This is a genomic window from Streptomyces sp. A0592, assembly GCF_004795115.1.
GTDB classification, from domain to species: Bacteria; Actinomycetota; Actinomycetes; order Streptomycetales; family Streptomycetaceae; genus Streptomyces; species Streptomyces erythrochromogenes.
This window is the reverse complement of record NZ_SSBM01000001.1, coordinates 167,740-390,378: the sequence shown is the minus strand read 5'-3', so window position 1 is coordinate 390,378 and position 222,639 is coordinate 167,740. Positions and strand designations below refer to the sequence as shown.

Below are 222,639 nucleotides of genomic sequence, written 5' to 3'. Positions count from 1 at the left end.
TTGCGGCAGACGGCCAGCTCGGGGGTGCGCGCGACGACGTCCGGGTTGAAGTGGGTGACGGCGTGCCGGAGGGTCTCCCCCGCCCGGCCCCGCTCGCGGTGGTGATGGACGAGGGTGCGATCCCCGCCCGACATGCCCAGCGGCGCCGCGAGGGAGGGCGGGACGCTGACCACCGTGACCCAGCTCCGGGTGAGGCCGGGCGCAAGGGACGCGGGCCCGAAAGCCACCGGGTCGGGCGCGGTGGGGACGACCTCGGCAGTGACGGCGGGGCGGGAGCCGCGGCGCCCGGTCACCACCAGGCCGTCCTCGCGCAGGTATTGCAGGGCGGCCCTGATGGTCTGCCGGTTGACCTGGTAGCGGGCGGCGAGGCTGCGCTCGGACGGCAGTCTTCCGCCGGGGGTGTGCGCGGCGCGGTCGAGATCGCGGCGCAGCGCTGCGGCGATCCGCTGGTACTTGGGCATGGCGGCCGGGCCGCCGCCCCGCGAAGGGGAGGGCATGGCTTCTCCTCTGACGGGTGGTCAAGGACTGCGCGGTGCCCGACCAACCTAGCATTGGTCTATACCTTTGAGTGAGAGGGGATCGGGCCCTGCCACCACCTTGGCCGGTTCCGGACCCCGGGCCGGGCGGGCGAGCCGCCGGTCAGTCGCGGTAGACGAGGACGAAGTCCCCGTAGGGGTGGGTGCCGTGCCGGTCCGCCGTCTCGTCGAGGGCGCCGCGCAGGGCGCGCAGGTGGTCCGTGGTGAGCTGGAGCGGCGGCTCGTCCGGCTGGTGCGTGGTGCCGCGGGGGTAGTCCTCGCCGGGCGTCGTGGTCATCTCGATGTGGCAGCCGAGGACATGGCGGACCGGGTGGACGGTGCAGAAGTCCAGCAGCCGGTCGACGGTGGCCGAGTAGGCCGTCCGGTCCTCGATGTAGAGCCGCCCCGGGTAGAGGGAGTCTCCGGTCAGCAGGAGGCCGGTGTGGCGGTCGTGGAAGACCAGGGCGGCCCGCTGGTGTCCGGGGCCGGGGATCAGGTCGAGGATCCGGCCGCCCAGGTCGAGCGTGCCGGTCCGGTGAGGCCAGTCGGTGAGGCCGAAAGCGGCTGTGACCTCCTCCAGCCGCGGTCCCACGACCGTGGTGAGGGGCCGGTCCGCGAACTGCCCGTCCGCCGCGACGTGGTCGCCGTGCCCGTGGGTGTGGGCGACGACCAGCGCGTACGCGGGTCTCGGATGCCGTTCCAGCCAGGCCGCGACGAGCCGGTCGACCGTTGCCCGCAGGGGGAAGTGGGCCGGGTCGGCGGACGCGCCCGTGTCGAGGAGCAGCGCCCGTTCATTGCCGAAGAGGAGGAAGAGGAACGGGGCTTCGTAGTGCACGGACTTGTTCTGCCGCAGGATCACCGTGTGTTCGGAATAGGCGTGGACCTGGATCTCCGGGGCCGGGTCGTGCTTCGGAGAGGGCCAGCCCGCGTGCCAGACGACGTCGAGACTGCCTGCGACCGGGGCGCCCCGGAGAAAGTCGATCACGCCTCCAACCTAACCCTCGCCGTCCGTCGCCGGGGAGCGGGCCGCCGGCCGGCCCGCGCGGATCGCCCGCCCGGCTCGCGCGGGCTGCGGAATCGCGGTTGGGTGGGGGGAGAAGCGTGTGCACCGATGGCGCGTTGCCCCGATGCGGCGGCATCGGCCGCCGGACCGGGCCCTCGCCGTGTCCGAGGAGAGCCCACCATGTCCGCACCAGGCCCCTCAGCCCGCCGGCGGCGCCGCGCGGCAGTCCTCACCGCGGCTCTGGCCTGCTCGGCGCTGCTCACCGGCCCCGCACCGGCCGTCTCCCACGGCACGCCCGCGGCGCCCCCACCGCCCTCACCGTCACCCTCGGTGGCCGTCCCGAAACTGGACTGGAGCCCGTGCCGGCCCGGCAGCCCCTGGGACTGCGCCACGGCCGAGGTGCCGCTCGACCACGCCGCCCCCGCCGGTCGCAGCATCGACCTGGCGGTCGTCCGCCGCCAGGCCACCGATCCGGGCCGGCGCATCGGCACCCTGTTCGTGAATCCCGGCGGGCCCGGCGGCCCCGGCACCGTACAGGTGCCGCAGAACTACGACGCCTTCCCCGAGGAGCTGCGGAAACGGTTCGACATCGTCAGCTGGGACCCGCGGGGGATCGGCAACAGCACCGCCGTGAACTGCTTCGACACCACCGAGCAGGCCCGTGACTGGGCGGCCCGCCCGCCCGGCGGCTTCCCGGTGGGCCCGCAGGAGCGCAAGGCGTGGATCGACGCGTACGAGGACCTCGGCCGCCGATGCGAGAAGCGCGATCCGGACCTGCTGCGCCACGTCTCGACCGCCGACACCGCCCGGGACCTCGACCTGCTCCGCCGGTCGGTGGGCGAAGGACGGCTGAACTACCTGGGCGTCTCCTACGGCACGATCCTCGGTGCCACCTACGCCAACCTCTTCCCCGGCAACGTCCGCGCCATGGTGCTCGACAGCAACATGGCACCCCGGGCCTGGACCGACGGCGACCGGCAGGGCGAACCCCGCAGCACGACCCTCCTGCGCATGGGCTCGGACGTCACCGCCGCGGCCACCCTGCAGCGTTTCCTGGCCCTGTGCGGATCGGCCCCCGCGACCCGCTGCCCCTTCTCGGCGGGCAGCCCCGAGGCCACCCGCGAGAAGTTCGACCGGCTGATGCAACGGCTGCGGGAACGTCCGGTCGGACCGTGGACGTACGCCAGGACGGTCGCCGACACGGTCAACAGCCTCTACATAGTCGACCCCGGCTGGACGGCCCTCGCGGGCCGGCTCCAGGAGCTGTCGCAGGGCCGGGAGCCCAAGCCCCCGGTGTACCCGCCGCCGCCCCCCGTGGACCGGCCGAACCCGTACCTGGGCGACGAACAGGCGGCCGCCGTGTGGTGCGGCGACAGCCCCAACCCGCGCGACCCGGCCGCCTACCACCGCCTGGAGGAAGAGAGCGCCCGGCGGGCCGGGGACGCCGGACGCTTCTGGACATGGGCTGCGGAGCCCTGCGCCACCTGGCCGGCCCGGGCAGCCGCCGGGTACGACGGCCCGTGGAACACCCCCACCCCCCGCCCGGTCCTGGTCATCGGAACCCGGTACGACCCCTCCACGCCCTACACCGGCGCCCAGGCCATGGCCGCCGAGCTGGCGAACGCCCGCCTGCTCACGAACGACGGGTACGGCCACACCGCGCTGTTCAACAACGGCAGCAGCTGCATCAGCGCGTACGAGAGCCGCTACTTCGTCGACGGGACGCTCCCGCCCCCCGGCACGGTCTGCGCCCCGGACCGGGTTCCCTTCTCCTGACCGACCTCTTCCAGACTAGGTCAGCAGCGGGTTCGGCAAGGGGCGGTAGCGGGCGGCCGCGCCGTCGGCGCGGGTCCAGCGCAGCAGCAGGTTGGTCTTCGCGGGCAGGGCGGGGGCGGTGAGGAGGGCGGCGATCTCGGGGAGCCCGCGCAGGGACTCGTAGCGCAGCAACTCCTCGCGCGCCGCTGGCCACAGGAGCGGTGAGGCCTCCGGACAGCGGTCGGCCAGGACCGCTGCGATTTCGGACAGGTTGTTGACCACCAGGCAGTACACCAGGCGCTCCCAGGCGTCCGCGCGCGGCAGGTCCGGCAGCAGTTTGACCCCCTCCGCGTCCCGGAAGAGGGCCTGCACCGGCATGCCCGACGCGTCGACCGCGATCACGGTGTTCTGGAGGTGGGCCTCCAGCACGACGCCGTGCCGGGCGAAGAGTTCGAGCACCGGCGGCACCACCTGGCGCAGGTACGCCCGCCACCACGCGAGAGGGTCGGTGGCGCCGGCCGGCGGGCTCCCCGGGTAGCCCTCGGCGAGCGCGGCGACCAGCAGCGGGGTGGCCCCGGGCACGGTGTGGGCGCGCAGGCCGTCGCGGACCAGGACGGCGAGCTCCTCGAACGCGAAGGCGGCGGTGCGGTAGCCGCGGTCGGCGAGCCAGGCCGCGTCCGAGCCGGTCCCGCGCAGTGCGGCGAACCCGGCCTCGACGGCCGCGTCCGTGCGGCGCAGCGCCAGCAGGTCGTGCCGCCACAGCCGGCGCACGTCGTTGGTGATCCGCACGTCGAGGCTGAACTTCACGAACAGGTCGGCCGCCGGATCCGGAACGTGGAGGGTCCGGATGGACGCGGTCGGCCAGGCCGGCCGCCGGCTCTCGCCGAGCCGCAGCAGCCGCCCGTCGGCGAAGGCCTCGCGCACCGCGGGCCGGTCGGCGACCAGGTCGAGCTGCCAGGGATGGGCGGGCAGCAGCGTGTAGCCGGCGGGGGCGCGCGGCCCGTCGAGGAGGTCGGCGAGGGAGTCGACGGCCTCGGTGACGGCCCGCCCGCCCTCCTCGACGCACTGGTCCTCGCGCAGCCCCAGGAAGACCAGCGGGAAACGGGCGTGCGCCTCGGGCGCGTACGGCAGCCAGCTCCCGGCCGGCGCCCCGCCGCGGGCCTTGGGGGCGGGGTGGTGCGGGTGGCCCATCACGAGGGACTGCTCGGAGAGTACGTACGGGTCCGCCGGGGGCTCGGCGGTGGCACGGGCGGCCAGGAGTGCGACGAGCGCGTCGCGGCTGTCGGTGATCTCGACCGGGAGTTCGTCATTGGTGGTCCCGGTGAACCGGCCCAGCTCGTCGGAGACGAGTTTGACCAGTTCGGTGTGGCTGAGCGGGTGCCAGCCGTTCGCCGTCCGCAGTTCCGGGTATACGGGCCGGCGGCCGCCGCGTACGCGGAGCAGCCGCCCGCTGCCCCGCAGCCGGTGCACGGCCGCACCGGCGGGCTCGCCCGGGCCGACGGGCTCGGCCGCCTCCCGGAGGAGGCAGTTCAGGAGCGGGGCGGCGGCGTAGGCGTCCGCGGCGGCGTTGAGGTCCACTGGTTCCATTCGGGTCCATCCGGTGGCCGGAGGTCCGCGAAGCGGAACCACCGGCCGTGATCGTCGGTATCCGCAATGATTACTTGATCATCCCGTGAAGCGACATTCGAAGTGACACTCGAAGCGACATTCCGAAGGCGGAGCCCAGCATGCCCATTCCCTCCTCCGCGGCCGAAGAAGCCGTCGCCGCCGAGCTGGCCGCCGTACGGCCCGCGCTCGGGCCCTCGTACGCCGCCTCGCTGGGCGGCGCCCGGGCGGCCGTGCTCACCCGGTTGTGGCGGGCCCTGGCCTTCGAGCCCCTGCCCTGGGTCGTGGGCCGGGAGGCGGCCCCGGGCGGTCTCGCGCTGCTGCTGGCGGGGGGCGGCCGGCTGGAGGGCCCGCCGCCGGACCCGTACGCGACGCGGCCCTACGTGGACGAGCTGCTGCTCGACGGCCGGGCCCACCGCCGTGCCGGACAGCTCGTCAGCGCCCTCGGCATCCCCCACGGGGAGGATTTCGCCGCCGAGCTGGACTCCAGTACGGCCTCCCTCGCGCTCTCCCGCTCCGGGCAGCCGCCCGCCGGGCAGGACCGGGCGGCACGGGCCACCTGGGAGTGGGAGCAGCGCGTGGTCGACGGCCATCCGTACCACCCCAACTGCCGCTCCCGGCCCGGCTTCTCGGTCGCCGAGCAGCTGGCGTACGCGCCCGAGCACCGGCCGGTGGTGGAGCTCGGCCTGGTCTCCGTACGGGCCGAGGAGTGCCTGGTCACCGGCGACTGGCCGGAGGAGATGCGCGACGCCGGTCGGATCCTGGTCCCGGTGCACCCGTGGCAGGCGGCGCACGTGCTGAAGCACGAGCGGGTGCGGACCGGTTTCGCGGCGCATCCGCTGATGGCCCTGCGGACGCTGGCGCCCACCGACGGCGGCGCGCACGTGAAGACGGCGCTGAGCGCCCGGCTGACCTCCTCCGTCCGGGACATCTCGGTCTACTCCATCGAGACGGCGGCGGCCGTGTCCGCCTTCGCCCAGGGCCTGGTCGAACGGCTCGACGGGCGGCTGCACATCACCCGCACCCTGGGCGCGGCGACCGCGCACAGCCCCGACCTCGCGGCCGTGCTGCGCGAGCCGCCCGAGGCGTACGCGGACGCCGCCGCCGGCGAGCGGGTGCTGCCGGTGGCGGCCCTGGCCTCCTGTCCGCCGGCCCGATCGGCGGCCTGGCGGGCGCAGTTCGCCCGCCTCGCGCTGTCGGTGTGCCTGCGGCTGCTGGAGCTCGGGGTGGCGCTGGAGGCACACGGGCAGAACCTCCTGGTCGTCCTCTCCCCCGCCGGCGCGCCGGTGCGGCTGGTCTACCGCGACCTCGCCGACATCCGGATCAGCCCGGCCCGGCTGCGGGCGCACGGGCTGCCGGTGCCGCCGCTGTCGGGCCGGCTGGTCACGGACGACGTGGGCGTCCTGCGCCGCAAGCTGTTCGGGTCCCTGCTGACGGGAGCGCTCGGCGCCACGGCGGGCTCGGCCGGAGCCTTCGCCGATCTGCTCGCGGAGGCGGTCGATCTGCCGGCGACCGCAGACACCGAGGCCCTGCTGACGGGCCCGCTGCCCACGAAGGCGCTCACCCTGATGCGGCTGAGCCCCGGCGTCCCGGGCGACCTGTGGGCGGAACTGCCCAATCCGCTGGCCGGAGGATGATCCGGGGCCCCGGGCGGGCTACTGTTCAGGGGCATGACAGCTTCCTCGTACCTGCACTCCGTACGGGCGTCCTACGACGCCGTCGCCGTCGACTACGCGCGGCTGCTCGGCACGGAACTGGCCGGGAAGCCGCTGGACAGAGCCATGCTGTCCGCCTTCGCCGAGTGCGTGCGCGGGGAGGAGGGCGGCGCGGGCCGGGCCGTCGCCGACCTGGGCTGCGGCCCGGGCCGGGTGACGGCGCATCTGGACGGGCTCGGCGTACGGGCCTTCGGCGTGGACCTGTCCCCGGCGATGGTGGCGGTGGCCCGCCGGACGTATCGCGGGCTGCGGTTCGAGGTGGGGTCGATGCACGCGCTGGACGTGGCCGACGGGGTGCTGGGCGGGGTCCTCGCCTGGTACTCCACCGTGCACACCCCGCCCTCGGAACTGCCCGGGGCTTTCAGGGAGTTCGCCCGCGTACTGGCGCCGGGCGGTCACGCCCTGATCGCCTTCGAGGCGGGCGACGAACGGGTCCGGCTGGAACACGCGTACGGGCATCCCGTCGACCTCGACCTGTACCGGATCCCGCCCGACCGGATCGCCGCCCTCCTGGCCGGCGCCGGCCTGACCGAGGTGGCCCGCCTCCTGCGCGAACCGACCCCCGGGGAAACCTCCCCGCAGGGCTTCCTGCTGGCCCGCAAGGCGTAGGCGGCACCTCTGCCCGAGTTTCAAGACCGGCCGGAGAGGGCCTGATCGCCCGAGAACGCGATCCCGCAGGTCTCTGTCGTGCAACAGCGCAGGCGCCAGGCAGCAGCGTCGCGATGGCCCCGTGCTCGGCCACCGCGCAGCGTGGTGTCCGCGCAGGGGTCGACGCCGGCCGGGCCGGAAGCCGCCTGCGGATCCCGTCGGTCGAGCGCCGGCGGGCCGGCTCCGTAGACTGGGGGGCATGGCATGCCGCATCAGTGAGCTGGTCCTGGACTGTGCCGAGCCCGAACGACTCGCCGAGTTCTGGAGCAAAGTCCTCGGCTACGTCGAACTCGGCCGCGAGGACGACGGGAGCATCGAGATCGGGCCGCCCGACGCCGGCTTCGGCGGACCGCAGCCCACGCTCGTCCTCAGCCCGAGCGACACCCCGCGGAGCGGAAAGCTCCGGCTGCACATCGACGTCAACGCCACCGATCGCGACCAGGACGCCGAGCTGGAGCGACTGCTCGCCCTCGGCGCCCGGCCCGTCGACATCGGCCAGGACGGCACGGAGAACTGGCATGTCCTGGCCGACCCGGAGGGCAACGAGTTCTGCCTCCTCCACCGCCGCCTCCAGCCGCTCGGCCCGCCGGCACCCTGACGCGAGCGCATGCCATCGGTGGCCTCGATGCCGGACGGCTTCCGGCCCGCCCCCTGGTGCACACGGGCATGGGCTGCGCCGCGTGCCGCTGGGCGACGAGAGTGCCGGGGAGCCGGCACGGTTCGTCGCGCGGGGGTGATCGCGGGGCTCCGGGTCACCAGCGCAGGGGGAGCTGGGTCACGCCGCGCATCAGGGTGCCCGGGAGCCAGTCGCGCGGGCCCGCGTCCGGGTCCTCGGCCAGGCCGGGGAAACGTTCCAGCAGCGAGCGGATCGCGATGCGGCCCTCCATGCGGGCGAGCGGTGCGCCGAGGCAGTAGTGGATGCCGTGACCGAACGCCAGGTGGCCCGGACCGGTGCGGCGGATGTCGAACACCTCGGGTCCGGGCCCCGGACCGGCGAAGCGCGCCGGATCCCGGTCGGCGGCGGCCAGCGCGACCATCACGGAGGACCCGGTCGTGATGGGGACGCCGCCCAGCTCCAGATCGGTGTCGGCGAAGCGGTACGTGGCGTGCTGCACCGGGCCGTCGTAGCGCAGCATCTCCTCCACCGCGCCGTCGATCAGCCCGTCCGGGTCGGCGCGCAGCGCGGCGAGCTGGCCGGGATGGTCGAGCAGGGCCCGTACCCCGTTGCCGATCAGGTTGACGGTGGTCTCGTGGCCCGCGACCAGCAGTAGGAAGGCCATGCCGATCAACTCGTCCGGGGAGAGCTGGTCACCGTCCTCGTCGCGGGTCCGGATCAGGGCGCTGAGCAGGTCGTCGCCCGGCTCCTGGGCCTTGGCGGCGACGAGTTCGGAGAGGTACGCGGTCATGTCCTCCAGGACACGGGGGTCCGCGCCGACGCCGTCGAGCGGGGCGACGATCTCGCCCGACCAGTAGCGGAAGCGGGCCCGGTCCAGGTTGGGGACGCCCAGCAGCTCGCAGATGAGGGTCATCGGCAGCGGTACGGCGAACGACCGGATCAGGTCGGCGCGGCGACCGGGCAGCGCCTCCATCGCGTCCAGCAGTCCGTCGGTGATCTGCTGGACCCGGGGCCGCAGGGACTCCACCCTGCGGGTGGTGAACTCGCGGGCCACCAGGCGCCGCAGCCGGGTGTGGTGCGGCGGGTCCGTGTCCAGCATGTTGGTGGCGACAGCGTGGACCTGCGCGACCTCGAACAGCTCCGATCCGAGCCAGTTCTTCGACAGGGCGGGGTGGCTGAGGGCCTCTCTCGCCTCCTGGTGGCCGACGACCAGCCAGGCGCGTTCGCCGCCCAGCACCAGCCGATGGACGGGGCCGGTCGCGCGCAGGGCCTCGTAGAAGGGGTACGGGTCGGCGTTGAACTCTTCGGCGTGCGCGGTGAGATCCACAAGACTCATGGAGGCAGCGTACGGCGGCCGGTTCGCCGGGCGAGGGATGGTCGCAAGGATTCCACGAGGGCGACCCGGTCTGCACATATGACGAGTCGAACCGTTTCCGCGATGAGCCGTTCGGGGGTCAACGCGGTGCGTGTGGGACCCGCCTGCACCGGGATCCGGACGGACGGTGGCAGGAAGGAGGTATGAGCCTCCATCGGCGCCAGGTACTCGGCGGTGCTGCCGCGGCCGTCCTCGCCACCGTCGGCGCCGCGGCCCGGGGCCCGGACTACGGCGCTCTGGGCCGCGGCATCGACGGGCGGCTGGTGCTTCCCGGGGACCGCGACTACCCCGAGGCCCGGCGCCTGTTCCAGCCCCGCTACGACGCCGTCGCGCCGGCCGCGGTCGCCTATCCCGCGCACGCCGGGGACGTCGCCGTCTGCCTGGACTTCGCCCGCCGGGCGGGCGTGCCCGTGGTGCCGCGCGGCGGCGGACACAGTTATGCCGGCTGGTCCACCCGTACCGGCGCCCTGGTCGTCGACACCGCGGCGATGGCCTCGGTGACGGTCGAGGGGGACGGCGTACGGATCGGCGCGGGCGCCCGGCTCGGCGATGTGCACGCGGCCCTCGCCGCGCGGGGCCTGTCCGTCCCGGCCGGGCTGTGCCCCTCCGTCGGCATCGCCGGGCTCACGCTCGGCGGCGGGCTCGGCCTGGCCTCGCGGGCGTACGGCACCACCGCCGACCGGCTGACCGGGGCGCGGGTGGTCACCGCCGACGGGACCGTCCGCGAGGTCTCGGCGGAACGGGACGCGGATCCGGACCTGTTCTGGGCCCTGCGCGGCGGTGGCGGCGGCAACTTCGGCGTGGTGAGCGAGTTCCGCTTCCGGACGCACCGGGCCGGCGACTGCGCCTTCGCGGAACTCCACTGGCCGGCCGGCGGTTCCGCGGACGTCCTGCGCGGCTGGCAGCGCTGGCTGGCCGGCCTGCCGGACCCGTTCTGGAGCCAGGTGGAGTTCACCGTCGAGGCCGGGTCCGGCTCCCGGAGCGGTTCCGGGTCCGGGTCCGGGTCGGGCGACGCGGCCGCCGCGGTGCCCTCGGTCCGGGTGGTGTGCCTCGACGGACGAACGGAACTGGAACGGCAGTTGACCCGGCTTGCCGACCTGGTGGGCGCAGCGCCGCGGGACAGCTGGACCGTCGTGCGCAGCCACGGGGACACCTTGCGGGCCATGTCCGGGTGCCTGGACCTGAGCGCCGCGGAGTGCCGGCTGCCCGGCACCCTGCCCGGCCGGGACCCGCGGGGGCGGCTCGGCAGGGACTCGTACGCCGCGCGCTCCGACTTCTGGGCCGGAGCGGGACTGCCGGACGCGGCGATCGGCGCGGTCCTGGACGCGGTCCGCCGCTACGGGGCCGAAGCTCCCCGGGGCGGGCTCGGCGTGGTGCAGTTCGACGGGGTCTGCGGCGGCGCCGTGAACCGGGTCGCGGTCGGCGACACCGCCTTCGCGCACCGCGACAGCGCCTTCCTCGCCCAGTACCTCGTCTACTGGCCCGAATCCGCGCCGGACTCCGACGTGGCCCGGCACAAGGCCTGGCTCGACGGGCTGTGGCGGAACCTGCGTCCGTGGGCGAGCGGCCGCGCCTACCAGAACTACATCGACCCGAAGCTCAGCGGCTGGCGCGAGGCCTACTACGGCCCGAACCTCGCCCGGCTGGAGGAGGTCCGGCGTACCCACGATCCGGACCGGCTCTTCCGTTTCCCCCAGGCCGTTTAGGGAGTGTTCGGCATGCGACGTACGTTGACGGTGGCCGCGGCGGCGGCCGCGCTGCTGGTGTCCGCGGGGCCGCTGCCCGTGGCCGAGGCGGGGGGCGCCGCTGCAGTGGCCGCGGGCCGCTGGGGCGTGGCCGAGGCGGAGTCCTTCTGGACGCCCGAGCGGATGGCATCGGCCCGCCCCCTGCCGCCCGGCCCCCCGGAGCCGGCCACGGCCCCGCAGGTCCCCGTCGCGCCACAGCCGCCCGAGACGCCCGTTCGGATTCCACCGGCCCCGTCGGCAACCCCGTCCCCGTCCCCCACCCCCACCGTGACCACGACCGAGCCGACGCCGACGCCGACGCCGACACCGACACCGACACCGACACCGGTCACCCTCCCAGCCCCCGGCCCCGCACCCGCACCCCCCGTGCGTCCGGCCCTCCCCCGGGTCCCTGCCGCCGGCCCCGGCGTCGGGCAGGACTTCGGCGGTCTCCCGGTCGTCGGCCGGATGTTCCTCGTCAAGGGCGGCGGCTCCTACTTCTGCACCGCAAGCGTCGTCGCCTCCCCCGGCCGCAACCTGGTGATCAGCGCCGCGCACTGCCTGCTCGGTTCCGACACCCGGCAGGTGGCCTTCGTACCGCAGTACACGCGCGCCGAACCGCGGCCGTTCGGCATGTTCCCGGTCGTGCGGACGGCGGCCGGACGCTCCAAGATCTGGATCGACCAGCGCTACCGGACCCAGGGCGTCAACCGCGCGGCCGCCCTCGACGTGGCCTTCGCCCAGGTGGGGCCCGGCCCGAAGGGGCGGCGGGTACAGGATGTGGTCGGCGGCAACCGGCTGGTCACCGGCGCCGGTTACGCGCACGCGCGGGCCACGCTGATCGGTCACCCCTCCACCGCTGCCCGGCCGCGCCTGTGCGTGAACCGGACGACGAAGTACACCAGCGGCGACGCCCGGATCCCGGGCTCGTTCCTGCGCATCGCCTGCACCGGCTACCCGGGCGGCACCAGCGGCGGCCCGTTCCTGCTGCGCCTCGACGGCCGCACCGGGACCGGCGACGTGGTGGGTGTGATCGGCGGCTGGAAGACGGGCGGGGACAAGCCCGACGTGTCATACAGCTCGTACTTCGGGGCGGACATCAGGAAGTTGTACGAGAAGGCGGTTGCCGGGGCGAAGGCGTCGTAAGGGCCCGCACCCACCGCGTCCGGCGCGGGTTGCCGACCGTACGCGGGGTCGACGGCAGCCCGTCGCCGGCCAGCAGCTCGGCGGGCGCGAGGCCGAGCCTGCGGCGCAGGTCGGCCAGGGCCGCGTGGACGGGCGCCAGGACCACCTCGGCGCCCGGGGCGGCGGACGCGAGGGCGTACGCGGTGGTCTCGATCGCCTCGGCGGCGTCCTCGGCCGCCGTCCGGCTCCACCCGCCGGGCGCTCCGGGCCCCCAGGGCGCGACGGTGTCGTAGAGGTGGCAGGCGGCATCGGCCGCGGCGTCGGCCCGTTCCCCGACGCCCGGCGCCGCGATGGTCGGCAGTTCCATGCCGCTTCAACGAGCCGGTCCCGCCCGGGGGTACGAGGCGTTGATGCGCTTCGTACTTCGGCCCACCCAGGGGGCTCCGCCGTTCACGCGCCGGGAACGGCCCGGTCAGGAGGCGACCGTTTGCAGCCAGAGGGGCAGCAGTACCAGCGACACGAGCGAGGTCTTGATCACGACCGCGGCGGAGAGGCCGACGCCCACGTCGTAGCGCTGGGCGAAGATGAACAGGTTCTGCGGGGTCGGCATCGCGGCGATCAGCACCAGGTACGCCAGCCAGTCGCCCCGCACCCCGAAGAGCAGCCCGCACACCGCCCACGTCAGCAGCGGGAACGCCAGGCACTTGAAGGCGATCAGGGCCAGCTCCTCGCGCGTGGTGCCCCGCAGGTGGAGGCCGACGCCGCCGAGGTGGAGGCCGAGGGCGAACAGGGCCACCGGCGAGGCGCTGTTCCCGACGAAGGCGGCTCCGTCGAGGACCACGGCCGGGACCCGCACCGAGAGCAGGTTGAGCAGGATGCCCCCGTTGCAGGCCAGGACCAGCGGGGTGGCGAGCGAGGCGCCGACGGCCCGGGACAGGCGCCGGCCCGGGCCGCCCCCGTCCGCGCCGGCGCGGCCCAGCTCCATGAGGGCGATGACGACGAGGGAGAGCACGCAGACCTGGAAGAGCAGGATCGGGAAGATCGGCGCGGCCGTCCCGAAGACGGTGATGAACACGGGGACGGCGAAATAGGCGGTGTTCACCTGCACTCCGGCCATCACGCGCAGGGCCACGTCGCGGGGCTCCCGCAGGCCGCGCGCGACCGCCGCCACGGCCACGGCCGCCACGGCGACCGCCGCCGCCGCCGCGTATCCGCCTATCGCCCGCCAGTTGAACAGGGCGGCGAGATCGCTCGCGTAGATGTTGCCGAACAGGTAGCACGGCACGGCGAAGAGGAAGGCGTAGTCGGAGAAGACCTTGGAGGCCTCGGCCGGAACAACCTTGCGGCGTGCGAGGAGGACACCGCCGCCGAAGGCCAGCAGCACCGGCACGAGTTTCTCCAGCGCGGCCGCCCCGCCCATGCGAACATCTCCCCCATGATCGACTGGTCTGCAGCCTACCCCTGCCGCCTTGCGGGGCCGGCGGAGCTTAGGGTGGTGCGATCATGAGCGACAGAGCCCGGACACGGACCGGAGGGCGTACCCCGGCAGGGGCGCCCGCCCGCACCGCCGCAGCCCGTGGGCCCGGCGCCCCGGCCCAGCTCGCCGCGGCCCTGCGCACGCCCGCCGCGGCGGCGCAGCCGCTGTTCGCGCAGGCTCCCAAGGCCTGGCAGCGAGCGCTTCCGTACGTCGTGGTCGGCATCTTCGTGGTCTCGCTGCTGCCGACGACCATCGCGGTGCTGACCAACGACTACGGGTTGGACGGCGGTTGGTCGGGGGCGCTCGGGGTGGCGCAGACCGTACCGCTGCTCCTCGCGGTGACCCGGCCGCTGCCCGCGTGGCTGCTCGTCCTGGCGGCGGACACCGTCGGTGCGGTGCTGCTGGCCCAAACCGACAAGGTGGCCGGCCACCCCTGGCCGTGGACGCCGATGGCCGTCGTCGGCTACCTGGTGCTGATGGCCTGCCTGGGGCTGCGCGAGTCCATCCGGAACCTGGTCGGGGTATGGCTGGTGACCGGCGCCCTCGGTGCGGTGCTGGGCTTCTTCCAGCCCCGGGACACCGCGAACACCGCCGCGCTGCTCTTCGTCCTCAGCGGCATACTGCTGGCTCTGACGGGTGCGCTGCGCGGTCTGGGCGACGCGCGCCAGCGGATCGCCGAGCAGGAGAGCATCAGTGAGGCCGAGCGTTCGCGGCGCACCCTGCTGGAGGAACGCGCCCGGATCGCACGCGAGTTGCACGACGTCGTCGCCCACCACATGTCGGTGATCACCGTGCAGGCCGACTCGGCGCCCTACCGGCTGCCGGGCATGCCCGAGCCGGTGCAGCGGGAGTTCGCGGCGATCGCGGCCAGTGCGCGGGAGTCCCTCGGCGAGATGCGGCGGCTGCTGACCGTACTGCGTGCCGCCGACGGGGCGGGTGGCGCGGGCGGCCCGAGCGGGGGCGACACCGACGGGGCCCGGGCTCCGCAGCCGGGGATCGGCCGGCTCCAGCAGCTGGTGGAGGCGACCGTACGGGCGGGCCAGCCGGTGGAGCTGTCGCTGGCGGCCGGTGCGGCGCAGGCCGCCCCGCCCGCGGTGGACCTGTCGGCGTACCGGATCGTGCAGGAGGCCCTCGCCAACGTGGTGCGGCACGCGCCGGGCGCCCCCACCCGGGTCTCGGTCACGGTCGACGACGACGAGGTGCTCGTGCTCGTCGTCAACGGTCCGGCGGCCCGGGACGCGGTGGTGGAGCCGGAGGGGCCGGGCACGGGGCACGGCCTCGTGGGGATGCGGGAGCGCGTACGGTTGACCGGCGGGACGCTGGACACCGGGCCGCTGCCCGACGGGGGCTTCCGGGTCGCCGCCCGCCTGCCGATCCGCGCCGGTGACGGGACCGCCCGCACGCACGCGGCTCACGAAGCGAACGACACCAACGAGGAGCGCAGTTGACCATCCGCGTGGTCATCGTCGACGACCAGGCCATGGTGCGGGCGGGGTTCGCCGCGCTGCTGTCCGCGCAGGCCGACATCGACGTGGTGGGCGAGGCCCCGGACGGGCGCCAGGGGGTGCAGGTGTCCCGCTCCACGCACCCCGACGTGGTGCTGATGGACGTGCGGATGCCGGAGATGGACGGGCTGACGGCGGCCCGGGAGATCCTCGACCCGCCGCCCGGGGTCGTGCACCGGCCCAGGGTGCTCATGCTGACCACCTTCGACATCGACGACTACGTGTACGAGGCGCTGCGCGCCGGGGCCTCCGGTTTCCTGCTGAAGGACGCCCCGCCCGCCGACCTGATCGCGGCGGTACGGATCGTCGCCTCGGGCGAGGCGCTGCTGGCACCCTCGGTGACGCGGCGGCTGATCGCGGACTTCGTCCAGCAGCGGCCGGCGCCGCGCAAGGACCCGGCGCTGCGGCTGAACGGTCTGACCCCGCGCGAGACCGAGGTGCTGGAGCTGATCGCGCGCGGGCTGTCGAACCAGGAGATCGCCGGTCACCTGATCCTGGCGGAGCAGACGGTGAAGACGCACATTGGGCGGGTGCTGGCCAAGCTCGACCTGCGGGACCGGGCCCAGGCCGTGATCTTCGCCTACGAGGCGGGCCTGGTGCGCCCCGGCGACTCGGCCTGACCCGAGGAGCCGGACCGCAGGCCGCGGCCGTCTCCTCCACCCCCTACCGGGGTATGACATCCGACTTGGCTCCACGGTCCGACGCACGTGGTGGTGCCGCCTCCCTACCTTCCCCCTCGTCACGAGGAGAGGAGAAGGGGCATGCGCCGCTTCGGAAGGACGCTGGTCACGGCCGCGCTGGCGGTGGCCGTCGTCGGGGGGACCGCCGGTTGGGCTTCGGGCGACAGCCAGTCGGCGGTCACCGGGCCGCCGCCGGGCAGCGCCGCCTGGCGGGCCGACACGGCGTACGGCGGGGCGCTGCCCGATCCCGCGACGGCGACGCCGCAGGAGGTGGCCCGGTTCTTCGCCGGGCTGGACGATACGGCGCGCGCGGCGCTCGTACGGTCCCACCCGCTGGTGGTGGGCAACCTGGACGGGGCGCCGCTCCCCCTGCGGTACGAGGCCAACCGGCTCGCCGTCGCCGCCGCGGGTGACGCGCGGTACGCGTCCCTGGCCGCGCCCGGCCGGCGGATCCTGGCCTTCGACCCGCGCGGCAGGGGCCAGGTCGCCGAGGTCTTCGGGGACCTGGAGCACGCCGCGCACGTGGCGGTGATCGTGCCCGGCTCCGACAACGACGCCGCCTCCTACGACGCCCGGCGGGCACCGCACACCGGTCCGGCGGGAATGGCCCGGGCACTGCGCACGGCGACCGGAACGCCTGCGGCCGAAGGTTCCGTGGCCGAAGGTTCGGTGGCCGGCGGATCCGTGGCCGACCGGTCCGTGGCCGTCATCGCGTGGACCGGGTACACGACCCCGGTCGGCGTCGGCCTCGACGCGGCCGACGGACGGCTGGCCGCGGCCGGGGCGAACCGGCTGGCCCGCTTCACCGCGGGTCTCGACGCGGTCGGCGCACCCGACCCGGTGCTGTTCTGCCACAGCTACGGCTCGGTGGTGTGCGGACTGGCGGCCCGGCACACCGACGCCACCGACGTCGTGGCCCTCGGGTCCCCCGGCATGCGGGCGGACACCGCCGACGCCCTGCACACCGGCGCGCGCGTGTGGGCGGCCCGGGGCCCCTCGGACTGGATCGCGGACGTTCCGAACGTCCGCCTCGCCGGCATCGGCCACGGCGCCGACCCCACCTCCGCGGCCTTCGGCGCGCGCCGGGTGCCCGCCGCCGACGTACGGGGCCACGCGGGCTACTTCACGCCCGGTACGCAGTCCCTCGCGGCGTTCGCCGCGATCGCGAAGGGAGAGGCCCGGTGAGCGCCTCCACCCTGTCGGCACCGCTGCGCAGGACCGCCGAGCGGATCGACCGTCGGACCCCGGCCCACCGCGACCGTGCGGTCGACGGGCTGCGCGCCCTGGCGCTGCTGGCCGTGCCGACCGGCCACTGGCTGCTCGGCGGTTTCACGCTCGACGCCGACGGCGCTCTGCACAACGCCAGTCCCCTGTCGGCTTTCGGCGCCCTGGCGCCGGCGAGCTGGGTGCTCCAGATGCTGGGCATCTTCTTCCTCGTCGGCGGCTACGCCTCGGCGCTGTCCTACCGGCGGCGGTCCGGGTCGGCAGGTGCCTGGCTGAAGGGCCGGATCGTACGCCTGGGCCGGCCCGTGCTCGGGGTGACGGCCGTATGGGCGCTGGCCGCGCCGGCGCTGTACGCGGCCGGGGTGCCGGAGGCGTCCCTGCGGACCGGCGCGACCCTGGTCGTCCAACCGCTGTGGTTCGTCGGGGTGTACGTGGTGGTCACCGCGCTGACCCCGTACTGCGTGCGGGCGGCGGGCCGGCTCGGCGGCTGGGCGGCGGCCCCGCTGATCGCCTCGGTCGCGGTGGTGGACCTCCTGCGCTACGGGCCGTTCGCGGAGTCCGTGCCGTCCTGGCTGTCGGTGCTGAACATCCTGCCGGGCTGGCTGTTCGCCTACCAGCTGGGCGTGGACTGGGGCGAGCGGCGGATCGGGCGCCGCGGGGCCTGGCTGCTGCTGGCCGGCGGGGCGCTGCTGTTCGCGGCGCTGCTGGCGCTCTTCCACTATCCGGCGTCGATGGTGGGGGTGCCGGGGGCGGCGCGGACCAACTCGCACCCGCCGTCGCTGCTCGTGCTGGCCCTGGCCGCGGCGCAGTCGGGTGCGGCGATCCTGCTGCGGGACCGGCTGGCGCGGCTGCTGGCCCGGCCGGCTCTGTGGGCCCCGGTGGTCGTGGTCAACCTGTGCGCGATGACGATCCTGTGCTGGCACCAGACGGCGATGCTGGCGGCGGCCGTGCCCGCCGCGTTCGCGGGCGGGGTGGCCGGGCTGACGACGGCGCCGGACAGCCTGGGATGGATCGCGGCGCGCGTGGCGTGGATGCCGGTGTTCGCGGCCCTGCTGGTGGGGATCGCCCGCTACGCGCGGCGGTTCGAGGCACCGCCGGCGGCGGGCCGGCCGGCGAGCGCGCTGCGGCGTACGGTGGCGGGGCTGCTGGCGGTGGGCTTCGGGGTGTTCGCGCTGGGCCTGGCGTAGCGAAGCCCGGGCGACGGACGGTGGACGGTGGACCGTCACGGCGCGCGTCCGGCGCCGGGTACGAAGAGAGCGCCGCTCCCCTGACGGAGCGGCGCTCTCGATGCGTTCGGGTGCTCCCGCGTCAGGCGATCGATGCGGCGACGATCGCGGCGACGGCGAGGTTGCAGGCGGAGGAGACCCAGACCGCCGGGTGGGGGTGCGGGTCGACGACGATGGCGCCGAGCTTGCCCGGGGTCACCAGGTCGAGCACCAGGAAGGCCACCGCCATCAGGACCAGGCCGAGGAGCCCGAAGGCGGCCGTCGACGCCAGGCCCTTGCCGAAGTCGTCGTAGGTGGTCCAGATCGACGTGAAGACGATGCCGCCGATGCCGAGGAGCGCCGAGCTGAGGAAGAGGGCCGCGTTGCGGTTGCGCTCCTCCCAGATCTGCTTCGGGAGCTTCCCGGGCGTCAGCACGTCCACGAGGACGATGCCGAGGATCAGCAGGACCAGGCCCAGGGCGCCGTAGGCGCTGGTGCGGCCAAGTCCGTTGATGATGTCGCTCATTGAGAAGCCTGTCTCCGATTGGTGGGAAAATACACGCCGTGGGGAGGCCGAATCTATCGCACGGCCTTCCGGCAGACCATGGGGAGGTCAGCGAATGGTAAAGGTCAGGGCCGCGCGGGCGGTCGAGGCGGAGGCCCTGACCGGGCTGGTGATGCGCTCCAAGGCGCACTGGGGCTACGACGCCGGGTTCCTGGCGGCCTGCGCCCCGGAGCTGCGGATCCGGCCCGACGAGGTGACCGCGCGCCGGATCGTGGTCGCCGAGGACCCTCGGGGGACGGTCCTCGGGCTCGCCTCCCTGGAGGGCTCCGCCCCGCTGGCGACGCTGGGGCTGCTCTTCGTCGAACCGTCCGCCATCGGGCAGGGCGTGGGGCGGCTCCTGTACCGGGACGTGCTGCGGCGGGCCGTGGAGCAGGGGGTGCGCAGGCTGGTCATCGACTCGGATCCGCACGCGGCCGGCTTCTACCGGGCGATGGGCGCGGTCGCGGCGCCGACCGGGCAGACCGCGGCGGCGGATACGGCTGGGGCTGGGGATACGAATACGGAGCCGGATACGCCTGCGCATACGGCGGCCGCGGCGGCCGAGCCCAACGGGCACCTGGTGCGGTTCGAGGCGGCTCCGGCCCCGCTCGCCGGCTGGGCACGGGCCTGGACCGGCGGCGGGCGGGCCGTACATGTGGGCAACGTGGCGGAGTTCAACGCGCAGTTCGGCGACTCCTCCCTGGACCGCGAGCAGGCGGCCGCGCACCACTACGCCTGTCTGGCCGCCTTCTACAGCCCCTGCCCGTCCGCCCTGGTGCTGCCCCGGGCGGTGCCCGCCGGCTGGACCGACCTCGTCGGCCGGCAACTGGGCTGGACCGGGGTCGAGGTGTACGACGGCCTGGTGGAGCGGGGTCCCGGGCTCGTCGACGCGGTGCGGGCCCGGCCGGCGCTGGCCGCCCGGCTGACGGGGTCCGGGGAGCCGCTCGTACCGTGGGGGCTCACCCGGCCGTTCGGGCTGCTGGCGGGGCGGCCGTGGCGGTCCGGGGAGCTGCACTACGAGTCGAAGGCCGCGGCGCACGGGCTGTTCGAGCGGATCCTGGCGGAGGGCGGGCATCCCGGGATCGTGCTGCCCGCGCAGGTACGTGCGGCGACGCGGTGGGCGGCCGCGCGCCTGCTGGCCGCGCGGGCGCGGGCGGGAAAGAGCACCGTTCTGAAATCGGAGCACGGCGTCGGGGGTTCGGGCACGACCGTGGTCACGGCCGGGCAGGTGCGGGCGGCGGGTGGTGCCCGCGCCGTCCTGCGGCGGCTGCCGCGCGGACCGCTGCTGGTGGAGGAGTTCGTCGCGGGCCCGCCGGATCCGGGCGCCGCCCGGGACCTGACGTACGACGGTTTCGTGGACGCGGCGGGCAAGGTGCACGAGGTCGGTGCGGCCCTGATGGACGTGACGGCGGGTGCGTACCGCGGAGCCACGGTGGGCCCGGGAGCGGTCCCGGAGTGGGCGGAGAAGCCGATCCTCGCCTTCGGTGCGGCGGTGGGCGGGGAGCTTGCGGCGTCGGGCTACCGGGGCTGGTTCGACGTGGACTTCGTCGCGGACTCCGCGGGGCGGCTGGCGCCGACCGAGACGAACCTGCGGCTGACCGGGCCGTCGATCGCCTTCATGGTGGCGGCCCGGCTCGACGCGCTGCGGGGCGCGGGGCACCTCGTACGGATCGCCGACCGGGTGGAGCTCGGGGCGCGGCTGCCCGAGGCTCAGCTGGACGAGCTGTGCGCGGACCTGGCCCGGGCGTGCGCGGACCTCGGGGCGGTGTTCGTCCCCGCGATCCCGACGGGAGCCTTCGATCCGGTGCCCTGGCTGGGGGTGCTGGTGGCCGCGCACAGCCTGGAGGCCCTGGACGCGGCCGAGGCCCTGGTCCGCTCCGGGGCGGAGGCCGTCGGAGCGATGTTCGACGGCCCCGCGCCCGCGACCCCTTGAGAGGGTCGCGGGCGGCCGGCGGTCAAAGAGCGTTTTGTCCCCTCGTGGCTGTTTGAGAAGTCGTCGCAGCGTCAGTCGGACTGGCTGTGCTTGTGCAGGGCGGCGCTCGCTCGGAATCGGAGGCGGCCGCACCGGTCCTTCTCTTCGGGTGATGCGTCTTCTGGGCAGCAGCAGTGGCCCGCCAGCCACCGAAGGTCCTCTGATGTGAGCCAGAGAGCTATGCGGCCTTGCGCGGCTTCTTCCTGCGGATTCATGGGGATGACATCGGCCATGTGCGTCACCCTATCGAGGTCCGAAGCGTCTACGACGTGACGGTCGGTGGCGGAGTGGTAGGTGTGAACGGCCGCTCTTCATTCTCTGGTTATGAGTTTTTCCAGTTCGGAGTTGACTCTCGCGTGAGTCTGCGGCTCATCAGGTCGATCATTGCGAGGCGGATCATCGCCTCGGAGCGATGCGGGTGGGTCTCGTAGTCGCGGGCGAGGCGGCGGTGGTGCATGAGCCATCCGAAGGTCCGCTCGACGACCCAGCGCCGCGGGATGACCTTGAAGCCCTTCTGGCCGGGGTCGCGGTGGACGACTTCAACGTCGATGCCGAGGCGGGCGCCGTGGTCGATGGCCGTGGTGCGGTAGCCGGTGTCCGCCCAGGCTTTGGTCACCCGAGGGTGGGCCTTCGCGATCTGTGAAAGTACCTGGATTCCCCCAGCGTGGTCGGAGGTGCTGGCCGCGGTAACGAGGACCGCCAGGAGGAGGCCGAGGGTGTCGACGCCGATGTGTCGTTTGCGGCCTGCGATCTTCTTACCGGCGTCGATGCCTTGGCTGGCTGCGGGCACGTTCGCGGAGGTCTTGACGCTCTGGGCGTCCAGCACGCAGGCGCTTGCTTCGGGGGTGCGGCCCTCGGCCTCACGTACCAGTCGCCGCAGAGCTCCGTTGAGCTGGTCGAACACGCCGTCCTTCTGCCAGGCGGCGAAGTAGCCGTAGACCGTCTCCCACGGTGCGAAGTCGTGTGGCAGGTAGCGCCAGGGAATGCCGGTGCGGTCGACGTAGAGGACCGCGTCCATGATCCGCCGCAGGTCGTGCTCGGGCGGCCGGCCTATGTCCAGGCCCTTGCCTCTCCGCTCAGCCCGCCAGGCCGACAGAATGGGCTCCATCAACCCCCACCGGGCATCGGACAGGTCACTTGGATACGGTCGAGGTGGGCGCATGTTTCGGTAGTACCGGGACCAGTCCCTCGATCACAGGGCGCAAACGGGGGTGAGTGGGGGCGCCTTGGGATCAGACAGGAGCGAAGGGGTCGAAACGGATCCTCGACCGCCGTCACCCGCCACAGATCCCACGAAGGCGACCACCAGCCTCGGCTATCACAGATAGGCCACTCACCCAAGAACCCACCAAACACCCATGCCAGGATAAAACGCTCTTTCAGGTCCTGTCTTCGAAGTCGAAGGGCGAGTCCGGCCTGCGGGCCAGATGCACGGCCACGACGAGGCCCGCGATCATCAGGGGGATGTTGAAGGCGTAGACGAGGAAGGCCTGGAGGGGCCAGTCCTGTTTGGCCGCCAGGCGGTAGGCGTTGTCCTGCGGCCACCAGGCCAGCAGCAGGTAGCTCGCGGCGAGGTGGACGGCCCTGATGCGGCCCGGGGACCGGCCGCGCTCGCGGCGTTCGATCAGCCGGTACCCGGTGAACAGGAACGCGAGGCCCGCACCGAAGGCCAGGCTCTCGGCGACGTAGAGCAGGAAGAAGAGGGCCGCCCACGGGTACGGCACGGCGGAGAGGTCCGTGGATCCGGGCCACACGACATTGGTCAGCACCAGGGTGAGGAAGGCGAGGACGATCGTCAGGCACCCGGTGGCGACGACGCGGCCGCCGTCCGGGTCGCCCACGTGGGCAGCCGCCCGGGCGAACTTGCTGCCGTGCAGCGCGGGTCGTTCGGAGACGGGTTGTGTCGGCAGCGGCAGGGCGGAGCGGTCCTCCTGTCCGCCCCGCTTGCGCGGCAGGGCCCTCAGCCGGATGAGGACGGTCGGGGTCACTTCCTTGAGGACGACGCCCGCGAGGTGGTTGCGCAGGCCGTAGACCTCGGGCAGCGGTGCGGAGGCGTCCCAGGCCGGGTCGCCCGGCGGCGGGGACACGTAGGCGACGAGCCGGCGCTGCCCGTCCTTGCCGACTCCGTCGACGGCGGTGACGAGGGCCGCGCCGATGCCCGGGTGGGTCCGGATCGCCGCCTCGACGGGGTGGGGGTCGAAGGAGCCTCCGTGGAGGGGGATCCGGTTCCGGATCCGGCCGGCGTACTCCAGCAGGCCGTCGGGGCGGAGCACGCCGAGGTCGCCGGTGGGTATCGCGTCACCGCCGCCGGGCGGGGTGAGGTGTATCTCGCCGCCCCGCACGTGGACCTGGCACCCCGCGAAGGGGGTGCCCAGCAGGGAGAGGCGCTCCGGTTCGCCGACGGGGGCGGGCAGTTGGGGCAGTTCGAAGCAGGTGCCCGCTCCGGCCGCCTCGGTGAGGCCGTAGACGTCGAGGATCCGTACGCCGGAACGCAGGCGGACGTGCAGGGCGTCGAGTTCGTCGAGGTGGAGGCGGTCGCCGGTGACGGTGGCCAGCCGCAGCGAGCGCAGCGGCCGGGGGCCGGTCCTGCGGTCCGCGGCGGTGGGCCTCGGGCCGTCGATCACCAGCGCGGCGATGCCGGCGGGGTCGGAGTGCAGGACGGTGACCTCCTGGGCCTCGACCGCCGTGCGGACCTGCTGCGGGTGCTCGGTGCGCCAGGAGGAGTCGGGCGGCAGGACGAGGGCTCCGCCCGTGCACAGGACCCTGGTCCAGCCCGCGGCGAAGGCGGTGACGTCCGCGCGGGCTGTGATGAGGTGCCTGTCCTGCGGGGTCGGCCGGGCCAGCTCCGTCCAGCCCGAGTGGGCGGCGAGCAGCACGGCGTGCGCGACGGGTACGGGCCGCGGTTCGGTGCTCGCCGTGAACAGGACGGCCGCACGGCCGGCGGCCGGCGCGACGCGGCCGTCGGCCGCCTCCGCGAGGTCCGGTGCGTAGCCGGGTCGGGCGGCGATCTCGGCGGCGTCGTCGTCGGTCCGGATCGCGCGCAGGCCCGAGGCCGTGTCGAGGGCGGCCCGGTGCGGCGAGTGGGTGAGCAGTGCGAAGGGCGCCAAGGCCTCCAGTGCGGCGAGCTGTTGGCGCCCGGTGCGGGGCGTCTCGGCGTCGACGACGGCGTAGGACCCGCCGGCTTTCAGGACGGCGAGGATGCCGGCGACGAGCTCGTCGTGCCGGGTGGTGCCGATGGCGACGAGGCCGCCGGGCGGCAGGCCGCGGGCGAGCAGGTGGTGCGCCAGCCGGTTGGCCCGGGCGTCCAGCACTCCGTAGGGGAGCTGGTGCTTCGGGGAGGCTATGAGGGCGGGCGCCTCGGGCGTGTCCCGCGCCCAGCGCTCGAAGTGGTGCAGGACGGTGCCGGTGGTGCCCTCGGCGAAACGGACGGACTCGGATCCCTGCGTCATGGACCGATGATGCCATCGGGCACGGACAACGCAGGGGTACCGAAATTGCTTGGGGCCACACGTAGTTGCTCCGGTCGGGGGGTCCGGAGCCGAATCCTTGACCTCAAGTTTGGTCGAGGTCCTAGCGTTCGGGTCATGGACATGGAAGTCACCGCTTGGACATCGCTGCACAGCGCGATCACCGCCCAGCAGGACCGTCGCCCCCTCTCCCGGGACGGCCTGCGCCGCGTGGCCGACTTCGCCCGCCCGCACCGCCGCGGGCTCGTTCTCTTCCTCCTGCTGAGCGTGGTGACCGCCCTGCTGGCGGTGGCCACCCCGGTGCTCGCCAGCCGGGTGGTCACCGCCATCGTGGACGGCCGGGACAGTGCCGCGGTGACCCGGCTCGCCCTGCTCATCGCGGTGATCGCGGTCGCGGAGGCCGGGCTGGGGCTGCTGGCGCGCCGGCTCTCCGCCACCCTGGGCGAGGGGCTGATCCTGGATCTTCGGACTGCGGTCTTCGACCACGTGCAGCGGATGCCGGTCGCCTTCTTCACGCGTACGAGGACCGGAGCCCTCGTCAGCCGCCTCAACAACGACGTCATCGGCGCCCAGCGGGCCTTCGCCAACACCCTGTCGGGGGTGGTCGGGAACACCGTGACGCTGCTGCTGACCCTCACCGTGATGCTGAGCATCTCCTGGCAGATCACCCTGCTGGCGCTGGTACTGCTGCCCGTGTTCGTCCTGCCGGCCCGCCGGATGGGGGCGCGCATGGCGGCGATGCAGCGGGAGGCCTCGGCGCTGAACGCGGCGATGGGCACCCAGATGACCGAGCGGTTCTCGGCGCCCGGTGCGACGCTGGTCAAGCTGTTCGGGCGGCCCGCCGACGAGTCCGCGGAGTTCGCGGTCCGGGCGGCGCGCGTGCGGGACATCGGAATCCGGACGGCGATGGCCCAGTCGGCCTTCATCACGGCCCTCACCCTGGTCTCGGCGCTGGCCCTGGCGCTCGTCTACGGGCTCGGCGGGTACTACGCCCTGCGCGGGACCCTGGACGCCGGTTCCGTCGTCGCCCTCGCCCTGCTCCTGACCCGGCTGTACGCCCCGCTGACCTCCCTGGCCGGCGCCCGCGTCGAGGTGATGAGCGCGCTGGTCAGCTTCGAGCGGGTCTTCGAGATCCTCGACCTGAAGCCCCTCATCACGCAGAAGCCGGACGCCCGGCGGGTGCCGGAGGGCCCGGTGGCCGTGGAGTTCGACCGGGTGTCCTTCGGCTACCCGGCCGCCGACAAGGTCTCGCTCGCCTCACTGGAGGAGGTCGCCGCGCTCGACGCCCGCGGCGGTACGCAGGTCCTGCACGAGGTGTCCTTCCGCGCCGAACCCGGCCGGATGGTCGCCCTGGTGGGCTCGTCCGGCGCCGGCAAGTCCACCATCGCGCAGCTGCTGCCGCGGCTGTACGACGCCGACGCGGGCACGGTCCGGCTCGGCGGGGTCGACGTACGGGACCTGACGGCCGACTCGATCCGCGAGACGCTCGGCATGGTCACCCAGGACGGGCACCTCTTCCACGAGTCGGTACGGGCCAACCTGCTGCTGGCCCGGCCGGACGCAACCGAGGAGGAGATCTGGGAGGCCCTGCGCCGGTCCCGGCTGGACGGACTGGTCGCCTCGCTTCCGGACGGCCTGGACACCGTGGTCGGGGAGCGCGGGTACCGGTTGTCGGGCGGCGAGCGGCAGCGGCTGACCATCGCCCGGCTGCTGCTGGCCCGCCAGCGGGTCGTGGTCCTCGACGAGGCCACCGCGCACCTGGACTCGACGTCGGAGGCGGCGGTGCAGGAGGCCCTGGGAGAGGCCCTGGCGGGGCGCACCGCCGTGGTCATCGCGCACCGGCTGTCGACGGTGCAGGCGGCCGACCTGATCCTCGTGGTGGAGGAGGGCCGGATCGTGGAACGGGGCACGCACACCGAACTGCTGGCGCTGGGCGGCCGGTACGAGGAGCTGTACCGCACGCAGTTCGCCGCGGCGGACACGCCCGCCGGAACGGAATCCGGCGGCGCGGCACCGGTGCGGGGCGCATGATGCTGTGATGGACATCAAACTGGAACTCGTCGCCGTGCCCGTCACCGATGTCGACCGGGCCAAGGCCTTCTACGAGAAGATCGGTTTCAACGCCGACCACGACGTCACCGTCAGCGAGGACATCCGGTTCGTGCAGCTGACCCCGCCGGGGTCGGCCTGCTCGATCGCGATCGGCAGGGGCCTCACCCGGATGACCCCGGGCTCCCTCGACAACATGCAGGTCGTCGTCACCGACATCGAGGAGGCGTACGAGGACCTGCGCGGCCGGGGGGTCGAGGTGACGGAGATCCAGGACCTGCCGTGGGGCTCCTTCGTCTACTTCTCCGACCCGGACGGCAACGGCTGGGCGGTCCAGCAGACCACGCCGCGCAAGTCGGCGGAAGCCGGCGCGTGAGGTCCCGCCGCACGGTGCGGGGAGCAGCGTGCGGCGGCGCCGGTCAGCAGGGCCGGTCGGGGCCGGCCCTTCTGACCGGCGGGGTCAGGCCCCGGCTGCGGCGTGGTGGTGGTCGAGCTCCCAGGCGTGGTGCTTGAACTCGTGGCGGAAGTCGGCGTGGTCCTCCCACTGGCGGGCGATGCCGCGCAGCACGTCCCAGTGGTGCTCGACGGACTGGTCGATGACGCGGCGGACGGCCGGTTCGGCGGATTCCCGCTTCTCGATCAGGCCCTTGACCGCCGAGGCCTCCAGAACGGAGTTGCGCAGGGCGCGCAGCGCACGGGAGGTGTCGTCCATCGCGAAGCCGTGATCGCTGCCCGTCGCCTCGTCGAACAGCGGGGTGAGCCGCGCCTCGATGAAAGCGGTGATCCGCTCGAAGTGCTGCACGTCCATCGGGGGCTTCCTCTCCTGCCGGACCACCACGTGCCCCGGCGTCTCCACTGCTTGTGCCGTTCGCGGCCATTATGGCCGACGCGCCTTCCCGGTGATCTATTTTGAAGATCCACTGCGAGGAGGGGACGTGGTACGGGTGGACGGGCGTGCAACACCGGCGGAGCGGTTCGAAGAGCACCGCTCCCATCTCAGGGCGGTGTCCTACCGGATGCTGGGCTCGCTCTCCGAGGCCGACGACGCCGTCCAGGAGGCGTGGCTGCGCCTGAGCCGCTCCGACGCGGGCGAGGTCGAGAACCTCGGAGGGTGGCTCACCACGGTCGTGTCGCGGGTGTGCCTGAACATGCTGCGCTCGCGCGCGACCCGGCGCGAGGACCCGATGGACGCCTGGGCCACCGACCCCGCCGCCGGCCGCGAGGAAACCGTCGACCCCGAACAGGAGGCCGTGACGGCCGACTCGGTCGGGCTCGCGCTGCTCGTGGTGCTCGACACGCTGACGCCCGCCGAACGGCTCGCGTTCGTGCTGCACGACCTGTTCGCCGTGTCCTTCGACGAGATCGCCCCGCTGCTCGGCAGGACCTCCGCCGCCACCCGCCAGCTCGCCAGCCGGGCCCGCCGCAGGGTCAAGGGGGCCCCGCTGGTGTCCGAGGGCGACCTGGCCCGCCGGCGCCGCGTGGTGGAGGCCTTCCTCGCCGCCACGCGCGGCGGGAACTTCGACGACCTCGTCTCGCTGCTCCACCCCGATGTGGTGCTGCGGGCCGACCGGGCCGTCGGCCCCACGCCGAGGCCGCTCGTGGTCACCGGGGCGGTCACCGTCGCCGAGGGCGCCATGGCCGCGATGCAGCGTGCGCGGTCCACGCAGCCGGCGCTGGTCGGCGGCACGGTGGGCCTGGCGATGGCTCCGCTGGGACGGCTCTTCCTGGTACTGGAGTTCACGATCGAGGACGGCCTGATCACCGGGATCGACATCACGGCGGAACCGGAGCGCCTCGCCGGTCTGGAGCTGGCCGTGCTCGACGCCTGAGGCCGCCGACCGCCCGCCCAGTCCAGGAAGCGGCCGTAGCGATTCCGTGCCTCGGCCGCACCTTCTGGGCCCGGCACGGCGCTCCCATACTGGCGCCGTGACCGACTTCGTCAAGCACCTTCCCCGGGCATCGATACCCGAGGGCGCGGTCCGGTTCTGGGACGTCGACGACGCCCGGCGCTGGATCGGCGCCCGGGCCCCGGCCGCTTTCGCACCCGCCCGCGGAGCCCGGCTCCTCGGCACTCTGGTCATCCTCTCCCTCGTCCTGACGTCCTGGAGCGGCGCGCCGGCCACCGGGCTCGCCGCCGGCCGGCCCGGCTACGCCCTGGTCGTCCTGCTGGCCGCCCTGCCGGTGTGGTTCCGATACCTGCCCGCGGCCGTCCTGGCCGCCGCTCCCGTCCTCGCCGCGGACGCCGCCCTCGCGGCGACCCGCGCCTCCGGCGCCGCGGGCAGGACCGGCCGGGCCCTGGTCGTCGCCTGCTGCGCGTGGGCGTTCACCGGGGCGCTGCTGCGCCTGCGCGCCCGCCGCCGCCAGCGCGGGCTGTCCCTCGCCGCCGCCGGACCCGACCGGTTCGCGCTGCCCTCCCCGCTCCCGGCCGCGCACCGGCGCCGCGGGCTGACGGGCATGGTCCTCGGCTCCCTGTGCTGCGCCGCGGCCGCCGGCGCCCTCGTGGGGGCTCCGGCGCACCCGGACCCGTACGAGCTGTCCGGCCGGCAGGTGTGCGCAGGGGCGCTGCTGGTGGCCGGTTCGGCGCTGCTCGGCCGGGGCTGCGGCAGCCGCCTTGCGGCGCGGCGCCTGCACGCCCGGCCGCAGCCCGCGCTGCTGGTCGGAGTCCGCCGGGCCGCGTCGGGTCACCTGTGGCTGGTGCCGGACGCCGTCACCCGCACCGCTCCCCCACTGATCGCGTACTCCTCGGCGTCCGAGAACTCCCTCACGGGGCAGCGGGTGTTGCTCGCCCGCTCCGCACGGGCCCTGCGCACCCTGCACCACGACGTCGATCCCGGTTCGGAGCCGATCGAGGCGGTCCTCCACGGGCCCGTGTACGAAGGGGCCGAGGTCGTCGTGGAATGTGCCGTCTACGAGGGCGACATCCGGCTGGTCCCGTACGTCACCGCTGCCCCGCTGCTGCCGCGCCGTGTCCACGGGCTGGGCGGCTGGCAGCCGTCCGGCAGTTCGTTCCGCGAGCGGGTACGGGAGGCCGAGCGCCTGGCCCGCGAGGAGCGGGCGGAGCGGGAACGCAGGCGCAAGGAGTCACGGAGCTCCGACACCGCGGCGGGCGGCTGCGGCGGCGGGGGCTGCGACAGCGGCTGCGGTGGTGGAGGGTGCGGGGGCTGCGGATGACCCCTGCGCCGGTCCGCCGTGTCCGGTCCCCCCGCTCGCCGCCCGGTGCCCGTCGCACTCCGCCCTGTGCCGGCCGCCCGGCTCAGGGGGCCAGCAGGACGTCCAGTTCCTCCAGTGCGCCCTCGGCGATCCGCCGGGTCAGCGCCTCGGCGCGGGCGGCGTCGCCCTCGCGCACCGCCTCGGCCACCTGGACGTGCAGGGTGACGGCGGCGGGGTCGGGGTCGTGGAACATCACCTCGTGTTCGGTGCGTCCCGTCAGGACCTCGGCGACGACGTCCCCGAGCCGCGCGAACATCTCGTTCCCCGAGGCGTTCAGCACCACGCGGTGGAACGCGATGTCGTGCTGCAGGTAGCCCTCGAGCTGGTGGCCGCGCGAGGTGCGGACCATGCCGAGGGCCGCCGCGGTGAGGTCGGCGCAGTGCTGCGGCGTGGCCAGGGTCGCGGCCAGTCCGGCCGCCACCGGCTCGACGGCGGAGCGCAGCACGGTGAGGGAGCGCAGTTGCCGGGGCCGGTCGGGGCCGGCCAGCCGCCAGCGGATCACCCGCGGGTCGTAGACGTTCCACGTGTCGGTCGGGCGAACCGTCACGCCGACCCGGCGGCGGGACTCGACCAGGTGCATCGACTCCAGCACGCGGACGACCTCGCGCACCACCGTGCGGGAGGCGTCGAAGCGTTCGGCGATCTCGTCGGTGCGCAGGACGCTGCCGGGCGGGTACTCCCCGGCGGCGATCGCGAGGCCGATCGTGTCCAGCACGCGGGAGTGGAGGCCCTGGCCGGGACCGCTTTCGGCGCCTTCGGTGGTCATGGCGCAAGCGTACGGTGACGACCCCTCGGACTAAAGATGTGATGTTTTCGACCCAAGGCTTGAATACGTAGTACTTAATGCGCTTCAGTGGTGCCGCACGAACCGATGTCGACGAGGACAGCGAGGTGGACGTGAGCACCCAGCGCGTCATTGTGGTGATGGGCGTGGCCGGCACGGGCAAGACGACCGTGGGCCGGCTGCTCGCGGAACGGCTCGGCCTTCCCTACGCGGAGGGCGACGCCTTCCACCCGGCGGCCAACGTCGCCAAGATGGCGGCCGGCCACCCTCTGGACGACGCCGACCGGTGGCCCTGGCTGGACGCCGTGGGCGAGTGGATCCGCAACCGCGCCGGGATGTGCGGCGGCGTGATCGCCGCCTCCTCGCTCAAGCGCGTCTACCGCGACCGGCTGCGTACGGCGGCCCCCGGGGCCGTCTTCGTGCACCTCACCGGTGAACGGGCGCTGATCGAGGAGCGGATGGCGGCGCGCAGGGGCCACTTCATGCCCACCACCCTGCTGGAGTCGCAGTTCGCCACGCTGGAGCCGCTCCAGGACGACGAGCTCGGTGTCGCGGTCGACGTGGCCGGCTCCCCGGAAGAAGTCACCGGGCGGGCCCTGGCCGCGCTGGGCCGGCTCGGCATCTCCGAGAACTGAGGGGGCGTCACCGTGACCACGCTCAGCACCCCGGCACTGGCCGCCGCCGCCGCACCGATATCCTCGGCCGGCAACACCCAGGTCGGGATCGCCGTACTCGCCGCCATCGCCCTCATCGTCCTGCTCATCACCCGTCTCAAACTGCACGCCTTCCTGGCGCTGACGGTCGGCTCGCTGGCCCTCGGGGTCTTCGCGGGCGCGCCCCTGGCCAAGACCATGGCCAGCTTCACCGCCGGACTCGGTGCCACGGTCGCGGGCGTGGGCGTACTGATCGCGCTCGGCGCGATCCTCGGCAAGCTGCTCGCGGACTCGGGCGGCGCGGACGAGATCGTCGACACCATCCTGGCCCGCGCCAAGGGCCGGGCGATGCCGTGGGCGATGGTGCTCATCGCATCGGTGATCGGGCTGCCGCTCTTCTTCGAGGTCGGCATCGTGCTGCTGATCCCGGTGGTGCTGCTCGTGGCCAAGCGGGGTAACTACTCCCTGATGCGGATCGGCATCCCGGCGCTGGCCGGTCTGTCCGTGATGCACGGGCTGATACCGCCGCACCCCGGACCCCTCGTCGCCATCGACGCGCTCGACGCGAACCTGGGCGTGACCCTCGCGCTCGGAGTGGTCGTCGCCATCCCGACCGTGATCATCGCCGGGCCCCTGTTCTCCCGGTACGCGGCGCGGTGGGTGGACATCCCGGCGCCGGAGGAGATGATCGCCCGGGCGCGCCCCTCGGCCGAGCCGGAGCACCGACCGCGGTTCGGGGCGACGGTGTTCACCGTGCTGCTGCCCGTGGCCCTGATGCTGGTCAAGGCTCTGGTCGACATCGTGGTCGACGATCCGGCGAACCCGGTGCAGCGCGTGACCGACGTCGTCGGCTCCCCGCTGATCGCGCTGCTCGCGGCCGTGCTGGTCGGCATGTTCACCCTCGGCAGGGCGGCCGGCTTCACCCGGGCGCGGCTCTCGGTGACGGTGGAGAAGTCCCTCGCCCCGATCGCGGGCATCCTGCTGATCGTCGGCGCCGGCGGCGGCTTCAAACAGACCCTCATCGACGTGGGCGTGGGCCGGATGATCCTGGACCTGTCGCAGAACTGGGCCGTCCCCACCCTGCTGCTGGCCTGGCTGATCGCCGTGGCCATCCGGCTGGCCACGGGCTCGGCGACCGTGGCCACCATCTCTGCGGCCGGTCTGGTGGCCCCGCTCGCGGCGGACATGTCCACGACCGGGACCGCACTGCTGGTCCTCGCCATCGGCTCCGGCTCGCTCTTCTTCAGCCATGTCAACGACCCCGGTTTCTGGCTGGTAAAGGAGTACTTCGGGATGACCGTCGGCCAGACCGTGAAGACCTGGTCGGTGATGGAGACGGTGATCTCGGTGGTCGGCCTGGGCTGCGTCCTGCTGCTGTCACTGGTGCTGTAGCCGGAGGTCCTGACGGCCCTGCAGCCCTCACGGGTCCTGCAGTTGGGCGGCGGCGAGGGCGAGGCCGCCCGCCGCCGTGGCGCAGCGGGCCGCCAGGTTCTCGACCTCGGCGCGCAGGGCCTCCGTCTCCCGGCCCTGCCATCCCGGCGACCAGGCCGCGGCCCTGCGCAGCCGGAGCGCGTGCGTGCGCAGCGCGGCGGCGTGGCCGTGCAGGCTCCCTCCCTGGGGCCGCGGCGCCGGACGGAGCGGCCGCGGCCGCTGGGGCGGCCGGTCCGCGGCACGGCGCCGGACGACGGGACCGCGGTCGGGGCCCGTCCCGGCCGGGGGCGGTGCGGGCAGACCCGGGCCGCTGTCGCAGAAGGCCCACAGGGCGGCGCCGAGTCCGAGGAGCGGCCGGGCCGGTTCGGCCCGGCCGGTGGCGACCTGCCAGCCGGCGTGGTCGTTGAAGGGGTTCGCGTCGGTCAGGGCGTTCCAGGCGAGGATGTCGGCGAACGACGGCGCCAGCAGGGAGAACGCGTGCTCGGCGCCCCGTTCGCGCATGATGCGGCGGAACAGCCGGACGGCCTCGGCCTGTCGGCCGGCCTCGACCGCCCGCAGGACCGCCGCGGTGCCGGGGTCCTCCCGGAGTTCGGGGCGGTCCGCGCTCGCCGCCCGGATCCGGGCCTTGAGTCCGCAGACGGCGATGCTGATGGCGAGGCTCTCCCGGCCGGCCAGGACCCCCGCGAGACGGCCGGCGCGGGCCGCGCCCCGGCCGCGCGCCGCCCAGCCGAGGCCCGCCGGGTCGGTGAGGGTGCGCAGCAGGGTGCGCCAACCCCGCCTGCTGCGGCCGCCCCTGGCGAGCGCCGCCGCGGGCAGGCGGGCGCCGAAGGCCAGCCCGGAGGCGTAGCGGGCGGCCTCGCCGACCGCGTCGGCGGCCTCGGCAAGTGCGCGGCACGGGGCGTCGAGCTGGTCGACGTCCGGGGCGGTGGACGCGGAGGTCGCGGCGTCGGACATGGGATCCTCGTGGGTTTCGGCTGGGACGTGACGGGGTGCGGGGCAGGGCGGTGCGGGCGGTGCGGATGAGGCGGCGCCGACAGGGAGAGCGCGTCAGCGGCGGGTGAGGGCGAGCCGGATGCCGTGCGGATCGAGCGTCACGGGCAGGGGGCCGACGGGGTCCAGGACCGGGCGGGCGCCGGTGACGCGGTGGCCGCGCAGCACCTCGGCGCAGAACGCGGCGGTGATCATCAGTCCGAGCTGGTCGCCCGGGCAGCGGCCGCCCCCGTGGCTGAAGGGCGCCATCCGGATGTCCTGGTCGGCCCCCGGGTTCTTCCACCGGCCCGGTACGAAGACATGGGCGGCCGGTACCCGCTCGGGGTCGCGCTGGTGGAAGGCGGCGGGCAGGAGCACCGAGGTGCCGGCCGGGTGGCGCACGCCGCGCCATTCGGTCTCGCCGCGGGTGACACGGATCAGGTCGGGCACGACCGGATACAGGCGCAGCGACTCGCGGACGCAGGCCCGCAGTCTGGGCAGTTCGCCCCGGGCCGGCCCGGCGGCGACCTCGGCGGCCGCCTCGGCGGCGGCCGCGTCCTGTTCGCAGGGGTGGGCGCCGAGCAGGAGCAGCGTGCGCAGCAGGGTGTCGGGCACGGCGTCCATGGCCAGGAGCCAGAGCCGGGCCTCGTCGCCGGGGTCGACGACGCTTTCGGGGCCGGCGGGGTCGCCGTGGCGGGCGGCGCGGCCGGCGAGGGTGTCGTCGCCGGCGTACCGGACGTACTCACCGATGCGGGCGCGGGCCTTGTCGTGCACCGAACGCGCGGTGCGCCCCGGGCCGCCGCGCAGGCGCTTGTCGTCGGCGCGCAGCTGGGTGAGCCATCCGGCGAGTTCGTCGTCCTCGGCGGCCGGGTCTCCGAGGACGATCCGCCGTGCGGCCCGGTTCACGGCGTGCCGGGCGCGGGCGAGTTCGAGGGTGCCGGTGGCGGTGAGGTGCCGGGCCTCTTCGGCGACGGCCGCGAGGATCGGGCCGGCCGCGGGGTGGACGGGCACCGCGGAGGCCAGCACGTCCTCGTTCATCCGCCGCCGCTCGGCGCGCTGTTCGCCGCGGACGCAGCCGGGGCCGTCCCCGTCGGGGTCGGGCTCGTGCGTGCTCAGGCCCCGGCACTTCTGCGGCGGGTCGGCGGCGAGGACGCTGACGGGTTCGGCGTAGAAGCGGCGCACGTCACGCGGGTCGAGGAGGACGAGGAGCGTCTTCCCGGACCGGGTGCGTACGAGCGCGGGCGCGTCCCCGTGGCGTGCGCGCAGGGTGCGGAGCGCGGCGGCGGAGGCGCGTGCCCCGTCGGGCCGCCGGCGGCGCGGGCGGGGCCGGCCGGTGCCGGTGAGCAGGGCGCCGAGGGCGGCGAACACGGTGGTCGCGGCCGCTGGGGACACGGCGGGCACGAGGAGGGCGGCACGGCCGGCCGGGGTCGGCGCTTTGCGGAGCGACGCCTTCACGGTGGTCCGCCGGCCGGGGGCCTGCGCGCCGAGCGGCGGCGCGGCCGGCCCGGGGCCGGCGAGCGGCGGTGCGCCCCGGGCGGCACGGCCGACGCGCTCTGCGGGGCGCAGGCGGACGGCCGGGCCGCCGTGCGTCGGGGGTTCGCCCCTCGCGGACCGCACCGGCAGCCCGGTCCGTTCCGCGAGGGCCCGTACGCGGGCCTTGATCCCGTCGAGGGCGGCCCCTTGGACCGTACGCATGCGTGTACCTCCGCGGCGGGAACGACGACAACGGTCGGTGACATCGGCATCACCGTACGTCCCGCCTGCGCAGTGCGCGCTCCGAGCGCTACACCCGGGGGATCCCGCCCGGCCCGGCGCTCCGCGTGGATCCGTCCGGGGTGAAGACGGCCTCGCGGAAGGTGGTGCGCAGGGGGCCGCGGGCGGCCGGGAGGAGGACGGCCCAGCGGTGGCGGCGGGGGGAGATCCAGACTGCCGGGCCCGGGTCGGTCGGGGCGTGGTGGGTCCAGACGCCGTGCGGGGCGGGGTGCCAGAGGAGCCCGCGGGCGGGGGTGAGTTCGCCCGTGCGGATGCGGAGGGACTCGGCCGTCCAGGCGGGGGTGGGGGGTGCCGGTGCGGGCGCCCCGCCGTCGTCACCCGGGCCACTCGGGTGCAGGACGTGCCGCAGGAAGCGGGCCAGGTCGTCGAGGGGCGCGCGGAGGGTGCCGTCGGCGAGGCGGGTGCGGGTCATGCCGAGCGGGTTCCAGACCCGTACGGCCGCGAGCTCGGCGAGGGTGCTGCCAGAGAGGTGCTCGACGAGACGGGTGAGGGCGGCCGTGCCGCCGGGGTGGGTGAGGAGGTGGTGGGCGGTAATCCCGGCGGGGGTGTCCGCCGCGGCCTCGGCCCCGTACGCGGTGAGCGGGGTGTGCAGGTGCAGCGCGCCCTCGTCGACGAGGGTTCCGACGGCCGGCCACAGGGCGAGGACGCCGGTGAGGCCGCCGACGTCGTGGACGTCGTCCGCGGCGCCCGAACCGGCGTGTGGGCCGTCGGGTCCGCCGACGGCCCACACCGCCCCGGGATCGGCGGACTCCACGAGGGCCCGGACGGCATCTGCCTGGTCGCTCAGGAGCGTCATGGTCGCTCACGCTAACGACCCGGGCCACGGGCCCGTGGCAGGTCGCGCGGATCCGCCGCTCCCGCCACCCGAATGGGCCGGAAAGCCGCTGAGCCCGGCCGGAAGGAGGGGGCGGGGCCGGTGAGCGCCTCGCCCCCTCGGCCCGTCAGCCCAGGTCCGGGCGGTCGGTCACCCGGAGCGTGTTGAGCAGGGGCTTGCCGAAGCCGGAGTGCGTCACGAAGCGGACGTTGAGCACCCCGTCGGTGACCGTGACCGTGTAGGTGCGGGTCAGGGCCTTGTAGGTGCCCGCCTCCAGGGCGATGTCGAGGGAGGGCAGGACCTGCGTGCCCTCGGCCAGGACGTCGAAGACGCGCTTGTTCGGCTTGGTGGAGGACAGCTCCGCGAAGCCGAGCTCCACCGTGTAGGTGCCGTTCGGCACGTTGTCGAAGCGGTACTCGTACATGCCCTCACGGGCGTTGCGGAAGAGCCGCTGCTCGTCCGTGCCGGCGATGGTGCGGCCGGTGGACTGGACGGTGCCGTTGCCCTGGTAGCCGTAGGAGCCGGCCGTGTACTTGCGGTCCGGGGACCAGGCGTCGCCGAGGGCGTCGGTGGTGCCGTAGCCGGAGCCGGCGTCCACTCCGACCTGGTAGCGCGGGACGACGACCTTGACCGGGACGGTGAGGACCGGGGTGCGGCCGCTTGCCGAGGCGATCCTCAGGTCGGCGGTCAGGACCGTGCCGGCTGCCAGTCCGGTCGTGTCGACCGAGAGGGTGACCGGCACCTTCCCGCCCGTCGGCAGGTCACCGGCGGCCGGCGTGGCCGTCAGCCAGCCCGCGTCCTCGGTCACGGTGAACGCCGTCCCGAGGCCCGGGTTGGTGAGGTCCAGGGTCCGGGTCCGCTGCTGGTCGGCCGGGAGCACGACCTCCAGTGCCGGCTTGGACGCCGTCACCCTGCCGGTGCGCAGGGACTGCGTCACCTTCGTGACGTCGGCGGCCTTGACGTCCACCGTGGCGGTGGCGGACTCGTACTGCGCCGCCGCGAGAGAGACGGTGCGCGAGCCGGAGGGGCTCTGGACGACGTACCCGCCGTCGGCGGCCGTGGTCGCCGACACGGCGGTGTCGCCCGTGCCGACGGTCACCGTGGCGCCCGCGACGCCGTTGCCGTCGTTGGCGTCGAGCACCCGGCCGGCCACCACACCGCTCTTGGTGGTGCGGAAGGCGATGGAGAGGCCGTCCGTGATGACCGGGGTGTTGAAGGAGTACTTGAAGGCGTCGGTTCCGGTGGCGTTCTCCACGCCGACCGTGGCCGTGGAGCCGCCCTTGATGCCGGTGCCGCCGGTGCCCTTGTAGGAGTAGGTGACGGTGCCGTCCTCGCCGATGGCCGCCGAGAAGGAGAACCTGTCGGCCTGCGCCGACCAGTGGGACACCTCGCGCCACTCGATCACGTAGCTGCGGTGCGGGGCGGTGCCGGTGACCGCGGTGAAGACGCCCGAACCGCTGCCCGCCGCGCCGACGACCAGGTCGTCCCAGAAGGGGTAGAGGGCCGCGTTGGGCGTGGCCGTGCTCGGGAGGTCGCCGTTGATGTCGCCGGTGTTGTTGCCGCCGAAGCTGACGGTGCCGTTCGTGCCGATCCAGGCCTGGGCGTACGTCTTGCCGTACAGCGGCAGCGGGAAGGGCAGGTCGACCCGTTCGGTGGTGTTGTCGCCCGTCAGCGCGAGCTGGCGGCTGCCCTCCACGTAGGGCCGGTCGGCGGTGGCGCAGGCGTAGCCGTAGCCGTCGGTGCGCTCGGGGAGGTTCACCGCGACGGTGGTGTCGCCGCCGACGGCGACCTCGGCGGTGCCGCCGCTGAGGCAGCGGGAGGCGTGGGTGGCGTTCACCCGGTAGGTGCCGTGCGGCAGGGTGACCTCGAAGCGGCCCTGGGCGTCGGCGGTCGCGGTCACCGGGGTGTCGGCGATGGTGACGGCGGCCCCGGCGGCCGGCCCGGAGGCCGAGGCGACGGTGCCGGTGACCTTGCCGGAGGCCGCCTGGGTGAGGGTGAAGTCGCCGGTGGCGGTGGCGTTCTCGGTCACGGTGGCGGTCGCGGTCTGCTGCCCGTAGCCGAACTTGGCAGCGGTCAGGGTGTACTCGCCGACCGAGAGGGCCGGGAAGGAGTAGCTGCCGTCCGCGGCCGTGGTGGCCGTGCGGTCGATCGGGCCGTCGGCGGTGACCTTCGCGCCCGCGAGGGGCTGGCCGCCGGAGCGGACGGTGCCGCCGAGGGCGCCGAGGGCGCCGCGCGGGGCGGCGCTGACGGCGGCGAGGACGTCGAGGCGGCCCTCTCCGAAGACGTTGTTGTCGGCGGCGTTGCCACCGCACTGGCTGCTGTCGGTGTCCAGGGCGGTGCCGTCCAGGAGCGACTCGGTCTGCGCGATGTCGCCTTCGAGGGACGGGGCTGCGGACCACAGCAGGGCCACGGCGGCCGCGGTGTGCGGCGAGGCCATGGAGGTGCCCGAGAAGGCCTCGTACGCGCCGCCGGGTACGGAGGAGCGGACGTTCACGCCCGGCGCGGAGATGTTCGGCTTGACGATCCCGCCGGGGCCGGCGCCGCGCGAGGAGAAGGACGCGATCGCGTTGTTGATGTCGAAGGCGCCGGAGCTGTAGGAGCTCGCGTAGTCACCGGGTGAGCCGCTGGTGGAGCAGCCGGGGCCGGCGTTGCCGTTGGAGAAGGCCGGGAAGATGCCGGCGGCCCGCCAGGTGTCGACGATCTGCTGGTACCAGGAGTCGCCGCCCGTGCCGCCCCAGGAGTTGTTGACGATGTGCGGGGCGAGGTCGGGACGCGGGTTCTGGCCGTTCAGGTCCGTCGGGGCGACGATCCACTGGCCGGAGGCGAGCAGCGAGGCCTCGGAGCAGGAGTTGGACTCGCAGCCCTTGGCGGCGATCCACTTGGCGCCGGGGGCGACGCCGATCTTGTTGGCGCCGCCGTCATCGCCGACCATCGTGCCCATGGTGTGGGTGCCGTGGTCGTTGTTGTCGCACGGTGCGGCGCCGGCGCAGACGCCCGCGGGGTCGAACCAGTTGTAGGCGTGGGAGTGGCTGCCGTCCGCGTTCCTGCCGCGGTACTGGTTGGCCACGGCCGGGTGGGTGAAGTCGACGCCGCTGTCGATGTTGGCGACGACGATGCCCTCGCCGCGGACGCCGATCTGGTCCCACACCTGCGGGGCCTTGATGCGGTCGATGTTCCACTCGACGGCGTCGGCGACGGCCTTCTCGCGCTTGCCCTCGGCGGGCTTGGGGAGGTCGACCTTGTCGTCGGCGTCGATCCGTGCCACCTCGGGGCGCTGCGCGAGCGTCCCGGCGAGCTTCTCGCTGCCGACGACGCGCACGGCGTTCACGATCCAGTACGAGGTGTACTCGGCCCCCGTGCCTTCCAGGGCCTTGATGACGTCGGCCTGGCTGCGCGCGGCGTGGTCCTTCTGCGCCTTCAGCACGGTCTCGGCCTTGGCGGCGCGGGTCTGCTGCTTCCCCGCGGCGGTGAGGTCGGCGGCGCTGTCGAGATAGACCCAGAAGACGGCTTTGGCGGAGCCGTCGAGCTGGGCGCGGAGCTTGGGTTCGATCTTGCGCTCGGCCGCGCTCGGCGCGCCGGGGCCGGGATCCGGCGCGGCCGCTGCGACGCCCGCGCCGAGCGGGAGCAGCAGGAGCGAGGTGAGGGCGGCGAGCGCCGTGCGTAAGGACCGTGCGGACCTGCCCGGCCTTGTGGGCCTCAGGGCTCGTGAGGGCCGCTTGTCGCGTTGGGCCACGTGTTGTCTCCTCGTACGCCGTGTGCGGGATGTGCGGGAAGGGTGCGCGTGACGTGCGCGGGTCATGGTGAAGGAGACGTCATGCTCATTACAAGAGGGCCTTCTGAGCCGTTCCCGGCCCCAGGGCGCGCCACCTGCCCCCGAACGCGGCCCCGCGCCCCGGTGGCCCTTCCGCGCCGGGCGGGCCAGCCTGAAGGCATGACCGTGCCCGCCGAGCCGCCCGCCCCGCCGCCCGAGCCCGCCATCGCGCTCGCCTCGGCGCGCGGGCGGTGGATCCTGCTGACCACGGTGCTCGGATCGACCATGGCCATGCTGGACGGGACCGTGGTGAACGTGGCCCTGCCGCGCATCGGGGAGGACCTGGACGCCGATCTGGCGGTGCTCCAGTGGACGGTGAACGCCTACCTGCTGACCCTGGCCGGGCTGATCCTGGTCGGCGGCTCGCTGAGTGACCGCTTCGGGCGTCGCAGGATCTTCACACTGGGCGTGGTCTGGTTCGCCGCCGGCTCGCTGTTGTGCGGCATCGCACCGAACGCCGGGGTGCTGATCGCCGCCCGGGCCCTGCAGGGCATCGGCGGGGCGCTGCTGGCACCCGGCTCCCTGGCCCTGATCCAGGCGTCGATCCGGGCCGACGACCGAGGGCGTGCGATCGGCCTGTGGTCGGGACTCGGCGGGGTGGGCGCGGCGGTGGGGCCGTTCCTCGGCGGCTGGCTGGTGGACGGGCCCGGCTGGCGGTGGGTCTTCCTGCTGAACGTTCCGCTGGCCGCGGTGTGCGTGCCGGTCGCCCTGCGGCACGTACCGGAATCCCGGGACCCGCAGGCGCACGGGCGGTTCGACGTGGCCGGCGCGGCGCTCGGCGCGGGCGCCCTCGGGCTGGTCACCTACGCACTGATCGAGGCCCGGTCCGGATCGGCGGCGGTGATCGCCGCGGCGGTGCTCGGGGTCCTGCTGGGCGGCGCCTTCGTGTACGTGGAGCGGCGGCGGGCCGACCCGATGGTGCCGCCGGACATCTTCGCGTCCCGGCAGTTCACCGCCGTCAACCTCGTCACCCTGTGCGTGTACGCGGCCATCGGGGGGTTCTTCTTCCTGGTCGTGCTGCAGCTCCAGGCGGTGTCCGGGTACTCGGCGCTGGCCGCCGGGGCCGCGATGCTGCCGACGACCCTCCTGATGCTCCTGCTGTCGGCGCGCTCGGGTGAGCTCGGGGAGCGGATCGGACCGCGCATCCCGCTCACGGTGGGGCCGCTGCTGTGTGCCGCGGGGACGCTGCTGATGCTGCGCGTGGGACCTGCGGCGTCCTACGTACAGGACGTCCTGCCCGCGATGGTCGTGATGGGCATGGGCCTGGTGGCCCTCGTCGCGCCGCTGACCTCCACCGTGCTGGCCTCGGTGGACCCCGGCCGGGCGGGACTGGCCAGCGGCATCAACAACGCGGCGGCGCGCGTCGCCGGGCTGCTCGCGGTGGCGGCGCTGCCGCTGCTGTCCGGGATGGGGCCCGAGTCGTACCGCTCGGCAACCCAGTTCGACGCCGCCTTCGGGCGGGCCATGCTCTGGTGCACCGGGGCCTTCCTGGTCGGCGCCGCCGTGGCCTGGGCGACCGTGCGCTCCCCCGCGTCCAAGGCGTGCCACCCGCAGTGCCACACGTACTGCGCGGTGTCGGCCCCGCCGCTCGAACCCCGCGAGCGGGGCGGCCGTACGGCGCCGGGCTGATCCCCGTGTGCTGGAGCGCGACGGCCGACCTGGTGGCCGGTGGCGGTCGGTCTCGCGACCGCCGCGGTCCTCGCCCACGCCCTGGCGACCCGGCCGGTGACCGCCGAGATCCGGGGCCGCACCATCGGCTACGGCGTGAATGTTCCGTGGATGCCGCTGGTTCTGACGGGCTGTCTGTTCGCCACCCTGGGCGCGCTGGTGCTCGCCGGGGACCGGCGGCTGCGGACCCTCGGCCTGGTGCTGGCGGCGGGGGCACTGGCCTGCTCAGCGCTGTGGCGGCTGGAATTCGCCTCCACCTGGTGCGCCTTCGCCGCGGTCGCCTCGCTGCTCGTACTGGGCTGGGTCCGAGCCGGGAACCGGTCACCGGGAATGCCTGATCGACCGAAAGTTACCTAGACGTATGTAGTGACTTCGCACGCAGGCGGCAGTAGAACTCGTTCCCATTCCATCGAGAGTGAGGAACGTCACATGGGTGACAACGCCCTGCCCCAAAGAGGCTCCAATGGAATTTCACGCCGCGGATTTCTCGGTAGAACAGGTTCCATAATCGGAGCCGTGGCCCTGGCCGGTCACATCACCCCGGCCCAGGCCGCCGCGGCGGCCGCCGCCGCCCCCGCACCCATCGGCGACGGCGCCCGCGTACCGGTCCTGGTCATCGGCACCGGCTACGGCGGGTCGGTCGCGGCGCTGCGGCTGGCCCAGGCCGGAGTCGACGTGCAGATGATCGAGATGGGCATGAACTGGGACACCCCGGGCCCGGACGGCAAGGTCTTCCCGAAGGTGACCACTCCGGACTACCGCTCGTTCTGGCTCCGCACGCGAACCAAGGCCCCGCTCAGCAACTTCCTCGGCTTCCCCATCGACAAGGACGTCCCCAAGTACACGGGGATCCTGGACGCCGAGGACTTCGCCGGCATCACGGTCTACCAGGGCCGCGGCGTCGGCGGCGGTTCGCTGGTCAACGGCGGCATGGCGGTCACGCCCAAGCGCGCGAACTTCGCCGCCGTCCTCCCCTCGGTCAACGCCGACGAGATGTACGACACCTACTACCCGAGGGCCAACGCCGGACTCGGCGTCGGGATGGTGGACCCGGCCTGGTTCGACACCGCCGACTGCTACCAGTTCTCCCGCGTCGGCCGCAAGCACGCCCAGCGCTCCGGCTTCGCCTGGACCTTCGTACCCGACGTGTACGACTGGGACTACATGAAGCGGGAGGCCGACGGCACCGCCACCAAGTCCGCTCTGGCCGGGGAGATCCTCTACGGCAACAACCACGGCAAGAAGTCGCTGGTGCAGACGTACCTCGCGCAGGCCAGGGCCACGGGCAGGGTCACCATCTCGCCCCTGCACAAGGTCACCACGGTCTCCCCCGCCGCGGGCGGCGGCTACACGGTCGCCATCGACCAGATCAACACCACCGGCGACACCGTGGCCACCAAGACCGTCACCGCCGACCGGGTGTTCTTCGCCGCCGGCAGCGTCGGCACCAGCAAGCTCCTGGTCAAGCTGAAGGCGACCGGGGCGCTGGCGAACCTCAACGGCGAGGTGGGCAAGGGCTGGGGCGAGAACGGGAACGTCATGTGCGGCCGCGCCAACCACATGTGGGACCCGACCGGCAAGCTCCAGTCGACCATCCCCTGCTCCGGCATCGACAACTGGGACGCGGGGGGCGCGTTCGCCGAGGTGGCTCCGCTGCCGACCGGGATCGAGACGTACGCCTCGTTCTACCTGTCGATCACCAAGAACCCCAACCGCGCCGAGTTCACCTGGAACGCGGCCGCGGGCAGGGTCGACCTGAGCTGGCAGACCGCCTGGAAGCAGCCGTCCATCTCGATGGCCAAGACCATCTTCGACAAGATCAACTCGAAGGAGGGGACGATCTACCGGACCGACCTGTTCGGCGCCTACAAGATCTGGAACGACACCCTGACCTACCACCCGCTCGGCGGCGCCGTCCTGGACAGGGCCACCGACAACTACGGCCGCCTGCACGGCTACACCGGCCTGTACGTGATCGACGGCGCGCTGATCCCCGGAAACGCCAGCGTGAACCCGTTCGTCACCATCACCGCGCTCGCCGAGCGCAATATCGAGAAGATCATCGCCACCGACCTCCCGTAGGGCCGCGTCCTCCCCCCAGCGGCCGGGGCCGTTCGGATCGCCGAACGGCCCCTTTTCACGCCCTGCCCCTCTGCACGCCCGACCGGGCCCGGCCCGGCCCCGGCCCGGCCCGCTCAGCGCCGCTTCAGTGCCCGGGCAGCACGCAGACGCTGTCGAGGCCCAGCACGTGGTTGAGCCGCCCGAAGGCCAGCCAGGACCCGATGCTCATGGTGAGCTCGACGACCTCCAGCTGGCTGTAGTGCGCGGTCATCCGGTCCCAGAACTCCTCGTCGAGCCCGTGGTGGTCGAGGGTGTACCGCTCGGCGTACTCCGCCGCCAGCCGGGTGCGCTCGTCGAACGCGTCGGTGGTGCGCCACTCGGTGACCGCGTCGGCGAACTCCTCCTCGACCTTCTGCCCGTCCCGTTCGGTGCGCCAGTCCAGGCAGAAGACGCACCCGTTGATCTGCGCGACGCGCAGCCGTGCGGCCTCGAACTCGCGCAGCCCGAGGGTGGTGTGGGCGTACACCGACAGGGAGAAGTTCGCGGCGGCCATGCCGATCCCGGGCACCATGTCGCCCCACACGTACTCGATCGGGTGCTGGCCTTCGGGGATGTCGATCCTCATGACGGTTTCCTTCCGAGTCTGCCGGTGGCGGGCCGCAGCGGGATGTCCAGGGCGTCGTAGAGTCCGGGCTCCGCCGCCGCGAGCCAGTCGATGGCGCCGACGAGGCGGCCGACGGCGGTGGCGTTGCCGCCCGCGGAACGGTTCTCGCCCTCGTCGGTGGCCTCGACGGTGACCTCGATGCGGGGGCGGCCCTCGATCACGACGCGGTGGGCGCCGTCGCCGCCGTCCGGCGGCACCGGCCATTCCGGTGCGCACGAGGGGTGGATGCGGGTGACGTGCTCGATGACGATGCGGGGCTCGCCGCCGACGATGCCCTGGACCTCGAAGCGGATCGCCCCCTGGGTGCCGGCCTCGAACGCGCCCATGGTGCGGGTGGTCACGGTGGTGTCGAGCGCGCGGCGCTCCGACGTCTCGCGGATCTCGTCGAGTTCGACCCCGAGCGCCCGGGCCATCATCCGTATCTGACCGCCCCAGACCATCGTCGGGATCGAGGGCATGAGCATCATCGGCTCGAAGTCCATGGGGTGGCCCATGCCGATGAGGTTGCGGACGGAGTCCGGCTGGTCGTAGGTGGAGTAGTCGAAGATCTCCTGGCAGCGGATGGCGTCGATGGTGGTGCCGAGGCCGCTGAGCAGGAGCGGGAGGACGTCGTTGCCCCATCCGGGGTCGACGCCGGAGGCGAAGAGCGAGCCGCCGCCCTCGGCGATGGCCGCCAGTACCGGGTCGCGGAACTCCGGCGGGGCGCTGCGGTGGTCGTAGAGCGGGTAGAGGGCCGGGCTGACGACGACCGCGCCCGCCCGGACCGCACGGGTGATGTCGGCGAGGGCGTCGTCGGGCCGGACGTCCCCGGACGCGGCGTACACCACCGCTCGGGGACGGCCGGCGAGTACGGCTTCGGCGTCGTCGGTGGCCTCGACTCCCAACAGGTGGTCGAGGCCGCCGAGTTCGCCGGCGTCGCGGCCGACCTTGGCTGGATTGTGGACGATGACTGCGCAGAGTTCGAGCGCGGGATGGGCCGCGACGGCGCGGATGGCCAGACGGCCGACGTTGCCGGTACCCCAGACAACCGTGGGAATCATGCGCGGAGGGTAGCCACCGCCCCCGCACCTTTCCATAGCCGCGCGGCCCGAACTCGCGCGCTGCGGGTGGTTACTGGTTCTGGCCACCCAGGACGAAGAGGAGGTAGACGAAGAAGGCGAAGAGGTGGCCCACGAAGAGGTAGGCGACCAGCCGGATGATCAGGCCGCGCGGGAACTTGGCCTCGAAGCGCGCACGTACGCCGGCGGGCTCGTCCGCAGGGGGCACGGGGGTCATGGGTGGGCTCCTCGCCTATCGGTGGTGCGTGGTGGTGGCGGCCCCGCCGAGGCACAGCCCGGCGAGGCTGCTCTGGAGCAGGGTGTGGACGAACAGCAGGTCGGCTCCGCCCGGGGAGGCGGCACCGATCCGGTGCGGGGTGAGGGAGTCGAAGTGGGCACTGTCCCCCGGCTCCAGCAGGTACTCGGCCTCGCCCAGGTGCAGGCGCAGCCGCCCCTGGAGGACGTACAGCCACTCCTCGCCGGGATGGACGCGGACCAGTTCGTCCGGGCCTCGGCCGTGCGGCACGTGGACGCGCAGCGCCTGCATCCCGCGCCCGGCGCCGCCCGCCTGCCAGTACGTCCAGCCGTCGGCCTCGCGGGCACCCGGACCGCCGGCCCGTACGATGGGATCGGCGACGGCAGGGGTCTCGCCGAGCAGCTCGGAGACCGTCGTACCGTAGGTGCGGGCGAGCCCCAGCAGGAGCGGCAGCGAGGGCTGGCGCCGGCCGGTCTCCAGCCGGGACAGGTGGGCGGGCGACAGCCGGGCCCGCGCGGCGGCGGCCTCCAGGGTGAGGCCGGCACGGCGGCGCAGCTCGCGCAGCTGCGGCGCCACGGCGGGCAGCTCGTCGACCGCGTCTTCCGGGCGGTCGGGGGCGGTACCGGGTTTCATGCCCCGATTGAGCCAGAGTCTTGCCTTCCTGGCAAACCTTCTTGCCTCTGAGGCAAAGCGCCGCCTACCACCAGCGGACCGGGTACCGGTCTCCGGCCGGGTGGGTGCGGGAGGCGGCGACACCGCCGAGGACGAGGACCAGGGTCGCGCCGAACAGCAGCGGGACGAACCGTGCGGGTGCCGGGGTCTGCAGCACGACGACGACGGCGGTGGCGCAGGCGGGTGAGTGCGGGGTCCGGGCGAGGGTCGTGGCGGCGAAGGTCAGACCTCCGGCCAGGGCCGCGCTCCAGGGGGCGCTCGGTGCCACGGCGAGGAGCGCGTAGCCGGCTCCGGCGCCCAGGAGGTGGGCGATGACGACGGTGCGGGGCTGGGCCGTGTGCAGGGTGGGGGTGTGGTGCAGGACTGCGGCGCTGGCGGCCAGGGACGGTATGAGGACCGGTTCGCCGATGACCGCGGCGATGGCGGCCAGGGCGAGGAGGGAGGCGGCGACCGCGCCGGTGCCGGGCAGGGCCGCGACCACGGCGGCCCGGGCACGGTGCAGGCGCCCGGACCCCTTCGGGGGCGGCGCGCCGTCACGGGACGCCTCCGGGCCGGATATCGGCCGACGGGTCAGCACGGAGTCAAGGTCCACGATGGCGGCTCCTGGCACGGCGGGGGTCACGGGGACGACGGGCAGCCCCGTCGTGGTGCGCGCCCGCCGTCAGGGGCCGGCACGTGGACAGCCACCATGGCCCGCCCGTCTACGGCTGTCCTACGACGATTCGATGACGCGGCCGACGCCGCAGCCCCGGCCGCCTGCCGGAAGCAAGCGCTCCGGCCCCACCGGGGACACGGGCTCCAGCCCCGCCAGCGGTATCGGGCTTCGGGCCTGCCGGGGGCACCGGCTTCGGCCCCACCGGGGGCACCGGCCCCAGCCCCACCCGGGGCACCGGCTTCGGCCCCACCGGGGGTACGGGCTCCCACCCCGCCAGCGGTACCGGGCTCGGCCCTGCCGGAGGCACCGGCCCCAGCCCCACCGGGGGCACCGGCCCCAGCCCCACCCGGGGCACCGGCTTCGGCCCCACCGGGGGTACGGGCTCCCACCCCGCCAGCGGTACCGGGCTCGGGCCTGCCGGAGGCACCGGCCCCACCCCGCCGAGGGCACCGGCCCCAGCCCCACCCGGGGCACCGGCTTCGGCCGGGGCACCGGCTTCGGCCCCACCGGGGCACGGACTCCCACCCCGCCAGCGCCGGGCTCGGCCCTGGCGGAGGCACCGGCCCCGCCCCACCGGGGGCACCGGCCCCAGCCCCACCCGGGGCACCGGCTCCCACCCCGCCAGCGCCGGGCTCGGCCCTGGCGGAGGCACCGGCCCCACCCCGCCGGGGGCACGGAGTCTCCAGCCCCACCGGGGGCACGGGTTCGGCTCTGTGGCGGGCTGCTGGTCTCAGGGGGCGTTGCGTCGGCCCAGTACCGTCTCGACGGTGTCGGCCTGCTGCGCGGCCTTGTCCGGGCGGTGCCTCACCACCCGCGCGAAACGCAGGGCCACTCCGGCCGGGTAGCGCGTCGAGCGCTGCAGTCCGTCGTAGGCGATCTCCACCACCAGTTCCGGGCGCACCCGTACCGTGAAACCGTCGTCCGAGGTGGCGAGCGCGCGCAGCGCCTGCGTCTGCCAGCGCAGCATCTCGTCCGTGAGGCCCTTGAACGTCTTGCCGAGCATGGCGTAGGTACCGTCGGCGGCCCGGGCCCCGAGGTGGAGGTTCGAGAGCAGTCCCGTGCGCCGCCCGTGGCCCCATTCGGCGGCGAGCACGACCAGGTCCAGGGTGTGCACCGGTTTCACCTTCAGCCAGTGCTTGCCGCGCCGGCCGGCCGCGTACGCCGAGTCCAGGCCCTTGACCACCACGCCCTCGTGGCCGCGGCGCAGGGTCTCGGCCCAGAACTCCACGGCCTCGGCCTCCTGGGCCGCCGGGTCCCGCACCTCCAGGCGGCGGACCCGGGCTCCCTCGGGCACGAGAGCGGCCAGGGCGGCATACCGCTCGCGGACGGGAAGGTCCAGCAGGACGTCGCCGCCGACGGCCAGGACGTCGAAGAAGTAGGGGACCACCGGCAGCGTCCGCCGGGCGGCGCCCACGTCCACCCGGGAGCCGACCCGGCTCGCGATCTCCTGGAAGGGGACGGGGCGGCCGTCCGGGCTCCGGCCGATGACCTCCCCGTCGAGGATGAACCGCTCCCCCGGCAGGGACCTGGCCAGTTCGGCGACCTCGGGCAGCCGCCCGGTGATCTCGTCGAGGGAGCGCGTGTAGACCCGTACGTCGTCCCCCTCGCGGTGGACCTGCACGCGGATCCCGTCCAGCTTCTCCTCCACCGCGCACGGGCCGAGCGCGGCCAGCGCCTCGGTCACCGATCCGGCCGTGCCCGCCAGCATCGGCTGGACCGGCCGGCCCACCCGCAGGGTCACCGCGCGCAGCGCCTCGGCTCCGTGGGCGAGCACCGCCTGGGCGACCCGCGGCAGGGAACCGTCCAGCATCACCGCCCGGCGCAGCTCGGCCGCGGGTACCCCGGCGGCCGCGGCCACGCCCTCCAGGGCCACGGCGTCGAGCGCGCCCTGGCGCACCTCGCCCGACAGCAGGCTGCGCAGGAAGGCCTGCTCGGCCTCGGTGGCCGCGCCGAGCAGCCCGGCGACGATCCCGCTGCGCCGGGCGGCGGATCCGGCGCCGGCCTCCGCGGCGAGTCCGCCGACCGCCGCGTCGACGTCGCGGACGGTGAGGGTGGGCTCGGCCGCCGGTGGGGTCTCCTGGCCCAGGATGCGCCAGCCGATGCCCGGGCGGCCCTGCGGGAGGCGTCCGGAGAGGTAGGAGATGACCAGTCCGGCCTCTTCGGGCGGAGCCGCGGCGAAGAGCTCCGCGAGCAGTGCGGTCTTGCGGGACCGGGCGGAAGTGGCGGCGACTTCCCGTGACACGCGAGCGACCTCGGCCAGCAGCATGCGGCCATCCTGCCGTCCGGCGGCGCGGTGCGCAGGTCGGACGCCCGTACCGCAGGTGCGGTACACAAGGGCTGCGGCCTAGTCCCTGAGAAGGTCGCCGGTTCCGCCTGTGGGTGCTCGGAGGCCGGGTACCGGGCGTTTAGGGTGCCCGTATGAAGCTCCGAATGCCCCGGCGCCGCCGAGACCGCCTGCTCGCGGGCGCCGCCGCGCTGGCCGTCGTGGCGGGTGCCGGTACGTGGACGGCCTCGTCCGCGTCCGGCGACGCGCCCGCCGTGCACCGCCAGGACCAGGTCCTGAAGATGCCCGGTGCCGACATCGACACCTCCTACTTCCTCGCAGGCGGCGGGGAGGGCGACGGAGCGAAACGTCCGGCCGTGCTCCTCGGGCACGGCTTCGGGGGCAGCAAGGACGACGTCCGTGAACAGGCCGAGCGGCTGGCCCGCGGCGGGTACGCCGTGATGACCTGGTCGGCGCGCGGCTTCGGCCGCTCCGGCGGCCGGATCGGGCTGAACGACCCGGAGCACGAGGTCAAGGACGTCTCCCGGCTCGTCGACTGGCTCGCGGCCCGGCCCGAGGTACGGCTCGACGCGGACGGCGACCCGCGCGTCGGGGTGTCCGGAGCCTCCTACGGCGGGGCCGTCTCGCTGCTGGCCGCCGGTCACGACCGGCGCGTGGACGCGATCGCCCCGGAGATCACCTACTGGAACCTCGCGGACTCCCTCTTCCCGGGCGGCGTCTTCAAGAAGCTGTGGTCCGGCATCTTCTTCACGACCGGTTCGGCCGACGGGATGCAGCAGGCGGGGACGGCCCCGCAGGACGCGGGGGGCGGCGGACGGCCGCAGGACGCGGCCGGAAACGCCTCCGAGGCCGCGACCGCAACCGGGTCCGGGTCCGCGTCCGGTCCTCAGGACGGCGCCGCGGCCGGTCCCGGCTGCGGGAGGTTCACCCCCGAGCTGTGCGCGATGTACGAACGCGTCGCCGTGGCCGGAAAGCCCGACGCCGAGGCCCGCACCCTGCTGGAACAGCGCAGTCCGTCGGCGGTCGCCGACCGGATCAAGGTGCCGGCCCTCATCGTGCAGGGCCAGGACGACTCCCTCTTCCCGCTGGACCAGGCCGACGCGATGGCCGCGGCCATCGCGGCGAACGGCGCACCCGTGTCGGTGGACTGGGCGGCCGGCGGACACGACGGCGGCATGCGCGAGGCGGACCGGGTGGAGGCCCGCGTGGCCTCCTGGTTCGACCGCCACCTCAAGGACGACAGGAGTGCGGACACCGGCCCGGCGTTCCGGGTCTCGCGCTCCGGCGGGATCGACTCCACCGACGGCGAGGTGATACTGCGCGGTGCGAGCGGCGACCGGTACCCGGGGCTGGCTTCCGGCCCGAGGGATGTCGCCCTGACCGGGCGGGAGCAGACCTTCACCAACCCTGCGGGCGGCGCGCCCCCCGCGCTGTCCTCCCTGCCCGGCATCGGCGGGCAGCTCGCCTCCTTCGGGGCCGGGCTCTCGCTGGACTTCCCCGGGCAGAACGCCCGCTTCGAGTCGGCGCCGCTGGACGGTGACCTGCAGATCACCGGAACGCCGACCGTGACCCTGAAGGTGAGGTCGACGGCTGCGGACGGTTCGGCCGTGCTGTTCGGCAAGGTGTACGACGTGGGGCCCGACGGACGGCAGCAGGTCCTGCCCTCCCAGCTGGTGGCCCCGCTGCGGGTGGAGAACGCGCAGCAGGGCACGACCGTGCGGCTGAGGCTGCCCGCGATCGACCACTCCGTCGCGGCCGGACACCGCCTGCGGCTGGTGGTCGCCGCCACGGACCTCGGCTACGCGACCCCGGCCGCGACAGCCGCCTACACGGTCTCGCTCGAAGGCCCCCTGGCCGTGCCCGTCGCGCCGCAGGTGCGGACCGCCACGGCGGGCATGCCCGCCTGGACCTGGGGGCTGCCCCTGGGCGCGCTGGCCGTGGCCGCGGCACTGCTCGGGTTCCGGCGGCCCGGCCGGGGCGCCGCCGGGGCACGGGCCGGCGTACCGCAGCCGGACCCGGCGCTGGCCGACGTACCGCTGCAGATCACGGGCCTGACGAAGCGGTACGCGAAGTCGCAGGACCGGTACGCGGTACGGGACCTGTCGTTCCGGGTGGAGAAGGGGCAGGTACTGGGGCTGCTCGGGCCCAACGGGGCCGGGAAGACCACCACCCTGCGCATGCTGATGGGGCTGATCTCGCCGGACGCCGGGGAGATCCGGGTGTTCGGGCACGCGGTGCGGGCCGGGGCGCCGGTCCTGTCGCGGGTCGGGGCCTTCGTGGAGGGCGCCGGCTTCCTGCCGCACCTGACGGGCCGCGCCAACCTGGAGCTGTACTGGCAGGCCACCGGCCGCCCGGCCGAGGACTCGCACATGGCGGAGGCCCTGGCGATCGCCGGGCTCGGCGACGCGCTGGAGCGCGCGGTGCGCACGTACTCGCAGGGCATGCGGCAGCGGCTCGCGATCGCGCAGGCGATGCTCGGGATGCCGGACCTGCTGATCCTCGACGAACCGACGAACGGTCTGGACCCGCCGCAGATCCGCGAGATGCGGGACGTGATGATCCGCTACGCGGCCGGCGGGCGGACGGTCATCGTCTCCAGCCACCTGCTGTCGGAGGTCGAGCAGTCCTGCACGCACCTGGTGGTCATGGACCGCGGGCAGCGGGTGGCGGCGGGCGAGGTCGCCGAGATCACCGGCGGCGGGGACACCCTGCTGGTGACCCTGGCCGAACCGGTGGACGGGGTGGCCGTCGAGAAGGTGGCGGCCCTGGAGGGCGTGGGCTCGGTGGTGGCCGCGGACGACGGGCTGCTCGTACGGCTCGAAGGCGCTTCGGCCGCCGCTCTGATCGCCGAACTCGTGCGGCTGGAGGTGCCGGTGACCGGAGTGGGGCCGCACCGCAGACTCGAGGACGCGTTCCTCACCCTGATCGGAGGTGCGGCATGAGTACGGCGACGAAGGCGCGGGGGGCGGCCGCGGAGACGGCTCCCGGCTACCGGGCGAGCCGCACGCTGCCGCTGCGCGTGGAAGCCCTGCGGCAGTGGCGCAGGCGGCGGACGCTGGTGATGGGCGGGGTGCTGGCCGCACTGCCCTTCATCATGATCATCGCGTTCGCGGTGGGCGGCGGGCCGGACAGCCGGCGCGGCGGCGGCAACCGGATCACCCTGATCGACACGGCCACGGCTTCCGGCGCGAACTTCGCCGCGACCTGCCTCTTCGTGTCGGCCGGCTTCCTGCTGGTGGTGCCGGTGGCGCTGTTCTGCGGGGACACGGTGGCATCGGAGGCGAGCTGGTCCTCGCTGCGCTATCTGCTGGCGTCGCCGGTGCCGCGGGCCCGGCTGCTGTGGAGCAAGCTGGTGGTGGCCCTGGGCTTCAGCCTGGCGGCGATCGTGCTGCTGCCGGTGGTGGCGCTGGCGGCGGGCACGGCGGCGTACGGGTGGGGGCCGCTCAAGCTCCCGGCGGGCGGCGCGCTCGCGGCCGGGGACACGGTGCCGCGGCTCGCGCTGGCGGTGGCCTTCGTCTTCGTGTCGCAGCTGGTGACGGCCGGGCTGGCCTTCTGGCTGTCCACGCGGACGGACGCGCCGCTGGGCGCGGTGGGCGGCGCGGTCGGGCTGACGATCGTCGGGAACGTGCTGGACGCGGTGACGGCGCTCGGCTCGTGGCGCGAGTTCCTGCCGGCGCACTGGCAGTTCGCGTGGGCGGACGCCCTGCAGCCCCAGCTGGAGTGGGGCGGGATGGCCAAGGGGGCGGTGGTATCGGTGTCGTACGCGCTGGTGCTGTTCGCCCTGGCCTTCCGCGGCTTCTCCCGCAAGGACATCGTGTCCTGAGCGGGCGGCCGCGGGCCGCCTGTGCGACGAGCGCTCCCCATGCCCCGCAGGGCGTGGGGAGCGCTCGTCGGCGTATCCGGCCCTTACGCGGTGACGGCCGGGGCGATCGCGTCGATCTCGGCGAGCAGCTCCGCGTCGAGCGGGCGGTCGCCGGCGGCCGCGTTCGCCCGCACCTGCTCGGCGGAGGTGGCGCCGGCGATGACGGAGGCGCAGCCGGGCTGGGCGGAGAGCCAGCCGATGGCCAGTTCGAGGACGGTGCGGTCGTGCTTCTCGGCGATCGCGGCCAGCGCCTCGACCACGTCGAGGCGTTCCTCGGTGAGGTAGGCGTCCCGGCCGTCGAGGCGGGAGCCCGCCGGGACGGGCGCGCCCCGGCGGATCTTGCCGGTCAGCAGGCCGTTGGCGAGCGGGAAGTACGGGAGTACGCCGACGCCGTAGTGGAGGGCCGCCGGGACCAGCTCGCGCTCGGCCGACCGCTGCAGCAGCGACCACTCGTTCTGTGCGGACACGAAGGGGACGGAGCCGGTCTCGCGGGCGACGTGGGCGGCTTCGGCGAGCTGCCAGCCGGTGAGGTTGGAGTGGCCGATGTAGCGGACCTTGCCCTCGGCGACGAGCTCGGTGAGCGCGGCCAGCGTCTCGGCGATGGGAGTGGCCGGGTCGGGGCTGTGCAGCTGGAGCAGGTCGATGCGGTCGGTGTCGAGGCGGCGCAGGGACTCCTCGACGGCGCGCCGGATGTAGGCGCGGCCGCCACGGGATCCGGCGGCGGGGCCGTACTTCATGTCGACACCGTCGTAGCCGAACTTGGTGGCGAGGACGACCTGGTCGCGGCGGCCCTTCAGGGCCTGCCCGAGGTGCCGCTCGGAGCCGCCCGCGCCACCGTAGATGTCGGCGGTGTCGAGAAGGGTGACGCCCGCGTCGAGGGCGGCGTCGACGACGGCACGGGTGGCCTGTGCGTCGAGTCGCCCGCCGAAGTTGTTGCAGCCGAGGCCGACGGCGGACACCAGCAGACCTGAACTGCCCAGGGGGAGATGGCGCATGCGTTTTCGTTCCTCCGGCTCGACGGTTACATGATCAGGGGAGTCACCGCCCCCACTGCATACTGCCAGCCCCGACCGGCTCGCTGCGGCGGAGGTGGACGCATCGTCCGTACCGCTCGGTGCGGACCTCGTCGACGTCCTTCGGCCGGCGGGCGGCAGGCCGTCACTGCCGTTCCACCGTCACGGGCGTCGGCGCACGGCAGGCGTCGTACTGGCCGCAGGGGTGGCGACGAGGACTTCGCCGTGAGCCGGCCACCACCCCCGCCGATGCCGTCACCATCAGGGCCCGGCGGGGTCGGCCGGGCCGTCGGTACCGGGATTTCCGAGGGACAGGCACCACGGACATTCGTGGAAGTCGCTCGCGGTGCTCGCCGTATGCAGCGGGGGGAGGGAGAACCCCGCTCGGTATTCGTCCTCTCGCATCCGAGCCGAGCATATTTTCGTCCGGCTCGAGGTGATCGCTCCGTCCCCGCTCCCTTGAGCGAAGCGGCGTACCACCCGCATCAGCCCCGCCCGCACCGCGTTCCCGACCCGTGATGCTGCAGGCAGGACACGGCGCACGGCAGTCGACCACGGGCGGTGATCGGGTCGGTCACCGTGGGGAGCCGTACTCATACGACCCTACTCACGGAAGACTCATATGACCCTACGAATTCCGGCATCGTCGGTCGGTCACGCAATGTGTTCCTCCTCGATCGTGCAGCGTGCGAGTGATGACCTTGCCGCCAGGGGTGCGGCCCGGGGAAGGGTGGCAGACCCTTGCGAATTCGAACCAGCCGCCCGCCCGGAGGATACTTCTTTCGCTTTTGACGCTTCCCCAATTTCCCCGAGCATGCAGAACTGAGATGCGTCGAACAGGGACCAGGCAGGCCACATCGTTTGACGTGACCTCAATATCGAGACCAAAGCCAGCAATGTACGGATTGCCGAGGTTTTTTACTCGACCGACTACGTGTGGATTGCCGGGGTTTTTACGCGAACAGCCGCGTGCGGATTGCCGGGGTTTTTAAGGGATTCAGTGATCTCATCCACTTCCCGGGCGCCGGCATGACACGCCGCGCCGCGGAGCCCCGGAGCGCCCTCGAAGCCGACGCCCCTCACCCGACGCGAGCGCGGCCCTGGAGATGGGGAAGGGGCGGGCCGGACGTCGGATCCGCGGCCGTTCAGCGAGTGGAGTCAGCCGGCGGCATGGAGGGGCACTCCGCCGGTCGTACCGGTGCCACAGCTCGCCGGGGAGGCAGCCGGACGGCGTCCACATGGCAGGACAGGACGTGCTTGAAGCGTTGCTGTCGCCGCAGCTCAAGGGCGTCCACGCGCCACAGACGGCCAGTCCCCGATGACGTAAATGCAGCGCAACCTGTGCCCAGCGCGGTGGAGATCAGCATGATCCACAGGAGAATGTCGCCCACAGCCGGTCCTTTCGAAGGGTGATGGTTCCAGGGCGCGCACGATCGAAGCCCCGAGATCGCCGGGCATAACGCAGCGGCATATGCGGGGTTGCGCCCTCCCCTCCGATTGCAGCCATGCGCAGCAATCTGCAGGCCTTGACATCTCAGCATCTTTGATGATGGTCGGATGGTGTCGGGGTGGCCGGAGAGGGGGGTCGGGGCTCGGCAGCGAGGATGAAACGCAGGGCAGAGCCCTTGCGTCGATGGAGCGCGCTCGACCGTCAGGGGTCGCGGCGAACGGGAGTTCAGCGGCGAGAAATCCGTCGCGCCGGGTCCCCTTCGGCCCGCTGCTTCTCGACTCTTTGAACTGCGGCGCGGCAGGGCGCGGCCACTTCTCCTGCCGCATTTGCAGAAACGATAAGCGGCACGGAAGAACCATTCATTCACGACCACCACCCGGATGGCCCATACCCTGACCAACATCAACAGCGTTTACGGCATATGACAACAGCAAAGATCCCCATCTCCTACCGCGGGCCTGCGGACGGAGAAGGGCAGGGAGGCGACTTTCGCTCCGGGGCCACCCGGATCGGAAAGTGGACCTTCACTCCGCGCCCAACCGGCTGTAGCGAGCCCAGGAACGCGACGTTGGAAAAAGAGAGTCTGGCCGTCGATCTGAGTTACTCTTCCTCGATCTTCGAGGACTTCCTCCATGCGATGAGCATGATCCAGATCGACTTCGACCGGCGGTCGGGGATCATCGACCGGTCCGAGATGGCCGGCGACCAGTGTTCGGGCGGCAGCTCCCGTGTCTGAGCCGTACGGATCCCCGGACGTCCACGCCCCCCACTTCCGGCCGGACGACACCGCCTTCTGGCGTCAGCCGGAGCATGTACAGCACCACTCCCCCGGGCAGCCGCTCGGCGGCCCCGGTGAGGCCGACCGGTCGTGGGATCCGGCGGAAGAGCTCGCCATCCTTCTCCAGGAGAGCACTGCAGCCCGGCAACCGGAGACCTTCAGCCGCGTCGGCTTCGACGCCGCGGCTGACACGGTCAGTGCCATGGGCCTCGTGGCCGGGCTGAATCACGCGCCCGTCGAGCGGCCGCCCAGGCAGACTTCCAGTGGGCACCGCCGGAGCCCGTCGAGGCCGCCGGTCGTGACCCTGCTGCGGACGGGCAGCCTGTTCACCGCCTTGCTGGTCGCCGTCATCGCCGCCTTGGTGAGCATCCTCAGCGGCCTGGCCATCTGCGAAACCCTGCGCCACAGCGCCGGTCTCCATACGGCCCGCGAAGTGGTCAGCTGGTGGCCCCTGCTGATCTACGGCCCCTGGATGGTCGCCTCTCTGTCCATTCTCAGATCCGCGCTGCACCAGCGGCGCGCCCTGCATTCCTGGTCCATCGTCCTGCTGTTCTCCACCCTGGCCACGCTTCTGTGCGTCGCCCAGGCACCCAGGACGATCGCCGCCGGAACGTCGTCCGCTCTTCCCGCGGTCGCCGCGCTGGCGTGCTTCCAGCAGCTGGTCCGCCAGATCACACTCACACGGCCGCCGCGCAACGCCGCTCCACGGCACCGGAACCCGCCCGCCTCCGCCCTCGGCCGGACGACCACCGTCGGGCGCAGCCCGGACGGCGTCCCTCCCGGCTACTCCATGGCAGAGAAGAGGACTGCCCGCTCTCCGTCCAGCAGTCACAGGTACAGGTACGGCGCATGACGGCCCCACCCGTGCGGCGGTGTCGGCTGCGACGCAGGTCAGAGCGCCGGCGGCGCGTGGGCAGACCCGGGCTTCCTCCATCGTCCGCTCGTCAGGAGTCGGTGGGGTCTCGTGGAAGGGCTGGGCGCGAGTCGCTTCCGTCAGCGTCATCGTCATCGCAGGACGGCCGGCCGGTCGTCCTGCGGCCGTCGGGAGCGGTCCGCCGTCCGAGCGCAGAAGAGGGTTTCCCGGGTGAACGCCTCGGCGGAGACTGCGCTGTCGGACGACGGCGCACGAGGGCCGAGCATCCCGAAGACGGCGACCGCGAAGAGCAAAGGCGGTAGCAGCCGCTAACTCCCTGGCCAACCCGGTCCTTCCCACACATCAAAGGGGTGTTCGCCTGCACCTTTGAAACGAAGATCGAAACCGATGGTCACGGGCCGCACGCAGACTCAGTCCGACGGTCTACCCACCCCTGCCCACCGCGTGCCGGACCGGGGCCGTCCACCGCGAGGCAGCCTGGACCCGCCGCACCCCGCACGCCCCTCACCCCGCACGCCCCGCACCCCGCACCCCGGGCGTCCGATCGCTGCGGCCCGCCCGAGCGACGCGCCGCAGGGGGGCATGCCCGACGACGGGCTCGTGCGAACGAGGCCGGCGCGCCGGGCAGAAGCCCCGCCCCCTCCGAACCGAAAACACCACGCGCTCCGGCGCATCCCCTCCACACCCATCACGAGAGGTCGGCACCATGTACGAACTGACCCACGCAGAGCGGATCCAGTACAAGCGGCGCCAGGACACCGCCTACCAGGCCGGCGAGGATGCCGTCACCAACCTTCAGGCGGCGCTCGCGCTCGCCGACCTGACCCTCCCCTCCCTGAGCAACGACGGGCCGGTGGCAGGCCACGGCTTCGTCCGGCTCGGAGGGTGCAACGCGGCCTTCGCCAATCGGCTCGCCGAAATCGTTGCCGCAGGTGCCGACGCCCTGCGGCACGAGCGGAAGGCCGGCAAGGTGGAACGGCCTCAGGAAGGGCTGCAACAGCGCACCGTCCACGGTGCGGAATTCGACGGCTACCGGATCCTGCGCGCCGAAGTCCCGACCGCACCGGACCCCGTCGCCGCGTTCCTCCTTGCCGTGCGCGACACCACCGGGCTTCCCGCCCGCGTGGATCGCAGGCCGACGCGGGCCCACTGAAGCCCCGCGAGCCGGCGGGGTGCGAACGGTGGCTCCGGCTCACTGGTGGGCCCGGTCCGCGAGTCACCGTCCGCGCCCCGCTGGACGCCGTCCTCACCGAAGCCGCGGCCGCCACGGGCAAGGCCGGATCCGTCCCGGCGCGGCTCCAACCACGTCGGCGAGGACACCTTCGGGCACCGGCCCGGGACCGCGGGCCTTCCCGGCGGTGCGAGCCGCCGCCCCGGATACGCTCCGGATACCGAGGGCACGGTATGCCCGGCTGCGCAGCGGGTACGCGTGTGGTGTGGGAGACGAACGCCTGACGTTCGACGGCTGGATCGCCGCTGTCGGCACGTGCTCCGGCACGCGCGTGGTCGTGGGCCACTGGCCGCTGTCACCCTTCGGGCCGTTCAGTGACGTGATGCTGGAGCGCGCCGACGGATGGCGCACGCTGATCGCGCCCAGCGCCCGCACGGCCGACTACATCGCCGGCGTCTACCACTTCGACGAGGTCCGCACGGCCCCGGTGGGAGTGCGGATTCATGGCGGCACCTGGGACGTCACGGCAGGAGCCCTGGATCTGGGCTTCCGGGTCGGGCGTCAGGGAGCCCTCGGCCTGGCCCTGCGGGCTGTGCCCCGACCGCTCGCCCGCAGGCCGTTGTGGGCGGCCGTGACCGACGTGCCCGCGCGCCTGATGGCCGGCGTACGGACCCGGGGGAGCTCGCGCCACGGATGTCGCCAGTGGTACGCGGCGGGCGGCCTGTGGCCGATCACGAGCGTCCGGGCCTTCTTCGAGGCGATCGACCTCGGCGCACTCGCCCCTGTCGTCCCGCCCGTGCGCTTCGGCTTCGCGTCGGCCCCCGCCTCACCCGCACTGGTGCGGGTGCTCTCCACCGTCGAACGCAGTACTCGCTGACCGCCGGGCCGTCAAGGATCCGGCCGGCCGGATCGGCCCTGGCCGGCCCCTCGTTCCACTGGCATATGCGGCTGAATCAGGTCGATCGCTCTGCGCACCCTTGGGAGCGGGTTCCTTCACTCGGCGTCGCATCTTGATCGTCCTCCGCGACCCGGGGGGACCAGCGCTCCCCAAACGGGCCGTACGGGTGAATTCCTCACACTTCACCCAAGACCGGAGATGTCCAGATATCTGCCATGAGGCGATCCGGCTGGGCTAGAACGGGTGCCCCCACGGCACCGATCGGCACACCCGGTCGGCGAATTCGAGAGGACCCCTTCGTGAGCCACTCGCAGGACGACAACCCGATCACCCACGTCACCGCAGCACAGTTGAACCGGATCGCCGGGCAGGGCATCTACACCTCGGCCACGTCCGTGGACCCGGACGCCGTCAACGTCGCCGAGGCCCTGGTCGCCACCCTGAACGGCACGGCGGAGAGCCCGCTGCTCACGGCCGACCTCCGGAGGCTCACGGAACAGGTGCAGCAGAAGGCGACGATCGGCTTCCCATGGATCACCGCCGACGACGGGGTACGGCTGTCGGCCCACACGATCAAGCTGAACACCTCGGAGCCCCGCCCCGTGGTGATCGTGCCGTCGGGCTGGACGCCCTTCGGCTGGATCCTGTTCGAGTACGCGTACCTCCAGCTGGCGCTCCGCGGATACCACGTACTGGCCTACACACCTCGCGGCATCGGCCTCACGACTCCCCTCCCGGGCGGCGGCTTCGTCGACGCCCCCTGGACCTCCCAGGGCACGATCGACGTGGCGGGATCCTCGGACTGGACGGACGGCTCCACCGTCATCGACTACGCCCAGCAGCACTTCGACCCGAGCAGGATCGCGTTCCTCGGCGAGTCCTACGGGTCCGGCATCAGCCAGTTGGTCGCGGCGAACGACCCGGCCGACCGGGTGGACGCGGTCGTGGCCCTGAGCACGTGGGGCGACCTGGCCGACAGCCTCTACCAGAACGACACCCGGCACCTGGCGGCGGTCAAGGCACTGATCGACTTCACCGGCGGCCCGATCGAGCGGAAGTTCGACCCGGCCACCCGGCAGCTCCTGGAGGACTTCCTGGCCGGCCGGAACCCCGATGGGGTGAAGAAGTGGCTCAAGGAGCGGTCCCCGTCGTCCTACCTCGACGACACCAACGCCCGCGACGTCCCCACCCTCTTCTCGAACACCTGGCACGAGACGCTGTTCCCGGCCAGCCAGACCATCGCTCACTTCGACGCGCTGACCGTGCCCAAGCGGCTCAACCTCTGGATCGGCGACCACGCCGCGCCCGAGGGCGCCGGCCTCACCATCCCGTTCAGCGGGCCGAACGTGCCGGTCGACGAGGCGTTCGCCTGGCTCGACCACCACGTGCTCGGGGCGGACAACGGCGTTGCCGCGTGGCCGCCGGTCAACAGCCAGATCATGTTCACGTACAAGACCAGGATCGACCCGGAGACCGGGCAGAACGTCATCACCGAGCCCGCCGTCCGCGAGCCCAGGCCGTCCTGGGCGGACGTCACCACCTCCACCGAATCCTGGTACCTCACCGCCTCCTCCACCGACCGCCGCGACGGCGGGCTCGGCACCGCGCCGGAAACGGGCTGGAAGCGGGAGTTCACCGCCGGACAGCTCACGGCCGCCACCGCGGTGGACGCCGTCATCACGACCGGCCAGGCGGAGTGGAAGGGGAACCCGAAGTCCTACGCCACCGGCACCTTCGACCGCAGGCACCTCGCCGTGTGGACCAGCGGCCCGCTGCAGCAGGCCCGCCGCATCCGCGGCGTCCCCGAGCTCGCCCTGACCGTCCGCAGCTCCGCCGCCGCCACGACCCTGGTGGCCTACCTGTTCGACGTCGCCCCCGACGACACCGCCCGCATCATCACGCACGAGCCCCTCACCCTGCTGGACCTGGCCCCCGGTGAGGACCACAACGCCTCCTGGAGGCTCCAGGCCGCCGGCTACGACCTCGCCGCGAACCACCGGCTCATGCTGGTCGTGAACAGCAGGGACCAGCTCTACTCCGACGCGGGCGAGGGCAAGAGCGCCACCACCACGATCACGTCCCCCGACGACAGCGCCGCCCGCCTGGTCCTGCCCCTCGGGTAGTCCCCCAGGACCGGGCCGCGACACCCGCGCCCCGCTTGCACACCCCGCCTGCCGCCAGCGAGACCCAGGTCAGCAGGGGTCGGGGCGGTGGAAGCGGGGCGCGCAGGGTGACATAGCGTGCCCCTCATGGATCAGGAGCACATAGCCGGGCCGACCGGCGACGGCGCTGGCAGGCGGCGGTTCCTCGCGATCGCCACGGGGGCCGCGACCGCCGCGGGGCTCGGTGCGGCGGCCGGCTGCGCGGGCGGGGACGGGAGCGGGAACCTCCGCGCCGGCCCCGGTCCCGGCGGGAAGGGCACCGCCTCCACGCCGGACGGCAAGCAGCCGGCGGGAGGAGCTCACGGCTTCGACGTGAAGGCCGAGAACGCCCGCCCGGGCAACGCCGACTGGGCCGTGGTGAAGGCCGGGCCGGCGCGGGCCGTGGAGGGCTTCGCCGACAAGGTCAGCGTGTTGCCCGGCGAGTCCTTCGGCCTGTACGTGTCGACGACCGCACCCCGGTTCACCGTCTCCGCCTACCGGATGGGCTGGTACGGCGGCGCCCGCGCCCGGCTGGTGTGGCGTTCGGAGGCCCTGCCCGGAGTTCGGCAGCCCGAGCACACCGTGGACTCCGACACCCGGATGGTCCGCACGCGGTGGGCCCGCACCGCCACCGTCGAGACGAAGGACTGGCCGGAGGGCAGCTATCTGCTGCGCCTGGACGCACAGGGCGGCGAGGGCGGCCAGCGTTTCGTACCGGTCACCGTCCGGTCCGCGGCAACGGCCGGGCGTACGGTCGTGGTCAACGCCGTCGCCACCTGGCAGGCCTACAACCGCTGGGGCGGATACGGCAGTTACGACGGCCCCAGCGGCGGCTACGCCTCGCGCTCCCTCGCCGTGTCCTTCGACCGGCCGTACGAGTACGACGACGGCGCGGGCCTGTTCCTGGTGTACGAGGCCCCGCTGATCGCGCTGGCCGAACGCCTCGGCATACCCCTCGCCTACGCGACCACCACGGACGTCGCGCGGGAGAAGCGGTTGCTGGAGGGAGCCGCGGCGGTGCTCTCCCTCGGGCACGACGAGTACTGGTCGCCGGAGCAGCGCGCCCACTTCACGGCGGCCCGCGACGCCGGCACCAACATCGCGATCCTGGGCGCGAACTGCTGCTACCGCCGGATCCGGCTGGAGGCCTCCGAGCTGGGGGCCGACCGTACGCTGGTCTGCTACAAGTCCTCCTACGCCCAGGACCCGGGCTTCAAGAGGGGCCATCCGGCGACGGTGGACTTCCGCTCGGCTCCGGGCGCGGACCCGGAGAGCTCGCTGCTCGGCGTGATCTACGACGGCTATCCGGTGGACGCCCCGTACGTGGTGACCCACCCCGGCCACTGGCTGTTCGAGGGCACCGGCGCGAAGGCGGGCGACCGCTTCGAGCACCTGGTCGGCGTGGAGTACGACAAGGTCGACACCGGTTTCACGACGCCGCGTCCGATCGAGATACTGGCCCACTCCCCCGTGGTGTGCGAGGGCCGCCCCAGCCACCAGGACACGGCGTACTACACGGTGCCGAGCGGCGCGGGGGTCTTCGCGACGGGCACGATGCGGTGGGTGGAGGCCCTGGACGCGACGGGCGACGGCCGCAGCGGACGCAACCACGGCCTGGACGCCCGGTCCGGGGCGCTGACGACCCGGGTGACGGAGAACCTCCTGCGGGTGTTCGCGGCGGGCCCGGCGGGCCGGTCGCATCCGGCGCAGGACAACGTCAAGGCGGTGTACGGCGGTTCATGATCCCGCGGCGGCGGAAAAGGCTTGGCTCCGCCACCGCGGGATGTCTAGGATCGTGATCACGGCATCGCGTGTCGGTCACCGGCCGGGTGAGGCATGGAGGTGCCCGTGATGTGCCTTTCGGAGGCATTCACCCATGTCCGTACAGCTGAACCACACGATCATCCACTCCCGTGACAACCGGGAGTCCGCCGAGTTCCTGGCGAACATCCTCGGTCTCGAAGTCGGTACCGAGTGGGGGCCGTTCATCCCCGTCGACACCGCCAACGGCGTCACCCTGGACTTCGCGACCGTCCCGGCCGGGTCCATCACCCCGCAGCACTACGCCTTCCTGATCTCCGAGGAGGAGTTCGACGCGGCGTTCGAGAAGATCCGGTCGGCCGGCGTGCCGTACTTCGCCGACCCGCACGGCAGGCTCCCCGGCGAGATCAACCACAACGACGGGGGCCGCGGCGTCTACTTCACGGACCCCGCCGGGCACGGGATGGAGATCATCACGCGCCCGTACGGCTACCAGGAGCCCGCCGCCACGGGCAGGTAGACGACGTTGGGCGAGCCCGTGTCGGGGTGGACCTCGACGCGGGCGCGCACCCCGTACACCTCGGTCAGGAGTTCCTCGGTGAGCACCTCCGCCGGCGGCCCCGAGGCCGCGACCCGGCCGCCCGACAGGACGTACAGCCGGTCGCAGAAGGCGGCCGCGAGGTTCAGGTCGTGCAGGACGAGCAGGCCGGTGGCGGGCAGGGCCCGGACCAGGCCGAGGACCTCCAACTGGTAGCGGATGTCCAGGTGGTTGGTCGGCTCGTCGAGTGCGAGCAGCCCCGGGTCCTGGACGAGCGCCCGGGCCACCAGGACGCGCTGCCGTTCGCCCCCGGACAGCTCGTCGAAGCGGCGGGCCGCGAAGGGGCCCGCGCCCACGGTCTCCAGGGCGTCGGCGACGCGCCGCATGTCGTCCGGACCGTCCTGTTCCCAGAAGCGCTTGTGCGGGCTGCGGCCCATGGCGACGACCTCGCGGACGGTCAGTCCGAAGGTGCCGCTCGCGTCCTGCGGCACCACCGCCACGCGCCGCGCCCGTTCCTTGACGGTGAGCTCGCCCGCGTCCGCGCCGTCCAGCAGGACCCGGCCGGCGGTCGCCCGCAGGGCTCCGTAGACGCAGCGCAGCAGGGTGGTCTTGCCGCTTCCGTTGGGGCCGACGACCCCCACCGTTTCACCGGGCCGGGCGGTGAGGTCGATTCCGTGGAGGAGGGTGTGCCCGTCGGTCTCGTACCGCACGCCCTCGACGGCCAGGTCCACCGGCCGGGCCGGTCCGGTCCATTCCGTCATCCGGTCACCCCTTCGGTACGGCTGGAGCGGCGCAGCATCCAGAGGAAGAACGGCCCGCCGACGAGCGCGGTGACCACCCCCACCGGTATCTCCTCGGGGGCGGCGGCCGTACGGGCGATCAGGTCGGCCAGGATCAGGAACACGGCCCCGCCCAGCGCGGCGACGGGCAGCAGGGCCCGGTGTCCGGCGCCCACGACCATCCGGGCGGCGTGCGGGACCATCAGCCCGACGAAGCCGATGGCCCCGCTGCAGGCGACGAGCACGCCGATGACGAGGGAGGTCAGGACGAACACGGCGGCGCGGAAGCGTCCGGTGTCCAACCCCAGGGTGTGTGCGCCCTCCTCCCCGGTGAGGAGCAGGTCGAGCGGGCGGGCGAGGGTGAGGAGCAGGGCGCCGCCGACGAGCAGCGCCACCGCGGGCAGGGCCAGTTCGTCCCAGCGCGCCCCGCCGAGACCGCCGAGGGTCCAGAACAGCACGGAGCGGATCTGGTCGGGGTGTGCGGCGAGGACGAGGACGAGGCTGGTGAAGGCGGACAGGATGTACTGGACGGCCACGCCGGCCAGGATCAGCCGGCCGGTGGTCATGGTGCCGCCGCGCCGGGCCATCGCGTAGACGGCGACGAGCGCGGCCATGGACCCCACGAAGGCGGCCAGCGGCACGCCCATGGCGAATCCGGCCGCGGCCGTGCCGAAGACGATCACGAGGACGGCTCCGGCGGAAGCCCCGGAGGAGGCCCCGAGGAGGAACGGGTCGGCGAGTTGGTTGCGTACCAGTGCCTGGAGCACGGTGCCCGCGACGGCGAGCCCGGCTCCGACGACGGCGCCGAGGAGGATCCGCGGCATCCGCACGTCCCACACGATGGAGGCGAAGGCGCCGGTGGGCCGGTTCCCCGACAGGCCGCCGACGACGATGTCGAGGACGCGGCCGGGGGCGATCCGTACGGGTCCCAGCGCCAGGCCCGCGATCGCCGAGACGGCGAGCGCGGCGGTGAGGACGGCGAGGACCGTGCCGGTGCGGAGCCTCACGCGGGGTTCGGGTGGAGCTGGCTTCCCAGTGATTCCACCGCGTCCGCCACGCGGACGCCGAGGACGGCCGAGGAGAGCGGGAGCACGACGAACCGCCGGTTCTTGACGGCGGGCACCTCGGCGAGCGCCGGGTCGTTCAGCAGGCGCTGCTTCTTGGCCTCGACGGTGGTGCCGCCGTAGTCGTAGATGAGGACGACCTCGGGCTTGCGCTCGATGACCTTCTCCCAGGCGACGTCGCCGAAGGTGTCCCCCAGGTCGGCGAAGACGTTGGTGCCGCCGGCGAGGGAGATGATCTCGTTGCCGACGCCGTTGCCTCCGGAGGTGGAGGCGGTGGCCTCGCCGGAGTCGTAGGCGAAGACGGTCGGCCGGGGCCGGTCCTTGACGCGGGCGCTCACGGCGTCGATGCGGCGCTGCTCGTCCTCGATGAGCTTCGCGCCGCGGTCGGGTACGCCGAAGGTGCGCGCGACCTCGGTGATCTCGGTCTTGAGCTGGTCGAGGCCGACCTTCCCCTCGGTGCAGTACTCCACGTTGAGGCGGGAGTTGATGCCGGACTCGGCCAGGCCCTCGCGGTCGCGGCCCTGCGCCTTGTCGAAGGCGCTGGCGTAGCCGCCGTAGACGAAGTCCGGGTCGGCGCCGAGCAGGATCTCCTTGGAGGGGTACTCCTCGGCCAGCACCTTGATCTTGTCGTAGGCGGGCTTGTAGGCCGGCAGCACGGCATCGTCGAGGTAGGCGGTGCCGGTGATCCGGTCGCCCAGGCCGAGGGCGAGCATGAGCTCGGTGGCGTGCTGGTTCATGGTGACCGCCCGCCGGGGCGGGGCCTGGTAGGTGCTGCTCACGCCGCAGTTGGTGAGGGTGTACGGGAAGCCGGGCGCGGCGGCGGTGTCACTCGCGGCCCCGTCCTGCCCGGCGCCGGATGAACCGGCGCAGGCGGTGAGGGACATCAGGAGGGCGACGGGGGTGAACGCGCGCAGGGCGGCGCGGGAACGCGACATGGCGGGGCCTCTCCGGGGGATCCGCGTCCCCTGGTCGACGTGAAGGAACAGAGGCGGTGCGTCAGTGTCTGACTCCCGGCGTCCCCCGTGGGGACGGCCGGTCACAGTGGCGGGACCGCACCGGAATCGCACCGGTTTCCTGTCCTGCACCGCCTGGTTGTGCGCCCCAGTCTGCCAGAACGCGCACGTGGGATGGGGTGGGGCCCCCGTCACGGCCGAGGGGCGGGCTCCGGGGCGGTGATCAGGTCCATCCCGGGGTACTGGGCGGCGGCGAAGCCGGCGGCGCGGTACACGGATGCGCCCGCGGAGCTGGCGTGCAACTGGACGAAGTGGACGCCGAGTCCGTTCAGCCAGTCCACCAGCCCGGCCACGATCCGTCCGGCGTGGCCCTGCCCGCGTGCCGCCGCCTCCGTGACCATGCCGTCGATGTAGCCGCGCCGCCCGTCGGGCCGGAGGGGGCTGGGCAGATGGTACGTCACCCACGCCATGCCGGCGGCCTGCAGGGGCTCGCCCGGCCCGCCGCCGACAACCAGGCAGGTGCAGTCCGGCCGGCTGTCCGAGACCCGGTCGGCGAACCAGCCGCGGGCGATGTCCCGCCAGGGCGCGTCCGCCGCTCCCGGATCGGCACCGAGCGCTTCGAGCGCCACCGCGCGGAGCCGGATCAGTTCGGGTATGTCGGCACGGGTCGCCGTACGGGGCTGCATGGTTCGCGTCCTCCTGAGGAATCCCAACTTGTTGTATCCAGCATGGATCTTAGGGGTGACCAACACGCTCCTGAGAGCCACCCCATCGCGCGGGGTGCTGACATGTCACGGGTGCGTCACACAGACCTCACACCTCCCACACATCGGACACGATGGCGCGATGCGCACACACCACACCGCCGCTCTCGCCGCCGCGGCCGCTCTGCTCCTTGGCCTCACCGCCTGCAATCCGCAGAGCACCGACACCGGCAAGCCCGCTGCGCCCAGCACGCCCGCCTCGAACTCCGCCCCCGATCCGGCTTCCAGCGCCCCGGCTGCAGCGAAGACGGCCGCCCTCCCGAACATGGTCGGCAAGGGCCTCCAGACCGCTCAGGACGAAGCACAGGCGGCAGGGTTCGCCGTCCTGAAGTCCCACGACGCGCTCGGCCGCGACCGGCTCCAAGCCCTCGACCGGAACTGGAAGGTCTGTTCCCAGACTCCGGCCGCCGGCGCGAACGTCGACACGGGCACGACCGTGGACTTCGGGGCCGTGAAGCTGGAGGAGTCCTGCCCGGCCGCCGACGCGCCCGCCCCGAAGCCCGCGGGCAGCACGATGCCTGACTTCGTCGGACAGGGCATGAAGGCCGTTCGCGGGGCGCTGCCGTCCAACGCGAGCATCACGGTGAAGGACGCTGTCCAGAGCCGCATGGTGCTGCAGGAGTCGAACTGGAAGGTGTGCTCGCAGGATCCGAAGCCGGGGACGGCGCTGACGGGGCAACCGTTGTCGTTCAAGGTCGCCAAGGCGGACGAGTCCTGCCCGTAGGCCCTTGCAGGCCGGCACGTCACCGACATGGCCGCCGTAGGCGACCGGCCACCCCCCGAGCCCGGCCGCAGCACGGGACACGCGGCCGAGCCCCGCCGAACGATCGGCGGGGCCCTCATGGCAGGGGCGGCAGGATTCGAACCTGCGGCCTACGGTTTTGGAGACCGTTGCTCTGACCAGCTGAGCTACACCCCTTCGGCGAGACCAACCATGGCACGGCCGGGCCCGGCGATCCAGTGAATTCCTGTCGCGTCGCGGAACGGGATCAGCGGCAGAGTTCCATGATCATGTCGTCGAAGCCGGGGAACTCCTCGGCGGCCAGCTCGACCACCGCGCCGGCCGTGCGCCGCGCGTCCGGGGCGAACCGGTCGGCGACCGCAGTCAGAGCTTCGTCCGGGCGCGACGTCCGGTCGGCGCCGTACGGCGCGGCCGCCTCGTACGGGCCGCAGCCGTCGGCCAGCAGCCACAGGAAGTCGCCCAGATCGCGCGCCACGACGCCCGTCTCCCCCTCGGAGCCGAGGAAGACCACGGGCTGTTCGGCGAGCGGCCGGCCCGGGCGGACCAGCCAGAACGCCGCGTACCCGCCGGAGCCGTCCTGGCCGAAGACGCGGAAGGCGCCGCCGTCCAGGTCGTTGTTCCCCGTCCATGCCCTGAACCAGTCGTCGGTGTCCTCGGCGGACAGGAAGGACTCGAAGGGCTCGAAGTCGACCCCGTCGCCGTCCGCGAAGTCGAAGGGGACCGCCAGGGCGGCGGCGAGCGCGGCGGGGAACTGTCGATCGTCGGTGAGCGTCACTCGCACACACTAACGGGGCGACGGACGCAGGTCAGGCCAGGGCCTCGAGGAAGCCGCCGCGGGAGGTTCCGGAGCTCAGGAGGTGCGGCCAGTCCAGCGTCTCGGGCAGTGCGTCGAGGGACAGGACCACGGCCCCGCCCGCCCGTTCGGCGTCCGCGCACCAGTCGGCCATGTCGCCGGGCCGGAGGCCGCCGCCGGACCCGTCGAGCACCGGCGCGACCATCGCGGGAACGACGAGCCCGGCGTCGCCGGGGCCGTCCACGACGCACAGCGTGAGCTTGGGGACGATGCTCCAGCCGTCGCACCGGGGCACCGCCCCGTCCTGCGCGGTCAGCGCCGGCAGGGCGGCGTGCACGGGGGCTTCGGCCATCAGCAGCACGGGGGTGGCGCCTCGGACGAACAGGGTCTTCTCAGGATCGAGCAGCATCGGACCACCCTCGCAGAGCGGTACGGCCGAGTTTCGGCCGCCCCCTTGACCACTCTGGTCCAGACCAATAGTTTCCGGCATGCACCGCCGCACGCGCTCACGCCCACTCCTCGCATCCGCAAAGGAAGCCCATGCGCCGCAGCATGCTCGGCAGACTGGCCGTAGCCGCCTGTTCCCTCTCCCTGCTGACCGCCTTCGCCCCCGCCGCCGTCGGCGCGGACGGCGGCGCCTCCGCCGCTGGCGGATCCGGTCGCACGTACAAGAAGGTCGGCTACTTCACGCAATGGGGCGTCTACGGCCGGGACTTCCAGGTCCAGGACCTCGAGGCGAACGGCACGGCCGGCAAGCTCACCCACATCAACTACGCCTTCGGCAACGTCAGCGCCGAGGGCAAGTGCTTCACCGGGAACATCCCGGCGAGGCCGACGCCTGGGCCGACTACGCGCGCCCGCTCGACGCCGCGAACTCCGTCGACGGGGTCGCCGACACCTGGGACCAGCCGCTCGCCGGCAACTTCAACCAGCTGCGCGAGCTCAAGGCCAAGCACCCCGGCCTCAAGGTGCTGATCTCGCTGGGCGGCTGGAGCTGGTCCACCCACTTCTCCGACGCCGCGCTGACCCCGGCCTCCCGCAAGGCCTTCGTCGAGTCCTGCATCGACCTCTACATCAAGGGCAACCTCCCCCAGGACGGCACCCGCGGCGGCGCCGGAGCCGCAGCCGGCGTGTTCGACGGGATCGACCTCGACTGGGAGTGGCCCGGCTCCGCGGGCGACACCGACACCAAGTACCGGCCCGAGGACAAGCGCAACTTCACCGCACTGGTCAAGGAGTTCCGCACCCAGCTCGACGCGTACGCACACAGCCGGAAGAAGAGGACCACGTACGAGCTGACCGCCTTCGTCCCGACCGCCCCCGCCAAGATCGACGCGGGCTTCGACGTCCGCCGCATCATGCGCGACCTGGACTTCGTCAACCTCCAGGGCTACGACTTCCACGTCTCGGGCGAACCGAGGACCGCGCAGCAGTCCGCCCTGTACGCCCGCGGCGACTTCAGCGTCCACGGCACCGTGGAGGCCTGGCAGCGGCGCGGCGCGCCCGCGCACAAGCTCGTGATGGGCATGCCCTTCTACGGGCAGGGCTGGACCGGCGTCAGCGGCGGCGGGGACGGCCTGGGGCAGCCCGCCACCGGACCGGCCCCGGCCACCTGGGCCGCCGGCTACGAGGACTACAAGGCGCTGAAGAAGCTGGCCGATTCGGGCGCCTACCAGGTGCACCGCGACCGGCGCGGCGGACACGCCTGGCTCTTCGACGGCACCACCCTGTGGACGTACGACGACCCCCAGGTGCTGCGGGCCAAGACCGGCTACATCCGCGAACAGGGCCTGGGAGGCGCGATGTTCTGGTCGCTCGACGCGGACACCGCCGACGGCGAGCTGATGACGGCCGTCGACCGGGGCCTGCGCGGCCGCTGACCGGCGCCGCCGGGCCGTGGACGTCGGTCCGGCCCGGCGGCGTCCCTCCACGTACGCTCCCCCGCATGACGCAGACGCAGCGACAGACGCAGAACCAGGCTCAGGCGCGAACCCAGGCGCAGGCGACGGTGCGGGCGGTCAACCGCCTCACCACGCGCTGGGCCGCGCACGCCGCCTCCGGCACCGGCGGCACGGTCTTCACCGCCGCCGGGGTCTGGCCACTGCTCGCCCTCCTCGCGGACGGCGCCGGCGGGCCCGCCCGCGCCGAACTGGCGCAGGCGCTGGGCATACCCGCCGAGGACGCGGCCGGTGCCGCGCGGGAGCTGCTGGCCGCACTGGCCGGCGTACGGGGGCTCAGCGCGGCGACCGGCCTGTGGGCCGCGGCCGGCCTGCCGCTGGAGGAGGGCTGGTCGGCGAAGCTCCCGCCCGGCGCACGGGGCACGCTGACCGGCGACCTGGAGGGGGACACGAAGGCCCTGGACGGGTGGGCCTCGGAGAGGACCGGCGGCCTGATCGAACGCATGCCGGTCACCCTGCGGCACGACACCCGTCTCGTCCTCGCCTCCGCCCTCGCGCTGGCGCTGAAGTGGGCAGAGGCCTTCCGGGAGTTTCCGGGCCACGTGCCCGACGGCCCCTGGGCCGGCCGCGGCCTGCGCCGACTCTTCCGCACCACGGCCTCACTGGACCCGGTCCGGGTGGCCGAAGGCCCCACCGGGCCGGTCACGGCCCTGGAGGTCACCGGCGCCGTCGACATGGACATGGACGTGCACCTGCTCCTCGGCACTCCGGCGGCGCCCGCCGCCGACGTACTGGCGACCGGCATCGCGGCCGTCTCGGGAGCCCTCCCGGCACCGGCCGGCAACGCCCTCCCGGACGGAAGCCCCGGCCCCGGGCTCACGATCGCGACGGTGGACGCCTTCAGCCCGCAGCCCCAACTGTCCGTCTCCACCGTGGCCTTCTCGTTGTCCGCGGAGCACGACCTGCTGGAGGACGCGGCGCTGTTCGGGCTCCTGACCGCGACCGCCGAAGCCCACGGGCACTTCCCCGGCATCAGCGCCGAACCACTCGCCATCGGCTCGGCGCGGCAGTCGGCCATGGCCCGGTTCCACGCCGAGGGGTTCGAGGCGGCGGCCGTCACCGCCATCGCCGCCAGGCCCGGTGGGGCCGCACGCCGGCCGAGCCACCGGGCCCGGCGGGCCGAGGTCCGGTTCGACCGGCCGTTCGGGTTCCTGGCCGTCCACCGGAACTCCGGACTGGTCCTTGCCGCGGGCTGGGTCACCGATCCGGAATCGGCGGTGCAGCCTCGGCCCGGGGCGGCCGGACCGTTCCCTCCGCCGCCCTTCCCCGGTGTGCGGCCGCCAGCGCCGCCGTCTCACTGAAGGCCGGGACCCGGCCGGTGCCGCCGCGGCCGGACACCGACAGCGAAGCGGCGGCGGTGCCGTGGGCCACGGCGTCCGCGAGGGTGTCGCCGAGGACGAGCCGGGCGGTCGCGGTGCCCGTGAAGCAGTCACCCGCACCGGTCGCGTCGACGGGCGCCGGGTTCACGGGCACCGGGTGGTAGGCCGCCCGCGTGCCGTCGTCCAGCAGCAGCCGGTCGGCGCCCGCGGTGACCGCGACCGTACGCGCCCCCAGCGCGCGCAGGCGGGTGGCGGCCGTGCGCGGGTCGGCGGTGTCGACGAGGGCCTGCGCGTCCGCCGGGCAGGAGGTCTTGAGCAGTCCGGTCAGCGGGGCGATCCGGGCGAGCAGCTCCCGGGCCTCGGCCCGGCCGGTGAGCCGGGGGCGGAAGTTGGGGTCGTACGTCAGCAGCCCACCCGCCTGGTGGACGAGGCGGGCGGCGGCCAGGACGGCGGCCCGGCTGGTCGGCGACAGGGCGCCGGTGATCCCGCTGGTGACGAGCGCCCCGCAGTCGGTCAGCAGCGCGCGCCAGGACGCGACGTGCCGCGGCGCGAGGGTGGATCCGGCGCTGCGGGTGCGCCAGTACACGAACTCGCGGTCGCCGTCGGGGTCGGCGGAGAGCAGGTAGGCGCCGTTGGGACGCGGGGCGCGGCGGACGTGGGAGACGTCCACGCCCAGTTCGGCGGCCCGCCGCAGCAGCGGGACGCTGAGCTCGTCGTCGCCGACCACGGCGAGCAGTGCGGTCCGCGCTCCGGCGGCGGCCGCGGCGGCCGCCGCGTTGAGGGCGTCGCCGGAGTAGGAGAGGCGGGCCGCGGTGCCGTCGGCGGCTTCGCGCAGGGCGGTGCCCGCGTGGATCTCCACCAGGACCTCGCCGAGCACGAGGACGTCGTAGCCGGTGGTTGTGGCCCGCCCGGTCACGGCCGCGGCTCCGGGGCCGCGGCGCGATGGCCGGCGGGACCCCGGTCGCCACGTTCGCCGCGGTCCGGCCGGACCGGCCGGGACCCGGCGAACACAGCGGCCAGTGCGTCCGGGTCGGCCGGCAGGCCGCTGCCGATGCCGACGGCGGTGGCTCCGGCGGCGATCCAGTCGGGAACCTCGCCGGGCCGGATGCCACCGGTCGGGATGAGCACCGCGTCCGGCAGGACGGCCCGAAGGGAGCGGACGAACCCCGGGCCGCCCACGTGGGCCGGGAAGACCTTGGCCGCTCCGCAGGCCCGGACGGCGCAGGCGATCTCGGCCGGGGTGAACCCGCCCTCGACAAAGACGGCTTCGCGCCGCTCGGCGACCTCGCGGACCTCGGGCGCCGGGTACGGGGAGACCAGGAATGCGGCGCCCGCGTCCAGGGCGGCCAGGGCCTGCCCGGCGGTGGTCACCGTGCCCACGCCGATCAGGGCGGGACGACCGTGCGCGTCGGCGAGTTCGGCCGTACGGGCGACGGCCCCGGCCCAGCCGGGGGTGGAGGTGGTCAGCTCCACGGCGCGGCAGCCGGCGGCGAGCAGGGCGGTGGTGGCGCGGACGGCCTCATCGGCGTCGGCGTTGCGCAGCACCGGAAGGAGGCGCTGGACGGCCAGCACCTCGTACAGGTGGCCGGACATGCAGCCCTCCCCATTTGTTCCACGTAGTGGAACTGCGTATCGTCTGGCGGAACGATGTGGTCCAGACCTTACACACTCAGGGAGTTGTCGTGCCGACGAATGCCGAGGAAGCCCCCGGGGGCGTGCGCGCGGGCCGGTCGTCGGCGGCCGGTTCGGCGGCGGAGAAGTCCCTGCGCGTCCTGGAGGCGGTGGCGGTGCCCGGCGGCCCCCACCGGCTGACCGACGTGGCGGCGGCCGCCGCCGTGCCCAAGTCGAGCACCTTCCGCATCCTCGCCTCCCTGATCGACCAGGGGTTCGTACGCCAGGAACCCGAGAGCCGCTACGGGGTGGGGCCGCGGCTGCGCGCACTGTCCGCCCTGGTCGACGGCGGGGAACCGGCCGGGATCGGGCGCGTCCTCGGCGAACTGCAGCGGACCACCGGGCAGACGGTCCACCTCGCCCTGCACAGCGGGGAGACCATCACCTACATCCGCAAGCTGGAGGGCGACCAGCCCTTCCGGACGGCCTCCCGGGTCGGCATGCGCATGCCGCTGCACACGACGGCCATCGGGAAGGGTGTGCTGGCCCACCTGCCCGCCGGGGAGGTGGCCGAACTCCTCGCCGCCACGGGACTGCCGCGCCGGACGCCGAACACCCTGACCACCCAGGGGGCGCTGTACGCGCAGTTGGAGGGGGTCCGCTCCCGCGGCTACGCACTCGACGACGAGGAGAACGAGCCCACCATCCGCTGCATCGGGGCGGCGGTGCTCGGGCCGTCGGGCCGGCCGGTCGGCGGGGTCAGCGTCACCACCGTGACCTTCCTCGTCCCCCGGGAGGAGATCGAGTCGTTCGCGCCCGCCCTGTGCGCCGCCGCGGAGGCGCTGGCGCCCCTTCTGTAACCCCGGTGGGTGCCCGAAAATGGCCTCCGGGAAAATTCTTCCGATTAACTGTTATCGAGGCCCTCCTCCGCGGTCTCCCATGTATCGGGCATCATCGACCGCCGGTACGGACAGGGACATTCTTATGACTACTCAGCACACCGCAGCGCTGGTGGCAGCGGCTCGCGCGGGCGATCCCCGCGCGCAGGACGAGCTCGTCGGCGCCCACCTCCCGCTCGTCTACAACATCGTCGGGCGGGCCCTGGGCGGCTCCTGCGACGTGGACGACGTGGTGCAGGACACGATGCTGCGGGCCCTCGACGGGCTGGGCGGCCTGCGCGCGGACGAGTCCTTCCGGTCCTGGCTGGTGGCCATCGCGATGAACCGGGTGCGGGCGCACTGGCAGGCCCGGCAGAGCGGCTTCGGGGAGAGCACCCTGGAGTCGGCCTGGGACGTGGCCGACCCGGGCGCGGACTTCGTCGACCTGACCGTCGTACGCCTCAACCTGGCGGGCCAGCGCCGTGAGACGGCACGGGCGACGCGCTGGCTGGAGCCCGAGGACCGGGGGCTGCTGTCGCTGTGGTGGCTGGAGTGCGCCGGGGAGCTGACCCGGGCGGAGGTGGCCTCGGCGCTGGAGCTGTCCCCGCAGCACACGGCGGTCCGGGTGCAGCGGATGAAGGCGCAGCTGGAGGCGGCGCGGGTGGTCGAGCGCGCCCTGGACGCCCAGCCGGGGTGCGAGGAGCTGCGGGCGGTGCTGGCGGGCTGGGACGGACAGCCGTCGGCTCTGTGGCGCAAGCGAATAGCCCGTCACGCGCGTGAGTGCGTACGGTGCTCCGGGCTGTGGAGCGGACTGGTCCCGGCGGAGGGACTGCTGGCCGGTCTGGCTCTCGTCCCGGTCTCGGCGGCACTGCTGGCGGGGATGCGCACGGCAGGAACGGCCGGCTTCGCCCCGGCCGCCTTCGCGGACGACATGGTCACTGCGAACGGTGCCGACGGCGGCTTCGGCGACGCCGCCACCCAGCTCACCCCGGTGGCCAGTACGGGTGCCGGCGGCCGGGGCGCGCTGCGCAAGCGCCGGCAGAGCCGGCGCCGGGTGGTGGGCGGCGCGGTCGTCGCCGCCTGCGTCGCGGGCGGCGGCCTGGTGTACCTCGGAGGGCTGCCCGGTTCGGGCGGTGGGAAGGACGAGGGCGGCGCGTCCGCGGCGCCGCTGGCGGCGCTCTCGGCCACGGAGTCCGCCGGGGCCGCTTCCCCGTCGGCGTCCCCCTCTCCCTCCGCTTCGGCCTCCCCGTCCCCCTCCGCCTCGGCCTCGGCGAGCCCGTCGGCCAGCCCGACCCCCACGCAGAGCCGCAGCAGCTCGCCCAGCCCGCGCACCTCGGCGCCCAAGCCGGCGCCCGCGCCGCCGGGCATCGCCGGCCAGGTGGTGGCCCTGGTCAACACCGAGCGGGCGGCGGCCGGCTGCGGCCCGCTCAAGGAGGACTCTCAGCTGCGGGCCGCGGCGCAGGGGCACTCCGACGACATGGCCGCACGGAACTTCTTCGACCACACCAGCCCGGACGGCAGGGACCCCGGGGATCGCACGACGGCGTCCGGCTACCGCTGGTCGACGTACGGCGAGAACATCGCCAAGGGCCAGCAGTCGGCGCAGTCGGTCATGGACTCCTGGATGAAGAGCCCGGGCCACCGGGCGAACATCCTCAACTGCTCCTTCAAGGACATCGGCGTGGGCGTCCACCAGGGCGCCGGCGGCCCCTGGTGGACGCAGAACTTCGGCGCCAAGTAGGAATCGGCGGCCGGGCCGAGGGCCGGCCGCATCAGCCACGGGCGAGTGCGCGCAGTCCCCCGACGCAGTCGGGATGACCCGGGGCCCAGCCCAGCTCCGCCTTCGCCCTGGCGTTGGACACCCTCATGTTCGTCGTGATCATCCGGTGGACGTAGGGGTAGGCGCGCATCAGCCAGCCGGGCGCGTTGCGCGGCTCGGGGGTGGCGAAGGCCTCCGCGACCGCCCTGACGTGCGCGCCGAAGCCCATCGGCGTGTCGTCGACGATGTTGTAGGCCTGTCCGGCCCGGCCGCCCTCGACGGCGAGCGCGACGGCCCGGCCGGCGTCCGCCAAGTCGACCCAGGGCAGGACCCGCCCGTGGTCGGCGACCGCCGGAAGCCTTCGGCGGCGCAGCAGCTCCACGAGGGCCTCGGTGCCGCCGGCCCCGTAGAACAGACCGAACCGCAGGGCGACCCCCTCGATGTCACCGGCGCCCGTGACGAGTTGTTCCTTGACCCGCATGGCCTCGACGTGGCGCTCCACCGCGCGGTCGCCGCCGGGGCCGAACGGATCCCCGGCCTCGGTGACCACGTGGGATCCGAAGTCGCGGTAGCCGTAGCCGAAGACCATGGATTCGGCGATGACGCGCCGGGCACCGAGCTCGCGGGCGGCCTCCATCAGGTGCCCGGTCCCGATGAGCCGCAGGTCGTCGGTGGCGTACATGTCCCGGTGCCTCATCGGCGCGTTGCGCAGGGCGGTCGCGGCGTGCACCACCGTGTCGATCCGGAGGCCGTCGACCGCGCGCAGCAGCCCGTCGCGGTCCATCAGGTCGGCCCGCACGTCGGCGTCCGCGCCGCGGCCGAGGCCGGTCACGGTGTGCCCGGCGCGGGTGAGCGCGGCGGTGATGTGGCGTCCCAGGACTCCGCTCGCCCCGGCCAGCAGCACGTTCTTGGTGTCGGTCATACCCGTCGGACCGGCGGGCGCCCGCGGATGTGACACCCGCACGATGTGGCCTGCGTCATTCCACTGTGCCGGCCGGGCGCCTGCCCCGGACCGCCCAGGCGCGGGCGGCGAGGGCGACCGAGCCGTCCGGACGGACGGGGAGGGTCGTGGCGAGCCGCGTGCGCAGCAGCCCACGGGCCTCGGCAGTCAGCGTCGCGACGTAGCCGGGAGCCGGTCCCTGACCGGAGAGGAAGGGCTCCCACAGGTCCTCGAAACGGCCGAAGACCGTGGGCACCTCGATGGGGTCGACGGTCACCTCGACCAGCCCCGCCCCGGTCCAGAGGGCGCGCAGCGGACCGGGGCGGCACACGGCGAACCGGCGGCCCTCGTCCAGCGCCGCGGCCGCCGGATCGAGGGCGGTCGCGGCGTCCCAGAAGCGGCGCAGGAGGCCCATGCCGTCGGCGTAGTCCCAGACGTACGCCGCGACGGACCCGCCCGGCCGGACCACCCGGGCGGCCTCGGCGACCGCTGTCCCGGGCGGTTCCAGGAAGTTGAGGGCCAGTCCGCTGACGACCGCGTCGAACGCAGCGTCGCGCAGCGGCAGAGCGGACGCGTCGGCCACGGCGAAGCGGGCCGGCCCGGGCGCGGCGGCCCGGGCCGCTCGGACGAATGCCGGGGACCGGTCCAGCCCCAGCACGGCGCGCGGCCGACACCGGGACGCGACGGCCGCGGTCAGCGCCCCGGTGCCGCAGCCGATGTCCAGCCAGCGCAGACCGGCCGGGCGGCCGAGCCGTGTCACGAAGACCTCGGCGACCCGGCGGCTCCACCGGCCCATGTACCGCTCGTAGGCGTCGCCTTCCGCCCAGACGTCGCGAGGACCGCCTTCGCCCATCCGGTCCGGCTAGTGGTGGAAGCCGGACCGGGGTTCGGTGGCCGGTACGGGCGGGGGCGAGGCCGTCAGGTGTTCCACGGCCCGGCGCAGGTCCTCGACGAGCAGGGCGATCTGGTCGCGGGTCACGCCGTGGCGGACCAGGATGCGCTGGATGACGGTGTCGTCGCGGTTGGCGGGCAGCGGGTACGAGGGCACCTGCCAGCCGCGCATGCGCAGCCGGTCGGAGAGGTCGTAGAGGGTGAAGGGGGACGCGGCCGGGTCGGTGAGCGTGTAGGAGACGGCGGGCAGGGCGCCCTTGCCGTCGTAGAGGAGGGTGAAGGGGCCCATGTCGGCGATCTGCCCCGCCAGGTACTGGGCGGTGTCGGCGCAGGCCTGCTGCACGCGGGTGTAGCCGCCCCGGCCGAGGCGCAGGAAGAGGTAGTACTGGGCGACGATCTCACCGCCGGGGCGGGAGAAGTTGAGGGCGAAGGTCGGCATGTCGCCGCCCAGGTAGTCCACCTTGAAGACGAGGTCGGCCGGCAGCAGGTCGGCGGAGCGCCAGATGATCCAGCCGACCCCGAGGGGCGCGAGCCCGTACTTGTGGCCGGAGGTGTTGACCGAGGCGACGCGCGGCAGCCGGAAGTCCCACACCACCTCGGGGTGGAGGAAGGGTGCGACGAAGCCGCCGCTGGCGCCGTCGACGTGGATGGGGATGTCCCAGCCGTGCTCGGCCTGGATCCGGTCGAGCTCGGCGGCGAGCTCGGCGACGGGCTCGTAGTCGCAGGTGTAGGTGACGCCGAGGATGGCGACGACGCCGATGGTGTTCTCGTCGACGTACTGGGCGAGCTGATGGGGCTGCAGGCCGGTGGCGCCGGGCTCCAGCGGGACCTGGCGCAGTTCGACGTCGAAGTAGCGGGCGAACTTGTCCCAGCAGATCTGGACCGGCCCGCAGACGAGGTTCGGGCGGTCCGTGGGGAGCCCCTCGGCGCGGCGGCGCTCGCGCCAGCGCCACTTGAGGGCGAGCCCGCCGAGCATGGCGGCCTCGCTGGAGCCGGTGGTGGAGCATCCGGTCGCGGTGGTGCCGGCGGGGGCGTTCCACAGGTCGGCCAGGATGTTGACGCACCGGGACTCGATCTCGGCGGTCTGCGGGTACTCGTCCTTGTCGATCATGTTCTTGTCGAGGCAGACGTTCATCAGGCGGTGCACGCCCTCGTCCGACCAGGTGGTGCAGAAGGTCGCGAGGTTCTGTGCGGCGTTGCCGTCGAGGAGGAGCTCGTTGCGGAGGAGCTCGTACACGACCTCGGTGGGCGAATGATCCTCCGGGATCCGGTACTTGGGGAGGATCTGGCCGCTCAACGTTGACGCGAACACGTCCGTATCGGCGTCCTGGCGGGATACGTCCTTCGTCTCATGCAGAGCCATGTTGGGACTATAGGTGACGAAACTCATCATTAACTGGCAGAACGGATATCGACGCGGGGCGAGGCCTGCCGGTCGTCGTCGGACGCAGGCGCCGGGGACCGCCGGCCGCCGCGGCCGGACCACAGGAGGGCCGAGGCCAGGAGCGCGGCGCCTGCCAGCAGCCAGGGCAGCGGGCCCGGCGGGAGGAGGCTCGCGACCGAAGCGGTGAGGGCTGCCGACAGCTGCAGGGCGAGGGACTGCACGGACAGGGCGGTGGCCCGCCCCGACCGTCCGACGCGGCGGTGCATCAGCTCGTTCTCGTTCGGACCCGCCGCGCCGCGGCCCAGGTAGACCAGCCCGAAGCCGACGGCCGCCAGGACCGCCGGGCCCGCCCCTCCGACCGTCGCCGTGGCACCCAGCAGGAGCAGGCCGCCCGCGGCGGCGCAGAGGCCGATGAGGGCCGCGCGCTCACCGCTGCCCGCGAGCCTGGCGGCGAGGGGTGCGAGGTGGCTGCCGACGGCGGAGCAGGCGAACCCGGCGCAGGCGAGCAGGGCGAAGAGCACCGCGCCCGACTCCGGAGCACCCGTCAGGGCCGCGGTACGGCCCGGCGTGAGCAGTTCGACCACGGCCAGCGCGCTGCCGGCGCCCGCCGCGCTGAGCAGGACCCTGCGGACCAGCGCGTCGCGTCCGCCGAGGCGCAGCCCGCCCGACACGGTGGCCGGGATGCCCCGGAGCGCGCCGCGCAGGGTGGCCGCAGGGCGGGGCGGCTCGGGCAGGGCGGTCAGGGCGTACAGGACGAACGCGACCTCGACCGCCGCACCCAGCAGCAGCGGGACGGACAGGGGCAGCACCAGCCCGGAGGTCGCCCCGCTGAGCCGGTCGCCGAGGTCCGGCCCGAGTCCGAGCAGCCAGGGCAGGGCGCCGCCCAGCAGGGTGCCGCCGGCGAGCGCGGCGGACGTCGCGGAGGCGCCGCGGGCCAGGCCGGTGCGCAGTTCGGCCCCGGGCCCGGAGCGGGCGTGGACGGTGTCGACGTACCAGGCCTCGGCCGGCCCGCTGGACAGGGCGCGGCCCGCGCCCATCAGGGCCATGCCGAGCCCGAACTGCCAGGGGGCGGTGCCCAGGGCCACGAGGACGAGTGCGGCCAGGTTCGCGACGCCCGCGGCGGCCAGGACCGCGCGGCGTCCGAGGACGTCGGACAGGCCTCCGGTGGGCAGTTCCAGCGCGGCGGCGGTGAGGGAGTGCGCCGCGAAGCACCCGGCGATGGCCACCAGGGACATCCCGCGCTCGGTGAGCAGCAGGATCAGCGGGGCGATGGTCAGCCCGATCGGCAACCAGAACAGGACGCAGACCGTGACGTAGCGTCGGCGTGCGGCGGACGGCTCCGGTATCCCGCTCACGAGGCGCCCACCGCGGCCGGGGCCGCGTCGGCGGCTGCGGCTGCGGCTGCGGCCGTGCTGTCGTCGGCGGTGTCCGGTCCGGCCCCGGCCGAGCGCGGAGCCAGCGGCAGGCCGGCGGTGAGCAGGACGACCTGCACCGCCCGCGGGTCGCCCGCGTCGCGCGCGACCAGTTCCTCCAGCCTCCGTCCGAACGTCTCCCGGAGCTCGGCGAGCGACTCGGGGGTCAGCCTGGGCATCAGGTCGCTGATCCCCGAGGGCTCCACCCATTCGCGGCCCAGTCGGCCCTCGGCGATGTCGGCCTCGTACCGGGCGAGGAACTCCTCCAGGCGCTGGATCTGCACCCTGCGGGAGAGGTTGACGTAGGCGCGGCTGCCCGGCGTGGCCTCCATGGCCCTGTTGCTCCAGGAGGTCAGGGCGTGCACCGCCCGCCAGCGGCGCTCCCGGCCGTCGCGGTGCTCGGCCTCGGCGACGAACGCGTACTTCGCCAGCACCCGCAGGTGGTAGCTGGTGGAAGCGGACGACTCCCCCGTGCTGACCGCCAGTTCACTGGCGGTGGCCGGGCCGTCCTGCCGGAGCATCCCGAGCAGCCGGATGCGCAGGGGGTGCGTGAGCGCCTTGAGTGCCGCCGCGTCCTGTTCGGGATCGAGTACGCGCTTTTGATCTTCGCTGGGCATGAGGGGGAGGGTAGAGCGGCCCGCACCCTTTCCAGAAGTATCTTTGCAGAAACTTTTCTGCAGAGTTCACCCGGCTCCGGAGCCCTGGAGCCTGAAACCCTGGGATCCTGAAACCCCGCCGAGCCGTGGGCCGTCAGCCGTCGGCGTCGAGATACGCCTCCAGCCCGGCGGCACCGGTCAGCAGGGAACGGCCGCGGGAGGACAGCCGGTCGCGCCAGGTGCGCAGCGCCGTCTCCAGGGGCTCCAGGCCGCCGGCCGAGCGGACCTGGACGAGCAGGGGGGCGATCTGCTCCAGCAGGTGGCCGCCGCGCCTGAGCTGGCGGGTCAGGCGTGCGTCCCGTACGGCGGCCCCGTCGTAGACGCGGTAGCCGGTCAGCGGATCGCGGCGCGGCCGGACGAGACCGGCCCGCTCCCATGCGCGCAGGGTCGCGGGGCGGATCCCCAGCTGCTCCGCGAGCGGCCCGATGAACATCTCGCCGGACGCGGGCACTTCCCCGGTGGGCGCCAGGTCACGGAGGGCGTTCTCCACCGCCCGGAGGGTCCGCCGGTCGTCGAGGAGTTGGGCGTGGCTCTCGTCGATGAGGCGGAACGCCTCGTCGACCGCGCCCTCGTTCACCGCCCGCATGATCGCCGTCGCCGTCCGGTGGCCGTGGCCGGGCACGAGCGCGAGGAAGGCGTCCAGGGCGCGCGCGTGCAGCGGGGTGTAGGTGCGGTAGCCGTGGGGCGTGCGGTCGGCGGCCGGAAGGACGCCCGCCTCCTCGTAGTTCCTGATCGCCTGCGTGGACAGGCCGTGGCCGCGCGCCAGATCGACCGGCCTCAGTCGCCCACTGGTTTTAAGGTTTCGCCCCATCCTCCCCACGATATCGTCGAAAAGTTTCAACCGAAGCTTCAACGATAGCGTTGAAGGCATGGCCACTGACATCAAGGACACCGTCCACGCCGTCGACGCAGCCGCCGTCATGGGACTGCTCGCGACCCGGCCGCGGGTGCTCGCGCTGGGCGAGCCCACCCACGGCGAGGACGCACTGCTCGACGTGCGCAACGAACTCTTCCGCCGGCTCGTCGAGGAGGAGGGCTACCGGACGATCGCGATCGAGAGCGACTGTCTGGCGGGGCTGCGCGTCGACGCGTACGTCACCTCCGCCGCCGGCAGCCTCGACGAGGTCATGGAGCACGGGTTCAGCCACGGCTTCGGCGATTCCGCGGCCAACCGCGAACTCGTGCGCTGGATGCGGGCGTACAACGAAGGCCGGCCCGCGCCCGAGCAGCTCCGCTTTGCCGGCATCGACGGCCCGCTGGAGATGACCGGAGCCGCGAGCCCCCGGGAGGCCGTCACCTCCCTCCACACCTACCTCGCCCGCCACGTCGACCCCGGCCTGCTCCCCTGTACGGCGGGGACGCTCGACCGCCTGCTCGGAGCCGACGACCGGTGGACCGAGCCGGCCGCGATGACGGACCCGGCCCGGTCGGCGGGCCGGTCCGCCGAGGCGGGGGAACTGCGGCTGCTCGCCGACGATCTCGCGGCACTGCTCGACGCGCAGACGCCGCACCTGATCCCCGCGACCTCCCGGGAGGAGTGGGAGCGGGCCCGCCTGTACGGGCGCACCGCCACCGGCCTGCTGCGCTACCACTACTGGATGGCCGACAGCTCCCCCGGCCGCATGGCGCGGCTGGCCGGCCTGCGGGACCTGATGATGGCCGACAACCTCCTCGCCCTCGCCGAGCGCGGCCCCACCCTGGTCCACGCCCACAACAGCCACCTCCAGCGGGACAAGAGCTCGATGCGGATGGGTGGTCTGCCCCTGGAGTGGTGGAGCGCCGGCTCGATCGCGAGCGTCCACCTCGGCGAGAGCTACGCCTTCTTCGCGACGGCCCTCGGCACGATCCGGCACCGGGGCGTGGACGCCCCGCAGCCGGGCACGCTGGAGGGACTGCTGTACGCGCTCCCGGACGACGTCTGCGTGATCGACTCCCCCCGTCTCGGCGCCGCCCTCGGCGACACCCTCGCCGCGCCCCGCGCGTCCGCCTGGTTCGGCTACTTCCCGTTCGAGCCGGCCCACTTGACGGCGACCGACGGGCTCGTGTTCATCAAAGACATCCCGCAGGGCCGGGCCGCGTCCACCTCACCACAGGCCTGACGCTCCGCTTCCGGCCGACTCTGCAGTGTGACACCGCTCATACGACCCCCGACTTCCAGAAAAAATTACTGCGGAGTAGGCTCAATGCCGCAGATCTTCCCGTCCGAACCTCAGGAGCCGGTCCGGACGGGAAGATCATCCAACTTGTTCTACCGGCAACGTATCCACTGATGTCCGGATACCGGCCAAGCCCCTCCCGAGCGCTGATACCTCTTCGGGCATGAACAAGATCACCCGCCGTCAGGCCCTGGGGACAACCGCCGGTGCACTCACCGTCCTCGGCCTGACCGCAGCAGCAACGAGCGTCGCCACGAGCGCCGCCGCGACCCCCGCCGCCGCACCCACACCCCCGGGCACGGTCGACGAGGTCTACCAGGGCCGCCGCATTCAGATCACCACGGGCGGCGGAGGCCACCACGGCGGCCACCACGCACCCGGCCAACCCACCGTCCGAATAGACGGCAGAGAACTCCACATCATGCGCAACGCCGACGGCAGCTGGATCAGCGTCATCAACCACTACGAGACCTTCACCGGGCCCAAGCTGCTCGCCCGCGCCGCCGTCCGCGACCTCCAGGGCGCCCCCCTCGTCCCCTTCGGAGGTGCGGCATGACCGTCCGCAAGAACCAGGCCACACTGACCCCCGACGAGAAGCGCGCCTTCACCTCGGCCCTGCTGGAGCTCAAGCGCAACGGCAGCTACGACCGCTTCGTCACCACCCACAACGGCTTCATCATGGGCGACACCGACTCGGGCGACCGCGTCGGCCACCGCTCCCCCTCCTTCCTCCCGTGGCACCGCCGCTTCCTGCTGGAGTTCGAGGAGGCGCTGCAGAAAGTGGACGCGAGCGTCGCGCTCCCCTATTGGGACTGGACGGCCGACCGCACCACCCGTTCCTCCCTCTGGGCCCCCGACTTCCTCGGCGGCACCGGGCGGGCCCGCGACGGGCAGGTCATCGACGGCCCCTTCGCCTACTCGACGGGCCGCTGGAACGTAGACGTGCGCGTGGACGGGCGCCCGTACCTGCGGCGCGCCCTCGGCGCGGGCGTCGCCCAGCTGCCGACGCGGGCCGAGGTGGACTCCGTACTCGCCATGCCGGTCTACGACATGGCCCCCTGGAACAGCTCCTCCAACGGCTTCCGCAACCACCTGGAGGGCTGGCGCGGCGCCAACCTGCACAACCGGGTGCACGTCTGGGTCGGCGGGCAGATGTCCACCGGAGTCTCCCCCAACGACCCGGTGTTCTGGATGCACCACGCCTTCATCGACAAGCTGTGGGCGGACTGGCAGGCCAAGCACCCCCAGTCGACGTACCTGCCGGCGGCGGGCACGACGAACGTGGTGGACCTGAACGACACCATGCGGCCGTGGAACAACGTGACCCCGGCGGACATGCTCGACCACCGGAAGTTCTACACCTTCGACACCGAACCGGTCGCCGCCGCCAGCCAGCGGTAGTGCAGTTCGGGGCGGCCGACCTGGCCGTACCGGGGGGTCCGGTCCGCACGGCCGGTGTCCACCAGGTGCTCCAGGTAGCGGCGGGCCGTGATCCGGGAGGTCCCGGCCGCCTCGGCCGCCGCCGCCGCGGTCAGCCCCTCGGGCGCCGCCCGCAGCAGGGCGGCGACCCGGTCCAGGGTCGGCGCGCTGAGCCCCTTGGGGAGCTCGGCCGGGCGGGGCGCGCGCAGGGCCGCCATCGCCCGGTCGACGTCGTCCTGGCCGGCCGCCTCGCCGGCCGTCGCGCGGAACTCGGCGTAGCGCAGGAGCCGTTCGCGCAGGGTCGGGAAGGCGAAGGGCTTCAGGACGTACTGGACCACACCGAGCGAGACGCTCTCGCGGACCACGGCCAGGTCCCGGGCGGAGGTCACCACGATCACGTCGACGGGGTGCCCGGCGGCCCGCAGTCCGCGCGCGAAGCGCAGGCCGTGCCCGTCGGGCAGGCCGAGGTCGAGCAGCAGCAGGTCGACCCGGGTGCGCTCCAGCACCCGGGTGGCCTCGGCGAGCGAGTGGACGGCGCCGACGGCCGTGAAGCCGGGCACCCGGTCGACGTAGAGGGCGTGCGCGTCGGCGGCGACCTGGTCGTCCTCGACCACCAGTACGCGCACCTCGGTGCCGCTCACCGCGGGCCGCCCGCGGCCCGGGCCGGGTCCGCGGCCCGCTCGGGCGCCGCGGGCAGCCGTACGGTGAACTCCGCACCGCCTCCCGGTCCCTGCGCGGCGACCACGGCGCCGCCGTAGCGCTGCGCGACCTGGGCGACGAGTGCGAGGCCGAGCCCGCGGCCCTCCCCCTTGCCCGACCAGCCCCGGCGGAACACGTCCACCCCCTCGGGCAGCCCGGGCCCGTTGTCGGCGACCCGCAGCAGCAGCTCGTCGCGCTCGGGCCGCAGTGTGACCGCGATCCGGGCACCCGGTACGGCCGTCACCGCGTCGACGGCGTTGTCTATGAGGTTGCCCAGTACGGTGACGAGGTCGCGGGCCGGCGGGAGGCCGCCCAGGTCGGCGAGGCTGCGGCTGTCGGCGGTGACGACGAGTTCGACGCCCCGTTCGTGCGCCTGGGCGGCCTTGCCCAGCAGCAGCGCGACCAGTACCGGCTCCCCCACCGCGGAGACCACCTCGTCGGTGAGGGCCTGGGCCAGTTCCAGTTCGGCGGTGGCGAAGTCCACCGCCTCCTGCGCCCGGCCGAGCTCGATGAGGGACACCACGGTGTGCAGCCGGTTGGCCGCCTCGTGCGCCTGCGAGCGCAGTGCCTGCGTGAAGCCCCGCTCGTGGTCCAGCTCGCCGGTCAGCGACTGCAGTTCCGTGTGGTCGCGCAGGGTGACCACGGTGCCGCGGCGGCCGCCTCCGGCGACCGGCGAGCTGTTGACCACCAGCACCCGGTCCGCCGTCAGGTGCACCTCGTCCACCCGGGGCCGGTCGGCGAGCAGGACACCGGTGAGGGGAGCCGGCAGACCGAGGTCGGCGGCCCCGGTTCCGGTGACGTCCCCCGGCAGGCCCAGCAGCTCGCGGCCGGCGTCGTTGATCAGGGTGATCCTGCGCTGGCCGTCGAGCATGAGCAGGCCCTCGCGCACCCCGTGCAGGGCCGCCTGGTGGTAGTCGTACATCCGGCTGAGCTCGGCCGCGTTCATGCCATGAGTGTGGCGGCGCAGCCGTGCGTTGACGACGTACGTGCCCGCACCGCCCAGGGCGAGCGCGCCCGCCGCGACCCAGACGAGCGCGGCGAGCTGCGCGCCGAGCCGGTCGCTGATGGCGCGGACGGTGATCCCCGCACTGACCAGGCCGACGATCCGGCCGCCGTCCTCCAGCGGGGTGACCACCCGGATGGAGGGGCCGAGGGTGCCGGTGTAGGTCTCACTGAAGGTCTCGCCGCGCAGGGCCGCGGCGGTGTTGCCCATGAAGGGCTCGCCGATCCGGCGCGGGTCGGGGTGGGTCCAGCGCCTGCCGTCCGGGGCCATGATCGTCACGAAGTCGACCCCGGAGTCCACGCGGACCTTCTGCGCGTAGGGCTGGAGCTCGACCGACGGGTCGTTCCCGCGCGCCGCTCCCCGTACGGCCTCGCGTACGGAGGGTGAGTCCGCGACCGCGCGGGCCACGGCCCCGGCCTGGCGCCGGGCGGCGTCCTCGGCCTGCCCGCGGGCGGTGGCGTAGGCGAAGACGGCGCAGCCCGCGACGACCACGGCGACGAGCAGTACCTGCATGGCGAAGAGCTGGCCGGCGAGGCTGCGCGGCGGACGAGGGAAGCGGAACATGGCGCTCAGTGTGCACCGGGTCGTGAACTCAATGAACGCAAGGGTGACCGGGGTCACAGCCCTGGGTGATGGTCTCCCCGGACGACTTCACCACCAGGAGGCATCGTGGCCGCCAAGCGCGACAGAACGCACTATCTCTACATCGCGGTGATCGCCGCGGTGCTGCTCGGCATCGTGGTCGGGTTCGCCGCACCCGGCGTGGCCGTGGAGCTCAAACCCCTCGGCACGGGCTTCGTGAACCTCATCAAGATGATGATCTCGCCCGTGATCTTCTGCACGATCGTGCTGGGCATCGGTTCGGTACGCAAGGCCGCCAAAGTGGGCGCCGTGGGCGGTCTGGCCCTCGGCTACTTCATGATCATGTCCACGGTGGCACTGGCCATCGGCCTGCTGGTCGGCAATCTGCTGGAGCCGGGCAGCGGCCTGCAGCTGACCGAGGCGGCGCGCAGCGCCGGCGAGGCGCAGGCCAAGGCGGGCGGGGCCGAGAGCACCCCGGAGTTCCTGCTCGGGATCATCCCGACCACGCTGGTCTCCGCCTTCACCGGCGGCGAGGTGCTCCAGACGCTGCTGGTGGCGCTGCTGTGCGGGTTCGCGCTCCAGGCCATGGGTACGGCGGGCGAGCCGGTGCTGCGGGGTATCGGGCACGTGCAGAAGCTGGTGTTCCGGGTGCTTGCGATGATCATGTGGGCGGCGCCCGTGGGCGCTTTCGGAGCGATCGCGGCGGTGGTCGGCGCGACCGGCATCGACGCGCTGAAGTCCCTCGCCGTCATCATGATCGGCTTCTACACGACCTGCCTGCTCTTCGTCTTCCTGGTGCTGGGCACGCTGCTGCGCGTGTGCACGGGTGTGAGCATCTTCGCCCTGCTGCGCTATCTGGGCCGGGAGTTCCTGCTGATCCTCTCGACCTCCTCGTCGGAGTCGGCGCTGCCGCGGCTGATCGCGAAGATGGAGCACCTCGGGGTCTCGCGGCCGGTCACCGGCATCACGGTGCCGACCGGGTACTCCTTCAACCTGGACGGGACCGCGATCTACCTGACGATGTCCTCGCTGTTCGTCGCCGAGGCGATGGGCACGCCGCTGGCCCTGGGTGAGCAGATCTCCCTGCTGCTGTTCATGATCATCGCTTCTAAGGGCGCGGCCGGAGTGACCGGCGCGGGCCTGGCCACCCTCGCCGGCGGCCTCCAGTCGCACCGGCCCGAACTCGTCGACGGGGTCGGCCTGATCGTGGGCATCGACCGGTTCATGAGCGAGGCCCGGGCCCTGACGAACTTCGCGGGCAACGCGGTCGCGACGGTGCTCATCGGGACGTGGACGAAGGAGTTCGACCGCGGCCGGGCCGGCGAAGTGCTGGCGGGACGGCTGCCGTTCGACGAGAAGACGCTGGTCGACGACGGACACGCGACGCAGCCGGCCGAACCGGGCACGGCCCCGGAGGCGGCCCCGGAGGCGACCGCCGCGCCGGTCCCTGCGCACCACCCCAAGGACGGCGTACCGGTCTAGGCCCCCTCCCCCAGCCGGTCGCCCCCCGCGGGCCGGCCGGGCAGGGCTCGCCCCCACGGTGCCCAGCCCGGCCGGCCCGCCGCATTCTCCGCACTTGCACCCATAGTCGGAATTCGGCCACCGATAAACGAACCCCGGTGCTGTAAAAGGTACTTCCGCAACCGGCCGCGTGCATGACATCTTGCGTCCACCACTTGTTTCGTACGGCCCGGCCTGACCACCGGGTCAACGGAGGACGCATTGATACCCCACATATCCAGCCGACCTCGGCGTACCCTCGTGCTGGCCGCCACCCTCGGTGCGGCCCTGGCCCTCGGGGCGCCCGCCGCGCTCGCCGGCACCGCTCCGGTCTCTCCGTCCGGCTCCGCCGCCTCCGCTCCCGCGGCGGCGCCCCAGGCCGCGGCCCCGTCCTCCCAGAGTGCGACCTGGGTTGCCGGCACCCGCGCCTACCTCGTGATCACCGCCCCCGGTGACACCACGGCGGTCCGCAACGCGGTCACCGCCAACGGGGGAACGGTCTTCCAGTACTACGACGCGATCGGCGTCATCACCGCCCACTCCGCCTCCGCCTCCTTCGCCGCCACCATGCGCGGCGTCAGCGGGGTCCAGCAGGTCGGCGCCACCCGCACCTCCGACGTGCCGGCGGACGCCTACAACCCGGCGCTGCCCGCCAACCCGGCGCAGTCCACGACGCCTTCGGGCGAGCCGGTCCGCGCCGACATGACCCAGATCAAGGCCGACCAGGCCTGGGCCGTCACCACGGGCTCCGCGTCCGTCAAGGTCGGCATCCTGGACACCGGTGTGGACGACCAGCACCAGGACCTGGCCCCGAACTTCAACGCCGCGGACTCCGCGTCCTGCGCGTACGGCAAGCCGGACACCCGTACGGGAGCCTGGCGCGACGTCGGCACCCACGGCACGCACGTGGCCGGTACGGTCGCCGCCGCCAAGAACGGCAAGGGCGTCATCGGCGTGGCCCCGGGCGTGAAGATCTCCTCGGTGCGCATCGCCGAGCCGAACTCCTCGCTCTTCTTCGCCGAGAACACCGTCTGCGGCTTCATGTGGGCCGGTGACCACGGCTTCAAGGTCACCAACAACAGCTACTACACGGACCCGTGGCAGTTCAACTGCCCGGACAACGCCGACCAGGCCGCGATCATCGAGGGCGTCAAGCGTGCCCAGGAGTACGCGGAGGGCAAGGGCTCGCTGCAGGTCGCGGCGGCGGGCAACTCCAACCTCGACCTGGCCAACAAGACGACCGACACCGAGAGCCCGAACGACTCCACGCCGGTCACCCGCACCATCACCAACGCCTGCCTGGACATCCCGACCGAGCTCCCGGGCGTGGTCACGGTCTCGGCGATGGGCACCACCGCGAAGGCCTCGTACTCCAACTACGGCCTGAACGTCGTCGACGTCACGGCTCCCGGCGGAGACGCCACCGGCATCTACAGCACCCTGCCGGGCGGCAAGTACGGCTCCATGAGCGGCACCTCGATGGCCTCGCCGCACGTCGCCGGTGTGGCGGCGCTGCTGGTCAGCACCAACCCGGGCATCACCCCGGCGCAGCTGCGCGACAAGCTGGCCACCCAGGCCAACGACGTCGCCTGCCCGTCGGACAGCCGCTGCAAGGGCACCACGGCGAAGAACGGCTTCTTCGGAGAGGGCCAGGTCGACGCCCTCAAGGCCGTCGGCAGCACCCCGCCGCCCGGCAAGTACTTCGAGAACACCGCGGACTTCGCCATCGGTGACAACACCACCGTGGACAGCTCGCTCACCGTCAGCGGCGTGACGGGCAATGCCCCGGCCGCCCTCAAGGTCGGTGTGAACATCGTCCACACCTACATCGGTGACCTCAAGGTCGACCTGATCGCCCCGGACGGCAGCGTCTACACGGTCCACAACCGCTCGGGCGGCAGCACCGACAACATCAACCAGGTCTACACCGTCAACGCCTCCTCCGAGGTCGCGAACGGCACCTGGAAGCTCCGGGTCAACGACAACGCCGGCGGCGACACCGGCAGGATCGACTCCTGGAACCTCACCTTCTGAGGTCTTCTGAACCGCTGGTACACGAACGACTAGCGCTGGAGCACGTCGGCGAGCCAGTCGAAGACGACGTCGCAGTGCTGCTGCGGGGCCATCGGGGAGCAGTGCAACTGCGCCCCGGTGGCCTTCGTCAGTTTCACGTACTCCCGCCGCGTGCGGAGCAGTTCGTACATCTCGCGCGGCTGGCCCGGGTAGAACTGCTCGAAGTCGTAGTCCAGGACGAGCGTCGGGGCCTTGATCCGCCCGACCACCTTGGTGATGTCGAGGCCGATGGCCACCTGGGCCGGTGTCCACAGGTCCGTGAGGACCTTGCCCTCGCGTGCCTGGCGCAGCGCCTGCCGGTCGAAGATCTCGAACCGCTTCTTGACCGTGAAGGCCTCCTGCGGGGACAGCTCCGGAACGACTTCCTCGTTCCAGACCCGGTTGGTCTCCTCCTTGTCGGGTGTGACGATGTCGCGCAGTTCCTTGTCGAAGCCGAGCCAGGGACTGAGGCATCCGGGCATCGCCACGCAGGCGGCGAGCCGGTGCTCGAAGGCGGCGGCGCGCGGGGCGAGATTGCCGCCCATGCTGAGGCCGGTGAGGGCGATCCGGTCGCCGTCGACGTCCTCACGCCGGAGCAGCCAGTCGACGACCGGTCGGACCACCGTCTCCCAGCGGGTGGTGAAGGGGATCTCCTCCACGAACAGCAACTGCCCCTGGCCGGGACCGTCGTAGACGAGGGCGTTCCAGCCCCGGTCGATGGCCGCGGACACCCCGTAGGTCCACATGTCGAGGTTCTGCCCGTCACTGCCGTTGGTCAGGATGACGGTGGGGCGCCGCTCGGCGGGGCCGTCCGGGCGGAAGAACCAGAGGGGGAGTCGGGTCTTGCCCCACGGGACGCTGTCCGTGACGGCGGACGGCGTGCAGAGCCGCGCGAAGGTGTCCCAGGCCTTGCGTCCCGACCGGTAGACCGCCTCCTCGTCCCCCGGCTCGTCGGTGCCCAGTACGTAGAACAGCGCCTGGGCGTAGTACTGGGCCGCGCGCAGCGAGCGGAAGCGGCGCGTCTGCGACGGTGTCCCGCCGCCGTTCCGGCCGGCGGCGGGGGGCGCTGCGAGCCGGTCGCCCCAGGACCGGAAGGTGTCGGTGTACGTCTGTTCGGACAGACCGGCCGCGTTGATGGTGTTGACCGCGGTGAGCACCTCGCCGACCTCGGAGGCGCGCATGCCGGCGGCTCCGAGCGCGAGGAGCCCGGCGAAGTTGAAGCCGGGGTCGGTGAAGAGCTTCATCGCTCCGGGCGCCGGATCCGACGCCGACGGCGCGGACGGCACGGACGGCGTCGGCGAGGGCGCGGCGGCGGCCGTGCAGGCGGTGCTCCCGACGGCGAGCGCCCCGGCTCCCGCGGCCAGCCCGGTCAGGGCGGCGCGGCGGGTGAGGGAAGCGGGCTGGTGCGGTGTGCTTGCGGTCATGCAGGGGACGCTACGACGCACCCCCGCGCCCCGCGGCGGCGCCGCGCCCTCCCCTGCTCCGAACGGGCCCCCGCTGCTCCGAACAGGCCCCCGCCGAGGTGCTCAGCCGCTGCGCCGGGTCCGCAGGACGCAGTCGCCGCACAGGCCGCCGCCGCCCGGGACCCGGTAGTAGAGGCAGCAGCTGCGCCGCACGAAGGCCACGCCGAGGCCCTCCTCGTGGATGAACGAACCGGTGCCGGCGAGCGCGCCGTCCTCGGCCAGCAGGTCGCGCACCAGACCGGGGGCCGCGCCGCCCGGGACCCGGTCGATCAGCACCCGCAGCGCACCGACGAGCCCGGACGCGGCGTTCCCCCGCAGGACCGTCGGGGAGACCCCGTAGCGCTCCCTCAGCGCCGTCTCCAGCAGGGCCAGGTTTCCCAGGACCGACGCCCCGAGGCCCGCCGCGGGCCCGCCTGCGGGCTGGGGCAGCCACAGCTGGAGCGAGCCCTCGTCCGGCAGCCGCCACCACACCCGGTCGGCGGCCAGGTCCGGCACCCGCCCGTCCAGGGCCGCGCAGCCCAGCCCGATCGACCACAGCCGGGAGGCGATCCCGAACTGGGCGGTCGACGCGGCCACCCTGCCGGGCCCGCTGCCGATCCGGCGGCCCACCTCGGCCACGTACGGCACGAGCTGCCCGCCGTACAGCGCCGTGAGCGGCCGGAAACCGGACCCCGGCGGGTCCTGCCCGTACGCGACGGTGAAGAAGGGCCCCACGTCGGCCAGTCGCCCCAGTACGTCGTCCATACCGGGAATGATCTCAGGCCCCGCACATGGACGTGCTCACGTCACCTGCCGGGGCGGTCAGGCGGGATCCGGCGTCGCCCCTTCGAGGACCTCCACGTAGTGCGGGTTGCGCATGATCCCCAGCACGTTGCCGAAGGGGTCGGTGACCGCCGCCGTGACGAACCCGCCGTCACCGTGCGCGGTCACGGGCTGGTACTCCTCGGCCCCCAGCTCCAGGAGCCGCCGCCGGACCCCCGGGAGGTCGTCGACGACCCAGTAGGCCACCGCCCCGCCCGGTTCCCGGGCGGCGCCCGGCGGGGCGTGGCGGCGGTCGACGATGCCGATCTCGTGCTGGTAGTCGCCGATGCGGAACTCCGCGTACCCGGGCCGCTCGAAGTACGGCGCGATCCCGAGCACCTCGGTGTACCAGGCCTTCGCCGCCTCCAGGTCGTCCGCCCAGAAGTTGATCGTCGCAAAACCGCGCAGCATGTGCACCCTCCTCGACGTGATCTTCCCCCGACTGTACGGCCGCACGTCCTGCGGCGGGCCCCGCCGGCCGCGGAGCCGGCTCAGAGGCCCGCGAGGAACTCCAGCAGCGCCCTGTTGAAGGCTTCCGGCTGCTCCACGCCCGGCAGGTGCCCGGCCCCCTCGATCACGGTGAGCACCGAGTGCGGCAGCAGCGCGTGCAGGGCCTCGGCCTCCGAGACCGGGGTGAAGACGTCGTCGGCGCCGACCAGCACCAGGCAGGGCTCGGCGGCGCCGGCGAGCACCGGCCGGTAGTCGGGGCGCTCGGCCCGGCCGCGCTGTGCGGCGGCCGCACCCTCGGGGTCGGTCGCGCACATCATGGCGGTGACGCGGGCGGCGGCCCCGGGCATGCCGGTCACGTTGTAGGGCGCCAGCATCTTGTCGATCACCTCTTCGGCGTAGGGCCGCATGCCCTCGGCGACCAGTCGTTCGGCGGTCTCGCGGCGCAGTTTCGCCCCGGCCTCCGTCTCGGGCGCCGGGGAGGTGTCGCAGAGCACGAGGGCACGTACCAGACCCGGGTGGCGCAGCCGCATCTCCATCGCGATCTGACCGCCCATGGACACACCACCGACGACCACGTGTTCGACGCCAAGCCCGGCGAGGAGAGCGGCGAGATCGTCCGCGAGATCGGCGAGCAGGGCCTTGCCCGGCAGCACCGGGCTGTCTCCGTATCCTCGCAGGTCAGGCGTGATCACGCGGTACCCGGCGGCCGTGAGGGCGGCCGTCTGGGGGGCCCACATCGTGCGGTTGAAGGGATGTCCGTGGATCAGGATTACGGGCGCTCCGGCGCGGGGACCCAAGTCGTCGAAAACCAGCGTCACAACATTGCCAAATTGGGGCTTCATGGAAGGACTTTAAGGGGCTACATTGAGCCACTCGCGTTCATCCGACAGCCGGTTGCCTTTCACTCGTGTTTTGCACGGGGGGCGACGTCATGGACGCAGACTGTGCAACCACCCCACCGCCCAGAAGGACCGAAGGCTCCGTGCCCGTACCCGTACACCTCGCGGGCCGCACCGTGCGGCTCGAGCCCCTCGCCCCCCACCACACCGAGGCCCTGGCCCTGGCCGGGGCCGAGGATCGTACGACTTACGCCTTCACCCCCGTACCCCACGGGGTGCAGGCGTCACACGAGTACATCGACCGCGCCCTCTCCGATCAGGCCGCCGGTCGATCGCTCCCGTTCGCCATCGTCAGAGCCACTGATGGGCGCGTGGTCGGCTCGACCCGGTTCCTGGAACTCGACTACTGGCAGGGGCCGCTGGTGTGGCCCGCCGTGCCGGGCGTCCCGTTCGGCGATCCGGCGACGGCGATCCCCGATGCCGCCGAGATCGGCAATACCTGGCTGTCCCCGACCGCCCAGGGCACCGGCATCAACACGGAGGCGAAGCTGCTCATGCTCCGCCACGCCTTCGAGACCTGGGGTGTCCGGCGCATCTCGCTGCGCGCCGATGCGCGCAACGGCCGGTCGCGCGCCGCGATGGAACGTCTCGGCTTCACCTGCGAGGGGGTCCGCCGGGCCCATTCGCGGGGGTTGGACGGCGCCGTCCGCAGTACCGCCTTCTACTCGATCCTCGACGAGGAGTGGCCGGCCGTACGGTCGATCATCGAGCTGAGGCTGCCGGCGGGGGCGCAGCGCAAGCGCCGCCGCAAGACCCTGATCCCGGCCTAGGCCGGACGGCAGAACGACAAAAACGGTCCTGCCCCGGCCCCCTCATCCGAGGAAGGCCGGGGCGAGGGCCGAGTCCATCAGCCGGGCGGGGGCTCCGCTCCCGTCGGCCGGCACGGCGTACAGGTCGGCGCCGAAGTCCCCCGGCAGGGAGTAGACGACCGTCCCGCGGTCCGTCCACACCACCTGGTCGTCGACGCTGCGCTCCTCTGCGAGCCGGGTTTCCGCCCCGGAGGCCAGGTCCAGGACGTGCAGCCGCCAAGGCGCCTCGGCCGGCAGGCCCGCCACCCGCTTCTTGAACACCACCCGGGTCCCGTCGGGGGACAGCGACGGACACTCGACGTTCTCGCGCAGGGTGGTCACCGTGCGCCCGGCCAGGTCGCCGCGGACCAGGTGGGTCCGGCCGCCGGTGGCCATGGTCGCGTAGAAGGTGCGCTCGTCGTCGGCGAAGGTCACACCCCAGAAGTTCACGTCGGCGCTGCGGTACGGCCTGCCGTCCTTGTGGATCGTGAAGTCCTCGAGCGAGGCGTCGAACCTGCCGGTGCGCAGGTCGAGCACCGAGGTCCGCGTCGAGAAGTTCGTGCCCGCGTACGAATCCCCGCCGACGAAGACGGTCCAGGCGGCCAGGTGCCCGCCGGGCGACACCCGGGCGCGGGTCGGGATCCCCGCCAGTGGACGGGCGGCGACCTCCTTGAGGCGGGCGTCGAGGACGACGGCCCGGTAGCCGTCCTGGGCCCCGCTCCCGTCGGCCCGGAGGCAGATGCCGGTGCCGCCGGCCGCGTGGAAGCGCAGGCAGCTCACCCCGGAGGCGGTGCGCGCCCGCTCCGGCGCGTCGGCAGGAACCGCTGCGAGCTCGTCCCGGTGCGGACCCCAGGCCATGTTGCGGAAGACTATCCGGCGGCCCCCGCCGTCCGGGGCGAGCGAGACCTCGCCCGGGGCGGTGCGCGGGCCGTCCGCGCGGGCCCGGTCCTTCTCCCCGGCCGCGGAGGAGGCCCGCAGGACGGCGAGCAGGCCGACGGTGGTGAGCACGGCGAGGGCGACGGCGAAGATCAGGATCCGGCGCTGCAGGGTCATCGGCTGACTCCGGGCGGTGGGCGTTCCGGGAGCGGGGCGGGGGCACCCTACCCAGGGGCACGTGCGGGAGCCAGGCATGTGCGCCCACCGGATCGCCGCCTCGCGGACCCCCGCGGTCACCGGGCAATGGGCTGCCCCAGGAAACCCCAAGAGAAGGGAAAGTGCGGAACCCCGGGGTACTTTCGTTCATCTTTCGAACGGAAGAACCGAGACGTCGGACCACCCGCCCCTCTGGGGGCAGCACCAGCCGGAGAGCCACCGCACATGTCGTACGCACCCGAGGGGCAGCAGCACCAGCCTTACAGGCCGGAGGGGCAGAACCCGCAGCCGCCCTACGGCGACCAGTACGGCCGGCCGCACGGTCAGCAGCCGCACGGACAGTCCCCGTACGCGGAGCAGCAGTACGGCGGCCACCCCCAGTCGTACGACCCTCAGCCGCAGGGCCAGTGGGAGCAGGAGCAGCCCGAGCCCCCGCGCGGCAGGTCCCGGGGCCGGCGCTGGCTGATCGCCGGTGTCTCGGTCCTCGCGCTCGCCGGCACAGCCGCCGGCGTCATGGCGTACTACGAGATACCCCCCTTCACCGACAAGGGCTCGGCGGTGTCCTTCGGACAGGACGGGGGCGGCAAGGGCTCCGGCCAGGGCGGCGCCGGAGCCCAGCAGCCGGCGAACTCCAAGATGCTGATGCCGACCGGGCCGGCGGCCGATTTCAAGAACTCGATGACCCTGGCCGACGGCACGCACGTGGCCGTGACCACCCTGGACGGCAAGAAGTCCGGCTTCAAGGGCAAGGTCTGGGTCTGGGCCCCCAAGGAGTACAACGACCCGAAGTTCGCCAAGAGCGGCTTCCCGGTCATGATCGCCCTCCCGGGCGGCGCCGGTTACCCGAGCAACTACTGGATGGGCACCGACCTCGGCCTCCAGACCAGCATCAGCAAGTGGTACGCGGAGGGGAAGAGCAAGCCCTTCCTGCTGGCCATGCCGGTGCTCAACCCCGGCCCGGACGACAAGGGCGTCTACTGGGACGGCTCCGACATCCCCGGCCAGCCGAAGATGGGCACCTGGCTGACCGAGGACGTCCCGGACCTGATGAAGGCGAATTTCCGCACGGTGAAGTCGCGTGACGGCTGGGCCTTCATGGGTTCCTCCACCGGCGGGTTCGCGGGCATGAAGGCCGTGCTGAAGCACCCGGACAAGTTCAAGGCCGTGATCGCCTCCGGGCCGGACATCGTTCCGGACTCCTCGCTGTGGAAGGGCCACGACAAGGAGAAGGCCGAGAACAACCCGGAGCTGCTGGCCAAGCAGCTCATCGACACCAAGGGCCCGGACGTCTACATCGCCTTCCAGGTCGGCGACAACGAGAGCAACAAGAAGACCCTGCCGGACGTGCAGAAGTTCATCTCCACCTTCGGCAACAAGGGACCCGTGCACACCAGCCTGCGGGTGATCCCGGGCGGCCAGCACAACGCCAAGACCTACGTCCCGAACATGGGCGAGGGGCCGATCCAGTACATCAGCAAGGTCATGGAAGGACCGGTCGAGTAGCCGCCGGCTCCTCCGCCAGCTCCGGCTCCGGCCCGCCGAACAGCTTCGGCGGGCCGTCGCCGTTCCAGGGCGCCCAGCCCGGGTCACCCGTGGTCGCGAACCGCACCCACGCCCCGTGCATCTCGTCGGCCAGCTCCTGCGGGGTCTCCCGCCCGGCCAGCCACCCGGCCTCGGGCACGGACAGGGTGTCGAATACGAATCCGAGCTCCAGGGCATGGCAGGACCCGAGCCCGGGCACGCCCGAGCACCAGGCGAACTCGTACAGGAAGCTCGGCGCCGCCCGCCGGGCCCCGGCCAGCCTGCGCAGCGGATCGCGCAGCAGCCGGTCGGTGAACAGCTGCCCGGCGAGCTCGGCCGGACCGGCAGCCGGCCGGGCGGTGCGCAGCGCCGCCACGGCAGCCCGGTCCTTGCCGGTCCGGGTGCGGGCCAGTGCCACGGCGAGCGGCCCCATCCGGTCCAGCAGCCGCATTCCGCCGGTCGGGGCGAGCCAGAGCCGGTACTCCTCGGTGGTCCATCCGAACAGCAGCGGCACCGCGCCGGACGCCGGGTCCTCTTCGTCGGTCAGGGCGTCGAGGGGGTCCAGGGGCAGCGTGTCCGGGTCGACGACCAGGCCGAAGGCGGGTCCGCCGAGGAGGGGGCCCGATCGGCGCAGCACGGCGGCCTGGGCGGCCATCAGGTCGGGCAGGGAGGCGGCGGTGAAGGCCGCGGCGGTGGCCTCCACCTTCAGCAGCGAGGCCATCCGCCGGACCATGGCCCGCACCCGGGGGCGCGGCAGGGCCTCGGGCGCCCCGCTCTGCAGGACCGCCCGGTGGAAGAGGCCGGCAGCGCGGGGGGCGGCCAGGAGGGCGCCGATGCTGATGGCTCCGGCGGATTCGCCGAAGAGGGTGACGCGGGCCGGGTCTCCCCCGAAGGCCGCGATGTTGTCGCGGACCCATTCGAGGGCGGCGATCTGGTCCAGCAGGCCGCGGTTGGCGGGTGCGTCGGGGAAGAGCCCGTACCCGAGCACGCCGAGGCGGAAGTTGAAGGAGACCAGCACGACGCCGTCGCGGGCGAAGGCGGATCCGTCGTAGACGGGCACGGCCGAGGAGCCTCGGGTATGCGCCCCGCCGTGGATCCACACCATGACCGGCAGGCCGGCGCCGGGGGCCGGCTCGGGGGTCCAGACGTTCACGTTCAGGCAGTCGTCGCCGGGGATCACCGGGTCGGGCAGCAGGGCCGCGAACGTGGGCGGGTAGGGCACCTTGGGGGCCGTCGGCCCGAAGGCCGCGGCCTCCCGCACGCCGTCCCAGGCGGCCGGAGGTGCGGGTGGTGCCAGGCGGAGGGCGCCGACGGGTGGGGCCGCGTACGGGATGCCCAGGAAGACGGCAATCCCGTCGGCCCCGGTGCGGCCCTCGACCAAGCCGGCCGCGGTCTCGACCCGCGGCCGGCCGACGCCGGCGGCGACGCCCTCTGCACTCATCCCGTCCTCCTGCTGCTGGTACCGGTCCCGCACGCTCGCACAGCCGTCCAACGGGTGACAAGGCGTGACCGGTCCGGGGACTGGCCCGGTTGGACGGGCATGCGAATCCTGCGTATCCACCACACTCTGCCCGTCCTGCTGCTGGCGGGCATCTCGTGCGCCGCCGGTCCGGCCCATGCCGCGGGGCCGGATTTCCAGTACGTCGGCCGGGACGACCGGGTCCACGGGCTCACCGCGCCGCGGGGCTGTGTGGCGGCGGAGGGCGGAGGCGGCCGTGCGGTCACCAACGCGACCCGCGGCTCGGCCACCCTCCACGAGGGGCCCCGCTGCACGGGCCGGGTCGTCGCGGCGCTGCGGCCCGGGGAGTCCGTTCAGGTGCGGCCCTCCTTCGCCTCGGTGGCCTTTCCCGTCACCGGGTAGGCGCAGCGGCCGTGACCCCTCGGCCTTCCCAGCGTTGTATGCCATGTCAAATGCCACAGATTCTGTGGCACCCCAATCTCACGAGGAGATCTTGATGTCGCGTATCGCGAAGGCATTCGCCATCACCGCTGTCACCGGTAGCGCCGTGGTCGCCGGTGCGGGCCTGGCTGTCGCCGATGCCGGAGCGCACGGTGCGGCGGTCGGCTCCCCCGGTGTCCTGTCGGGCAACCTGCTCCAGGTCCCGGTGCACGTCCCGGTCAACGTCTGCGGCAACACGGTGAACGTGATCGGTCTGCTGAACCCCGCGTTCGGCAACACCTGCGTCAACGCGTCGGGTGGCGGCGACAACCACCACACCGAGGGTGCGGGCTACGGCCACTGATCGCCTGCTCGACCGAAGGGCCCCCGCCGCTCGGCGGGGGCCCTTCCCCTGTGCCCTGCTGCCCGGGCCCGGCTCTCCCCGAGGCTCTCCGAGGCTCCCCGCGCCCTCGCGGGGATCATTCGTAGCGGTACAGCCCCTGGTGGCCGAGAGCCTCGCGCGGGGTGAGGTTCCAGGGCGGCATCGGCTCGTCGAGGGCGATCACCCGGCCGCGCTGGAGGTCGCCCAGTGCCAGGGGCGCCGCTGGCAGGTAGCCGGAGCGGGGGTGCTTGCGCTGCCAGCGGTCCCAGATCAGGTCGACGAAGGCGTGGTGCAGCCAGAACGCCGGGTCGTTGGGCGCCGTACCGCCCGTCATGTGGCCGCCGATCCACTGGTGGACCTTGTTGTGATTGCGCCAGCGCTCGCTCCTGGGGGCCGCCCAGCCCTCCAGCTTGTTGCGGAAACCGCCCGCCGTGGCCGTGGAGTCCCAGGGCGAGACGTCGTAGACCGGGTCGTCGATCGCCCACTGGAGTTCGGCCGGCGTGGGCAGGGCGATCGGATTCTGCGGCCGGCCCAGGTTGCGCGTGAGGAAGGCGGCCTCCGTGATGCCCACGGTCACCGTCCAGTTGCCCTTGTCGTAGGCGAACGGCCCGGTCATCACCTTGCGGTCGGTCGCGCGGCCGGTGCCGCCGAGGAAGTCGTCCGCCCAGAGCGAGGAGACCGGGCTGGTGTCCGTGGTCCAGTCCCAGTAGGGCACGGACACGCCCGGGTCGAGCTGCTGCAGCTGCTTCTCGAACTCCAGCAGGTAGAGCCGGTGCCACGGGAAGAAGGACGGCGACATGTGCCCGACGCGCAGCTTGCGGTCCCGGTCGGGCACGAAGTACTTGTCGTGGGTGCGCACCAGTGCGTCGTAGGCGCCGCTGCGCTTCAGCTCCAGTACCGCCGCGGTGAACCGCTTCTTCTGGGCGCTGGTGAGGTTCTTCTGGTTCTGCCGGACGTGCAAAGCGTGGGTCCTCCCGTTCCCGTGGGTCTGTCAGCCGTGGTGCGGGGCTGCGAACGCCAGCTGGGTCGTGCCCAGTTCGTCGACCGCGGCCCGGGCCACTTCCAGTGGGGTCGCATAGGACTGGAAGTGGTTGACGCCGCTCAGGTAGCTGCCGTCGGCCCGGCGCATGACGTGCAGCGGGCGGCCGTCGATGCGGACCCCGGCGACGTCCACGGCGATGTGCCGGCCGCGGTAGGTCTCCTCCTCGGCGAGCGGCGCCGGCGTGAGGGTCTGCCGCGGCCGGCGGGCGCGCAGCACGGGCGCCAGGGCAGCCCCCGTACCGGCCAGCACGGCCGCGGTGAACGCCGTACGCAGGAGAGCGCGTCGGGTCAGAGGTGCGGCGGCGGTTGCTGCGGACATGCGGTCTCCCTCGCTCGGTGGCCGGCGGCTACGGGTCTAACGCCGCGCGGCGGGCGAGGTCACCGGTGGGCGCTGCCGAGCTGCTTGTAGAAGAGGGTCGTCGGGTGCAGCCGGCCCGCGGGGTCGGTGGCGTAGTCGGGGATGGTGCCCGCCTCCGTCCAGCCCGCGGAGCGGTAGACGCGCTCGGCGCCGCTGCCGGTCTCGGTGTCCAGGAACAGCAGCAGCACGCCGGCGCGGACGGCTTCGGTCTCCGCGTGCGCGAGGAGGGCGCGGGCGGTGCCGCGGCCGCGGGAGGCCGGGTGGACCATGAGCTTGCGCAGCTCGGCGCGGTGCCGGCCGTTGGGCTTGGACTCCCGGTACCAGCTGACGGTGCCGTCGATGGGGCCGCCGGTGCCGGCGCGGGAGACCCACAGGGCGAGGGATCCGTCCTCGACGGCGGGCAGCAGGGAGTCCCACCAGGCGGCAGCGGCCGTGTGGTCGAGGCCGTCGAGGAAGCCCAGCGAGGAGCCGCCCGAGACCACGGCGTGCAGGAGGGCGGCGAGTTCGTCGCGGTGGGTGCGCAGTCCGGTCGCGGACAGGCGGGTGATCACGGCGGTCATGCGGCGAGCATAGGGATCAGTCGGGGACGTGCCGCAGGCGGGGCAGGTGCAGGTCGCGGAGGATCGCGGCCATCCGCAGGGCGAAGACCAGCCCGGCGGAGACGGCGGTGCCGGCGCTGTCCGGGACTCCGGCCGAGTGCAGGGCGAGGTAGGCGGCGGCGCCGGCGAGCGCGGCGGTCGCGTAGACCTCCTCGCGCAGCAGCAGGGGCGGGAACTCGCCGCACAGGACGTCGCGGACGACCTCGCCGGTCACGCCGGTCAGTACGGCGAGGATGAGGACGGCGACGGGGGTGACGTGCGCGTCGATGGCCGCGCGGGCGCCGATGACGGTGACGACGGCGAGGCCGACGGCGTCGAGGACCATGAGGGTTCGCTGCGGGAGCGTGCACCGCCGGCGCAGGTGGAGCATGGTCGCCACGGCGACGGTGGCGATGACGGTGAGCAGCAGCCAGTCGTGCGTCCAGTAGAGCGGGTGCCGGCCGAGGACGAGGTCCCGCAGGGTGCCGCCGGAGATGGCTGCGGCGAAGGCGAGGACGATGCCGCCGAAGGGATCCATGCCGGCGCGGTGCGCGGCCAGTACGCCGGAGGCCGCGAAGGCGGCGATGCCGAGCAGGTAGAGGGCGTGCAGCACGGCGCCTCCTTCACGGGGGGGGGGTGGGGGTCGGGGCGACCCGTCGAGGCTGCCGCATCCGGCGCCGCCGCCGCATCGGCCGTCCGGCCACGGCGGACCGGGCGGCCTCGGCCGAAAGGACGAGCGCGGGGCTGCCGGCGGACCGAAGGCGGCCCTGTCAACGCCCTTGCCCCTGTGCCCCGTCGCGTACCCGGTCGACCACGTCGCGTACGGCGTCCGACACGGTCCGGGGCCGTTCCACGGCGATCCCGTGTCCGCTGCGGGTGTCGGTCACGTGCCGGGCGTGCAGTTCGGCGGCGAGCCGCCGCTGGGCGGCCGACCAGGCCGGCCAGGTCGAGCCGCCGCGACCCACCCGCAGGTCCCACGGTTCGTCGGAGCTGAGCACGGCGGCGGGCAGGGGGCGGGAAAGCGGGGGCGCACGCCGGATCTCGGCGACACTGGCCGGGTAGTCGGGTACTTCGAGGCCTTCCGGCCCCTTCGTCGCGTCGATCGTGCGCATCCAGTCCGACCACTGGGCGGGTGTCAGGGTGTCGCGCAGGTGGGTCGAGGCGCCGTCGACGGTGACCAGGCCCGCGACGCGGGGATCGCCGGTGCGCGCGGCCAGCGCGGTGATCATCGCTCCCCATGACGCTCCGACCAGGACGTACGGGCCGTGCTCGCCGGCCGCGGCGAGCACGGCCCGAAGGTCGGCGACCCCGTCCGCAGCCGTGGTGGGCTGCGGCACCGCGGTCGTGGGGCCCGGCCGGTCGTCGAACCTCGTGGTGCCGGGGCGGTCGTAGGCGCACACCCGGGTGAAGGAGGCGACCGTCGGGAGCACCGCGGACGGGCTCTGCACCGGGGCGGCTTCGGGGTGGGCGGGGTCGGCGGTGTGGGTCCATTCGTCCGCGGCGCCGCGTGCTCCGGACACCAGCACCACCGTCGGCGTGCCGCTGCCCCGGCACTCGACGTGGACCCGGCGGCCGCCGGGGAGGGTGACCGTGCCCGCGAAGTCGTCCCGGGAGGCACGGTCGGCGGACGGGTCCGTACCGTCCCGGGCAACGGTCCGGGCCGCTGCCGGACCGGCCGGGGCCAGGGCCGGGACGGCCGAGAGGGCCGAGAGGGCCATCGCGGCCGCGATGGCCCGGGCGGGACGGCTGGGACGGCGCGGCGCGGTGCGCGGCGGCGGAGCCCGGCGTGGTGCGGGCATGCGTCCAGTCTGGCACCCGCCGCCCCGGGACGCAGCCGCCGCACGACCGGACGCCGGACAACCCCTACGGTGCGGGGAGTTCCGCGAAGTCGGCGACCAGGCCGCGGTGGTGGCCGGCCGTGCCGAGGGCGAGGGAGTCGGCCTTGGCCCGCTTGAGGTAGAGGTGGGCAGGGTGTTCCCACGTCATGCCGATGCCTCCGTGGAGCTGGACGCACTCCTCGGCGGCGCGGACGGCCACCCCCGAGCAGTAGGCCTGGGCGACGGCGACCGTGAGCGGTGCGTCGGGGGCTCCGGTGGCGAGGGCGTCGGCCGCGGCCCTGGCCGCCGCCCGGGCGGAGGCCACGTCGAGCCAGAGCCGCGCCAGACGGTGCTTGAGGGCCTGGAAGGAGCCGACGGGCCGGTTGAACTGGTAGCGGCCCTTGACGTGTCCGACGGTCTCGGTCAGGCACCACTCGGCCAGCCCGACCTGCTCGGAGGCGAGCAGTCCCGCGGCGGACAGCAGCGCTCCCGCGACGGCCGCGCGGGCCGTGGCGGGGTCGGCGAGGCGGGTGCCCGGGGCCGCCTCCAGGGTGACGGTGGCGAGCGGGCGGGTCAGGTCCAGCGGAACGAGCGGGGTGACACCGGCTTCCCCCGCACGGACCGCGTACAGCCCGGTGTCGGCCAGGACCAGCAGGACGTCGGCGGCCACCGCGTCCGCCACGGCGGTGACCGTGCCGGTCAGGGTGCCCCCGCCGGAGTCCAGCACGGGGGCCGGCAGGCGGGCCCCGGGGGCGAGGGTCAGCGGCAGGGCCGGGGCGCAGACGGTGCGTCCCGAGGCCAGTTCCGCCAGCAGCGGGACGGCTTCGGCCGTGTCGCAGGCGAGCAGGATCTCCGTGGCGAGCACGGCGCTCGTGAGGTACGGGACGGGCGCCACGGCCCGGCCCAGCTCCTCCAGCACCACGGCCGCCTCGCGGTGCCCGGCGCCCTGCCCGCCGAGCTTCTCGGGTACCAGGAGCCCCGCCGCGCCGATCCCGACGGCGAGGGTGTGCCACAGCGCCGGGTCGTGCGGTCGGCCCGTCTCGGCCCGGGCGAGGATCCCCTTGGCGTCGCACCGGTCGGCGAGGAGCGAGCGTACGGCGGCGCGCAGCTCCTCCTCGGCCTCGGAGTAGAGGAGGTCGGCGGGGGCCGCCGGCGCTGTCGGTGCCGTCGGTACCGTCATCGGGAGAGGTCCTTCCATGCGAGGTCCTTGTCGTCGCGCGGCTCGGGGGGCAGGCCGAGGACGCGTTCGGCGACGATGTTGAGGAGGATTTCGCTCGTGCCGCCCTCGATGCTGTTGCCCTTGGAGCGCAGGTAGCGGTAGCCGGCGTCGCGGCCGGTGAAGTCGACCAGTTCGGGCCGGCGCATGGTCCAGTCCTCGTACAGGAGGCCTTCCTCGCCGAGGAGTTCGACCTCCAGGCCGCTGATCTCCTGGTTGAGGCGGGCGAAGGCCAGCTTCATGCCCGAGCCTTCGGGGCCGGGCTGGCCGGCGACCAGCTGCTGGCGCAGCCGCTCCCCCGTGAGGCGGGCGACCTCGGCCTCCACCCACAGCTCCAGCAGCCGCTGGTGGAGGGCGTGGGTGCGCAGTTCGGGGCGTTCGCGCCAGGCCGCGGCGACGGGTGCGATCATGCCGCCCTCGCGGGGGATGCGCATGCCGCCGATGGAGACGCGCTCGTTCATGAGGGTGGTGCGGGCGACCGCCCAGCCCTCGCCGACGGCGCCGAGGCGGTGGGTGTCGGGGATGCGGACGCCGGTGAGGAAGACCTCGTTGAACTCCGCCTCGCCCGTGATCTGGCGCAGGGGCCGGACCTCGACGCCGGGGTCGTGCATGTCGCACAGGAAGTAGGTGATGCCCTGGTGCTTGGGCAGTGCCGGGTCGGTGCGGGCGACGAGGATGCCCCAGCGGGCGTTGTGGGCGCTGGAGGTCCAGACCTTCTGGCCCTCGACGGTCCACACGGCGGCGCCTTCGTCGAGGACGGCGCGGGTGGCGAGCGCGGCGAGGTCCGATCCGGCGCCGGGTTCGCTGAAGAGCTGGCACCAGATCTCTTCGCCCACCCACAGGGGGCGCAGGAAGCGACGCTTCTGCTCCTCGGTGCCGTACGCGAGGATCGTGGGCGCGGCCATGCCGAGGCCGATGCCGATCCGGCGGGGGTCGTTGTCGGGGGCGCCGGCGGCTTCCAGTTCGGCGTCGACGACGGCTTGGAGGGACCGGGGCGCGGCGAGTCCGCCGAGGCCCTCGGGGTAGTGCACCCAGGCGAGTCCGGCGTCGAAGCGGGCGCGGAGGAACGCGGTGCGGCCGGTGTCGGCGGGCGGGTGCGCGGCGAGGAGTTCCCGGGTGCGGGCGCGCAGCGCCTCGGGGGTGGTGGGGGCGGCGCCGGCGGTCATCGGGCGGCCCCGTCCGGGTCCGGTACGACGACCAGGCGGCCGGTGGTGGTCCCGTCGGCGACGCGCTGCACGGCGTCGGCGGCGGCCGCGAGCGGGACGCGTTCGCTGACCAGCGGTTTGACCGCGCCTTCGGCGGCGAGCCGGGTGAGCTCGGCGTGGCAGGCGAGGATGGCGGCGGGGTCCTTGGCCGCGTACAGGCCCCAGTGCAGGCCGAGCACGGAGTAGTTCTTCACGAGGGCGTGGTTGAGGGCGGGAGCGGGGACGGTGCCGCTCGCGAAGCCGACGACGACGATGCGGCCCTCGAAGGCGACGCATTTGGCGGAGGCGGTGTAGGCGTCGCCGCCGACCGGGTCGTAGACGACGTCGGCGCCGCGTCCGCCGGTGAACTCCTTCACGCGGGGGGCGATTTCCTCCGCCGTGCGGTCGATCACCAGGTCGCAGCCGAGTTCCTCCGCGGTGCGGGCCTTGGCCCTGCCGCCGACGACCCCGATGACGGTGGCTCCGGCGGCCTTGCCCAGCTGGACGGCGGCGCTGCCGACCCCGCCGGCGGCCGCGTGCACGAGGAGGGTCTCGCCGGCCCGGAGGCGGGCGCGGCGGTGCAGGCCGAACCATCCGGTCTGGTAGCCGATGTGGAGGGCTGCCGCCTCGGCGTCGTCGAGGGTGTCCGGGGCGGGCAGCAGGGCGCGGGAGGGCGCGGTGACGTACTCGGCGAACCCGCCGTGCGGCAGGCTCGGGTTGGCGATGACGCGGCGGCCGTCCTCGGTCTCGCCGCAGATCTCGACGCCGGGGGTGAAGGGCAGCGGGGGCTTGATCTGGTACTGCCCGCGGGCGAGCAGCGCGTCGGGGAAGTTGACGTTGGCGGCGAGGACCCGGAGTTTCACCTCGCCCTCGCCGGGGACCGGTTCGGGAACCTCTTCGAGGCGCATGGCCTCGCGGGGCTCTCCGGGGGTATGTACTCGCCATGCCTGCATCCGGGGCCTCCAGCCGCCGTCGAGGAATCACGCTCCGGGCGCATACTAAGCGGTCGCTTGCCCTCCTGTGAACCGCCGACAGGCACGGACACCGTCCGGATCGAAACAACACACGTCATTTCAGGCCACATTCGCCACATGATCAGGCAATATGTGGCGTGCACGTGTCATGACTCAACGGGGAACTGCACCTGTCCAGGGGGACCATCACATGAGAAGAAGCACGTCCGCGGCCGCAGCCGCCATCGTTCTGGCGGGCCTGGTCACGGCGGCCGGCCCGGCCGCCGCGGCGACCGGCGCGAAGTGCACGCCGAAGATCCAGGTTCTGGGCTCGATCGGGGACGAGTCGTACACACGCGACATCGACCAGAGCCAGGGCGTCTTCGACTTCGGCACGGACGGCCTCGCCGTCGGCGTCTCGGGCCACAAGCCCGTCTACTGGACCGGCACCACGGTGCACCGGGTCCCGCTGACCGACCCGAACGCGTCGGGCCGGGTGATCGCCGTCAACGCGCACGGCCTGATGGTGGGCATCCTCCACGGCTCCGGGGTCCACACCCTGTTCACCTACCAGGCGGGCGCCGCGGCGATCACCCCGCTGCCGGACGGCTACGCCCACGACGTCGAGGCCGACGTCAACGACGCCGGGTACGTGGTGTCCCGCTCGGACAGCGGGCCCGGTGCCGTCTGGAAGGACGGCCAGAAGGTCCGCGAACTGCCCGTCCCGGCCGACGCCGGCCCGGGGACCCGGATCACGATGGTCACCGGCATCAACAACCACGGTGACATCCTCGGCATGGCCACGCAGGACTACGAGGTCCCCGAGACCGGCGCGCACCTGGAGGGCACCCGCCCGGTGGTGTGGCCGGGCGACGGCGGCGCCGCCCGGCTGCTGGATCCCACGATGAACGACAGCTACGTCCAGGACCTCGACGAGAGCGGCCGGATCGTCGGCTACGACTGGTCCGGACCGTGGCACGAGTACCGGACCTGGGTCTGGGAGTCCCCGGTCGGCGGCCCCGGAACCTCGCCCGGGGGTCTGAGCTCGCACCCGTACGCCACGTTCGAGGCGATCAGCCCGACCACGAACCTCAGCGTGGGCACGGCCAAGTTCCACCCGGACGAGATGACCCTGCCGGACCAGGCGCTGCTGCGGTCCGGTTCCGGCCCGGTCAAGGCCCTGCCGCGGCTGGCCGCGGGCGGGGCGAGCATGGCCGACGCGGCGTCGGACGCCGACCGGGTCGGAGGGGCGGCCGTGAACGCGAAGGGCAAGCTCAAGCCGGTGATCTGGACCTGCGCGACCCAGCAGGCGTACAACCCGGGCAGCTGAGCCGGATCCGCGGGCATGCCGCCCCTGCCGTCCTTGCGGGACCGGGCCGGCCGGGACGGTGCCTCCCGGGGATGGTGATCTGAGCGCCCGCGCGCTATCGATGGGCGCATGGAGAACCCTCAGCGCGGCCTGCCCGCGCCGCCGCCGCTCGGTGCCGCCGCCCTGCCCCCCGGTACGTACGCGGGGCAGGTGGTCCTCGTGACCGGCGGCGGCACCGGGCTGGGCAAGGCCGTGGCCATCGAGTTCGCGCGGCTCGGCGCCGATCTGCTGATCGCGGGCCGGCGCTCCGAACAGCTCAAGGCGGCGCAGGACGAGCTGGCGGCCGTACCGGGCGCGGGCCGGGTGACCGCCGCCGTCTGCGACATCCGGGACCCCGAGCGGGTCGCGGAGGTCTTCGACGCGGCGCAGGCGGCGCTCGGGCTGCCGGACGTCCTGGTCAACAACGCGGCCGCCAACTTCCCCTCTCCGGCGGAGGACCTCTCCCCGAACGCCTGGCGGGCGGTGGTCGACATCACCCTGTCCGGCACGTGGTTCATGACCCGCGAGTTCGGCCGCCGCCACCTCGCCGCGGGCACCCCCGGTTCGATCGTCAACATCGGTGCCTCGTACGCCTGGACGGGCGGCCCGGGCTTCGCCCACAGCGCCGCGGCCAAGGCCGGGGTGAAGAACCTCGTGGAAACCCTCGCCGTGGAGTGGGGCCCGTACGGCATCCAGATCAACGGGCTCGTCCCGGGCCTGTTCCCGCACGCCGACATGACCGCGGACATCCGCGGCGGCCTGGAGCGTGCCGCGCCCGGCGCCAAGGACGCCAGGCAGCCGGCGCTGCGGGTCGGGGTGCCGCGCGAACTGGGCTGGGCCGCCACCTTCCTGGCCTCGCCGTACGCCCGGTTCGTCACCGGCCACACCCTGGTCGTCGACGGGGCCAACTGGCAGCGCCGGACGGTGGTCAGCCCCGAGGTGGTCACGGTACGCGAGCAGCTGGGGCGGGGGCCCTTCCCCGCCGGACCGGTCGAGCCCCGGCCGGCGGCTCCGCCTCCGGCCGGCACGTAGAGCCGGAACGGGCGTGGCGGTCGCGGACGGTCAGCCCCCGGTGAAGCGGGGCGGCCGGCGCTCCGCCTTGGCGCCGTAGCCCTCGCGGGCGTCGTCCGAGGCGAGGGTGAGGGCCGCGGTCATCGCCACCCGGTCGAGGGCGGCGGGGAGGGCTGCGTCGGCGTAGGCGTCGACCGCGCGCTTGATGCCCTGGACGGCGAGGGGTGCGTTGGCGGCGATCTCCGCCGCCAGGGCGTGCGAGGCCGACGCCAGTTCCTCCGGTTCGACGAGGAGTTGGACCAGGCCCAGCCGTTCGGCGGTGGCCGCGTCGATGCGGCGGCCCGTCAGGGCCAGGAACTTCGCCCAGCCCACACCCGCCTCGCGGGCGATCCGCAGATCGCCGCCCGCGTCGACCGCCACGCCCAGCTGGGCCTCGGGGAGGGCGAAGACGGCGTCGCGCGCCGCCACCCGGATGTCGGCCATCAGGGCCAGCTCGAAACCGAAGCCGAGGCAGTAGCCCTGGACGGCGGCCACCACCGGCTGCGGGAGCCGGGCGAGGACCGCGAAGCGCTCGTGGACCCAGCGGATGCCCTCGTAGTAGTTGCGGGTGCGTTCGGCGGCGGATCCGCCGGTGATGCCGCCGCCCGGGGCGGTCACGTCGATACCCGCGCAGAAGGCCCGGCCCTCGGCCCGCAGCAGCACGGCCCGCACCGAGGGGGCGAAGCGGATCCGGTCCGCGAGCAGACCGAGCTGCCGGGTGGACTCCCAGCTCCAACCGTTGAGTTTGTCCGGGCGGCAGAGGGTGAGGACCGCGACGCCGTCCGCGACCTCCAGGCGGATCCGCTCCTCGCCCTCCGCGATCTCCGTGGAGATGGTGTCGATCACCTTGTCCCGCACCCCCGGCCCCGACGGCTGCCAATATTTGATGGGTCGTCAGGTTAGGGGTGGCAGGGTCAGCGGGGGAAGACCTCGAACGCGACCGCCGGGCGGCCGCCGAACCGCGCCGCCACCCGCTCGGCGTTGCCGGTGAGGAAGGTACGGACGTACTCCTCGGGGTCCTGGTCGGTCAGCGCCTCGATGTAGGCCTTGTGCTCCATCAGGGACAGCACCGAACGCTCCAGGCCCGGACCTGCGTCGGCCGCGTGCGTGGGGGTGCTGGTTCCGGCCACCGCCACCCAGCGGACCCCGTTCCACGGCTCCAGGCCCTGCTCGGAGATGAGCTCCGGGAAGATCCACCGGTTGCCCGCGTCTGCGGCCGCGTCCAGGGTGGCCCGGCCGACGGCCTTGTGATCGGGGGTGTTCCAGTAGCCGCCGCCCTGCTCCCCGCCCCACGTGTCGCGGTGGTTGAGGGTGATGACCAGCTCGGGGCGGTGCCGGCGGATGGCCGCCGCGATGTCCCGGCGCAGGCCGAGACCGTACTCGACGATCCCGTCGCGGTGGTCGAGGAACTCCACCGCGGACACTCCGACCACGGCGGCGCTCGCGCGCTGCTCCGCCTCGCGCAGCGGGGCGCAGTCGGCGGGGGCGAGGGAGTCGATGCCCGCCTCACCGCGGGTGGCCAGGAGGTAGACCACCTCCCGGCCGCCGTCCGTCCAGTCCGCGATGGCGGCCGCGCACCCGTACTCCAGGTCGTCCGGGTGGGCGACGACGGCGAGGGCGCGCTGCCAGTCGGTGGGCATGGGCTCCAAGGGAGCCTGCTGATCGCGTTGTTCGGTCATGCGTCGCACAATAGGCGAATGGACCGTCACGGGCTGGTAGTGGCCCTTCTCGATGCCGGTGGGACCTTCTTCGAGCCCGCCCGTACGGCGTTCCCCGGAGCGGACGAGGCCGACTGGGCGCGTGCGGCACTGCTGGATCCGGGAGCCGCCGGTCCCGGTGGCGCCTGGCGACTGGACTTCCGCTGTTTCGCGATCGCACGGCCGGGGGGCCGGTGGGTGCTGGTGGACGCGGGGGTCGGGCCCGCGGACGGGCCCGCCGCCGGGTGGGCGCCGGTGCCCGGGCGGCTGCCCGACGCCCTCGCGGCGGCCGGCATCGCGCCGGACGACGTGGAGACGGTGGTCCTGACGCACCTGCACGAGGACCACGCGGGCTGGACCTCGGGCCCCGGCGGGAAGCCGTTCTTCCCCGCCGCGCGCCACGTCGTACAGCGGGCGGAGGTCGAGGCCCTCGACCGGGCCGACCCGGTGTGGGAGTGGACGGTGGCTCCGCTGCGGGAGACCGGACAGCTGCACGAGGTGGACGGGACGCACCGGCTGGGGACGGGCATCACCCTGCTGCCGACGCCGGGCCACACCCCCGGCCACCAGTCGGTGCTGGTCGAGCAGGGCCCGGCGGGCCGGGACGTGCTGGTCACCGGTGACGTGCTGGTGCACGCGGTGCAGCTGGCCAATCCGGCGGTCCCGTACTCGCACGAGCGCGACCGGGCCGCCGCGCGCGCCTCCCGCGAGGGGCTGCTGGCGCGGGCGGCGGAGAGAGCTGCCCTGCTGGCCACGGCCCACCTGACGCGCCCCTTCGTGGAGGTGCCGGCCCGCACGGAGCCGGGCCGGCCCCACTGAACGCGGGTGCCGGCCGGGCGGGTTGACGTGAGGTCAGCCGACGGGCCGCGGCGTCGCGTCGATCCCGGCGGCGGCCGCACGGAACCAGACGGTCTTGCCGTCGGCGCCGACGGCGGCCAGGTCGGCGAGGCCGTCGCGGTCGAAGTCGCCGGCCGAGACCAGCGTCGGGTAGGCGGTCCGGCCGAGGCCCGAGCCGATCTTCACGCGCTGCGCGGAAGCCCAGCCCGTCGGGTCGAACCGACCGGCGGCGTCCTTCGTCCCCCGCACGGCGAACAGGTCGCCCGAGGTGTCGTCGCGCACCCACAGGTCGGTGGCGCCGTCGCCGTCGGTGTCTCCCGGCACCAGGACCGAGACGCCGTCCCAGCCGCCGTCGCCGACGAGGACCGGGGCACCGTTCATGTCGAGGTAGCCGGAGCGGCTGCCCGCGTACGCCCAGAGCTTCGTGCCCTGCTTGACCAGCAGGTCGGGTTCGCCGTCCCCGCCCAAGTCGCCCGCGTCGGCGATGTCCTGGGCGTCGGACCAGTGGTCGGTGCCCTGCACCGGGTCGCTCTCAAGAGCGCTGAGGACCATGCCGTCGTGCGGACGGACGCTGCCGAGGCCGTTGTTGGGGAATACGCGGATCTGCTTGGCCCCCGGTCCCGGGACGGTTTCGAGCACCAGCAGGTCGTTGTAACCGTCCTCGCCCCAGTCGCCGCCGGCGGCGATGCGGCTGCCGGGGGCGAAGGAGGCGCCGGCGTCGACCGGCGCGGCGAAGGTGCCGTCGGCCCGGCCGGCCGAGAAGCGGAGCCTGCCGTCGGGGTCCAGGGTCCACAGGTCGCGCAGACCGTCGCCGTTCAGGTCGCCGGCGGCGTCGCGGACCCCGCCGTTGCCGAGGGCCCAGAAGCGGTAGACGGCCTGGTCCGAGCGCCGCCCCGCCTTGTCGAGGCTGTACGCGTAGATCGTGTGGGGGCCGGAGCCGGCGGGGGTGATCACGGCGTCGGCACCCGGCGCCACCGTGACCTCCCGCGGGTCGAAGTCCGACCAGTACACGATCTTCTCGATGTTGCCGGCGCCGCCGGTGCCGAACGTGAACCTGCCCGGTGTGCGTGCCTTCCCGGTCCCGGCGGGGACCCCGTTCGAGGCGTCGGGGAACTCCGGGGAGCTGATCACCGGCGGCACGGGGCGGCCGATGGTGGTCTCCAGTTGCGCGGTCCCCGGGGCGAAGCGCTTCCAGGCCGAGGAGTCGGACTCGTCGGAGGCGAACAGGCCGACGGTGACCGATGCCTGCGACGCCGCCGCGGCCTCCTTCACCAGCGCGGTGGCGTCGAACTCGAGGTCGCCCGACGCACAGCCCTCCCGGCCCTTGGCGTCCGTCACCGTGGCCAGCCGGACGCCCTTGGCGGGCTGGAGCTTCCACGTGGTCTGCGCGGAGACGGCGCCGACGCTCCACAGCTCCACGGGACGGCCGGTGCAGGACGCGGCCCCCGTGTTGGTGATCCTGAAGGTCGCTCTGGAGACCGTGGCGCCCTTGAGCGCGGTGGTGTCCAGGCGGAGGTAGGCGCGGGACAGCCCCTGGGCGCCGCCCTCGTTGCCGACGCGCAGGTCCTCCGCGGCGTTCCAGTAGGAGCGGTTCGGGTTCTTCTTGGACACGCGCGTCCAGGCCTGCGCGCCGACGGGGGTCTCCCCCGCCCCCGCGGCGCTGACGGCCGGGGCGGCGAACGCAACCGGCGCCGCTCCTGCCGCCGCGCCGGTCACGGCCAGTCCGCCGGCCAGGGCCAGCGAGACGGCGCTCGACATCCTTCTCGACATGCACGCTCCACACTTGGGTCGGATTCTCAGGGACGAGGACCCACCCTAACCACGTGATCAACTTCTGCGAGAACGATTATTTCGAGGCCCCATCACACCTCTGAACTGCGTGGACGCCGTCAGACGGCGTCGTCGTGGACGAGGGACAGCAGGCGCTCCAAGACGCGGGGGCCGCCCGCGCGCAGGCCGTCGTGCTCGAACTCGTCCGTCACCCAGGTCCGCAGGCCCCGGATGGCGCGGGCCGTGCGCAGCGAGTCCTCCACGTCCACGTACATGTCGTCGTGGTAGATCGCCGCGGCAACCGGCACCTCGTTGGCCGCCAGTCGCTCCGGGTCGTAGAGCGGCTGCCAGCCCGTACGGGCGGCCAGCAGGTCGGCGGTCTCGCGCAGCGGGGCGAGGGCCGGGTCGGTGGTGAAGTGCCAGGGGTGGATGGTCTCGCCGGTGAAGAGCAGGGGCTCGTCGCCCGTGAGGGCCTTGCGGGCGTCGAAGCGGGGGTGCTCCGCCCGGACGCGGTCGGCGGCCCAGGCCGTGGGGGCGGCCGGGTCCTGGGCGTAGATCGCCTCGTGGACCAGCGCGTAGAGGGGGTGTCCGGCGAAGGAGAGGAGGGCGCGGGTGCCTTCCAGGAAGGCGTCGGAGAGTGCCGGTCTGGAGGGGGTCGGGACGAAGGCGTCCTCCAGCAGGTAGTGGAGCTGGTGGCTGCCGTCGCCGCCGCCGAGGAGGATGCCGAGGGACTGGAAGGCCTCGACCGTCAGGACGTGGCCGCCGGGGAGTTCGGCCGGCCGCTCCGCGAGGTGGGCGGCGATCCGGCGGGCCCGCTCGACGTCCATCGGGTAACGGGCGTAGTGGGCGGCGTTCTTGCGCTCGATGCGCGGGTAGGCGGCCCGGTAGACCTCGTCGGCGGTGGCGGTCAGCGACGGGAGGCCGCCGGTGATCAGGGCGGCGGCGAGGCCCTCGGGAGCGCTGGAGAGGTACCGGACCGTGCAGAAGCCGCCGAAGCTCTGGCCGAGCACGGTCCAGGGCGCGCCGCCGGTCAGCTCGTGGCGGATCGCCTCGGCGTCGCGCACGATGGAGTCGGCGCGGAAGTGCGCGAGGTGCTCGGCCTGCTGCGCGGGGGTGCCGCGCAGGGGCAGTGTCTGCCGGTTCAGCGGGGTGGACCGGCCGGTGCCGCGCTGGTCCAGCAGCAGCACCCGGTAGTCCTGCAGGGCCCGCTCCAGCCAGGCCTGCCGGCCGACGAAGCGGCGGGCGCCGCAGCCGGGGCCGCCCTCCAGGTACAGCAGCCAGGGCAGGGTCTGCGGGTCCTTGCCGGTGGCGACCACCTCGCGGCCGTACAGCTCGATCCGCTCCCCGTCCGGGCTCGCATGGTCCAGGGGGACGGAGAACCGGTGGTCGGTGAGGACCGTGCCGGGCTGGCGGTAGCTGTGGACGACGGTCACGGACGGCCCCCAGGGATACGAGGTACGGAAGTTCCGCGCCCCGGGCCGGGTGAGGCACGGAAGGGCGCGGCGGACCGCCCGAGTCTAGGCCGCGTCCGGGGCGCAGGGTGCTGTGGGGCTTACAGGCGTGCGGCTCCGCCCACGGGTGGGCGAGGAGGCGCGTCCAAGGCCGTTCGCCGCCTCCGGGGTCTCGGAGGGCCCGAACCCGGTCCCCTGGTGCGCGCCGTCGAGGATGGCCTCGCGAGCCTCGATGCGGTCGCCGGGGTCGATGCCCTCGGGGTCGATGCCCTCGGGGTCGATGCCCTCGGGGTTGGTGTGCTCGAGAATGCTGAAGTCCTCAAGGGTTGTCGGACGAGAGGCGGATCGGCCTCATGGTGCCGTTCCGCTTCTCGTGGTCATCGGCCCCGCAATCGCATCACCGGAGTATGACGTTCAGCCACTGGCCAATGCGGGGACCGCGCCGTCAACGCGCTCGCAGGCCACGCCGATCCCGGGAAGCCCTGCCGGCGGTCCTCCCGCCCCTGAACGCCCGCCTGCCTCCGGTCCTGACAGCGCCTGCGGGAAAGACGTATCCAGCGGGATGAGCCTGGGCCGCCGTCGGACGGGGGCGGCGAGTCCATTTCCCGCTGGCCCAAAGGGCGTGGGGACCAAGTGATGTCACGGACGCAGTCGACCGGTACCTCTTCGGCTGCCCGTTTCCGGCCGCCTCCTGTGCGAATCGGACCACCAACCCCAGCGGCCGCCGAGGAGCCGTGGAAAGGACCGGTGGAGGATGTCGCGGCTCTGCCCTCCCGGCTGTTCGGTCAACGGGCGAGAGGAGTGCAGCGTTGGGAGTGTCAGGCAACGGTACGGCCGTCGGCAGTGTGTCCGCGGTGAACAACACCGGTGTGGCAGGCTTCGGGTATGACCAACCGAAAGGCCCATGCCGCGTAGGGCCCCCAGCCGACTCCGCCGAGCGACGCCTCGTCGCGGCCGTCGCTACCAGAAGCAGAAGTCGCCTGCCCTGCGGTCTATTGCAGAACAGCAGACGATCTTGGCGGTCGCCGCGGAAATGGCCGTCGCCGCGCTGTCGGCTCCCGATCCGTACCCGCGCTCGCGAAGCTATGTGAACGACACTCGGCTGCTCCGCAGGCACCGGGCCGGCCTTTGGGTGCGCCTCAGGGAACTGATGGCCGAGCGTGGTCTCGCTCCCGACCGTTCCGTTCTCGTTCACCTCTACCCGGACGGGCCCTGCACCGAGACCGGCGTCCTCCTGTCGGACGGTGGCCGGGTCTACGACTTCGAGCTGACGTACGACCGGGAGAAGGCCGGCGCCGACCGCTGGGCCAACATCGCCTACTGGCACGACATCACCGACCGGTGGCAAGAGAAGCCCTTCAGGCAAGAGATCAGCGACGCCTTCATCTGGCGGCCGCCCGTATGCTGCACGATCCTTGCCGCTGACGAGGCCACCACCGCGTAGCTGTCAGGAGGAACGCCCACCACCGCCTCGGGCGCGACCGACTGCGCGCGGGGTACTCAAAGAGCGGTGTCGGCGCGTTGGGGCCACGCGCGGAGGCGTGTGAGGATCCGCCCGTGGAGTGCGATGTGTGTGGACGGGCGATGTGGCGATGGCCGGTGCGGCCGGCTGCATTTGAGGCGTGATGGATCCTTCGTGCATGGAAAGCACAGCGCGCACTGGCGGATGGCCGCGGAACTCCATCGAGGAGGTCCGTGAGTGGGCGGATCGTGCTGGTGCCGATGTCCAGGAGATGGAGCAGATCCGGGTCGTTGCGCTGTCCCGTGCGGAGGACCGCCGTTTGCCTGCAGGCTTGCGGAAGCAGTGGGCGAAGCTGTCGTTGCAGGTCAACACCCGCATGCATGGAGACGGCCCGTGGGATCAGGCACGAATGGCCGCGCAGAACTTCTGGCTCCGGACGCGGATGATCGAGGAGTTCGGCCCAGACCCCGATGACGCCGACTGGGACGCTGACGCCATCGCCTCGGGCATCGTGAATGCGGTGGTTCTGACGCCGCAGCAGGCCCGTGACCTGAGCGTTCGGTGGCAGGATCAGCCGATTGAGCAGATCGGATACCTGCGCCGTGTCAAGAACGTCACGGCTCCGTTCGGGCGGCTTCAGCACCATCTGCGGCCCGGCCCACTGCATGAGCTGGCCCTGGCGTGGCTGTCCGTCCGGAAGGTCCTGCCCTGAGTCGATCAACCGTCGGTAGGGGCCCTCTTGGTCCAGGTGTCGCTGCGGTGCTTGCCTCCTGGATGGCCCCTTCCTGTCTTCCCCTCCCCGGGGAGGGGAAGACAGGAAGCGCTGGTTAGAGTGCGGGGCGGACCGTTCAGGTCCGCTTGCGCTCCGGGGGTTTTCGCGTGTCCGAGTACCGTCTCCTCTTCTCCGCCTCACTGGTCACCGCCGGCTGCCTGCTGCTCTCCGCCTGCGCAGGCACCCCCGCACCCGGCAGTGCCGACCGCTCGGCGGACGGCACGCGCACGTCCGCCGCGCCGGCTCCCTCGAAGCCGGCGCCCACCGCTGCGCTGCCGGCGCCGGGGGCGGCGGGCGGGGTACCGGACACCGCGCGACTGATGGAACTGGCCCTGCAACCGGGCGAGACAGCCGGGGTCGCGGAGGACGGGGGCAGCATCTACAGCCTGACCGCGGGCGAGGTGAGGCCGCTGCCCCCGGCCGACCTGTCGGTCCCCTGTACCGCCATGTGGGGCCTGCTCCGCCAGCGGGGCGCCCACGCCGCCATCTCCCAGACCTTCGACAGCGAGGAGCCGGGAAGCCCAACGGTCGGCGGCCTGGCCTCCTATGCGGGGACCGACGCCGCGACGGTCTTCGGCCGGCTGCGCACGGCACTCGCGGGCTGTCCCTCGGTGGAGGAGGACGGCCGCACGGTGACGATCCGGTACGAGGACCTCGACACGGCGGGCTTCCCGGAGGACACCCTACGCATCCGGATGACCATGACCGATGCGGGCTCCACCGGCCCCGCCGAAGTCATCGACCGCATCGTCGCCCGGGTCGGCGTGTGCATCACCGACCTTTCGGCGGCGGGGGTGGAACCGTACCCGCGCGTCTCCGAGACGCCCGTCCTGCGTCAGGTCGACCGTCTCCGAGCCGCTCAGGGGCTCTGAGCGACGGCCGGGCACAGCGTGCTCCGGGGACCGGATCATCCGGCCGGTGCACGGAGGCCCCGGCGCCGTACTGCGACTCGTCCCGCAGTGCCCGGCACCTTCGCCGGGGTTATGGGGACTCCTTGCCCGGCTCCGGGACCAGTGAGGCGTACCCGCCGCTGCGGTGGCGCCTGGTGACCCGTGACACTTGCACGTGCTGTCCGAAACCGAGCCGGTCGATCTCCGGCCGAGGGCTCACCAGTAGGCGCTGTCGTCCCAGGGCTCGAAGTCCGCGAACTCGACAGGGTCGTCGTCCTCGTCCAGGGCGGCGAACCCATGGCTGACGAGCGTGCCGCGCTGCCAGGCGAGGAGGGTATCGATCAGACCGCCGTCGAGTGGCGGTCCCTGGTCCGCGTGGCGGGGCCAGACGATCAGCGGCCATGCGTCGGGATCCCCGCCCTCGGTGAGCCAGCCGAGGTGGTCGCCGTCGAGGGAGTTGGCGAAGGGGAGGAAGTCGCCGGGCTCGGGCCAAACTGCCAGCGGGTACCAGCGCGGGTGGCCGTCCTTGAGCTGCCGGTAGGCGTCCACGGTGTCCTCGACGTGCGTGAAGCGCCGCTCGCCGGTCCGGAGCGGGGTGTGGAAGCGCAGCCACCCGCTCCAGATGCCGGCGCCGTACTCGACCATCAGCCGCATGTACTCCCCGGGCAGCCGGATGCCCAGCTCGGCGAACAGCCCTTCCCAGGAGCCGTCGCCGAGGTACGGCCGCTCGGGCGGCGGTGACAGCAGCCGCAGCCCGTCCAGCCCGGTGCCGGTCTCCAGCGCGATACGACGCTCGGCATCGGTGAGCCGGGGCGGGACCGGTGCGGGCGGGGTCCACGCCTCGGCATCGGGAAGAAGGGCGGTCCGCGCGACGGCGCCCGGCAGCGGGCCCAGCAGCGGGCCGGGTGGTGAAGGGAGCTCCCAGGTGTCACGGACCGTGTGCCGCAGATCGTCGGTGAGCGTCAGGTCGTACCGGTGCCACCGCAGCAGGCCACTGCCCGGCACCGCACCCGAGTGCTGCACCACCACGGTCCACTGGTCGGGGTCGGCGGAGGCCGAGGTGTCCCAGAACAGAACGTCGCTTCCCCGCGTGCAGCCCCAGGCCAACAGGCCGCCGGGCTCGGGGTGGAACACCGGCCGCTCGGCTTCGGGCAGCTGCCGCGCCCCGATCCGGGCCTCCCGGTGCGTCGCATGCAGCCACTCGCCGTAGTCGAAGCGGTCCCGCTGCACGCACGGCACGTGGCGACGCAGCCGACCTCGTCGGCGTACGCCACGTCCACGAGAGCGGCCTCGCAGCAGCCGCCCGTACCACCCTCGCACTGCGCGACGCAGCCAGTAGCTGACCTGACCTTCGTGCTCATCGGCCTCTGAGCCGGTTCGAAGCCGTTCGAAGCGCGCGCTTGGCCTCTCGGCGTGCTCACCCTCCTGGACCGTCTGCAGTCCCTCGACGAACAGCCCGCCGAAGAGCTGATGTACGCAGCCAAGCCCTGGAAGCCAAGCGAGGGATCCACCGTCGCCAGGACGAGTTCTACCGGCATGCTCGAATCAGACCAGGCTCCGGACATGGAGATCATCACGGCGCTCCTGGAACTGGACGATCCGCAGACGAATCTGTTCCTCCTGCGCGACGACCGGCTCACCCACCCCGACACGTTCGACGTCCTGACGGGCCGTCCCTTCGCAGCCGACCGCACGGAGCCCGTGGCGCGCCTGCCCGAGACGCTGTCGATGGCCGAGCGGATCGCGGACCTCGTCCACCCCCGGGAACTGGCCCGCCGCTTCGACGCCCCCGAGCCCGAGCACGTCATGCTCGCTCTGCATGTGGTGAACGAGGACGGTACGGCGGTGCTCGACTTCTACGAGCAGTGCGTGTCAGGGCTGCTGCTGGCCCGCGCCGGCCGCACCGACCTGCTCGCCGAGGCGCTCACCACCGCCCCGCTGCTGCCCGAGGCAAGGGAGTCGTACAGCCCGGCCCTGACCGACCCGGAGGGGCCGGCGCCGACCCTGGAGCGGGCCGTCGCCCTCACCCAGCGCATCGAGGGCTTCTACGACGTGGCGCTCGACCGGCGTACCAGGCGCAGCCGCTACGGGGGCTCCGTCCGGTTCGACCGTCCGAGCCGCCTCCTCGCCCACAGCCGTGCCCGGGCGAGGACCCGTGGTATCCCCTCGACTGGGACGTCGCCCGCAGCCGGGTGGCCGACCCCGCACAGTGGAACCCCCGCGGGGCCGAAGGCCTCGACCTGCTCCGTTCCCTGCACCTCACCACCGACTCGGCCCCATCACCCTGTGGGCCGCCACACCCGACGGCGAGGACTGGCATCCCGAGATCACGATCGCGGACGTCGTGCGGCTCGCCCGCCCCGCCCACGCCCTGACGGACTGGTGGACCGGCCGGGCCCTGTGGCCGTTCCAGGCGTACCTGGAAGAGGCCGCCACGGCCGCGCTGGAGGCACTCCTCGCCGACCTCACCCCCGGCCAGCGGACGGCCCTGACCGAACGGCTGCCCACCTTCGAGGGCACCCTGCCGGAACTCCTCGATGCACTGCCACCTGCCACCCCGGCCCCGTAGACGGCCGGCCGCCGAACCGGCCACCGGCCGGGTCCAGGCCTGCCTGCAGGTCTGGGCCGGCCTGCGTCGCGGCGGGGCGGCCCGTGCCGTCGAAGCCGGCCACGGCCGTAGCCCGGTGGCTGCGAGGCCGCCTACGCGGCCACCGCGCCGCTCTGTGTCGCCTTGCGGTGGCGGGCGGTCATCCGCGAGCCGGACTCGCGGCGGGCGGCTCGGCGCAGGAGCGGTACCGCCAGGAGGAATCCGAGGACCGCCCAGGCCGTGAGGACCAGGGCGACCATGGGCAGTTCCCAGGAGCCGGCCGCCTCGGCGGCCCGGGCCGAGTCCGGGAGCAGTGCCGAACGCAGGCCCTGCGCCATCCACTTGAGCGGAAAGACCGCGGCTACCTGCTGGACCGGCACGGGCAGTGCGGTGATCGGCAACACCGTCCCCGAGGTCAGCAGCAGCCCCATCGTCGGCAGCATGATCAACGCCAGGGCCTCGCGGGGGTTGGGCAGTACGGCGCCTATGGCCGCGCCGAGCGGTATGACGGCGAGCAGCCCGAGTGTGGTGACCCACAGCAGCGTGAGCCAGTCGCCCGGCCCGTGCGGCAACGGGCCGTCCACCAGCAGCGCCCCGGCGACGAGGAGCAGCGCCAGGGATCCGACGGCCAGGACGACCATCAGCAGGCACTTGGCGATGAGGTAGGCAGGTATCCCGCCGGGTGTGGCGCGCAGCCGCAGCAGTGCGCCCTCCTCCCGCTCGGTCACGAGGATCTGCGGCAGGTTGATCAGCCCGACCTGGAACAGCAGGTATGCGGCGAAGCCCGCCAGCACCAGATGGGTCATCGGGATTGGGGTCCCGGGCACGTCGTCGCTGAGGTAGGCGGCGACGAGCAACGCGACGACCACGTTGGTCAGATGGCCGGTCATCTCCTTGCCGTTGCGCAGGAGGTGCCTCAGCTCGATGACGCCGCGCCGGAGTCCGGCGTGCCAGATTTTCGTCCTGTTCGTCATGCGTGTCCCCGTCCCCCTCATGCGGCCGGTGCCTCCTCGTCCGCGTCCCCGACCGTGCCGTCGGCTTCGTCCGTGCCGTCGGCTTCGTCCGTGCCCTCGGCCTCCCGGTGCACCATGTGCAGGTAGGTGTCCTCCAGCGTGGGGCGGCGGACCTCCAGGTCGGTGATCGGGCCGTCCGCGTGCCGGTGGAGTTCCCAGACCAGCCGTGAGGGGTCCTCTGTGCGTTCTCGGCGCGGTGTCCCGTCCTCGGCCGTCCAGCGGACCTCGGCCTGGGCGGCGGCTCGCCGGGCGAGTTCCGCGGGTGTGCCGCAGGCCCGGATCCGGCCGCCCACGAGCATGGCGATCCGGTCGGCGAGCCGCTCGGCCTCCGCCAGGTCGTGCGTGGTGAGCAGGACGGTGACGCCCTCGTCTCGGGCCAGCTGTTCGACCAGGAGGTGGAACTCGTGCCGCGCCTGGGGGTCGAAGCCGGTGGTCGGCTCGTCGAGGAAGAGGAGTTCGGGACGGCCGACGATGCCGAGCGCGACGTCGAGGCGCCGCCGCTGCCCGCCGGACAGCCGGTCCACCTGCCGGCCGGCCTGCTCGGTGAGGCCGACCAGGGCCAGCAGTTCGGCCGGGTCGCGCGGGTCGGGGTAGTAGGTCGCGAAGTGGGTCAGCAGCTCGGCGACCCGCCAGCGGCGGTGGTCCCGCCAGGACTGCAGGACCAGGCCGATCCGGGCCCGCCACGCGTCGCCGCCCCGCTCGGGATCCCTACCGAGCACGCTCACCTCCCCGCCGGAGCGCTGCCGGAAGCCTTCCAGGATCTCCACGGTTGTGGTCTTCCCCGCGCCGTTGGGCCCGAGCAGAGCGAAGACCTCGCCGCGGTGGATGTCCAGATCGACGCCGTGCAGGACGTCGGCATCGCCGTACGCCATGGTCAGATCACGTACCCGGATCACGGGCTGGACGCCGGTGCGCCCGAGGGTCGTCATCGCCCCGCCTCCGCCTGGGGCTGCCGCCCTGCCGCACCGGTCACCGGTCCGGCGCTGTCGACGATGGCCCGCAGTGCCGCCACGTGTCCCTGAAAGGCGGTGCGACCGCTGTCCGTCAGCCGCACCTTCGTACGGCGGTTGCGTCCGCCGCCCTCCTTCTGGATCTCCAGGTATCCGGCCCCCTCCAAGGTGTGCAGCTGCTTGGAGAGCGCGGAGTCGCTGAGCGAGAGGCTGTCGCGGACGAACGGGAAGTCCGCCCACTCGGTGGCGGCCAGCAGCGCGACCACCGACAGTCGGGTGGCGGGGTGGATCAGCTCGTCGAAGCCGACGGGGGTGCTCATCGGCCCGCCTCCCGCCCGGCCGCCGGTCCGTCTCCGCTGCGCACCGAGTCGGCCGCCCAGCGGTTGGCGGGACCGAGGCAGAGCAGGTACACGGCCACCGCGGTCGAGGCCATGATGGGTCCGGCGTAGATCGGCGCCAGCGGCTCGGTCAGATGGTCCGCCAGTACGATCGTCCCGCCGACCAGCACCGCCGCCGCCCCGAACGCGGCCCACATGCGCCCGGGGCAGCGGGTGTGGTGCAGTTGCATCCGGTTCCTGCGGCTGCTCATCACGACCAGGACGCTCAGCAGGCCGACGTAGGCGGCCACGAACAGTCCGACGCCCCACTGGGGCAGGTCCATGCCGACGCCGGCGAGGAACACCCACATGAGCGCGGCCGTGCCGTAGGTCATGCCGCGCCCGCCGGACACGGAGCGCTCGAACTCGTCGTACACCCGCTCCTGTGGCACTCGGATGCGCTGGAGATCCTGCCATGCCTGTTCGGCGTCCACCGGCATGCTCACGGTCGTCGTTCTCCCGTCCCCGATTACTTTCCTGCAAGGAAAGCTACTCCTGGCTTTCCCGATAGGCAAGTGGAACGGCTGCCGGTACGGGGGCGGGCCTCGGGGTGCAGCGGTACGGCCGATTTCGGTGAACGATCCTGCCGCCTTCCTGCCCGGTCCCGCCCGCCCTGCGGTGCCGCTGGGGGAGCACGGGCAAGGGCCCGGCAGGCGTTCCGGCGGGGCCTGCGGCCCTCGCGCAGTTGGGTGGATCGTGAAGGCGCGGACCGGCCGGTCCGCGCGCCACAGCGGACGGATCGCGGCCAAGGGTGAGGCGGAGCCGACGCGACGAACCCAGCGCCGACCGACTCGCCTCCCTCGCGAAACCGGGCGTCGGCTGCGCCTGACAGGCCGCATCGCCGCCTCGCCGCCTCGCCCGTTGTCCACCGCCTGCACCACGTCGCCACACCTCGCCCCGCACACCCGTGCCGAGACACAGCCCGTCAGGCACCTGCCCGGTGCCGCTTCGAGTACGACCAGGTGACCGCAGTCATCAGAACCGGGATGGCGAGCAGCGGGGCGAACATCAGCGCCCAGACAGTCTGCGCCGCACCACCGGACATGTACGTCTGGCTCTCGACGGTGAAGGCGACCACGAGTTGCCACACGGCCACCAGGACCAGGGCCGTCGAGGCGGTCCAGGCCAGCGGGGCCAGGACGCGGGGGCTCAGCTGCCGCGACCGGTCGCTGACGAGCAACAGCGGGAACAGAGCGGCCACCTCGGCGATCACGGAGAGTCCAACGACGTAGGCGATGCCCCAGCCCGGAATGTCGAAGACCTCGCGCAGTACCTGATCGCTGTAGCCCACGTAGATCCCTGACGCCATGGCGATGCGCCACAGCCCGGATGGGACCGCGCACAGCGCAATGGCGTGCGCGGCGCGGCGGGCCCAGACGGGCGCGGGAGCCGGGGTGGAGGCCGGGGCGGCGGGTAACGGGCCGGTCGATGCAGTCATGGCTTACATGCTGGTCGCGGCAGGGCGGTCGGGCGTCGCCCTGGAGGGGCGCACCGCGTACACCTGGGGAACGAGGGGGCCGCACCAAGGGGATACCTGAGGAGGGCCCGCCGACCGGAATCGGACCCCGCCCAGAGACTCAAGTGGACGTTGCCCCGTCAGCGGGGCCGCGGCGGTCGGCAGGTCCGCCAACGGCAGGCACCACGGCCGGCCGAGACCGGTCCATCCGGAACCCGGTGAACGTCCCCACCCACACCGGCTCAGCCCACAGCACCCCACCTGTCCAGGGCAAAAGCCCATGCCCGAACCTTCTGCACCATCCGCCGAGGGGTCGGCCCAGGCAAGCCGAAACCCTGTGGAGCCCGCCTGCGTGGCGTGGAATGCTCTTGGGCGACTGCTGAGGGAAGGGAAGGTCAAAAGGTGTACGTCCCGTCATCTGCGCGAGCTCTCGATGATGATGAGCGTGAACTCGTGGCGCTGGCACGCCGCACCATAGACGCGCATACCGACGCCGGGCCCGACGAAGACGGGATCCACACGGTGGGCGCCGCGGTCATGGCCGCCGACTACCGGATGTTCGCCGGCGTGAACCTCTACCACTTCACCGGCGGGCCCTGCGCCGAGCTCGTGGCTCTGGGAGCTGCGCGGGCCCAGGGCGCCCGCCAGATGCGCTGCATCGTCGCCGTGGGAAACCACGGGCGCGGGGTCATCGGCCCGTGCGGGCGCGATCGACAGGTCTTCGTGGACTACTACCCCAGCATGCGCGTCATCGTGCCCACCCCCGCGGGGCTCAGGTCCGTGCTCGCCGCCGACCTGATGCCGCTGGCTCAGCGATGGACCGCAGAGGCGGGCATGAACGGTCTCGACCCGTTCCTCTACCAAGACCCCGAGACGGCCGGTCCCCCGATCATCCGGTTCAACCCCCGCTACCTCGAAGTCGTCCGCTCCGGCGCCAAGACCAAGACCACGCGCTTCCGGGACCCGGCGCAGCCCGGCCCGGCACGGCTGGTGTTCGAGAGCGACCCGGAGGTCGTCCTGTCGGCGGAGGTGACCGGCATCAGGCACTGCCTGGTCAGTGACCTCACCGACCGGGACGCCCAAGCTGAGGGACTGACGACCGCAGCCGAACTCCGGGAAGCCCTCAAGCACCACTATCCAGATCTGGCGGGAACCGACGAAGTCGACGTGATCACCTTCCAGACCAACGACAATGAGGGCGCCGCTCAAGAGGGCGTTCTGGGCTGATCGTGCGCCCGCAGGCAACAGGGAATGCGAGGACGTGGGCGGGCCGGATCGAGGGGCGGAGACCTACCTCGCACCGCCCGATGCTCCTTGAAAGGAGGCCACGAGCCGGTGTGCGTGCGCATCCTCCGGCCCGAGTTCGTGAACCGCTGCACCGGTGTCCTGAAGCCTGCCCTTCTCGCACAAGCACAACCTCACAGGGTGGTAGAGGGCGCCGCTGTCGCCGGCCTCGGCGCGATGGCGCAGCGCTTCCTCATCAACCACTCAGATGCCTCGCCAGGTTGGTGTGGATTCGCGGGCCAGACGACGGTGGCGCAGGAGCCGGCCCAGGGTGCGCTCGACCACCCATCTGCGGGGCAGGAGTGGAAGCCCTTGATGCCGGGACGTCATGGTCAGCGGACGCGGGGGGCCTTGAAGGGCTCCAGAGCTGAGGGGGCAGGTCGGCGCAATCGGGCACCGAGAAGGCTCTCGGTGTAGGCCCGCCCTCATGAAATCGGCTCGCCAGCACGATGGATGACGGCCTGGTCACGTCGAATGCGGTCGGGACGTCGGCAGGGAGGGATGCGATCCGGGTGAGGTGCTGTCCACAGAGGAGCAGGATGGCGCCGGCAGCCCGGACTTCGCGGGGGAGGATCCCGTCGTCCTGACACGGGCGGAGAAGCTCCCAGTGGCAGTCCCCATCGAGCCCGACGGGGTCGGCCTTCGGCCGGTGCGGGACATGGAGGCCACGGCTGTGGCCTCGGCGGGCGACGCCGAGACCGCGAAGTCGCGCCCCTCGTAGCGGGTGCCAGGTTCAGCAACCAGTCACCAGTCCCTCTCACTCTGGGCGACTTCGGCGAGGACGGCGCCCCTCAGGGAACATGAGTACACGTACTCATGTGCGGGCCTGGCGCTGACCACATGATGTGATCATGAACCAGCGTGAATGGAAGCCGGCAGGCCACCGTCGCGGCGTAGAACGCGCCGCCATCGCCCTGCTGTCAGTGGTCGCAGCGGTCGCCGCCGCGGGTGCCATCGCCTGTGCCTCCGTGATCGTTGTCTACGCGCTCGCCTGAGACCGAACCGGCAATCCCTCGCCGAGTCGCCGGCGAGTCCGACGTGAAAGAGGACCACCACCGCATGGCGCGCCAGCACCAGTTGCAGCCCTGCCCTTCCGCAGCCTCGGGGCGCCCATCTTCACCGCCGAGCGGCACACACCTGTGTCGGCGGGGCCGCCGGATCCTTGCCGGCACTGCCGCCGCGGCACTCCTCCTCGTCGACGCAACCGCCTGCGGCGGGACCACCGCGAGCACGGCGTCCAAGAGCAGCTCCAGCCCCACGCCCAAGGGACGGGCAGCGCGTCGTCCTCCGCCCAGGGATAGCTGTCCACCTCTTCCGGGTGCAGGACACATGGCTGACTGAAGCGGTTCCCCGACGGAACCGGGCCGTCGCCGCCGCGAACGGCAACGGCCCGGGAGCCCCGTGGGCCCTGTCGGCGTCCCCGACCGACAGTCCGGGACCGGTACCCGTCCAACGGCGGGCCGCGGTCCCGTTCACGGTCCGGGGATCAGTTCCACTTCTGGTAGCTGCCGCTGTTCGAAGGGCGTGTGTACACGCTCTTGGCTGCGTTGCTGTCCAGGTAGTAGCCCGTGGCGACGTTCTTCAGGCGGTACACACCGCCGCTGTTGGAGATGGCCCACTTCTGGTAACTGCCGCCGTTGCAGGAACGGGTGTAGACGCTCTGGGCAGCGTTGCTGTCCAGACAGAAGCCTGTGGCCTGGTTCTTGACGGTGTAGCCGCCGCTGACGGCGGTAACGGTCCACTTCTGGTAGGCGCCTGTGTTGCAGGCATGTGTGTACACGTTCTGGGCGGCGTTGCTGTCGAGGCAGAAGCCAGTGGCGACGTTCTTGAACTGCTCGGTCCCGGGCACGGCCGCCTGCGCCGGCGAGGAGAGGGCGATGACGCCGGCACCGGCGACGACCACGGACGACAGGGTGGTGGCAAGAGACTTACGGGTGAACAAGTCGGTTCCTTTCGTCTGATGAGCGGCTGCCGCCCCGCATCGTCCGAAGCGTGCGGGGTGAGCGGCCTGCACCCAGCATCGACGTACGTGCAGCTGCCAGCTATCCACTATCGGCGGAGGTGAGCGCACGTTTCCGGATAGCGCGTGAGGCGAGGAGGGGGCAACCGGAACGGCTTGCGGTGCGCCGCCCGGTAGTGTCCGGCGAACCTTCCGAGGTGGGTGAAGCCCCACCGCCGGGCCGGAGGCGGTGAAGTCGGCGAGCCGTCTCACCAGTTCCAGCTGCCCCTGCAGTGTGGCCGCCCGGTCGTCGAAGACGGGCTCGAAGGACAGCAGCGCGTGCGCTACCTCGCCCGGTCGGGCGTTGCGGGTAGCCGTTCGGGGCTGCCGCGCCCGAGGCCGCACCGCCGATCACGGGCGGGGCATGGGGCGCCGACTGTACGGGGACGGCCGGCAGTTCCGCCGTCGGGGCCGCGGGGCCCGCGGGCTCCGTCCGCCCGGCCGGGGGCACCGTTCACCCGCTGTCGTGCGGCCGCCAGGGCCGGCTCCGGTGCGCCCTGTTCGGCGAGGCGGGCGAGACGGAGGGAGTCCTCCCCGCATCATTGGAATCCTCCGGAACCGGAGATTCTTCGTACCGGGTTTCGGGGGCCGTTCGGTGAGGGGATCGTGACATCGCGCGATTGGTCTGGACCTAAAAGGGGGAACGATGCGGAACACCACCGTCTCACCGGGGACGCCCTGCCCGGCGCCGCCACGGCCCGGGGAGCCGCCCCTGCACCGGCTGGAGCTGGCGGGGCCCGGCACCGTACCGTTCGCCGCCGGGCCCTTCGACGAGCTGGGGCCGCTGTCGCGGTCCGACCGCCCGCACCGCCACACCTTCTACGAGATCGTCCACATCGTCGCCGGATCCGGCACACACGTCGTCGATCTCGCCGGACACGCCGTGCGGCCGCGCCGGCTGGCCGTGGTGCTGCCCGGGCAGGTCCACTGCTGGCAGGACCAGAAGGGTCTCGACGGCGCCCTGGCCCTGTTCACGGAGGATTTCCTGGTGGACCATCCCGGCGACCGTGCGCTCCTGCGCCGGATCGGGCAGAGGTGCTGGTTCGACCTGAGCGAGGCCGAACACGAGCGGACCGGGCGACTGATGGCCGACATGGCCGCCGAATGCCGCCAGCGGGCCCCCGGCCACGAGAGCGTGCTGCGCGCTCTGCTGCACGTACTCATCGTCCGCACGGCACGGCTCCCGACCCCTGGAGCCGGTCGCGCCGACCGGTCCGGCGAGCCGGTCGGATCCCACGGCTCGGCGGCTCCCGGCGCTCCCCCGACACTGGCCGAGGCGTTCATCCGGCTGACCGCCGGATCCGTCGCCCGGTCGGTGCGCGAGTGCGCCCAGGAGCTCGGGGTGACGCCGGGCCACCTCACCCGGACCGTCCGCGCGGCCACCGGTCGCACCCCCGGCCGACTGTTGAACGAGGCCCGCGCGTACCGGGCCCAGCGCCTGCTCGCACACACCGGGCTTCCGGTGCGACAGGTCGCGGCCCGCGTCGGATTCGCCGACCCCGCGTACTTCTGCCGGTTCTTCCGGCGGGAGACGGGCACCAGTCCGGGCGAGTTCCGAAAGCACCACAGCAGCCGTCTCCCGTCCATCGATCCGGGCCGGGCCGACGCCTAGGCTCGATGGCACGTCCAACAGCCCCTCAAGGAGGCAGGCATGCGCGATCCGGGCAGGAACAGCGGCGATGCGTTACGCCCCGCACACCCCGAACCGCCCCGCCCCGTCACACGCAAGGCCGTGCTGCGTGCGGCGCTCGCGGCCACCGCGGCGGTCCCCGTCGCTCTTGTCGGCGGACCCGCCCTGGCCCGCACCCTCACCCCGGACGCCGCAGACGCAGACGCACCCCTGACCCCGGCGTGCGACGACGGGGACGATCCCACCCCCGACCAGACCGAGGGTCCCTACTTCAAGCCCGCCTCGCCCGAACGCACCAGTCTGCTGGAGCCGGGCATGCCCGGTACGCGGCTGACGGTGACGGGCTACGTCTTCGGCCGCGCCTGCCGGCCGGTCACCGGCGCCCTGCTGGACTTCTGGCAGGCCGATACGAACGGCGCCTACGACAGCGTCCGGTACCGGCTGCGCGGTCACCAGTACACGGACTCGCGCGGCTCCTTCGCACTCACCACGATCGTCCCGGGGCTCTACCCCGGCCGCACCCGGCACCTCCACGTCAAGGTGCAGGCCCCGGGCCGCCCGGTGCTGACGACACAGCTGTACTTCCCGAACGAGCCGCGCAACAACACCGATGCGATCTTCGATCCCCGGCTGCTGATGACCGTGCGGGACGCCGGCGGCGGGCGCGAGGCGGCCTTCGACTTCGTCCTGGACCTGCCCCAGGATCCCGGCCCCGGGCCCACACCGACCGGCACGCCTCCGTCGGGCGACACCTGGACGGTGGGGACCGCGTACCGGGCGGGCGCGCGGGTCGTGCACGGCGGACGCGGCTACGTCTGCCTCCAGGCGCACACGGCACAGCGGGGCTGGGAGCCCCCGTCCGTGCCCGCGCTGTGGCGGACGGCCTGACCCGCCCGGACGGCCCGGACGGGACCGGCGAGGGGGCCCGTCCGGGCGGTCCGCCCGGACGGGCCGGGGTGTGTCAGAACTCGACGACCGAGCGGAGCACTTCGCCGCGCTCCATCCGGGCGAAGGCCTCCTCGACCCCGTCGAGCGGGATGGTCTCGGAGACGAACGCGTCCAGGTCGAGCCGGCCCTGCAGGTAGAGGTCGATCAGCAGGGGGAAGTCGCGCTCGGGCAGGCAGTCTCCGTACCAGGAGGACTTCAGGGCGCCACCGCGGCCGAAGACGTCCAGGAGCGGGAGTTCGAGCTTCATCTCCGGGGTCGGCACGCCGACCAGGACCACCGTCCCGGCGAGGTCGCGCGCGTAGAAGGCCTGCTGGTAGGTCTCGGGGCGGCCCACGGCGTCGATGACGACGTCGGCGCCGTTGCCGCCGGTCAGGGCCTGGACGGCCTTGACGACGTCCTCGGTGCGGCCGTTGACGGTGTGCGTGGCGCCGAGGCCGCGCGCCCATTCCAGCTTCCGGTCGTCCAGGTCCACCGCGATGATGCGCGAGGCCCCCGCCAGCCTGGCACCGGCCACGGCCGCGTTGCCCACTCCCCCGCAGCCGATGACGGCGACGGAGTCGCCCCGTCCGACGTTCCCGGTGTTGAGGGCGGCGCCGAGGCCGGCCATCACGCCGCAGCCGAGGAGTCCGGCGGCGGCCGGGGAGGCGGCCGGGTCCACCTTGGTGCACTGGCCGGCCGCGACCAGGGTCTTCTCGGCGAAGGCGCCGATCCCGAGGGCCGGGGAGAGCGGGGTGCCGTCCTCCAGCGTCATGGGCTGGGTGGCGTTGTGCGTGGCGAAGCAGTACCAGGGGCGCCCGCGCCTGCAGGCCCGACAGGTGCCGCACACCGCGCGCCAGTTGAGGACGACGAAGTCGCCCGGCGCCACGGAGGTGACGTCCGGCCCGACGGACTCGACGATTCCGGCGGCCTCGTGGCCGAGCAGGAAGGGGAACTCGTCGTTGATCCCGCCTTCGCGGTAGTGCAGGTCGGTGTGGCAGACCCCGCAGGCCTGCACCCGGACGAGGGCCTCGCCCGGTCCCGGGTCGGGCACGAGGATCGTCGTGGTCTCCACCGGTGCGCCCTTGCTCCGGGCGATGACCCCTCGTACGCGATGCGTCACGTCGTACCCCGTTCTGATCGGTTCGGTCTGGATCAACGAACGTACACGGACGGCACCCGGTAAGGGAGTTGTGTCACGCTTCGGCGCGCGACCCGGCCAGATCCGGTGGTACGGCGGCGCGCAGCGCGGCGCCGAATGCGGCCACGGCCGGGTGGGTGCCGGCTCCGCTGCGGAAGGCCAGGCCGGTACGCCGCTGCATCACCAGCCGGGTGAGGCGCACGGCCGGGTCCGCGGGCCCCGCGACCCCGAGCTGGGGTACGACGGCCACGCCCTGGCCCGCGGCGACCAGCGCGAGCACGGTGGCGAACTCGTCCACCTGGTGGCGCACCCGGGGTGTGAAGCCGGCCGCCTGGCAGGCCCTCGTGGGCATGGTGTGGCAGAGGGTGCCCGGTGTGGCGGTGATCCAGGGCGATCGGGCGTGTGCGCGCAGGACCGCGTCCTGGTCGGGCGCCCGGGGCGCCTGCGGGAGGTCCGCGACGGGCGGAGGGGCGGCTTCCGTCCCCGGTGCCCCGGGGGCTCCGAGCGTCTCCGGTGCCCCGGGTGCTCCCCCGGCGGGCTCGGCCAGGTACATCGCCTCGCCGTACAGGGGCTCGGTGGTCAGCCCCGGCTCGCGCTCGGCGGGCACGAAGTCGTACGAGTGGACCAGGGCGACGTCCAGGTCCCCGGCCCGCAGGGCATGGGCGACCGCCGCCGGGTCGGTCTCGCAGACCATCGGCTCCAGACCCGGGTGGCGTCGGGCGAGGGCCACCAGGGCGGCCGGGACGATGGCGCGGGTGGCGGTGGGGAAGGCGCCGATCCGCAGGGCTCCCGCCAGGCCTCCGCGGGCTTCGGCGAGGTCGGCGTCCGCCTGCTCCAGCCGTTCCAGGACGGCCTCGGCGTGCCGGACCAGGTTCTGCCCGGCCGGGGTGAGCCGGACCCGCCGCCCGGTGCGCTCCAGCAGGGGCAGCCCGGCCTCCCGCTCCAGTACGCCGAGCTGCTGGGACACCGCCGAAGGGCTGAAGGAGAGGGCCTCGGCCACGGCGGCGATCGTGCCGCGGCGGGCGAGTTCGCGCAGCAGGCGCAGGCGCCGTACATCGAGCATCGGCTCAGCTTACGTGTTGGCTAAGAAACGTGAACTGGATTCGGCGCTCGGGGCGCGTCAGGCTCGTGGGCATGGCACAGGACATGGCGCAGGACACAACGCAGAACACAACTCCGAACACGACGCAGGACACGACGCAGAGCACGGCGGGAGACATCGCGGCGGACCTCCCCAGGGACACCCCGCGGACGCTCCAGCTCCACGGGATCCACGTACCGCTCGTCACCCCGTTCACACGCACCGGGGAGATCGCCACCGAGGCCCTGGAGGCGCTCGCCCACGAGGTGCTCGACGGGGGCGCCACCGGGATCGTCGCCCTCGGCACGACCGGGGAGACGGCCTGCCTCGACGAGGCGGAGCGCGATCTCGTCACCGGCGTGTGCGCCCGGGTCTGCCGGGAGCGCGGCGCCATGCTGACCGTCGGCGCGGGGGCGGTCGGCACCCGGGCCGCGGAGGCCTCGCTGGCCGCGCTGGCCCGGTGGCCGCAGGCGGGGGCGGCGCTGGTCACCGTCCCGTCGTTCGTACGGCCTTCGGCCGCAGGGGTGTTGGCGCACTTCGGGCGGCTGGCCGAGGTGAGCCCCGTACCGCTGGTCGTCTACCACATCCCGCACCGCACGGGGCAGCCGCTGGACGCCGCCGCGCTCCGGGCCCTCGCTGCACTCCCCCGGGTCGCCGGGGTGAAGTACTCCACCGGCAGCATCGACCAGGAAGCGGTGGAACTGCTCGGGGACCGGCCCGCCGGTTTCCACGTGCTGGCCGGGGACGACGTGTACGTGTCGCCGATGCTGGCCATGGGGGCGTCGGGCGGGATCCTCGCCTCGGCCCACCTGGCGACGGAGCGGTTCGCGCAGCTCGCCGCGTCCTGGCGGGCGGGGGACGCGGCACGCGCCAGGACGCTGGGGCACGCGCTGGCCGGGCTCTCGGCGGCGGCTTTCGCCGAGCCCAATCCGGCCGTCGTCAAGGGAGTGCTCCACGCCCAGGGCCGCATCCCGTCGCCCGACGTCCGCCTCCCCCTGCTCCCGGCCTCCGAGGCGGCGGTGACGGGCGTCCTGGAGCGGCTGGCGGCGCTCGACGAGCCCCTCGCCGGACAGGCGCCGGGGTAATTGGACTCCGGAGGGGGAATGCGGCGCCGGAAAGAGTCCCGGATGGGCGATTTGGGCACTACGTACGAGTCGCCCGAATGAGCCCGTCAGGGACCGGACTTGCCCCTATTGACCCCAGGGTGCCGACCTGACTCCGAAACCGTGATGTCAGTCACGCGGAACACGTCAACATCATTTCCCGCAAGAGGCCGATCCCCTTTTCCCGGAAAGGGAATCGGCCTTTTCGCCCGGATGTCCACAAGGTCATTTCAGGGGCGGTTTGCGAGATGTCGATCTATCGGTGGAATTCGGGGCTTGTTCCCGCCCGGCGGGCTCACCTACGGTCACCTCACTCCAGGTGACAGGCGGCCGAATACGGCCCCGGCACCCGGGTCTCCCGTCCCCCCACGTGAGGAATTCCGCCATGCCTGCAAAGGGTAAGCACCGTCGGCCGAAGCAGAACCCGATCACCCGCAAACTGGCCCTCGCAGGCACCGGCGGCGCGGCTCTCACGCTCCCGCTGATCAGCGCGACCACCGCGGGAGCGGTCGGCACGGGCGCGCCCGCAGCAGCGGCGACCACCGTCACCGCGGCCACCGCGGTGAACGTGGCGGCAGCCCCTCCCACCACGTATTCCGTGGTCGTCGGCGACACCCTTTCGGAGATCGCCGCGGACCACTCCGTCAGTGGCGGATGGAAGCAGCTCTACGAGGCGAACCGCACGGTGGTCGGCGACAACCCGTCGGTCATCCGGCCCGGCATCAAGCTGACCCTCGGCGCCCAGGCGAAGGCCGCCACGGCCGCCACCGCCGCCAAGTCCGCGGTGAAGACCGCCGCAAAGCCGGCCTCCTCCTACTCGAACAATCTCGACGGGTGGATCCGCGAGTCCCTCGACGTGATGGCCAAGCACGGTATTCCCGGAAGCTACAACGGAATTCACCGCAACGTGATGCGGGAGTCCTCGGGCAACCCCAAGGCGATCAACCTGTGGGACATCAACGCCCGGAACGGAATCCCCTCCAAGGGTCTGCTCCAGGTCATCGACCCGACCTTCAAGGCCTACCACGTGCCCGGCACTTCGCTGGACTCCTACGACCCGGTGGCCAACATCACCGCGGCCTGCAACTACGCGGCAGCCCGCTACGGCTCCATCGACAACGTCAACGGCGCCTACTAGCGGGTGCGGGTGCGGCCCCGGCCGCCCGCCGCGGCGCGCAGCAGGATCCGCAGGGGCGCCGTGAGGCCATAGCCGACGTCACGGCGCAGTGCGCCGGCGCCGGCCCGCTCGACGGCCGCCAGCTGGTGCGCCATGAGGTCCGCCATGGTGGCGATGACCGGGCGCAGGCCGGGCTCGGCGAGATCGGGAAAACCATGGGTCGCGTCGAGGGCCGCGCGAGCGCGCCGGGTCTCGGCGGCGAGGAGGGCCCGTACGGCAGGGGTGTCACGGGCCGCCTCCAGGTCGGCCCGGGTCACGGAGTGCTCGTCGAGGCGGGCGCGGGGGATGCAGAGCCGCCCGTCGGCCAGATCGCCGTGGAGGTCGGCGAGGAAGTCGACGCGCTGGGCGGCATCGACGAACCGGCGCCAGCCGGCGGCCTGTTCGGGATCCGGGCCGCCCTGGTACTGCAGGCCGGTGAAGACCAGCACCCCGGGCCAGGCGTACGCGTCGAGGTAGGCCTGGAAGTCCGCCTCGTCGGCGAAGCCGTCGAAAGCGGCCTCCGCCGTGGCGGCGCCGTCGAGGAAGCGGGTCACCCAGTGTTCGGGCAGGCCCCGGGAGTCCACGGCGTGGGCGTAGGCCCGCAGCACGGGGTCGGGGCTGCCCCCCGACTTCAGGGCGGCCTCGACGCGCTCGGTCAACGCGGCGAGGCCGGAGGCCCGTTGCTGCGGTGTGCCGGTCTCGGCCACGTCGTCGACGAGGTTCATGAAGGCGAGGCCGGCGGCGAGGGCCGGCACCAGGGGCGGCGCGGCGAGCAGTCGCAGCGCCAGGTACGGCGCGGGTTCGCGACGGAGCACCCGGCGGGCGGCGTGGGTGTAGTCGTCCCGCAGCCGGGTGCCGGATATCCCGGCCGCCGTGAGGGTGGTGCGCCAGCTGGGCATGGTGGGTCGGGCTCCTCGGTGTACGCCTGGACGGGCACGGTTCGGGCACGGGGGCACAGGGCCGGGCCGTTGGGCTCAGAGGCCGTGGGGGCTCAGGGGCCGTGGGGGCTCGGGGGCCGTGGGCTCAGGGGCCGTAGACCTTCCTGAGGCTGCCGTCGATGCCCCAGAGGACGTAGCCGCCGCGCCCGTACTCGTCGCTGAGGTACGTGCGGATCGAGGGGGTCTGGTCCATCATCCAGGGGTCGATGATGACGTGGCGCGAGGTCGGCTTCTCGACCTTCAGGTCCTTCTTGGACTGCTCCAGCAGACCGGGCAGCGTGTCCCAGTTGACCGCGGCCATGTCGATCAGCGGCTCCCCCTCCTCGACCGTGCCGTCCGGGCCGGTGCGGCTGGCCACGCCGTCCCGGTACTGCCAGGAGTCGACGGTCTCGGCGCCGGCGGCCGTGGGGATGGAGGCGAGGATGTAGCCGTCGTAGAGGGTCATGTCGACGAAGGTGGTCGTACCCGTCTGCTTCTTGAACGCCTCCAGGGCGGTGCGGACGTTCCCCGGCGTCATCATGCTGCCGCGGGGCGCGTCCGCCTTCTGCGCGCTCGCCTTCGGGGCGGGGGCCGAGGAGGCCTCCCGCACGGGCGGGGTCGCGGAGGCGGTGGCGGCGCCGCCCTTGGCCTTGTCGTCGCCGGAGTCCCCGTCGGGCAGCAGCTGGACGATGCCGAACACGCCGACCGCCAGCGCCGCGGTGAGCGCGGCGCCGATCAGGGCCGGGCGCCGGCGCGGCGCGGAAGCCACCGGCACGGGCGTGGTGGCGGCCGCGTACGGGGAGGCGCCCGAGCCGTACGGCGGCGGGGTGTGCGGGGTGTGCGGGGAGCCAACGGGCGTGGGCGCGTACGGACCGAACTGCCCGTACGGGCCCGGCACGACCGGGGAGGCGACCGGCGGCGCGGCAAGGGGCACGGCACCGGCACCGAGAGCGGCGCTCGCGTCCCGGAGCAGTCGTTCCAGCCGAGCTCCGTCGGGCCGGGCGGCCGGGTCCCGCACGAGGAGCTGCTCCAGTACGGGCCCCAGCGGGCCGGAGCGCACCGGCGCGGGGATCGGCTCGTCGAGCACGGCGACGACCGTGGCCAGGCTGGTGGCCCGGCGCAGCGGGTTGGCCCCCTCCGCGGCCACATAGAGGAGCATGCCGAGCGACCACAGGTCGGAGGCGGCCAGCCCCTCCTCCCCGCGGACGCGCTCGGGTGCGATGTACTCCGGGGAGCCGATCAGCACGCCGGTCGCGGTCAGCCCGGTGGAGTCGTGCAGCGCGGCGATGCCGAAGTCGGTCAGTACGGCCGACCCGTCCGGGCGCAGCAGCACGTTGGCCGGCTTCACGTCGCGGTGGAGGATCCCCTCGGCGTGCGCGGCGCGCAGCGCGGACAGCACGTCGAGACCGAGCCGCACCACGTCGGCGGGCGGCATCGGGCCGGACTCCAGGCGGTCGTGCAGGGAGCCGCCCCGGACCATCTCCATGACGATCCACGGGTGCCCGTCCGTGCCCTCGGCGGGTTCGACGATGTGGTGGATGGTCACGACGTGGGGGTGGGCGAGACGGGCGAGGGCGCGTGCCTCGCGGACGGCGCGTTCGCGCATCTGGTCCGCGAGGCCGGGCTGGGCGGCGGCGGTCGCCGGGTCCGGCGGCCGCACCTCCTTGAGCGCCACCTCGCGGTGCAGGGCGATGTCGCGCGCCCGCCAAACGGTACCCATGCCGCCGCTGCCCAGGGGCGCGACCAATTCGAAGCGCCCGTCGATCAGCTGTCTGCCGGCCTCACTCGTGTCCATGGCGGATCATCGTAGGCGCCGCCACCGTCAGCAGCGTCGCCGGTCCACCGTGACGGTTCCCTGAGCGGTGCCCACCGTGCGGTCGTAGCACCCGCCGGGTACCTGCGACCCGTACAGCCGGTAGCGGGCGGAGGTGGTGGCGACCGCGTGGCGCTGCTCGCGCGGGACGTTCGCGGTGTAGGTGGCATCGCCCGTGTAGCGGTCGTCGAGCCGGGAGACGTCGACGGTCCGGCCGCCGCGCAGGGTGACGGTGTCGGCGCGGTCGCCGAGGGCCAGAACCGTGCGCAGGCGGTCGCCGGCGCCGAGGGTGGTCTCGCCGTCCATGGTGTAGGTGCGGTCGGTCCGGGCGGTCGTCGGCCCGTGCGTCACGCTCTCCTGGTCGGTCCAGGCCGCGGTGAGCGCGTCAAGGCTCTCGCCCTCGGTCCAGCGGTGGACGGAGGTGTGGTGCACGGACCGGGTGACGGTGGTGGCCACCCGCCCGCGGGAGGTGTTCAGGTAGCCGGCGACGGTCAGCCGGTGGGCGCCCTCGGTGTCCACCCGGTGCTGTCCGCCGGGGCCGGCCGGCGTCCAGCGGGAATGGCCCGACGGTTCGCTGTCCTCGTGCCGGGTCAGGGCGCCGGTGACGACCTGACGGGCCTCGTCCTGCCACAGCAGCAGGTTGATGGGGGTGCTCCAGCCGCTCTGTCCGGCCGGCAGTCCGGCGACGCTCACCTCGATGCGGTGCGGGCGGCCGTCGTTGAGGAGGGCGGCGTAGGGCGTGAGGTCGTAGCGGATCGGCTGGACGTCGAAGGCGCGCGGGCCGGGGGTGACGTACCAGAGGAACGGGTTGGACCAGCCGCCGGTCCAGACGGTGGGGAAGGGTGCGGCGATGCCGGCGAGCCGCCCGTCGACCAGGACGCGGACCTCGCGGTGGGGGCCGCCGTCCGCCGTGCAGGAGTACGGGGCTCCGGCGGGAGTGGTCATGTACCAGTACTCCTCGCAGCCGCCGCCGGAGCCGGTGGCGTACACCTCGGCCAGCAGGCGTTCGGTGTTGCGGGGCGTGGTGATCGTCGGGGTGGTGAGGGGCAGGACCCGGTCGGGGGTGTCGGGCGCGGGGGTGCGCCCTTCGGCGGCGTAGAAGGTCAGGGTCACCTTGACGTCGATGACACCGGTGTAGGTGTCGTTCACGACGTTGCCGATGAGCATCTCGACGGGCTGCGGACGGGCGAGGGTGTCGCGGTAGCGGGTGACGTCCTTCTCGACGGACCAGGTGATGCCGTCGGGCGAGGGCTGGGGCGTCGAGGTGCGCAGGATCTCCACGCCGCCCAGGGAGAGGTGGCCCAGGCGGTCGTACTGGCGGCCCTTGACCTTGCCTTCGAGGCGGAGCACCACCGCCGCCCAGTCGGCCGCGCCGCAGCCGGTGGGGGGTGTGTAGTCGCCGCGGTAGGGGGTGAAGTCGCGGAACTGCGCCTCGGCGAGGGTCAGCTGGCAGGACCGGGTCGCGGGCCGCGCAACGGGCGGCGCGGCGGTGAGGGGGTCGTGCCAGTCGGTGCCGAACTCGGCGGGCGGCGAGTCGGCCGGGGGCAGGCCGTGCGCGGGTCCCGCGGCGGCCAGGGTGCCTGCGGCCAGCGCGATCGCGCCGAGCAGGCCCGTGATCCTGTGTCGTCTCATGGACCGGCAGTGAAACCCGGTCCGCCGGGCGGCGGCCAGGGCCGGTGCGCCGGACCTGGCCGGTTCTCGCCGTCAGGCGCGCAGGACGACCACGCCGTCGTCGTCCGCGTGGACGGTGTCCCCGGCGCGGAAGGTGACCTCGCCGATGGTGACGGGCTCGTCCACGGCGCCGGCGCCGGTCTTGCCGCTCTTGCGGGGGACGGTGCCCAGGGCCTGCACGCCGAGGTCGAGGCCGCCGAGGGCGACGCTGTCGCGGACCGAGCCGTTGATGATCAGGCCCGCCCAGCCGTTGCGTTCGGCGGCGCCGGCGATGAGGTCGCCGACCAGGGCGGTGCGCGGCGAGCCGCCGCCGTCCACGACGAGGACGGCGCCCTCGCCCGGGGTGTGGAGGAGTTCGCGCAGCAGGGCGTTGTCCTCGTGGCAGCGGACGGTCCGCACGGGGCCGGCGAAGAGCCGGCGGCCGCCGAACTGCCGGAAGCCGGTGGTGCAGATGTCGAGGTCCTCGCCGTGCTCGTCGTACAGGTCGGCGGTGGGGACGGGGGTGATGCTCATGTCGGTACCGGTTCCTCGCTGCTCGTTCTCGTACGTCGCGCCGTGCGGCCAGGGTAGTGGGCCCGGCGCCGGGGGCGGCCGGAGTGGGAACGGGAGGCCCGGACAACGGCCTGAATCCGACGGGCCGGGCGGTGGCGCCCCGGTGGTCCGGGGGACCGGGGGTCCGGTGGGCCGCGGCGGACGGAACGTTTCCGCAGGGCGCCGCGCGGCCGCTCGGGATCAGACGGGCACCCGTCCTGCGGGTACGGCCAGTTCGGCCGCGGCGGCCGGCATCCGGCCCGCCGGGGCGCCCGTCGGGGCGGCCGGTGCGCGGGTCAGCAGGACCACGCCCCACGCCGCCACCAGGGCTCCGGCCCCCGCCAGCAGCAGCCCCGCCGGCCCGCCCTGGAGGCGCTCGCCGAGCAGGACCGCGCCGATGGCGGCCGCGGCGAGGGGATTGGCCAGGTTCACCACGGCGAGCGGGGCACCGAGCCCGCCGCCCCGGTAGGCCCGCTGCGACAGGAGCATCCCGCCGACCGCGAACACCACGACGAGCAGGGCCACGGCGACGACCCGCACGCTCAGCAGGGATCCGCCGCGGCCGCCGGCGACGGCCACGGTCTGGGTCAGGGCGGAGGCCACCGCGGAGGCCAGCCCCGAGGCCGTGGCGTGCCGCAGGCCGGTGCCCGGGTCCTTGACCGCGGTCAGGAGCAGGATGACGGCGGCGGTCGCCCCGGAGACGGCCAGCGCCTCGGCCAGCGTGAGGGTGTCGTCGGGGGCCGGCCCGGAGGCGGGGAGCAGCAGCAGGCCGAGCCCGGCGACGGTGGCGAAGGTGCCGCGCCATTCGGTGGCCGCGACGCGGCGTCCGGCCCGGCGCGCCCCCATCGGGACCGCGGCCACGAGGGTGAGCGCGCCGAGCGGCTGCACCAGGGTGAGGGGCCCGTACCGCAGGGCCGCCGCGTGCAGCAGGGCCGCGGCCGCGTTCAGCCCGGCCGACCACCACCAGACGCCGGAGCCCAGCAGCGCCCCCGCGCTGCGCGCCGCGCCGGCGCGGGCGAGCCGCTCCTGCGCGACGGCGCCGGCCGCGTAGGTCACGGCCGAGGCGAGGCAGAGCCCGACGGCGAGGGCGGTGTCGTTCACTTCCCCGCTCCGACGGCCGCGGCGGGACTCTTCTGGCGCGGCAGTCCGCGTGCGGCGCCCTCCGCGTCGGCGTCCGCGTCCGGGTCCGCGACGGCGTCCGGGTCCGGGTCCGCGACGGCGTCCGCATTGGTGTCCGTGCCGGTGTCGTCCCGGTCGCCCGCGCGCGGCCGCGGCACCACCAGCAGGGCGATCCCGAGCAGGACGGCGGCGACGATCGCGTCGAGCCAGTAGTGGTTGGCGGTGCCGACTATCACCAGGAGGGTCACCAGCGGGTGCAGCAGCCACAGCAGCCGCCAGGGCGAGCCCTTGCCTCCCTTCCCGCCCTGCGCGCCGCCACGGGTCGCGACGATCACGCCCATCGCGAGCATCAGCGCCCAGCCGAAGTGCAGGGAGGGCATCGCGGCGAACTGGTTGGCCAGGGTGTCGGCGTCCGGAGCGGCCCGGTAGACCGTGGGCCCGTAGACCTGTCCGGTGTCGATGAGCCGGGCGGCGGGGAGCATCCGCGGGGGCGCCAGGGGATAGGCGAGGTGCAGGACGAGCGCGGCACCGGTGAGCACGGCGAGCACCCGGCGGGTCCACAGGTAGTGCGCGGGACGGCGGACGTAGAGCCAGATCAGGAAGAGCGCGGTGGCGGGGAAGTGGACGGCCGCGTAGTAGGTGTTCGCGGTGGTCACGAGGGCGTCCCCGTGCAGCAGCAGCCGCTGTAGCGCGCCCTCGCCGGGCAGGTGGAGGAAGCGCTCGGCGTCCCAGATCCGGTCCGCGTTGCGGAAGGCCTCGCCGGTGCGGTCGGTCGAGAGCAGCCTTCCCGCCTTGTAGACGGTGAAGAAGCCCGCGACGAGCAGCAGCTCGCGTATGAGGCGCCGTCGGGCTGCTCTCGGTCCGGCTGCCGGCCCGGCAGGCGTGGTGTGGGCGGTCATCCCCCGGTCTCTCTTCCTGTTGCGCACACAGCGACACGCCAGTGTATCGATACATTGGCGTATCGATACGCTGGTGTACCGATACGGTCGCGTTCCCGTACACTTCGCAGCGGAACCAGTAGCCGAGGCGCCCCCGAGGAGAGCCGCAGCCCATGACGTCGACGCCGCCCCCCGCGCGCCGCTCCAAGATCACCCCGGAGCGGGAGCAGGAGTTCTACGACGCCGTCCTGGAACAGCTGCGCGAGCACGGATACGAGGCCCTGACGATGGAGGGCGTCGCCGCCCGGGCCAGCTGCGGCAAGTCCACGCTCTACCGGCAGTGGAGGACCAAGCCCCAGCTGGTGGCCGCCGCCCTGCGCTCCGCCCGGCGGGGCACCCTCGCCGCGGTGGACACGGGCACCCTGGCGGGCGACCTGCGCGAGGCGGCCCGGATCGCCGCCGGCACCTCGGGCCGGGACACCCGCCTCACGCAGGCCCTCGGGCACGCCGTACTCAGTGACGAGGCGCTCCAGGCCGCCCTGCGCGAGGCCCTGGTCGAGCCCGAACTGGCCGCCTTCGACGCGATGGTGGAGCGGGCCGCGGCCCGTGGCGAGATCTCCGCGGACCATCCCGCCGTGGAGTTCCTGCCGGCGCAGCTGATGGGCGTGCTCCGCATCCGGCCGGTGCTGGAAGGGCAGTACGCGGACGCCGACTACCTGATCCGGTTCGTGGAGGCCGTCATGCTCCCGTCCCTGGGTCTCGCGCCCGACCGACCCGCCCGGCCGGCGGCCGGCCAGGCCCCCTGAACCGGCGGGCCGTCGTCCCGGTGACCGGACGACGCCCCGCCCGCGCTGCCTCGTGGGGACGGCGGCAGCGCGCCACCCGGACCGGGCGGCGGCCACTCACCCGAGTGGCCGCCGCCCGCTCTGAGCGGCCCCGCGGCGGTCTCCGCCGCATTCAGCGGATCCCGCCCATGGCCCGGGTGAATTCCTCCGGGTCGGCTTCGAAGCCCTCCAGCCGCACCTCGAACGACCAGGCGCCCGAGGCGTCCCGGGTGAACTCGGCGACGGTGGCCGCCGTGGCGCCCGGTACGCCCGCGAAGTCGCCCTGGGCGAGGTCGGTGTGCCCCTCCCGGATCCGGAACCCCGTTCCGGCGACATCGGCGAAGGTCTTCGCACCGTCCGGGCCGGCCGCACCACCCGCGCCGGCCCCGGTCCCGGTGTTCTGGATGACCACGCCGATCACCACACGGCCCTTGTCCGGGGACATCCTGTGCAGTTCGACGGTCATCACCTCGTCGAAGCCGAAGCCCTGGCCGGTGTGGCTGTCCCGGTTGAGGGTGATGGTTCCGTCCGGCGACCGGCTGCCGAAGTGCACGAGCTGGACGGGGGTCCCGTGCGGATCCGTGGCCCCGTAGACCGCGGCGACTATGTCGAGGTCGTTCGCGGGGGTACCGGCCGGGCTGGGGTCCCACCGCAGCGCGACCTCCACCTTGGCCAGCCCTTTGCGTACACCGGTCACCGAACTCCCCCTTCGTCTGCGGGTATTGCCCGCCCATGATCCCACGGACCTCCCCTCCCGGCCCGAACGGCCGTACGTTCCCGGCCAGTCGGGCCGGATCGGGCGCGGGCACCGCGTGTCCGGCCCGACCTCCGACGCCCGCCCCGGTCGGCTACCAGTCGCCGTCCTGTACCGGTTTGCCCGGCCTCGGGGCGTTGCCGAGCGGCTTGACCTGGCCCGGGGCGGGCTCCGCCCATGGGGCGTGGTCGTCGCCGAGCCACTCCCCCACCGGCTTGACCCCGCTCAGGGCGTCGGCCGGCGCCAGATCGGCGGCCGAGTCGTCGTAGTAGTCGAACCAGGGCAGCCCCGCCTTGGTGTAGGCGGCGCGGTCGACGGGCGAGGGCGGGGCCTCCTCCCCGGTGATGCGGCGCCACGCGGGCGGCGTCACCAGGTGCACGAAGACCCGCGCGCCGGGCTCCTCGGCCCAGTCGGACAGCGGGCGCTCGTCCCGGTAGACCTCCTGGTGCATGCTGCCGCCGACGCCGAGCCCCATCGCGGGGGCCGCGGGCGGGCCCGGCCTGCCGCCGCCCGGGCGGGCGCCGCGGGGCGCCGCGCCCGGTGCCGGCGGAGCCATCATCGGCGCGGGCACCGGGCCGCCGAAGCCCCCGCCCATCGGGGCCTGCGCGGGCGGAGCCCCGTAGAGCCCCTCGCCCCCGGGCGGCGGCGGGGGCGGCGTCAGCCGCGCCCGTTCGGCCCGGTGCCACTGCGCCAGCGCCTCGGGGCCCAGGGGGAACGCCTGGAGCTGCACGCCGCCGGTGGTCTCCTCCCCGGTGACCTGTCCCTCGACCGTGGCGCCCAGCCCCAGCGGCACGGCGACGAACTGGCGCACCGTACCCTTCCCGGAGTTGATCCCGTCCAGCCAGGGCTGCCGGGGCAGCACCACGTAGTTCTGCGGGATGCGCGCCAGGCGGCCGCTCCACGGCTCGCCGGAGACGGCGCACACCTTGCCGACGCCCACCTGGAGCGCGGCGGGCGTCCGGTTCCCGGCGAAGCTCAGCCACATCGCCTCGCGCAGGTGGACGGGCAGCATCACGCCGCCCTTCGCCAGCCACTCCGGCGGAACCGTGTCGGGGTAGTCCTCGACCCTGCGCAGGGGGAATTCCCCCAGCCCCGGCGGCAGTGCATGCGTTCCGGATTCGGGTAGGCGCAAGGTCCGTATGAACCGGATCTGCACCCCTTCTCCCACATGCAGCACATTTCCGTCCACCCGTACCGAACCTGTTCCCACACCCGCCCCTTTCTGCTGGTCAGACCCGGTTTTGCCGAAGAAATTACGGTAGAGCCGGATCGTTATCCTCAAGTTTCGCTCAAATGTAGTGACGCTACGGCCGCCCTTTTCCTAGCTTCCTCGTACACATGTCTCGACGTGTCGTACGTTCCCGCGGTTCCACACGCCCGGCGATCCCGGTGACGCGTCCCGCGCTCCCCCAGGAAAGAGTGCAAGCATGAAGGTTCCCCAGGCCGGCGCGGTCGCCGCAGTGATTGCCCTCGCCCTGACCGCCTCCGGGTGCGGTGGTGGAGAAGAGGACAAGGGGACCCTTCCCATCGGCATCAAGTTCGACCAGCCGGGCATCGGCATGCGGGAGACCGGCGGTACGTTCACCGGCTTCGACGTGGACGTCGCCACGTATGTGGCCAAGGAGCTCGGCTACAAGCCGGACCAGATCGAGTTCAAGCAGGTCATGAGCAACGACCGTGAACTGCTGCTCCAGTACAACGAGGTGGAGTTCGTCGTCGCGAGCTACTCGATCAACGAGAAGCGCAAGGAGAAGGTCGATTTCGCCGGCCCGTACTTCGTGGCCCACCAGGATCTGCTGACCCGCGCCAACGACGCCTCGATCAGCAAGGCCGAGGACCTCAATTCGAAGACGATGTGCTCGGTGACCGGTTCCACCTCCGCCGAGAACCTCAAGAAGAACCTCGCCCCCAAGGCGGCCCTGCTGGAGCTCAGCGGCTACTCGGACTGCGTCGTCGCCCTCCAGGAGGGCCGCGTCGACGCCATGACCACGGACAACGCGATCCTGGCCGGGTACGCCGCGCGCAAGGGCAACGAGGGCAAGTTCAAGCTGACGGGCCAGAGCCTCAGCAACGAGAACTACGGCATCGGCGTCAAGAAGGGCGAGAAGGATCTTCAGCGCAAGATCAACGACGCCCTGAAGAAGATGGTCCAGGACGGCTCCTGGGAAGCGGCCGTGAAGAAGAACTTCGGCGCGGGCTACAAGTACGAGCCGGCTCCGGCGATCACCACCGGCAGCTGACGCCCGTCGCACGGGTGGCCGTGACCCCGCGGCGTCGGGGTCGCGGCCACCGTTGCGTTCCGGCGCCGGGTCAGGGTCAGGGTCAGGGTCAGGCCACCGGGGCCTTGCCGCGCAGCACGGTCAGGAACTCCCTCATCCAGCCGGAGTGGTCGGGCCACGCCCTGGCCGAGACCAGGGTGCCGTCGACCACCGTCTCGGAGTCCTCGAACTCCGCCCCCGCGGCCTTCATGTCCAGCTCCAGCGCCGGGTACGCCGTCACCCGGCGGCCGGCCAGGCCCCCGGCCGCGGCGGTGATGAGCGGACCGTGGCAGATCTGTGCGATCGGCTTGTCGGCTTCCGCGAAGGCGGCCAGGATCCGCCGCACCTCGGGGTCGTTGCGCAGGTATTCGGGGGCCCGGCCGCCCGGGACGACCAGGGCCGCGTAGTCCTCCGTCACCACGTCCGCGAAGGCCAGGTCGGCGGGCCAGGTGTAGCCGGGCTTCTCGGTGTAGGTGTCGAAGCCGTCCTCGAAGTCGTGGACCACGAAGCGCAGTTTCTTCACCTGCGGTGCCGCGATGTGGACCTCGTACCCCTCCTCGCGCAGACGCTGGTACGGATACAGCACCTCCAGCGACTCGGCCGCGTCGCCGGTCACGATGAGGATCTTCACTGCCATGGGCTGCTCCAGATAGGGCTGTTCACGGTCGGACCGGCCCCGCCGGGGGCCACCGCTACCCTGCCCGCGGCCGTCGGCGCGCACACCCGGGCTTCCACCTCCCGGACACATGTTTTTCGCCTGATGGGCACATGACAATGCCATCCTCTCCCTTGCCACCTGATCCCCCGCCAATTCCCCGGGCGGGGACGGTGCGTACGGAGAGGTACCCCCCACCCGATGAGAATCTCGCGCCTGACCCCCTGGGCGGCCGGCCTCGCCGCCGTCGCCCTGGTCGCCGTACCGGCGGCCGCGTCCGCCGGCCAGCAGGGCACGGCCGCGCCCCGGAGCCCCGGGGCCGCTCCCGCCGCGGCCGCTTCGTACGACACGTACTACGCACCCGCCGAGGGCAAGACCGGTGCCGCACTCAGAACGGCCCTGCACGGCATCATCAAGACGCAGTCCAAGGTCGGCTACGACGGGGTGTGGAACGCCCTGAAGGCGACCGACCAGGACCCCGCGAACCCGGACAACGTCATCCTCCTCTACTCCGGCCGCTCGCAGTCGAAGTCGTCGAACGGCGGCGGGGCCAACGACTGGAACCGCGAGCACGTCTGGGCCAAGAGCCACGGCGACTTCGGCACGGCCACCGGCCCGGGCACCGACCTGCACCACCTGCGGCCCGAGGACGTCACCGTCAACAGCACGCGCGGCAACAAGGACTTCGACCAGGGCGGCAGCCCGGTGAGCGAGGCCCCGGGCAGCCTGACCGACGCCGACTCCTTCGAGCCCCGCGACGCGGTCAAGGGCGACGTGGCCCGCATGCTGCTCTACATGGCCGTCCGCTACGAGGGCACCGACGGCTTTGCGAACCTGGAGCTGAACGACAAGGTCAACAACGGCTCCGCCCCGCTCTTCGGCAGGATCAGCCTGCTGAAGCAGTGGAACCGGGCGGACCCGCCGGACGCCTTCGAGCAGCGCCGCAACCAGGTCATATTCGACGTGTACCAGCACAACCGCAATCCGTTCATCGACCACCCGGAGTGGGTCGACTCCATCTGGTGACGCGGGAGGGCAGCCTCGGCGGCCTCCGGGGGTTGACGCGCGTCAGGCCGGGTATTCGCAGGCCAGAGGCTGCGTACCGCGCCCGACGGCGGCAGCCCACGGAGGTACGTCGTGATGGACGGAGCCGGCCTCTCCGATCGCGAGCAGCGCGCCCTCTCCGCGATCGAGGCAGAACTCAGGGGTGACCGTGCCCTCGACCGGATGCTGCGGTCGGGGCGCCGACGACGCCGTGCCGCCTGGGCCTGCGTGTGGGGAGCCGCGACGACCGCCTTGTTCGTCGCGGCTTCCGTCACCGTGTCCGAGACGCTGCTGTGGGGGTGCGCCGCCGCCTGGACGCTGACGGTGGTCACGGCGCTGCCGCCGGCCGTCGAGTGGGCACACCGCCGCAGACGGATCCCCAGACGCCCGGCAGAGTGAACCTGAGGACGAAGGACGAAGGGCGAAGAAGGAACGAGCGGACTCAGAGCCGTCCGGCGAGGGCCTGGAAGTCGGACCAGGGCAGCTGCGGCGTCCGCGCGTCCCACACCTTCTGTGACAGCGCTGCGAGCGGCATGCGGATGCCCGCCGCCACCTGGTCCTGGGTCTGCGCGCCGGACAGGTCGGCCCAGACGGCGAGGCGCCCGCCGAGGATCTGGCCGTCGTAGGAGGCCGGCACGGGGGTGGTGCCGCGCAGGACCAGCGGGGTCCACTGCTCGTAGATGCGCCGGCCGGTGGGGTAGGTGAACTGGTTCGGCTCGCCGAGCACGTAGTACAGGTACTCGTCGTTGAGGTTCACGAGTTTGCGGCCCTCGCGCAGGTACTCCAGCGGCGGGCGGGCGCCGATCTCCTTGCCGGTCCAGTACTCGACCTGGATGTCCTTGGCGGCACTGGTGACCCCGCCGGCGAAGAACCCGTCGTTCCACGCCTTGAGCGCCTTGCCCGACGGGCGGACCACCGCGGCCCGGTCGTTCAGCCAGCCCGTGGCCAGGTCCTGCACGCGTGCCGAGGGCCCGTAGCGCTGCTGCGCCGCACGGGCGAGCTGGGGGAAGGATGCCTGCGGGTCGCGGACGACCAGCGCCTGGTACTCGTCGGCGCCCAGGTGCCAGGCCCCGCCCGGGAAGAGCGGCCGGTACTCGCGCAGCAGGTCGTCGATCAGCTTGGCCGAGGCCGGGTTGGATATGTCCACCGCTCCCTTGACGGCCCTGCCGTTCACGTCGCGCAGTTGCAGGTCGGGGTGGGCGCGCAGGACCGCACCGAGGTGTCCGGGCGAGTCGATCTCCGGGACGACCGTGATGTGCAGCCGGGAGGCGAGCGCCGTGATGTCGCGCACCTGCGCCTTGGTGAGGTGCGGGGTGGAGACGATCTCGGGGTGGCTGTCGGACTGGATCCGGAAGGCCTGGTCGTCGGAGAAGTGCAGGCCGAGCTGGTTGAGCTTGAGGTCGGCCATCTCGCGCAGCCGGCTCTTTATCCACTCGGGCGTGAAGTGCTTGCGCGCTATGTCGAGGTTGAGGCCGCGCTGGGGCTTGGCCGGGGCGTCGCGCACGGTTCCCTCGGGGGCCGAGCCGGAGGCGCGTACGGCCTGCTTGAGGGTGCGGGTGCCGTAGAAGACACCGGCTTCGTCCGGGCCGTTGATGCGGACGCGGCCGTCCTTGACGGTGAGGGTGTACGACTCGGGGTTGCCCGCGCCCTCCACGGAGAGCTCCACGTCGCCGGCGCGCGGCGCCGCCGACTCGCCGTACTTGATGCCCAGTTCCCCTGCGAGCAGTCGGGCCTCGTCGGAGAGCGCGGCCGTGTCGCCCTGCGCGACGACCACGCGCGCGTCGGGGGCGGGTTTCCAGCCGGGGCCGCGGGCCGCTTCGTGTTCGCGTACGGACGGGATGGTGCGCGGGGCGGTGGACAGGGCGTAGGTCGGGGACGGGGCCGGCGGGGTGGGGGCCGCGGCCGGGGCGGTCGTCGTAGCGGCGGCGCCCCGGTCCGTGGGGCTGGGGGCGCGTACCTCGTCGGATGCCGCGGTGCATCCCGGAAGGGCAAGGGTGACCAGCGCGGCGACACCTGCCGTCGCGATGGCGTGGACCCTTCTGCGCTTCATCCGTTTCCGCATCGTGCACCCGTGTCCCCCGTACCAACGTGGCACGGGGGACACGGGCGCGCGACCCGGCGGTCTCAGACCAGGGCGTCGAGCGCCGCGGCGGCGAAGGCGTGGTCCTGGTCGGGGGAGCCGCCGCCGACGCCCACGGCGCCGATGAGCCGGCCGTCGCGGTGGACGGGCAGCCCGCCCGCGATGAACAGCAGGGGGCGGTCGAGGGCGGTGGGGAGCGTGTGGAAGGGTCCGTCGGGGCGGACGGCGTCGACGAGGTCGGCGGTGGGCGCGTTCAGCTGAAGGGCCGTGTAGGCCTTGCGGGTGCTCGTCTCGCCGGAGATCAGTACGGCGCGGTCGTCGCGGCGGAAGGCGAGCAGGTGGCCCCCGGCGTCGAGGACGGTGACGCTCACCGTGGCTCCGGCGGCCTCGGCGGCGGTCCGGGCGGCGGAGACGAGCCGCTCGGCGTCCTCGGTGGTCAGGGGCGCGACGGCGGTGCGGGTGGGGGTGGTCATTCCGGTTTCTCCTTGCGGGGGGGTGTACGGGGAGGGGCGGATCAGTGGTGGGCGGGTGCGGCGGCGGTCGCCCCGCGGGCCCCTGCGGCGGCGATCACGCGGCCGCTGTGGGCGCTGCGTCCGGCCGTACGGCGCTCCAGTGCGCCGGACACGAGGGCCAGTACGAGCGCCGAGGCGGCGAGCGCGGCGCCGACCCAGTTGGGGGCGGTCCAGCCGAGGCCGGCGGCGATCACGAGCCCGCCGAGCCACGCGGCGAGGGCGTTGCCGAGGTTGAAGGCGCCGATGTTGACGGCGGAGGCCAGGGTGGGCGCGCCGGCGGCCTGGTCGAGGACGCGCTTCTGGAGCGGGGGCACGGTCGCGAAGCCGAGGGCGCCGATCAGGACGACGGTGACGGCGGCGCCCGCCTTGGAGTGGGCGGTGAGGGTGAAGACGGCGAGGGTGACGGCGAGGGCGCCCAGCGCCACGTAGAGCATGGGCATCAGCGCGCGGTCGGCGTAGCGGCCGCCGATGAGGTTGCCGGCGACCATTCCGAGGCCGAAGAGGACGAGGAGCCAGGTGACGGAGGAGTCCGCGAAGCCGGCGACGTCGGTCATCATCGGCGTGATGTAGGTGATCGCCGCGAAGACGCCGCCGAAGCCGAGGACGGTCATGGCCATCGCGAGCAGCACCTGGACGTTGCGGAAGGCGGCGAGTTCGCTGCGGATGCGCACCCCGCCCGCGGGCCTGGGCAGCTCGGGCACGAGGCGGGCGATGCCGAGCAGGCCGACGACGCCGAGCGCGGCGACGATCAGGAAGGTGACGCGCCAGCCCAGGGTCTGCCCGACGAGGGTGCCGAGGGGCACACCGACGACGTTGGCCACGGTCAGGCCGGTGAACATCATGGCGATCGCGCCGGCCTTCTTCTCGGGGGCGACGAGCTCGGCGGCGACGACGGCGCCGATGCCGAAGAAGGCGCCGTGGGCGAGCGAGGCGACGACGCGGCCGGTGAGCATGAGGCCGAAGGCGGGGGCGAGTGCCGAGAGCACGTTGCCGGCGATGAAGAAGCCCATGAGCAGCATCAGCATGCGCTTGCGGGGGATGCGGGTGCCGAGCACGGTCATGAGGGGGGCGCCGAGCACGACGCCGAGGGCGTAGCCGGTGACCAGGAAGCCTGCGGTGGGGATCGAGACGCCGTAGTCGGCGGCGACCTCGGGCAGCAGGCCCATGATCACGAATTCGGTGGTGCCGATCCCGAAGGCCCCGACGGCGAGGGCGAGAAGTGCGAGAGGCATGGGGAGGTGCCCTTCAGGGAGGTGGTGGTGCGGGTGCGGACGCGGCCTGCGGTGTCGATGCTGCCGCCGCTTACGTGCGTCCACATTAATTGCAGACGCGGGATATTTGCAAGCGCGGGCTATTGCAGAGGTGGCATATCCTGGTGCTCGGGTGGTCACACGCCCGCCCGGCACGCCCCGCACGGCATGCTTCGACGCTTCGATGGAGGAGCCCATGACGGCCACGGACAGTGCGCTGACCGCCCTCTCCCAGGGCTGGTGCGCCCTCTCGCTCCTGCACGGCCGGATCGAGGCGCACATCGAACGGGCCCTGCAGGCCGGCCACGGCCTCAGCGTCCGCGAGTACTCCCTGCTGGACGTCCTCAGCCGCCAGCACGACGGGCCGGGCGGGCACCTGCGCATGCACCAGGTCGCCGACTCGGTGGTGCTCAGCCAGAGCGCGACGACCCGGCTGGTCAGCAGGCTGGAGGACCGCGGCCTGCTGAACCGCTACATCTGCGACACGGACCGGCGCGGCATCTACACGGACGTCAGCGAGTCCGGCCTGGCCCTGCTGGCCGCCGCCCGCCCCACGAACGACACCGCCCTGCGCGAGGCCCTGGACGGGGCCTCGGGCAATCCCGAACTGGCTCCCCTGGTGGCGGCCGTGGAGAACCTCCGCAGGGCGTAGGCCGCAGGGCGTAGGCCGCAGGCCTACCGGCCCGGGGACGGCGGGGACGAGGTGACGGCCGCGCCCGGCGTGCCGGACGGGCGGTGGGACGGCGTCACGGATCCCGGCCGCTGCGGGGACGCCTGAGCCGTCGGACCCGCCGACCGGGTGGGCGTCGGGGATGCCGACGGGCCCTGAGACGCGTCCCCGCTCGGCGTCGGGCCCGGCCTGCTCGGCGAGGGTGACGGCGGAGCCCCGGTGGACGGGCTCGGGGTCGTCACCCGCGGCGGGGTGGCGGGCAGCTGCGGGCCGGGCCCCGCCTCCGGGGCGAGCAGCAGGTACCCGATCCCGGCGGCCGCGGCCGCCACCAGACCCGCGAGCGGCAGCGCGAACCGCCGCAGCCGCTCCGTCAGCGGCCGTCCGGCCCGCGCCCCGGGCGGGCTCGCCGGTCGCAGCCGGCGGACGTCGATGCTGTCGGCGCGCGCGTCGAGCGCCTGCCGCAGCCTGCGCTCCACGGGGCGCTCGCCCGGGTGCTCGCCGAGGCGTTCGCCGTCGGGCGTCATATCCGTCCCTCCAGATTCCGTTCCAGCGCGTCCAGGCCGCGGCTCGCGTTGGACTTCACCGCGCCCCGGCTGATGCCCAGGGTGGTCGCGATCTCCGCCTCGCTGAGGTCGGCCCAGTACCGCAGTACGAGGACCTGCCGGCGGCGGGGTGTCAGCCGGGCCAGCGCGGCGAGCACCTCGCGGTGCGCCTCGTCCAGGACCACGTGGTCCTCGGCGGACGGCAGGTCGACCGCCGGCGGAGGGGTCCAGGCCCGCGCGGTGCGCCTGCGGCGCAGGACGGAGCGCGCGGTGTTCACGACCGAGGTGCGCAGGTAGCCGAGGGCGTTGTCGACCTCGGTGATCTGCTCCCCGTGGCGCCGGTACAGGGCGGTGAAGGCGTCCTGGACCACGTCCTCGGCGGTGGCGAGGTCGTCGACGAGCAGGACCGCCAGCCGGACCATGCCCAGCCGGTGCGCGTGGTAGAGCTCGGTGACGGTGGGCGGTCCCGGGTCCTCGTCGCCGGGGTGGTCGTGGGCGTGGGACGCCCCGTACGAGGAGCCGTACGCCGGACCGTACGGCCCGGGGGTGACCCGTGGGGCGGTGGAGCGCTCGCGGCGCAGCAACGACCACAGGCCCCGCCACGCCCGGCCGGGACCAAGCGTGAGGGGGCCGACAGGTGGTGCGAGGTGGAGCACGGGGTTCCTCAGCTGTTCGCGCGGCGCCGCACGGCGTAGAGGGTTCCGGCGCCGGCCAGGATCAGACCGGTCGCACCCGCCCCCATCGCGACGGTCGTCGCCGAGGAGCCAGTATGCGCGAGCTCGGGGCCCTGTCCCGCCTCGGGGGCCGCGGCGGGCGACGAGGGGGACGCGCCGGGCCCGGCACCGCCGCCCGCGGCGCTCGGGGAGGCGCTGGGGGCGGCGCTGGGGGACGTGCTGTTCGCGCCCTTGCCGGTGGCCGACGGGGTGCTGACCGAGGGAGCGGGCCTGGGGCTGCCCTCGCTGGGCGAGGCGCTGGCCGGGACGCTGACCGACGGGGAGGGTGCGGCCGAGCTGCCGCTCGCCGCGTACGCCGGGCCGGCCAGGGCGACGGCCGTCCCCGCGGCGGCTGCGGCCAGGGCCGTGCGGCGGACGGTCAGGGGGACACGCTTGAGGTTCTTCACGGTGGTTCTCCACGGTCGGGTCGGGGGTGCGGGACTGCGCCCCTTCACCCCCGCACGACGCCTTGCCCTCCGGGAGGTTGCCGCCGCCGCGGAAAAACTTTCCGCCCGCCGTCCGGCAGGCCTCCCAGCGCCGTGCCCAGAGCGGCGATGCCGTCCTCGATCTCCCCCGCGGTGCCCGCCGCGTAGCCGAGGATCAGGCCCGGCGGGCCGGGCCGGTGGCGGTGCCAGGACAGCGGGTGGGTCTTGACCCCGAGGTCGAGGCCGGCCGAGGCCAGGTCGGTGTCGTCGAATCCGGCGCCGTCGAAGGTGACCATGAGGTGCAGGCCGGCGGCGGCTCCGTGCACCCGGGCCTCCGGGAGGTGCTCGGCGACGGCCCGGAGCATGGCGTCGCGGCGGCGGCGGTGGCGGCGCCGGACGAAGCGCAGGTGCCGCTCCAGCTCGCCCGAGTCCATGAGCCGGGCGAGGACCAGTTGGGCGAGGACCGGGTTGCCGAGGTCCGCGTAGCGTTTGGCGGCGCTCACGGCGTCGCGCAGGCGCGGTGGGACCAGCAGCCAGCCCAGGCGCAGCGCGGGCGCGAGGAGCTTGGACACGCTTCCGGCGTAGCAGACCCCCTCGGGCATCAGGGCGCGCAGCGCGGGGACGGGCGCCCGGTCGTAGCGGTGCTCGGCGTCGTAGTCGTCCTCGATGACCAGCCCTCCCCCGGCCGCCCAGGCGAGCAGGTCCCGGCGGCGTTCCCCGTCGAGGACGACCCCGGTGGGGAACTGGTGCGCCGGGGTGAGCAGGACGGCCCCGGCCCCGCTCGCCCGCAGCCCCGCCACGTCCAGCCCGGCTTCGTCCACGCGGACGGGGACCGTCTCCATCCGCCCGTACTCCAGTTGCTGCCGGGCGCCGAGCGAGCCGGGGTCCTCGACCGCGATCCGGTGCACGCCCTGCTCGCGCAGGACCTGCGCGAGCAGCCCCAGGGCCTGGGCGACGCCCGCGACGATCACCACCTCGTCCGGGTCGGCGCGGATCCCGCGGTTGCGGGCCAGCCAGCCGGCGACGGCCTCCCGCAGCGCGGGCGCGCCCTGCGGGTTGCCGTAGCCGAAGTCGGCCGGGGTCAGCGCGGCGAGCACCCGCCGCTCCGCCCGGATCCAGGCCGTACGCGGGAAAGCGGTCAGGTCGGGCACGCCGGGCGAGAGGTCGATCCGGCAGGGAACGGCCCGCAGGGCGTCGACCGGGCCGCCGCGGTCCGGTGCGGGGGGGGGTGCGGCGGGGGCGGCGGCGGGGGGCGGGGCGACGACGACGGTCCCGCCGCGGCCCCGGCCCGCCACCTGGCCGGTCTCCGCCAGCCGCTGGTAGGCCTCGGTGACCAGCCCGCGGGAGACGCGCAGTTCGGCGGCGAGGACCCGGCTGGCCGGGAGCCTGCTGCCGACGGGCAGGGTGCCGTCGGCGATGGCGGCGCGGAGCCGGCCCGCCAGCCAGTCGGTACGGCCGCCGGGCGGCGCCTGGCCGATGTCGAGCTGGAGGAAGTCCGAGCCGCTCGGACTTTTGGCCCCCTGGACCCTGTCATCTTTGGACCTGCTCATGGGTCCATTGTGCGGACAGGCTGGACCTCATGCAGACAACCACCCCCGCCTTCCCCTCCGGTGCCTTCCGGGACCTGGCCCCCGGTGTCGCCGGGATGGCGCTGGTCGGGAGCAGCGTCACCGTCTCCCACGCGCTCGTCGACGCCCCGCTGTTCGGCGTCCAGGCCGTGCGCTACGCGGCCGCCGCGCTGCTGCTGTTCGCCCTGGCCCGGGCCGCCCGGGTGGCCGTGCTGCGGCCGCGCGGCCGGGAGTGGCTGTGGCTGGGCGGGATCGCGGCGAGCGGCCTGGTGCTGTTCAACGTGGCGGTCGTCCGCGGGGTGGCGCACGCCGAACCGGCCGTCATCGCCGTGGCGGTGGCCTCCGTACCGGTTCTGCTCGGCGTGATCGGGCCGTTGCTGGAGGGGCGGCGGCCCAGCCGCCGGGTGATGTGCGCGGCTCCGATCGTGGTGGCGGGCGCCGTGCTGGTCCAGGGCACGGGCCGGACGGACGCCGCCGGGGTGGCCTGGGCGGCGCTCGCGCTGGCCTGCGAGGCCGCCTTCACGCTGCTGGCCGTGCCGGTGCTGCGCCGGCACGGTGCGTGGGGGGTGTCCGTCCACGCGGTGTGGCTGGGGGCGTTGATGCTGGCAGGGCTCACGGTGCTGTTCGAGCAGCCTTCGGACCTGGGGTCACTGCGGGCGGGCCAGTGGGCGGCCGCGGGATACCTCGCCGTGATGGTCACGGCGGTGGCGTTCCTCCTCTGGTACCGGACGGTGGCCGCGGTGGGCGCGGGCCGGGCGGGGCTGCTGACCGGGGTCGCTCCGCTGGCCGCTGCCGGCGGGGGCGTCCTCACCGGCGGCCCGGTTCCCGGCCCGGCGGTGTGGCTGGGCATGGCGGTGGTGGTCGCCGGCCTGGCGGCGGGGCTGCGTCCGGCCCGCGCGGCGGCGGCGCCCGCGCGGGCGAACCGTACCGGCCGGGTGACCGGCGACGACCGGACGCGCACTGCCCGTTGAGGGCTACCGGCTGCCTCCGCAGCCGGTCAGCGCCTGCGCCGGGCGTAGCAGAAGAGGTGCTCCTCGGGGCCCGCCAGGTCGTCTGCCGGGTGGAACGTCGCAGTGTGGTGGTGCAGTACCTCCAGGCCCCGGTCGGCCAGCCGGGCCAGGTGGTCCTCGGTGGAGAGGCTGCTGACGGTGACCTCGTGGCCCAGCCACTCGATGTCCAGGCCCCGGATGTCCCCCGGCACCGTGGCCATCACGAAGTAGCCGCCGGGAGCGGTCCACGAGGCCATCCGGTCCAGTGCCGCCGCGACTTCCGGCTGGTCCATGACCAGCAGCGGGAAGAAGGAGCACACGGCGTCGAAGCCGCCCGTCGGCGGCGTGTAGGTGCGCACGTCGGCCTGCTCGAAGCGGGCTCCCGGGACTCTGGCTCGGGCCAGGGCGACCATGGCCGGCGAGACGTCGATGCCGGTCACGTCGCAGCCGGCGCGGACCAGTGTCTCGGCGGTGGGCCGGCCGGTGCCGCTGCCCACGTCCAGTACGCGGGCTCCGGCGGGCAGCCGGGCGGTGAGCCAGTCGAGGGCCTCGACCTGGCCCGGGACCTGCCCGAACAGCTCTTCGTAGCGCTCCCCCAGAGCGTCGAACACCTCTGCCGCTGACTTGCGTCGACTCATCGGGCCGCCCCCTTCGCCTCCGGAGCAACCACCGTACAGGGACGCTCAGGTGGAGGAGGGGACGAGGACGACAGCCGTTCCGTAGGCGCAGACCTCGGTCCCGACGTCGGCGGCGTCGGTGACGTCGAAGCGCATCATCAGCACGGCGTTCGCACCGCGCGCCTTCGCCTGCTCGACGAGCCGGTCCATGGCCTGGTTGCGGGTCTGCACCAGGGTCTTGGTGAGGCCCTTCAGCTCGCCGCCGATCATCGACTTGAGTCCGGCGCCGATCTGGCTGCCCAGGTGGCGGGAGCGCACGGTGAGGCCGAAGACCTCGCCGATGACGCGCTCCACCCGGTAGCCGGGGACGTCGTTGGTCGTCACAACGAGGACGCCGCTCTCGTGCGCGCCGGCGCCGCCGCCGTAGTCATCGATACCCATGGGACCCACTCTTGCGCCGTCCGCCCGCGACCGCATCCGGGAGGCCACCCGATGTCGGCGTCGGACAGCCGGGCGCCGGCCGGGGCGAGCACGTCGCGCCCACGCGGGGCCCCGCTGCGCGGCCGTGCCCGTCCGGGGGCGGGCACGTTCGCCGCACTCCAGTGGACAGATTGGTCATATCGGGCTAAAAGCCGGTGAGTCACCGGGGATTCGGGTCCCGCCCTCGTCATAGTCGTCCGTGGCAACCGTCTGTTGCCATCCCGCGCCGCGCGCAGCGGCCGGTCGGACGTCTTCACAGAGGAGTCGGCTCATGCTGAAGCCCACCAGAACCATCCTCGCTCTCGCCGCAGGAAGCCTGGTTCTCGGTCTGGTCGGGGTGGGCGCCGCCGTCGCGGACGAGGGCCCGCAGGAGATCATCGTCGGCGAGGTGCCCGCGTCCGCGCAGCCGGGCGAGTACCCGTACGACAAGTACGCGTTCGGCAAGGTCGTCTCCAAGGGACCGCTGAAGGTCCGCAGCAAGCCCACCACCGACTCCCGCGCGGTCGGCTACGTGAAGCCGAACAGCAGGGTCGAGATCGAGTGCAAGAAGTACGGTGAGAAGGTCGACGGGAACCGCATCTGGTACCGCCTGCACGTCGAGCGCGAGGACTGGGAGAACGGCTCCGGCCGCGAGGACCGCGAGGACCGCGAGGACGGCGAGGAGCGCGAGGACGGCGAGGAGCGCCAGCGCCAGGAGCCGAACCGCGCGAAGGCCTACGAGAAGGAGCAGTGGGTCTCCGCCCGCTACGTCAAGAACCTCTCCGAGGTGAAGTACTGCCGCTGACCCCTGGTCAGCACGGTCGGCCCACCGGGCGTACGGCACGCGGTCCCACGCACCGCGCACCGTGCGCCCGGACCCGTTCGCGCAGTTCGCGGTCGGCCGTGACCACGACCACCGAGCAGCCGTCGCGCACATGGGCCGCGGCCAGCTCCACGATCAGGTCGTCGCCGCTGCCGGGCGCCGCCTCGACCCGTACGCCGGGCACGGACCCGACGCCGCGGGCGGCGCCTTCGACGACGAGGACGATCTCCTCGCCGTCGTCCCGGGCGGCCAGCCGGTCGCGCAGCCGCTCGGCCGCACCGCGCCGGTCGCGCCACCAGCCGTCCGGCACCGAGCCGACGACGTTCGCGGCATCGACGATCAGCACGTTCCTCACACGGGCACTCTAGAAGTCGCCGTAGTTGACCTGCCAGGTGGGCAGGCCCATGCGGCGCCAGATGGCGACGACCCGGTCGCGGTCGTCGAGCGACACCCGTACCGCGTAGCGGTGGCGCACGTGAGCGTCGAACAGCTCCGCCTTGACCACGTCGTCGCGGCGCGTGTCGCCCTTCGCACGCATCCAGAGCTCGTCGTACGGCACCCGGTGGCGGCGCAGCCAGGACTCCGTCTGCTGCCGGTACTCCTCGCTGCGGCCCGACAGCAGCACGATGACGTCGCCGTCCGCGCGCCGGAAGGCGTCCAGCGCGTGCCGCACCGGCTCGTTGAGCAGGTCGAGCTCGCAGCGCGTGAAGTCGTACGGACCCCGGTCGCCGGTCAGTGCGAGCGTGCCGTCGATGTCGCACATCACCGCCGCCGGCAGCGCCGGGTCGGGGACGTACGCCGTCACGGGCGGCGCGGCCACCGCGCCCTGGGCCCCGTTCATCCACTCCGCCGTGAGCCGCCAGCCGCCCTTGCGGGCGTTGCGGTGCTTCTCGGCCAGGATGCGGATGACCTCCTCGCCGACCTGGCGTTCGCGGGCGGCGTCCCGGCGCAGGCACTCCTCCAGCGGGACGTCGGTGAAGTCGTGCACGACGAAGGTCGCGAGACCGCCGACGGCCGCCTTCAGCCGCTTCGGGATGTTCTTGGTCAGGTGGGTGTTGTCGACGACCACGTCGAAGCCGCCGTCGACGGCCGCGCGGACGGCAGCGTCCTGGATCGCCAGGACCGTCTGCTCGTGGGCGAAGCTGCGGCCCCGCCCGGGGTCCGGCAGGTCGAGCATGGCCCGCAGGTCGTCGAGGTTGACGCGGCGCATGCGGCCGCCGGCCTCGGCCTGGAGGGCGCGCGCGGCCGTCGTCTTGCCGGAGGCCGGCAGACCCGTCATGACATGGACGACGGGCAGCGGAGCCTCCCGCTCCGCGGGGCGGTCGGGCCGGTCCGCCGCCGGCGCCGGAATCCGCGGCGCCGGCTGCGGGGCGCGGGCGGGCGCGGGCGCGGCGGCGGGCGTCGGCCCGGTCGCGGACGGGCGCTCCTGTGCGGGCGTCCGCTCCCGCGCGGGCGCGGTCCGGTCGTCCTCCTCGGACACGGTCCTGTCCTCCTCGTCGGTGATGTACGGGTCGGCGGCGTCCGGCCGGACCCTGCGCCAGGTGGTGAGCTCGGTCGGCCGGCCGTCGAGCCGCAGGAACATCGCGGGCCGGACGGCGCGGTCGGTCAGCTGCGCGACCGCCCGGGCGAACGCCCCCCGGTCGGCGGCCAGGTGTGCGAGACCCGCGTAGGCCTCGTCGATCGCGCGCTCGTGGCGGGCGGCGGACTCCTCCAGGCCGGCGATGACCTCGCGCACCCAGTGGTCGAACTCGTCGGGCACCTGCTCCAGCAGGGCGTCGAGGGGCTTACCGCCCCAGGCCTCGATGTCGGCGACGGTGCAGTTGAGGCCCTGGGCGAGCTGCTTGGCGGGCAGGCCGGCGAAGCGCTGGATGCCGTGGCCGCGCCAGATGTCCCGCGCGGTCACGCCGGTGAGCACCTTGTGCAGGCGTACATATTCGGACAACTTGGCCTTGGCGCGCACGCCGGAGGCGAAGCGCAGGACGAATCCCTCCGCGTCCATGCCGTTGGCGGCGGATCCACCGGGCAGGGTGTTGGACTCGGCCAGTGCGAGCAGCTCGTCGAGGGGCATGGCGGGCCACACCGTGACGACGGAACCGATCCCGTCCCAGTGGGTCGCGGCCTCGGCGAGAGGGACCTCGGTGCCGTCCGTGCGGAAGGCAGCGAGGAGGACGAGGTCGCGCCGGTCGCCGTAGTCGACGACGATGCGGTTCTGCGGGTACAGGATCTCCGCGAGGTAGGTGGTGCCCGGGTGCAGGGCCGCGGTGTCGGCGCCGTCGAGCCGACGCTGCGCCCAGGTGGCCTGGGCGCTGGTGAAGGACCCCTTGGAGGCGACCCGCCAGCGTCCCGCGTAGTGGAAGACGATCGCGAGGCTGCCGTCGACCTTGTCGTACACCTCGAACGGCTCGTCGGGGAGGGCCGGGGCGTACGGCTGGCCGGACTCGTGCTCGCCGACGTTGAAGAACTTCGGCAGCGGCAGGGCGACGATCGCGCCGGTCTCGTCGTCGGCGACGAGACCGCGGCAGCGTGTGGTGACCTCGTCCCAGACGCGCTCGTACTGGGCCGTCCGCGTGTACGTGTAGATGGACAGCGGCAGTTCGGGGTGCGACTTGCGGGTCACGTACCCGGCGTCGATCGAGTCCGCCAGCGCCTGGGCGGGCAGCAGGTCATGCAGAGTCAGGGTCTCCTGGCTCATGGGGTCCTCCCGGTTTGAGATGGCTCATTCTCGCCTGCGGGAGGGTGTGCCCGGTAGTCAATTATGCCTGGTCGGGGCCCCTCCCAGGCGGTTGATGTCAGCGGGCCGCAGGATGTGGCCCGGAACCTCGGTGCCGGGAGTGGCAACGGCGATCATGGCGCGGCCGAAGGCCTCGGAAGTGATCACGAGGTCCGGCGCGAACCGCCGCAGCAGCGGGACCAGCGGTGCGGTGACGGCGTAGAGGACGCGGTAGAGCCGGGTCCTGGACGGGACGCCGCGCACCGGCTGGACGATGCCGGGGCGGAACATGTAGGCGCGGAAGGGGAGTTCCAGCAGGTCGTTCTCGGTCTTCCCCTTGACGCGGGCCCACATGGAACGGCCCCGTCCGGTGCTGTCCGTGCCCTCCCCGGAGACGTACACGAAGGTCATGCCCGGGTTGGCCGCAGCGAGCGGCCGGGCGACCGCGAGGGTCAGGTCGTACGTGACGCGCCGGTAGTCCTCCTCCTTCATGCCAACGGAGGAGACGCCCAGGCAGAAGAAGCAGGCGTCGAGGGTGGCCGGGTCGACCCCGGCGGCGGACAGGTCGGACGGGTCGTCCTGCACCCGCTCGCGCAGCTTGGGGTGGGTGACGCCGAGCGGGGAGCGGCCGATGGCCAGCACGCTGTCGACCGAGTCGTCGCGCAGGCATTCGCGCAGGACGCCCCGGCCGAGCATCCCGGTCGCGCCGAAGAGGATGACGTTCACCCGTGGAAGCGTAGGTGCTGGCGGGCCTCGGCGCGCGGGGGCGGCGGCGGGGCGGAGACAGTGGCGGTGGCGGGTTGCGCCGTGGGACGCGGCGGGACCTCGTACGCGTCAGTGGGAAACGCAGAGTTCGTTGCCCTGGGGGTCGGCGAGGGTCGTCCACGTACTGGGGCCCTGGCGGCCCTCGTGGAGGTGCTTGGCTCCCTTGGCGACGAGGCGCTCGACCAGCTCCTTCGGGTCGTCGTCACCGGTGCGGACGTCCAGGTGCACCCGGTTCTTCACGGTCTTGGGCTCCGGGACGAACTGGAAGAGGATGCGCGGCGCGCCTTCCGGTCCCCCGGGGTGGCGGATCGCCGCGCCCACCTTCCAGACGAGGATGCCGCGGTGGGTGGTGGTGTCGTCCTCGGTCGCGTGCCCCGCGGCGATCAGGCCGCGGATGAACGGCTCGTCGCTGGGTTCCACTTCCCAGCCGAGGGCGTCGGCCCACCAGTCGGCGAGCGGGTGCGGGTCGGGCGAGTCGATGGTCACCTGGAACGTGTAGGCCATGCCGGGACCCTACTGACCGGGCGCGGGCCGCGCCACAGGAAGGGCTCTCACGCCGGCGGGCTGCCCGGGCGGGGCGGGCGCCGGGCGGCGAGGTGGGAGGAGACGAGCACCGCGACGGTGAGCACCCAGGCCGCGACGGCGATCCACAGCAGGAACTCCCCCAGCGGCACCAGCCAGGCGATGCCGGCCGGTTCGGCGACCGAGAGGCAGGCGGTGGCCGTCATGCCGAGGGGGAAGACGGTGGCCCAGCGCCGGATGTCGTAGCGCGGCCGGGGGTGGCGCAGTTCGGCGACGAGGAGGACGACGTACCAGACGAGGGACAGGGCCAGGGCGGCGAGCGTGACGGTACGCAGAGCCGTGTGCGCCGAACCCGACCAGACGGGTGACGCGGTGAGCTTGGATCCGGCCAGGGCGGAGATGGAGAGCGCCCCGCCGGCCACCCAGTGGTCGCCCGCACCGCCCACCACCTCGCGCAGGTCGAACCTGAAGAGGGCGGCCACGTACAGCAGCAGTCCGAGGCAGAAGGCGGCCAGCGCCGCCCGGGCCAGCCAGTCCTGGTGGCAGGCGGCGGCGAGGGCCGCAGCGAGGACCGCGAGCCCCTGCGTGGCCACGCAGCCGAGGAAAGCGCCTCCGGGCATGCGCCGGCGCCAGTGCCGCACCACGTTGAACAGCAGACCCGGCCAGAGCAGCGCGGCCAGTGCCAGCAGGGCCGCGGCCACGGTCTGCCAGCCGAGGAGGGAGAGCCGGGTGCCGATGACGGTGGTCGCGGCGACGGCCGTCAGGGCGGCCGGGGTGTCGGCCTCGGCACGGAACCGCCCGCGGTCGCCCACGAGCCGGACCGTGAAGTCGACGGCGAGGACGAGCCACAGGGCGACGGCGATGACCAGGGCGGCCAGCGACGACGTCCGGTGTCCCGTCATCTGCAGGGCCACGGAGATGATGCCCGTGGCCATGACGGCGGCTCCCGCCGCCGGCGGGAGACCTGCCCACCAGCCCGGGCCGGGGAGGATGCTCACGCCTCCAGCGGACCCCACGGGTCGGCGGGCCGCCAGCGGGCGGGTCCGCCCGGCGCCCAAACCTCTTGCGCGGAAGATCAACAGAACGTGCGCGCGATGCAACCGGGCAGGGCGCTGCCCGGTCCCGGGCTCGGGGTGGGACGAAGACCTGCCGGTCCGTCACAGGGGAACGGACCGGCGGGTCCCCCTCGTCGGCCTGGCCCGCCCGCCGGAGCCGGGGGCGTCCGGCCCGGTGGCCGGAACTCACGCTTGTCACGCCCATTAGGGCTACCTAACCTATGGCTCGCTCGCGTTCGAGCACGTTCGGCACGACTTCGGGACCCGTCCCCGACCGAAGGAGCCTCCCCCCATGAACGCACGTCTCGACCACGCCCAGCCCTACGCCGTCGGCCTGTTCCGGATCGTCACGGGCCTGCTGTTCGCCTCGCACGGGGCGGCCTCCCTCTTCGGCGTCCTCGGCGGCGCCCACGGCGGCGGCACCGTCGCGGCCGGCACCTGGCCCGGCTGGTACGCGGCCGCCATCCAGCTGGTCGCCGGCGCCCTGGTCCTCCTGGGCCTGGGCACCCGCGCGGCCGCCTTCGTCGCCTCCGGATCCATGGCGTACGCGTACTTCACGGTGCATCAGCCCGGTGCGCTCTGGCCGCTGCAGAACGGTGGCGAGGCCTCCGCGATGTTCTGCTGGGCCTTCCTGCTCCTGGTGTTCACCGGACCCGGCGCGCTCGCGCTGGACTCCCTGTTCGCGTCGCGCACCTCGCCCTCCTCCGGGCACCGCGACGAGTCCCGCCCGGAGACCGTGACCGCCTGAGGAATCGATTCTGCGACAGGTGGGCGGCCGATAGCCTGTCGCGCATGGACGAACTCAACGGGGTGGAGATCGTCGGCTTCGAGGACGCCGAGGCGTTCGAGAGCTGGCTCGCCGAGCACCACACGCGCCAGGAAGGGGTGTGGATCAAGCTCGCGAAGAAGAAGTCCGGCATCCCGTCGGTCACCGACGACGAGCTCGTCGACATCGGGCTCTGCTACGGCTGGATCTCCGGGCAGCGGCGCTCTCTCGACGAACTCCACTACCTGCAGAAGTACGTGCCCCGCCGGCCGAGGAGCCTGTGGTCGCAGGTCAACGTGGACAAGGTCGCGGCGCTGACCGCCGCGGGCCGGATGCGTGAACCGGGGCTCGCCGAGGTGCGCAGGGCGCAGGCGGACGGCCGCTGGGTCGGCGCCTACGCCTCCCAGCGGACCGCGGGAGTGCCGGAAGACCTCGCGGCGGCGCTGGCGGCCCGCCCCGAGGCCCGTGCCGCCTTCGAGGCACTGGACCGGACCGGGCGCTACCTGGTGGCCCTGCCCCTGCTCCAGGCGCTGACGCCGGAGACCAGGCGGGCCCGGCTGGAGCGGGCCGTGCGCCTGCTGGCCGGTGACCCTCCGCAGTGATCCGGTGAGCCGGTAGTCCGGTGGGCAGTGGGCGGGCGGGCCGGTGGGCCGGGCCGCTCCTGCCGGGCCCGGAACAGCGCGTCAGGCCCGGCCTCCCCCGCGAGGGAAGGCCGGGCCTGACGGGGATCCGGGGGAATCCGGGACCGGGAAGCCGGACCGCGTCGGGTCAGGACTCCTGGTTGCGCGCCTTGTCGGCCCGCTCGGCGTTGCGCTCCTTGATGCGCACCGCCTCCTTGCGGACGTCGGCCTGGGTGGCCCGCTCCCGCTGGAGCCACTCGGGGGACTCCTGCTTCAGCGCCTCGATCTGTTCGGTGGTGAGCGGCTCGGTGACTCCGCCGCGGGCGAGGCCCGCGATGGAGACGCCCAGCTTGGAGGCGACCACCGGGCGGGGGTGCGGACCGTTGCGGCGCAGCTCCTGGAGCCACTCGGGCGGGTCGGCCTGCAGCGCACTCAATTCACTGCGCGAGACGACACCCTCCTGGAACTCTGCGGGGGTGGCCTCGAGGTACACGCCCAGCTTCTTCGCCGCGGTCGCGGGCTTCATCGTCTGGGTGTTCTGGTGCGACGTCATGAGGTCAAGGGTATCGAGCGTGTGCACGGGTTCCGACCACGCCCGGTAACCTTGCGGGGTGACAGGCTCGGAAGTACCCCATGCGTTCCGGCTCGCTTATGTCCCCGGCGTGACCCCTGCCAAGTGGGTACGGATCTGGAACGAGCGGCTGCCCGACGTCCCGCTGACCCTCGCCCAGGTCTCCTCCGCCGAGGTCTTCGGCGTACTGCGCGCCGGTGAGGCCGACGCCGGATTCGTCCGGCTCCCGGTCGACCGTGCGGATCTCAGCGCGATCCCCCTCTACACCGAGACCACGGTGGTCGTCGTCCCGAAGGACCACCTCGTGGCGGCGGCCGAGGAGGTCACCACCGAGGACCTCGCCGACGAGGTCGTGTGGCATCCCCTCGACGACTCACTCGACTGGGAGAAGCTGCCGGGACAGCCCGCGATCGAGCGGCCCGCCACGACGGCGGACGCGATCGAGCTGGTGGCGGCGGGCGTGGGCGTACTCGTCGTGCCCCAGTCCCTGGCCCGTCTGCACCACCGCAGGGACCTCACCTACCGGCCGGTCTCGGACGCCCCCACGTCGCGGGTCGCGCTGTCGTGGCCGCAGGAGGAGCCCACTCCCGACCTGGTGGAGGCGTTCATCGGGATCGTCCGCGGCCGGACGGTGAACAGCACGCGGGGCCGTCAGCAGACGCCTCCGCAGCCGAAGGCGAAGCGCAAGGCGCCGGAGAAGGCCGCGGGTACGGGCAAGGGCGCCGGCGCCCGGCGCGGGGCCGGGGCCGGGGCCGGAAAGCCCGCCTCCGGGAAGTCGGCGGGGAAGAATCCGCGCGGCGGCGCCGGCGGGGCCAAGGGCGGCGGCGCCAAGGGCGGCAAGCCCCGCCGGCGTCCGTAGCACCGGGGCACCGGGCCCCTCGCCGGGAGGCGGGCCGACTGAACCGTCGGTGGACCGGCCGGTCCACCGACGGCCTGGCCTCGGGGATCACGATCGCCTCCCGGTGTATGCAGGTGGGATGGATCTCCGGCCGCCGCCCCCGCGCCACCACCGGTCCCGGCAGCTGAGCCACGCGCAGCTGGTGGCCCCGTTCGTGCTCATCGCCGTCGTGACGGTGGTCGACATCCTCGCCCCGCCCGAGGTGCACCTCGGACCGTTCCTGGCCGCCGCACCGGCCATGACGGCTTCGTTCGCGGGGCCCCGGATGACGGCGTTCGTGGGTCTGGTGGCCGTGCTGGCCCAGGTGATCGTCTCGGCGACGCGCACCACCCTGACCGACCTGAACCACACCTTCCAGATCATCGCACTCGTCATGATCTCGGTGTTCGTGACCTTCTTCGCCCACCTGCGGGAGGTGCACGAGAAGGAGGTGGTACAGCTGCGCACGGTGGCCGAGACCGCCCAGCAGGTGGTCCTGAGGCCGCTGCGCGACCGGATCGGCCCGCTCGGCGTCGCCTCGGTCTACCTGGCCGCGGCGGCGGAGGCGCAGATCGGCGGCGACCTGTACGCGGCCGCCCGTACGGCCACGGGGACGCGGCTGATCATCGGCGATGTCCGCGGCAAGGGCCTGGAGGCGGTCGGGGACGCCGCGCTCGTACTCGGCGCCTTCCGGGCCTCCGCCCACCAGGAGGCCGGGCTCTCCGGACTGGTGGACTACCTGGAGGCCGCGGTCTCCGCGGACCTGGACGGCGGGGACGAGGGCGAGAGCTTCGTGACCGCGGCCGTGCTGGAGATCCCGGACGACGAGCCGGTGCTGCGCCTGATCAGCTGCGGCCACCCGCCGCCTCTGGTCCTGCTCCGCGACGGCGGAACCGTGGGGCTCGACGTGGCCCGGTCCGCGCCCCCGCTGGGTCTCGCCGGGCTCGTGGCCGGGGCGGTCGCCGCCCAGACCTTCGCCTTCGGTCCCGGCGACGTCCTGCTCCTGTACACCGACGGCGTCCTGGAGGCGCGGGACCGGGCGGGCACCTTCTATCCCCTCGCGGAGCGCGTCGCCGCATGGACCGGCATGCGCCCGCAGGCGCTCCTGGACCACCTGTGCGAGGACCTGCTCGCGCACGCGGCCGGGAACAGGCTCGACGACGACGCCGCGATGGTCGCGGTCGAGCGGCCCGCGGGGCCCTGAGCGGGACTCCGGCCGCGGTTTGCCAGAATCGGATCATGCTGACCATCGGGACGATCGTCATGGGCGCCGCGGACGTGCGGCGGGCCGCGGAATTCTGGTCCGGGGCGCTGGGTTACGTGCCCCGCGACGGCGAGGTGGACGACGGCTGGACCGTGCTGGTCCCGGCCGGCGGCGGCGGGCCCGGACTGGCGCTCGGGCGCAGCGTCACACCCGTTCAGGAGCACCCCCGCGTCCACCTCGACCTGTACGCGGCGGACGCGGCCGAGCAGGCGGCAGAGGTGGCGCGCCTGGTGGCGCTGGGGGCCCGGCACGTGGACTGGGACTCGTACCCGGAGGACCCGGACTTCGTGGTGCTGGCGGACCCGGAGGGCAACCGCTTCTGCGTGATCGACACGGCCCACGGCTGACTCCGCCGGGGCGCGGGGGCGAGGCGGATCCACGGCCGGGGGCGTGAGGCCTGGGGCGGTGGGCGGGCCGGGCCGCCGGTCAGAGGGCGAGCGTGCGCCAGCCCTGGGTGATCTGGTCCCGCACCGCCCGCGGATCGGGCAGCGGGCGCCGCTCCTCCCGGTGCGCCGTCAGGAGCTCGACGAGGGCCGCGCCGTCGGCGGGGCGCCCGGCCGGGTCGACGGCCAGGGCCCGCTCGACGGCTGCGGCGAGGGCCGGGTCGAGCGCCCGTACGGCCGCCAGCGCGGCGGGCTCGGGTCCGGTGTCCACGATCCGGCGGATCACCGCGCCCGTACTGGTCGCCGAGAACGGGCTGGTGCCGTGGGCGGCGCAGACCACGCAGCAGGCCCACGCCCAGACGTCGGCGGCCGTGCCGACGGGTTCGTCGCCGAACTGCTCCGGTGCCATGTAGGTGAGGGTGCCCGGTCCGCCGCCGGTGCGGGTCAGCCTGGTGCCGTCGACCAGTGCCGCGATCCCGAAGTCGAGCAGGCGCGGCCCGGCGGTGGTGAGCATGATGTTGGCGGGCTTGTCGCGGTGGACCAGGCCGAGCCGGTGTACCCCGGAGAGCGCGACCGCGAGGGCCAGCGCGAGGGCCCGCAGCGCCTGCGGGGAGCCGATCGGGCCCCGCTCCCGCAGATGGACGTCGAGGGGGCGGCCGTCCAGCAGCTCCATGGCCAGGTAGGGGCGTCCGGCGTCCACCCCGGCGTCGAGCACCCTGGCGGTGTACGCGCCGGACACCATGGAGAGCACCTCGACCTCGCGCTCGAACCGGAGCAACAGCTCCGCGTGGTGGAGGAGTTCGGGGTGGATGGTCTTCAGGGCCACCTGGGTCGCCGCGCCCTTGCGCCGGGCGAGGTACACCGTGCCCATGCCGCCGGCCCCGATCCGGCCGAGCAGCCGGTACCCGGCGAGGGACTGCGGCTCGTCGGGGTGCAGCGGCCGGCACGCGATCTGCGGTGCGGCCGCCGCCGCCATGGCGGCGGCGGCCGGATCGGTCTGCGTCGGCACGTACGTGACGGGGTGCGCGGGCCGAGACGGCACGAAGGGCGGCACCAGCGGGGTGAGCGGGGCGGCGGTGTCGCGCGCGGCCCGGGGCCTCGCGCCGGCCATGAGGGCGACGAGCTGGAACACGAGGGCGCCGAGGGCCAGTCCGACGGGGGCGGCCAGGCCGACCAGCAGTCCCAGGACGGGGAGTACCACCAGCCGTACGGTCGCAGGGCGCGACGCACGGTCACCGCTGCCGCCACGGCTGCCGAGCAGGATGCGCTGCGTCAGGAACCACAGGAGCAGCCAGAGCGCCAGGACGCAGGCACCGCCGCCGAGGAAGCAGGTCCGGGCGGTCGCGAGGGGGATGCCGAACTCCAGGGAGAGGGCGAAGGGCTCCCCCCACAGGAGCGGTTCCGCCAGCAGGTCGAAGCCGGGGAGGGACCCGCGCAGTGCCGGCAGCAGTGCCACCAGGAGCAGCCCGCCCCCGAGCCCCGTGACCAGTTCGCCGAGGGCCGCGGCAGAGCCCCCCGTGGGCGCCGTACGGCCCTCGCGTACGGCCGCTGCCCGCTCGCGCACGGCCCGCTGGGCCCGTAGCAGCAGCGGCAGCGACACCAGCCGGAGCGCCAGCGCCGAACCCGCCACGATCAGGACGCCCAGACTCAGTGACGTGTCCGCGTACTCCGCCATGGCTCCCCCGAGTTGCCCTGCACGTGCCAACCGGCCGAGGAGGTGGAGTATAGATCCGCGGAACGCCGCCCCCGCACTCAGCGCTCGCGGGACTGCGGCCCCTCCTCGCCGAACAGCGGCGCGAGCGTCCGACGCAGATCGCCGACCCGGCGGTAGTGGAGGGCGCCCATCCCCACCCGGCGCGCCGCGACGACGTTGGCGGCCGTGTCGTCGACGAAGAGGCAGCGATCGATCGCGACACCGAGTCGTTCGGCGGCGATGCGGTAGACCCGCGCGTCGGGCTTGGCGACCCCGATACGGGCGGTGTTCACGACGCGGTCGGCCAGACCGGTGAGCCCCTGTCGTTCCAGGTCCCGTTCCAGCCGGGTGGTCGCGTTGGAGACGAGCGCGACGGACGCCGTCCTCCTCACGCCGCGCAGCAGGGCAACCACTTCCTGATCGACCGCGGGAACGAGGTCCGACCACGCCCGGACCGCGGCGAGGGCCCGCTCGCGGGATCCGCAGGCGTCGGCGAGGTCGGCCGCGACCGCGGACCGCCACTGCTCGTCGCTGATCTCTCCGGTGACGGCGGGCCGCAGTCGGCCGGGGGCGAAGGCCGCGGCCGCGAGGGCACCGGGGCGCAGGCCGTTGGCCCGCTCCAGCGCGTCGGCAGCGGGCCAGTGGCGGATGACGCCGTCGATGTCGCACAGCACGGCGTCGTAGGGGCGCAGGGTCACGATGGGAAATCCCTCCCCCGCCGAGGGTACAGCCCGCACCGCAACTCCGGTCCCGCTGGCCCGGCTTACCCGCCTAGCGGGGTTCGTGGGCCGCGAGGCGGCAGGCGCCGGTGGCCGCGCCGCCCGGGACACCGGCCTCGGCGAGGCCGTTCACGCAGCCCTGGAGGTCTCCGACCACGCCGCGCCGGCAGGCGGCCGTGACGGCGTCGGTGGTCGCCGTGCCGGCCTGCGCGGCCATCTGCGTGCAGGCCGGGATGTCCGCCGGAGCGGTCGGGGCGGCGGCGACGATGCCGCCGAGGGTGAGGACCAGGCCGGTGAGGACCCCGGCGGTCCGGATGGGCTTTCGCATGGGACACACCTCGCCCGCGGTCGTTTCCGTGCCCCCTTCCACCGTACGACCGACGGCACCGCCCCACACCGCGAGCCGGCCGCCGCTTCCTGATGTCCCGCTTTCCCCTTCCTTAAGCGGAACCTAAGACTCATCAGGGCCGCACCGAAACGAACGAATGTCCGTTTCGGTGCGGCTAGCGTGCTGCCACAACCCCAACTCCCCAGTAACACAGAGGCAGGCACGCGATGGGCAGCACAGTCGGTCACCGGCGCAGGACGAGTCGTACGGCGAGGGTCACGGGCGCCATCGTGGCGGCAGCGGTGATCGGCGGTGCGGCCTTCGCGCTCACCGGGACCGCCCACGCCGGCTCCGTCGGCGCCGTCTACACGAAGTCCAGCTCCTGGAGCGGTGGTTACACCGGGCAGTACGTCATCACCAACAGCACCGGCCAGGCCCAGCAGGGCTGGACGCTGGAGTTCGACCTGCCGGCGGGCACGAAGATCGACTCGCTCTGGAACGGCACCCACACCGCCGCCGGGCAGCGCGTCACCGTGAAGCCCGCGAGCTGGAACGGGCAGCTGGCGGCCGGCGCCTCCGTCACCGTCGGCTTCGTCGCGAGCGGCTCCGGCGCGCCCGGCGACCCGACGGGCTGCCGCATCAACGGGGTGAAGTGCTCCGTGGACCAGGGCGCGACGGCCCAGCCGAGCGGGCGCCCCACCGCCCGTCCCACCGCCACCGCGGCCCCGACCACGGCCCCGACCGCGTCGGCCACCTCCGCCGCGCCGACCCGCACCGCGACGCCCTCCCCCACGGCGACCGCTCCCGCCCCGGTCGGCGGCGGGGCGCGCTTCGCCCCGTACGTGGACACCTCGCTGTACCCCGCGTACGACCTGCTGGACACCGCCGCGCAGACCGGGGTGAAGGAGTTCCACCTGGCCTTCATCACCTCCGGCGGCAGCTGCGCACCGCTGTGGGGCGGCGTCACCGATCTCGCGAACGACAAGGTCGCCGCGCAGATCGGTGCGCTTCGCGCCAAGGGCGGCGACGTCCGGGTGTCCTTCGGCGGCGCCGCCGGCCACGAACTCGCCCTGAACTGCGCCACCGTGGACGATCTCGCCGCCGCCTACGGAAAGGTCGTCGACCACTACCGGCTCACCAAGGTCGACTTCGACATCGAGGGCGCGGCCCTGCCGGACACGGCCGCCAACGCGCGCCGCGCGCAGGCCATCGCCAAGCTCCAGAAGGCCCGTCCGGGGCTCGACGTGGCCTTCACGCTGCCCGTGATGCCCGAGGGCCTGACCCAGCCGGGCGTGGCACTGCTGGCCGATGCCCGGAAGAACGGCGTCCGCGTCGATGCCGTCAACATCATGGCGATGGACTACGGTCCGGCGTACAGCGGGGACATGGGGCAGTACGCGATCCAGGCCGCGACGGCGACCCAGGCCCAGATCAAGGGGGTGCTCGGGCTCTCCGACGCCGCGGCGTGGAAGGCCGTGGCCGTCACACCGATGATCGGCGTCAACGACGTGACCAGCGAGATCTTCACCGTCGCGGACGCGACGCAGCTTGTGGAGTTCGCGGCGTCGAAGGGGATCGGCAGGCTGGCGATGTGGTCCTCCACGCGTGACAAGCAGTGCGCGGCCGGAGCCGTCAACCACGCTGACGCCACGTGCAGTTCGATCCTCCAGCAACCGCTGGCCTTCACCAGGGCGTTCGCCGCCCTCAAGTAGCGGACGCCCTGGCCGGTTTCGGCCGGATCAGGCCAGGATGCCCGCGCGGGTGGCGATGTCGAGCGCCACGTCGACGCGCGGCGCGGGGCGGCCCTCGGCGGCGGCCGCGGTCAGCAGGGCCGTCACCGCGCCGGCGTCGGCCCTGCCCTCCCGTACGAGCGCCGCGAACCGGTCGACGGTCTCGGCGAGGGCCCGCTCGTGCACGTGGGGGACGTCGAAGGAGGAAGCCGTCAGCCCGAGGAACTCCTCGTGCGAGCCGACCCAGGGCGCCGCTCCGTCCAGCCCGTCCTCGCGCACCTCCTGCGGGTACGGGATGCGGTGCCAGGCGCCGTTCTCCCACCAGTAGACGAAGCCGAACATGTTGCCGGCGGCGTCGTCCCGCAGGAGGTCCCAGGGCAGCCAGTCGGGCCCGCCCGCCAGGAAGTCGATCTGCTCGCCGTCGACGTGGGTGTGGCTGCCGTCGGGGTCCTGCCCGCAGAACACTGCGCGTCCCCCGGCGAACACGCTGAGGCGCCACCAGCCGTCACCGCCCGTGCTGTGGCACCACACGCCGTCCTCGTCGAGGGCGAACTCCGTGCGGGTGGAGCAGGCGGCGTCGACCATGGCCATGATCACCGCCCTGGACCACAACTGCTCGGGGTGGTCGAGGTCTTCGGGCCGGCTCGGCGTGTGCATCTGCGATCTCCTTCGGGGTGTCGGGCCAGCCTCGCACGCCGGTGGCGCGACACCGCACGGGGGTCCGCCGCGGGCGGCGCCGATCCCCCGGGCCGTCCGTTCGGCCGCGGGCGGTCGGCCGAAATGCCGATGGTCACGCGGACCCGGCCGCTGGGACCCTGGCAGTGGGCCGTTTCGTCCGGCTTCCTGCCCTTTCCACCTCCTGAGAAGGAGCTGCTCCCATGCTGGTCCTCGACTCCTCCCGCACGGACACCGCACTGGCGCGCCGCGCCGTCGTGCGCTTCCTCCGGGCCAGGTGCCCCTGGGCCGATGCGAGCGACGTCCTGCTCGTGGTCAGCGAGCTGCTGGGCAATGCCGTGCGGCACACGGAGGGCGGCTGGCTGCTGCGGATGACCCGCCGGCAGGAGTCCCTCGTCGTCGAGGTCTACGACAGCAGCAGTGCCCGCCCGGTCCCGCGGTGCGGCGACCCGGAGAACGGGGGAGGCTTCGGATGGGGCATCGTCGAGGAGCTGACCTCGTCCGTGACCGTCCGGTCACACACCGTGGGAAAGTCGGTTCAGGCCGTCTGGGACCCCACGCACAGCCGGGCCGCCTGACCACCCGACCGGTTCCTGCCCCCGTTCGGCGGGCTCGCGAGCGATCGCGCCATCGTGACCGCCGGGCCGACTCCCGCTCATGCGGCCCGGGTTACCGTCCGGTCGGCCGGGTCCGCACCCTGCCCTGACGCGGGTCGGACGTACGGCCCGTCCCGGCCGGAGGTCCGACCGGGACGGGCTCGACCCTACGACCCTCAGACGTTGACGCAGGTGTTGCCGGCGGCCGGGTTGAGCGCGCCGATCAGGTTGACGCTGTTTCCGCACACGTTGATCGGAATGTGGATCGGGATCTGGACGACATTGCCCGAGAGGATGCCCGGCGAGCCGACCGCGTAGCCCTCCGCGACGGAGTCCGCCGAGGCCGAGGACGCACCACCGATGACCGCCAGGCCCATCACCAGGGCGAGGCCCGCACTCTTCCAAACACGCGACACGTGGAATCTCCTTGTCGTGCACGACGGTGCCGGAGCACCGCACGGCCCCGAGGGGGGCCGCCCCTCCTTCTTCGGCAGCCGACCACCGCCGACCGAAGCCCGAACGGCCCCGTTCGCTCGAAGAGGTGCCCCCTCGACCTCCGTTTGGAGGTATCCGCGACGGCGACGCGCCCGCGGCGCCGGCTCGAATTCCCTGTTCGAACACACCAGTTCGGGCCCCGCCCCGGAAACCGGGACACAGATCCCCACCCCTTCGGTCCGACCGCCCCCCAGCCGGGCAGCGACTGAGGCGCGAACCCCCTTTGCCAGTCGCCCACTTGGCCGCCACCTCGATCAAGGGCGCGGTCCGGCGGCCGGGAACGGCGCCGCCCCCGAACACGCCGGTCGGTGACTCAACGTCACCAATGCTGTACTTTTGATTACGCAGCGCTGTCATGTCGCGCCGTGCTCCCTCCCCTCCGTACCGATCACAAGGAGATGCCGGTGATCGAACGACTCTGGATCCAGCCACCCCTCGCCTTCGCCCGTCTGGGCCCCTCCCCCGTCCCGTGCGACAACTACCGCTACGGACCGAGCGACCTCACGCCGCGCGGCACCGGCAAGACCACCGTCCTCCCGGATCTGACGCTGGACCTCGACGAGGACGGCCGACTCAGCGAGCGCCCGTCGGACCGCGTGCAGTTCAAGGACGGCGCCGGCTGGCGGCCGGTGTGCCCCTACTTCGAGGTGCACGGCGAGTGGACCCTCGACGGGGAGTCCGGCAGCGGCCCCGTGACCGAAGAGGTGCTCACCCGCTCCGGGCTGCGTCTGGAGGACGTCCGGTGGGAAGTCTCCGTCGCGAACCTCAAGGCGCACCACATCACCCAGCAGGCCGGTGACCGGATCGAGGCCCGGGTCGACCTGACCGGCGACGACCACCGGCGACACGTCCTCGAAGGCCGGTCGCCACAGGACGCACAGCAGCCCCTCGTCCCGGCCGGTGAGATCCTGCCCCTCGGTTCCGTCCAGCTGCCCGCGCCCAATGCCGGGCTGCCCGAGCTGCGGCTGCGGTTCACCCCGGCGGCGGGCGCCGTCTACGGCCCCCGCGGCCTCGATCCCGACACCGGGTACGAGCCCCCGGCCGAGTGCTTGATCCTCAATCCCGACGCGGCCTGGTGCGGCTTCAGGGTCGGCAGCGCCGACATCCGGACCACTCCCGGTCTGCTCTTCGCAGGTGCCGAGAACGGGTGGCGCAGCATCGGCCTCGTCGACGACGTGTGCGACGGCACCGTGACCGTCGCGCTGCCGGCCGCCGGCCTGACGGCCACCGCGCGGATCGTGAGCGCCCCGCCCCGTTTCTCCCCCGACCGCAGGCCCTTCGTGTCTCTGGCCGACGGGCTGGCCGACCGCGTGCAGCGCGCGGACGTGCACCGGCCCGACTACGTCGAGGACGAGAAGCAGACCGCCCAGGAGGTGCGCGACCTGTTCGAGCGGGTCCTGGAAACGATGGGCGCGGTCAACGTGGACGTTCAGAACGAGCGGTCCACCGCGGAGAACGCGTACCTGGCCCGCTCGCTGGGCCTGGCCCCGGCCGACGCCCGCGCCATGACCTTCGATCCCCCCGAGCCGCTGCTCGGCCTGCTGCTGGGGCTGACCGAGCGGGGCCGGCGCCGCCACCGCCGGTTCCCGGCCCTGGAGGTGCTGGAGGACATGATCCGCGAAAGCCCCGACCTGATCCGCGACCAGGTCCGCGCGCCCGCCCGGTCCGGCGGCGAGGGGGCCGTCACGCTAAAATCCCCGCGGTTCTACACCCGGCAGATGCCCAGCAACATGCGCGGGTCCGACGCGTATCCGATGCATCTGACACGCCGGCAGTACGACCTCCTCGTGCGCTGGGCGGAGAAGCTGCGCGAGGACACGGAGCCGGACTCATGACCGTACTGCTCCAGATCGGACGGCGGCCCCCGGACCCTCCACCGCAGGGCCCCGCCGCGCCCTCCCCCGGGCCACCGCCCCCTTCCGCGGAGGCCAAGGTCTTCCGCAGCGCCCACGGCGCCCACCTGTTCGTGGCGGACGGCAGCCGGGTGTACGACCTGCCCGAGCCGCTCGCCGCCCGGGTGGAGGGGTGGACGGCCACGCCGGACGCCTCGCTGCCGGACCTCGCCCGGGAGCTGGACCTTCCGCTGTGGTCGCGCCCCCGGATCGACGGCGCCCCCGCCGAGCCGCCCCCACTGGCATCGCTCTCCCTCAACGTGATGCAGGCGTGCAACCTGAGCTGCGGGCACTGCTACGCCGACGAGGGGCGCTTCGGCGGATCCGCCCGTTCCATGCCGCGGCACACCGCTTACGCGGCGGTCGACCGGCTGCTGGCGGAGGCGGCTCCCGGGGCGGACGTGGTGGTCGGCTTCATGGGCGGCGAGCCACTGCTCGCCCGGGACCTGGTCCACGACGTGGTCGGGTACGCGACACGGGCCGGTGCCCGGACCGGGCACCCGGTCCGGTTCTCCGTCACCACCAATCTGACCACGGTACGGCCGCAGGACGCCCGGTTGTTCGCCGCGCACCCGTTCACCGTCACGGTCAGTCTGGACGGGGACCGGGCCGGGCACGACGCGCTGCGGCGTGCTCCGGGCGGCGCCAGCGCGTACGACCGGTTGCGTGCGGGCCTGGCGGTACTCGCCCGGCACGGCCGCCCCCGCCACCTGTCGGCCCGCGTCAGCGTGACCCCGCGTACCGGCCGCCTGTTGGACGTCCTGGAGCACGGCATCGGACTCGGCTTCGACGAGGTCGGCTTCGCGGCCGTGGTCAGCGCGCCCGACCCGGCGTACGAGATCACCGCGGGGACCTTCGACGGCTTCCTGGAACAGATGGTCGAGTGCGGGGAGCGCGCCCTGGCCGAGCTGTCGGCGGGCCGCAGCTACCCCTTCGGGAACTTCCTGACCGCCCTGCGGGAACTGCACCGGGGCACCCACCGCCCGTACCCGTGCGGCGCCGGCGCCGGGTACCTGAGCGCCTCCGCCGAGGGCGGCCTGTACGCCTGCCACCGGCTCGTCGACGATCCGGCCTTCGCCATGGGTTCGGTCGCCGAAGGACCGGACCGGGAGGCCCGGCAGCGCCATCTGGCGGCCGGACACGTCGACCGGGCGGAGCCGTGCCGCTCCTGCTGGGCCCGGTACCTGTGCGGGGGCGGCTGCTACCACGAGGTCAGCCGGCGCGGCCGGCCCGGCTGCGACTACATCCGCGGCTGGCTGGCCTTCTGCCTGCGGGCCTACGTCGAACTGTCCCAGGCCGCGCCCGAGTTCTTCCTGCCGCCCCCGGAGCCCGCCGCCACGACCGCCGGGGCCACCGGCCTCGTCTGAAGGAGCCCGCCATGCCCGACCTCCCACCCCCCGCCGGGAAGTTCTTCCCCCGCAACCTCACCGCCCGCGCCGACTACCAGGTCCGCGGCAACCCGTCCGGCAGCCGTCCCGAGAGCGGCGTCGACAACTGCTTCCCGGGCCTGGAATTCGACCAGCGCAACCTGGACACGGCGTTCTTCCCCGGACTGCGGGTCGACTTCCACCGCTCCGACGGCGCCCGGGTCCTTTCCGCGGCGGGCGGCCCCCCGTCCCCGGAAGGGCTGGTCGACACCGACGTGAGCGACGACCGCCGTCCGCTGTACGTTCGGGCCCTGTGCGGGCGTACCACCGTGGACCAGACCGAGGCACGGGCCGGCACGGTGGACTGCACCGGCATGGACGGCCTGGACGTCTGGCGCCACGTCCACGACCTGCTGCCGGGACGGATCGCGGTACTGATCGGGCCGCTGCCCGACCGCAACTTTCCCGGCCCTCCCCCCGACGAGCCGCTCGACCTCAACGATCAGCGCCTGAACACCACGGGCTACGTGCAGCGCAGCGCGAACGGCGAGGTGGAGGCCGCCCTGCTGGTGGCGGACAGGGCCCGGTACCTGGACGACGACGGTGTGATCGAGCCCACGGAGTACCGGCCCGGTGAGCTCACCCGCAGCCTGTGCGCACCGTGGCAGTACGACTTCCGCGACTGCGGCTGCTACTACTGGGCGGCCTCCAAGCCGGATGTGACGAGCAGCGCCGACGGGACCGTGCCGGAGGTCAACTTCCTGCGCAGGGACCGCAGCGACCCGCCCGCGCCCGACAGGTCGAGCGACATCGGGGGACAGCGGTCGGATCTCGAATTCACCTACGGGGACCTCGTCCGTGACTGGAACGTCCTCCCCGTCGTCCTCGACGACCGCGAACAGCGTGATCCCGACCAGGAGGGGCTGCCGCCGGAGCCCGGTCCCGGGGCCGCGCGCGCCGGCCGGAGCAGCGGGACCGACGAGATGACGCCCGGCCAAGTGGCGGACAGACTGACGGAACTGGCCGGTGTGGAGCACGCGCTGTGCGTGGAGTACCTGTACGCGCACTACTCGCTGAACGCCCCGATGCGGCTGCCCGCAAGCGCCGACGAGCTCACCCGCCGCGCCCACGCCGCAGGTCAGGAGGTGTTCTCGGTCGCGGTGGACGAGATGCGGCACCTGCGGTGGGTCAACGAGGCACTCGACATGCTCGGACGGCGACCGGTGCTCGACCGCGCCGAGGAGATCAAGCGCGAGAAGGTGCACCGGTTCGGTCTGGAGCGCCTCACACTGCAACGACTCCAGTGGTTCGTCGACGTCGAGGCCCCCAGCCGGAGTTCGAGCGCCGACCCCGACGACCCGAGCACCGTCGACGGCATGTACGTCGAACTGCACGCGGCTCTGGTGAAGCACAGCGACCGGTTCCACGACGCCGACCGGCTCACCCACCTGATCAAGCTCATCATCGACGAGGGAAACGACCACTGGCGCCGGTTCCGCGCCGTCCAGGGCCACTTGGCCGGCCTGACCGAGCAGCAGTTCCTGCGTCCCCTGGCCACCGAGACCACGGACGAGACGGACCTGGAGCTGCGCCGGCGCAGCGACGACTACTACGAGCTGCTGATGGGGACGCTCCAGGCATCGTTCGCACGGCGCGACACGGCCGGCGGTGAGCTGATGCGACGCAGTCGGGTCGTGATGCAGAACATGCACGAGACCAACCACGAGCTCGCGGCGCGCGGGGTCGGCCCCCTGTTCACCCTGCCGCCCATGCTCCGGCCGCGGCCGGCCGCGCCTGCGGCCGCCGATGCCCAATGGGGCGACGGCCTGTTCGTCCGAGCGGCATCGGCTGCCGCGGCGCGGGCACGCGAGGCGATCGACGCCCTCGACAACCGGGCGGTCCGCGAGATGGCGATCCGTCATCAGAGCGACACCGAATCGCTGATCGCACTCCTCGCCCGGCTCGACGGGGGCCTGCCGCAGCGCACGTCCACCCCGTCCGGCCTGCCCGGTGGCGGCGGGTGACCCTCGTCGAGATCGCCGGCTCCGGGCTGGCGGAGCTCACCTGCGCGCGGCTGCTCGCCGACCGGGGCCACCGGGTCCGGCTGGCCCCGCCCCGGCCGCCCGCGGGCGCGGCGGGGGCGGCCGGAGCCGGACCGCGGCCCCTGCTGCTGACCGGACCCACGCTGGAGCTGGTGGGCTCGCTCTGGGGCACCGGACTGCTGGAGGGCGGCTGGCCGCTCACCCACCGCCACGCACGCTGGGGCGCCGGGCCGCCACCGGCCCGGTTCCCGCAGCCCGGGCGGGCGGTGGACGGTGCGGTGCTGGCCGCCCGGATGCGCGAGCGGCTGGGCTGCGGGGACCTGTCCGGGCAGCCGGCGCGGTGGACGGTGACGGCCGCCCCGGGTGGACGGGAGGCTCATGAACAGGCCGGACGCAGACGGCTGCTGACCGGCACCGCCCGCGTGCGGGAACCGCACGACCAGGACACGGCCCGGCTGGACTGCACCGGGCTGGGCTGGCTCCATCTGACGCCGCTCGGCCGGGGCGACTGCCTCGTGCAGGCGATGGTGCCCGGCCCGGCCGAGGATCCGGCAGGGCTGCTCGCACGGCTGCTGGCCGAGTCCGCCCTCGCCGCCCGGCTGCGCGGTGCGCCCCGTACGGCGGTGGCCCTGGACGCGGCGCCGCGGGTCCGCCTCGCCCCGGCGGTCCCGCCCGCGGCGGGCCGCGCCGGTGTGCTGGTCGTCGGGGCGGGCGCCCTGCGCCAGGACCCCCTCAGCGGCACGGGCACGGCCCAGGCGCTGCGTACGGCGATCCTTGCCGCGGCGGTGATCGACGCGGCCGCTGCCGGTACGTCCGCGAGCGCACTGTGCGCCCACTACACGCACCGCCTGCGAGCGGCCTACCTCGATCATCTGGCCACCTGCCTGAGCCTGTACGGGGCGGCCTTCGACTCGGGCGCCTGGCGGGACGAGATCGACGCCATGCGGGGCGCACTGCGCGGCGGCACCCGGTCCGCATCCGATCGGACCGGGTGCTCGCCCGCCCAGCGCGTCACGCGGGCTTCTGCGACCAACTCGTGCACAGGGACCAGATGATGAACACGTCGATCGCGATGATGATGATCGACCACCACGGCTGGTACGGCAGCCACAGGAAGTTCACGATGATGCTGAGGCTGGCGAGGGCGATGCCCGCGCCCCTGGCGACGTTCGAGCCGAGGAAGAGGCCCACGCCGGTCAGGACGACGACGAGTCCGACGATGAGGTGGATCCAGCCCCAGGCCGTCAGGTCGAATTCGAAGACGTAGCTGCCGAGGCGCGCGTACACGTCGTCCTCGGCGATGGCCGCGATGCCCTGGAAGATCGCGAGGCATCCTGTCACGACGAGGAGGACCGCGGCGAAGAACGTGCCGACCGCCCCTCCGGTTCCGTCGCCGCCGCTGGACAGCGGTGCGGTGCCCGGCGCGGGGCCGGTATTCCAATTTCCCCCGGTCGGTGTCGACTGGCCCATCGAACTCACCTCACAGTTGGCGGTACCGCGCCGGACACTCCTTGCAGTGTCGTCCGGCAGGCGGCTTCTCGTGATCACCCGAAGCGGGTGGTCCTCCCTTCCGGGTCGCGGAGCGGGCACGGCGTCAGGCGGGTACCTGGCGCATTTCGAGCACCCGCAGGCCCAGGGACTGGAAGCGTGTGAGGAGCCCGTACAGGTGTGCCTCGTCCGCCACGATGCCGAGGAGGAGCGTCTGCTCCCGGACCGGGATCCGGTCGAGCTCGGGGAAGTTCGCGGCGAGTGTGTCCGGCACGACGCCCGAGATGCGGAACTCGTAGCGCATGAGAGCACTCACTTCTCTCCGAAGGAAGACTTCAGGTGCCTTCTTGCCTTGCCTTGCCCTGCCATGGTCGGGCCGGACCCGCTGTCCGGCATCGCCCGGTTCGGGCGAGAAGGCCGGCGGCGCCGGATGGGGCCTAGAGCAGGCCGAGGTCCTGGGCGCGGTGGACGGCGTCGCTGCGCCGGGTGACGCAGAGCTTGCGGTAGATGCTCTTCAGGTGGGTCTTGACCGTGTTGGCCGACACGTACAGCTCGGCCGCGATCTCCTCGGTGGACAGCATCCGTGCGGCCTGGCGCAGCACCTCGGTCTCCCGCGCGCTGAGTGCCTCCAGCACCGCGTCGCAGCCGTCCGAACCGTCGGCCGGGCGGCTGCGAAGCGGTGCCGGCCGGGGGGTCCCGCGCAGGTTCCGGCGTACCCAGGGCCCGCTCTCGGCGAAGGGCCGGCGCAGTTCCTCGGGCCGGGCCAGGTCCACGGCCTCGGCCAGCTTGCGCCGCGCCTCGCCGGTGCGGCCCCGGGCCGCGGCGATCTCCGCCCCCAGCAGGCAGACCGCCACCTGTACGGGCGCAGCGGGGCTGTCGTCCGCGGGCAGGCCGGTCAGCTCGCGCGCGGCGGCCTCGGTGTGTCCGGCCGCCAGGAGGGCGCGGGCGCGGGCCAGCGTGTGCTCGGGCCGCCCGGAGGGAGCGGCGTCGAGCACCTGTAGGGCCGCCTCGGTGTCCCCGCGCGCCAGGTGCGCGGCCGATGCGGCCACGGCCAGCGCGTCCGCCGCCCACGCGGAGTGCGGTCCCGCCGCGGGCGCCGCACCTGCCGGGTGCAGGCGGGCGAGAACGGCGAGCGCGGCCCCGCCGTCGCCCTCTGCGACAGCGATCCGGGCGCCGATGACCGCGGCCTGGACCGCTGCCGCGGGTTCGGGGCGGGGACCGGCGGCCGCGGTCTCGGTCGCCAGGTCCAGGTGGGAGCGGGCGGCCGGCAGGTCGTCCTGCTCGACGGCCACACCCGCCAGGACGAGGTGCCCCGTGGCGGATCGGCGCTCGGGCGGGAGCGCCGACTGCTCGGCGACGACGAGGGAGGCGCGGGCGTGTTCGGCGGCCTGCCGCAACCGGCCCCGCAGCAGCTCGGCGAGGGCCAGCGAGCCGAGCGCGTCGCAGAGGGGGTACTGCGTTCCGGGGGCCGGTCCCGGTTCCGTCGCGGGCTCCGCGCAGGCGTCGACCGCGGTGGTGAGGGCGCTCTGCGCGCCGTCGAGCCGTCCGGCGCCGAGCCTGACCGCTCCGAGGGCCGCGAGGAGCAGGGCGCGGAGCTCGGGGTGCGCGGCGACCAGCGGGGCCGGCACTTGTGCGAGCAGGCGCTCGGCGTCGGCCGCCGCCCGTTCGGCTGCCGCCGGGTCGCCGGCCGCCCGCCCGGCGAGCACCCCGAGGAAGGCCCGGCTGAGCCTGGCGGCCGCACCGGAGCCGGGGCCGAGACGGGAGTCCGCGCGCCGCACCGCCTCCTCGTAGCCGGGAAGGTCCTGTACGACGAGCCGGACGGCCGCGCCGACCAGTGCGGGCGCCGCGCCCGGTGCGTCGGCCGGCAGGGGTGCGAACGCCCGGTTCAGCTGCTCCGCCTCCAGGCCGGTGAACAGCCGGCCGATCGCCAGGTCGTCGACGAGCCGGCCCGCGGCGAACGGCCAGTCACCGGCGGCCGCCGCCTGGACCACGGCCTCGTTGAGCCGGCCGGTACCGGCGAGCCAGCGCGCGGCCCGCCCGTGCAGCTGCTGCTCCAGGCCGGGATGGCGCTGACGCAGGTGTGCGCGGAGGACCTCGGCGAACAGGGGGTGCAGCCGGTACCAGGCGGATGCGTCGACCTGTTCCAGGAAGGCGTTGTCGCGGGCCAGCCCGGCGAGGGTCCGGGCGGCGTCGTCGCGGCCGGTCAGCGCGTCCGCGAGGTCGGGGTGGACACGGTCCGTGACGCTGACGCGCAGCAGCAGGTCCTGGGTGGCGGGCGGCTGCGCGTCGAGCACCTCTTTGAGCAGGTAGTCGGCGATCGTGGTGCGGTCGGCGGCGAACTGGCGGACGAAGGCCTCCGGGTCGGGGCTGCGCTGCATCGCGAGGGCGCACAGCCGGACGCCCGCGGCCCATCCCTCGGTCCGTTGCACGAGCAGCCGGATGCCGGCCTGGGAGACCTCCAGCCGGTGCTCGGCGAGCAGGGCTTCGGCGTCCGCGTGGGTGAACCTGAGGTCGGCGTGCCGGATCTCCGCCACCTCGCCGGCCGCCCGGTAGCGGTGCAGGGGGAGCAGGGAGTCCGTCCGGCTGGTGAGGACGATGCGCAGCCCGCCGGCGGCGTGCCGGAGGACGAAGTCCAGTCCTTCCGTCATGGCCGGCGGCTGGGCGGTGTCGAACTGGTCGAGCACGAGGACCACCGGCCGTGCCGACTCGGACTCGGCCAGCCCCGCCGCGAGGCGTACCAGGAAGGACTGGGTCACTCCTTCGGCGCGGGTCGGTCGGCCCACGGCAGCGGGCAGTTGGACCCCGCCCCGGTGCAGGGCCTCCAGGACGTACGCCCAGAAGACGCCGGGGGCGTCGTCGGGTTCGACGGTCAGCCACAAGGGGGGCCGTGGCGTGCGGCCTCCGACCGCCGCCCAGTGGGCGGTGAGGACCGTCTTGCCCGAGCCGGCAGGGCCGTTGATCAGGGTGAGCGGGCCCTGCACCCCTGCTGTCAGACGTCTGAGCAGCTCGGGCCGGTGGACGAGGGTCTTCGGCACGGCCGGTGCGGTGAAACGGGCCGTGAGCATCGGGTCGCACTGCGGTCGGGCCACAGCCTCCACTGAAGCCGTGATCGGTGGTGATCACCACTTGTGTCACCCGGTACGGGTGAGGTGCGGTCGGACACGGGCCGTGCGGTCGGGTGCGGTCTCACCGCGGGGCAGCGGCGGCCGCCGGCTCCTCCGGGTCGTCGGCGGTGCCCAGCCGGTGGGCCAGCAGGTGCTCGTGGGCCAGTACGTATCCCAGGGCGACGCCCATGGTGACGACGACGAAGAACATGATCAGCCAGGACAGGACGACGAAGACCAGCCCGAGGCTGCCGAACTGCTGGAGGCTGTGGTCCAGGGCGCGGGGCATGTAGAACTTGGAGCCCCAGCTGAACACGCTCTCCCCGACCGCGACCAGGACCGCGCCGGGCAGCAGGGGCAGCCAGGCCACCCGGCCGCCGAGCAGCAGGTGCTGGGTCCACCACCACAGCAGGATGCCGCTGATCAGGGAGACGACCGCGCCGAGCACCCGGCCGGCTCCGAACGCCTGCTGTACCGGCCCCTGGAACAGCAGGGCCGTCAGCCAGACCAGCAGCCAGGCCACCCAGCGCCAGGCCGCGAGCCGGGCGCCCGCCTTCGGCAGGTGCCAGGCGCGCTCGCAGGTCCGTTGGAGGGCGCGGCTGCAGGCGGTCGCGGACAGCAGCGTGACGACGACGCCCACGACACCGGTGCTCGCGATGGTCGCCGTGTCCTCGCCGCTGTTGTGCACCACGGAGCGGATCTGGTCCAGTGCCGGGCCCGTGAGGCCCAGGGTCCCGCTGACGGTGGAGACGAGCTGTTCGCGCAACCAGTCGGGTGCGAGGGCCCCGATGACGAAGATGGCGGGGATCGCTCCGAGGAAGGCCTGCGCGGCCAGGCGGGTGGCACAGTCCAGCAGGTTGACGCGGGCGAACTGTTCGAGGATCCGGCCCAGGAACGGCGTGTACTTGCGCATCCAGGCCGGCACGGTGAAGCGGGGCGGCTTGTCGCGCGGTTCCGACACGGTGACGGCTCCTTCCGCGGACGGCGCCTGTCGGCTGCGATGGCCCTCCATGAGCAGGATGGGGCAGCCCAGGACGTCCGGCACGTCGGGAGGCGGCCCGCACGGGTGAAGGGGGCGCGGGCGCGGGGGTTCCGCACCTACGATCCGGGCTGAGACCCTTGAGAGAAGGAACGATGGAGATCATCTTCCGCAGGCTTCCGGACAACCGGCACGATCTCGAAGTCCGCGACCGGCGGGGACGGGACGTGCGGCTGATGTCCCGGGCGACCGGGCCGACCATGCCGCACGACCTCGTGCACGCGGCGGTCGAGAGCGCGCTCGGGATCACCGACGGGTTCTGGGGGGCCATGGCTCGGGGCGCCACCTTCGAGGGGTTCGGGACGACGGCCCCGACCCGCCACCGCCGGTCGGGGATGAAGATCCTGCGACGCGGCGGCGACGCGGTGATGCAGGCCGAGCTCTCCGTCAACTGGACCTACCGCGTCTGGTCCGGGCTGAGCACGCAGGGCAGGGGCGTGGGCCGGAGTCCGCTCGACGAACGGCAGGTCGCCCTGGCGTGCGCGGCGCTCGACCGCGCAGCCGAACGCTGGGCGGAGGTGGCGGAGGGCGGAACCCTCACCTGGCGCTGGTGAGGCCGGGGCGGGGGCCGGACCGCAGTCGGCCCTGCGCCGCCCCGCGTCCGCCGCTCCCCGCTACCGCCCCCGGGGCCCGTCCAGGAGGGTGATCTCGTATTCCAGCGGACCGAGTTCCGCCTGGTGGCCCGTGTCCAGCAGGGCGATCTCCCTTTCCACCGTGTCACGTTGCTCCTGCTGCCCCATCACGGCCAGCTGCAGCCGATAGGCCCTGAGCACGACTATGAGCAGCTGCACCCTCGCGGGCTCCAGTGCGTGCATCCGGCGTGCGGCCTCGACCGCCTCGGCGCGCAGGGCGAGGGCCGTGCCGGGCCGGTCGGCGAACTCCTGGCGGCTGTAGGTGCACAGTGCCCGGGCCAGCAGGGGCAGGTACGCGAGCGGGCTCACCTGGGCGAGCACGCGGTATGCGGCGACCTCCTGTCGGACGGTCAGGGCCTGGGAACCGAGGAGGGCGACTCGGGCTCGGAGTACCGCGTCGTGACTGATGTGCGCCGTGTGATTCATGACGCTGATTCTGAAAGCCGCACCGGGGCCCAAACAAGGGCAATCGACTGTGCCCTTGATCCTACGAAAACCCGCTCTGACCTGTCATGATGGATACGTCTTCACCCCTGCGCCCGCTCGGCGGCCACATCAGCCGGCGAGGAAGGACAGCCGGACCTGCCGGCGGGGGTTGTCCCGGTTGGTGTCCACCAGGGTGACGGACTGCCAGGTTCCGAGTTCCAGCGTTCCGTCGAGCACCGGAAGCGTCGCGTGGGGCGGGACGATCGCGGGCAGGACGTGGTCGCGTCCGTGGCCCGGGGAGCCGTGCCGGTGCCGCCACCGGTCGTCGGCCGGCAGCAGGGACTTCAGGGCGGTCAGCAGGTCGTCGTCGCTGCCCGCTCCCGTCTCGATGACGGCGAGCCCGGCGGTCGCGTGTGGCGTGAAGAGGTTGAGCAGTCCGCTCCGGCCGCGCGCCACCTCCCCGAGGAAGGCGGCGCAGGCGGAGGTCAGGTCGTGGACGGTCTCCCGGTCCCCGGTCGTCACGTCGATGGTGCGCGATGCGAAGGTGTCGGCCATGGCGCCATCCTCCCGCCGCACCGCTGCGCCGCGGCGCAACCGGGCCGCCAAGGACCGGTCTCGGCTCCGCCGGTCACCGTGGACCACGTAGGGGATCTTGAGACCACGGGCAGTCCCTGGCAGGCTCATGCCGCATGATCGACGAATTCGCGAAGGGCAATCTGCACGGGAGACTGCGGCGGGACCGCGAGGCGCTGCTCTGGAAACTCGACGGCTTGTCCGAATACGACGCCCGGCGGCCTTTGACCGCGACCGGGACCAACCTCCTCGGACTGGTCAAACACGTGGCCACCGTCGAGGCCAGGTACTTCGGCGAGGTCTTCGGCCGCCCTTCCCCGGAACGGCTGCCCCGGTGGCAGGAATCCGACGGCAGCGATCTGTGGGCGACCGAGGACGAGACCCGCGATCGGATCACCGGGTTCTACCGGCGCACATGGGAACACTCGGACGCGACGATCGACGCGCTTGCCCTCGACGCCCGCGGCCGCGTTCCGTGGTGGCCGGAGCCCCATGCCGACACGAACCTGTTCGCGGTCATGGTCCATGTCCTCGGCGAGTCCGTCCGGCATGCCGGGCACGCCGACATCCTGCGCGAGGGCCTCGACGGCCGGACCGGGCTGCGCGCCGAACACGAGAAGCAGATCGACGAGGAAGCCCGTGCGGCCCACTGGGCGAAGGTCGAAGAGGCCGCCAGGTCGGCCGCATCCGTCAAGGCCTAAAGGGTGGTGCACCCTGCTCGGGGCGTCCCGGCCGCCGACGGGTACTCCATGCAGACCAGGTCCTCGCGCGGGTCCCAGGATTCGGTCGCCCGGAAGCCCAGGCGTTCGTACAGGGCGATCGCGGGGGTCCGCCAACTCCACACGGACAGGCGGACGGTGGCGACGCCGCTGTCGGCGGCGCAGTGTGCGACTGCCGCGCGGAGCAGAACGGAGGCGACACCGCGTCCCCGACGGGCCGGGTCCGTCCAGACCCGCTTGATCTCCGCGGTCCCCGCGTCCGGAGCGGTCACCACCAGGCAGCCCGCCGGTGCGCCGTCGTCGACGGCCAGGAACACGGTGGCGTCCGCGAAGGCGGTCCGCGGGTCCCGGATCTCGGCCAGGTAGCGCGCGGGCAGTCGGCTCGCGTCCGCGACGGGCAGCCCCTTCTCGGCCTCCGTACTCAGGTGGTAGTCCGTCAACAAGGCCGTCAGCGCGTCGGGGTAGCGGAGGAGGGCGCCCGGGCTGTGCACGACGGCCGCCGTGGTGTGCGCGTTCATGACGGGATCATGACATCCCCGCCGCAGACCCGGGTAGGCCCGCCAACTGCAGCCTGCTCACTGCACGCTGAAGCGGTGGGGGTGGGCCGGATCCCGGGGGCAGGCGAAGACGTTGAGCCTGCCGAAGTTGCCCACGGCGACCCCCGTCGGCCGGTTCGCGTCGGCCCCGGTGGGCAGCGGGCGCCAGCTTTCGCTGTCGGAGCGCCACTCGTACGAGTCGACGGTCAGCAGCAGCCGCATCATGCGGCCGCAGTCTCGGCAGTCCGTGCTCCCGGGGCCGGTGACGTTCCACGCCGCGTGCCCGCCGGCCTTCCAGCCGGGCGCGACGGACAGGTCGCTCTGGTAGGTGGGCGGGGCGGCGGCTCCTTCGTCCTCGGCCTCGTGGCCCGCCTCCTCCTGCGCGTCCTCCCACTCCTCCACGCGCTCGCCGAGTTCACCGGTCAGCAGCTCGATGTACGGGTACTCGGTGACCTGCTCCGGATGCAGCACGCACGGCTCGGGCACGTAGCCGTCGAAGCCGACGCGCTCGGGTTGCGGCTGCGGCGCCAGTACCTCGCGGACCTCGGCCGACCGCCGCCACCTGAGCCGCACGTTCATGCCGTACCCCGTGGGCCCGTGCAGGTCGAAGGGGCACCAGAACACCTGGAGCAGATCGCAGCCGCCGGGCCCGGGGGGCAGGTCCGGGACGTCCCGGGCGTACAGCTGAGCCACCGCGAGCAACGGTCCGCCGTACCGGTGCGGCTCGTCGCACACCGGCCACGGCTCACCGGACGGCCACAGCAGCGGACCGCCGACGTGGCTGTCCCGCGCCGTCGGACGCCCGGCTCGGGGGTGCAGCCTGGTCGCCGTCGCGCGGTGGGCGGCCAGCCCGGGGAAGAGCGCCTCGGCGTCGAGCGGCCGCGGCGGGGTGGTGAAGGTCATGCGGCCGAACCTACAAGCCGGGGGTGCGCGGTGCGTTCTGCGGGTGTGGGAAGGCAACCGGAGCGGGCATACCTTTCATACTTCCCCCCACCGCTCGCGCAGCCTTCGGTTGAAAGGATGATCGGTGATCTCTCAAAGCATTCATCAGCCCCCTGGAGGGCATGTACCGGTCCTCCGTGGCGAGCAGACGGTGGAGTGGGCGACGGGCATGGTGATGGCCCTGGCACCCTGCGGGACCCGTGAGGCGCGGCTCGTGCTGGCCGCGGCCGCCGAGCTTGCGCGGGTGCCGGTGGCGGATTTCGCGGCCGCGGTGGTCGCGGGCGCGCGCGGGGAACCCGTACCCGCCCGGTGGGAACGGGCGCTGCGGCGGGCGGTCGAGGCGCTGCGGAGCCCCCGGCCCGGGCCGGAGGGCGGGCGGGGCGTCGGCCTGCTGCCCAGCCGGGCCCGGACCGAGGACGCCCTGGCCCGGTTCCGGGCGGCCCGGGAGCGGCTCGCCGGGGCCCCCGGCGACGGGGCGGCCCGCAGCGCCATGGACGACGCGGCCTACACCCTGTGCGTACTGATGGGCCGCTCGACCGTACACGAGGCCGTCCTGGCGGCCGAACGGCACCTGGCGGGACCGGACTGACCGCCGCGCCTGAGGCCGGTCGTGTGGGGCGCCCCGTCACGGGTAGGCGCCGGACGTACCGAGAGTCCGCACACCAGCAGGGGAGTCGTCATGCCTCGCGGTTCCAGCCCCAAGCGGGAACGACAGTACGAGCACATCAAGGAGAGCGCCGAGGAGCGCGGCGAGAGCCCGAAGAAGGCGAAGGAGATCGCCGCGCGGACCGTGAACAAGGAACGCGCCAGGGCCGGCGAGTCCAAGACGGCGAGCAGGACGTCGCTGGAGGACATGTCCTCCGCCAAGCGCGGCGGGCAGCGCTCCCACAAGGGAGCCCAGGGCCCCACCTACGACCAGCTCTACGCGGAGGCGAAGCGCAAGAACCTCCACGGCCGTTCCTCGATGGACAAGGCGGAGCTCAAGCGGAAGCTGGGCCAGTGAGCCCGGCCCGCCGACGGAGGAGGACACGATGACACGGCACGGGCAGAGCCACGGCAGGCGGCCGACCACCCCGTCGCAGGCCCCGGGCGAGAGCGGTGACCGGGAGGCCCGCCGCGAGGCGGACGAGGCCGTCCGGCGCGGCGGCGGCGGGGACGACCGGGAGGCCGGCGCCCACACCGCGAAGCGGCAGCGGCCGGGCACCGGGCGCGAGGAGCAGGTACGCCCGCAACCCCCGCGGGGCGAGCGCCCTCCGCCCAAAGGTGCCGACCGCTGAGCCGGTCGGCGCAGGCGGTGGATGATCAGGGCGATCCCGGGGTAACCGCACCGGGTGATCACATTCGGCGTCGAAGAGGAATACCTCCTGGTGGACCCGGTGACGGTGCTGCCGGTCCCCGAGGCCGAGCACGTGCGCAGGGCGGCCGGCCTCGGCCCGATCGCCGAGGACGGTGAGGTCCAGGACGAGCTGCTGCAGGCGCAGGTCGAGGTGGCCACGCCCGTCTGCACGGAGCTGGAGGAGGTGGGCGGGCACCTGCTGCGGCTGCGGCACGCGGTCGCGTCCGCCGCCGAGGAGCACGGCTGCCGGGTCGCCATGGCCGCGGCCGCGCCGCTGCGGGACACATCGGCGGTGCCGGTCACCCGCAAGCCGAGGTACCTCAGGATGGAGGGCCAGGCCCGGCAGCTGGTGGACGAGCAGCTGATCAACGGCATGCACGTCCATGTGGGAGTGCCCGATCCGGCGACCGGCGTCGCGGTGCTGAACCGCATCCGGGTCTGGCTCCCGACGCTGCTGGCCATGTCGGCGAACTCCCCCCTGTGGGACGGCAAGGACACCGGCTTCGCGAGCTGGCGCACGATCGTCTTCGGCCGCTGGCCGGTCAGCGGCCCTCCCCCGTACTTCGACGGGCTCGCCGACTACGAGCAGCGGATCGACGCCCTGGTGGCCTCGGGGGTGATCGCAGACCGGGGCCAGTTGTACTGGCAGGCACGGCTCTCCGACCGCTTCCCGACCGTCGAGGTGCGGTGCCTGGACGTGCAGTTGCGGGCCGACGACGCCGTCATGCTGGCGGGGCTGGTTCGGGCGCTGGTCGCGGTCGCCCTCGCCGAGGAGAAGGCCGGGGCCGCACCGGCCCGGTGCCGGCCGGAGCTGCTGCAGGCCGCCAACTGGCACGCGGCCCGGCACGGCCTGAACTCCACGCTGGTCGACCCCGACGGGCGCTGCCGCAGCAGCGGTGACGTGCTGTACTCCCTGCTCGCGCATGTTGCTCCGGCGCTGGCCGAGTCCGGCGACGAACGCGAGGTGGCCTCGCTCGTGCACCGGCTCCTCCAGGAGGGGACGCCGGCCGACCGGCAGCGCCGCGCCCTGCGGGAGGGCGGCATGCCCGCGCTCAGGAACCTGATCGTGGGCGACTCCCCGTCCGGCTGAGCCCGGGCGGGAGGTTCCCGCCGTGCGATGCTGGTACCCATGACCCTGGAAGACCTGGTGAGGCTGCGCCGTGCCCGGGACGTGATCGACCGCGACTACGCGGAGCCCCTGGACGTTCCGGCGCTCGCGAAGGTCGCGCTGATGTCGCCGGGGCACTTCTCCCGCAGCTTCCGCTCCGCTTTCGGGGAGAGCCCGTACAGCTATCTGATGACCCGCCGCGTCGAACGCGCGAAGGCGCTGCTGCGCAGGGGCGACATGAGCGTGACGGAGGTCTGCTTCGCCGTCGGGAGCACGTCGCTCGGGTCCTTCAGCTCGCGCTTCACCGAGCTGGTCGGCGAGAGCCCCAGCGCGTACCGGGCCCGCGCGCACGAGGCGGGCGAGGCCATCCCGGCGTGCGTCGCCAAGTACATGACGCGACCGGTCAGGGGCGGTGAACCGACAGGGGCCGGTGGACCGATCAAGGATCCGGTCAGGAATGGAGAAGCGAAATCGACGGGCGCCTCGTAGCGTCGGAGCCATGAACATCAACCTCTCGCAGTGCTTCATCGCAGTCGACGACCACGACAAGGCGATCGCGTTCTACCGCGACGTCCTCGGCCTCGAGGTGCGCAACGACGTCGGGTTCGAGGGAATGCGCTGGGTGACCGTCGGCTCGCCCTCGCAGGACGTCGAGATCGTCCTCGAACCGCCGCTCGCCGACCCCGGCGCCCCCGCCGCGGACCGGCAGGCGATGGCCGAGCTGCTGGCGAAGGGCATGCTGCGCGGCGTGATCTTCTCCACCGACGATGTCGACGCCACCTTCGAGCGCATCCGGGCGGCCGGCGGGGAGGTCATGCAGGAGCCGATCGACCAGCCGTACGGTGTCCGCGACTGTGCCTTCCGCGACCCGGCCGGCAACATGCTCCGCTTCAACCAGCCCCGCAAGCAGTAGCACCCCTTCCCCCCACGGGCCGCGGTCGCGTTCGCGCCACCCGCGTGACCGTGGCCCCGGCCCGCCCCATGGATGGAGAGACGTCAAGCATGGCCACGAGGAAGAACACGCAGCCCCCCGGCCGGCACGCTGCCGACAGTCACGACCTGATCCGCGTGCACGGTGCCCGCGTGAACAACCTCAAGGACGTGAGCATCGAGATCCCCAAGCGCCGGCTGACGGTGTTCACCGGGGTCTCCGGCTCGGGCAAGAGCTCGCTGGTCTTCGACACGATCGCCGCGGAGTCGCAGCGGCTGATCAACGAGACGTACAGCGCCTTCGTACAGGGCTTCATGCCGACGCTGGCGCGCCCCGAGGTCGACGTGCTGGACGGGCTGACCACCGCGATCATCGTCGACCAGCAGCGGATGGGCGGCGACCCCCGCTCCACGGTCGGCACCGCGACCGACGCCAACGCGATGCTGCGCATCCTGTTCAGTCGGCTCGGCAAGCCCTACATCGGCTCGCCCAAGGCGTTCTCCTTCAACGTCGCCTCCATCAGCGGGGCGGGTGCGGTCACCGTGGAGCGCGGCGGCCAGACCGTGAAGGAGCGCCGCTCCTTCAGCATCACCGGTGGCATGTGCCCGCGCTGCGAGGGCCGGGGCTCGGTCACCGACCTCGACCTCACCCAGATCTACGACGACTCCAAGTCGCTGAACGACGGCGCCCTCACCGTCCCCGGCTACAAGCCGGGCGGCTGGAGCTACCGGCTCTACAGCGAGTCGGGCCTCTACGACGCGGACAAGCCGATCCGCAGGTACACCAAGCGGGAGCTGCACGACTTCCTCCACCGCGAGCCGGTCAGGATGAAGATCGCGGGCATCAACATGACGTACGAGGGGCTCATCCCCCGGATCCAGAAGTCGATGCTCGCCAAGGACCGCGAGTCGATGCAGCCGCACATCCGGGAGTTCGTGGACCGGGCGGTCACCTTCACCACCTGTCCCGACTGCGACGGCACCCGGCTCACCGAGGCGGCCCGGTCGTCGAAGATCAAGAAGGTCAGCATCGCCGACGCGTGCGCGATGCAGATCAGCGACCTGGCCGCATGGGTCGACTCCCTCGACGAGCCCTCCGTGGCGCCGCTGCTCACCACGCTCCACCACACCCTGGAATCGTTCGTCGAGATCGGGCTCGGCTACCTCTCCCTCGACCGCCCCGCCGGCACCCTCTCCGGCGGCGAGGCCCAGCGCGTGAAGATGATCCGCCACCTCGGGTCCTCCCTCACCGACACCACGTACGTCTTCGACGAGCCCACCACCGGTCTGCACCCGCACGACATCCAGCGGATGAACGGCCTGCTGCAGCGGCTGCGGGACAAGGGCAACACGGTGCTCGTGGTGGAGCACAAGCCGGAGACGATCGCGATCGCCGACCACGTCGTCGACCTCGGCCCGGGCGCCGGCACTGCGGGCGGCACCGTCTGCTTCGAGGGCACCGTCGACGGGCTGCGCAAGGGCGGCACCATCACGGGCCGGCACTTCGACGACCGGGCGGCCCTGAAGAAGACGGTGCGCGAGCCCACCGGCCGGCTGGAGATCCGCGGCGCCACGACGCACAACCTGCGCGACGTCGATGTCGACATCCCACTGGGCGTCCTCACCGTCATCACCGGGGTCGCCGGTTCCGGGAAGAGTTCGCTGATCCACGGTTCGATCCCGGCCGGCGAGGGCGTGGTGTCGATCGACCAGGGCGCGATCCGCGGGTCCCGGCGCAGCAACCCGGCGACGTACACGGGTCTGCTCGACCCGATCCGGAAGGCCTTCGCGAAGGCGCACGGCGTCAAGCCGGCGCTGTTCAGCGCCAACTCGGAGGGTGCCTGCCCCACCTGCAACGGTGCGGGGGTCGTCTACACCGACCTGGCGATGATGGCCGGTGTCGCGACCACCTGCGAGGACTGCGAGGGCAAGCGGTTCCAGGCGTCGGTGCTGGACTACCACCTGGGCGGGCGCGACATCAGCGAGGTGCTCGCGATGCCGGTGACCGAGGCCCTGGAGTTCTTCGGCTCCGGCGAGGCGGCCACGCCGGCCGCGCACCGCATCCTCGACCGGCTCTCCGACGTCGGGCTGGGCTACGTCAGCCTCGGCCAGCCCCTCACGACGCTGTCCGGCGGCGAGCGGCAGCGGCTCAAGCTGGCCACGCACATGTCCGACAAGGGCGGGGTCTACGTCCTCGACGAGCCGACCACGGGACTCCACCTCGCCGACGTCGAACAGCTGCTCGGGCTGCTCGACCGGCTCGTGGACTCGGGCAAGTCGGTCATCGTCATCGAGCACCACCAGGCGGTCATGGCGCACGCCGACTGGATCGTCGACCTCGGCCCCGGCGCCGGCCACGACGGCGGCCGGATCGTCTTCGAGGGCACCCCCGCCGATCTCGTCGCCGACCGCTCCACCCTCACCGGGGAGCACCTCGCGGCCTACGTCGGCGCCTGACCTCCGGGCGGGCTCCGGGGCCCCGTTGGCCGCGGGGCCCGCGTCCGATCAGGTCGCGTACGGTGCGTACGCGCGCGGGAGGGGGCGGTGCGCGGAAGGCTTGCCGGGTGACGCTGACGCATCGCGGATCTGCCCGCCCGTACGTCCCCCGCCCGTTCCGCCCCCGCCGGTCGCTCGGGGCGGCGGCGTGCGCCCTGGCCCTGGCCGCCGCGGCGTCCGCGCCGCTCGGCTGCGCCGCGCGGCCGGGACCGGCGCCGGTCGGCGAGACCGTGCGCACGGACGCCGGACCCGTGCGCGGGGTGCGGTCGGGCCCGCACCTGCTCTTCCGGGGCATCCCCTACGCGGGTGCCCCCGAGGGGCGGCACCGGTGGGCGCCGCCCCGTCCCGTACCGCCGTGGAAGGGTGTGCGGGACGCGACCGCGCCGGGGCCGCTGTGCCCGCAGGTGCCCTCGCCGTACGCGCGGATCTCCAGTACGGAGGAGGACTGCCTGGTCCTGAACGTGACCACGCCGCCCGCGGCGGACCGGCGGCGGCCCGCGCCCGTACTGGTCTGGATCCACGGGGACGGCTCCGTGGGCGGCGGCTCCTTCTTCGACGGACGCCGACTGGCCGCGCGCGGGCTGGTGGTCGTGACCGTCAACTACCGGCTCGGCGTCTTCGGCGGTCTGGCCCTGCCGGGGCTGGAGGGCTCCGGCACCTTCGGCCTGCAGGACCAGCGGGCGGCGCTGGCCTGGGTACGGAGGAACGCGCGGGCCTTCGGCGGCGATCCGGGCAACGTCACCGTCGCGGGCGTGTCCTTCGGGGCGTCGGCCGTCGCCGGGCACCTGATCTCGCCCGCCTCCGCGGGCCTGTTCCACCGCGCGGTGATGGCGAGCGGCGAGGGCGTGATGGACATGCCGGCCGGCGCGATGGGGCCGGGCGTACCGGGATATCCGTGGTACGTCTGGCGGACCGGGCGGGAGATGGAGGACATCACCACGGCGACGACCTCCTCCCTGGGCTGCGGCGGGGGCCGCCCGGAGCGCGTCCTCGCATGCCTGCGCTCCCTGCCCGTCCGCAGGATCCTGGAGGTGCCGTACGTGATGAACGCCTTCCAGGCGTTCGGGTACGGCAACGCCACCCTCCCCGAACTGCCGCCCGCGGCCCTGCGGGCCGGGCGCTTCCACCGGGTGCCCGTCCTTTCGGGCGCCACCCGCGACGAGCACCGCACCTTCGTCGGGATGGCGTACGACGCATCCGGCCGGCCCTTCACCGGGGCGGACTACGACCGTGCGCTGCGCACGGCGTTCGGCACAGCGTCCGCGGCGCGGGTGCGGGCCGCGTACCCGCCGGGCGCCTTCGCGTCCCCCGCGCTGGCGTGGGCGGCGGTGGTCACCGACCGGATGTGGGCGCGCGGTACGCAGGCCCAGCACGATGCGCTCGCGCCGCATGTTCCGGTGTACGCCTACGAGTTCGCCGACCGCGACGCGCCGATGTTCCTCCCGCTGCCGGGCGGCTTCGCCTTCGGCGCCTTCCATGCCGGTGACGTCCCGTACCTGTTCGAGGACGAGGCCGCCGAGCCGCTGTTCACCCCTGCGCAGCGCCGGCTGTCGGCCGCGATGACCGGCTACTGGGCGGCGTTCGCCCGGACCGGTGCGCCGCGGGGAGCCGGCCTGCCCGGCTGGCCGCCGCACCGCGTGGACCGGCCGTACACGCAGTCCCTGGCGCCGCAGCGGATCGGTCCCGTCGCCTACCGGCAGGAGCACCGCCTCGACTTCTGGGACGCCCTTTCCTGACGCCTGCCCGGCGCGGGCCGCCGCGGCCGTCGCGCGGGTTCCCGCCAACTCTCCTCATTTCCGGACGAGTTGTCGCTGCGCTGACTATCTTCTACGGGGCACATCAGTTCGCCCCAGGAGGTCAGATTGCAGTCCAGGCGCTCCCTCGCGCTTTCCCGCCCGTTACGCCGGTCCCACCTGCTCATAGCCTTCGCCCTCGGCTCCCTGCTGATCGGCCTGACGCCGTGGCTCGCGGTCACGAGCACCGCGGCCGGCCGGGCCCCGGGGCCGCGGTCCGCGCCCGTGCCCACCGACCAGCAGGCGGCGGTGCAGTCGCCGCACCACGGCATCGCGCCGGCGAACGCCATGGAGCCGGCGGCCCCGGTGCTCGACCGGGCCGGGTGGACGGCCACCGCGAGCGACGAGGAGGCCACCGGCGAGAACGGCCGCGCCGCCAACGTGCTCGACGGTGACAACAACACCATCTGGCACAGCAAGTGGACCGCCACCGCCGCTCCGCTGCCGCACACCATCACCATCGACATGCACCGCACGGCGGTCGTCTCCGCGCTCGTCTACCGGCCGCGCGCGAACGGGTCGAACGGACGCGTCGGCGAGTACGGCATCAGCGTCAGCGCGGACGGCCAGAACTGGGGCACTCCCGTCGCCACCGGCACCCTTGCGGACGACGCCACCGCCAAGACCCTCGGCTTCGCACCGACGGGCGCCCGGTTCGTGCGGCTGACGGCGGTCACCGAGGCCGGCAACCGCGGGCCCTGGACCTCCGCCGCCGAGATCAACCTGCTGGGCGACCCCGGCACCCCCGCCGCGACCGTCGACCTGTCCCGGGCCGGGTGGACGGCCACGGCGAGCGACGAGGAGACCACCGGCGAGAACGGCCGCGCCGCCAACGTGCTCGACGGCAACGCCGACACGATCTGGCACAGCAAGTGGTCCGGCACCCCCGCTCCGCTGCCGCACAGCATCACCATCGACATGCACCGCACGGCGGTCGTCTCCGCGCTCGTCTACCACCCCCGCGGCGACGGGCCCAACGGGCGTGCGGGCGCCTACTCCGTCGCCACCAGCGCCGACGGCATCTCCTTCGGCACTGCGGTGGCGACCGGCACCTGGCGGGACGACGACACCGTCAAGACCGCCACCTTCACCCGCGCCGAACACGCCCGCTACATACGCCTCACCGTGACCGGTGAGGCCGGCGGCCGCGGTCCGTGGACCTCGGCGGGCGAGATACGCCTGAGCGGACCGGCCAGCCCCGCCGTGCACGGGTCCTGGGGCCGGATCATCGGCTTCCCGCTGGTGCCGGTGGCCACCGCCGCCCTGCCCGGGGACAAGCTGCTGGCGTGGTCCGCGTACGCCGTCGACCGCTTCGGCGGCAGCAACGGCTACACCCAGACGGCGATCCTGGACCTGAAGACGGGCAAGGTCACCCAGCGCCGCATCGACAACACCGGCCACGACATGTTCTGCCCCGGGATCGCCATGCTGGCCGACGGCCGGGTGCTGGTCACCGGCGGCAGCAACGCGGAGAAGGCCAGCATCTACGATCCGGCCACCGACTCCTGGTCCGCCACCACCAGCATGGACATCGCCCGCGGCTACCAGGCCATGACGCTGCTCTCCACGGGCGAGGCCTTCGTCCTCGGCGGGTCCTGGAGCGGGAACGCGAGCACCGACAAGGCCGGTGAGGTCTGGTCCCCCGACACCCGCACCTGGCGAAGGCTCCCGGGCGTTCCCGCGTCCCAGGCCCTGACGGCCGATCCGGCCGGCCCCTACCGCGCCGACAACCACATGTGGCTGCACGCCACTTCGGGTGGGAAGGTCCTCCAGCTCGGTCCGAGCAAGCAGATGAACTGGATCTCCACCACCGGCCAGGGCTCCGTCACACCGGCCGGCACTCGGGCCGACAGCCAGGACGCCATGACCGGCAACGCCGTACCGTACGACATCGGCAAGCTGGTCACGCTGGGCGGCTCGCCGGCCTACCAGGACTCCCCCGCCACGCAGCGGGCGTACACCGTGGGCATCTCGGGCAGCCAGGTCCAGGCGGCCCGCACCGGGGACATGGAGCACCCCCGTGCGTTCAGCAACAGCGTCGTCCTGCCGGACGGCAAGGTGGCGGTCTTCGGCGGCCAGGCCTATCCGGTGCCGTTCAGCGACGCCACCTCGATCCTGACGCCCGAGCTCTGGGACCCGGCGACCGGCCGGTTCACCCCGCTCGCCTCCATGGCCGTCCCGCGCAACTACCACAGTGTGGCCAACCTGCTGCCGGACGGCCGGGTCTTCTCCGGTGGCGGCGGCCTGTGCGGCGACTGCGCGACCAACCACCCCGACGGGGCGGTCTTCACCCCGCCCTACCTGCTCAACGCGGACGGTTCGCCGAAGCCGCGGCCCGTCATCACCGGGGGCGTGCCCCCGAGGGCGGCTCCCGGCACGCGGCTGACGGTGAGCACCGAGTCGCCCGTGGCGTCGTTCGTCCTGATGCGCGCCGCGGCCGCGACCCACTCCACCGACAACGACCAGCGGCGGGTGCCGCTCGCGTCCACGCCCGCGGGAGGGGGCGCATACACGGTGTCGATCCCCGCGGACACCGGTGTGGTGCTGCCGGGGACGTACATGCTCTTCGCCCTGGACGCCCAAGGGGTTCCGAGCATCGGGCAGTTCGTCACCGTTTCCTGACCTTCGGGTGCGGCCGCCCGGCCCGGTCGGGTCGGGCGGCCGCACCGACGCGGAGGCGGCGCCCGACGCACCGCGACCCGGGCAGGTGATCCGTACCCGCCATCCACCGGCCCGTCGTGGCCGGATCACAGCGGGTGGCACGGGTGTTCGGGCGACCGGGCTCCTCGCGCGGCGGTCCGCGGGTACGGTTCCGGCATGGACGTCTCCCCAACGAACCCGAGCGACGACGACGCGGCACTGCCCGCCCAGGTCAAGGCAACCGCACGCCAACACCTGGTGAAACGGGGGGCGCCGGGCCTGTCCCTCGACGCCGTGGCCCGCGACAGCGGCCTGGCCGTCACCGCCGTGGAAGCCGTCTTCCCGCACCGGGACGACCTGCTGACCGCGCTGGTCGTCGACGCCTACGACGCCTCCGGGTCCGCGATGGAGCGGGCCGACCGGGCGGCCGCCGATGCCGGTGCGCCGGCGGGCTCCCGCCTCCTCGCGGCGACCCGGGCCCTGCGGCAGTGGTCCTTCGCGAACCCGGCCGAGTTCACCCTGATCTACGGATCGCCCGTCCCCGGCTACCACGCCCCGCAGGACACCGTCCCGCCCGCTTCGCGCACCCCCGCCGTCCTCGCCGGCATCCTGCGCTCGGCGCTGGAGTCCGGCGAACTCACGCCGCCGCGCCGGACCTTGCCCGGCGGACTGCTGCGACCGGAGGCCGTGGAGCTCTTCGGCGGTGCGCCCGAGGCCCCCTTCTCGGACATCGTCGAACGCGGCATCGTCCTGTGGAGCAGCCTGATCGGCCTGCTGGTGTTCCAGGTCTTCAGCCGGACGCACGACAGCGTCCTGGACGAGGCTGCCTACTTCGACCACGCCGTCGCCGTGGCGGCCGAGACCGTCGGCCTCGACGTCCCGCTGGGCGAGGGCGACCGCTGACGTGACCGCCATCAGGACCCTCTGCTTCGCGATAGCGGCGCTCTCCTCCTACGCCGCGCTCTTCTACCGCCTCTCCCAGGCCCGGCGCAGCTGGCGAGACGGCGCCTACCGCGCGCTGATCGCCACCCTGCTGCTCCAGTGCCTCACCTTCACCATGGGCGCCGTCGCCATGGGCGGCGGAAGCTTCCTGGGCGTGGGCAACCTGGCCATCCTCATCATGCACCTGGCCGCCGTGGCCTTCTGCGTCGCGGCGCAGATCATCCTGCTGCGGTGGGCGGCAACGGACGAGGCGGCGGCCCGCGGAACCCGCTCCTGGCTGATCACCGGCATCGGTCTCGACGTGCTGCTGACGGCCCTGTTCTTCCTCGCGGACGGCCCCGGCCGGCCCACCTCCGACTTCGACGGCACCAGCAGGCCGCTGCTCCTCACCTATCTCCTGGTCTTCATCGTGTCGCAGGCCGTGCCGTGCGTGACGATCTACCGCCAGTGCGGTCCCTACGCCCGGATGACGGACAACGCCTCGCTGCGGCAGGCCCTGCGGATGCTGTCCGTCGCCGCCGTGGTGCTGTTCCTCTACTGCACGGCCCGTACGGTCAACATCCTGACCGCGGCGGCCGGGGCGGACATCGGCGCCTGGAAGCTCGCCTCGAACGTCTTCAGCGCGTCGGGGATCGTGATCCTCTCCCTCGCCCTGATCAACTCCCTCTGGGGGCCGCCCGTTTCGCGGCTCACGGAGTGGTCCCGCAGCTACCGCTCCTACCGGGCGCTGCACCCGCTGTGGCGGGACCTGTACGAGGCCTCGCCGGACATCGCGCTGGAGCCCCCGGGCTCCTCGGTGTCCGACCTCAACTACCGCCTGCACCGCCGTGTGGTCGAAATCCGGGACGGGTGGCGGGACTTGCGCCCCTACATCGACCGGGAGACGAGCGCGGCCGGCGTCGCGGGCGGGGAGACGGCCGGCAGCGCGGCGAACGCGGGGTCGGAGGCGGGCGCGGAGCTGCGACAGGCCTTCGCCGAAGCGGCGCAGATCAGACAGGCCCTGCAGGCGAAGCGGACCGGGATCGTCCCCGACCACAGCAAGGACGCCGGCGATTTCGACGACCGAGACACGGACAACTTCGTGGCGGAAGTTGCCTGGCTCACCCAGGTTGCCGCCGCCTACAGTAAGCTCAGCAAGGCGAGTTGAGAGCTCCCGCCCGGTTTGCATCCCCCGTCAAACCGGGCGGGCACTCCCGTTCCCCCGTGTTTCATCGGGCCGGACGGGTGGCTTCCGCCCGGACTGGCCCGGCCCATCCCCCGAGGGCCGGGCCAGTCCGATTTTCCGCAGCAACCCGACCCCGTTTCCCCCGTGAGTCGCGTTAGCTGACAGCTATCGGCGAGACCCAACGTTGGCGGAGTCCAGGCCAATTGTCAACTGAGCGCTATTCTGGGAAACTGACGTATAGCCAAGGGCTATACCGAGGAGGTGACGGGAGGAAGGTTCACATGACGGAGACCGAGACCGGGGGCGATGACCGGCCCCTGCTCGCAGTGCGTCTCGACGACCTGTTCAAGACGGTTCGCCCGAAGGGCAAGCACTGGACGAACGCCGAGGTGGCGGAGGAGCTGAAGCGGGCCAGCCCCGAACTCAAGGTCGGCGGTGTGTACCTGTCCCAGCTGCGGACGGGGAAGCGCTCCAATCCCTCACCCGACCTCCTCGCCGCCCTCGCCCGCTTCTTCGGCGTCTCGGTCGCGTACTTCTTCGACGACAAGGTCGCCCAGTCGGTCCTCAGCGAGATCGCCGCCGTCGAGGCGCTGCGGCAGTCCGGGGTCCGCGCCGTGGCGATGCGGGCGGCCGGGATGAAGAAGGAGAACCTCCAGGCCATCACGGCCATCATGGACCAGTACCGGCAGCTGCAGGGCCTCCCGCCGGTGAGCGATTCCTCCGGCCCCGAATGAGGGGCGCCAGGAAGGAGCGGTCGGCGGACCAGGACCGCCGCAGCCAGCTCAAGAAGCTCCGGAAGGCCGGTGCCGAGCGGATCGCCGAACTCGACCTGCCGAAGGCCACCGACGTGGCCGAACTGTGCCGCCACCTCGGCGAAGCACGGGGCCGCCCGATCCTCCTGGTCCCGATGCAGATGCCCTCGTCCCATCCGTGCGGCATGTGGGTCGCCGCCCGCGACGAGGACCTGATCTTCTACGACGCCAACACCACCAGCGCGCATCAGGAGCACATCATCTTGCACGAGCTGGGCCACATCATCTGCTGCCATCGCGGGGCCGGCGGGCTGGACGAGACGGCCGCCCGCCTGCTCTTCCCCAACCTCGACCCCGAACTCGTGCGCGACATGCTCCTGCGTGCGGCCTACGACGACGTGCAGGAGCAGGAGGCGGAGATCATCGCCTACCTGCTCTCCCAGCGGATGGGCGGCGCGGCGGAGGGACGGGACGGCGCGACCCACTCCGGGGAGGCGGGATCCGCCGGCGATCCCGGGACGAGCGCCATGCTCAGCCGCATCGAACGCACGCTGTTCTGAAGTGGCCCGCTCAGGTCCCGGCGGTCGCCTCCACCTCCTCGGCCAGGACGGCGACCGCCCGGCGGATGTCGTCCTCGCGGTGTTCGCTCGTGAGGAAGAACCGCAGCCTCGACAGGCCCTCGTCCACGGCGGGATGGAAGATCGGGTCGGCGACGACCCCGCGCGCGAACAGCCGGTCGGCGACGTGCAGGGTGCGCGCCGAGTCGCCGAGGACCACCGGCACGATGGGGGTGTCGGCGCTGGAGCCGGTGGGCAGACCGGCCGCCGCGGCCAGGCCGAGGAACAGTCCGGCGTTGCGCCTGAGCGCGCGCACCCGGTGGGGTTCCGCAGTGATCAGCTCGGTGGCGGCCAGGGCGGCGGCCGCGTTGGCCGGGGTCAGTCCCACGCTGTAGACGAAGCCCGGGAGGGTGTGCCGCAGCCAGCGCACCATGCGGGCCGAGCCCCCGAGGTAGCCTCCGCAGCTGGCGAAGGACTTGGAGAGGGTACCCATCCACAGGTCCACGTCGGACCGGTCGACGTCGAAGAACTCGCCGACGCCCCTGCCGTGTTCGCCGACCGTGCCGATGCTGTGCGCCTCGTCGACCATCAGCAGCGCGCCGTACCGCTTCTTCAGCCCGATCACGGCGGGCAGGTCGACCAGGTCGCCGTCCATGCTGTAGGCGCCCTCGACGACGATCAGTACCCGGCGGAACCGGGACCGGTTGATCCGCAGGAGGTGTTCCAGGTCGGCGCGGTCGTTGTGGGCGAAGGGCCTGCGGGCCGCCCCGGACAGGGCGCAGCCCTGGAGGATGCTGTCGTGGGCGAGCGCGTCGTGCAGGACGAGGTCCCCCGGGCCGACGAGGTGCCCGATCGCGGTGACGTTGGTGCCATGCCCGCCGACCAGCGTGAGGCAGTCTCCGACGCCGAGGAAGCCGGCCAGGGCGCGTTCGAGACGGACCGTCAGTTCCCGTTCGCCCGAGAGCATCCGGCTGGCCGAGACCGAGGTCCCGTACCGCTCCACGGCCCGGTGCACGGCTTCGTTGACCGCCGGATGGCCGGATATCCCCAGGTAGTTGTAGCTGCCGAAGGACAGGTACGAGCGGTCGCCGATCACCGTGGTGTCGCGGATGGTGCCCTCGTGGACGCGGAAGTACGGGAAGTCGGCGCCACCGGCGGTGACCGCGGCCAGGCGCTCCTCGAAGAGGGCCACCTCCGGGAAGTCGTCGATGCTCGCGGCATCGGTGCTCCACTCGGCCTCCCGCGCCGCGCGGGAGGCGGGCCGGGCGGGTGGCGCGGGCCGGGCGGGTGGCGCGGGCCGGGTGCGGTCAGGATCGAGCAGTGCGATCAGCCCTCCGACGGTGAGTCCGGGCGCGAACAGGTCCTCGGAGCGGAATGCGGGCGCGCGCCTGCCGATGTTGACCGCCAGCTCCTGGAGCATGAGGGAGTCGAAGCCGAGACCGGCCACCAGTGTCATGCCCTCGCCGAGGTCCGCGAGGGGGAACACCCCGGTACGCGACACCTCTTCGAGCACGATGGACGCGGCGTCCTCACCGGGCGCGGCACCGGGTGCGGCACCGCGGGCGGTTGGGGTGGGCGCGGCCACCCGGCCACCTGCGGGCCCCGCCGGCAGTTCGGGCCCGGCCGGCTCCGCCACCTCGCGTGCCTCGTCGTCCACGACCCAGTGGCGGCGCGGGGCGAGCGGACTCGGCGGCAGGGTGCACGGGGGTGTGCGTCGCGCCGCGCCGGGTGGTGCGGCCTGCGTCGGCGCGGACTCCACGGCCCGCCCGGCTTCCAGCGCGGAGGCCGCCGCCGTCAGCCGGGCGGCGGCCTCGGCCGAGTCCCCCGCCAGCACGGCGAGGCGCTCCCGCAGGGGAGCACGGCGGGCCAGGGTGCCGGCGACTCGGGCCGGCGGCAGCCCGTCCTCGGTGATGGCCCGCGCCAGGTCCCGTGCGTACCGGACCAGCCCGGCCCGGTCGCGCGCGGTGAGGACCAGCTCGTAGGGCTCCCCGGCCGGTGCCGGGCCGCCGCCCGGTGGCGCGGTGTGCTCCGTGTGCTCCGTGTGCTCCTCCACGACCAGGTGGACGCCGGTACCGCCGAAACCGAAGGCGCTCACCCCCGCCCGGCGGGGCAGGCCGTCGGCGGGCCAGGCGACCGGTGCCGTCGCCACCGTCAGCCGCGCGGCGTCGAGGGCGGCGGTGTCGGCGAGGCCGAAGTCCGGCTGCGGCGGGATCACCGCCCGCTGCACGGCCAGGACCGATTTGACGAGTCCGGCCAGCCCGGCGGAGTTGAGCGAATGCCCGACGACCGCCTTGACCGCGCCGAGGTGGGCGGGAGCGGCGTCCTCGCCGCGCAGTTCGCGCAGCACAGCGAGTTCGACGGGGTCGCCGACGGCGGTTCCGGTGCCGTGCGCCTCCAGGTAGCCCACCGCGCCCGGCGACAGGCCGGCATCGCGGTAGGCCCGGCGCAGGGCCCTGAGCTGGCCGCCCGCCTGGGGGTGCATGCCGCCCTGCACGGTCCCGTCGTTGGCCGTGCCCACGCCGCGGATCACCGCGTATACGCGGTCGCCGGCCGCCCGGGCGTCGGTCAGCGGCCGCAGCACCAGCACCCCGGCGCCCTCCCCCAGGACGAAGCCGTCGGCCTCCGCGCCGAAGGGCAGGCACCGGCCGCTGCGCGAGACGGCGCCTATCCGGCACAGCCCCACCAGCAGGTCCGGGGCGAGGATCAGCTGGGCGCCACCGGCGATCGCGATGCGGGAACGGCCCGCGCGCAGCGCGTGGACGGCGTTGGCGACGGCCATGAGACCACCGGAGCACGCGGAGTCCAGTGCGTAGCTCTCGCCGTGCAGGTCGAAGACCGAGCTGATCGTGTTCGGTCCCATGTTGAGGAGGAGTCCGGCCACGGACGTGCCGTGCAAGCCCTGGACGGCGCGTACGGCGTCCTGCAGGCCCGGGTTCGCCGCCCGGGTTCCGAACTCGCCGCCCGCCAGCTGGCGCATCCGTATGCGCATGGTGCTGAGCTCGCGGTAGCCGCTCTCGGTGAGGGCCGTGATCACCGAGGTCTCCTCGCGGTCGAAGCCGTCGGTCTCCCACCCGGCGTCCTGGATCGCCTCGCGGGTCAGGTCGATCAGCAGCCGGTGCTGGGGGTCCATCGCGGCGGCCCGGCGCGGCGGGATGCCGTAATGCGCCGCGTCGAAGTGGCCCACGTCCGGCAGGAGCGCCATGGTGTCGGTGTAGGTCGACGAGGTGTCGCGGAAGTCGCCGGTGAGGAAGGCGGCGCTGCGCCAGCGCGTGTCGGGGATGGTGGAGAACTGCGGTCGTGGGGCGGTGAGGAGCCGCCAGTACTCGTTCAGGTTCCGGGCCCCCGGGAACCGGCAGGCCATGCCCACGACGGCTATCGGCTCGTGCCCCTCCCCCGGGAGCCGCGCCCCTGTCACGGGGTTCACCGGGTGGTCGGTCGCGCACGCCACCAGTCGAGGGTGGCCTTGACCTGCTCGTCGACGGGAGTGGCGCGGACCGCGAAGGCCGCCTCGTAGGCGCTCGAATCGACGACGAAGGGGCTGTCGAACTGGTAGCGGATCTCCTTCAGTTCGCGCAGCAGAGGGGAGAAGAGCCCCGCGAGGCCCAGTGCGGCCGGAGGGATCCTGCGCACCACCGCGGGACCGGTTCCCGCGCCCGCGGCGAGCCGGGCGGCCATCTCCCTCACGGACAGGGCGGGTTCGGTCGGGACGTGCCAGGGACGTCCCCAGGCCCGCTCCTCGCCCGCGACCTCGGCCATCGCCTCGGCCACGTCGGGAAGGTAGGTCCAGCTGTGCGGGGCGTCCGGGTCCCCCAGCGTGGAGACGGGCCTGCCGCGCAGCAGCGCCGGTACGACCCGTCCGGCGAGGTGTCCGCCGTCGGTGACGCCCGGGCCGAAGAAGTCGGAGGCCCGCACCTCGACCGCCCTGATGCGGCCCTGCTCGTGCAGCCTCCGCACCTGTTCCCAGGCGGCGGCTCGGACACGGCCCTTGGGGCCGGTCGCCGCCTGCGGCAGCTCCTCGGTCAGGGGGCCGTCCACCGGCCCGTAGCCGTAGAGGTTGCCCAGCACGACCAGTACGGCGCCGGTGTCCTCGGCCGCGGCGGAGACCGCGGCGACGAGCGGGGGCCACTCGCGCACCCAGCGGTGGTAGGGCGGCGCGGCACAGTGGTGGATCGCCGCCGCGCCCTGGGCGACGGCGGTCAACTGCGGGAGGTCCGTCGCGTCGAGTGCGTGGTGCTCGATCCCCGGTTCCGGGCTTCTGCCCGCCCTGGTGACGACCCGTACGGAATGTCCCTGCTCTGCCAGCAAACGGGCGGTGGCGGCGCCTGCGGGTCCGAAACCCACGACCACATGAAGACTCACGGGCGCACAGTAGCGCGAGAGCGGATCGATCTCCTGGCAGTTTGGCCGGTACAGGCCAATCACGGACGGGGGCGGGGCCGTTGATCGACAAGGCCCTCACCGCGGACGGGGACGCAGGACGTCCGGGACGCGCCCCGGCGGATTTGGCCAGGACCTGCCCGGGCACCGCGCACGAAGGCCGGGCCCGTGGCCACGGGCCCGGCCTTTCCGCCAGGGGTCAGACGCGGTCGGCCGCGATCAGGACGTACTGGAAGGAGCCGTCCTTGTAGGAGTTGATGAACGCCTCCTCGATACCCGTGACCAGGGAGGACGTGGCGCGCAGCTCCCAGTAGGGCAGGGTCTCGGGGGTCAGGTCGATCACGGCCTGCGGCACGAGCCGGTTGTCTGCCATGGCCCGCATGTACTCCCGACGGGAGTGGATGTTGCACTCGAAGTGCGCGTTGATCTGGGAGACCCACTTCGAGGGCTGGCCGTACCGCGGGTTCCAGCAGCCGGTGATGGTCACGTAGCGGCCGCCGACCGCGAGGACGCGGGAGTGCTCGGCGAACAGGTCGTGCAGGTCGACGTACATGCTCGACTCGTTGTTCCAGGAAGCGGCGGCCTGCCCGGTCTCGAGCGGCGTGTTGAGCATGTTGCAGACACGGGCGCGGACGGAGTCCTCGATGCCCAGCTCGCGGGCGCGCTGGTTGGCGAAGTCGGCCTGCTTGGCCGACAGGGTCACGCCCTCGACCTTGCATCCGAACCGCTGGTGGGCCATGACCATGGAGCCGCCGCGGCCGCAGCCGGCGTCGACGAGCGTGTCGTCGCGCCCGATGGCGCCGAGGTGGTTCAGCAGGACCTCCGCCTGCGCGGACTCCAGGCGGTGGAGCTCGGCGATCAGCTTCTTCTCGTACGCGCTGTCCTCGGTGTCCCCGAGGGCCGCGTGGTCGACGTCACCGATGCCGTAGTGGTGGTGGTACAGACCGTCGACATCGCCCAGGCGCAGGTTCACCGGCCGGGCCTCGTGGTCCCAGTAGCGGGCGATGTCGCCCTGGTAGGGCGTTGCCGGGGCCGGGATGAAGGCGGAAGTGGGGGCGGCAACGGTGAAATCGGTGCTGGTCACGAATAAATCCATCCTTACCAGAAGTCGGGCAGGCTGTAGCGGTAGGTGTTGCTCTGGTGCCAGTAGTGGTTGCCGTCGACCCAGGCGGCCACGCCCCGCAGGAAGCGGACCACGCGTGGATCGGGGCAGGACACGGCCAGTTCCGCGGCCGCGGCCTCGAAGGCGTGCATGAGGTCGTTGTGGATCTCGACCGCCTTCAGGTAGGCCTCCTTGTCGGAGAGGCCCTCTCGTGCTGCGATGACCACCGGCAGGTTCAGGTGCAGGCCGGGGCTGTCCAGTTCTTTCGTGTACGAGTACAGGTCGTTGGAGATGGTGGTGGCGTTGCCGGCCAGCGCGATGACCCGTTGCATGGCGGGCATGGCGTGCAGATCGGCCGGGAGTTCGTAGCCGCCCACCGTGTCGGTGATGGTGGGACAGGGGCGGAAGTTGTTGAACTGGCGCATCGCCAGGTATTCGGACACTTCCGGGACGTACTCGGTCTCGGCCCAGGCGGCTTCGGCGAGGTACCCCATGTGCAGCCGGGCCATGTCGTGCCGGTACCGGTCGGCCTGGGACGGGGTCGCCGCCCGGGCGAAGTACTCCATGGCCGAACGGTAGGAGCGCCGCGGCGCGTCCGAGAGGAGGGACTGCGCCCACTCCGACTGGTACTCCGCGGTCGTGTGGACCGGGTCCAGTGCGGTGTGCGCCAGCAGAAGCCTTCCTCCTAGTCCGACCGGTGAACCGCCGTGGTCCTCGCAGTAGCAGTCGTCGACCACGTTCTCGGCGACCATCAGCCTGGTGGCGATCATGAGGTGGTCGACGGTCGGGGCGTCCGGGTGGCAGGCGACCATGTAGCGGCCCACGGAGAAGCCGTCGAACTGGTCCTCCCACTCCGGCGGGTACGCCTCCACCTCGTCCACCGCCCAGCGCTTGATCCGGCGGCTGACCTCCTCCACGCGGGCGGGGTCGGGCTCCGGGACGGGGTGGTGGTAGAGGCCGGGGATCGGCCTGCCCCCCGCCGCGGGCCGCGGCGCGGGCACCTCGGGTGCCGGGGCGGCGGCGGGCTGTGCGCGGTAGGGGGTGAAGAAGAACAGTCCCTCCGTGCCGACGCCGCTGGGGCCGCGCATGATCCGCTCCAGGGCGGGGTTCGGTGTCGCGTTCCGTGTCGCCGTCGCGGCGGCGGCCTCCCGCACCGGTTCGGCGACCGCGTCGCCCCCCGGGCCTCCGCCCGGTACGGGCCGTGCCTCGGGAGCGGGAACGGTAGCGGGAGCAGAAGCGGAAGCAGGGTGGGAGGGCCGGGCCGCCGGCCCGAAGGGCAGCGCCGGCCCGGTCGGCAGCGCGGGCTTGCCTCCGGTGACGGCGTCGGCGCCGCGGCCGTGGGTCCCGAAGCGGGCCGCGGCGGCAGGCAGGCTCGACTGCGCAGGGGAAGGCCCGGGAACGGGCATCCGTGGCTCCTAGGTGATGGGGGTGGGCTGTGCCGGACCCTCCCGGGCACGTTCGGCCGGCCCGGGAGGGTCCGGGCTGATGACGGCCGGGCCGTCAGTCGCGCCGGCGGCCGATCTGGACGTTCTCCATCACGCCGAGCGCGTCGGGCACCAGGATGGCGGCGGAGTAGTAGGTGGTGACCAGGTACGAGATGATCGCCTGCTCGCTGATGCCCATGAAGCGCACGGACAGGCCCGGCTCGTACTCCTCCGGCAGCCCGGTCTGGTGCAGGCCGATGACGCCCTGGTTGTCCTCGCCCGTGCGCATCGCGAGGATGGAACTGGTGTTCTCCTTGCTGATGGGAATCTTGCTGCAGGGAAGGATCGGAACCCCGCGCCAGGCCGGCACCTGCTGGCCGCCGAGGTCGACGTGGTCCGGGTAGAGCCCGCGGGCGTTGAACTCGCGCCCGATCGCCGCGATGGTCTTGGGGTGGGCGAAGAAGAACTTGGTGCCGCGGCGGCGGCAGAGCAGTTCGTCCATGTCGTCCGGGGTGGGCGGGCCGGAGTGGGTCTGGATGCGCTGCTTGAAGTCGGCGTTGTGGAGGAGGCCGAACTCCCGGTTGTTGACCAGCTCGTACTCCTGGCGCTCGCGCAGCGCCTCGATGGTGAGCCTGAGCTGTTCCTCGGTCTGGTTGTGCGGCCCGTTGTAGAGGTCGGCGACGCGCGTGTGGACCCGGAGCACGGTCTGGGCGATGGAGAGTTCGTACTCGCGCGGCTTGAGGTCGTAGTCGACGAAGGTGCCGGGGAGCGCGGCCTCGCCGGTGTGGCCGGCGGACATGGCGATCTCTGCCTCGCCGTGCTTGTTCTGCCGCTGGTGCGGGAGCGAGCCGAACTGCTCGACGTGGGCCCGGAGATTCGGTGCCGCGTCGAGGACGGCGGAGAAGTCGGCGCGGGAGAGAGTGAGCAGGGTGCCGGAGGTCTCGGCCGTGGCGGTGTAGTCGGCGGTCGCGTCGGCGTCCAGCAGCGCGTTCTCGCCGAACCGGTCGCCGTCGGCCAGCACGGCGACGGCGATGGCGTCGCCGTACTTGCCGACCGAGGTCTGGCTGATGCGGCCGTGTGCGACCAGGTGGATCCGATCGGCGGCGGCCCCGCGCTCGACCAGCACCTCGCCGGCGCGGAAGTCGCGCTGGACGCACCGGTCGGCGAGCGTGACCAGCACCTGCTCGTCCTCGAAGCCGCGCAGCATGGCGAGTTCGCCGAGTTCACGCGGGATGACCCGGACGGTGGCCCCGTCCTGGACGAACTCGATGCGGCCGTCGCCGACGGTGTAGGTCAGGCGGCGGTTGACGCGGTAGGTGCCGCCCTTGGTCTCGACCCAGGGGAGCGTCTTCAGAAGCCACCGGGAGGTGATCTCCTGCATCTGGGGGGCGGACTTGGTCGTGGTGGCAAGGTTGCGGGCGGCCGCCGTGCCCAGACTCGTCTGCTGGGTCGGCTCCAGCTGGGCCTCTGGGCTGGTGTCCACGGTCATCGCGCAGGCCTTTCCTTCGTGTCCTTCGTGCGGGTGGCGATCAGCGCATGCCTGTGCACGCACGTCACCGGTGAAGAAGAAAAATAGGGTGAATACCCGGGCAATCCCTCTAGATCCGGAAGCACAGTAACCCTCCGTGAACCGGTGCACCCATCGGAAGCGGTGGGGATTACCTCGATTCGGTGATCTTGAGTCGCGGCGCGTTTGGCCACTGCCTCGGCGGTTTCGGACACGGGTGCCGCGCAGTTTCCGCCAGGGCCGCTGCGGACCGTCAACTTGCCTACGCACAGGGCGGGTTGTTCTGCGCGCGGATCAGCGGGCGGGACTTGTGTCGGAGCGGCCGCGTACGCTGCCACCGTGACGGATGACGAGGACCTGATATTGGCGCAGGCGCTGGGCGCGGTGGGCGCGATCGGCGGCGGCTCCGGCGGACGCCGCGGTGCGGCGTTCGCGGCGCGGCGGCTGAAGAAGAACGTGCACGAGGTCGAGCTGTCGCTCGGCCTGTCGCCGACCGAGGCCGCCGCCCGCGCGGCCGACGTCCTCCTGCGGCTGGGCACCCCGGTGCGGGCGGCGGGCGCGGAACCCCCCGCCGGGGCCCGGGTCGTACGGGCCCTCGTCGGCGGCGGGTTCGGGAACATGAACCCGGTCCTGGTCACCGTGACACTGACGGGCACCGGACCGGAGGCCACCGCGGTGCGCGTGCGCGGCGCCGCCAAGGAGGGCCTGATCAAGCAGCGGGCGGGCGAGAAGACCGCCCGCCAGGTGGCCGAACTGCTCTCGCGACCGGGCCGCTGACCGGCAATCCCCATCCCTCCCGCCCGTACCGGGCCCGCACTCCGTCGAGGTGGGCCAGCCCTTCCTCGGCGCTGCCCGACGCCCCTACCCCGTCGACGGCCTCGCGGCACCGCCCGTGCCGGGAAACCCGGGTGACCGTGCGGCCCGTGGCGGTGCAGGATCTCCCCATGGACAACAAGACCGCCGCACGGCTCGACGGGTTCGTCGTCGGCCCGGGCGCCGAGTGGACGGGGCTCGCCGTGTGCACGGACCTGCGGCTCGACGGCTGGGAGGCGGCCCGCACCGCCGACGTCACCAAGGTCCGCCCGCGGACTGCCTGACCGTACGGGTCCTGCGCCGGCGCGGCAGGTCGACCTGCAGGCGCGGTGGCGGGCGGCGGCCCCGTCGAAGTTCCCGTTCAAGGACGTCACCCGCGTGGGCTTCGGCGGGCGGTACGAGCGGACGCTGCTGGAGTTCGCCGGACCGCACCGCTGACGGCGGGCGTCCGATGTCGGCGGCGGGCGTCAGGCGGTCGGGGGCGCGGTGATCCGGCGTACGGACTCCACCACGGCCGCCCGGTGGCCGGCGAGCCGCTCGGCGGACCAGTCGGTGCCGCCTGCTCCCGCCGCCGGGCCGCCCACCGCCCCGAACCAGGCCTGCGACAGGCCGATGACCAGGGTCAGCACGTCCGCGGGGGCGATGCCCGCGTCGATCCGGCCCGCTTCCTGTGCCTGCCGCACGGCAGCGATCTTGCCCGCGTACGACTCCGCCTCCGCCCCCGTGGACCCGGGGCGCTCCAGTTGCTTCCACAGCACGAGGCGCATCAGCTCGGGCCGCTCGACGAGGTGGTCGAAGACGGCTCCCGCGTAGCCGGGCAGGTCGTCGGCGTCGAAGGGGACGGATTCCGAGCCCGTCTCCAGGGCCCGCTGGAGTACGGCGTCGAAGAGCTGCTCCTTGTTGCCGTAGTAGACGTAGATGAGCCGCTTGTTCGCCTGCGCGGTCTCGGCGATGCGGTCGACGCGCGCACCGGCGATGCCGTACGCCGCGAACTCGGAGAAGGCCGCGTCGAGCAGGCGCGCCTTGGTCGCGTTGGAATCCCGTGCCATGGCTCGCAGCCTAGCAAGTAACTATCTGGTTATTGACAACGGGCGCCGACGCGTCGCAGACTCTATCTATCCGGTTAGTTACTTTCTTTCGAGGAGCACACCATGGAGATGCGCGCACTGGGCCGTCAGGGTCTGCAGGTCGGGGCCGAGGGCCTCGGGCTGATGGGTATGAGCGCCCACTACGGCGCCACCGACGAGACCGAGTCCCTCGCCACGATCGACCGCGCCCTGGAGCTCGGCGTCACCCTGCTGGACACCGCCGAGGGCTACGGCCCCTTCCGCAACGAGCAGCTGCTCGGCAAGGCCCTGACCGGGCGCCGCGAGGCGGCCGTCGTGGCCACGAAGACCGGGGTCGAGTTCACCGACGAGGGCGCCCTCCTCGGCCACAACGGGAGCCCCGAGTACATCCGCAGGTCGGCCGACCGCTCCCTGCGCCACCTGGGCACCGACCACATCGACCTCTACTACCTGCACCGCGTCGACCCGAACGTGCCGATCGAGGAGAGCGTGGGCGCCCTGGCCGGGCTGGTCGAGGCCGGCAAGGTCCGCCACATCGGTCTGTGCGAGGTCTCCCCCGCCACGATCGCCCGCGCCCACGCCGTGCACCCGCTGGCCGCCGTACAGACCGAGTACAGCCTCTTCGAGCGCGGCATCGAGCACGACGGCGTCCTCGACATCCTGCGCGAACTGGGGATCGGGCTCGTCGCCTACTCCCCGCTCGGCCGCGGGTTCCTCTCGGGCGCCATCACCACCCCCGACGACTTCGCGGCGGACGACTTCCGCCGCACCGACCCGCGCTTCCAGGGGGAGAACTTCCGGCGGAACCTGGCCGTCGTGGACCAGGTCCGCCGGCTCGCCGCCGAGAAGGGAGTGACGCCCTCGCAGCTCGCCCTGGCCTGGACCCTGCACCAGGGTGCGGTGCCCATCCCGGGCACCAAGCGCCGCACCTACCTGGAGGAGAACATCGCCGCCACCGGCGTGACGATCACCCCTGCCGAGCTGGCCGCGATCGACGCCGTCGCACCGCACGGCGTGGCCTCGGGCGACCGCTACGCACCCGAGCTGATGGCCTCCCTCAACGGCTGACCGGGCTGAGGGTGCTGCGGTGCTCAGCAGGGGCTCAGCAGGGGCTCAACGTGGGCTCACAGCATCACGTGCTTGACCCGGGTGTAGTCCAGGAGGCCCGCCATGGACAGGTCGCTGCCGTAGCCCGAGTGCTTGACCCCGCCGTGCGGCATCTCGGAGACGGTGGTGCCGTGGGTGTTCACCCAGACGATGCCGGTGTGCAGGGCACGGGTCGCCCGCATCGCCCGGTCGTGGTCGGTGGTCCACACGCTGGCGGCGAGTCCGTGCCGGACGTCGTCGGCCAGTTCCAGGGCCTCCTCCTCGTCGGTGAAGGACTGGACGGTCACGACGGGGCCGAAGATCTCCTCCTGCACGATCTCGTCCCCCTGGCGGACGCCCGCGACGACGGTGGGCTCGTGGAAGAAGCCGGACCCCGGCACGCGGGCGCCACCGGCGACGATCTCGGCGCGGTCCGGCAGCCGGCCGAGCAGCTCGCGTACCGAGGCCAGCTGGGCGGCGTTGTTGAGGGGGCCGAAGTCGGCGTCCGGCTCGTCCGGGCCGCCGGTGCGCAGGGCGCGGGTCCGCTCCGCGAAGGCGGCCAGGAACGCGTCGTGGATCCGGCGGTGGACCAGGAGCCGGGTGGGCGCGGTGCAGTCCTGGCCGGCGTTGTAGTAGGCGACGGCGGCGAGGGCCGCTGCGGTGGCCTCGACGTCCACGTCGTCGTGGACGAGGACCGGGGCGTTCCCGCCGAGCTCCAGGTGGACGCGTTTGAGGTCGACGGCCGCGGCCGCCGCGATCTGCCGGCCCGCACGCACGCTGCCGGTGACCGCGACGAGCGCGACATCGCGGTGGGCGACGAGATCGCGGCCGGTGTCGCGGTCGCCGCAGACCACGTTGAGGACACCCGGCGGCAGGTGCGCGGACGCGATGCGGGCGAGGAGCGCGGCCGACGTGGGCGTGGTGTCGGCGGGCTTGAGCACGGTCGTGTTGCCGGCGGCGATCGCCGGGGCGATCTTCCACACGGCCATCATCAGCGGGTAGTTCCACGGGGTGATCTGGGCGCAGACCCCGACCGGTTCGCGGCGCAGGAGAGAGGTGCGGCCTTCGGTGTACTCGCCGGCGGCGGCGCCCGGCAGGTTGCGGGCGGCTCCGGCGAAGAAGCGGACGCTGTCGACGATGGCGGGCAGTTCCTCGGTCCTGAACAGGTGGGCCGGCTTGCCCGTGTCGCCGGTCTCGGCCGCCACGAGGGCCTCGGCGTGCTCCTCGATGGCGTCGGCGATGCCGAGGAGGGCGCGCTGCCGTACGGCGGGGGTGGTCGTGGACCAGTGCCCGTACGCCGCCGCGGCGGCCGCACAGGCTGCGTCGGTGTCGGCGCGGCCGGAGCGCGGGGCGTGGCGGTGGGCCCGGCCGGTGGCGGGGTCGGTCAGTTCCATCGTCTCGCCGGTGGCGGCGGGCCGGTCCCCGCCGGCGATGTGGTTGAGCACGGTGGCGGTGTCGGTGTCAGCCACGGCGCAGCGCCTCTCGGGCCGCTGCGCGTCCGGTGCGTACGGCGCCCTCCATGTAGCCGGCCACCCATTGGTCGGATCCGCAGACGTAGAAGGGCGGTTCGTGGGTGCCGTGGCGGGGGCCGACGGCGGTGACGTCGCCGGGCGTCCACTGGGTGACGTACCCCTGGGTCCACGGGTCGGTGCCCCACATCCGGATGTGGGTGGCGAGCGGGCGGTGCGCATCTTCTCCGTAGAGGCGGGCGATGTCGGCGAGGAGTTCACCGGTGCGCAGCGCCATGGGTGTGCCGAGCAGCACGGCGAGCCTCTCGGGCGGGACGAGGGCGGAGAGGACGCCGTCGCTCTGCGGCCAGGTGCTGCCGAGGACCCCTTCGCATTCGGAGAGGCCGCTGAGGCCCCGGTCGCGCCAGAACGGCCGGTCGTAGGCGGCGACGAACTTGGCGGCGAGGGCGTGGCGTTGGCGGTGGAGGGAGGCGAGCCGTTCCTCGGAGACGCCGGTGAAGGTGACCGAGCGGAGCGGGCCGACGGGCAGGGCGCTGACGACCGCGCCGGCGGTGAGGGTCTCGCCGCCGGTCAGCCGTACGGTGCAGTGGCCGGGGCGGCGGATCGTGACGGCCTCGACGGGCGAGCCGGTACGGATCCGGCCGCCGAGGGCGGCTGCCATGCGCAGGGCGACCGTCGCGGAACCCTCGGCCACCCGCAGGCCCTCCCAGGCCTCGTAGTCGTAGTGGTCGGGGCCGGTGCCCGTGCCGGGGGCCGGTACGGCGGCGTGCTTGCGCAGGGCGGCGAGCAGCGAGGTGCGCTCGTACGAGCCGTCGGCGAGGGCGAGCTGGCCGATCTCCCAGAGGCGTACGACGGCGGGGGTCGCGCCCTCGGCGCGCAGCCAGTCGCCCACGGAGAGGCGGTCGAGGGCGGCCGCGTCGGGGTGGGCCCAGGGGTCGTCGGGGTCGACGGTCCCGGCGAGGGCGCAGAAGGCGGCGGTGGCCTTGCGGTGGCAGGCGTCGTCGCCTGGGCCGAACCAGTGGGGCGTCGCGCCCGCGCAGACGCCCTCCGGGGTGGCGCGGGTGAGGTCGCCCGGTTCGGCGACGTAGCTGGGGATCAGGGTGAGGCCGAGTTCGGCCGCCAGGGTCGTGTACGCGGTGTGGGCGCGGCCGACGACCTCTCCGCCGAGCTGGACCAGCCGTCCGTCGGGGAGTTCGGTCTGCTCGACGCGTCCGCCGACCCGGTCGCGGGCCTCGACGACGAGGACGTCGGCTCCGCCGGCGGCGAGGTCGCGTGCGGCGGCGAGTCCGGCCAGGCCGGCGCCGAGCACGATGACGTCGTGGTTCATGGGGTGTTCCTCCGGTCGGGGGCCGTCATCGGTCGAGGACCAGGCAGTGTTCGGGCTTCCAGCCGATCTCGACCTGCTCGCCGCCGCTCCAGCGGTCCTCCATGCGGGAGCGGACGGTGTTCTGCTCCAGTACGGACACCGTGACGCCGGGGGCCAGTTCGATGAGGTAGGTGGTGGTCGGGCCGCAGTAGACGGTCTCCCGGACCACGCCGCCGACGCGGGCCATGTCGGGTTCGAGGTCGGACAGCCAGATCTTCTCGGGGCGGATCGACATGCTGACCCTGCTGCCGTCGGTGACGGACGGCCGGTTGCCGACGGGCAGTTCGGGTCCGGTGTCGAGGACGACGCGGCCGGAGCGGTAGGTGCCGGGGACGAGGTTGGAGGTGCCCATGAAGGAGGCGGTGAAGCTGCTCGTGGGCCGTTCGTAGACGTCCTCGGGGGTTCCGCACTGTTCGACGCGGCCGTCGTTCATGACGGCGAGCCGGTCCGACATGGTGAGGGCCTCGTCCTGGTCGTGGGTGACGAAGACGAAGGTGATGCCCACCTCGCGCTGGATCTGCTTGAGTTCGACCTGCATGTGGCGCCGGAGCTTCAGGTCGAGGGCGGCCAGCGGCTCGTCGAGCAGCAGCACCTGGGGCCGGTTGACCAGGGCGCGGGCGAGGGCGACGCGCTGCCTCTGGCCGCCGGAGAGGGTGGGCGGCTTGCGGGCCGCGAGGTGTCCGAGCTGGACGAGGTCCAGCATGGCGGTGACCCGCTCGCGTGTCTCGGCGCGGCCGACGCCCTTGCGCTTGAGGCCGAAGGCGACGTTGTCGGCGAGCGAGAGGTGGTCGAAGAGGGCGTAGCTCTGGAAGACGGTGTTGACGTTGCGCTTGTTGGGAGGCAGGCCCGTGACGTCCTCGCCGTCGAGGAGCACGCTGCCCTCGGTGGGATCGGTGAAGCCGCCGATCATCCGCAGCAGGGTGGTCTTGCCGCAGCCGGAGGGGCCGAGCAGGGAGAAGAACTCGCCCTGGGCGATGTCGAGTGCGATGTCGTGAACGGCGTAGGTGTCGTCCGCGGCGGGGTACCGCTTGCTGACATGGTCGAGCCGGACGGCGGGGGTCGGGTGCACGGGGGTCGGGTGCATGGGTGTCACTTCCCGGAGAGCAGGTCGAGGCCGCCGCGGCGTCCGAACAGGCGCGGTATGGCGAGGGCGAGGACGATGAGGCCGACGGATCCGGCGAGCATCAGGGTGCCGACGGCGTTGATGGTGGGCTGCACGCCGAACCTGATCGCCGAGTAGATGCGGACGGACAGCGGCTGCGGGTCGACGCCGGTGGTGAAGTAGGCGAGGACGAAGTCGTCGAAGACGAGGGCGAAGATCAGTACCGCCGACGCGAGGATGCTGGGGAGCAGTGCGGGCAGGGTGACCAGGCGCAGTGCCTGGCGGCGGGTGGCGCCGAGGTCCATGGCGGCTTCCTCGACCTCGGGGTTCAGTGCGGCGATGCGGGAGCGGAGGATGACCGTCACGTAGGAGATGGAGAAGGTGATCTCGGCGAGCATCACGGTGGTGGTGGACAGGGTGATGCCGAGCCCCTTGAAGAGGAGCATCGCCGCGACGCCGGTGACGATCTCCGGGGTGATGAGCGGGACGAGCATGACCAGGCCGGCGAAGGAGCCGAGGCGGCTCCGGCTGCGTACGAGGCCCAGGGCCAGGGCCACGCCGAGGACGAGTGAGCCGGCCATGGCGACGAGGGAGACCTGCAGGCTCATGCCCAGCGAGTCGAGGATGACGTCGTCCTGGAGGAACGCGCTGTACCAGCGGAGGCTGAAGTCCTCGAAGACGGTCAGGGACTTCTGGGAGTTGAAGGAGAACAGGACGACGACGCCGACGGGGAGGTAGAGGAGGGCGAAGAACACGGCGGTGACGGCGATGGCGAAGCGGGGCCGGCGCTCGGCCGTGCGGCGGCGGCGCCGCTGCTTCCCCCTTCCCGGAGCGGCGGGTTTGCCCGGCGTGCTCCTCGGGTGCGGGGGGTGCGCCGTGCTCGGTGCGGTCGCGGGGGTCGGGGCATCCTCGGTGGTCCGGGCGTTCGCGTTGGTCTGGGCGTTCGCGGCTCTCGCACTGTTTCCGGTGGTCATCGGGCCGCCTCCGCCTCGTCCTTGCGGGTGCGCCGCAGGTAGCCGAGCATCCCGAGGAACAGGACGGCCATCAGCAGCATGGTGAGGGCCGAGCCGAGCGGCCAGTTCTGGCCCTGGAAGAACTTGTCCTGGATCAGGTTGCCGATCATGATCTGGTCGGGGCCTCCCATGAGCTGGGCGCTGACGAAGTCGCCCATGGCGGGCAGGAAGACGAGGACGCAGCCGGCGGCCGCTCCCTGTCGGGTGGCGGGGACGGTGACGAAGAGGAAGGTGCGCAGGGGACCGCCGTAGAGGTCCCGGCCGGCCTCGATGAGCGAGGTGTCCATGCGTTCCATCGCCGCGTACAGCGGAATGATCATGAAGACGACGAAGCCGTAGACGAGCCCCGCGATGACGCCCGCGCCGGTCTGCAGGATCTTCGTGCCGTCGTCGGCCACACCGATCGCGCGCAGGAACCTCAGCAGCGGGCCGTCGTCGGAGAGGACGACGGACCAGCCGTACATCCGTACCAGGTAGTTGGCGAAGAACGGGACGACGATCGCGGCGATGAGCAGGTTCTTGAAGCGTCCGCCGCACAGGGCGATGGCGTAGGCGACCGGGTAGGCCACGGCCAGGCAGATGACGCAGGTGATCAGCGCGTAACCGAGGGAGCGCAGCAGGACGGTGCGGTAGGCGGGGTCGGCGAGCGCGGTGAGGTTGTCGGGGTTGAACCCGAAGCGCGGGTTGCCGAGGGGGTCGGTGGTGCCAAGGGCGAGGGTGGCCACGAGGAGGAGCGAGGCGACGAGGAAGCCGGTCATCCAGAGGGTGCCGGGGAGGAGGAGCCAGGTCCACAGCCGGGGCCCCCTCGCTCTGGTGTCCGCCATGTCAGCCGGCCTTCACGTCGGTCCAGGCGGCGTCGCGGGCCTGTTCGGCCCGGGCGTCGCCGTTGCGGAAGAAGAGGTCGGCCTTGAGGTCGTCGGCGGTCACCAGGCACTGGGGGAAGGGCTCCACGAGCGCGGCGTAGGTGTCCTCGGTGCCGCGGACCGGCATGGGGTAGCCGATGTACTCGATGTTCTTCTTCACGTTCTCCGGACGGAGCATGTAGTCGATGAAGAGCATCGCGGTGCCGGGGTGCTGCGCGTTGGCGGGTATGGCGTAGCAGTCGGAGTTGACGGGGGCGCCCTCGCGGGCGACTTCGAAGCCGAAGACGGCCGGGTCCTCGGCCTGGGCGAGCATGGCGGCCATGTCGCCGCTCCAGGCCTGGGTCATGTCGGCGTTGCCGTTGAGCAGGTTGTTGTAGCTGTCGCTGGAGAATCCGCGCAGGCGGGGGCGGAGCGAGCGCAGAGTGTCGGTGACGCGGGCGAGATCGCCGTGGTCGCCGGTGGTGAGGTCGAGGCCCAGCTTGAGCGCGCCCAGGCCGAGCACCTCGTCGCGGTCGTCGAGGACGAAGACCTTGCCCTTGGCCTTGTCGTTCCACAGGTCGTTCCAGGACCCGGTCAGGTCGCCGAGCCGGTCCCGGCGCCAGCCGATGCCGGTCTTGTACATGGTGAAGGGCACGGTGTGGGCGGAGCGCGGGTCGTACCAGGGGTCGGCGAAGTAGCCGTATCCGCCGAACACCGACTCGGCGTTGCGCAGTTTGGAGTGGTCGATCCTGCGCAGCCTGCCGCCGGTCGCGAGGCGCTGCGCCCATTTCGCGGTGGGGAAGATGATGTCGTAGCGGTTCCCGGCGTTGAGCTTGGCCGCCATGCCCTCCATGGAGTCGTAGTTCGACTGGACGACCTTTACGCCGTACTCCTTCTGGAAGCCTTCGAAGACGGCCGGGTCCACGAAGTCGGCCCAGTTGAAGTAGACGAGGTCGCCGTCGACCTCGGCGTCGACGGGGGTCTCGGCGGCGGCCCGGCCGGCCGGGTCGTCTTCGGAGGCGAAACCGCAGCCGGTGGCGGCGAGGGCGAGGGCGGCGGCGGTGCCGACGCGCAGGAAGTGGCGTCTGGTCGGGGGAAGTGCCTCGGGGGACATGGGGTCCTCTCCGTAGGGCCGCGGGGGGACGGCGGGAACGAGCGGTAGGTGGGGGGCTCGGTCGAACGGTGGGCGCGGGCGCCGGGCGCCGTACGGCGGGCGGGCGACGCGGGACCGGTGCTTCGGCGGGACCGGTGCTTCGGCGTGAAGGGGGCGGCGTGGGCGGGGTCCGGGTGGGCGGGACGCGGGGCGGGCGGCTCCCGTGCCGTGCGGGGAGGAGTCCGTCGGGTTCGGCCCTGCTCGATCGGTGAGGCGGCCCCTACGGCTCCGTGCCGTCGAGGGCGGCGCGGATGCGGCCGGCGAACCAGCCCACCGCCGACTCGCGGCGCGAGAGCGGTCCGGGCTCGAAGCCGGGGGTGGAGAGCCCCTTCTGGACGCGGGCGACCAGCTCGGCGTCCTCGTCGTTGGTGATCCAGCCGATGTGGATGTTCAGGCGCCGGGCGAGGCGGGTGCGCCAGCTGGTCCCGCGCCGGGTGTAGAAGGCGCCGGGCACGGCGACGCGGTCGACGGCCGTGGGGATCGCCGTCCAGGCCAGTACGTGGTCCGGGTAGAAGTCGATGAGGGTGTTGGGGTAGATGACCGCGTACCGCCAGATCCGGCGGTCGGCCTCGGCGAGGCCGGGCATGGGGGCGGCGACGCGCTGGTAGAGGCGTTCGGCCCAGTTGGAGGACGGCTTGTCGCGCAGCGGGGAGGCGAACAGCGCGTAGTTCTCCTCGATCTCGCAGGTGTACCCCTGGTAGTCGAGCAGGCGCATCAGGCCGGGGTGGGCCACCGGGACGTGGTAGCCCTCCAGGTAGTTGTCGACCGCCACCTTCCAGTTGGCCTGCTGGGTTTCGGCGCCGGCCAGGTCGTGGATACGGGCCCGGCCGATGGGCACGAGGTCGGCTCCGGCGTAGTGGCCGACCGCCTCCGCGAGGCCCGCGCAACTCGTCGCCAGCGGCATGGCGTCGGGGTCGAGGTTGACGAAGACGAAGCCGAGGAAGGACTCGACGCGGGCCGGGAACAGGCCGAGGCTCGGCTTGTCGAGGCAGGGGATCTGCCGGGCTTCCGGGGCTCCGACCAGGCTTCCGTCGAGGCGGTACGTCCAGCCGTGGTAGGGGCAGCGGATCGCCTTGCCGGCCGGTTCGGGGTTGGTGACCAGGCGTGTTCCGCGGTGCCGGCAGACGTTGAGGTGGGCGGCGAGGCCGCCGTCCTCGGTGCGGACGACGACGACCTCCCGGTCGGCGACGGCGGCGGCGAGGCGGGATCCCGGGTCCGGCAGGTCAGACTCGTGGCAGACGAGCTGCCACGACGCGGCGAACACGTGCCGGGTCTCGGCGGCGGCGATGGCGGGGTCGGTGTAGTAGCGCGCCGGGAGCGCGGTGCCGGGTGTGTCGGGGGCCGGCGCCTCATGGGCGGCGGCGGTCCCGGAGGCGGGCGGGCCGGGCGCGGCGACCCGGCCCGGCGGGCCGGTCCGGCCGGCGCCGCCGGTGCGGCCGGGGGGTGCGGAGGGGCCGGTGTGGCCCGTCGTCGGTGTTTCGGGAGCTCGGGAATGCATCGTGACTCCTCCGTGCCGCCGTGCGGCGATCGGTGTCGGCGTTCGATGTCGAGACGACCCAGCAGTGGACAGGCGGTCGGGGCGGGAAGCCGGGACCGGGCTGACCGATTGGACAGTCAGATTGCTGGCTTGTTTCCGCCGGGTCAAGACTTGTTCACTGACCGATCGGTCAGCTAGCGTGATTCTTGCCTGACCGATCGGTCAGCAAACGTGCTTTCCTGTCGCCGGCCCGGCACTGCTCCGCGTTCGCCCTGTTCACCGGGGCGGAGGCAGGCCGGGCGGCCCGCCCGGCCCCGCCCGGGCCCGCACCCCCT

Annotated in this window: 205 protein-coding genes, 1 tRNA gene, 3 pseudogenes and 1 riboswitch (1 of these 210 only partly in view); of the genes and pseudogenes, 92 read left to right on the top strand and 117 right to left on the bottom strand. The window is 73.3% G+C overall.

The window, feature by feature from the left end:
• Both E6U81_RS01845 and E6U81_RS01840 read right to left on the bottom strand, forming a co-directional pair.
• Positions 1 to 497, bottom strand: the 5' portion of a protein-coding gene (locus tag E6U81_RS01845) for a GntR family transcriptional regulator (RefSeq protein ID WP_136228256.1). The gene continues 289 nt to the left of window position 1, outside the view; 497 of the gene's 786 nt are visible here — the first part of the coding sequence; the start codon lies at positions 495 to 497; its stop codon lies beyond the left edge, outside the window.
• A 142-nt stretch (positions 498 to 639) separates the two neighbouring features.
• Complete coding sequence (locus tag E6U81_RS01840; protein WP_136228255.1) at positions 640 to 1,500, bottom strand: MBL fold metallo-hydrolase; 861 nt, start codon at positions 1,498 to 1,500, stop codon at positions 640 to 642.
• A 198-nt stretch (positions 1,501 to 1,698) separates the two neighbouring features.
• Between E6U81_RS01840 and E6U81_RS41610 the strand changes: the two genes are divergently transcribed.
• Entirely contained in the window at positions 1,699 to 3,294 is a 1,596-nt protein-coding gene (locus E6U81_RS41610; RefSeq protein ID WP_136228254.1) for an alpha/beta hydrolase, read from the top strand.
• A 15-nt stretch (positions 3,295 to 3,309) separates the two neighbouring features.
• On the opposite strand, the gene E6U81_RS01830 is transcribed toward E6U81_RS41610, so the two are convergent.
• Positions 3,310 to 4,860 (bottom strand): IucA/IucC family protein, encoded by a 1,551-nt coding sequence (locus E6U81_RS01830; RefSeq protein ID WP_136228253.1) that lies wholly within the window; start codon positions 4,858 to 4,860, stop codon positions 3,310 to 3,312.
• A 140-nt stretch (positions 4,861 to 5,000) separates the two neighbouring features.
• Between E6U81_RS01830 and E6U81_RS01825 the strand changes: the two genes are divergently transcribed.
• The 3 genes from E6U81_RS01825 to E6U81_RS01815 all read left to right on the top strand — a co-directional run bounded on the left by E6U81_RS01825 (position 5,001) and on the right by E6U81_RS01815 (position 7,839).
• Positions 5,001 to 6,515, top strand: coding sequence for an IucA/IucC family siderophore biosynthesis protein (locus tag E6U81_RS01825; protein WP_136228252.1), 1,515 nt, complete (start codon positions 5,001 to 5,003; stop codon positions 6,513 to 6,515).
• A 33-nt stretch (positions 6,516 to 6,548) separates the two neighbouring features.
• A complete protein-coding gene (locus E6U81_RS01820) occupies positions 6,549 to 7,202 on the top strand; it encodes a class I SAM-dependent methyltransferase (RefSeq protein ID WP_136228251.1) in 654 nt (217 codons plus the stop codon).
• A gap of 238 nt (positions 7,203 to 7,440) precedes the next feature.
• On the top strand, positions 7,441 to 7,839 hold the full coding sequence (locus E6U81_RS01815) for a VOC family protein (RefSeq protein ID WP_136228250.1): 399 nt from the start codon (positions 7,441 to 7,443) through the stop codon (positions 7,837 to 7,839).
• 154 nt (positions 7,840 to 7,993) lie between these two features.
• On the opposite strand, the gene E6U81_RS01810 is transcribed toward E6U81_RS01815, so the two are convergent.
• Complete coding sequence (locus E6U81_RS01810; RefSeq protein WP_136228249.1) at positions 7,994 to 9,193, bottom strand: cytochrome P450; 1,200 nt, start codon at positions 9,191 to 9,193, stop codon at positions 7,994 to 7,996.
• 182 nt (positions 9,194 to 9,375) lie between these two features.
• On the opposite strand from E6U81_RS01810, the gene E6U81_RS01805 reads away from it, so the two are divergent.
• Complete coding sequence (locus E6U81_RS01805; protein ID WP_136228248.1) at positions 9,376 to 10,938, top strand: FAD-dependent oxidoreductase; 1,563 nt, start codon at positions 9,376 to 9,378, stop codon at positions 10,936 to 10,938.
• A 12-nt stretch (positions 10,939 to 10,950) separates the two neighbouring features.
• Positions 10,951 to 12,102, top strand: coding sequence for a hypothetical protein (locus tag E6U81_RS40375; protein ID WP_136228247.1), 1,152 nt, complete (start codon positions 10,951 to 10,953; stop codon positions 12,100 to 12,102).
• On the opposite strand, the gene E6U81_RS01795 is transcribed toward E6U81_RS40375, so the two are convergent.
• Complete coding sequence (locus E6U81_RS01795) at positions 12,056 to 12,448, bottom strand: hypothetical protein (protein ID WP_136228246.1); 393 nt, start codon at positions 12,446 to 12,448, stop codon at positions 12,056 to 12,058. The two genes, E6U81_RS40375 and E6U81_RS01795, sit on opposite strands and share 47 nt — an antisense overlap.
• Positions 12,449 to 12,553: 105 nt before the next feature.
• The gene (locus tag E6U81_RS01790; RefSeq protein ID WP_136228245.1) at positions 12,554 to 13,501 is read right to left on the bottom strand and encodes an AEC family transporter; all 948 of its coding nucleotides are present in this window, start codon (positions 13,499 to 13,501) and stop codon (positions 12,554 to 12,556) included.
• A gap of 83 nt (positions 13,502 to 13,584) precedes the next feature.
• Between E6U81_RS01790 and E6U81_RS01785 the strand changes: the two genes are divergently transcribed.
• From E6U81_RS01785 to E6U81_RS01770, 4 genes are all read left to right on the top strand, one after another.
• Entirely contained in the window at positions 13,585 to 15,006 is a 1,422-nt protein-coding gene (locus E6U81_RS01785; RefSeq protein ID WP_136228244.1) for a sensor histidine kinase, read from the top strand.
• On the top strand, positions 15,003 to 15,683 hold the full coding sequence (locus tag E6U81_RS01780; protein WP_136228243.1) for a response regulator transcription factor: 681 nt from the start codon (positions 15,003 to 15,005) through the stop codon (positions 15,681 to 15,683). Before E6U81_RS01785 ends, E6U81_RS01780 begins: the two co-directional genes overlap by 4 nt.
• A 141-nt stretch (positions 15,684 to 15,824) precedes the next feature.
• Positions 15,825 to 16,928, top strand: a complete 1,104-nt coding sequence (locus tag E6U81_RS01775) for an alpha/beta hydrolase (protein WP_136228242.1) — start codon at positions 15,825 to 15,827, stop codon at positions 16,926 to 16,928.
• Entirely contained in the window at positions 16,925 to 18,154 is a 1,230-nt protein-coding gene (locus E6U81_RS01770; protein WP_206309808.1) for an acyltransferase, read from the top strand. The genes E6U81_RS01775 and E6U81_RS01770 overlap by 4 nt, the downstream gene beginning before the upstream one ends.
• Before the next feature lie 121 nt (positions 18,155 to 18,275).
• Here the strand turns inward: E6U81_RS01770 and E6U81_RS01765 are convergent, their stop codons facing one another.
• Positions 18,276 to 18,698, bottom strand: a complete 423-nt coding sequence (locus tag E6U81_RS01765) for a DUF350 domain-containing protein (protein WP_136228241.1) — start codon at positions 18,696 to 18,698, stop codon at positions 18,276 to 18,278.
• A gap of 94 nt (positions 18,699 to 18,792) precedes the next feature.
• On the opposite strand from E6U81_RS01765, the gene E6U81_RS40715 reads away from it, so the two are divergent.
• Positions 18,793 to 20,649, top strand: a complete 1,857-nt coding sequence (locus tag E6U81_RS40715) for a GNAT family N-acetyltransferase (protein WP_136228240.1) — start codon at positions 18,793 to 18,795, stop codon at positions 20,647 to 20,649.
• Between the two features lie 361 nt (positions 20,650 to 21,010).
• Here E6U81_RS40715 and E6U81_RS01750 read toward each other — a convergent pair whose 3' ends face one another.
• Both E6U81_RS01750 and E6U81_RS01745 read right to left on the bottom strand, forming a co-directional pair.
• Entirely contained in the window at positions 21,011 to 21,850 is an 840-nt protein-coding gene (locus E6U81_RS01750; RefSeq protein ID WP_136228238.1) for an IS5 family transposase, read from the bottom strand.
• Between the two features lie 217 nt (positions 21,851 to 22,067).
• Entirely contained in the window at positions 22,068 to 24,137 is a 2,070-nt protein-coding gene (locus E6U81_RS01745; protein ID WP_136228237.1) for an AMP-binding protein, read from the bottom strand.
• A 135-nt stretch (positions 24,138 to 24,272) separates the two neighbouring features.
• Here E6U81_RS01745 and E6U81_RS01740 point away from each other — a divergent pair, with 135 nt between their 5' ends.
• Together E6U81_RS01740 and E6U81_RS01735 are read left to right on the top strand one after the other, a co-directional pair.
• Entirely contained in the window at positions 24,273 to 26,186 is a 1,914-nt protein-coding gene (locus E6U81_RS01740) for an ABC transporter ATP-binding protein (RefSeq protein ID WP_136228236.1), read from the top strand.
• Positions 26,187 to 26,193: 7 nt separating this feature from the next.
• Complete coding sequence (locus E6U81_RS01735; RefSeq protein ID WP_136228235.1) at positions 26,194 to 26,580, top strand: VOC family protein; 387 nt, start codon at positions 26,194 to 26,196, stop codon at positions 26,578 to 26,580.
• 84 nt (positions 26,581 to 26,664) lie between these two features.
• Here the strand turns inward: E6U81_RS01735 and E6U81_RS01730 are convergent, their stop codons facing one another.
• Positions 26,665 to 27,012 carry a hypothetical protein gene (locus E6U81_RS01730; RefSeq protein ID WP_136228234.1) on the bottom strand — a complete coding sequence of 116 codons (348 nt, stop codon included), beginning with the start codon at positions 27,010 to 27,012 and terminating at the stop codon, positions 26,665 to 26,667.
• 127 nt (positions 27,013 to 27,139) lie between these two features.
• Between E6U81_RS01730 and E6U81_RS01725 the strand changes: the two genes are divergently transcribed.
• Positions 27,140 to 28,033: a sigma-70 family RNA polymerase sigma factor gene (locus tag E6U81_RS01725; RefSeq protein WP_276615787.1), complete on the top strand. Its 894-nt coding sequence runs from the start codon at positions 27,140 to 27,142 to the stop codon at positions 28,031 to 28,033.
• Between the two features lie 97 nt (positions 28,034 to 28,130).
• Positions 28,131 to 29,375, top strand: a complete 1,245-nt coding sequence (locus E6U81_RS01720; RefSeq protein WP_136228232.1) for a hypothetical protein — start codon at positions 28,131 to 28,133, stop codon at positions 29,373 to 29,375.
• An 82-nt stretch (positions 29,376 to 29,457) separates the two neighbouring features.
• Here E6U81_RS01720 and E6U81_RS01715 read toward each other — a convergent pair whose 3' ends face one another.
• Positions 29,458 to 30,180, bottom strand: coding sequence for an FCD domain-containing protein (locus E6U81_RS01715; protein WP_136228231.1), 723 nt, complete (start codon positions 30,178 to 30,180; stop codon positions 29,458 to 29,460).
• Between the two features lie 131 nt (positions 30,181 to 30,311).
• On the opposite strand from E6U81_RS01715, the gene E6U81_RS01710 reads away from it, so the two are divergent.
• Both E6U81_RS01710 and E6U81_RS01705 read left to right on the top strand, forming a co-directional pair.
• Complete coding sequence (locus E6U81_RS01710) at positions 30,312 to 30,833, top strand: gluconokinase (RefSeq protein ID WP_136228499.1); 522 nt, start codon at positions 30,312 to 30,314, stop codon at positions 30,831 to 30,833.
• 12 nt (positions 30,834 to 30,845) lie between these two features.
• Positions 30,846 to 32,243: a gluconate:H+ symporter gene (locus E6U81_RS01705; protein ID WP_136228230.1), complete on the top strand. Its 1,398-nt coding sequence runs from the start codon at positions 30,846 to 30,848 to the stop codon at positions 32,241 to 32,243.
• A gap of 27 nt (positions 32,244 to 32,270) precedes the next feature.
• Here E6U81_RS01705 and E6U81_RS01700 read toward each other — a convergent pair whose 3' ends face one another.
• The 4 genes from E6U81_RS01700 to E6U81_RS01685 form a co-directional block, all read right to left on the bottom strand.
• A complete protein-coding gene (locus E6U81_RS01700; protein WP_136228229.1) occupies positions 32,271 to 33,236 on the bottom strand; it encodes a hypothetical protein in 966 nt (321 codons plus the stop codon).
• A 93-nt stretch (positions 33,237 to 33,329) separates the two neighbouring features.
• On the bottom strand, positions 33,330 to 34,946 hold the full coding sequence (locus E6U81_RS01695) for a cytochrome P450 (RefSeq protein WP_136228228.1): 1,617 nt from the start codon (positions 34,944 to 34,946) through the stop codon (positions 33,330 to 33,332).
• Positions 34,947 to 35,034: 88 nt separating this feature from the next.
• On the bottom strand, positions 35,035 to 35,820 hold the full coding sequence (locus E6U81_RS01690) for a beta-lactamase family protein (protein ID WP_136228227.1): 786 nt from the start codon (positions 35,818 to 35,820) through the stop codon (positions 35,035 to 35,037).
• Between the two features lie 145 nt (positions 35,821 to 35,965).
• Positions 35,966 to 39,571, bottom strand: a complete 3,606-nt coding sequence (locus E6U81_RS01685; protein ID WP_240803563.1) for a S8 family serine peptidase — start codon at positions 39,569 to 39,571, stop codon at positions 35,966 to 35,968.
• A gap of 198 nt (positions 39,572 to 39,769) precedes the next feature.
• Here E6U81_RS01685 and E6U81_RS01680 point away from each other — a divergent pair, with 198 nt between their 5' ends.
• The 3 genes and pseudogenes from E6U81_RS01680 (at position 39,770) to E6U81_RS01670 (ending at position 43,399) form a co-directional block, all read left to right on the top strand.
• On the top strand, positions 39,770 to 41,278 hold the full coding sequence (locus E6U81_RS01680; RefSeq protein ID WP_136228225.1) for an MFS transporter: 1,509 nt from the start codon (positions 39,770 to 39,772) through the stop codon (positions 41,276 to 41,278).
• Positions 41,279 to 41,302: 24 nt separating this feature from the next.
• Positions 41,303 to 41,674, top strand: a pseudogene (locus tag E6U81_RS01675) (DUF6629 family protein); the annotation flags it as partial.
• A 72-nt stretch (positions 41,675 to 41,746) separates the two neighbouring features.
• Positions 41,747 to 43,399, top strand: coding sequence for a GMC oxidoreductase (locus tag E6U81_RS01670; RefSeq protein WP_136228223.1), 1,653 nt, complete (start codon positions 41,747 to 41,749; stop codon positions 43,397 to 43,399).
• Between the two features lie 124 nt (positions 43,400 to 43,523).
• Here E6U81_RS01670 and E6U81_RS01665 read toward each other — a convergent pair whose 3' ends face one another.
• The 6 genes from E6U81_RS01665 to E6U81_RS01645 form a co-directional block, all read right to left on the bottom strand.
• Positions 43,524 to 44,003, bottom strand: a complete 480-nt coding sequence (locus E6U81_RS01665; RefSeq protein WP_136228222.1) for a carboxymuconolactone decarboxylase family protein — start codon at positions 44,001 to 44,003, stop codon at positions 43,524 to 43,526.
• Positions 44,000 to 45,082 carry a dihydrodipicolinate reductase gene (locus E6U81_RS01660; RefSeq protein WP_136228221.1) on the bottom strand — a complete coding sequence of 361 codons (1,083 nt, stop codon included), beginning with the start codon at positions 45,080 to 45,082 and terminating at the stop codon, positions 44,000 to 44,002. The genes E6U81_RS01665 and E6U81_RS01660 overlap by 4 nt, the downstream gene beginning before the upstream one ends.
• A gap of 70 nt (positions 45,083 to 45,152) precedes the next feature.
• A complete protein-coding gene (locus E6U81_RS39605) occupies positions 45,153 to 45,317 on the bottom strand; it encodes a DUF6126 family protein (protein WP_168714522.1) in 165 nt (54 codons plus the stop codon).
• A gap of 15 nt (positions 45,318 to 45,332) precedes the next feature.
• Entirely contained in the window at positions 45,333 to 45,968 is a 636-nt protein-coding gene (locus tag E6U81_RS01655) for an XRE family transcriptional regulator (protein ID WP_136228220.1), read from the bottom strand.
• Positions 45,969 to 46,032: 64 nt separating this feature from the next.
• Positions 46,033 to 46,599, bottom strand: a complete 567-nt coding sequence (locus tag E6U81_RS01650) for an HPP family protein (protein WP_240803562.1) — start codon at positions 46,597 to 46,599, stop codon at positions 46,033 to 46,035.
• A 793-nt stretch (positions 46,600 to 47,392) separates the two neighbouring features.
• On the bottom strand, positions 47,393 to 48,928 hold the full coding sequence (locus tag E6U81_RS01645) for an ATP-dependent DNA ligase (protein ID WP_136228219.1): 1,536 nt from the start codon (positions 48,926 to 48,928) through the stop codon (positions 47,393 to 47,395).
• 152 nt (positions 48,929 to 49,080) lie between these two features.
• Between E6U81_RS01645 and E6U81_RS01640 the strand changes: the two genes are divergently transcribed.
• A complete protein-coding gene (locus E6U81_RS01640; RefSeq protein ID WP_136228218.1) occupies positions 49,081 to 51,888 on the top strand; it encodes an alpha/beta fold hydrolase in 2,808 nt (935 codons plus the stop codon).
• Positions 51,885 to 52,769: an ABC transporter permease gene (locus E6U81_RS01635; protein ID WP_136228217.1), complete on the top strand. Its 885-nt coding sequence runs from the start codon at positions 51,885 to 51,887 to the stop codon at positions 52,767 to 52,769. The genes E6U81_RS01640 and E6U81_RS01635 overlap by 4 nt, the downstream gene beginning before the upstream one ends.
• A gap of 83 nt (positions 52,770 to 52,852) precedes the next feature.
• Here E6U81_RS01635 and E6U81_RS01630 read toward each other — a convergent pair whose 3' ends face one another.
• On the bottom strand, positions 52,853 to 53,803 hold the full coding sequence (locus tag E6U81_RS01630; RefSeq protein ID WP_136228216.1) for an aldo/keto reductase: 951 nt from the start codon (positions 53,801 to 53,803) through the stop codon (positions 52,853 to 52,855).
• A gap of 2,036 nt (positions 53,804 to 55,839) precedes the next feature.
• Between E6U81_RS01630 and E6U81_RS39600 the strand changes: the two genes are divergently transcribed.
• From E6U81_RS39600 to E6U81_RS01600, 7 genes are all read left to right on the top strand, one after another.
• Positions 55,840 to 56,007: a hypothetical protein gene (locus E6U81_RS39600; protein WP_168714521.1), complete on the top strand. Its 168-nt coding sequence runs from the start codon at positions 55,840 to 55,842 to the stop codon at positions 56,005 to 56,007.
• The gene (locus tag E6U81_RS01625) at positions 56,000 to 56,902 is read left to right on the top strand and encodes a hypothetical protein (RefSeq protein WP_136228215.1); all 903 of its coding nucleotides are present in this window, start codon (positions 56,000 to 56,002) and stop codon (positions 56,900 to 56,902) included. The genes E6U81_RS39600 and E6U81_RS01625 overlap by 8 nt, the downstream gene beginning before the upstream one ends.
• Positions 56,903 to 57,629: 727 nt before the next feature.
• Positions 57,630 to 58,076: a hypothetical protein gene (locus E6U81_RS40710; protein ID WP_240803561.1), complete on the top strand. Its 447-nt coding sequence runs from the start codon at positions 57,630 to 57,632 to the stop codon at positions 58,074 to 58,076.
• Positions 58,077 to 58,359: 283 nt separating this feature from the next.
• Positions 58,360 to 58,971, top strand: coding sequence for a hypothetical protein (locus tag E6U81_RS01615; RefSeq protein WP_136228214.1), 612 nt, complete (start codon positions 58,360 to 58,362; stop codon positions 58,969 to 58,971).
• 320 nt (positions 58,972 to 59,291) lie between these two features.
• Complete coding sequence (locus tag E6U81_RS01610) at positions 59,292 to 61,115, top strand: alpha/beta fold hydrolase (RefSeq protein ID WP_136228213.1); 1,824 nt, start codon at positions 59,292 to 59,294, stop codon at positions 61,113 to 61,115.
• A 126-nt stretch (positions 61,116 to 61,241) separates the two neighbouring features.
• Positions 61,242 to 62,876 (top strand): N,N-dimethylformamidase beta subunit family domain-containing protein, encoded by a 1,635-nt coding sequence (locus E6U81_RS01605; protein ID WP_240803560.1) that lies wholly within the window; start codon positions 61,242 to 61,244, stop codon positions 62,874 to 62,876.
• Positions 62,877 to 63,009: 133 nt separating this feature from the next.
• Positions 63,010 to 63,414, top strand: a complete 405-nt coding sequence (locus tag E6U81_RS01600; protein WP_136228212.1) for a VOC family protein — start codon at positions 63,010 to 63,012, stop codon at positions 63,412 to 63,414.
• Here E6U81_RS01600 and E6U81_RS01595 read toward each other — a convergent pair.
• The 4 genes from E6U81_RS01595 to E6U81_RS01580 all read right to left on the bottom strand — a co-directional run bounded on the left by E6U81_RS01595 (position 63,384) and on the right by E6U81_RS01580 (position 66,914).
• Complete coding sequence (locus tag E6U81_RS01595; protein ID WP_136228211.1) at positions 63,384 to 64,193, bottom strand: ABC transporter ATP-binding protein; 810 nt, start codon at positions 64,191 to 64,193, stop codon at positions 63,384 to 63,386. The two genes, E6U81_RS01600 and E6U81_RS01595, sit on opposite strands and share 31 nt — an antisense overlap.
• A complete protein-coding gene (locus tag E6U81_RS01590) occupies positions 64,190 to 65,218 on the bottom strand; it encodes an iron ABC transporter permease (RefSeq protein WP_240803559.1) in 1,029 nt (342 codons plus the stop codon). Before E6U81_RS01590 ends, E6U81_RS01595 begins: the two co-directional genes overlap by 4 nt.
• A complete protein-coding gene (locus E6U81_RS01585; protein ID WP_136228209.1) occupies positions 65,215 to 66,210 on the bottom strand; it encodes an ABC transporter substrate-binding protein in 996 nt (331 codons plus the stop codon). The genes E6U81_RS01590 and E6U81_RS01585 overlap by 4 nt, the downstream gene beginning before the upstream one ends.
• A 41-nt stretch (positions 66,211 to 66,251) precedes the next feature.
• A riboswitch (cobalamin riboswitch) is annotated at positions 66,252 to 66,392 on the bottom strand.
• Between the two features lie 27 nt (positions 66,393 to 66,419).
• A complete protein-coding gene (locus E6U81_RS01580; RefSeq protein WP_136228208.1) occupies positions 66,420 to 66,914 on the bottom strand; it encodes a GNAT family N-acetyltransferase in 495 nt (164 codons plus the stop codon).
• Positions 66,915 to 67,074: 160 nt separating this feature from the next.
• Between E6U81_RS01580 and E6U81_RS01575 the strand changes: the two genes are divergently transcribed.
• Entirely contained in the window at positions 67,075 to 67,716 is a 642-nt protein-coding gene (locus E6U81_RS01575; RefSeq protein WP_136228207.1) for a PASTA domain-containing protein, read from the top strand.
• A gap of 118 nt (positions 67,717 to 67,834) precedes the next feature.
• Here E6U81_RS01575 and E6U81_RS01570 read toward each other — a convergent pair.
• From E6U81_RS01570 to E6U81_RS01560, 3 genes are all read right to left on the bottom strand, one after another.
• Positions 67,835 to 67,911: transfer RNA gene (locus E6U81_RS01570), tRNA-Trp, on the bottom strand.
• A 70-nt stretch (positions 67,912 to 67,981) separates the two neighbouring features.
• A complete protein-coding gene (locus E6U81_RS01565; RefSeq protein ID WP_136228206.1) occupies positions 67,982 to 68,509 on the bottom strand; it encodes an SMI1/KNR4 family protein in 528 nt (175 codons plus the stop codon).
• A gap of 31 nt (positions 68,510 to 68,540) precedes the next feature.
• Entirely contained in the window at positions 68,541 to 68,936 is a 396-nt protein-coding gene (locus E6U81_RS01560; protein WP_136228205.1) for a hypothetical protein, read from the bottom strand.
• A 131-nt stretch (positions 68,937 to 69,067) separates the two neighbouring features.
• Between E6U81_RS01560 and E6U81_RS01555 the strand changes: the two are divergent.
• Positions 69,068 to 70,407, top strand: a pseudogene (locus E6U81_RS01555) (glycoside hydrolase family 18 protein).
• A 65-nt stretch (positions 70,408 to 70,472) separates the two neighbouring features.
• Complete coding sequence (locus E6U81_RS01550; RefSeq protein ID WP_136228204.1) at positions 70,473 to 71,786, top strand: serpin family protein; 1,314 nt, start codon at positions 70,473 to 70,475, stop codon at positions 71,784 to 71,786.
• On the opposite strand, the gene E6U81_RS01545 is transcribed toward E6U81_RS01550, so the two are convergent.
• Both E6U81_RS01545 and E6U81_RS01540 read right to left on the bottom strand, forming a co-directional pair.
• Positions 71,683 to 72,720 (bottom strand): PfkB family carbohydrate kinase, encoded by a 1,038-nt coding sequence (locus E6U81_RS01545; protein WP_136228203.1) that lies wholly within the window; start codon positions 72,718 to 72,720, stop codon positions 71,683 to 71,685. The two genes, E6U81_RS01550 and E6U81_RS01545, sit on opposite strands and share 104 nt — an antisense overlap.
• A complete protein-coding gene (locus tag E6U81_RS01540; protein WP_136228202.1) occupies positions 72,717 to 73,397 on the bottom strand; it encodes a bifunctional 4-hydroxy-2-oxoglutarate aldolase/2-dehydro-3-deoxy-phosphogluconate aldolase in 681 nt (226 codons plus the stop codon). Before E6U81_RS01540 ends, E6U81_RS01545 begins: the two co-directional genes overlap by 4 nt.
• Before the next feature lie 89 nt (positions 73,398 to 73,486).
• Between E6U81_RS01540 and E6U81_RS01535 the strand changes: the two genes are divergently transcribed.
• Entirely contained in the window at positions 73,487 to 74,275 is a 789-nt protein-coding gene (locus E6U81_RS01535) for an IclR family transcriptional regulator (RefSeq protein ID WP_168714520.1), read from the top strand.
• Between the two features lie 124 nt (positions 74,276 to 74,399).
• Positions 74,400 to 76,034, top strand: a complete 1,635-nt coding sequence (locus E6U81_RS01530; RefSeq protein WP_136228200.1) for a sigma-70 family RNA polymerase sigma factor — start codon at positions 74,400 to 74,402, stop codon at positions 76,032 to 76,034.
• 31 nt (positions 76,035 to 76,065) lie between these two features.
• Here E6U81_RS01530 and E6U81_RS01525 read toward each other — a convergent pair whose 3' ends face one another.
• The 6 genes from E6U81_RS01525 to E6U81_RS01500 all read right to left on the bottom strand — a co-directional run bounded on the left by E6U81_RS01525 (position 76,066) and on the right by E6U81_RS01500 (position 82,146).
• Positions 76,066 to 76,974 (bottom strand): NAD(P)-dependent oxidoreductase, encoded by a 909-nt coding sequence (locus tag E6U81_RS01525; RefSeq protein ID WP_136228199.1) that lies wholly within the window; start codon positions 76,972 to 76,974, stop codon positions 76,066 to 76,068.
• A 55-nt stretch (positions 76,975 to 77,029) separates the two neighbouring features.
• On the bottom strand, positions 77,030 to 77,845 hold the full coding sequence (locus tag E6U81_RS01520) for a class I SAM-dependent methyltransferase (RefSeq protein WP_136228198.1): 816 nt from the start codon (positions 77,843 to 77,845) through the stop codon (positions 77,030 to 77,032).
• A 9-nt stretch (positions 77,846 to 77,854) separates the two neighbouring features.
• Positions 77,855 to 79,246 carry a glutamate decarboxylase gene (locus E6U81_RS01515; RefSeq protein ID WP_136228197.1) on the bottom strand — a complete coding sequence of 464 codons (1,392 nt, stop codon included), beginning with the start codon at positions 79,244 to 79,246 and terminating at the stop codon, positions 77,855 to 77,857.
• A gap of 29 nt (positions 79,247 to 79,275) precedes the next feature.
• Positions 79,276 to 80,622: an MFS transporter gene (locus E6U81_RS01510; protein ID WP_240803558.1), complete on the bottom strand. Its 1,347-nt coding sequence runs from the start codon at positions 80,620 to 80,622 to the stop codon at positions 79,276 to 79,278.
• Complete coding sequence (locus E6U81_RS01505; RefSeq protein ID WP_136228196.1) at positions 80,619 to 81,296, bottom strand: helix-turn-helix domain-containing protein; 678 nt, start codon at positions 81,294 to 81,296, stop codon at positions 80,619 to 80,621. Before E6U81_RS01505 ends, E6U81_RS01510 begins: the two co-directional genes overlap by 4 nt.
• Before the next feature lie 133 nt (positions 81,297 to 81,429).
• On the bottom strand, positions 81,430 to 82,146 hold the full coding sequence (locus E6U81_RS01500) for a TioE family transcriptional regulator (RefSeq protein ID WP_136228195.1): 717 nt from the start codon (positions 82,144 to 82,146) through the stop codon (positions 81,430 to 81,432).
• A gap of 58 nt (positions 82,147 to 82,204) precedes the next feature.
• On the opposite strand from E6U81_RS01500, the gene E6U81_RS01495 reads away from it, so the two are divergent.
• The 3 genes from E6U81_RS01495 (at position 82,205) to E6U81_RS01485 (ending at position 84,892) form a co-directional block, all read left to right on the top strand.
• Entirely contained in the window at positions 82,205 to 83,434 is a 1,230-nt protein-coding gene (locus E6U81_RS01495; protein WP_136228194.1) for an erythromycin esterase family protein, read from the top strand.
• 220 nt (positions 83,435 to 83,654) lie between these two features.
• Positions 83,655 to 84,047 (top strand): tyrosinase cofactor, encoded by a 393-nt coding sequence (locus E6U81_RS01490; protein ID WP_136228193.1) that lies wholly within the window; start codon positions 83,655 to 83,657, stop codon positions 84,045 to 84,047.
• Positions 84,044 to 84,892: a tyrosinase family protein gene (locus tag E6U81_RS01485; RefSeq protein WP_136228192.1), complete on the top strand. Its 849-nt coding sequence runs from the start codon at positions 84,044 to 84,046 to the stop codon at positions 84,890 to 84,892. Before E6U81_RS01490 ends, E6U81_RS01485 begins: the two co-directional genes overlap by 4 nt.
• On the opposite strand, the gene E6U81_RS01480 is transcribed toward E6U81_RS01485, so the two are convergent.
• Together E6U81_RS01480 and E6U81_RS01475 are read right to left on the bottom strand one after the other, a co-directional pair.
• Positions 84,847 to 85,551 (bottom strand): response regulator, encoded by a 705-nt coding sequence (locus E6U81_RS01480; protein WP_136228191.1) that lies wholly within the window; start codon positions 85,549 to 85,551, stop codon positions 84,847 to 84,849. The two genes, E6U81_RS01485 and E6U81_RS01480, sit on opposite strands and share 46 nt — an antisense overlap.
• Positions 85,548 to 87,176: a sensor histidine kinase gene (locus tag E6U81_RS01475; RefSeq protein ID WP_136228190.1), complete on the bottom strand. Its 1,629-nt coding sequence runs from the start codon at positions 87,174 to 87,176 to the stop codon at positions 85,548 to 85,550. Before E6U81_RS01475 ends, E6U81_RS01480 begins: the two co-directional genes overlap by 4 nt.
• 105 nt (positions 87,177 to 87,281) lie before the next feature.
• Here E6U81_RS01475 and E6U81_RS01470 point away from each other — a divergent pair, with 105 nt between their 5' ends.
• Positions 87,282 to 88,676, top strand: coding sequence for a cation:dicarboxylase symporter family transporter (locus E6U81_RS01470; RefSeq protein WP_136228189.1), 1,395 nt, complete (start codon positions 87,282 to 87,284; stop codon positions 88,674 to 88,676).
• A 279-nt stretch (positions 88,677 to 88,955) separates the two neighbouring features.
• Entirely contained in the window at positions 88,956 to 90,728 is a 1,773-nt protein-coding gene (locus E6U81_RS01465) for a S8 family serine peptidase (RefSeq protein WP_136228495.1), read from the top strand.
• 29 nt (positions 90,729 to 90,757) lie between these two features.
• Here E6U81_RS01465 and E6U81_RS01460 read toward each other — a convergent pair whose 3' ends face one another.
• The 4 genes from E6U81_RS01460 to E6U81_RS01445 form a co-directional block, all read right to left on the bottom strand.
• Positions 90,758 to 92,170 carry an alpha/beta fold hydrolase gene (locus E6U81_RS01460; protein ID WP_136228188.1) on the bottom strand — a complete coding sequence of 471 codons (1,413 nt, stop codon included), beginning with the start codon at positions 92,168 to 92,170 and terminating at the stop codon, positions 90,758 to 90,760.
• 102 nt (positions 92,171 to 92,272) lie between these two features.
• Complete coding sequence (locus tag E6U81_RS01455; protein ID WP_136228187.1) at positions 92,273 to 92,953, bottom strand: (2Fe-2S)-binding protein; 681 nt, start codon at positions 92,951 to 92,953, stop codon at positions 92,273 to 92,275.
• A gap of 57 nt (positions 92,954 to 93,010) precedes the next feature.
• Positions 93,011 to 93,421, bottom strand: a complete 411-nt coding sequence (locus E6U81_RS01450; protein WP_136228186.1) for a VOC family protein — start codon at positions 93,419 to 93,421, stop codon at positions 93,011 to 93,013.
• A gap of 80 nt (positions 93,422 to 93,501) precedes the next feature.
• Positions 93,502 to 94,302, bottom strand: coding sequence for an alpha/beta fold hydrolase (locus E6U81_RS01445; RefSeq protein WP_136228185.1), 801 nt, complete (start codon positions 94,300 to 94,302; stop codon positions 93,502 to 93,504).
• A gap of 140 nt (positions 94,303 to 94,442) precedes the next feature.
• On the opposite strand from E6U81_RS01445, the gene E6U81_RS01440 reads away from it, so the two are divergent.
• Positions 94,443 to 95,129 carry a GNAT family protein gene (locus E6U81_RS01440; protein WP_136228184.1) on the top strand — a complete coding sequence of 229 codons (687 nt, stop codon included), beginning with the start codon at positions 94,443 to 94,445 and terminating at the stop codon, positions 95,127 to 95,129.
• A gap of 42 nt (positions 95,130 to 95,171) precedes the next feature.
• Here E6U81_RS01440 and E6U81_RS01435 read toward each other — a convergent pair whose 3' ends face one another.
• Positions 95,172 to 96,200, bottom strand: a complete 1,029-nt coding sequence (locus E6U81_RS01435; RefSeq protein WP_136228183.1) for a hypothetical protein — start codon at positions 96,198 to 96,200, stop codon at positions 95,172 to 95,174.
• A gap of 264 nt (positions 96,201 to 96,464) precedes the next feature.
• On the opposite strand from E6U81_RS01435, the gene E6U81_RS01430 reads away from it, so the two are divergent.
• Positions 96,465 to 97,742, top strand: a complete 1,278-nt coding sequence (locus E6U81_RS01430) for an alpha/beta hydrolase-fold protein (RefSeq protein WP_136228182.1) — start codon at positions 96,465 to 96,467, stop codon at positions 97,740 to 97,742.
• Here the strand turns inward: E6U81_RS01430 and E6U81_RS01425 are convergent.
• On the bottom strand, positions 97,720 to 99,201 hold the full coding sequence (locus E6U81_RS01425; RefSeq protein ID WP_136228181.1) for a carboxylesterase family protein: 1,482 nt from the start codon (positions 99,199 to 99,201) through the stop codon (positions 97,720 to 97,722). The genes E6U81_RS01430 and E6U81_RS01425 overlap by 23 nt on opposite strands.
• Positions 99,202 to 99,300: 99 nt before the next feature.
• On the opposite strand from E6U81_RS01425, the gene E6U81_RS01420 reads away from it, so the two are divergent.
• Both E6U81_RS01420 and E6U81_RS01415 read left to right on the top strand, forming a co-directional pair.
• Entirely contained in the window at positions 99,301 to 99,621 is a 321-nt protein-coding gene (locus E6U81_RS01420) for a hypothetical protein (protein WP_136228180.1), read from the top strand.
• Between the two features lie 94 nt (positions 99,622 to 99,715).
• Positions 99,716 to 100,003, top strand: a complete 288-nt coding sequence (locus E6U81_RS01415) for a chaplin (protein ID WP_136228179.1) — start codon at positions 99,716 to 99,718, stop codon at positions 100,001 to 100,003.
• A 115-nt stretch (positions 100,004 to 100,118) separates the two neighbouring features.
• Here the strand turns inward: E6U81_RS01415 and E6U81_RS01410 are convergent, their stop codons facing one another.
• The 8 genes from E6U81_RS01410 to E6U81_RS01375 all read right to left on the bottom strand — a co-directional run bounded on the left by E6U81_RS01410 (position 100,119) and on the right by E6U81_RS01375 (position 107,168).
• On the bottom strand, positions 100,119 to 100,982 hold the full coding sequence (locus tag E6U81_RS01410) for a tyrosinase family protein (protein WP_136228178.1): 864 nt from the start codon (positions 100,980 to 100,982) through the stop codon (positions 100,119 to 100,121).
• A gap of 30 nt (positions 100,983 to 101,012) precedes the next feature.
• Positions 101,013 to 101,381: a tyrosinase family oxidase copper chaperone gene (locus E6U81_RS01405; RefSeq protein WP_136228177.1), complete on the bottom strand. Its 369-nt coding sequence runs from the start codon at positions 101,379 to 101,381 to the stop codon at positions 101,013 to 101,015.
• A gap of 59 nt (positions 101,382 to 101,440) precedes the next feature.
• A complete protein-coding gene (locus tag E6U81_RS01400) occupies positions 101,441 to 101,980 on the bottom strand; it encodes a GNAT family N-acetyltransferase (protein ID WP_136228176.1) in 540 nt (179 codons plus the stop codon).
• Between the two features lie 16 nt (positions 101,981 to 101,996).
• Positions 101,997 to 102,611: a trimeric intracellular cation channel family protein gene (locus E6U81_RS01395; protein ID WP_136228175.1), complete on the bottom strand. Its 615-nt coding sequence runs from the start codon at positions 102,609 to 102,611 to the stop codon at positions 101,997 to 101,999.
• 157 nt (positions 102,612 to 102,768) lie between these two features.
• Positions 102,769 to 103,797, bottom strand: coding sequence for an alpha/beta hydrolase (locus E6U81_RS01390; protein ID WP_206309807.1), 1,029 nt, complete (start codon positions 103,795 to 103,797; stop codon positions 102,769 to 102,771).
• Between the two features lie 64 nt (positions 103,798 to 103,861).
• The gene (locus E6U81_RS01385; RefSeq protein WP_136228174.1) at positions 103,862 to 104,995 is read right to left on the bottom strand and encodes an acyl-CoA dehydrogenase family protein; all 1,134 of its coding nucleotides are present in this window, start codon (positions 104,993 to 104,995) and stop codon (positions 103,862 to 103,864) included.
• Complete coding sequence (locus tag E6U81_RS01380; RefSeq protein WP_136228173.1) at positions 104,992 to 106,197, bottom strand: acyl-CoA dehydrogenase family protein; 1,206 nt, start codon at positions 106,195 to 106,197, stop codon at positions 104,992 to 104,994. Before E6U81_RS01380 ends, E6U81_RS01385 begins: the two co-directional genes overlap by 4 nt.
• Positions 106,194 to 107,168 (bottom strand): NADPH:quinone oxidoreductase family protein, encoded by a 975-nt coding sequence (locus tag E6U81_RS01375; RefSeq protein WP_136228172.1) that lies wholly within the window; start codon positions 107,166 to 107,168, stop codon positions 106,194 to 106,196. The genes E6U81_RS01380 and E6U81_RS01375 overlap by 4 nt, the downstream gene beginning before the upstream one ends.
• A gap of 211 nt (positions 107,169 to 107,379) precedes the next feature.
• Here E6U81_RS01375 and E6U81_RS01370 point away from each other — a divergent pair, with 211 nt between their 5' ends.
• Both E6U81_RS01370 and E6U81_RS01365 read left to right on the top strand, forming a co-directional pair.
• Positions 107,380 to 108,498: a hypothetical protein gene (locus E6U81_RS01370; RefSeq protein ID WP_136228171.1), complete on the top strand. Its 1,119-nt coding sequence runs from the start codon at positions 107,380 to 107,382 to the stop codon at positions 108,496 to 108,498.
• 108 nt (positions 108,499 to 108,606) lie between these two features.
• A complete protein-coding gene (locus E6U81_RS01365) occupies positions 108,607 to 109,548 on the top strand; it encodes an SDR family oxidoreductase (RefSeq protein ID WP_136228170.1) in 942 nt (313 codons plus the stop codon).
• A 30-nt stretch (positions 109,549 to 109,578) separates the two neighbouring features.
• Here E6U81_RS01365 and E6U81_RS01360 read toward each other — a convergent pair whose 3' ends face one another.
• Together E6U81_RS01360 and E6U81_RS01355 are read right to left on the bottom strand one after the other, a co-directional pair.
• Positions 109,579 to 110,412: an enoyl-CoA hydratase/isomerase family protein gene (locus E6U81_RS01360; RefSeq protein WP_136228169.1), complete on the bottom strand. Its 834-nt coding sequence runs from the start codon at positions 110,410 to 110,412 to the stop codon at positions 109,579 to 109,581.
• 68 nt (positions 110,413 to 110,480) lie between these two features.
• A complete protein-coding gene (locus E6U81_RS01355) occupies positions 110,481 to 111,245 on the bottom strand; it encodes a PIG-L deacetylase family protein (RefSeq protein ID WP_136228168.1) in 765 nt (254 codons plus the stop codon).
• Positions 111,246 to 111,263: 18 nt separating this feature from the next.
• Between E6U81_RS01355 and E6U81_RS01350 the strand changes: the two genes are divergently transcribed.
• Entirely contained in the window at positions 111,264 to 112,082 is an 819-nt protein-coding gene (locus E6U81_RS01350; RefSeq protein ID WP_136228167.1) for an MBL fold metallo-hydrolase, read from the top strand.
• Positions 112,083 to 112,115: 33 nt separating this feature from the next.
• Here E6U81_RS01350 and E6U81_RS01345 read toward each other — a convergent pair whose 3' ends face one another.
• Entirely contained in the window at positions 112,116 to 113,870 is a 1,755-nt protein-coding gene (locus E6U81_RS01345) for a DNRLRE domain-containing protein (RefSeq protein ID WP_136228166.1), read from the bottom strand.
• Between the two features lie 119 nt (positions 113,871 to 113,989).
• A complete protein-coding gene (locus E6U81_RS01340) occupies positions 113,990 to 115,303 on the bottom strand; it encodes an alpha/beta fold hydrolase (protein ID WP_136228165.1) in 1,314 nt (437 codons plus the stop codon).
• A 1,168-nt stretch (positions 115,304 to 116,471) separates the two neighbouring features.
• Here E6U81_RS01340 and E6U81_RS01335 point away from each other — a divergent pair.
• The 3 genes from E6U81_RS01335 to E6U81_RS01325 all read left to right on the top strand — a co-directional run bounded on the left by E6U81_RS01335 (position 116,472) and on the right by E6U81_RS01325 (position 118,427).
• The gene (locus E6U81_RS01335) at positions 116,472 to 116,765 is read left to right on the top strand and encodes a hypothetical protein (protein ID WP_136228164.1); all 294 of its coding nucleotides are present in this window, start codon (positions 116,472 to 116,474) and stop codon (positions 116,763 to 116,765) included.
• 196 nt (positions 116,766 to 116,961) lie between these two features.
• Positions 116,962 to 117,495 carry a hypothetical protein gene (locus E6U81_RS01330; protein WP_136228163.1) on the top strand — a complete coding sequence of 178 codons (534 nt, stop codon included), beginning with the start codon at positions 116,962 to 116,964 and terminating at the stop codon, positions 117,493 to 117,495.
• A gap of 167 nt (positions 117,496 to 117,662) precedes the next feature.
• Entirely contained in the window at positions 117,663 to 118,427 is a 765-nt protein-coding gene (locus E6U81_RS01325; protein WP_136228162.1) for a hypothetical protein, read from the top strand.
• Between the two features lie 234 nt (positions 118,428 to 118,661).
• Here E6U81_RS01325 and E6U81_RS01320 read toward each other — a convergent pair whose 3' ends face one another.
• Both E6U81_RS01320 and E6U81_RS01315 read right to left on the bottom strand, forming a co-directional pair.
• Positions 118,662 to 119,684, bottom strand: coding sequence for an SMI1/KNR4 family protein (locus tag E6U81_RS01320; RefSeq protein ID WP_240803557.1), 1,023 nt, complete (start codon positions 119,682 to 119,684; stop codon positions 118,662 to 118,664).
• Between the two features lie 306 nt (positions 119,685 to 119,990).
• Positions 119,991 to 120,266, bottom strand: coding sequence for a hypothetical protein (locus tag E6U81_RS01315; RefSeq protein ID WP_136228160.1), 276 nt, complete (start codon positions 120,264 to 120,266; stop codon positions 119,991 to 119,993).
• 523 nt (positions 120,267 to 120,789) lie between these two features.
• On the opposite strand from E6U81_RS01315, the gene E6U81_RS39595 reads away from it, so the two are divergent.
• On the top strand, positions 120,790 to 121,014 hold the full coding sequence (locus E6U81_RS39595) for a hypothetical protein (RefSeq protein ID WP_168714519.1): 225 nt from the start codon (positions 120,790 to 120,792) through the stop codon (positions 121,012 to 121,014).
• 131 nt (positions 121,015 to 121,145) lie between these two features.
• On the opposite strand, the gene E6U81_RS01310 is transcribed toward E6U81_RS39595, so the two are convergent.
• The 5 genes from E6U81_RS01310 to E6U81_RS01290 all read right to left on the bottom strand — a co-directional run bounded on the left by E6U81_RS01310 (position 121,146) and on the right by E6U81_RS01290 (position 124,810).
• A complete protein-coding gene (locus E6U81_RS01310; protein WP_136228159.1) occupies positions 121,146 to 122,006 on the bottom strand; it encodes an ABC transporter permease in 861 nt (286 codons plus the stop codon).
• Positions 122,007 to 122,023: 17 nt separating this feature from the next.
• Positions 122,024 to 122,974 carry an ABC transporter ATP-binding protein gene (locus E6U81_RS01305; protein ID WP_136228158.1) on the bottom strand — a complete coding sequence of 317 codons (951 nt, stop codon included), beginning with the start codon at positions 122,972 to 122,974 and terminating at the stop codon, positions 122,024 to 122,026.
• A complete protein-coding gene (locus tag E6U81_RS01300) occupies positions 122,971 to 123,315 on the bottom strand; it encodes a transcriptional regulator (RefSeq protein WP_136228157.1) in 345 nt (114 codons plus the stop codon). The genes E6U81_RS01305 and E6U81_RS01300 overlap by 4 nt, the downstream gene beginning before the upstream one ends.
• A complete protein-coding gene (locus E6U81_RS01295) occupies positions 123,312 to 123,812 on the bottom strand; it encodes a hypothetical protein (RefSeq protein ID WP_206309817.1) in 501 nt (166 codons plus the stop codon). Before E6U81_RS01295 ends, E6U81_RS01300 begins: the two co-directional genes overlap by 4 nt.
• Positions 123,813 to 124,297: 485 nt before the next feature.
• Positions 124,298 to 124,810, bottom strand: coding sequence for a hypothetical protein (locus E6U81_RS01290; RefSeq protein ID WP_136228156.1), 513 nt, complete (start codon positions 124,808 to 124,810; stop codon positions 124,298 to 124,300).
• A 471-nt stretch (positions 124,811 to 125,281) separates the two neighbouring features.
• Between E6U81_RS01290 and E6U81_RS01285 the strand changes: the two genes are divergently transcribed.
• Positions 125,282 to 126,055 carry an ASCH domain-containing protein gene (locus E6U81_RS01285; RefSeq protein ID WP_206309805.1) on the top strand — a complete coding sequence of 258 codons (774 nt, stop codon included), beginning with the start codon at positions 125,282 to 125,284 and terminating at the stop codon, positions 126,053 to 126,055.
• A gap of 908 nt (positions 126,056 to 126,963) precedes the next feature.
• The gene (locus tag E6U81_RS39590; protein ID WP_168714518.1) at positions 126,964 to 127,107 is read left to right on the top strand and encodes a hypothetical protein; all 144 of its coding nucleotides are present in this window, start codon (positions 126,964 to 126,966) and stop codon (positions 127,105 to 127,107) included.
• A 491-nt stretch (positions 127,108 to 127,598) separates the two neighbouring features.
• Here the strand turns inward: E6U81_RS39590 and E6U81_RS01275 are convergent, their stop codons facing one another.
• On the bottom strand, positions 127,599 to 128,054 hold the full coding sequence (locus E6U81_RS01275) for an RICIN domain-containing protein (protein ID WP_136228155.1): 456 nt from the start codon (positions 128,052 to 128,054) through the stop codon (positions 127,599 to 127,601).
• Positions 128,055 to 128,757: 703 nt separating this feature from the next.
• Here E6U81_RS01275 and E6U81_RS01270 point away from each other — a divergent pair.
• On the top strand, positions 128,758 to 129,723 hold the full coding sequence (locus E6U81_RS01270) for an AraC family transcriptional regulator (protein ID WP_136228154.1): 966 nt from the start codon (positions 128,758 to 128,760) through the stop codon (positions 129,721 to 129,723).
• A 39-nt stretch (positions 129,724 to 129,762) separates the two neighbouring features.
• Positions 129,763 to 130,629 carry a carbohydrate-binding protein gene (locus E6U81_RS01265; RefSeq protein ID WP_136228153.1) on the top strand — a complete coding sequence of 289 codons (867 nt, stop codon included), beginning with the start codon at positions 129,763 to 129,765 and terminating at the stop codon, positions 130,627 to 130,629.
• A gap of 73 nt (positions 130,630 to 130,702) precedes the next feature.
• Here the strand turns inward: E6U81_RS01265 and E6U81_RS01260 are convergent, their stop codons facing one another.
• Together E6U81_RS01260 and E6U81_RS01255 are read right to left on the bottom strand one after the other, a co-directional pair.
• Positions 130,703 to 131,788, bottom strand: a complete 1,086-nt coding sequence (locus tag E6U81_RS01260; RefSeq protein WP_136228152.1) for an S-(hydroxymethyl)mycothiol dehydrogenase — start codon at positions 131,786 to 131,788, stop codon at positions 130,703 to 130,705.
• 73 nt (positions 131,789 to 131,861) lie between these two features.
• Positions 131,862 to 132,869, bottom strand: a complete 1,008-nt coding sequence (locus tag E6U81_RS01255) for a LysR substrate-binding domain-containing protein (RefSeq protein WP_136228151.1) — start codon at positions 132,867 to 132,869, stop codon at positions 131,862 to 131,864.
• Positions 132,870 to 132,940: 71 nt separating this feature from the next.
• Here E6U81_RS01255 and E6U81_RS01250 point away from each other — a divergent pair, with 71 nt between their 5' ends.
• Positions 132,941 to 133,972: a dihydrodipicolinate synthase family protein gene (locus E6U81_RS01250; protein ID WP_240803556.1), complete on the top strand. Its 1,032-nt coding sequence runs from the start codon at positions 132,941 to 132,943 to the stop codon at positions 133,970 to 133,972.
• A 403-nt stretch (positions 133,973 to 134,375) separates the two neighbouring features.
• Positions 134,376 to 135,128 (top strand): LysM peptidoglycan-binding domain-containing protein, encoded by a 753-nt coding sequence (locus E6U81_RS01245; RefSeq protein ID WP_136228150.1) that lies wholly within the window; start codon positions 134,376 to 134,378, stop codon positions 135,126 to 135,128.
• Here the strand turns inward: E6U81_RS01245 and E6U81_RS01240 are convergent.
• The 6 genes and pseudogenes from E6U81_RS01240 to E6U81_RS01215 all read right to left on the bottom strand — a co-directional run bounded on the left by E6U81_RS01240 (position 135,125) and on the right by E6U81_RS01215 (position 142,096).
• Complete coding sequence (locus E6U81_RS01240) at positions 135,125 to 136,045, bottom strand: squalene/phytoene synthase family protein (RefSeq protein ID WP_136228149.1); 921 nt, start codon at positions 136,043 to 136,045, stop codon at positions 135,125 to 135,127. The two genes, E6U81_RS01245 and E6U81_RS01240, sit on opposite strands and share 4 nt — an antisense overlap.
• 124 nt (positions 136,046 to 136,169) lie before the next feature.
• The gene (locus E6U81_RS01235; RefSeq protein WP_136228148.1) at positions 136,170 to 137,858 is read right to left on the bottom strand and encodes a serine/threonine-protein kinase; all 1,689 of its coding nucleotides are present in this window, start codon (positions 137,856 to 137,858) and stop codon (positions 136,170 to 136,172) included.
• A 27-nt stretch (positions 137,859 to 137,885) separates the two neighbouring features.
• Positions 137,886 to 139,403, bottom strand: a pseudogene (locus E6U81_RS01230) (peptide-N4-asparagine amidase); the annotation flags it as partial.
• Positions 139,404 to 139,580: 177 nt separating this feature from the next.
• Positions 139,581 to 140,060 carry a ribonuclease E activity regulator RraA gene (gene rraA, locus E6U81_RS01225; protein ID WP_136228146.1) on the bottom strand — a complete coding sequence of 160 codons (480 nt, stop codon included), beginning with the start codon at positions 140,058 to 140,060 and terminating at the stop codon, positions 139,581 to 139,583.
• Between the two features lie 219 nt (positions 140,061 to 140,279).
• A complete protein-coding gene (locus E6U81_RS01220; RefSeq protein WP_168714517.1) occupies positions 140,280 to 141,179 on the bottom strand; it encodes a DMT family transporter in 900 nt (299 codons plus the stop codon).
• Positions 141,176 to 142,096: a phosphatase PAP2 family protein gene (locus E6U81_RS01215; protein WP_136228145.1), complete on the bottom strand. Its 921-nt coding sequence runs from the start codon at positions 142,094 to 142,096 to the stop codon at positions 141,176 to 141,178. The genes E6U81_RS01220 and E6U81_RS01215 overlap by 4 nt, the downstream gene beginning before the upstream one ends.
• Before the next feature lie 152 nt (positions 142,097 to 142,248).
• Here E6U81_RS01215 and E6U81_RS01210 point away from each other — a divergent pair, with 152 nt between their 5' ends.
• A complete protein-coding gene (locus tag E6U81_RS01210) occupies positions 142,249 to 142,881 on the top strand; it encodes a TetR/AcrR family transcriptional regulator (protein ID WP_136228144.1) in 633 nt (210 codons plus the stop codon).
• Between the two features lie 151 nt (positions 142,882 to 143,032).
• Here E6U81_RS01210 and E6U81_RS01205 read toward each other — a convergent pair whose 3' ends face one another.
• Both E6U81_RS01205 and E6U81_RS01200 read right to left on the bottom strand, forming a co-directional pair.
• The gene (locus E6U81_RS01205; RefSeq protein WP_136228143.1) at positions 143,033 to 143,596 is read right to left on the bottom strand and encodes a TerD family protein; all 564 of its coding nucleotides are present in this window, start codon (positions 143,594 to 143,596) and stop codon (positions 143,033 to 143,035) included.
• A gap of 151 nt (positions 143,597 to 143,747) precedes the next feature.
• Complete coding sequence (locus E6U81_RS01200) at positions 143,748 to 144,863, bottom strand: hypothetical protein (RefSeq protein ID WP_136228142.1); 1,116 nt, start codon at positions 144,861 to 144,863, stop codon at positions 143,748 to 143,750.
• Positions 144,864 to 145,080: 217 nt separating this feature from the next.
• Between E6U81_RS01200 and E6U81_RS01195 the strand changes: the two genes are divergently transcribed.
• The gene (locus tag E6U81_RS01195) at positions 145,081 to 145,893 is read left to right on the top strand and encodes a glutamate ABC transporter substrate-binding protein (RefSeq protein ID WP_136228141.1); all 813 of its coding nucleotides are present in this window, start codon (positions 145,081 to 145,083) and stop codon (positions 145,891 to 145,893) included.
• A gap of 88 nt (positions 145,894 to 145,981) precedes the next feature.
• Here the strand turns inward: E6U81_RS01195 and E6U81_RS01190 are convergent, their stop codons facing one another.
• Positions 145,982 to 146,548, bottom strand: a complete 567-nt coding sequence (locus E6U81_RS01190) for a DJ-1/PfpI family protein (protein ID WP_136228140.1) — start codon at positions 146,546 to 146,548, stop codon at positions 145,982 to 145,984.
• 219 nt (positions 146,549 to 146,767) lie between these two features.
• Between E6U81_RS01190 and E6U81_RS01185 the strand changes: the two genes are divergently transcribed.
• Together E6U81_RS01185 and E6U81_RS01180 are read left to right on the top strand one after the other, a co-directional pair.
• On the top strand, positions 146,768 to 147,592 hold the full coding sequence (locus E6U81_RS01185) for an endonuclease (RefSeq protein WP_136228139.1): 825 nt from the start codon (positions 146,768 to 146,770) through the stop codon (positions 147,590 to 147,592).
• Between the two features lie 114 nt (positions 147,593 to 147,706).
• Positions 147,707 to 148,009, top strand: coding sequence for a DUF3040 domain-containing protein (locus E6U81_RS01180; RefSeq protein WP_240803590.1), 303 nt, complete (start codon positions 147,707 to 147,709; stop codon positions 148,007 to 148,009).
• A gap of 43 nt (positions 148,010 to 148,052) precedes the next feature.
• Here the strand turns inward: E6U81_RS01180 and E6U81_RS01175 are convergent, their stop codons facing one another.
• From E6U81_RS01175 to E6U81_RS01165, 3 genes are all read right to left on the bottom strand, one after another.
• The gene (locus tag E6U81_RS01175; protein WP_240803555.1) at positions 148,053 to 149,660 is read right to left on the bottom strand and encodes a glycoside hydrolase family 20 protein; all 1,608 of its coding nucleotides are present in this window, start codon (positions 149,658 to 149,660) and stop codon (positions 148,053 to 148,055) included.
• Between the two features lie 74 nt (positions 149,661 to 149,734).
• Entirely contained in the window at positions 149,735 to 150,163 is a 429-nt protein-coding gene (locus E6U81_RS01170) for a heme-binding protein (protein WP_136228136.1), read from the bottom strand.
• Positions 150,164 to 150,204: 41 nt separating this feature from the next.
• A complete protein-coding gene (locus E6U81_RS01165) occupies positions 150,205 to 151,434 on the bottom strand; it encodes an MFS transporter (protein ID WP_136228135.1) in 1,230 nt (409 codons plus the stop codon).
• A gap of 214 nt (positions 151,435 to 151,648) precedes the next feature.
• Between E6U81_RS01165 and E6U81_RS01160 the strand changes: the two genes are divergently transcribed.
• Positions 151,649 to 152,104, top strand: coding sequence for a MarR family transcriptional regulator (locus tag E6U81_RS01160; protein WP_136228134.1), 456 nt, complete (start codon positions 151,649 to 151,651; stop codon positions 152,102 to 152,104).
• Positions 152,105 to 152,127: 23 nt separating this feature from the next.
• Here the strand turns inward: E6U81_RS01160 and E6U81_RS01155 are convergent, their stop codons facing one another.
• Genes E6U81_RS01155 through E6U81_RS01140 form a run of 4 tightly spaced genes read right to left on the bottom strand, consistent with a single transcriptional unit; the run spans position 152,128 to position 155,352 of the window.
• A complete protein-coding gene (locus tag E6U81_RS01155) occupies positions 152,128 to 152,646 on the bottom strand; it encodes a hypothetical protein (protein WP_136228133.1) in 519 nt (172 codons plus the stop codon).
• Positions 152,643 to 153,320: a SigE family RNA polymerase sigma factor gene (locus E6U81_RS01150; protein ID WP_240803554.1), complete on the bottom strand. Its 678-nt coding sequence runs from the start codon at positions 153,318 to 153,320 to the stop codon at positions 152,643 to 152,645. The genes E6U81_RS01155 and E6U81_RS01150 overlap by 4 nt, the downstream gene beginning before the upstream one ends.
• 8 nt (positions 153,321 to 153,328) lie before the next feature.
• A complete protein-coding gene (locus E6U81_RS01145) occupies positions 153,329 to 153,784 on the bottom strand; it encodes an LPXTG cell wall anchor domain-containing protein (protein WP_136228132.1) in 456 nt (151 codons plus the stop codon).
• A gap of 44 nt (positions 153,785 to 153,828) precedes the next feature.
• Complete coding sequence (locus E6U81_RS01140; protein ID WP_136228131.1) at positions 153,829 to 155,352, bottom strand: PLP-dependent aminotransferase family protein; 1,524 nt, start codon at positions 155,350 to 155,352, stop codon at positions 153,829 to 153,831.
• Between the two features lie 29 nt (positions 155,353 to 155,381).
• Here E6U81_RS01140 and E6U81_RS01135 point away from each other — a divergent pair, with 29 nt between their 5' ends.
• A complete protein-coding gene (locus E6U81_RS01135; RefSeq protein WP_136228130.1) occupies positions 155,382 to 156,341 on the top strand; it encodes a DMT family transporter in 960 nt (319 codons plus the stop codon).
• 26 nt (positions 156,342 to 156,367) lie between these two features.
• Here E6U81_RS01135 and E6U81_RS01130 read toward each other — a convergent pair whose 3' ends face one another.
• Positions 156,368 to 156,997 (bottom strand): class I SAM-dependent methyltransferase, encoded by a 630-nt coding sequence (locus tag E6U81_RS01130; RefSeq protein ID WP_136228129.1) that lies wholly within the window; start codon positions 156,995 to 156,997, stop codon positions 156,368 to 156,370.
• 45 nt (positions 156,998 to 157,042) lie between these two features.
• Complete coding sequence (locus tag E6U81_RS01125) at positions 157,043 to 157,417, bottom strand: YbjQ family protein (RefSeq protein WP_136228128.1); 375 nt, start codon at positions 157,415 to 157,417, stop codon at positions 157,043 to 157,045.
• 310 nt (positions 157,418 to 157,727) lie between these two features.
• On the opposite strand from E6U81_RS01125, the gene E6U81_RS01120 reads away from it, so the two are divergent.
• The gene (locus E6U81_RS01120) at positions 157,728 to 158,240 is read left to right on the top strand and encodes an SH3 domain-containing protein (protein ID WP_136228127.1); all 513 of its coding nucleotides are present in this window, start codon (positions 157,728 to 157,730) and stop codon (positions 158,238 to 158,240) included.
• A gap of 7 nt (positions 158,241 to 158,247) precedes the next feature.
• Here the strand turns inward: E6U81_RS01120 and E6U81_RS01115 are convergent, their stop codons facing one another.
• The 5 genes from E6U81_RS01115 to E6U81_RS01090 all read right to left on the bottom strand — a co-directional run bounded on the left by E6U81_RS01115 (position 158,248) and on the right by E6U81_RS01090 (position 163,253).
• Positions 158,248 to 158,613, bottom strand: a complete 366-nt coding sequence (locus E6U81_RS01115; protein WP_136228126.1) for an NTP pyrophosphohydrolase — start codon at positions 158,611 to 158,613, stop codon at positions 158,248 to 158,250.
• 9 nt (positions 158,614 to 158,622) lie between these two features.
• A complete protein-coding gene (locus tag E6U81_RS40705) occupies positions 158,623 to 160,950 on the bottom strand; it encodes an RNA ligase (RefSeq protein ID WP_240803553.1) in 2,328 nt (775 codons plus the stop codon).
• Between the two features lie 57 nt (positions 160,951 to 161,007).
• The gene (locus tag E6U81_RS01100; protein ID WP_136228125.1) at positions 161,008 to 161,694 is read right to left on the bottom strand and encodes an epimerase; all 687 of its coding nucleotides are present in this window, start codon (positions 161,692 to 161,694) and stop codon (positions 161,008 to 161,010) included.
• 108 nt (positions 161,695 to 161,802) lie between these two features.
• Positions 161,803 to 162,237, bottom strand: a complete 435-nt coding sequence (locus E6U81_RS01095) for a VOC family protein (RefSeq protein WP_136228124.1) — start codon at positions 162,235 to 162,237, stop codon at positions 161,803 to 161,805.
• 47 nt (positions 162,238 to 162,284) lie between these two features.
• Entirely contained in the window at positions 162,285 to 163,253 is a 969-nt protein-coding gene (locus E6U81_RS01090) for a tellurite resistance/C4-dicarboxylate transporter family protein (protein ID WP_240803552.1), read from the bottom strand.
• A 349-nt stretch (positions 163,254 to 163,602) separates the two neighbouring features.
• On the opposite strand from E6U81_RS01090, the gene E6U81_RS01085 reads away from it, so the two are divergent.
• The gene (locus E6U81_RS01085) at positions 163,603 to 164,058 is read left to right on the top strand and encodes a DoxX family protein (RefSeq protein WP_136228123.1); all 456 of its coding nucleotides are present in this window, start codon (positions 163,603 to 163,605) and stop codon (positions 164,056 to 164,058) included.
• A gap of 44 nt (positions 164,059 to 164,102) precedes the next feature.
• Positions 164,103 to 164,678 carry a YdeI/OmpD-associated family protein gene (locus tag E6U81_RS01080; protein WP_136228122.1) on the top strand — a complete coding sequence of 192 codons (576 nt, stop codon included), beginning with the start codon at positions 164,103 to 164,105 and terminating at the stop codon, positions 164,676 to 164,678.
• A gap of 166 nt (positions 164,679 to 164,844) precedes the next feature.
• Here the strand turns inward: E6U81_RS01080 and E6U81_RS01075 are convergent, their stop codons facing one another.
• Positions 164,845 to 165,249, bottom strand: coding sequence for a DUF5997 family protein (locus E6U81_RS01075; protein ID WP_136228121.1), 405 nt, complete (start codon positions 165,247 to 165,249; stop codon positions 164,845 to 164,847).
• A gap of 58 nt (positions 165,250 to 165,307) precedes the next feature.
• On the opposite strand from E6U81_RS01075, the gene E6U81_RS01070 reads away from it, so the two are divergent.
• The 3 genes from E6U81_RS01070 to E6U81_RS01060 all read left to right on the top strand — a co-directional run bounded on the left by E6U81_RS01070 (position 165,308) and on the right by E6U81_RS01060 (position 167,755).
• Positions 165,308 to 166,126: a LysR substrate-binding domain-containing protein gene (locus tag E6U81_RS01070; RefSeq protein ID WP_136228120.1), complete on the top strand. Its 819-nt coding sequence runs from the start codon at positions 165,308 to 165,310 to the stop codon at positions 166,124 to 166,126.
• Positions 166,127 to 166,244: 118 nt separating this feature from the next.
• Entirely contained in the window at positions 166,245 to 167,348 is a 1,104-nt protein-coding gene (locus E6U81_RS01065) for a PP2C family protein-serine/threonine phosphatase (RefSeq protein ID WP_136228119.1), read from the top strand.
• A gap of 35 nt (positions 167,349 to 167,383) precedes the next feature.
• Positions 167,384 to 167,755: a VOC family protein gene (locus tag E6U81_RS01060; RefSeq protein WP_136228118.1), complete on the top strand. Its 372-nt coding sequence runs from the start codon at positions 167,384 to 167,386 to the stop codon at positions 167,753 to 167,755.
• A 79-nt stretch (positions 167,756 to 167,834) separates the two neighbouring features.
• Here E6U81_RS01060 and E6U81_RS01055 read toward each other — a convergent pair whose 3' ends face one another.
• The 3 genes from E6U81_RS01055 to E6U81_RS01045 all read right to left on the bottom strand — a co-directional run bounded on the left by E6U81_RS01055 (position 167,835) and on the right by E6U81_RS01045 (position 170,531).
• Entirely contained in the window at positions 167,835 to 169,466 is a 1,632-nt protein-coding gene (locus tag E6U81_RS01055; protein WP_136228117.1) for a serine/threonine-protein kinase, read from the bottom strand.
• 77 nt (positions 169,467 to 169,543) lie between these two features.
• Complete coding sequence (locus E6U81_RS01050) at positions 169,544 to 170,182, bottom strand: HAD-IA family hydrolase (protein WP_240803551.1); 639 nt, start codon at positions 170,180 to 170,182, stop codon at positions 169,544 to 169,546.
• 73 nt (positions 170,183 to 170,255) lie between these two features.
• Complete coding sequence (locus E6U81_RS01045; RefSeq protein WP_136228116.1) at positions 170,256 to 170,531, bottom strand: hypothetical protein; 276 nt, start codon at positions 170,529 to 170,531, stop codon at positions 170,256 to 170,258.
• 227 nt (positions 170,532 to 170,758) lie between these two features.
• Between E6U81_RS01045 and E6U81_RS01040 the strand changes: the two genes are divergently transcribed.
• The gene (locus tag E6U81_RS01040) at positions 170,759 to 172,243 is read left to right on the top strand and encodes a cellulose binding domain-containing protein (protein ID WP_136228115.1); all 1,485 of its coding nucleotides are present in this window, start codon (positions 170,759 to 170,761) and stop codon (positions 172,241 to 172,243) included.
• A gap of 27 nt (positions 172,244 to 172,270) precedes the next feature.
• Here E6U81_RS01040 and E6U81_RS01035 read toward each other — a convergent pair whose 3' ends face one another.
• Positions 172,271 to 172,918 carry a hypothetical protein gene (locus E6U81_RS01035; RefSeq protein WP_136228114.1) on the bottom strand — a complete coding sequence of 216 codons (648 nt, stop codon included), beginning with the start codon at positions 172,916 to 172,918 and terminating at the stop codon, positions 172,271 to 172,273.
• 221 nt (positions 172,919 to 173,139) lie between these two features.
• Between E6U81_RS01035 and E6U81_RS01030 the strand changes: the two genes are divergently transcribed.
• Positions 173,140 to 173,514, top strand: coding sequence for an ATP-binding protein (locus E6U81_RS01030; protein WP_136228113.1), 375 nt, complete (start codon positions 173,140 to 173,142; stop codon positions 173,512 to 173,514).
• A 194-nt stretch (positions 173,515 to 173,708) separates the two neighbouring features.
• On the opposite strand, the gene E6U81_RS01025 is transcribed toward E6U81_RS01030, so the two are convergent.
• Positions 173,709 to 173,948, bottom strand: coding sequence for a chaplin (locus E6U81_RS01025; protein ID WP_240803550.1), 240 nt, complete (start codon positions 173,946 to 173,948; stop codon positions 173,709 to 173,711).
• A 483-nt stretch (positions 173,949 to 174,431) separates the two neighbouring features.
• Between E6U81_RS01025 and E6U81_RS01020 the strand changes: the two genes are divergently transcribed.
• From E6U81_RS01020 to E6U81_RS39585, 4 genes are read left to right on the top strand one after another with little or no spacing between them, the layout of a single operon-like run.
• Complete coding sequence (locus E6U81_RS01020) at positions 174,432 to 175,862, top strand: hypothetical protein (RefSeq protein WP_136228112.1); 1,431 nt, start codon at positions 174,432 to 174,434, stop codon at positions 175,860 to 175,862.
• Positions 175,859 to 177,286, top strand: a complete 1,428-nt coding sequence (locus E6U81_RS01015) for a radical SAM protein (RefSeq protein ID WP_136228111.1) — start codon at positions 175,859 to 175,861, stop codon at positions 177,284 to 177,286. Before E6U81_RS01020 ends, E6U81_RS01015 begins: the two co-directional genes overlap by 4 nt.
• A gap of 11 nt (positions 177,287 to 177,297) precedes the next feature.
• Positions 177,298 to 179,310: a ferritin-like domain-containing protein gene (locus E6U81_RS01010; protein ID WP_136228110.1), complete on the top strand. Its 2,013-nt coding sequence runs from the start codon at positions 177,298 to 177,300 to the stop codon at positions 179,308 to 179,310.
• Positions 179,307 to 180,383, top strand: a complete 1,077-nt coding sequence (locus tag E6U81_RS39585; protein WP_168714516.1) for a hypothetical protein — start codon at positions 179,307 to 179,309, stop codon at positions 180,381 to 180,383. The genes E6U81_RS01010 and E6U81_RS39585 overlap by 4 nt, the downstream gene beginning before the upstream one ends.
• Here the strand turns inward: E6U81_RS39585 and E6U81_RS01000 are convergent.
• The 4 genes from E6U81_RS01000 to E6U81_RS00985 form a co-directional block, all read right to left on the bottom strand.
• Complete coding sequence (locus E6U81_RS01000; protein WP_136228109.1) at positions 180,340 to 180,798, bottom strand: hypothetical protein; 459 nt, start codon at positions 180,796 to 180,798, stop codon at positions 180,340 to 180,342. The two genes, E6U81_RS39585 and E6U81_RS01000, sit on opposite strands and share 44 nt — an antisense overlap.
• Positions 180,799 to 180,922: 124 nt before the next feature.
• Positions 180,923 to 181,120: a hypothetical protein gene (locus E6U81_RS00995; RefSeq protein WP_030662027.1), complete on the bottom strand. Its 198-nt coding sequence runs from the start codon at positions 181,118 to 181,120 to the stop codon at positions 180,923 to 180,925.
• A 133-nt stretch (positions 181,121 to 181,253) separates the two neighbouring features.
• A complete protein-coding gene (locus tag E6U81_RS00990) occupies positions 181,254 to 183,905 on the bottom strand; it encodes a LuxR C-terminal-related transcriptional regulator (protein ID WP_240803549.1) in 2,652 nt (883 codons plus the stop codon).
• A gap of 97 nt (positions 183,906 to 184,002) precedes the next feature.
• Positions 184,003 to 184,881, bottom strand: a complete 879-nt coding sequence (locus E6U81_RS00985; protein WP_240803548.1) for a YhjD/YihY/BrkB family envelope integrity protein — start codon at positions 184,879 to 184,881, stop codon at positions 184,003 to 184,005.
• 173 nt (positions 184,882 to 185,054) lie between these two features.
• Here E6U81_RS00985 and E6U81_RS00980 point away from each other — a divergent pair, with 173 nt between their 5' ends.
• Positions 185,055 to 185,513, top strand: coding sequence for a hypothetical protein (locus tag E6U81_RS00980; protein ID WP_136228108.1), 459 nt, complete (start codon positions 185,055 to 185,057; stop codon positions 185,511 to 185,513).
• Positions 185,514 to 185,573: 60 nt separating this feature from the next.
• Here the strand turns inward: E6U81_RS00980 and E6U81_RS00975 are convergent, their stop codons facing one another.
• Both E6U81_RS00975 and E6U81_RS00970 read right to left on the bottom strand, forming a co-directional pair.
• Complete coding sequence (locus E6U81_RS00975; protein ID WP_136228107.1) at positions 185,574 to 186,017, bottom strand: hypothetical protein; 444 nt, start codon at positions 186,015 to 186,017, stop codon at positions 185,574 to 185,576.
• Between the two features lie 129 nt (positions 186,018 to 186,146).
• Entirely contained in the window at positions 186,147 to 186,572 is a 426-nt protein-coding gene (locus E6U81_RS00970; protein WP_136228106.1) for a YjbQ family protein, read from the bottom strand.
• A 134-nt stretch (positions 186,573 to 186,706) separates the two neighbouring features.
• Here E6U81_RS00970 and E6U81_RS00965 point away from each other — a divergent pair, with 134 nt between their 5' ends.
• The gene (locus tag E6U81_RS00965; protein WP_136228105.1) at positions 186,707 to 187,291 is read left to right on the top strand and encodes a DinB family protein; all 585 of its coding nucleotides are present in this window, start codon (positions 186,707 to 186,709) and stop codon (positions 187,289 to 187,291) included.
• On the opposite strand, the gene E6U81_RS00960 is transcribed toward E6U81_RS00965, so the two are convergent.
• Together E6U81_RS00960 and E6U81_RS00955 are read right to left on the bottom strand one after the other, a co-directional pair.
• Positions 187,288 to 187,827 (bottom strand): GNAT family N-acetyltransferase, encoded by a 540-nt coding sequence (locus E6U81_RS00960; protein ID WP_136228104.1) that lies wholly within the window; start codon positions 187,825 to 187,827, stop codon positions 187,288 to 187,290. The genes E6U81_RS00965 and E6U81_RS00960 overlap by 4 nt on opposite strands.
• A 57-nt stretch (positions 187,828 to 187,884) precedes the next feature.
• Positions 187,885 to 188,748 carry a DUF1963 domain-containing protein gene (locus tag E6U81_RS00955; RefSeq protein WP_136228103.1) on the bottom strand — a complete coding sequence of 288 codons (864 nt, stop codon included), beginning with the start codon at positions 188,746 to 188,748 and terminating at the stop codon, positions 187,885 to 187,887.
• 208 nt (positions 188,749 to 188,956) lie between these two features.
• Here E6U81_RS00955 and E6U81_RS00950 point away from each other — a divergent pair, with 208 nt between their 5' ends.
• The 13 genes from E6U81_RS00950 (at position 188,957) to E6U81_RS00890 (ending at position 202,509) form a co-directional block, all read left to right on the top strand.
• Complete coding sequence (locus E6U81_RS00950) at positions 188,957 to 189,376, top strand: DUF5133 domain-containing protein (protein ID WP_240803547.1); 420 nt, start codon at positions 188,957 to 188,959, stop codon at positions 189,374 to 189,376.
• A 90-nt stretch (positions 189,377 to 189,466) separates the two neighbouring features.
• A complete protein-coding gene (locus E6U81_RS00945; protein ID WP_136228102.1) occupies positions 189,467 to 189,790 on the top strand; it encodes a plasmid stabilization protein in 324 nt (107 codons plus the stop codon).
• Positions 189,791 to 189,818: 28 nt separating this feature from the next.
• Positions 189,819 to 190,064, top strand: coding sequence for a hypothetical protein (locus E6U81_RS00940; protein WP_136228101.1), 246 nt, complete (start codon positions 189,819 to 189,821; stop codon positions 190,062 to 190,064).
• Between the two features lie 54 nt (positions 190,065 to 190,118).
• Positions 190,119 to 191,213, top strand: a complete 1,095-nt coding sequence (locus E6U81_RS00935) for a glutamate--cysteine ligase (protein WP_136228100.1) — start codon at positions 190,119 to 190,121, stop codon at positions 191,211 to 191,213.
• Between the two features lie 39 nt (positions 191,214 to 191,252).
• On the top strand, positions 191,253 to 191,720 hold the full coding sequence (locus E6U81_RS00930) for an AraC family transcriptional regulator (RefSeq protein WP_136228099.1): 468 nt from the start codon (positions 191,253 to 191,255) through the stop codon (positions 191,718 to 191,720).
• A 10-nt stretch (positions 191,721 to 191,730) separates the two neighbouring features.
• A complete protein-coding gene (locus E6U81_RS00925) occupies positions 191,731 to 192,144 on the top strand; it encodes a VOC family protein (RefSeq protein ID WP_030027260.1) in 414 nt (137 codons plus the stop codon).
• An 89-nt stretch (positions 192,145 to 192,233) separates the two neighbouring features.
• Complete coding sequence (locus E6U81_RS00920) at positions 192,234 to 194,618, top strand: excinuclease ABC subunit UvrA (protein ID WP_136228098.1); 2,385 nt, start codon at positions 192,234 to 192,236, stop codon at positions 194,616 to 194,618.
• A gap of 107 nt (positions 194,619 to 194,725) precedes the next feature.
• The gene (locus tag E6U81_RS00915; protein ID WP_240803546.1) at positions 194,726 to 196,393 is read left to right on the top strand and encodes a carboxylesterase family protein; all 1,668 of its coding nucleotides are present in this window, start codon (positions 194,726 to 194,728) and stop codon (positions 196,391 to 196,393) included.
• A 126-nt stretch (positions 196,394 to 196,519) separates the two neighbouring features.
• Positions 196,520 to 199,072, top strand: coding sequence for a discoidin domain-containing protein (locus E6U81_RS00910; protein WP_240803545.1), 2,553 nt, complete (start codon positions 196,520 to 196,522; stop codon positions 199,070 to 199,072).
• A 195-nt stretch (positions 199,073 to 199,267) separates the two neighbouring features.
• Positions 199,268 to 199,993, top strand: a complete 726-nt coding sequence (locus tag E6U81_RS00905; protein WP_136228097.1) for a TetR-like C-terminal domain-containing protein — start codon at positions 199,268 to 199,270, stop codon at positions 199,991 to 199,993.
• Between the two features lies 1 nt (position 199,994).
• A complete protein-coding gene (locus E6U81_RS00900) occupies positions 199,995 to 201,179 on the top strand; it encodes an MAB_1171c family putative transporter (RefSeq protein WP_136228096.1) in 1,185 nt (394 codons plus the stop codon).
• 299 nt (positions 201,180 to 201,478) lie between these two features.
• Positions 201,479 to 201,931: a helix-turn-helix domain-containing protein gene (locus tag E6U81_RS00895; protein ID WP_136228095.1), complete on the top strand. Its 453-nt coding sequence runs from the start codon at positions 201,479 to 201,481 to the stop codon at positions 201,929 to 201,931.
• Positions 201,928 to 202,509: a toxin gene (locus tag E6U81_RS00890; RefSeq protein ID WP_136228094.1), complete on the top strand. Its 582-nt coding sequence runs from the start codon at positions 201,928 to 201,930 to the stop codon at positions 202,507 to 202,509. The genes E6U81_RS00895 and E6U81_RS00890 overlap by 4 nt, the downstream gene beginning before the upstream one ends.
• Positions 202,510 to 202,519: 10 nt before the next feature.
• Here E6U81_RS00890 and E6U81_RS00885 read toward each other — a convergent pair whose 3' ends face one another.
• From E6U81_RS00885 to E6U81_RS00865, 5 genes are all read right to left on the bottom strand, one after another.
• On the bottom strand, positions 202,520 to 205,921 hold the full coding sequence (locus E6U81_RS00885) for an aminotransferase class I/II-fold pyridoxal phosphate-dependent enzyme (protein WP_276615790.1): 3,402 nt from the start codon (positions 205,919 to 205,921) through the stop codon (positions 202,520 to 202,522).
• Between the two features lie 5 nt (positions 205,922 to 205,926).
• On the bottom strand, positions 205,927 to 206,865 hold the full coding sequence (locus tag E6U81_RS00880; protein ID WP_136228093.1) for an NAD-dependent epimerase/dehydratase family protein: 939 nt from the start codon (positions 206,863 to 206,865) through the stop codon (positions 205,927 to 205,929).
• Between the two features lie 217 nt (positions 206,866 to 207,082).
• Positions 207,083 to 207,979 (bottom strand): geranyl diphosphate 2-C-methyltransferase, encoded by an 897-nt coding sequence (locus E6U81_RS00875; RefSeq protein WP_136228092.1) that lies wholly within the window; start codon positions 207,977 to 207,979, stop codon positions 207,083 to 207,085.
• Positions 207,980 to 207,981: 2 nt separating this feature from the next.
• Entirely contained in the window at positions 207,982 to 209,391 is a 1,410-nt protein-coding gene (locus E6U81_RS00870) for a family 2 encapsulin nanocompartment cargo protein terpene cyclase (protein ID WP_136228091.1), read from the bottom strand.
• Positions 209,392 to 209,485: 94 nt separating this feature from the next.
• On the bottom strand, positions 209,486 to 210,898 hold the full coding sequence (locus tag E6U81_RS00865; protein WP_136228090.1) for a family 2B encapsulin nanocompartment shell protein: 1,413 nt from the start codon (positions 210,896 to 210,898) through the stop codon (positions 209,486 to 209,488).
• A gap of 357 nt (positions 210,899 to 211,255) precedes the next feature.
• Here E6U81_RS00865 and E6U81_RS00860 point away from each other — a divergent pair, with 357 nt between their 5' ends.
• Both E6U81_RS00860 and E6U81_RS39580 read left to right on the top strand, forming a co-directional pair.
• Positions 211,256 to 211,693, top strand: a complete 438-nt coding sequence (locus E6U81_RS00860; RefSeq protein WP_136228089.1) for a hypothetical protein — start codon at positions 211,256 to 211,258, stop codon at positions 211,691 to 211,693.
• Between the two features lie 167 nt (positions 211,694 to 211,860).
• The gene (locus E6U81_RS39580) at positions 211,861 to 212,013 is read left to right on the top strand and encodes a hypothetical protein (protein ID WP_168714515.1); all 153 of its coding nucleotides are present in this window, start codon (positions 211,861 to 211,863) and stop codon (positions 212,011 to 212,013) included.
• 183 nt (positions 212,014 to 212,196) lie between these two features.
• Here E6U81_RS39580 and E6U81_RS00855 read toward each other — a convergent pair whose 3' ends face one another.
• Positions 212,197 to 212,778, bottom strand: a complete 582-nt coding sequence (locus E6U81_RS00855) for a TetR family transcriptional regulator (protein WP_136228088.1) — start codon at positions 212,776 to 212,778, stop codon at positions 212,197 to 212,199.
• Between the two features lie 102 nt (positions 212,779 to 212,880).
• Between E6U81_RS00855 and E6U81_RS00850 the strand changes: the two genes are divergently transcribed.
• Entirely contained in the window at positions 212,881 to 213,864 is a 984-nt protein-coding gene (locus tag E6U81_RS00850; protein ID WP_136228087.1) for an aldo/keto reductase, read from the top strand.
• 56 nt (positions 213,865 to 213,920) lie between these two features.
• Here E6U81_RS00850 and E6U81_RS00845 read toward each other — a convergent pair whose 3' ends face one another.
• The 7 genes from E6U81_RS00845 to E6U81_RS00815 all read right to left on the bottom strand — a co-directional run bounded on the left by E6U81_RS00845 (position 213,921) and on the right by E6U81_RS00815 (position 222,325).
• Positions 213,921 to 215,351, bottom strand: a complete 1,431-nt coding sequence (locus E6U81_RS00845) for an aminobutyraldehyde dehydrogenase (protein WP_276615786.1) — start codon at positions 215,349 to 215,351, stop codon at positions 213,921 to 213,923.
• Complete coding sequence (locus E6U81_RS00840) at positions 215,344 to 216,678, bottom strand: NAD(P)/FAD-dependent oxidoreductase (protein WP_136228086.1); 1,335 nt, start codon at positions 216,676 to 216,678, stop codon at positions 215,344 to 215,346. The genes E6U81_RS00845 and E6U81_RS00840 overlap by 8 nt, the downstream gene beginning before the upstream one ends.
• Positions 216,679 to 216,703: 25 nt before the next feature.
• Positions 216,704 to 217,801 (bottom strand): ABC transporter ATP-binding protein, encoded by a 1,098-nt coding sequence (locus E6U81_RS00835; protein WP_136228085.1) that lies wholly within the window; start codon positions 217,799 to 217,801, stop codon positions 216,704 to 216,706.
• A gap of 5 nt (positions 217,802 to 217,806) precedes the next feature.
• Positions 217,807 to 218,793, bottom strand: a complete 987-nt coding sequence (locus tag E6U81_RS00830; protein WP_136228084.1) for an ABC transporter permease — start codon at positions 218,791 to 218,793, stop codon at positions 217,807 to 217,809.
• Positions 218,790 to 219,656: an ABC transporter permease gene (locus E6U81_RS00825; protein ID WP_136228083.1), complete on the bottom strand. Its 867-nt coding sequence runs from the start codon at positions 219,654 to 219,656 to the stop codon at positions 218,790 to 218,792. Before E6U81_RS00825 ends, E6U81_RS00830 begins: the two co-directional genes overlap by 4 nt.
• Position 219,657: 1 nt before the next feature.
• A complete protein-coding gene (locus tag E6U81_RS00820; protein WP_136228082.1) occupies positions 219,658 to 220,788 on the bottom strand; it encodes a spermidine/putrescine ABC transporter substrate-binding protein in 1,131 nt (376 codons plus the stop codon).
• A 259-nt stretch (positions 220,789 to 221,047) separates the two neighbouring features.
• Positions 221,048 to 222,325 carry an aromatic ring-hydroxylating dioxygenase subunit alpha gene (locus tag E6U81_RS00815; RefSeq protein WP_206309804.1) on the bottom strand — a complete coding sequence of 426 codons (1,278 nt, stop codon included), beginning with the start codon at positions 222,323 to 222,325 and terminating at the stop codon, positions 221,048 to 221,050.
• Positions 222,326 to 222,639 lie beyond the last annotated feature (314 nt).

What these genes read in the sequence shown, in the direction of transcription:
- E6U81_RS41610 (WP_136228254.1), top strand. Translation starts at nt 1,699, where the DNA reads ATGTCCGCACCAGGCCCCTCAGCCCGCCGGCGGCGCCGCGCGGCAGTC.
- E6U81_RS01830 (WP_136228253.1), bottom strand. Translation starts at nt 4,860, where the DNA reads ATGGAACCAGTGGACCTCAACGCCGCCGCGGACGCCTACGCCGCCGCC.
- E6U81_RS01825 (WP_136228252.1), top strand. Translation starts at nt 5,001, where the DNA reads ATGCCCATTCCCTCCTCCGCGGCCGAAGAAGCCGTCGCCGCCGAGCTG.
- E6U81_RS01820 (WP_136228251.1), top strand. Translation starts at nt 6,549, where the DNA reads ATGACAGCTTCCTCGTACCTGCACTCCGTACGGGCGTCCTACGACGCC.
- E6U81_RS01815 (WP_136228250.1), top strand. Translation starts at nt 7,441, where the DNA reads ATGGCATGCCGCATCAGTGAGCTGGTCCTGGACTGTGCCGAGCCCGAA.
- E6U81_RS01810 (WP_136228249.1), bottom strand. Translation starts at nt 9,193, where the DNA reads ATGAGTCTTGTGGATCTCACCGCGCACGCCGAAGAGTTCAACGCCGAC.
- E6U81_RS01805 (WP_136228248.1), top strand. Translation starts at nt 9,376, where the DNA reads ATGAGCCTCCATCGGCGCCAGGTACTCGGCGGTGCTGCCGCGGCCGTC.
- E6U81_RS40375 (WP_136228247.1), top strand. Translation starts at nt 10,951, where the DNA reads ATGCGACGTACGTTGACGGTGGCCGCGGCGGCGGCCGCGCTGCTGGTG.
- E6U81_RS01795 (WP_136228246.1), bottom strand. Translation starts at nt 12,448, where the DNA reads ATGGAACTGCCGACCATCGCGGCGCCGGGCGTCGGGGAACGGGCCGAC.
- E6U81_RS01790 (WP_136228245.1), bottom strand. Translation starts at nt 13,501, where the DNA reads ATGGGCGGGGCGGCCGCGCTGGAGAAACTCGTGCCGGTGCTGCTGGCC.
- E6U81_RS01785 (WP_136228244.1), top strand. Translation starts at nt 13,585, where the DNA reads ATGAGCGACAGAGCCCGGACACGGACCGGAGGGCGTACCCCGGCAGGG.
- E6U81_RS01775 (WP_136228242.1), top strand. Translation starts at nt 15,825, where the DNA reads ATGCGCCGCTTCGGAAGGACGCTGGTCACGGCCGCGCTGGCGGTGGCC.
- E6U81_RS01765 (WP_136228241.1), bottom strand. Translation starts at nt 18,698, where the DNA reads ATGAGCGACATCATCAACGGACTTGGCCGCACCAGCGCCTACGGCGCC.
- E6U81_RS40715 (WP_136228240.1), top strand. Translation starts at nt 18,793, where the DNA reads ATGGTAAAGGTCAGGGCCGCGCGGGCGGTCGAGGCGGAGGCCCTGACC.
- E6U81_RS01750 (WP_136228238.1), bottom strand. Translation starts at nt 21,850, where the DNA reads ATGCGCCCACCTCGACCGTATCCAAGTGACCTGTCCGATGCCCGGTGG.
- E6U81_RS01745 (WP_136228237.1), bottom strand. Translation starts at nt 24,137, where the DNA reads ATGACGCAGGGATCCGAGTCCGTCCGTTTCGCCGAGGGCACCACCGGC.
- E6U81_RS01740 (WP_136228236.1), top strand. Translation starts at nt 24,273, where the DNA reads ATGGACATGGAAGTCACCGCTTGGACATCGCTGCACAGCGCGATCACC.
- E6U81_RS01735 (WP_136228235.1), top strand. Translation starts at nt 26,194, where the DNA reads ATGGACATCAAACTGGAACTCGTCGCCGTGCCCGTCACCGATGTCGAC.
- E6U81_RS01730 (WP_136228234.1), bottom strand. Translation starts at nt 27,012, where the DNA reads ATGGACGTGCAGCACTTCGAGCGGATCACCGCTTTCATCGAGGCGCGG.
- E6U81_RS01715 (WP_136228231.1), bottom strand. Translation starts at nt 30,180, where the DNA reads ATGACCACCGAAGGCGCCGAAAGCGGTCCCGGCCAGGGCCTCCACTCC.
- E6U81_RS01700 (WP_136228229.1), bottom strand. Translation starts at nt 33,236, where the DNA reads ATGTCCGACGCCGCGACCTCCGCGTCCACCGCCCCGGACGTCGACCAG.
- E6U81_RS01695 (WP_136228228.1), bottom strand. Translation starts at nt 34,946, where the DNA reads ATGCGTACGGTCCAAGGGGCCGCCCTCGACGGGATCAAGGCCCGCGTA.
- E6U81_RS01690 (WP_136228227.1), bottom strand. Translation starts at nt 35,820, where the DNA reads ATGACGCTCCTGAGCGACCAGGCAGATGCCGTCCGGGCCCTCGTGGAG.
- E6U81_RS01680 (WP_136228225.1), top strand. Translation starts at nt 39,770, where the DNA reads ATGACCGTGCCCGCCGAGCCGCCCGCCCCGCCGCCCGAGCCCGCCATC.
- E6U81_RS01670 (WP_136228223.1), top strand. Translation starts at nt 41,747, where the DNA reads ATGGGTGACAACGCCCTGCCCCAAAGAGGCTCCAATGGAATTTCACGC.
- E6U81_RS01665 (WP_136228222.1), bottom strand. Translation starts at nt 44,003, where the DNA reads ATGAGGATCGACATCCCCGAAGGCCAGCACCCGATCGAGTACGTGTGG.
- E6U81_RS01660 (WP_136228221.1), bottom strand. Translation starts at nt 45,082, where the DNA reads ATGATTCCCACGGTTGTCTGGGGTACCGGCAACGTCGGCCGTCTGGCC.
- E6U81_RS39605 (WP_168714522.1), bottom strand. Translation starts at nt 45,317, where the DNA reads ATGACCCCCGTGCCCCCTGCGGACGAGCCCGCCGGCGTACGTGCGCGC.
- E6U81_RS01655 (WP_136228220.1), bottom strand. Translation starts at nt 45,968, where the DNA reads ATGAAACCCGGTACCGCCCCCGACCGCCCGGAAGACGCGGTCGACGAG.
- E6U81_RS01645 (WP_136228219.1), bottom strand. Translation starts at nt 48,928, where the DNA reads ATGCTGCTGGCCGAGGTCGCTCGCGTGTCACGGGAAGTCGCCGCCACT.
- E6U81_RS01640 (WP_136228218.1), top strand. Translation starts at nt 49,081, where the DNA reads ATGAAGCTCCGAATGCCCCGGCGCCGCCGAGACCGCCTGCTCGCGGGC.
- E6U81_RS01635 (WP_136228217.1), top strand. Translation starts at nt 51,885, where the DNA reads ATGAGTACGGCGACGAAGGCGCGGGGGGCGGCCGCGGAGACGGCTCCC.
- E6U81_RS01630 (WP_136228216.1), bottom strand. Translation starts at nt 53,803, where the DNA reads ATGCGCCATCTCCCCCTGGGCAGTTCAGGTCTGCTGGTGTCCGCCGTC.
- E6U81_RS40710 (WP_240803561.1), top strand. Translation starts at nt 57,630, where the DNA reads ATGTACGAACTGACCCACGCAGAGCGGATCCAGTACAAGCGGCGCCAG.
- E6U81_RS01605 (WP_240803560.1), top strand. Translation starts at nt 61,242, where the DNA reads ATGGATCAGGAGCACATAGCCGGGCCGACCGGCGACGGCGCTGGCAGG.
- E6U81_RS01600 (WP_136228212.1), top strand. Translation starts at nt 63,010, where the DNA reads ATGTCCGTACAGCTGAACCACACGATCATCCACTCCCGTGACAACCGG.
- E6U81_RS01595 (WP_136228211.1), bottom strand. Translation starts at nt 64,193, where the DNA reads ATGACGGAATGGACCGGACCGGCCCGGCCGGTGGACCTGGCCGTCGAG.
- E6U81_RS01585 (WP_136228209.1), bottom strand. Translation starts at nt 66,210, where the DNA reads ATGTCGCGTTCCCGCGCCGCCCTGCGCGCGTTCACCCCCGTCGCCCTC.
- E6U81_RS01580 (WP_136228208.1), bottom strand. Translation starts at nt 66,914, where the DNA reads ATGCAGCCCCGTACGGCGACCCGTGCCGACATACCCGAACTGATCCGG.
- E6U81_RS01575 (WP_136228207.1), top strand. Translation starts at nt 67,075, where the DNA reads ATGCGCACACACCACACCGCCGCTCTCGCCGCCGCGGCCGCTCTGCTC.
- E6U81_RS01560 (WP_136228205.1), bottom strand. Translation starts at nt 68,936, where the DNA reads ATGCTGCTCGATCCTGAGAAGACCCTGTTCGTCCGAGGCGCCACCCCC.
- E6U81_RS01550 (WP_136228204.1), top strand. Translation starts at nt 70,473, where the DNA reads ATGACGCAGACGCAGCGACAGACGCAGAACCAGGCTCAGGCGCGAACC.
- E6U81_RS01540 (WP_136228202.1), bottom strand. Translation starts at nt 73,397, where the DNA reads ATGTCCGGCCACCTGTACGAGGTGCTGGCCGTCCAGCGCCTCCTTCCG.
- E6U81_RS01530 (WP_136228200.1), top strand. Translation starts at nt 74,400, where the DNA reads ATGACTACTCAGCACACCGCAGCGCTGGTGGCAGCGGCTCGCGCGGGC.
- E6U81_RS01525 (WP_136228199.1), bottom strand. Translation starts at nt 76,974, where the DNA reads ATGACCGACACCAAGAACGTGCTGCTGGCCGGGGCGAGCGGAGTCCTG.
- E6U81_RS01520 (WP_136228198.1), bottom strand. Translation starts at nt 77,845, where the DNA reads ATGGGCGAAGGCGGTCCTCGCGACGTCTGGGCGGAAGGCGACGCCTAC.
- E6U81_RS01515 (WP_136228197.1), bottom strand. Translation starts at nt 79,246, where the DNA reads ATGGCTCTGCATGAGACGAAGGACGTATCCCGCCAGGACGCCGATACG.
- E6U81_RS01505 (WP_136228196.1), bottom strand. Translation starts at nt 81,296, where the DNA reads ATGCCCAGCGAAGATCAAAAGCGCGTACTCGATCCCGAACAGGACGCG.
- E6U81_RS01500 (WP_136228195.1), bottom strand. Translation starts at nt 82,146, where the DNA reads ATGGGGCGAAACCTTAAAACCAGTGGGCGACTGAGGCCGGTCGATCTG.
- E6U81_RS01495 (WP_136228194.1), top strand. Translation starts at nt 82,205, where the DNA reads ATGGCCACTGACATCAAGGACACCGTCCACGCCGTCGACGCAGCCGCC.
- E6U81_RS01490 (WP_136228193.1), top strand. Translation starts at nt 83,655, where the DNA reads ATGAACAAGATCACCCGCCGTCAGGCCCTGGGGACAACCGCCGGTGCA.
- E6U81_RS01485 (WP_136228192.1), top strand. Translation starts at nt 84,044, where the DNA reads ATGACCGTCCGCAAGAACCAGGCCACACTGACCCCCGACGAGAAGCGC.
- E6U81_RS01475 (WP_136228190.1), bottom strand. Translation starts at nt 87,176, where the DNA reads ATGTTCCGCTTCCCTCGTCCGCCGCGCAGCCTCGCCGGCCAGCTCTTC.
- E6U81_RS01460 (WP_136228188.1), bottom strand. Translation starts at nt 92,170, where the DNA reads ATGACCGCAAGCACACCGCACCAGCCCGCTTCCCTCACCCGCCGCGCC.
- E6U81_RS01455 (WP_136228187.1), bottom strand. Translation starts at nt 92,953, where the DNA reads ATGGACGACGTACTGGGGCGACTGGCCGACGTGGGGCCCTTCTTCACC.
- E6U81_RS01450 (WP_136228186.1), bottom strand. Translation starts at nt 93,421, where the DNA reads ATGCTGCGCGGTTTTGCGACGATCAACTTCTGGGCGGACGACCTGGAG.
- E6U81_RS01445 (WP_136228185.1), bottom strand. Translation starts at nt 94,302, where the DNA reads ATGAAGCCCCAATTTGGCAATGTTGTGACGCTGGTTTTCGACGACTTG.
- E6U81_RS01435 (WP_136228183.1), bottom strand. Translation starts at nt 96,200, where the DNA reads ATGACCCTGCAGCGCCGGATCCTGATCTTCGCCGTCGCCCTCGCCGTG.
- E6U81_RS01430 (WP_136228182.1), top strand. Translation starts at nt 96,465, where the DNA reads ATGTCGTACGCACCCGAGGGGCAGCAGCACCAGCCTTACAGGCCGGAG.
- E6U81_RS01425 (WP_136228181.1), bottom strand. Translation starts at nt 99,201, where the DNA reads ATGAGTGCAGAGGGCGTCGCCGCCGGCGTCGGCCGGCCGCGGGTCGAG.
- E6U81_RS01420 (WP_136228180.1), top strand. Translation starts at nt 99,301, where the DNA reads ATGCGAATCCTGCGTATCCACCACACTCTGCCCGTCCTGCTGCTGGCG.
- E6U81_RS01415 (WP_136228179.1), top strand. Translation starts at nt 99,716, where the DNA reads ATGTCGCGTATCGCGAAGGCATTCGCCATCACCGCTGTCACCGGTAGC.
- E6U81_RS01405 (WP_136228177.1), bottom strand. Translation starts at nt 101,381, where the DNA reads ATGTCCGCAGCAACCGCCGCCGCACCTCTGACCCGACGCGCTCTCCTG.
- E6U81_RS01400 (WP_136228176.1), bottom strand. Translation starts at nt 101,980, where the DNA reads ATGACCGCCGTGATCACCCGCCTGTCCGCGACCGGACTGCGCACCCAC.
- E6U81_RS01390 (WP_206309807.1), bottom strand. Translation starts at nt 103,797, where the DNA reads ATGCCCGCACCACGCCGGGCTCCGCCGCCGCGCACCGCGCCGCGCCGT.
- E6U81_RS01385 (WP_136228174.1), bottom strand. Translation starts at nt 104,995, where the DNA reads ATGACGGTACCGACGGCACCGACAGCGCCGGCGGCCCCCGCCGACCTC.
- E6U81_RS01380 (WP_136228173.1), bottom strand. Translation starts at nt 106,197, where the DNA reads ATGACCGCCGGCGCCGCCCCCACCACCCCCGAGGCGCTGCGCGCCCGC.
- E6U81_RS01375 (WP_136228172.1), bottom strand. Translation starts at nt 107,168, where the DNA reads ATGCAGGCATGGCGAGTACATACCCCCGGAGAGCCCCGCGAGGCCATG.
- E6U81_RS01370 (WP_136228171.1), top strand. Translation starts at nt 107,380, where the DNA reads ATGAGAAGAAGCACGTCCGCGGCCGCAGCCGCCATCGTTCTGGCGGGC.
- E6U81_RS01365 (WP_136228170.1), top strand. Translation starts at nt 108,607, where the DNA reads ATGGAGAACCCTCAGCGCGGCCTGCCCGCGCCGCCGCCGCTCGGTGCC.
- E6U81_RS01355 (WP_136228168.1), bottom strand. Translation starts at nt 111,245, where the DNA reads ATGACCGAACAACGCGATCAGCAGGCTCCCTTGGAGCCCATGCCCACC.
- E6U81_RS01350 (WP_136228167.1), top strand. Translation starts at nt 111,264, where the DNA reads ATGGACCGTCACGGGCTGGTAGTGGCCCTTCTCGATGCCGGTGGGACC.
- E6U81_RS01345 (WP_136228166.1), bottom strand. Translation starts at nt 113,870, where the DNA reads ATGTCGAGAAGGATGTCGAGCGCCGTCTCGCTGGCCCTGGCCGGCGGA.
- E6U81_RS01335 (WP_136228164.1), top strand. Translation starts at nt 116,472, where the DNA reads ATGGCCGAGCGTGGTCTCGCTCCCGACCGTTCCGTTCTCGTTCACCTC.
- E6U81_RS01330 (WP_136228163.1), top strand. Translation starts at nt 116,962, where the DNA reads ATGGAAAGCACAGCGCGCACTGGCGGATGGCCGCGGAACTCCATCGAG.
- E6U81_RS01315 (WP_136228160.1), bottom strand. Translation starts at nt 120,266, where the DNA reads ATGCAGAGCGAGCATGACGTGCTCGGGCTCGGGGGCGTCGAAGCGGCG.
- E6U81_RS01310 (WP_136228159.1), bottom strand. Translation starts at nt 122,006, where the DNA reads ATGACGAACAGGACGAAAATCTGGCACGCCGGACTCCGGCGCGGCGTC.
- E6U81_RS01305 (WP_136228158.1), bottom strand. Translation starts at nt 122,974, where the DNA reads ATGACGACCCTCGGGCGCACCGGCGTCCAGCCCGTGATCCGGGTACGT.
- E6U81_RS01300 (WP_136228157.1), bottom strand. Translation starts at nt 123,315, where the DNA reads ATGAGCACCCCCGTCGGCTTCGACGAGCTGATCCACCCCGCCACCCGA.
- E6U81_RS01295 (WP_206309817.1), bottom strand. Translation starts at nt 123,812, where the DNA reads ATGCCGGTGGACGCCGAACAGGCATGGCAGGATCTCCAGCGCATCCGA.
- E6U81_RS01290 (WP_136228156.1), bottom strand. Translation starts at nt 124,810, where the DNA reads ATGACTGCATCGACCGGCCCGTTACCCGCCGCCCCGGCCTCCACCCCG.
- E6U81_RS39590 (WP_168714518.1), top strand. Translation starts at nt 126,964, where the DNA reads ATGAACCAGCGTGAATGGAAGCCGGCAGGCCACCGTCGCGGCGTAGAA.
- E6U81_RS01270 (WP_136228154.1), top strand. Translation starts at nt 128,758, where the DNA reads ATGCGGAACACCACCGTCTCACCGGGGACGCCCTGCCCGGCGCCGCCA.
- E6U81_RS01265 (WP_136228153.1), top strand. Translation starts at nt 129,763, where the DNA reads ATGCGCGATCCGGGCAGGAACAGCGGCGATGCGTTACGCCCCGCACAC.
- E6U81_RS01255 (WP_136228151.1), bottom strand. Translation starts at nt 132,869, where the DNA reads ATGCTCGATGTACGGCGCCTGCGCCTGCTGCGCGAACTCGCCCGCCGC.
- E6U81_RS01250 (WP_240803556.1), top strand. Translation starts at nt 132,941, where the DNA reads ATGGCACAGGACATGGCGCAGGACACAACGCAGAACACAACTCCGAAC.
- E6U81_RS01245 (WP_136228150.1), top strand. Translation starts at nt 134,376, where the DNA reads ATGCCTGCAAAGGGTAAGCACCGTCGGCCGAAGCAGAACCCGATCACC.
- E6U81_RS01240 (WP_136228149.1), bottom strand. Translation starts at nt 136,045, where the DNA reads ATGCCCAGCTGGCGCACCACCCTCACGGCGGCCGGGATATCCGGCACC.
- E6U81_RS01235 (WP_136228148.1), bottom strand. Translation starts at nt 137,858, where the DNA reads ATGGACACGAGTGAGGCCGGCAGACAGCTGATCGACGGGCGCTTCGAA.
- rraA (WP_136228146.1), bottom strand. Translation starts at nt 140,060, where the DNA reads ATGAGCATCACCCCCGTCCCCACCGCCGACCTGTACGACGAGCACGGC.
- E6U81_RS01215 (WP_136228145.1), bottom strand. Translation starts at nt 142,096, where the DNA reads ATGACCGCCCACACCACGCCTGCCGGGCCGGCAGCCGGACCGAGAGCA.
- E6U81_RS01210 (WP_136228144.1), top strand. Translation starts at nt 142,249, where the DNA reads ATGACGTCGACGCCGCCCCCCGCGCGCCGCTCCAAGATCACCCCGGAG.
- E6U81_RS01195 (WP_136228141.1), top strand. Translation starts at nt 145,081, where the DNA reads ATGAAGGTTCCCCAGGCCGGCGCGGTCGCCGCAGTGATTGCCCTCGCC.
- E6U81_RS01190 (WP_136228140.1), bottom strand. Translation starts at nt 146,548, where the DNA reads ATGGCAGTGAAGATCCTCATCGTGACCGGCGACGCGGCCGAGTCGCTG.
- E6U81_RS01185 (WP_136228139.1), top strand. Translation starts at nt 146,768, where the DNA reads ATGAGAATCTCGCGCCTGACCCCCTGGGCGGCCGGCCTCGCCGCCGTC.
- E6U81_RS01180 (WP_240803590.1), top strand. Translation starts at nt 147,707, where the DNA reads ATGGACGGAGCCGGCCTCTCCGATCGCGAGCAGCGCGCCCTCTCCGCG.
- E6U81_RS01175 (WP_240803555.1), bottom strand. Translation starts at nt 149,660, where the DNA reads ATGAAGCGCAGAAGGGTCCACGCCATCGCGACGGCAGGTGTCGCCGCG.
- E6U81_RS01170 (WP_136228136.1), bottom strand. Translation starts at nt 150,163, where the DNA reads ATGACCACCCCCACCCGCACCGCCGTCGCGCCCCTGACCACCGAGGAC.
- E6U81_RS01165 (WP_136228135.1), bottom strand. Translation starts at nt 151,434, where the DNA reads ATGCCTCTCGCACTTCTCGCCCTCGCCGTCGGGGCCTTCGGGATCGGC.
- E6U81_RS01160 (WP_136228134.1), top strand. Translation starts at nt 151,649, where the DNA reads ATGACGGCCACGGACAGTGCGCTGACCGCCCTCTCCCAGGGCTGGTGC.
- E6U81_RS01155 (WP_136228133.1), bottom strand. Translation starts at nt 152,646, where the DNA reads ATGACGCCCGACGGCGAACGCCTCGGCGAGCACCCGGGCGAGCGCCCC.
- E6U81_RS01140 (WP_136228131.1), bottom strand. Translation starts at nt 155,352, where the DNA reads ATGAGCAGGTCCAAAGATGACAGGGTCCAGGGGGCCAAAAGTCCGAGC.
- E6U81_RS01135 (WP_136228130.1), top strand. Translation starts at nt 155,382, where the DNA reads ATGCAGACAACCACCCCCGCCTTCCCCTCCGGTGCCTTCCGGGACCTG.
- E6U81_RS01130 (WP_136228129.1), bottom strand. Translation starts at nt 156,997, where the DNA reads ATGAGTCGACGCAAGTCAGCGGCAGAGGTGTTCGACGCTCTGGGGGAG.
- E6U81_RS01125 (WP_136228128.1), bottom strand. Translation starts at nt 157,417, where the DNA reads ATGGGTATCGATGACTACGGCGGCGGCGCCGGCGCGCACGAGAGCGGC.
- E6U81_RS01120 (WP_136228127.1), top strand. Translation starts at nt 157,728, where the DNA reads ATGCTGAAGCCCACCAGAACCATCCTCGCTCTCGCCGCAGGAAGCCTG.
- E6U81_RS40705 (WP_240803553.1), bottom strand. Translation starts at nt 160,950, where the DNA reads ATGAGCCAGGAGACCCTGACTCTGCATGACCTGCTGCCCGCCCAGGCG.
- E6U81_RS01095 (WP_136228124.1), bottom strand. Translation starts at nt 162,237, where the DNA reads ATGGCCTACACGTTCCAGGTGACCATCGACTCGCCCGACCCGCACCCG.
- E6U81_RS01085 (WP_136228123.1), top strand. Translation starts at nt 163,603, where the DNA reads ATGAACGCACGTCTCGACCACGCCCAGCCCTACGCCGTCGGCCTGTTC.
- E6U81_RS01080 (WP_136228122.1), top strand. Translation starts at nt 164,103, where the DNA reads ATGGACGAACTCAACGGGGTGGAGATCGTCGGCTTCGAGGACGCCGAG.
- E6U81_RS01075 (WP_136228121.1), bottom strand. Translation starts at nt 165,249, where the DNA reads ATGACGTCGCACCAGAACACCCAGACGATGAAGCCCGCGACCGCGGCG.
- E6U81_RS01065 (WP_136228119.1), top strand. Translation starts at nt 166,245, where the DNA reads ATGGATCTCCGGCCGCCGCCCCCGCGCCACCACCGGTCCCGGCAGCTG.
- E6U81_RS01060 (WP_136228118.1), top strand. Translation starts at nt 167,384, where the DNA reads ATGCTGACCATCGGGACGATCGTCATGGGCGCCGCGGACGTGCGGCGG.
- E6U81_RS01055 (WP_136228117.1), bottom strand. Translation starts at nt 169,466, where the DNA reads ATGGCGGAGTACGCGGACACGTCACTGAGTCTGGGCGTCCTGATCGTG.
- E6U81_RS01045 (WP_136228116.1), bottom strand. Translation starts at nt 170,531, where the DNA reads ATGCGAAAGCCCATCCGGACCGCCGGGGTCCTCACCGGCCTGGTCCTC.
- E6U81_RS01040 (WP_136228115.1), top strand. Translation starts at nt 170,759, where the DNA reads ATGGGCAGCACAGTCGGTCACCGGCGCAGGACGAGTCGTACGGCGAGG.
- E6U81_RS01035 (WP_136228114.1), bottom strand. Translation starts at nt 172,918, where the DNA reads ATGCACACGCCGAGCCGGCCCGAAGACCTCGACCACCCCGAGCAGTTG.
- E6U81_RS01030 (WP_136228113.1), top strand. Translation starts at nt 173,140, where the DNA reads ATGCTGGTCCTCGACTCCTCCCGCACGGACACCGCACTGGCGCGCCGC.
- E6U81_RS01015 (WP_136228111.1), top strand. Translation starts at nt 175,859, where the DNA reads ATGACCGTACTGCTCCAGATCGGACGGCGGCCCCCGGACCCTCCACCG.
- E6U81_RS01010 (WP_136228110.1), top strand. Translation starts at nt 177,298, where the DNA reads ATGCCCGACCTCCCACCCCCCGCCGGGAAGTTCTTCCCCCGCAACCTC.
- E6U81_RS01000 (WP_136228109.1), bottom strand. Translation starts at nt 180,798, where the DNA reads ATGGGCCAGTCGACACCGACCGGGGGAAATTGGAATACCGGCCCCGCG.
- E6U81_RS00995 (WP_030662027.1), bottom strand. Translation starts at nt 181,120, where the DNA reads ATGCGCTACGAGTTCCGCATCTCGGGCGTCGTGCCGGACACACTCGCC.
- E6U81_RS00980 (WP_136228108.1), top strand. Translation starts at nt 185,055, where the DNA reads ATGGAGATCATCTTCCGCAGGCTTCCGGACAACCGGCACGATCTCGAA.
- E6U81_RS00975 (WP_136228107.1), bottom strand. Translation starts at nt 186,017, where the DNA reads ATGAATCACACGGCGCACATCAGTCACGACGCGGTACTCCGAGCCCGA.
- E6U81_RS00970 (WP_136228106.1), bottom strand. Translation starts at nt 186,572, where the DNA reads ATGGCCGACACCTTCGCATCGCGCACCATCGACGTGACGACCGGGGAC.
- E6U81_RS00965 (WP_136228105.1), top strand. Translation starts at nt 186,707, where the DNA reads ATGATCGACGAATTCGCGAAGGGCAATCTGCACGGGAGACTGCGGCGG.
- E6U81_RS00960 (WP_136228104.1), bottom strand. Translation starts at nt 187,827, where the DNA reads ATGAACGCGCACACCACGGCGGCCGTCGTGCACAGCCCGGGCGCCCTC.
- E6U81_RS00955 (WP_136228103.1), bottom strand. Translation starts at nt 188,748, where the DNA reads ATGACCTTCACCACCCCGCCGCGGCCGCTCGACGCCGAGGCGCTCTTC.
- E6U81_RS00950 (WP_240803547.1), top strand. Translation starts at nt 188,957, where the DNA reads ATGGTGATGGCCCTGGCACCCTGCGGGACCCGTGAGGCGCGGCTCGTG.
- E6U81_RS00945 (WP_136228102.1), top strand. Translation starts at nt 189,467, where the DNA reads ATGCCTCGCGGTTCCAGCCCCAAGCGGGAACGACAGTACGAGCACATC.
- E6U81_RS00940 (WP_136228101.1), top strand. Translation starts at nt 189,819, where the DNA reads ATGACACGGCACGGGCAGAGCCACGGCAGGCGGCCGACCACCCCGTCG.
- E6U81_RS00930 (WP_136228099.1), top strand. Translation starts at nt 191,253, where the DNA reads ATGACCCTGGAAGACCTGGTGAGGCTGCGCCGTGCCCGGGACGTGATC.
- E6U81_RS00925 (WP_030027260.1), top strand. Translation starts at nt 191,731, where the DNA reads ATGAACATCAACCTCTCGCAGTGCTTCATCGCAGTCGACGACCACGAC.
- E6U81_RS00920 (WP_136228098.1), top strand. Translation starts at nt 192,234, where the DNA reads ATGGCCACGAGGAAGAACACGCAGCCCCCCGGCCGGCACGCTGCCGAC.
- E6U81_RS00905 (WP_136228097.1), top strand. Translation starts at nt 199,268, where the DNA reads ATGGACGTCTCCCCAACGAACCCGAGCGACGACGACGCGGCACTGCCC.
- E6U81_RS00895 (WP_136228095.1), top strand. Translation starts at nt 201,479, where the DNA reads ATGACGGAGACCGAGACCGGGGGCGATGACCGGCCCCTGCTCGCAGTG.
- E6U81_RS00890 (WP_136228094.1), top strand. Translation starts at nt 201,928, where the DNA reads ATGAGGGGCGCCAGGAAGGAGCGGTCGGCGGACCAGGACCGCCGCAGC.
- E6U81_RS00875 (WP_136228092.1), bottom strand. Translation starts at nt 207,979, where the DNA reads ATGGATTTATTCGTGACCAGCACCGATTTCACCGTTGCCGCCCCCACT.
- E6U81_RS00870 (WP_136228091.1), bottom strand. Translation starts at nt 209,391, where the DNA reads ATGCCCGTTCCCGGGCCTTCCCCTGCGCAGTCGAGCCTGCCTGCCGCC.
- E6U81_RS00865 (WP_136228090.1), bottom strand. Translation starts at nt 210,898, where the DNA reads ATGACCGTGGACACCAGCCCAGAGGCCCAGCTGGAGCCGACCCAGCAG.
- E6U81_RS39580 (WP_168714515.1), top strand. Translation starts at nt 211,861, where the DNA reads ATGGACAACAAGACCGCCGCACGGCTCGACGGGTTCGTCGTCGGCCCG.
- E6U81_RS00855 (WP_136228088.1), bottom strand. Translation starts at nt 212,778, where the DNA reads ATGGCACGGGATTCCAACGCGACCAAGGCGCGCCTGCTCGACGCGGCC.
- E6U81_RS00850 (WP_136228087.1), top strand. Translation starts at nt 212,881, where the DNA reads ATGGAGATGCGCGCACTGGGCCGTCAGGGTCTGCAGGTCGGGGCCGAG.
- E6U81_RS00840 (WP_136228086.1), bottom strand. Translation starts at nt 216,678, where the DNA reads ATGAACCACGACGTCATCGTGCTCGGCGCCGGCCTGGCCGGACTCGCC.
- E6U81_RS00835 (WP_136228085.1), bottom strand. Translation starts at nt 217,801, where the DNA reads ATGCACCCGACCCCCGTGCACCCGACCCCCGCCGTCCGGCTCGACCAT.
- E6U81_RS00830 (WP_136228084.1), bottom strand. Translation starts at nt 218,793, where the DNA reads ATGACCACCGGAAACAGTGCGAGAGCCGCGAACGCCCAGACCAACGCG.
- E6U81_RS00825 (WP_136228083.1), bottom strand. Translation starts at nt 219,656, where the DNA reads ATGGCGGACACCAGAGCGAGGGGGCCCCGGCTGTGGACCTGGCTCCTC.
- E6U81_RS00820 (WP_136228082.1), bottom strand. Translation starts at nt 220,788, where the DNA reads ATGTCCCCCGAGGCACTTCCCCCGACCAGACGCCACTTCCTGCGCGTC.
- E6U81_RS00815 (WP_206309804.1), bottom strand. Translation starts at nt 222,325, where the DNA reads ATGCATTCCCGAGCTCCCGAAACACCGACGACGGGCCACACCGGCCCC.